This window comes from Bacillus sp. BS3(2021), assembly GCF_021043345.1.
Lineage (GTDB): Bacteria > Bacillota > Bacilli > Bacillales > Bacillaceae > Bacillus > Bacillus paralicheniformis.
The window spans coordinates 115,344-346,029 of sequence record NZ_JAJNDM010000001.1 but is presented as its reverse complement, the minus strand read 5'-3'; the positions used below and the strand labels follow the sequence as shown (position 1 = coordinate 346,029).

At 45.6% G+C, this 230,686-nt stretch carries 220 protein-coding genes and 4 riboswitches (2 of these 224 only partly in view); of the genes, 72 read left to right on the top strand and 148 right to left on the bottom strand.

Translation table 11 applies throughout. The features are described 5' to 3' along the window. From qoxB to galE (LQ247_RS01645), 3 genes are all read right to left on the bottom strand, one after another. A protein-coding gene (gene qoxB / locus LQ247_RS01655) for a cytochrome aa3 quinol oxidase subunit I (protein WP_025810604.1) crosses the window boundary here: on the bottom strand, positions 1 to 1,683 show its 5' portion. The gene continues 267 nt to the left of window position 1, outside the view; the window shows 1,683 of its 1,950 coding nt (coding positions 1–1,683); its start codon is at positions 1,681 to 1,683; the stop codon falls past the left edge of the window. A 17-nt stretch (positions 1,684 to 1,700) separates the two neighbouring features. Continuing rightward, on the bottom strand, positions 1,701 to 2,669 hold the full coding sequence (gene qoxA / locus LQ247_RS01650) for a cytochrome aa3 quinol oxidase subunit II (RefSeq protein WP_095291511.1): 969 nt from the start codon (positions 2,667 to 2,669) through the stop codon (positions 1,701 to 1,703). Positions 2,670 to 3,141: 472 nt separating this feature from the next. Beyond that, positions 3,142 to 4,131, bottom strand: a complete 990-nt coding sequence (gene galE / locus LQ247_RS01645; RefSeq protein ID WP_023856996.1) for a UDP-glucose 4-epimerase GalE — start codon at positions 4,129 to 4,131, stop codon at positions 3,142 to 3,144. A 798-nt stretch (positions 4,132 to 4,929) separates the two neighbouring features. On the opposite strand from galE (LQ247_RS01645), the gene LQ247_RS01640 reads away from it, so the two are divergent. The 4 genes from LQ247_RS01640 to LQ247_RS01625 all read left to right on the top strand — a co-directional run bounded on the left by LQ247_RS01640 (position 4,930) and on the right by LQ247_RS01625 (position 8,212). Next, positions 4,930 to 5,079 carry an anti-repressor SinI family protein gene (locus LQ247_RS01640; RefSeq protein ID WP_023856995.1) on the top strand — a complete coding sequence of 50 codons (150 nt, stop codon included), beginning with the start codon at positions 4,930 to 4,932 and terminating at the stop codon, positions 5,077 to 5,079. 538 nt (positions 5,080 to 5,617) lie between these two features. Beyond that, a complete protein-coding gene (locus LQ247_RS01635; RefSeq protein WP_025810603.1) occupies positions 5,618 to 6,181 on the top strand; it encodes a flavodoxin family protein in 564 nt (187 codons plus the stop codon). 181 nt (positions 6,182 to 6,362) lie between these two features. Further along, complete coding sequence (locus LQ247_RS01630) at positions 6,363 to 6,677, top strand: DUF485 domain-containing protein (RefSeq protein ID WP_026580280.1); 315 nt, start codon at positions 6,363 to 6,365, stop codon at positions 6,675 to 6,677. Further along, positions 6,674 to 8,212, top strand: coding sequence for a solute symporter family protein (locus LQ247_RS01625; RefSeq protein ID WP_023856990.1), 1,539 nt, complete (start codon positions 6,674 to 6,676; stop codon positions 8,210 to 8,212). Before LQ247_RS01630 ends, LQ247_RS01625 begins: the two co-directional genes overlap by 4 nt. A gap of 52 nt (positions 8,213 to 8,264) precedes the next feature. Here LQ247_RS01625 and xylB read toward each other — a convergent pair whose 3' ends face one another. Both xylB and xylA read right to left on the bottom strand, forming a co-directional pair. Beyond that, on the bottom strand, positions 8,265 to 9,764 hold the full coding sequence (gene xylB, locus LQ247_RS01620; RefSeq protein WP_231005500.1) for a xylulokinase: 1,500 nt from the start codon (positions 9,762 to 9,764) through the stop codon (positions 8,265 to 8,267). Then, positions 9,764 to 11,110, bottom strand: a complete 1,347-nt coding sequence (gene xylA / locus LQ247_RS01615) for a xylose isomerase (RefSeq protein ID WP_144497888.1) — start codon at positions 11,108 to 11,110, stop codon at positions 9,764 to 9,766. Before xylA ends, xylB begins: the two co-directional genes overlap by 1 nt. Before the next feature lie 196 nt (positions 11,111 to 11,306). Between xylA and LQ247_RS01610 the strand changes: the two genes are divergently transcribed. Continuing rightward, positions 11,307 to 12,470, top strand: a complete 1,164-nt coding sequence (locus LQ247_RS01610) for an ROK family transcriptional regulator (protein WP_231005498.1) — start codon at positions 11,307 to 11,309, stop codon at positions 12,468 to 12,470. A 28-nt stretch (positions 12,471 to 12,498) separates the two neighbouring features. On the opposite strand, the gene thiE is transcribed toward LQ247_RS01610, so the two are convergent. The 5 genes from thiE to LQ247_RS01585 form a co-directional block, all read right to left on the bottom strand. Further along, positions 12,499 to 13,173: a thiamine phosphate synthase gene (gene thiE, locus LQ247_RS01605; protein WP_231005497.1), complete on the bottom strand. Its 675-nt coding sequence runs from the start codon at positions 13,171 to 13,173 to the stop codon at positions 12,499 to 12,501. Between the two features lies 1 nt (position 13,174). Continuing rightward, positions 13,175 to 13,984: a hydroxyethylthiazole kinase gene (gene thiM / locus LQ247_RS01600; protein WP_231005496.1), complete on the bottom strand. Its 810-nt coding sequence runs from the start codon at positions 13,982 to 13,984 to the stop codon at positions 13,175 to 13,177. Then, on the bottom strand, positions 13,981 to 14,898 hold the full coding sequence (gene cidR, locus LQ247_RS01595) for a cidABC operon transcriptional activator CidR (protein ID WP_023856984.1): 918 nt from the start codon (positions 14,896 to 14,898) through the stop codon (positions 13,981 to 13,983). The genes thiM and cidR overlap by 4 nt, the downstream gene beginning before the upstream one ends. Positions 14,899 to 15,028: 130 nt before the next feature. Beyond that, on the bottom strand, positions 15,029 to 15,298 hold the full coding sequence (locus tag LQ247_RS01590; protein WP_020453374.1) for a YwqI/YxiC family protein: 270 nt from the start codon (positions 15,296 to 15,298) through the stop codon (positions 15,029 to 15,031). Beyond that, entirely contained in the window at positions 15,295 to 15,723 is a 429-nt protein-coding gene (locus LQ247_RS01585) for a YwqH-like family protein (protein ID WP_020453375.1), read from the bottom strand. Before LQ247_RS01585 ends, LQ247_RS01590 begins: the two co-directional genes overlap by 4 nt. A 483-nt stretch (positions 15,724 to 16,206) precedes the next feature. Between LQ247_RS01585 and LQ247_RS01580 the strand changes: the two genes are divergently transcribed. Both LQ247_RS01580 and LQ247_RS01575 read left to right on the top strand, forming a co-directional pair. Continuing rightward, positions 16,207 to 16,593 (top strand): CidA/LrgA family holin-like protein, encoded by a 387-nt coding sequence (locus LQ247_RS01580; protein ID WP_020453376.1) that lies wholly within the window; start codon positions 16,207 to 16,209, stop codon positions 16,591 to 16,593. Continuing rightward, complete coding sequence (locus LQ247_RS01575) at positions 16,575 to 17,261, top strand: CidB/LrgB family autolysis modulator (RefSeq protein WP_023856983.1); 687 nt, start codon at positions 16,575 to 16,577, stop codon at positions 17,259 to 17,261. The genes LQ247_RS01580 and LQ247_RS01575 overlap by 19 nt, the downstream gene beginning before the upstream one ends. A gap of 353 nt (positions 17,262 to 17,614) precedes the next feature. On the opposite strand, the gene putP is transcribed toward LQ247_RS01575, so the two are convergent. Next, positions 17,615 to 19,081 carry a sodium/proline symporter PutP gene (putP, locus tag LQ247_RS01570; protein ID WP_035337945.1) on the bottom strand — a complete coding sequence of 489 codons (1,467 nt, stop codon included), beginning with the start codon at positions 19,079 to 19,081 and terminating at the stop codon, positions 17,615 to 17,617. Positions 19,082 to 19,180: 99 nt separating this feature from the next. Next, the gene (locus tag LQ247_RS01565) at positions 19,181 to 20,371 is read right to left on the bottom strand and encodes a class I SAM-dependent rRNA methyltransferase (protein ID WP_231005495.1); all 1,191 of its coding nucleotides are present in this window, start codon (positions 20,369 to 20,371) and stop codon (positions 19,181 to 19,183) included. Between the two features lie 142 nt (positions 20,372 to 20,513). Between LQ247_RS01565 and LQ247_RS01560 the strand changes: the two genes are divergently transcribed. Then, on the top strand, positions 20,514 to 20,894 hold the full coding sequence (locus tag LQ247_RS01560; RefSeq protein ID WP_144497892.1) for a VOC family protein: 381 nt from the start codon (positions 20,514 to 20,516) through the stop codon (positions 20,892 to 20,894). A 30-nt stretch (positions 20,895 to 20,924) separates the two neighbouring features. Here the strand turns inward: LQ247_RS01560 and LQ247_RS01555 are convergent, their stop codons facing one another. The 4 genes from LQ247_RS01555 to LQ247_RS01540 form a co-directional block, all read right to left on the bottom strand. Next, positions 20,925 to 21,863 (bottom strand): phosphoglycerate dehydrogenase, encoded by a 939-nt coding sequence (locus LQ247_RS01555; RefSeq protein ID WP_231005653.1) that lies wholly within the window; start codon positions 21,861 to 21,863, stop codon positions 20,925 to 20,927. A gap of 149 nt (positions 21,864 to 22,012) precedes the next feature. After that, positions 22,013 to 22,876, bottom strand: coding sequence for a glycosyltransferase family 8 protein (locus LQ247_RS01550; RefSeq protein WP_101561336.1), 864 nt, complete (start codon positions 22,874 to 22,876; stop codon positions 22,013 to 22,015). 120 nt (positions 22,877 to 22,996) lie between these two features. Next, the gene (locus tag LQ247_RS01545; RefSeq protein WP_095291354.1) at positions 22,997 to 23,173 is read right to left on the bottom strand and encodes a hypothetical protein; all 177 of its coding nucleotides are present in this window, start codon (positions 23,171 to 23,173) and stop codon (positions 22,997 to 22,999) included. Continuing rightward, entirely contained in the window at positions 23,170 to 23,340 is a 171-nt protein-coding gene (locus LQ247_RS01540; RefSeq protein ID WP_023856975.1) for a hypothetical protein, read from the bottom strand. The genes LQ247_RS01545 and LQ247_RS01540 overlap by 4 nt, the downstream gene beginning before the upstream one ends. A gap of 310 nt (positions 23,341 to 23,650) precedes the next feature. Here LQ247_RS01540 and LQ247_RS01535 point away from each other — a divergent pair, with 310 nt between their 5' ends. The 3 genes from LQ247_RS01535 (at position 23,651) to LQ247_RS01525 (ending at position 27,737) form a co-directional block, all read left to right on the top strand. Further along, positions 23,651 to 24,814 carry a sensor histidine kinase gene (locus LQ247_RS01535; protein WP_195257931.1) on the top strand — a complete coding sequence of 388 codons (1,164 nt, stop codon included), beginning with the start codon at positions 23,651 to 23,653 and terminating at the stop codon, positions 24,812 to 24,814. Next, the gene (gene ydfI / locus LQ247_RS01530; RefSeq protein WP_035337953.1) at positions 24,807 to 25,448 is read left to right on the top strand and encodes a two-component system response regulator YdfI; all 642 of its coding nucleotides are present in this window, start codon (positions 24,807 to 24,809) and stop codon (positions 25,446 to 25,448) included. Before LQ247_RS01535 ends, ydfI begins: the two co-directional genes overlap by 8 nt. Before the next feature lie 114 nt (positions 25,449 to 25,562). After that, the gene (locus LQ247_RS01525; RefSeq protein ID WP_231005494.1) at positions 25,563 to 27,737 is read left to right on the top strand and encodes an MMPL family transporter; all 2,175 of its coding nucleotides are present in this window, start codon (positions 25,563 to 25,565) and stop codon (positions 27,735 to 27,737) included. A 163-nt stretch (positions 27,738 to 27,900) separates the two neighbouring features. On the opposite strand, the gene LQ247_RS01520 is transcribed toward LQ247_RS01525, so the two are convergent. The 6 genes from LQ247_RS01520 to LQ247_RS01495 all read right to left on the bottom strand — a co-directional run bounded on the left by LQ247_RS01520 (position 27,901) and on the right by LQ247_RS01495 (position 33,677). Then, positions 27,901 to 28,641 carry a YwaF family protein gene (locus LQ247_RS01520; protein ID WP_101561333.1) on the bottom strand — a complete coding sequence of 247 codons (741 nt, stop codon included), beginning with the start codon at positions 28,639 to 28,641 and terminating at the stop codon, positions 27,901 to 27,903. Positions 28,642 to 28,735: 94 nt separating this feature from the next. Continuing rightward, on the bottom strand, positions 28,736 to 30,067 hold the full coding sequence (locus LQ247_RS01515; protein ID WP_023856970.1) for an MFS transporter: 1,332 nt from the start codon (positions 30,065 to 30,067) through the stop codon (positions 28,736 to 28,738). Positions 30,068 to 30,128: 61 nt separating this feature from the next. Beyond that, on the bottom strand, positions 30,129 to 31,277 hold the full coding sequence (gene dgoD / locus LQ247_RS01510; protein ID WP_023856969.1) for a galactonate dehydratase: 1,149 nt from the start codon (positions 31,275 to 31,277) through the stop codon (positions 30,129 to 30,131). 15 nt (positions 31,278 to 31,292) lie between these two features. Further along, positions 31,293 to 31,919, bottom strand: coding sequence for a bifunctional 4-hydroxy-2-oxoglutarate aldolase/2-dehydro-3-deoxy-phosphogluconate aldolase (locus LQ247_RS01505; protein WP_023856968.1), 627 nt, complete (start codon positions 31,917 to 31,919; stop codon positions 31,293 to 31,295). A 27-nt stretch (positions 31,920 to 31,946) separates the two neighbouring features. Next, a complete protein-coding gene (locus tag LQ247_RS01500) occupies positions 31,947 to 32,900 on the bottom strand; it encodes a sugar kinase (RefSeq protein WP_101561332.1) in 954 nt (317 codons plus the stop codon). 18 nt (positions 32,901 to 32,918) lie between these two features. Next, positions 32,919 to 33,677, bottom strand: coding sequence for an IclR family transcriptional regulator (locus LQ247_RS01495; protein ID WP_231005493.1), 759 nt, complete (start codon positions 33,675 to 33,677; stop codon positions 32,919 to 32,921). 229 nt (positions 33,678 to 33,906) lie between these two features. Between LQ247_RS01495 and LQ247_RS01490 the strand changes: the two genes are divergently transcribed. Then, positions 33,907 to 35,256 carry a M28 family peptidase gene (locus tag LQ247_RS01490; protein ID WP_035337966.1) on the top strand — a complete coding sequence of 450 codons (1,350 nt, stop codon included), beginning with the start codon at positions 33,907 to 33,909 and terminating at the stop codon, positions 35,254 to 35,256. 54 nt (positions 35,257 to 35,310) lie between these two features. Here the strand turns inward: LQ247_RS01490 and LQ247_RS01485 are convergent, their stop codons facing one another. Further along, positions 35,311 to 36,672, bottom strand: a complete 1,362-nt coding sequence (locus tag LQ247_RS01485; protein ID WP_231005492.1) for an MFS transporter — start codon at positions 36,670 to 36,672, stop codon at positions 35,311 to 35,313. Further along, the gene (locus tag LQ247_RS01480) at positions 36,673 to 36,858 is read right to left on the bottom strand and encodes a hypothetical protein (RefSeq protein WP_023856963.1); all 186 of its coding nucleotides are present in this window, start codon (positions 36,856 to 36,858) and stop codon (positions 36,673 to 36,675) included. It abuts the gene before it with no gap. A 241-nt stretch (positions 36,859 to 37,099) separates the two neighbouring features. On the opposite strand from LQ247_RS01480, the gene LQ247_RS01475 reads away from it, so the two are divergent. Next, on the top strand, positions 37,100 to 37,306 hold the full coding sequence (locus tag LQ247_RS01475; RefSeq protein WP_231005490.1) for a Ger(x)C family spore germination C-terminal domain-containing protein: 207 nt from the start codon (positions 37,100 to 37,102) through the stop codon (positions 37,304 to 37,306). On the opposite strand, the gene LQ247_RS01470 is transcribed toward LQ247_RS01475, so the two are convergent. Next, complete coding sequence (locus tag LQ247_RS01470) at positions 37,300 to 37,938, bottom strand: GTP pyrophosphokinase (protein WP_031305127.1); 639 nt, start codon at positions 37,936 to 37,938, stop codon at positions 37,300 to 37,302. The genes LQ247_RS01475 and LQ247_RS01470 overlap by 7 nt on opposite strands. Positions 37,939 to 38,151: 213 nt before the next feature. Between LQ247_RS01470 and LQ247_RS01465 the strand changes: the two genes are divergently transcribed. The 8 genes from LQ247_RS01465 to LQ247_RS01430 all read left to right on the top strand — a co-directional run bounded on the left by LQ247_RS01465 (position 38,152) and on the right by LQ247_RS01430 (position 45,485). Continuing rightward, positions 38,152 to 38,235 carry a YjcZ family sporulation protein gene (locus LQ247_RS01465; RefSeq protein ID WP_016885663.1) on the top strand — a complete coding sequence of 28 codons (84 nt, stop codon included), beginning with the start codon at positions 38,152 to 38,154 and terminating at the stop codon, positions 38,233 to 38,235. A 243-nt stretch (positions 38,236 to 38,478) separates the two neighbouring features. Then, complete coding sequence (locus LQ247_RS01460) at positions 38,479 to 38,628, top strand: teichoic acid D-Ala incorporation-associated protein DltX (RefSeq protein WP_023856959.1); 150 nt, start codon at positions 38,479 to 38,481, stop codon at positions 38,626 to 38,628. Between the two features lie 14 nt (positions 38,629 to 38,642). After that, complete coding sequence (dltA, locus tag LQ247_RS01455) at positions 38,643 to 40,151, top strand: D-alanine--poly(phosphoribitol) ligase subunit DltA (RefSeq protein ID WP_023856958.1); 1,509 nt, start codon at positions 38,643 to 38,645, stop codon at positions 40,149 to 40,151. Further along, on the top strand, positions 40,148 to 41,305 hold the full coding sequence (gene dltB / locus LQ247_RS01450) for a D-alanyl-lipoteichoic acid biosynthesis protein DltB (protein WP_023856957.1): 1,158 nt from the start codon (positions 40,148 to 40,150) through the stop codon (positions 41,303 to 41,305). The genes dltA and dltB overlap by 4 nt, the downstream gene beginning before the upstream one ends. Before the next feature lie 15 nt (positions 41,306 to 41,320). Then, positions 41,321 to 41,557: a D-alanine--poly(phosphoribitol) ligase subunit 2 gene (gene dltC, locus LQ247_RS01445; RefSeq protein WP_003186284.1), complete on the top strand. Its 237-nt coding sequence runs from the start codon at positions 41,321 to 41,323 to the stop codon at positions 41,555 to 41,557. Beyond that, a complete protein-coding gene (gene dltD / locus LQ247_RS01440) occupies positions 41,557 to 42,726 on the top strand; it encodes a D-alanyl-lipoteichoic acid biosynthesis protein DltD (RefSeq protein WP_025810589.1) in 1,170 nt (389 codons plus the stop codon). Before dltC ends, dltD begins: the two co-directional genes overlap by 1 nt. A gap of 171 nt (positions 42,727 to 42,897) precedes the next feature. Beyond that, a complete protein-coding gene (locus tag LQ247_RS01435; protein WP_020453399.1) occupies positions 42,898 to 43,989 on the top strand; it encodes a branched-chain amino acid aminotransferase in 1,092 nt (363 codons plus the stop codon). A 233-nt stretch (positions 43,990 to 44,222) separates the two neighbouring features. Further along, positions 44,223 to 45,485, top strand: coding sequence for an MFS transporter (locus LQ247_RS01430; RefSeq protein ID WP_020453400.1), 1,263 nt, complete (start codon positions 44,223 to 44,225; stop codon positions 45,483 to 45,485). 102 nt (positions 45,486 to 45,587) lie between these two features. On the opposite strand, the gene licH is transcribed toward LQ247_RS01430, so the two are convergent. The 6 genes from licH to LQ247_RS01395 all read right to left on the bottom strand — a co-directional run bounded on the left by licH (position 45,588) and on the right by LQ247_RS01395 (position 51,923). Then, entirely contained in the window at positions 45,588 to 46,916 is a 1,329-nt protein-coding gene (gene licH / locus LQ247_RS01425; RefSeq protein WP_020453401.1) for a 6-phospho-beta-glucosidase LicH, read from the bottom strand. Beyond that, positions 46,916 to 47,245 carry a PTS lactose/cellobiose transporter subunit IIA gene (locus LQ247_RS01420; RefSeq protein ID WP_020453402.1) on the bottom strand — a complete coding sequence of 110 codons (330 nt, stop codon included), beginning with the start codon at positions 47,243 to 47,245 and terminating at the stop codon, positions 46,916 to 46,918. The genes licH and LQ247_RS01420 overlap by 1 nt, the downstream gene beginning before the upstream one ends. Positions 47,246 to 47,260: 15 nt before the next feature. After that, positions 47,261 to 48,613 carry a PTS cellobiose transporter subunit IIC gene (gene celB, locus LQ247_RS01415; RefSeq protein ID WP_020453403.1) on the bottom strand — a complete coding sequence of 451 codons (1,353 nt, stop codon included), beginning with the start codon at positions 48,611 to 48,613 and terminating at the stop codon, positions 47,261 to 47,263. A gap of 14 nt (positions 48,614 to 48,627) precedes the next feature. After that, on the bottom strand, positions 48,628 to 48,933 hold the full coding sequence (gene licB / locus LQ247_RS01410; RefSeq protein WP_003186297.1) for a PTS lichenan transporter subunit IIB: 306 nt from the start codon (positions 48,931 to 48,933) through the stop codon (positions 48,628 to 48,630). Between the two features lie 126 nt (positions 48,934 to 49,059). Then, positions 49,060 to 51,006: a BglG family transcription antiterminator gene (locus LQ247_RS01405; RefSeq protein WP_101561328.1), complete on the bottom strand. Its 1,947-nt coding sequence runs from the start codon at positions 51,004 to 51,006 to the stop codon at positions 49,060 to 49,062. A gap of 326 nt (positions 51,007 to 51,332) precedes the next feature. Then, entirely contained in the window at positions 51,333 to 51,923 is a 591-nt protein-coding gene (locus tag LQ247_RS01395) for a DNA-3-methyladenine glycosylase (protein WP_020453407.1), read from the bottom strand. 226 nt (positions 51,924 to 52,149) lie between these two features. Between LQ247_RS01395 and LQ247_RS01390 the strand changes: the two genes are divergently transcribed. The 4 genes from LQ247_RS01390 to prpB all read left to right on the top strand — a co-directional run bounded on the left by LQ247_RS01390 (position 52,150) and on the right by prpB (position 56,418). Beyond that, positions 52,150 to 52,821, top strand: coding sequence for a GntR family transcriptional regulator (locus tag LQ247_RS01390; RefSeq protein ID WP_003186304.1), 672 nt, complete (start codon positions 52,150 to 52,152; stop codon positions 52,819 to 52,821). Positions 52,822 to 52,896: 75 nt separating this feature from the next. Beyond that, a complete protein-coding gene (gene mmgD, locus LQ247_RS01385) occupies positions 52,897 to 54,012 on the top strand; it encodes a citrate synthase (protein WP_101561327.1) in 1,116 nt (371 codons plus the stop codon). Positions 54,013 to 54,048: 36 nt separating this feature from the next. Next, entirely contained in the window at positions 54,049 to 55,488 is a 1,440-nt protein-coding gene (locus tag LQ247_RS01380) for a bifunctional 2-methylcitrate dehydratase/aconitate hydratase (RefSeq protein ID WP_101561326.1), read from the top strand. A gap of 12 nt (positions 55,489 to 55,500) precedes the next feature. Further along, entirely contained in the window at positions 55,501 to 56,418 is a 918-nt protein-coding gene (gene prpB / locus LQ247_RS01375; RefSeq protein WP_231005488.1) for a methylisocitrate lyase, read from the top strand. Positions 56,419 to 56,460: 42 nt separating this feature from the next. Here prpB and LQ247_RS01370 read toward each other — a convergent pair whose 3' ends face one another. The 4 genes from LQ247_RS01370 to LQ247_RS01355 form a co-directional block, all read right to left on the bottom strand. Further along, positions 56,461 to 57,654: a chromate transporter gene (locus LQ247_RS01370; protein WP_101561325.1), complete on the bottom strand. Its 1,194-nt coding sequence runs from the start codon at positions 57,652 to 57,654 to the stop codon at positions 56,461 to 56,463. 11 nt (positions 57,655 to 57,665) lie between these two features. Continuing rightward, on the bottom strand, positions 57,666 to 57,974 hold the full coding sequence (locus LQ247_RS01365; protein WP_020453412.1) for a PadR family transcriptional regulator: 309 nt from the start codon (positions 57,972 to 57,974) through the stop codon (positions 57,666 to 57,668). A gap of 144 nt (positions 57,975 to 58,118) precedes the next feature. Next, positions 58,119 to 59,834, bottom strand: coding sequence for an ABC transporter ATP-binding protein (locus LQ247_RS01360; protein WP_101561324.1), 1,716 nt, complete (start codon positions 59,832 to 59,834; stop codon positions 58,119 to 58,121). A 100-nt stretch (positions 59,835 to 59,934) separates the two neighbouring features. Beyond that, positions 59,935 to 60,609: a rhamnogalacturonan acetylesterase gene (locus LQ247_RS01355; protein WP_269145950.1), complete on the bottom strand. Its 675-nt coding sequence runs from the start codon at positions 60,607 to 60,609 to the stop codon at positions 59,935 to 59,937. A 321-nt stretch (positions 60,610 to 60,930) separates the two neighbouring features. Between LQ247_RS01355 and bslB (LQ247_RS01350) the strand changes: the two genes are divergently transcribed. Continuing rightward, positions 60,931 to 61,497, top strand: coding sequence for a biofilm surface layer hydrophobin BslB (bslB, locus tag LQ247_RS01350; RefSeq protein WP_105979488.1), 567 nt, complete (start codon positions 60,931 to 60,933; stop codon positions 61,495 to 61,497). A gap of 226 nt (positions 61,498 to 61,723) precedes the next feature. After that, entirely contained in the window at positions 61,724 to 62,197 is a 474-nt protein-coding gene (gene bslB / locus LQ247_RS01345) for a biofilm surface layer hydrophobin BslB (protein ID WP_023856950.1), read from the top strand. Positions 62,198 to 62,237: 40 nt separating this feature from the next. Here the strand turns inward: bslB (LQ247_RS01345) and LQ247_RS01340 are convergent, their stop codons facing one another. The 7 genes from LQ247_RS01340 to sigY form a co-directional block, all read right to left on the bottom strand. After that, positions 62,238 to 63,467: a multidrug effflux MFS transporter gene (locus LQ247_RS01340; RefSeq protein ID WP_020453417.1), complete on the bottom strand. Its 1,230-nt coding sequence runs from the start codon at positions 63,465 to 63,467 to the stop codon at positions 62,238 to 62,240. A 109-nt stretch (positions 63,468 to 63,576) separates the two neighbouring features. Continuing rightward, positions 63,577 to 64,353 (bottom strand): ABC transporter permease, encoded by a 777-nt coding sequence (locus LQ247_RS01335; RefSeq protein WP_101561321.1) that lies wholly within the window; start codon positions 64,351 to 64,353, stop codon positions 63,577 to 63,579. Further along, on the bottom strand, positions 64,350 to 65,237 hold the full coding sequence (locus LQ247_RS01330; protein WP_101561320.1) for an ABC transporter ATP-binding protein: 888 nt from the start codon (positions 65,235 to 65,237) through the stop codon (positions 64,350 to 64,352). Before LQ247_RS01330 ends, LQ247_RS01335 begins: the two co-directional genes overlap by 4 nt. Then, positions 65,237 to 65,449 carry a PLD nuclease N-terminal domain-containing protein gene (locus tag LQ247_RS01325; protein WP_020453420.1) on the bottom strand — a complete coding sequence of 71 codons (213 nt, stop codon included), beginning with the start codon at positions 65,447 to 65,449 and terminating at the stop codon, positions 65,237 to 65,239. The genes LQ247_RS01330 and LQ247_RS01325 overlap by 1 nt, the downstream gene beginning before the upstream one ends. Then, a complete protein-coding gene (locus LQ247_RS01320) occupies positions 65,446 to 65,664 on the bottom strand; it encodes a transcriptional regulator (protein ID WP_101561319.1) in 219 nt (72 codons plus the stop codon). The genes LQ247_RS01325 and LQ247_RS01320 overlap by 4 nt, the downstream gene beginning before the upstream one ends. Continuing rightward, a complete protein-coding gene (locus LQ247_RS01315; RefSeq protein ID WP_105979487.1) occupies positions 65,665 to 65,988 on the bottom strand; it encodes a YxlC family protein in 324 nt (107 codons plus the stop codon). It abuts the gene before it with no gap. After that, on the bottom strand, positions 65,985 to 66,518 hold the full coding sequence (sigY, locus tag LQ247_RS01310) for an RNA polymerase sigma factor SigY (protein WP_023856948.1): 534 nt from the start codon (positions 66,516 to 66,518) through the stop codon (positions 65,985 to 65,987). Before sigY ends, LQ247_RS01315 begins: the two co-directional genes overlap by 4 nt. A 153-nt stretch (positions 66,519 to 66,671) precedes the next feature. Between sigY and LQ247_RS01305 the strand changes: the two genes are divergently transcribed. Further along, positions 66,672 to 67,883 carry an MFS transporter gene (locus LQ247_RS01305; protein ID WP_101561317.1) on the top strand — a complete coding sequence of 404 codons (1,212 nt, stop codon included), beginning with the start codon at positions 66,672 to 66,674 and terminating at the stop codon, positions 67,881 to 67,883. Positions 67,884 to 67,902: 19 nt separating this feature from the next. On the opposite strand, the gene LQ247_RS01300 is transcribed toward LQ247_RS01305, so the two are convergent. Both LQ247_RS01300 and LQ247_RS01295 read right to left on the bottom strand, forming a co-directional pair. After that, positions 67,903 to 68,334, bottom strand: coding sequence for a hypothetical protein (locus LQ247_RS01300; RefSeq protein ID WP_026580310.1), 432 nt, complete (start codon positions 68,332 to 68,334; stop codon positions 67,903 to 67,905). 306 nt (positions 68,335 to 68,640) lie between these two features. Continuing rightward, complete coding sequence (locus tag LQ247_RS01295; RefSeq protein WP_026580311.1) at positions 68,641 to 70,239, bottom strand: catalase; 1,599 nt, start codon at positions 70,237 to 70,239, stop codon at positions 68,641 to 68,643. 184 nt (positions 70,240 to 70,423) lie between these two features. Between LQ247_RS01295 and katA the strand changes: the two genes are divergently transcribed. From katA to LQ247_RS01275, 4 genes are all read left to right on the top strand, one after another. Then, on the top strand, positions 70,424 to 71,881 hold the full coding sequence (katA, locus tag LQ247_RS01290) for a catalase KatA (RefSeq protein ID WP_231005487.1): 1,458 nt from the start codon (positions 70,424 to 70,426) through the stop codon (positions 71,879 to 71,881). A gap of 117 nt (positions 71,882 to 71,998) precedes the next feature. Further along, positions 71,999 to 72,415 (top strand): Fur family transcriptional regulator, encoded by a 417-nt coding sequence (locus LQ247_RS01285; RefSeq protein WP_020453429.1) that lies wholly within the window; start codon positions 71,999 to 72,001, stop codon positions 72,413 to 72,415. A gap of 6 nt (positions 72,416 to 72,421) precedes the next feature. Then, entirely contained in the window at positions 72,422 to 73,375 is a 954-nt protein-coding gene (gene hemH / locus LQ247_RS01280; protein ID WP_101561316.1) for a ferrochelatase, read from the top strand. 334 nt (positions 73,376 to 73,709) lie between these two features. After that, on the top strand, positions 73,710 to 74,735 hold the full coding sequence (locus tag LQ247_RS01275) for a pectate lyase family protein (protein WP_231005485.1): 1,026 nt from the start codon (positions 73,710 to 73,712) through the stop codon (positions 74,733 to 74,735). Positions 74,736 to 74,772: 37 nt separating this feature from the next. Here the strand turns inward: LQ247_RS01275 and LQ247_RS01270 are convergent, their stop codons facing one another. The 6 genes from LQ247_RS01270 to LQ247_RS01245 all read right to left on the bottom strand — a co-directional run bounded on the left by LQ247_RS01270 (position 74,773) and on the right by LQ247_RS01245 (position 82,122). Further along, positions 74,773 to 75,624, bottom strand: a complete 852-nt coding sequence (locus tag LQ247_RS01270) for an NAD(P)H-hydrate dehydratase (protein WP_101561314.1) — start codon at positions 75,622 to 75,624, stop codon at positions 74,773 to 74,775. 163 nt (positions 75,625 to 75,787) lie between these two features. Continuing rightward, a complete protein-coding gene (gene cydC, locus LQ247_RS01265; protein ID WP_105979485.1) occupies positions 75,788 to 77,539 on the bottom strand; it encodes a thiol reductant ABC exporter subunit CydC in 1,752 nt (583 codons plus the stop codon). Beyond that, positions 77,536 to 79,260: a thiol reductant ABC exporter subunit CydD gene (gene cydD, locus LQ247_RS01260; protein ID WP_075212871.1), complete on the bottom strand. Its 1,725-nt coding sequence runs from the start codon at positions 79,258 to 79,260 to the stop codon at positions 77,536 to 77,538. The genes cydC and cydD overlap by 4 nt, the downstream gene beginning before the upstream one ends. Continuing rightward, positions 79,260 to 80,276 carry a cytochrome d ubiquinol oxidase subunit II gene (cydB, locus tag LQ247_RS01255; RefSeq protein ID WP_231005483.1) on the bottom strand — a complete coding sequence of 339 codons (1,017 nt, stop codon included), beginning with the start codon at positions 80,274 to 80,276 and terminating at the stop codon, positions 79,260 to 79,262. The genes cydD and cydB overlap by 1 nt, the downstream gene beginning before the upstream one ends. Continuing rightward, positions 80,263 to 81,669 carry a cytochrome ubiquinol oxidase subunit I gene (locus tag LQ247_RS01250; RefSeq protein ID WP_020453436.1) on the bottom strand — a complete coding sequence of 469 codons (1,407 nt, stop codon included), beginning with the start codon at positions 81,667 to 81,669 and terminating at the stop codon, positions 80,263 to 80,265. Before LQ247_RS01250 ends, cydB begins: the two co-directional genes overlap by 14 nt. Positions 81,670 to 81,909: 240 nt before the next feature. Further along, entirely contained in the window at positions 81,910 to 82,122 is a 213-nt protein-coding gene (locus LQ247_RS01245; RefSeq protein ID WP_158700734.1) for a hypothetical protein, read from the bottom strand. 337 nt (positions 82,123 to 82,459) lie between these two features. On the opposite strand from LQ247_RS01245, the gene LQ247_RS01240 reads away from it, so the two are divergent. Together LQ247_RS01240 and LQ247_RS01235 are read left to right on the top strand one after the other, a co-directional pair. Then, positions 82,460 to 83,248 carry a formate/nitrite transporter family protein gene (locus LQ247_RS01240; protein WP_020453437.1) on the top strand — a complete coding sequence of 263 codons (789 nt, stop codon included), beginning with the start codon at positions 82,460 to 82,462 and terminating at the stop codon, positions 83,246 to 83,248. Positions 83,249 to 83,332: 84 nt separating this feature from the next. Beyond that, a complete protein-coding gene (locus LQ247_RS01235; protein WP_020453438.1) occupies positions 83,333 to 83,722 on the top strand; it encodes a DUF1259 domain-containing protein in 390 nt (129 codons plus the stop codon). 17 nt (positions 83,723 to 83,739) lie between these two features. Here the strand turns inward: LQ247_RS01235 and LQ247_RS01230 are convergent, their stop codons facing one another. The 4 genes from LQ247_RS01230 to LQ247_RS01215 all read right to left on the bottom strand — a co-directional run bounded on the left by LQ247_RS01230 (position 83,740) and on the right by LQ247_RS01215 (position 89,185). Next, positions 83,740 to 85,071 (bottom strand): NAD-dependent malic enzyme, encoded by a 1,332-nt coding sequence (locus LQ247_RS01230; RefSeq protein ID WP_105979483.1) that lies wholly within the window; start codon positions 85,069 to 85,071, stop codon positions 83,740 to 83,742. 34 nt (positions 85,072 to 85,105) lie between these two features. Further along, positions 85,106 to 86,503, bottom strand: coding sequence for a Na+/H+ antiporter NhaC (nhaC, locus tag LQ247_RS01225; RefSeq protein WP_020453440.1), 1,398 nt, complete (start codon positions 86,501 to 86,503; stop codon positions 85,106 to 85,108). A gap of 242 nt (positions 86,504 to 86,745) precedes the next feature. After that, a complete protein-coding gene (aspA, locus tag LQ247_RS01220; RefSeq protein WP_026580319.1) occupies positions 86,746 to 88,173 on the bottom strand; it encodes an aspartate ammonia-lyase in 1,428 nt (475 codons plus the stop codon). A 22-nt stretch (positions 88,174 to 88,195) separates the two neighbouring features. Beyond that, positions 88,196 to 89,185, bottom strand: a complete 990-nt coding sequence (locus tag LQ247_RS01215; RefSeq protein WP_020453442.1) for an asparaginase — start codon at positions 89,183 to 89,185, stop codon at positions 88,196 to 88,198. A gap of 215 nt (positions 89,186 to 89,400) precedes the next feature. On the opposite strand from LQ247_RS01215, the gene LQ247_RS01210 reads away from it, so the two are divergent. Next, positions 89,401 to 89,748 carry a helix-turn-helix domain-containing protein gene (locus LQ247_RS01210; RefSeq protein WP_020453443.1) on the top strand — a complete coding sequence of 116 codons (348 nt, stop codon included), beginning with the start codon at positions 89,401 to 89,403 and terminating at the stop codon, positions 89,746 to 89,748. Positions 89,749 to 89,834: 86 nt separating this feature from the next. Here LQ247_RS01210 and LQ247_RS01205 read toward each other — a convergent pair whose 3' ends face one another. After that, on the bottom strand, positions 89,835 to 90,881 hold the full coding sequence (locus LQ247_RS01205) for a lactonase family protein (protein WP_020453444.1): 1,047 nt from the start codon (positions 90,879 to 90,881) through the stop codon (positions 89,835 to 89,837). 205 nt (positions 90,882 to 91,086) lie between these two features. Here LQ247_RS01205 and LQ247_RS01200 point away from each other — a divergent pair, with 205 nt between their 5' ends. The 7 genes from LQ247_RS01200 (at position 91,087) to LQ247_RS01170 (ending at position 97,028) form a co-directional block, all read left to right on the top strand. Next, positions 91,087 to 91,776 (top strand): response regulator transcription factor, encoded by a 690-nt coding sequence (locus tag LQ247_RS01200; protein WP_105980581.1) that lies wholly within the window; start codon positions 91,087 to 91,089, stop codon positions 91,774 to 91,776. Beyond that, on the top strand, positions 91,773 to 92,753 hold the full coding sequence (locus LQ247_RS01195; protein ID WP_095291338.1) for a sensor histidine kinase: 981 nt from the start codon (positions 91,773 to 91,775) through the stop codon (positions 92,751 to 92,753). Before LQ247_RS01200 ends, LQ247_RS01195 begins: the two co-directional genes overlap by 4 nt. A gap of 429 nt (positions 92,754 to 93,182) precedes the next feature. Beyond that, positions 93,183 to 93,956: an ABC transporter ATP-binding protein gene (locus LQ247_RS01190; RefSeq protein WP_231005480.1), complete on the top strand. Its 774-nt coding sequence runs from the start codon at positions 93,183 to 93,185 to the stop codon at positions 93,954 to 93,956. Continuing rightward, positions 93,931 to 95,793 carry an FtsX-like permease family protein gene (locus LQ247_RS01185; protein WP_231005478.1) on the top strand — a complete coding sequence of 621 codons (1,863 nt, stop codon included), beginning with the start codon at positions 93,931 to 93,933 and terminating at the stop codon, positions 95,791 to 95,793. Before LQ247_RS01190 ends, LQ247_RS01185 begins: the two co-directional genes overlap by 26 nt. Before the next feature lie 11 nt (positions 95,794 to 95,804). After that, positions 95,805 to 96,158 carry a YxeA family protein gene (locus LQ247_RS01180; RefSeq protein WP_231005476.1) on the top strand — a complete coding sequence of 118 codons (354 nt, stop codon included), beginning with the start codon at positions 95,805 to 95,807 and terminating at the stop codon, positions 96,156 to 96,158. Between the two features lie 112 nt (positions 96,159 to 96,270). Further along, positions 96,271 to 96,465 (top strand): hypothetical protein, encoded by a 195-nt coding sequence (locus LQ247_RS01175; RefSeq protein WP_020453450.1) that lies wholly within the window; start codon positions 96,271 to 96,273, stop codon positions 96,463 to 96,465. A 311-nt stretch (positions 96,466 to 96,776) separates the two neighbouring features. Next, on the top strand, positions 96,777 to 97,028 hold the full coding sequence (locus tag LQ247_RS01170; protein ID WP_020453451.1) for a hypothetical protein: 252 nt from the start codon (positions 96,777 to 96,779) through the stop codon (positions 97,026 to 97,028). Positions 97,029 to 97,060: 32 nt separating this feature from the next. Here LQ247_RS01170 and LQ247_RS01165 read toward each other — a convergent pair whose 3' ends face one another. Both LQ247_RS01165 and LQ247_RS01160 read right to left on the bottom strand, forming a co-directional pair. Further along, positions 97,061 to 97,867 carry a polysaccharide deacetylase family protein gene (locus LQ247_RS01165; protein WP_269145973.1) on the bottom strand — a complete coding sequence of 269 codons (807 nt, stop codon included), beginning with the start codon at positions 97,865 to 97,867 and terminating at the stop codon, positions 97,061 to 97,063. Positions 97,868 to 97,961: 94 nt separating this feature from the next. Beyond that, positions 97,962 to 98,402, bottom strand: a complete 441-nt coding sequence (locus LQ247_RS01160) for a hypothetical protein (protein ID WP_231005471.1) — start codon at positions 98,400 to 98,402, stop codon at positions 97,962 to 97,964. 573 nt (positions 98,403 to 98,975) lie between these two features. Here LQ247_RS01160 and LQ247_RS01155 point away from each other — a divergent pair. Then, the gene (locus tag LQ247_RS01155; RefSeq protein ID WP_020453456.1) at positions 98,976 to 100,328 is read left to right on the top strand and encodes a 2-hydroxycarboxylate transporter family protein; all 1,353 of its coding nucleotides are present in this window, start codon (positions 98,976 to 98,978) and stop codon (positions 100,326 to 100,328) included. A 47-nt stretch (positions 100,329 to 100,375) separates the two neighbouring features. On the opposite strand, the gene LQ247_RS01150 is transcribed toward LQ247_RS01155, so the two are convergent. The 6 genes from LQ247_RS01150 to LQ247_RS01125 all read right to left on the bottom strand — a co-directional run bounded on the left by LQ247_RS01150 (position 100,376) and on the right by LQ247_RS01125 (position 106,368). Next, positions 100,376 to 101,236 (bottom strand): glycerophosphodiester phosphodiesterase, encoded by an 861-nt coding sequence (locus tag LQ247_RS01150; RefSeq protein WP_231005469.1) that lies wholly within the window; start codon positions 101,234 to 101,236, stop codon positions 100,376 to 100,378. Between the two features lie 143 nt (positions 101,237 to 101,379). Further along, positions 101,380 to 101,649 carry an excalibur calcium-binding domain-containing protein gene (locus LQ247_RS01145; RefSeq protein WP_020453458.1) on the bottom strand — a complete coding sequence of 90 codons (270 nt, stop codon included), beginning with the start codon at positions 101,647 to 101,649 and terminating at the stop codon, positions 101,380 to 101,382. 144 nt (positions 101,650 to 101,793) lie between these two features. After that, the gene (locus tag LQ247_RS01140) at positions 101,794 to 102,441 is read right to left on the bottom strand and encodes a hypothetical protein (RefSeq protein WP_020453459.1); all 648 of its coding nucleotides are present in this window, start codon (positions 102,439 to 102,441) and stop codon (positions 101,794 to 101,796) included. A gap of 134 nt (positions 102,442 to 102,575) precedes the next feature. After that, positions 102,576 to 104,495 carry an LTA synthase family protein gene (locus LQ247_RS01135; RefSeq protein WP_023856932.1) on the bottom strand — a complete coding sequence of 640 codons (1,920 nt, stop codon included), beginning with the start codon at positions 104,493 to 104,495 and terminating at the stop codon, positions 102,576 to 102,578. 272 nt (positions 104,496 to 104,767) lie between these two features. Next, positions 104,768 to 105,325, bottom strand: a complete 558-nt coding sequence (locus tag LQ247_RS01130) for a YfjD family protein (RefSeq protein ID WP_231005467.1) — start codon at positions 105,323 to 105,325, stop codon at positions 104,768 to 104,770. A 206-nt stretch (positions 105,326 to 105,531) separates the two neighbouring features. Then, complete coding sequence (locus tag LQ247_RS01125) at positions 105,532 to 106,368, bottom strand: YitT family protein (RefSeq protein WP_020453462.1); 837 nt, start codon at positions 106,366 to 106,368, stop codon at positions 105,532 to 105,534. Between the two features lie 84 nt (positions 106,369 to 106,452). Beyond that, positions 106,453 to 106,559: riboswitch (guanidine-I (ykkC/yxkD leader) on the bottom strand. Positions 106,560 to 106,728: 169 nt separating this feature from the next. On the opposite strand from LQ247_RS01125, the gene argR reads away from it, so the two are divergent. The 6 genes from argR to LQ247_RS01095 all read left to right on the top strand — a co-directional run bounded on the left by argR (position 106,729) and on the right by LQ247_RS01095 (position 112,926). Continuing rightward, positions 106,729 to 107,169 carry an arginine repressor gene (argR, locus tag LQ247_RS01120; protein ID WP_020453463.1) on the top strand — a complete coding sequence of 147 codons (441 nt, stop codon included), beginning with the start codon at positions 106,729 to 106,731 and terminating at the stop codon, positions 107,167 to 107,169. A gap of 265 nt (positions 107,170 to 107,434) precedes the next feature. Next, positions 107,435 to 108,670 carry an arginine deiminase gene (gene arcA, locus LQ247_RS01115; protein WP_023856930.1) on the top strand — a complete coding sequence of 412 codons (1,236 nt, stop codon included), beginning with the start codon at positions 107,435 to 107,437 and terminating at the stop codon, positions 108,668 to 108,670. A 29-nt stretch (positions 108,671 to 108,699) separates the two neighbouring features. Continuing rightward, a complete protein-coding gene (gene argF, locus LQ247_RS01110) occupies positions 108,700 to 109,707 on the top strand; it encodes an ornithine carbamoyltransferase (RefSeq protein ID WP_020453465.1) in 1,008 nt (335 codons plus the stop codon). A 53-nt stretch (positions 109,708 to 109,760) separates the two neighbouring features. Further along, entirely contained in the window at positions 109,761 to 111,167 is a 1,407-nt protein-coding gene (arcD, locus tag LQ247_RS01105) for an arginine-ornithine antiporter (RefSeq protein WP_106070933.1), read from the top strand. 21 nt (positions 111,168 to 111,188) lie between these two features. Next, positions 111,189 to 112,139, top strand: coding sequence for a carbamate kinase (arcC, locus tag LQ247_RS01100; RefSeq protein WP_020453467.1), 951 nt, complete (start codon positions 111,189 to 111,191; stop codon positions 112,137 to 112,139). A gap of 109 nt (positions 112,140 to 112,248) precedes the next feature. Beyond that, positions 112,249 to 112,926 carry a Crp/Fnr family transcriptional regulator gene (locus LQ247_RS01095; RefSeq protein WP_020453468.1) on the top strand — a complete coding sequence of 226 codons (678 nt, stop codon included), beginning with the start codon at positions 112,249 to 112,251 and terminating at the stop codon, positions 112,924 to 112,926. A 54-nt stretch (positions 112,927 to 112,980) separates the two neighbouring features. Here the strand turns inward: LQ247_RS01095 and LQ247_RS01090 are convergent, their stop codons facing one another. The 5 genes from LQ247_RS01090 to LQ247_RS01070 form a co-directional block, all read right to left on the bottom strand. Further along, the gene (locus LQ247_RS01090; protein WP_231005465.1) at positions 112,981 to 114,417 is read right to left on the bottom strand and encodes a glycoside hydrolase family 1 protein; all 1,437 of its coding nucleotides are present in this window, start codon (positions 114,415 to 114,417) and stop codon (positions 112,981 to 112,983) included. 23 nt (positions 114,418 to 114,440) lie between these two features. Then, on the bottom strand, positions 114,441 to 115,760 hold the full coding sequence (locus LQ247_RS01085; RefSeq protein WP_023856928.1) for a PTS sugar transporter subunit IIC: 1,320 nt from the start codon (positions 115,758 to 115,760) through the stop codon (positions 114,441 to 114,443). A gap of 157 nt (positions 115,761 to 115,917) precedes the next feature. Then, positions 115,918 to 117,309, bottom strand: a complete 1,392-nt coding sequence (locus tag LQ247_RS01080; protein WP_231005463.1) for a DUF4179 domain-containing protein — start codon at positions 117,307 to 117,309, stop codon at positions 115,918 to 115,920. Next, positions 117,279 to 117,848 (bottom strand): sigma-70 family RNA polymerase sigma factor, encoded by a 570-nt coding sequence (locus LQ247_RS01075; protein WP_035400387.1) that lies wholly within the window; start codon positions 117,846 to 117,848, stop codon positions 117,279 to 117,281. Before LQ247_RS01075 ends, LQ247_RS01080 begins: the two co-directional genes overlap by 31 nt. A 95-nt stretch (positions 117,849 to 117,943) precedes the next feature. Beyond that, positions 117,944 to 118,357: a hypothetical protein gene (locus tag LQ247_RS01070; RefSeq protein WP_020453473.1), complete on the bottom strand. Its 414-nt coding sequence runs from the start codon at positions 118,355 to 118,357 to the stop codon at positions 117,944 to 117,946. A 139-nt stretch (positions 118,358 to 118,496) separates the two neighbouring features. Here LQ247_RS01070 and pepT point away from each other — a divergent pair, with 139 nt between their 5' ends. Continuing rightward, entirely contained in the window at positions 118,497 to 119,729 is a 1,233-nt protein-coding gene (pepT, locus tag LQ247_RS01065; protein WP_231005462.1) for a peptidase T, read from the top strand. Positions 119,730 to 119,867: 138 nt separating this feature from the next. On the opposite strand, the gene LQ247_RS01060 is transcribed toward pepT, so the two are convergent. The 5 genes from LQ247_RS01060 to LQ247_RS01040 are packed head-to-tail and all read right to left on the bottom strand — an operon-like array spanning position 119,868 to position 125,724. Beyond that, on the bottom strand, positions 119,868 to 121,346 hold the full coding sequence (locus LQ247_RS01060; protein ID WP_231005460.1) for a glycoside hydrolase family 32 protein: 1,479 nt from the start codon (positions 121,344 to 121,346) through the stop codon (positions 119,868 to 119,870). 14 nt (positions 121,347 to 121,360) lie between these two features. Next, positions 121,361 to 122,596, bottom strand: a complete 1,236-nt coding sequence (locus tag LQ247_RS01055) for an MFS transporter (protein ID WP_231005458.1) — start codon at positions 122,594 to 122,596, stop codon at positions 121,361 to 121,363. Between the two features lie 34 nt (positions 122,597 to 122,630). Then, complete coding sequence (locus LQ247_RS01050) at positions 122,631 to 123,479, bottom strand: carbohydrate ABC transporter permease (RefSeq protein WP_035338023.1); 849 nt, start codon at positions 123,477 to 123,479, stop codon at positions 122,631 to 122,633. Further along, positions 123,476 to 124,414, bottom strand: coding sequence for a carbohydrate ABC transporter permease (locus LQ247_RS01045; RefSeq protein WP_231005456.1), 939 nt, complete (start codon positions 124,412 to 124,414; stop codon positions 123,476 to 123,478). Before LQ247_RS01045 ends, LQ247_RS01050 begins: the two co-directional genes overlap by 4 nt. Before the next feature lie 11 nt (positions 124,415 to 124,425). Then, positions 124,426 to 125,724 carry an ABC transporter substrate-binding protein gene (locus LQ247_RS01040; protein WP_101561305.1) on the bottom strand — a complete coding sequence of 433 codons (1,299 nt, stop codon included), beginning with the start codon at positions 125,722 to 125,724 and terminating at the stop codon, positions 124,426 to 124,428. A 233-nt stretch (positions 125,725 to 125,957) separates the two neighbouring features. On the opposite strand from LQ247_RS01040, the gene LQ247_RS01035 reads away from it, so the two are divergent. Both LQ247_RS01035 and LQ247_RS01030 read left to right on the top strand, forming a co-directional pair. Continuing rightward, complete coding sequence (locus LQ247_RS01035; RefSeq protein ID WP_020453480.1) at positions 125,958 to 126,932, top strand: LacI family DNA-binding transcriptional regulator; 975 nt, start codon at positions 125,958 to 125,960, stop codon at positions 126,930 to 126,932. 196 nt (positions 126,933 to 127,128) lie between these two features. After that, positions 127,129 to 127,659 (top strand): chorismate--pyruvate lyase family protein, encoded by a 531-nt coding sequence (locus tag LQ247_RS01030; protein ID WP_023856919.1) that lies wholly within the window; start codon positions 127,129 to 127,131, stop codon positions 127,657 to 127,659. Between the two features lie 98 nt (positions 127,660 to 127,757). On the opposite strand, the gene LQ247_RS01025 is transcribed toward LQ247_RS01030, so the two are convergent. After that, the gene (locus tag LQ247_RS01025; protein WP_103749441.1) at positions 127,758 to 128,441 is read right to left on the bottom strand and encodes a DUF3298 and DUF4163 domain-containing protein; all 684 of its coding nucleotides are present in this window, start codon (positions 128,439 to 128,441) and stop codon (positions 127,758 to 127,760) included. Between the two features lie 314 nt (positions 128,442 to 128,755). Further along, a riboswitch (SAM riboswitch) is annotated at positions 128,756 to 128,865 on the top strand. 73 nt (positions 128,866 to 128,938) lie between these two features. Here LQ247_RS01025 and LQ247_RS01020 point away from each other — a divergent pair. From LQ247_RS01020 to galE (LQ247_RS01005), 4 genes are all read left to right on the top strand, one after another. Next, on the top strand, positions 128,939 to 130,069 hold the full coding sequence (locus LQ247_RS01020; protein WP_023856917.1) for a 5-methyltetrahydropteroyltriglutamate--homocysteine S-methyltransferase: 1,131 nt from the start codon (positions 128,939 to 128,941) through the stop codon (positions 130,067 to 130,069). Positions 130,070 to 130,207: 138 nt separating this feature from the next. Continuing rightward, a complete protein-coding gene (locus LQ247_RS01015) occupies positions 130,208 to 132,448 on the top strand; it encodes a glycosyltransferase family 39 protein (RefSeq protein ID WP_231005453.1) in 2,241 nt (746 codons plus the stop codon). Continuing rightward, positions 132,448 to 133,446: a glycosyltransferase family 2 protein gene (locus tag LQ247_RS01010; RefSeq protein WP_020453486.1), complete on the top strand. Its 999-nt coding sequence runs from the start codon at positions 132,448 to 132,450 to the stop codon at positions 133,444 to 133,446. Before LQ247_RS01015 ends, LQ247_RS01010 begins: the two co-directional genes overlap by 1 nt. 30 nt (positions 133,447 to 133,476) lie before the next feature. Beyond that, positions 133,477 to 134,472: a UDP-glucose 4-epimerase GalE gene (gene galE, locus LQ247_RS01005; RefSeq protein WP_231005450.1), complete on the top strand. Its 996-nt coding sequence runs from the start codon at positions 133,477 to 133,479 to the stop codon at positions 134,470 to 134,472. A gap of 82 nt (positions 134,473 to 134,554) precedes the next feature. On the opposite strand, the gene LQ247_RS01000 is transcribed toward galE (LQ247_RS01005), so the two are convergent. The 6 genes from LQ247_RS01000 to LQ247_RS00975 all read right to left on the bottom strand — a co-directional run bounded on the left by LQ247_RS01000 (position 134,555) and on the right by LQ247_RS00975 (position 139,291). Beyond that, entirely contained in the window at positions 134,555 to 135,136 is a 582-nt protein-coding gene (locus LQ247_RS01000; protein WP_231005448.1) for a hypothetical protein, read from the bottom strand. Then, the gene (locus LQ247_RS00995; RefSeq protein ID WP_231005446.1) at positions 135,130 to 135,645 is read right to left on the bottom strand and encodes a hypothetical protein; all 516 of its coding nucleotides are present in this window, start codon (positions 135,643 to 135,645) and stop codon (positions 135,130 to 135,132) included. Before LQ247_RS00995 ends, LQ247_RS01000 begins: the two co-directional genes overlap by 7 nt. A 124-nt stretch (positions 135,646 to 135,769) precedes the next feature. Further along, on the bottom strand, positions 135,770 to 136,897 hold the full coding sequence (locus LQ247_RS00990; protein ID WP_231005444.1) for a hypothetical protein: 1,128 nt from the start codon (positions 136,895 to 136,897) through the stop codon (positions 135,770 to 135,772). Between the two features lie 10 nt (positions 136,898 to 136,907). Then, a complete protein-coding gene (locus LQ247_RS00985; RefSeq protein WP_231005442.1) occupies positions 136,908 to 138,335 on the bottom strand; it encodes an alpha/beta fold hydrolase in 1,428 nt (475 codons plus the stop codon). Between the two features lie 18 nt (positions 138,336 to 138,353). Continuing rightward, entirely contained in the window at positions 138,354 to 138,992 is a 639-nt protein-coding gene (locus LQ247_RS00980; RefSeq protein ID WP_020453490.1) for a hypothetical protein, read from the bottom strand. A gap of 2 nt (positions 138,993 to 138,994) precedes the next feature. Then, entirely contained in the window at positions 138,995 to 139,291 is a 297-nt protein-coding gene (locus tag LQ247_RS00975; RefSeq protein WP_020453491.1) for a DUF4176 domain-containing protein, read from the bottom strand. Positions 139,292 to 139,817: 526 nt separating this feature from the next. Further along, positions 139,818 to 139,919: riboswitch (purine riboswitch) on the top strand. A 134-nt stretch (positions 139,920 to 140,053) separates the two neighbouring features. On the opposite strand from LQ247_RS00975, the gene LQ247_RS00970 reads away from it, so the two are divergent. Further along, positions 140,054 to 141,247 carry a nucleoside transporter C-terminal domain-containing protein gene (locus LQ247_RS00970; protein WP_020453492.1) on the top strand — a complete coding sequence of 398 codons (1,194 nt, stop codon included), beginning with the start codon at positions 140,054 to 140,056 and terminating at the stop codon, positions 141,245 to 141,247. 176 nt (positions 141,248 to 141,423) lie between these two features. Continuing rightward, entirely contained in the window at positions 141,424 to 141,798 is a 375-nt protein-coding gene (locus LQ247_RS00965) for a hypothetical protein (RefSeq protein WP_020453493.1), read from the top strand. Between the two features lie 61 nt (positions 141,799 to 141,859). On the opposite strand, the gene LQ247_RS00960 is transcribed toward LQ247_RS00965, so the two are convergent. From LQ247_RS00960 to tenA, 9 genes are all read right to left on the bottom strand, one after another. Beyond that, positions 141,860 to 143,944 carry a catalase gene (locus LQ247_RS00960; protein ID WP_231005440.1) on the bottom strand — a complete coding sequence of 695 codons (2,085 nt, stop codon included), beginning with the start codon at positions 143,942 to 143,944 and terminating at the stop codon, positions 141,860 to 141,862. A gap of 146 nt (positions 143,945 to 144,090) precedes the next feature. Then, positions 144,091 to 144,543: an AraC family transcriptional regulator gene (locus LQ247_RS00955; protein ID WP_101561545.1), complete on the bottom strand. Its 453-nt coding sequence runs from the start codon at positions 144,541 to 144,543 to the stop codon at positions 144,091 to 144,093. Between the two features lie 167 nt (positions 144,544 to 144,710). Further along, on the bottom strand, positions 144,711 to 146,129 hold the full coding sequence (locus tag LQ247_RS00950; protein ID WP_020453496.1) for a glycoside hydrolase family 1 protein: 1,419 nt from the start codon (positions 146,127 to 146,129) through the stop codon (positions 144,711 to 144,713). Beyond that, positions 146,119 to 147,978 carry a PTS beta-glucoside transporter subunit IIBCA gene (locus tag LQ247_RS00945; RefSeq protein ID WP_231005438.1) on the bottom strand — a complete coding sequence of 620 codons (1,860 nt, stop codon included), beginning with the start codon at positions 147,976 to 147,978 and terminating at the stop codon, positions 146,119 to 146,121. The genes LQ247_RS00950 and LQ247_RS00945 overlap by 11 nt, the downstream gene beginning before the upstream one ends. A gap of 311 nt (positions 147,979 to 148,289) precedes the next feature. Next, entirely contained in the window at positions 148,290 to 149,123 is an 834-nt protein-coding gene (gene licT / locus LQ247_RS00940; RefSeq protein WP_023856907.1) for a BglG family transcription antiterminator LicT, read from the bottom strand. A 182-nt stretch (positions 149,124 to 149,305) separates the two neighbouring features. Continuing rightward, positions 149,306 to 150,040 (bottom strand): energy-coupling factor transporter transmembrane component T family protein, encoded by a 735-nt coding sequence (locus LQ247_RS00935; RefSeq protein WP_023856906.1) that lies wholly within the window; start codon positions 150,038 to 150,040, stop codon positions 149,306 to 149,308. Further along, positions 150,037 to 151,629, bottom strand: a complete 1,593-nt coding sequence (locus tag LQ247_RS00930) for an ABC transporter ATP-binding protein (RefSeq protein ID WP_231005436.1) — start codon at positions 151,627 to 151,629, stop codon at positions 150,037 to 150,039. The genes LQ247_RS00935 and LQ247_RS00930 overlap by 4 nt, the downstream gene beginning before the upstream one ends. After that, positions 151,604 to 152,203, bottom strand: coding sequence for an ECF transporter S component (locus tag LQ247_RS00925; protein WP_020453501.1), 600 nt, complete (start codon positions 152,201 to 152,203; stop codon positions 151,604 to 151,606). Before LQ247_RS00925 ends, LQ247_RS00930 begins: the two co-directional genes overlap by 26 nt. Continuing rightward, positions 152,200 to 152,886, bottom strand: coding sequence for a thiaminase II (gene tenA, locus LQ247_RS00920; RefSeq protein ID WP_101561298.1), 687 nt, complete (start codon positions 152,884 to 152,886; stop codon positions 152,200 to 152,202). Before tenA ends, LQ247_RS00925 begins: the two co-directional genes overlap by 4 nt. Positions 152,887 to 152,999: 113 nt before the next feature. Next, a riboswitch (TPP riboswitch) is annotated at positions 153,000 to 153,104 on the bottom strand. A 204-nt stretch (positions 153,105 to 153,308) separates the two neighbouring features. On the opposite strand from tenA, the gene LQ247_RS00915 reads away from it, so the two are divergent. Continuing rightward, positions 153,309 to 153,467, top strand: coding sequence for a hypothetical protein (locus LQ247_RS00915; protein ID WP_020453503.1), 159 nt, complete (start codon positions 153,309 to 153,311; stop codon positions 153,465 to 153,467). A 50-nt stretch (positions 153,468 to 153,517) separates the two neighbouring features. Here LQ247_RS00915 and aceA read toward each other — a convergent pair whose 3' ends face one another. The 3 genes from aceA to yhfH are packed head-to-tail and all read right to left on the bottom strand — an operon-like array spanning position 153,518 to position 156,573. Then, positions 153,518 to 154,789, bottom strand: a complete 1,272-nt coding sequence (gene aceA / locus LQ247_RS00910) for an isocitrate lyase (protein ID WP_105981315.1) — start codon at positions 154,787 to 154,789, stop codon at positions 153,518 to 153,520. 14 nt (positions 154,790 to 154,803) lie between these two features. Next, on the bottom strand, positions 154,804 to 156,393 hold the full coding sequence (gene aceB, locus LQ247_RS00905) for a malate synthase A (protein WP_231005434.1): 1,590 nt from the start codon (positions 156,391 to 156,393) through the stop codon (positions 154,804 to 154,806). Between the two features lie 42 nt (positions 156,394 to 156,435). Then, positions 156,436 to 156,573, bottom strand: a complete 138-nt coding sequence (gene yhfH / locus LQ247_RS00900; protein WP_023856901.1) for a protein YhfH — start codon at positions 156,571 to 156,573, stop codon at positions 156,436 to 156,438. Between the two features lie 214 nt (positions 156,574 to 156,787). On the opposite strand from yhfH, the gene LQ247_RS00895 reads away from it, so the two are divergent. Next, entirely contained in the window at positions 156,788 to 158,968 is a 2,181-nt protein-coding gene (locus tag LQ247_RS00895; protein ID WP_231005651.1) for an ArnT family glycosyltransferase, read from the top strand. Between the two features lie 43 nt (positions 158,969 to 159,011). Here the strand turns inward: LQ247_RS00895 and LQ247_RS00890 are convergent, their stop codons facing one another. From LQ247_RS00890 to LQ247_RS00730, 33 genes are all read right to left on the bottom strand, one after another. Next, a complete protein-coding gene (locus LQ247_RS00890; protein WP_231005432.1) occupies positions 159,012 to 159,479 on the bottom strand; it encodes a DUF2716 domain-containing protein in 468 nt (155 codons plus the stop codon). Then, complete coding sequence (locus LQ247_RS00885) at positions 159,476 to 160,183, bottom strand: hypothetical protein (RefSeq protein ID WP_095291277.1); 708 nt, start codon at positions 160,181 to 160,183, stop codon at positions 159,476 to 159,478. The genes LQ247_RS00890 and LQ247_RS00885 overlap by 4 nt, the downstream gene beginning before the upstream one ends. A gap of 13 nt (positions 160,184 to 160,196) precedes the next feature. Then, a complete protein-coding gene (locus tag LQ247_RS00880; protein WP_095291275.1) occupies positions 160,197 to 160,763 on the bottom strand; it encodes a hypothetical protein in 567 nt (188 codons plus the stop codon). After that, a complete protein-coding gene (locus LQ247_RS00875; protein ID WP_231005429.1) occupies positions 160,764 to 161,501 on the bottom strand; it encodes a DUF2750 domain-containing protein in 738 nt (245 codons plus the stop codon). A 25-nt stretch (positions 161,502 to 161,526) separates the two neighbouring features. Continuing rightward, a complete protein-coding gene (locus LQ247_RS00870; protein ID WP_231005427.1) occupies positions 161,527 to 161,880 on the bottom strand; it encodes a YxiJ-like family protein in 354 nt (117 codons plus the stop codon). 393 nt (positions 161,881 to 162,273) lie between these two features. Beyond that, complete coding sequence (locus LQ247_RS00865; RefSeq protein ID WP_146873890.1) at positions 162,274 to 162,948, bottom strand: hypothetical protein; 675 nt, start codon at positions 162,946 to 162,948, stop codon at positions 162,274 to 162,276. Positions 162,949 to 163,168: 220 nt separating this feature from the next. Beyond that, positions 163,169 to 163,594, bottom strand: a complete 426-nt coding sequence (locus LQ247_RS00860) for a hypothetical protein (RefSeq protein WP_231005425.1) — start codon at positions 163,592 to 163,594, stop codon at positions 163,169 to 163,171. Between the two features lie 62 nt (positions 163,595 to 163,656). Then, positions 163,657 to 164,415 carry a hypothetical protein gene (locus LQ247_RS00855; RefSeq protein WP_145654620.1) on the bottom strand — a complete coding sequence of 253 codons (759 nt, stop codon included), beginning with the start codon at positions 164,413 to 164,415 and terminating at the stop codon, positions 163,657 to 163,659. Next, positions 164,391 to 164,777, bottom strand: coding sequence for a hypothetical protein (locus tag LQ247_RS00850; protein WP_306738993.1), 387 nt, complete (start codon positions 164,775 to 164,777; stop codon positions 164,391 to 164,393). Before LQ247_RS00850 ends, LQ247_RS00855 begins: the two co-directional genes overlap by 25 nt. Further along, positions 164,740 to 165,396: a DUF7003 family protein gene (locus tag LQ247_RS00845; protein ID WP_394798950.1), complete on the bottom strand. Its 657-nt coding sequence runs from the start codon at positions 165,394 to 165,396 to the stop codon at positions 164,740 to 164,742. The genes LQ247_RS00850 and LQ247_RS00845 overlap by 38 nt, the downstream gene beginning before the upstream one ends. A gap of 41 nt (positions 165,397 to 165,437) precedes the next feature. Further along, positions 165,438 to 166,130 carry a DUF7003 family protein gene (locus tag LQ247_RS00840; protein ID WP_145625418.1) on the bottom strand — a complete coding sequence of 231 codons (693 nt, stop codon included), beginning with the start codon at positions 166,128 to 166,130 and terminating at the stop codon, positions 165,438 to 165,440. A gap of 182 nt (positions 166,131 to 166,312) precedes the next feature. Continuing rightward, complete coding sequence (locus tag LQ247_RS00835; protein WP_035338050.1) at positions 166,313 to 167,074, bottom strand: hypothetical protein; 762 nt, start codon at positions 167,072 to 167,074, stop codon at positions 166,313 to 166,315. A gap of 438 nt (positions 167,075 to 167,512) precedes the next feature. Continuing rightward, a complete protein-coding gene (locus tag LQ247_RS00830) occupies positions 167,513 to 169,453 on the bottom strand; it encodes an ABC transporter permease (RefSeq protein ID WP_096748408.1) in 1,941 nt (646 codons plus the stop codon). Continuing rightward, on the bottom strand, positions 169,443 to 170,204 hold the full coding sequence (locus tag LQ247_RS00825; protein ID WP_020453508.1) for an ABC transporter ATP-binding protein: 762 nt from the start codon (positions 170,202 to 170,204) through the stop codon (positions 169,443 to 169,445). The genes LQ247_RS00830 and LQ247_RS00825 overlap by 11 nt, the downstream gene beginning before the upstream one ends. Positions 170,205 to 170,305: 101 nt before the next feature. Beyond that, on the bottom strand, positions 170,306 to 171,310 hold the full coding sequence (locus LQ247_RS00820) for a sensor histidine kinase (RefSeq protein ID WP_231005422.1): 1,005 nt from the start codon (positions 171,308 to 171,310) through the stop codon (positions 170,306 to 170,308). Positions 171,311 to 171,315: 5 nt separating this feature from the next. Continuing rightward, positions 171,316 to 172,002 carry a response regulator transcription factor gene (locus tag LQ247_RS00815; RefSeq protein WP_020453510.1) on the bottom strand — a complete coding sequence of 229 codons (687 nt, stop codon included), beginning with the start codon at positions 172,000 to 172,002 and terminating at the stop codon, positions 171,316 to 171,318. A gap of 107 nt (positions 172,003 to 172,109) precedes the next feature. Next, entirely contained in the window at positions 172,110 to 173,519 is a 1,410-nt protein-coding gene (locus LQ247_RS00810) for a glycoside hydrolase family 1 protein (RefSeq protein ID WP_023856895.1), read from the bottom strand. Between the two features lie 40 nt (positions 173,520 to 173,559). Continuing rightward, complete coding sequence (locus LQ247_RS00805) at positions 173,560 to 175,410, bottom strand: beta-glucoside-specific PTS transporter subunit IIABC (RefSeq protein ID WP_231005420.1); 1,851 nt, start codon at positions 175,408 to 175,410, stop codon at positions 173,560 to 173,562. A 329-nt stretch (positions 175,411 to 175,739) separates the two neighbouring features. Beyond that, the gene (locus LQ247_RS00800) at positions 175,740 to 176,219 is read right to left on the bottom strand and encodes a hypothetical protein (protein ID WP_231005418.1); all 480 of its coding nucleotides are present in this window, start codon (positions 176,217 to 176,219) and stop codon (positions 175,740 to 175,742) included. A gap of 81 nt (positions 176,220 to 176,300) precedes the next feature. Beyond that, positions 176,301 to 177,290: a choloylglycine hydrolase family protein gene (locus LQ247_RS00795; RefSeq protein WP_231005417.1), complete on the bottom strand. Its 990-nt coding sequence runs from the start codon at positions 177,288 to 177,290 to the stop codon at positions 176,301 to 176,303. Positions 177,291 to 177,426: 136 nt separating this feature from the next. Next, positions 177,427 to 178,836: a glycoside hydrolase family 43 protein gene (locus tag LQ247_RS00790; protein ID WP_425332682.1), complete on the bottom strand. Its 1,410-nt coding sequence runs from the start codon at positions 178,834 to 178,836 to the stop codon at positions 177,427 to 177,429. 110 nt (positions 178,837 to 178,946) lie between these two features. Next, positions 178,947 to 180,392, bottom strand: a complete 1,446-nt coding sequence (locus LQ247_RS00785; protein ID WP_025810549.1) for a DEAD/DEAH box helicase — start codon at positions 180,390 to 180,392, stop codon at positions 178,947 to 178,949. A gap of 816 nt (positions 180,393 to 181,208) precedes the next feature. Beyond that, complete coding sequence (locus tag LQ247_RS00780; RefSeq protein WP_020453518.1) at positions 181,209 to 181,814, bottom strand: hypothetical protein; 606 nt, start codon at positions 181,812 to 181,814, stop codon at positions 181,209 to 181,211. Between the two features lie 70 nt (positions 181,815 to 181,884). Continuing rightward, the gene (locus LQ247_RS00775) at positions 181,885 to 182,490 is read right to left on the bottom strand and encodes a hypothetical protein (RefSeq protein ID WP_020453519.1); all 606 of its coding nucleotides are present in this window, start codon (positions 182,488 to 182,490) and stop codon (positions 181,885 to 181,887) included. A gap of 18 nt (positions 182,491 to 182,508) precedes the next feature. Beyond that, positions 182,509 to 183,288 (bottom strand): hypothetical protein, encoded by a 780-nt coding sequence (locus tag LQ247_RS00770; RefSeq protein ID WP_020453520.1) that lies wholly within the window; start codon positions 183,286 to 183,288, stop codon positions 182,509 to 182,511. Positions 183,289 to 183,302: 14 nt separating this feature from the next. Continuing rightward, a complete protein-coding gene (locus tag LQ247_RS00765) occupies positions 183,303 to 184,895 on the bottom strand; it encodes a ribonuclease YeeF family protein (protein ID WP_020453521.1) in 1,593 nt (530 codons plus the stop codon). A 17-nt stretch (positions 184,896 to 184,912) separates the two neighbouring features. Continuing rightward, on the bottom strand, positions 184,913 to 185,182 hold the full coding sequence (locus LQ247_RS00760; protein ID WP_020453522.1) for a YwqI/YxiC family protein: 270 nt from the start codon (positions 185,180 to 185,182) through the stop codon (positions 184,913 to 184,915). Positions 185,183 to 185,191: 9 nt separating this feature from the next. Next, positions 185,192 to 185,584 (bottom strand): DUF5082 domain-containing protein, encoded by a 393-nt coding sequence (locus LQ247_RS00755; protein WP_144497515.1) that lies wholly within the window; start codon positions 185,582 to 185,584, stop codon positions 185,192 to 185,194. A 354-nt stretch (positions 185,585 to 185,938) separates the two neighbouring features. Further along, on the bottom strand, positions 185,939 to 186,205 hold the full coding sequence (locus LQ247_RS00750; RefSeq protein ID WP_026580364.1) for a hypothetical protein: 267 nt from the start codon (positions 186,203 to 186,205) through the stop codon (positions 185,939 to 185,941). Positions 186,206 to 186,366: 161 nt separating this feature from the next. Beyond that, positions 186,367 to 187,668: a pyrimidine-nucleoside phosphorylase gene (locus LQ247_RS00745; RefSeq protein WP_095291318.1), complete on the bottom strand. Its 1,302-nt coding sequence runs from the start codon at positions 187,666 to 187,668 to the stop codon at positions 186,367 to 186,369. 30 nt (positions 187,669 to 187,698) lie between these two features. Further along, a complete protein-coding gene (locus tag LQ247_RS00740) occupies positions 187,699 to 188,880 on the bottom strand; it encodes a NupC/NupG family nucleoside CNT transporter (protein ID WP_020453525.1) in 1,182 nt (393 codons plus the stop codon). Between the two features lie 81 nt (positions 188,881 to 188,961). Further along, entirely contained in the window at positions 188,962 to 189,633 is a 672-nt protein-coding gene (gene deoC / locus LQ247_RS00735; protein ID WP_020453526.1) for a deoxyribose-phosphate aldolase, read from the bottom strand. Between the two features lie 125 nt (positions 189,634 to 189,758). Beyond that, on the bottom strand, positions 189,759 to 190,697 hold the full coding sequence (locus tag LQ247_RS00730; RefSeq protein ID WP_145929936.1) for a sugar-binding transcriptional regulator: 939 nt from the start codon (positions 190,695 to 190,697) through the stop codon (positions 189,759 to 189,761). Positions 190,698 to 191,208: 511 nt separating this feature from the next. Here LQ247_RS00730 and LQ247_RS00725 point away from each other — a divergent pair. From LQ247_RS00725 to LQ247_RS00705, 5 genes are read left to right on the top strand one after another with little or no spacing between them, the layout of a single operon-like run. Then, entirely contained in the window at positions 191,209 to 192,270 is a 1,062-nt protein-coding gene (locus LQ247_RS00725) for a lipoprotein YdaJ (RefSeq protein WP_269145971.1), read from the top strand. Further along, on the top strand, positions 192,251 to 193,090 hold the full coding sequence (locus tag LQ247_RS00720; protein ID WP_020453529.1) for a diguanylate cyclase domain-containing protein: 840 nt from the start codon (positions 192,251 to 192,253) through the stop codon (positions 193,088 to 193,090). The genes LQ247_RS00725 and LQ247_RS00720 overlap by 20 nt, the downstream gene beginning before the upstream one ends. Next, on the top strand, positions 193,080 to 194,810 hold the full coding sequence (locus LQ247_RS00715) for a DUF2334 domain-containing protein (protein ID WP_144497510.1): 1,731 nt from the start codon (positions 193,080 to 193,082) through the stop codon (positions 194,808 to 194,810). Before LQ247_RS00720 ends, LQ247_RS00715 begins: the two co-directional genes overlap by 11 nt. Next, positions 194,803 to 196,065, top strand: a complete 1,263-nt coding sequence (locus LQ247_RS00710) for a glycosyltransferase family 2 protein (protein WP_020453531.1) — start codon at positions 194,803 to 194,805, stop codon at positions 196,063 to 196,065. Before LQ247_RS00715 ends, LQ247_RS00710 begins: the two co-directional genes overlap by 8 nt. A gap of 5 nt (positions 196,066 to 196,070) precedes the next feature. After that, the gene (locus LQ247_RS00705; RefSeq protein WP_231005648.1) at positions 196,071 to 198,197 is read left to right on the top strand and encodes a cellulose biosynthesis cyclic di-GMP-binding regulatory protein BcsB; all 2,127 of its coding nucleotides are present in this window, start codon (positions 196,071 to 196,073) and stop codon (positions 198,195 to 198,197) included. Positions 198,198 to 198,227: 30 nt separating this feature from the next. Here the strand turns inward: LQ247_RS00705 and LQ247_RS00700 are convergent, their stop codons facing one another. From LQ247_RS00700 to iolA, 15 genes are all read right to left on the bottom strand, one after another. After that, entirely contained in the window at positions 198,228 to 199,517 is a 1,290-nt protein-coding gene (locus LQ247_RS00700) for a valine--pyruvate transaminase (protein ID WP_231005416.1), read from the bottom strand. Continuing rightward, positions 199,514 to 200,752: a DUF6421 family protein gene (locus LQ247_RS00695; RefSeq protein WP_231005415.1), complete on the bottom strand. Its 1,239-nt coding sequence runs from the start codon at positions 200,750 to 200,752 to the stop codon at positions 199,514 to 199,516. Before LQ247_RS00695 ends, LQ247_RS00700 begins: the two co-directional genes overlap by 4 nt. Next, complete coding sequence (locus LQ247_RS00690; RefSeq protein ID WP_020453535.1) at positions 200,749 to 201,315, bottom strand: prephenate dehydratase domain-containing protein; 567 nt, start codon at positions 201,313 to 201,315, stop codon at positions 200,749 to 200,751. The genes LQ247_RS00695 and LQ247_RS00690 overlap by 4 nt, the downstream gene beginning before the upstream one ends. Before the next feature lies 1 nt (position 201,316). Next, the gene (locus LQ247_RS00685) at positions 201,317 to 202,594 is read right to left on the bottom strand and encodes an ATP-grasp domain-containing protein (RefSeq protein WP_145608529.1); all 1,278 of its coding nucleotides are present in this window, start codon (positions 202,592 to 202,594) and stop codon (positions 201,317 to 201,319) included. Then, positions 202,551 to 203,489 (bottom strand): DMT family transporter, encoded by a 939-nt coding sequence (locus tag LQ247_RS00680; protein ID WP_020453537.1) that lies wholly within the window; start codon positions 203,487 to 203,489, stop codon positions 202,551 to 202,553. The genes LQ247_RS00685 and LQ247_RS00680 overlap by 44 nt, the downstream gene beginning before the upstream one ends. Before the next feature lie 206 nt (positions 203,490 to 203,695). Further along, on the bottom strand, positions 203,696 to 204,574 hold the full coding sequence (gene fba / locus LQ247_RS00675) for a class II fructose-1,6-bisphosphate aldolase (RefSeq protein WP_023856876.1): 879 nt from the start codon (positions 204,572 to 204,574) through the stop codon (positions 203,696 to 203,698). A 21-nt stretch (positions 204,575 to 204,595) separates the two neighbouring features. After that, a complete protein-coding gene (gene iolI, locus LQ247_RS00670) occupies positions 204,596 to 205,432 on the bottom strand; it encodes a 2-keto-myo-inositol isomerase (protein WP_231005414.1) in 837 nt (278 codons plus the stop codon). 66 nt (positions 205,433 to 205,498) lie between these two features. Continuing rightward, positions 205,499 to 206,365 (bottom strand): sugar phosphate isomerase/epimerase family protein, encoded by an 867-nt coding sequence (locus LQ247_RS00665; RefSeq protein ID WP_231005413.1) that lies wholly within the window; start codon positions 206,363 to 206,365, stop codon positions 205,499 to 205,501. Positions 206,366 to 206,388: 23 nt separating this feature from the next. After that, entirely contained in the window at positions 206,389 to 207,423 is a 1,035-nt protein-coding gene (locus tag LQ247_RS00660) for a Gfo/Idh/MocA family protein (protein ID WP_020453541.1), read from the bottom strand. 23 nt (positions 207,424 to 207,446) lie between these two features. Next, a complete protein-coding gene (locus LQ247_RS00655) occupies positions 207,447 to 208,784 on the bottom strand; it encodes an MFS transporter (protein ID WP_231005412.1) in 1,338 nt (445 codons plus the stop codon). After that, complete coding sequence (gene iolE, locus LQ247_RS00650) at positions 208,765 to 209,667, bottom strand: myo-inosose-2 dehydratase (RefSeq protein ID WP_020453543.1); 903 nt, start codon at positions 209,665 to 209,667, stop codon at positions 208,765 to 208,767. Before iolE ends, LQ247_RS00655 begins: the two co-directional genes overlap by 20 nt. Before the next feature lie 13 nt (positions 209,668 to 209,680). Continuing rightward, positions 209,681 to 211,594, bottom strand: a complete 1,914-nt coding sequence (iolD, locus tag LQ247_RS00645) for a 3D-(3,5/4)-trihydroxycyclohexane-1,2-dione acylhydrolase (decyclizing) (RefSeq protein WP_144497505.1) — start codon at positions 211,592 to 211,594, stop codon at positions 209,681 to 209,683. Between the two features lie 31 nt (positions 211,595 to 211,625). Next, positions 211,626 to 212,603, bottom strand: a complete 978-nt coding sequence (iolC, locus tag LQ247_RS00640) for a 5-dehydro-2-deoxygluconokinase (RefSeq protein WP_095323585.1) — start codon at positions 212,601 to 212,603, stop codon at positions 211,626 to 211,628. Between the two features lie 27 nt (positions 212,604 to 212,630). Beyond that, the gene (iolB, locus tag LQ247_RS00635; protein WP_020453546.1) at positions 212,631 to 213,446 is read right to left on the bottom strand and encodes a 5-deoxy-glucuronate isomerase; all 816 of its coding nucleotides are present in this window, start codon (positions 213,444 to 213,446) and stop codon (positions 212,631 to 212,633) included. 74 nt (positions 213,447 to 213,520) lie between these two features. Further along, the gene (iolA, locus tag LQ247_RS00630; protein ID WP_144497504.1) at positions 213,521 to 214,984 is read right to left on the bottom strand and encodes a methylmalonate-semialdehyde dehydrogenase; all 1,464 of its coding nucleotides are present in this window, start codon (positions 214,982 to 214,984) and stop codon (positions 213,521 to 213,523) included. A 469-nt stretch (positions 214,985 to 215,453) separates the two neighbouring features. Between iolA and LQ247_RS00625 the strand changes: the two genes are divergently transcribed. From LQ247_RS00625 to glpT, 4 genes are all read left to right on the top strand, one after another. Further along, complete coding sequence (locus tag LQ247_RS00625) at positions 215,454 to 216,218, top strand: DeoR/GlpR family DNA-binding transcription regulator (RefSeq protein ID WP_025810534.1); 765 nt, start codon at positions 215,454 to 215,456, stop codon at positions 216,216 to 216,218. An 83-nt stretch (positions 216,219 to 216,301) separates the two neighbouring features. Then, complete coding sequence (locus LQ247_RS00620) at positions 216,302 to 217,237, top strand: aldo/keto reductase (protein WP_025810533.1); 936 nt, start codon at positions 216,302 to 216,304, stop codon at positions 217,235 to 217,237. A 244-nt stretch (positions 217,238 to 217,481) separates the two neighbouring features. Then, the gene (locus LQ247_RS00615) at positions 217,482 to 218,375 is read left to right on the top strand and encodes a glycerophosphodiester phosphodiesterase (RefSeq protein WP_020453550.1); all 894 of its coding nucleotides are present in this window, start codon (positions 217,482 to 217,484) and stop codon (positions 218,373 to 218,375) included. A gap of 22 nt (positions 218,376 to 218,397) precedes the next feature. Continuing rightward, complete coding sequence (gene glpT, locus LQ247_RS00610; protein ID WP_020453551.1) at positions 218,398 to 219,756, top strand: glycerol-3-phosphate transporter; 1,359 nt, start codon at positions 218,398 to 218,400, stop codon at positions 219,754 to 219,756. 51 nt (positions 219,757 to 219,807) lie between these two features. Here the strand turns inward: glpT and htpG are convergent, their stop codons facing one another. Beyond that, complete coding sequence (gene htpG / locus LQ247_RS00605; protein ID WP_023856871.1) at positions 219,808 to 221,688, bottom strand: molecular chaperone HtpG; 1,881 nt, start codon at positions 221,686 to 221,688, stop codon at positions 219,808 to 219,810. Between the two features lie 430 nt (positions 221,689 to 222,118). Between htpG and LQ247_RS00600 the strand changes: the two genes are divergently transcribed. Continuing rightward, positions 222,119 to 223,657, top strand: coding sequence for an ABC-F family ATP-binding cassette domain-containing protein (locus LQ247_RS00600; RefSeq protein ID WP_231005411.1), 1,539 nt, complete (start codon positions 222,119 to 222,121; stop codon positions 223,655 to 223,657). A 32-nt stretch (positions 223,658 to 223,689) separates the two neighbouring features. Here the strand turns inward: LQ247_RS00600 and yidA are convergent, their stop codons facing one another. The 4 genes from yidA to LQ247_RS00580 all read right to left on the bottom strand — a co-directional run bounded on the left by yidA (position 223,690) and on the right by LQ247_RS00580 (position 226,966). After that, a complete protein-coding gene (gene yidA / locus LQ247_RS00595) occupies positions 223,690 to 224,502 on the bottom strand; it encodes a sugar-phosphatase (protein WP_020453554.1) in 813 nt (270 codons plus the stop codon). 155 nt (positions 224,503 to 224,657) lie between these two features. Beyond that, on the bottom strand, positions 224,658 to 225,707 hold the full coding sequence (locus LQ247_RS00590; RefSeq protein WP_035338073.1) for an iron-containing alcohol dehydrogenase family protein: 1,050 nt from the start codon (positions 225,705 to 225,707) through the stop codon (positions 224,658 to 224,660). Beyond that, entirely contained in the window at positions 225,707 to 226,357 is a 651-nt protein-coding gene (locus tag LQ247_RS00585) for an MtnX-like HAD-IB family phosphatase (RefSeq protein WP_020453556.1), read from the bottom strand. Before LQ247_RS00585 ends, LQ247_RS00590 begins: the two co-directional genes overlap by 1 nt. A 147-nt stretch (positions 226,358 to 226,504) precedes the next feature. Then, positions 226,505 to 226,966 (bottom strand): DUF3052 domain-containing protein, encoded by a 462-nt coding sequence (locus tag LQ247_RS00580; RefSeq protein WP_145623889.1) that lies wholly within the window; start codon positions 226,964 to 226,966, stop codon positions 226,505 to 226,507. 173 nt (positions 226,967 to 227,139) lie between these two features. Between LQ247_RS00580 and LQ247_RS00575 the strand changes: the two genes are divergently transcribed. Then, complete coding sequence (locus LQ247_RS00575; protein ID WP_043054517.1) at positions 227,140 to 228,099, top strand: iron-hydroxamate ABC transporter substrate-binding protein; 960 nt, start codon at positions 227,140 to 227,142, stop codon at positions 228,097 to 228,099. Between the two features lie 24 nt (positions 228,100 to 228,123). Here the strand turns inward: LQ247_RS00575 and LQ247_RS00570 are convergent, their stop codons facing one another. Next, positions 228,124 to 228,525, bottom strand: coding sequence for a hypothetical protein (locus LQ247_RS00570; protein WP_020453559.1), 402 nt, complete (start codon positions 228,523 to 228,525; stop codon positions 228,124 to 228,126). Between the two features lie 192 nt (positions 228,526 to 228,717). On the opposite strand from LQ247_RS00570, the gene LQ247_RS00565 reads away from it, so the two are divergent. After that, a complete protein-coding gene (locus tag LQ247_RS00565; protein WP_023856866.1) occupies positions 228,718 to 229,086 on the top strand; it encodes a VOC family protein in 369 nt (122 codons plus the stop codon). A 24-nt stretch (positions 229,087 to 229,110) separates the two neighbouring features. Here LQ247_RS00565 and LQ247_RS00560 read toward each other — a convergent pair whose 3' ends face one another. Next, positions 229,111 to 229,263: a FeoB-associated Cys-rich membrane protein gene (locus LQ247_RS00560; protein ID WP_231005410.1), complete on the bottom strand. Its 153-nt coding sequence runs from the start codon at positions 229,261 to 229,263 to the stop codon at positions 229,111 to 229,113. 15 nt (positions 229,264 to 229,278) lie between these two features. Next, positions 229,279 to 230,686 carry the 3' portion of a ferrous iron transport protein B gene (feoB, locus tag LQ247_RS00555; protein ID WP_020453561.1) on the bottom strand. The gene runs 605 nt beyond the window's last position, so 1,408 of the gene's 2,013 nt are visible here — the last part of the coding sequence; its start codon lies beyond the right edge, outside the window — the gene reads right to left on this strand; it ends in the stop codon at positions 229,279 to 229,281.

Below are 230,686 nucleotides of genomic sequence, written 5' to 3'. Positions count from 1 at the left end.
AAATGCGTCAGGTGATGTAACCTCAGGCAGAACCGCAAAGTTATAGTGCGGCGGGATCGCAGAAGATGTAGCCCACTCAAGTGTACGACCCATTCCCCAAGCATCTCCTGATTCTTCGCGTTTTGAATGACGGAAGCTGTAGAAAATGTTGTAGCAGAGAACGATGAATCCTGCGGCCATCAGCAATGCGCCGAATGTCGCAATCATGTTCAATGCAGTCCAGCCGTCTTCTGCTCCGTATGTGTAAATACGGCGAGGCATTCCTTGCAATCCAAGGAAATACATCGGGAAGAAACAGATGTTAAAGCCCGTCATGAACAGCCAGAAGAACCATTTTCCGATGCGTTCGTTCAGTTTGTGACCGAACATTTTCGGATACCAGAAGATCAATCCGGCGAAACATGCAAACACAGTACCCGCGATCAGCACATAGTGGAAGTGCGATACGAGGAAGTATGTGTTGTGATACTGATAATCCGCAGCTGCCATCGCAAGCATAACGCCCGTAACACCGCCGATGACGAAGTTCGGAATAAATGCAAGCGACCACAGCATCGGCGTTGTGATTTTGATTCTGCCTCGATGCAGCGTCAACAGCCAGTTAAAGATTTTAACTCCGGTCGGCACCGATATCGCCATCGTCGTAATCGAGAAGAACGAGTTGACCGCCGCACTGTTGCCCATTGTGAAAAAGTGGTGCAGCCAAACGACGAAGCTGAGAACCGAAATGGCAACAATTGAATAAACCATTGCTTTGTAGCCGAACAGCTGCTTTCTTGCGAATGTCGCAATGATTTCTGAAAAAATACCGAAAGCAGGCAAAATAACGATGTAAACCTCAGGATGTCCCCAAATCCAGAACAAGTTCGCCCACAGCATCGGCATACCGCCGTTCGCCAAGGTGAAAAAGGCTGTTCCGAACAAGCGGTCAAATGTCATCAGCGCCAAAGCCACTGTCAAGACAGGGAAGGCGAAAATGATAATCACACAAGTGATCAGCGTTGTCCAAGTGAACATCGGCATCCGCCATAGGGTCATGCCTTTTGTACGCATTTTCAGGATGGTCACCATAAAGTTAATCCCGGTGAGAAGCGTACCGATACCCGCGATCTGAAGTCCGAGCAAGTAATAGTTCTGCCCAGGCCCAGGACTCAGCTCATTGCCTGCAAGCGGCATGTAAGCCGTCCATCCTGCATTCGGCGATCCGCCGATGACGAATGAAATATTAAACAGCATCGCTCCGACCATGAAGGTCCAGAAGCTCAAGTTGTTCAAATACGGGAATGCAACATCGCGCGCACCGATTTGGAGCGGTACGACGACGTTCATTAATCCAATAAGAAACGGCATCGCCATGAAAATGATCATGATCGTACCGTGTGTCGTAAACACTTCATTATAGTGGTTTGAATCTAAAAAGCTGTTATTAGGAAGCGTGAGCTGGGCACGCATCATTAACCCGTCGACGCCGCCGCGGAAGAACATAATGACTGCGGCAATGAGGTACATGATTCCTAAACGCTTATGATCGACGGTGGTAATCCATTCTCTCCAAAGCCATTTCCATTTTTTGAAGTATGTCAGCACAAATACGATTGCAATGGATGTAAGCAAAATGGAAATCTGTGCTCCAAGAATTAATGGGTCACCTGTAATTATGAATTCGTCCCATTTCAAATTCATGCAAGCTTCCTCCTTTCCTAGTGAGAATCTTGGTCTTCAGATTGTTTTTGATCTTTGTTTGTCTTCACGTTTTCAAACGGATCTGATTTTGAGTGCGGAGACAATGGTTTATAGCCCAATCTTTCGCGCGCTTTAATGGCGTATTCCGCATCATTTCCGTGGTTAACATACTTCAGGTGTGTCGATGAGAACGTCATTTCGTCCGCATGCTGAGGAAGCATCAGTTCATCGTACTGGTTTTTCGTCAGCTTAGGAGCTTCTTTCTGCGTTTTCTTCACCCAGTCGTTAAACTTGCTTTCAGATACCGCTTTGACATTAAACTGTTGTTCTGCAAAACCTTCACCTGTGAAGTTTGCATTTCGGCCTTTATAAGTACCCTCATGGTCTGCCTGCAAATATTGCTCCATTTCCATTCCGGACATGGCATATTTTTGCCCGCCAAGCTGCGGAATCCACAGTGACGCCATAGAATCGGCAGATGAGATTTTAAACAAGATCGGTCTGTCTGTCGGGATATTCAAATAGTTGACCGTTTCGATATCCTGTTCCGGGTAGCTGAATACCCATTTCCAATCGACAGATGTCGCATATACGACCAAAGGTTCCTTGTCCTTTGATGCTTTTGGAGCCTCTTCTAGAGAATAAATTGTTTGAACTGTCGGCACTGACAGCGCAATAACAATTAAAATCGGAACCACTGTCCAGACGATTTCTAAAAATGTATTGCCTTCTACTTCCGGGCTGTAAGGAGACTTTCTGTCTTTACGCTCACGGTATTTCACAATCATCACAGTAAAAAGGACAAATACGACCGCTACGATAAACAGCATAAATCCAATCGATAATAGAATAAGATCTCTTTGCTGCGAAGCAACCGGTCCTTTAGGATCCAATACCGCGATTTGACTGCAGCCGCCCAATAAAAAAATGGAGGAAAGTAGAGTCAGCATAATCAGTGGTTTAAATGCTCTGAACAAGAGGATCACCATCCTTCCTTAAATGATGTCTAAAATTTGGTCAGAATATCTAAGATAAAAGGATTCTGAAAAACTTTTTTCTTCTACCTTGCTATGCTATCAAAATCTTCACCAATTAGCCTTATTTTTTTCGATTGTTCACCTTTTTTTCACCCAAATGTCACAAAATCGTCAAAATTTGTTCATGATATTATGAATAATGAAGGAAATAGACTGGTAATTTTTTAGTTCTTTTTACACACATAGCAAGAGCTGACAAATCCCTCCGAAACAAAAAATCTGTCAAATTTAGGTTTACCACAATAAAAAACTTTGGTCAATCATTAATTTAACATTGTTAAATTTTTTCATAGTGAATCATTATCTTCCTCCATTCCTTTTCCCTGTTGACAGCACGCTTTAAACTTCAAAACATCAAAAAAGAGCTTCCTTCTGTAACTGAAAGCTCTTTTTCATCCTATTTAATAGGCGTCACCGCATTCTAGCTTTGATAGCCGTTCGGATGTGCTTTAAACCACTTCCACGCGCTGTCAATGATCGTTTCCAGCTCGGCGTATTTCGGCTGCCATCCCAGTTCTTTCACTGCTTTTTCAGAAGAGGCGATCAGCTGTGCCGGGTCTCCAGCACGCCGCTCTGCAACCTCCGCCGGTATCGGGCAGCCTGTCACTTTCCGGGCTGTTTCAACGACTTCTTTGACTGAAAAGCCCGTGCCGTTTCCGAGATTGTATACAGTGCTTTCTCCGCCCTTTCGAAGCCTTTCGACAGCGAGGATATGCGCGTCGACCAGATCCATTACATGGATGTAGTCTCTGATGCACGTACCATCTGCAGTCGGATAGTCGTCGCCGAAAATCATAATCTTGTCGCGTTTGCCAAGCGCGACTTGAAGAATGATCGGGATCAGGTGCGTCTCAGGCTGATGATCTTCGCCGACCAATCCGTCTACATGCGCACCGGCAACATTAAAGTAGCGAAGGACGACATGACGGATTCCATATGCTTTTTCAGACCACTTCAGCATTTTTTCAATCGCGAGCTTCGTTTCCCCGTACGGATTTGTCGGATCCGTCGGATCTGTTTCCATAATCGGCACACGATCCGGTTCTCCGTATGTTGCAGCCGTTGATGAGAAGACAATTTGCTTTACATCGAACTCTTTCATGACCTTTAACAGGCAAACGGCTCCGTAAACATTGTTGTCATAATATTTGAGAGGATCTGTTACGCTTTCTCCAACCAAAGAATCGGCCGCGAAATGCATGACAGCCTCAATCTCGTTTTCCTGAAACACTTTTCTTAGGAATGCTTCATCGCGCAGATCTCCATTATAGAAAGAAGCTCCCTTTAAAGCCGCCTCTTGATGTCCAGTTTGCAGGTTATCAATAATCACGACTTCTTCATTGCGGCTTAACAGTTCCGCTACAGCATGGCTTCCAATATAGCCCGCCCCTCCGCATACTAATATTGCCAATTCATTTCTCTCCTTTCAGCGGCGTTATTATTCCATTTTAAATCTATAAAACGCCTGTGAATCTCTTTTTTAATCCTAAGATGATATATTCCTTTTTCATTTTACCACCTTCAGCATTTCCCGGCTCGTATTTTCATCATTTCTTCAAATAAAAACTAGGGGCAAAACAAGTGGAAAGGTTTCTGTTCCATTAAATACCTTACAAGGAATAGTTCGGGTTTTTATCCATTACAATGGTTTCATCCTGGTGAATTAAAGCGATTTTGAGGCAAAAGCTATACTTTTTTCTCTGCATTTGAAACCAATGTTCTTTTTTTCCACTTAATACTGGTCGATAATAGTATTTTCGTATTACCCTTCTTTAACCCATACAGCAACTAAGACGAAAGGACCCTCCCTACCCACCATGTCTTTATTCTAAATCATTCCTTGAAACCATTGATTTTCCAATACTTTGCATAATAATCTGCCAAAAATCTCTTTCTTATTTTTAGAATATTCAAAGGATATTCGGCTGCAATTGAGAAATTCTTAATAGGGAAAAATGATCATTTTTAATTGAATACTATCCAGTCAGTAATTGATTGTTTATTATTATAAGTAAGAATCTAAGATTTTTTGGTTTTTTTAGTCAGTTATTTAGGGAATAGGTAGGTTTATCAAAGATGACTTTGTGAATTTTTTATGAAATTTGTCATTGTTTTCACATGGCTGTTGTTTTATAACTTTTATTGCATCTCAAGGAAAAACCGTTTTTTTCTTTGAGGTGAACAACGTCTTATCATATTGGAGGAAGCTATGAATACTCAAACGAAACACAAGTTGGACAAAGATTGGGTGATTTTGATGAAGGAGGCGAAAAAACTTGGGCTGCAAATTGAAGATGTGAAAGAATTTCTTCACAGTCAGCCCGTCCAAAGCGATGCTGAAAAACCGATAAAGCAGTAAGCGTTTAGAAGCATCAGTTATCCAAAAAAACAGGCGGTTCTGTTGAATCTTGATCTATCAAGATGATCCAACCGGCTGTTTTAACGAGTGTTTTAATTGATAATGACGTATTTGAGCAGCAGGCCTGCTGCCTGTGTATAGATTCTGTCTGCTCCATAGAAACGCGCGTTTTAAGGAGCAGCCTTACCTTTGCCCTGTACATAGGTCGTTTCATTTTTCCAGCTTCACTCTCTTAAGGGGTACCAGACCGGATTGAAAAAGGCGTTTTAGAGCCATTGCTAACCAACGCTGACGCCAGCAGTCCCATTCACTTTCTTCTGCATCGGTTTCGATTGCCTTTCTCCCGAAGGGGGGCGGAGCTTTTCGTCTTGATCCTTCTGATAATATCCTCATGCTTCCTTTCCATTCTCTCTTTTCTGTTAAGTTTGCCTATATAATCGATTTTTCCGATGGTAAATATCTAAAATATCAATTTTACTGATGATTGTTGTTATCTTAAACTGAATTCATGACCGATTCCAAAGGAGGATGAAACAATATGGGGATAGCAGCAATCTGCGGAAGCTCCCGTGAAAATGGAAATACGGAAGAACTGATGAATCGATTAGTAGACGGACTTGATGCCGATAAGATATTTCTGCGAAACTATCACATTCAGCCCGTATCGGACTACAGGCACAGCAATACAGCCCCTTTTTACCCTGATGATGACTACAGAGACTTGATCAGCCGGGTGCTGGAGAAGGATATCCTAGTTTTTGCCACTCCGATCTATTGGTACGGCATGTCGGGTCTGATGAAAAATTTTATTGACCGCTGGTCACAGACATTGATAGAGCATGGAAGATCTGCATTTAAACAGCAAATGGCGAAAAAAACGGTCTACGTGGCAGCTGTCGGAGACGATGATCCCCGCTTGAAAGGGCTGCCGCTCATTCAACAGTTTCACTACATATTTGATTTTATGAACATGACATTCGACGGCTATTTGCTCGGCAAAGGAAACAAGCCCGGCGGCGTGATAACAGACCGGGAAGCGATTGCGTCTGCAAATGAACTGAGAAGGAAGCTGACAGAGGCGGAAACGAGGCGGAAGGCATGACAAATGAGAAGAAAAAGGTGAACAAACGGTTTCTTTTATGGAAAAAACATTTATTCGAGATGATCAGGTCTTTCATCTTATATAAATAAAACGCTGTGTGAAAATTGAAGAATAAATCCGGAGCGCGTTACATACCTTTGTTGTATCTTTTCAGACAAACACAAGGAGGGGCAAAGAACAAATGAGAGAAGGCAAAATAGATTACAGCAAAGCTGCGGCATCTCCGGAGTTCCAGCGGTTGTTATCACGGAAACGGGCTTTTATTGTACCGATGACGATTTTCTTTCTGCTCTTTTATTTCCTGCTGCCGGTTATGACATCATACTTCACATTTTTGAATCAGCCGGCAGTCGGAGCCATCACATGGGCATGGGTTTTTGCGATAGCTCAGTTTGTTATGACATGGACGCTGTGCATTATGTATACAAAAAAAGCCGGTCAATTCGATCAAATTGCAAACGATTTCAAAAAGAAGATTGGAGGCGTTGATTCATGAGTGCCACAGCCTTTATTCTGTTTCTTGCCATTGTTGCTCTCACGCTTGTCATTACGTATTTCGCGGCCAAACAGACAAAAACGGCCAATGAGTTTTACACGGCGGGAGGAGGGCTTACCGGCATTCAAAACGGACTGGCTATTGCGGGAGATTACATGTCAGCGGCTTCTTTCCTCGGCATTGCCGGGATGATCGCTTTGAACGGGTTTGACGGTTTTTTCTACAGCATCGGCTTCCTCGTCGCTTATTTAGTCGTGCTTTACATTGTGGCAGAGCCGCTCCGAAACCTCGGCAAATTTACAATGGCGGACATGATTGCCTCTCGTTTTAAACAAAAGAAAATTCGCGGTGTCGCCGCATTAAACACGATCACGATCTCCACCTTTTATATGATTGCACAGTTAGTCGGCGCCGGTGCGCTGATCAAGCTTCTGCTCGGCATCGATTATACGCTGGCCGTGTGCATTGTCGGGGTTTTGATGACCATCTACGTCGTATTCGGAGGAATGATCGCAACCAGCTGGGTCCAGATCATCAAGGCCGTTCTCTTGATGGCAGGGACGCTCATTATTTCAATCATCGTTTTTTCAAAATTCGGCTTCAGCCTGACGAACATGTTTGAACAAATGAAAACAGCTACTCCGCTTGGGGCTGATTTTTTGAACCCCGGCAATAAGTATAATGTTCCTCTTGAAACACTCTCACTCAATTTGGCACTCGTCCTCGGGACAGCCGGCCTGCCTCACATTCTCATCCGGTTTTATACAGTAAAAGATGCCAAAACGGCAAGGAAATCGGTAATCTCGGCTACATGGATTATCGGTATATTTTATATTATGACGGTCTTTCTCGGTTTTGGTGCTGCCGCGTTTGTCGGTTTTGAAAACATTTTAGCTGCCGATAAAGCGGGGAACATGGCTGCACCGCTGCTTGCTCAGGCGCTCGGCGGAGATTTTCTGTTCGCCTTCGTCTCAGCCATCGCGTTCGCAACGATTTTGGCAGTGGTCACAGGTCTTGTGCTGTCGGCGGCATCCGCTTTTGCGCATGATATATACAGCCAGATTATCAGAAAAGGCGCGGCTACGGAAAAAGAGCAAATGATCGCTGCAAGATGGGCTTCCATCGGCGTATCCGTCCTTTCGATTCTGCTTGCTGTCTTCGCCCAATCGCTGAATGTCGCGTTTCTTGTCTCGCTTGCATTTGCCGTGGCGGCAAGCGCCAATCTGCCGCTCATTATCTTCACCGTCTTCTGGAAAAGATTTAATGCGGCCGGCGCTTTGGCCGGCAGTCTGACCGGTCTTTTAAGCGCGCTGATTCTCGTCTCCATCAGCCCGAGCGTCTGGGACCCGGCCGGAAACGCTATCTTTGTTGGAGAACCGCTGATCCCGCTTTCCAATCCGGGTATCATCTCCATTCCGCTCGGCTTTTTAGGCGCTTATCTCGGGACGATTCTGTCTTCAAAAACCCCTGATCAAGAAGCATTTGCAGAAATTCAGGTCAAAGCGCATACAGGCATTCACATGGATCAATCTTAAACTGGATGCACACCCGAAAAAAACTTATGAGCCGGCCGGCTCATAAGTTTTTTTATTCTCGAAAGCTCGCCAGCCGCTCGTTCAGCGCTTTCGTGTGCCGGTAGACATCTCTGTAAATTTGAAACAGAGCTTTGTATTGTCTACTGTATTCACGGCGGGGTGAAAAGGTTTCTTTGATGAGAACGAATCGGTCTGCACAAGCTTCAAGCGACGGAAACCAGCCGCACCCGACGGCCGCGATCATGGCTGCTCCATATGCCGGCCCCTGTTCGCTTGTGAGTCTGATGATGTCGGCGTTGAAGATATCCGCCTGGATTTGCAGCCATTGATCGCTTTTGGCGCCTCCGCCGATTGAAATCACGCGGCTGATATCCTTTCCAGCGGCACGGAATTGTTCAATGCTCTCGTGAAGGGAGAATGTGATGCCTTCAATGACGGCTCTGACGAAGTCCGCCCGTGTATGTGCGCTGTCCATCCCGATGAAGCTGGCGCGAATATCTGCGTCGGCATGAGGGGTTCTCTCCCCTGACAAGTAAGGGGTAAACAGCAGCCCCCGGGCACCGGGACGGGAATGGTCAATATCGCTGATTAATTCGTCAAATGACGTTTGCCCGGCAAATACATCTTTAAACCAGCTGAAGCTGCGTCCTGCGGAAAGCGTCACTCCCATTGAATAAAACGCATTGGGGGCGGCGTGGTTCAGAAAATGAATATTGCCATCAAACGCTTGATCTCGGTTTGATTCATATGTGAGAACAACCCCTGAGGTGCCTATGCTGCAAAGGGCCGTTCCTTCTCTTAAAATACCGGCGCCGACCGCGCCGCATGCATTATCAGCGCCGCCGGCAAACACCTTGACTTCAGGAGCCAGACCGGTTTCAGCCGCGAATTCCGGACTGACGCCGCCGACACAGGCGCCCGGCTCAATCAGATCCGGACATAAGGACTCCGGGATGCCGAGCTTGCTGCAGATTTCCCCGCTCCATGTCTGATGTTTCACATCGAGCAGAAGCGTTCCGGCTGCATCTGAATATTCGCTGTGCAGACGCCCCGTCATCGTGTACCTGACGTAGTCTTTCGGCAGCAAAAAAACGGCCGCCTTTTCAAACAGCTTTTTTTCATGTTCTTTCACCCATAAAAGCTTCGGAAGGGTAAAGCCTTCGAGCGCCGGGTTTTTCGCGATCTCGAGCAGGCGCTCCTTTCCGATTTTCTCGTTAATCAGACGGCATTGTTTGGTTGTCCGTGTATCGTTCCACAGGATCGCGTTTCGCAAAACCTCTCCGTTGCCGTTTAAAAGTACCAATCCATGCATCTGTCCGGAAAAGCTGATCCCTTTAATCTGAGATGCTTTTCCCGGGAAATGCATAACTAATTCCTTAATGGCTTCCTTCGTTTTTACCGCCCATTCTGCGGGATCCTGTTCAGAATAACCGGAATGGGGCTGAATGATGGAAAATGGTTTGGAGACCTCGCCGCACAGCTCTCCCCGCTGATTGACAAGGATGATTTTAACCGCGCTGGTGCCGAGATCGACCCCGATCACGTATTCCACTAGCGTGTCTCCTTTTCTGCCGGCGCTTCGCGCAAAGCGTTCAATAAGTAACGGTTAACGGTCGCTTTCAGTCGTTCCTGGCGGCCTGACTGATTTTCAATTTGGTCGTGTTCAAGAGCGTATGCGGCAAGCTTATTCAGATCGGTGCGGCCTTCTTTGATCTCAAGCCCGATCCCTTTCGTATAGCTTTCATAACGCTCTTCAATGATCTGGTCGAGGGCTTTGTCTTCAAGCAGACGGGAGGCGACTTTCAAGCCGACTGCATACGTATCCATTCCTGCGATATGAGCGTGAAATAAGTCTTCATCCGCAAAAGACGGGCGCCTTACTTTAGCATCGAAGTTAATGCCGCCGGTTTTAAACCCGCCTGCTTTCAAAATTTCATACATCGCAAGTACTGCAGAATACAGATCGGTCGGGAACTCATCAGTATCCCAGCCCAGGAGCAAATCGCCCTGATTGGCGTCAATGGAACCCAGCACGTCGTGCAAGGCAGCCACCCGTAGTTCATGCTCAAATGTATGCCCGGCCAAGGTCGCATGGTTCGCCTCAAGATTGAGTTTAAAATGGTCTTTTAAACCGTAAGTTTCTAAAAAAGCGATCGTTGTGGCCGCATCAAAATCGTATTGGTGCTTCGTCGGCTCCTTCGGCTTCGGCTCGATCAAAAATTGGCCGTCAAAACCGATTTCGCGCGCATACTCAACTGCCATTCTATAAAATGAAGCCAAGTTTTCGAGTTCAAGCTTCATATCTGTATTCAGCAATGTTTCATAACCTTCTCTTCCGCCCCAGAACACATAGTTTTCCGCTCCAAGCTCCTTGGCGATATCCAGTCCTTTTTTCACTTTTGCGGCCGCATAGGCATAGACATCCGCATTGCAGGAAGTTGCGGCCCCGTGGACATACCTCGGATGGGTAAACATATTGGCTGTATTCCAAAGCAGCTGAACACGGCTAGTCTCCATCATTTCTTTAAGAAAAGACGACATTTGATCCAAATACGTAAAGGTCTCACGCAACGTTGCTCCTTCATCAACGATATCAACGTCATGAAAGCAGAAATAGGGCACGCCGAGCTTTTCAAAAAATTCAAAAGCCGCTTCCGCCCGGGCTTTTGCTTTATCCAAAGGATGTGTCATCCGGTTCCACGGCCGGAACATCGTCCCGTCACCGAAAGGGTCTTTCCCGTCCGCATCAAAGGTATGCCAATACGCAACAGCGAAGCGAAGATGTTCCTTCATCGTTTTGCCGCCGACGTATTCATCAGGGTTGTAATATTTAAATGCGTAAGGATTTTCCGAATCGGCTCCTTCATAGTCAATCACTCCGACATTTCTAAAAAACATTCCGATCTCCTCCTTCACTTTTCCTTGCAAAGCAAACGTTAAAAAACAAGTTTGTTTAACCATTAAACTAACTTCCTTGTATTTATTTTACAGGATGAATCAACCGCTTTCAATGGAAATGAAGGAAAAAATTGAGTTTTCTAAATTTGTTATACTATAATAAATTCACAGCTTCAAAACAATGGAGTGATTGACATTGAATACAGCGGATCAAGCCCTTGTAAAAAAAATGAACAAAGCTCTGATTCTTGAGCAGATTATTGAGAACGCACCCATTTCAAGAGCAAAACTTTCGGAAATAACGGGATTAAATAAAGCGACCGTTTCCTCCCAAGTATCTTCCTTGCTTCAAAAGGACATCATTTATGAAACCGGCCCCGGCCAGTCAAGCGGCGGCAGGAGGCCCGTGATGCTGAAATTCAATCGAAAAGCCGGCTATGCGGTCGGTGTAGATATCGGAACCAATTATATGATTGTTGTGTTAACCGATCTTGAAGGGCATTTGATTGAACAATTCGAACGGACGCTGGATGAAGAAGACATTCAGGCGACAGAAGAGGCATTAATCGAATTGACAGGGCTAGCCGTTGACAAAATACCGCCTTCCCCATACGGATTGACCGGAATCGGCGTTTGCGTACCCGGCTTGGTAGACAACGAACGGCAGGTGGTGTTTACGCCAAATAAGCCAATCCATTTGATTCCGTTAAAGGAAAAACTGGAAGAAAGGTTCGGCGTTCCCATTTTAATTGAAAACGAAGCAAACGCCGGCGCCGTTGGCGAGAAGAAATACGGAGAAGCCGGACAGCTGGAGCATGCCGTGTTTGTCAGCATTAATACCGGGATTGGTTTAGGGATTTTAATGAATGGAAAACTGTTTAGAGGTGTGCAAGGTTTTTCCGGAGAAGCCGGGCACATGTCCATTCACTTTGACGGCCCATTGTGCCGGTGCGGGAATAGAGGCTGCTGGGAGCTTTACGCTTCGGAAAAAGCCGTCTTCTCTCACTATGGAGCGAATTCCGAAGCCTCGCTTTACGAAACCGTTAAAGAACTTGCAGACCGCAGTGATCCGGGGATGATGGAGACGTTTGAAAGATTCGGTTTTCATATCGGCATCGGACTTCTCAACATCTTGAAGACGTTGAATCCCGATACGATTATCTTGCGGAATACCATTGTAGAATCCTATCCGATCATCGTCGATGCGATTAAAAAAACGATTGCCTCAAGAAGTGCTGCAGAAGCCTTGTCTAATTATCATTTGAAAATCTCCTCGCTTGGCCGCACTGCCTCATCGCTCGGCATGTCCTCCCTGGTGATCGGGCATTTTCTGGAACGGTTTATGAACGAGAGATTTTAATTTTTATATCAAAAAGCGCATATTCCATTTAGGAATGCGCGCTTTGTTTAGCAGCTTGCACTTTCTTGCTGAACGCCTCGGCGGCCGCCTTTGGATCGGCAGCTTTGCTGATGGCGCTGATGACACTGATGCCGTCAGCGCCGGCCTCGATGACGGGGGCGCAGTTTTCGGCCGTGATCCCGCCGATTCCGACCACAGGTATGCCAATCCCCTGCCTGCGGAGCTCTTGAATGAGCGAGACACCCTGCACAGCTTTTGTATCCCGCTTTGTTTCAGTCGGGTAAACCGGCCCTGCACCGATATAATCCGCTCCATCCTTTTCCGCCTTTACGACTTCTTCAAGTGTATGCGCGGAAACGCCGAGGATTTTGTCCCCGATTCTCGCTCTGACGTCGGCGGCCTTATCATCATCCTGCCCGATATGCACCCCATCGGCGTCAAGCGCAAGCGCGAGTTCTACATCATCGTTGATGATAAACGGAACATTGAACTGTTTGCAAAAAGCCTGCACCTGTCGAGCAAACGCCTTTTGATCTCCTGCTTTTAACGCGCCCTCGCCTTTTTCGCGGAATTGAAAAAGTGTCGCACCGCCTTTTAAGGCTTGTTCAATGACAGTTAAAGGATCGCCTGCAGTATTGTTTGAACCCATAATAAAATAGACTGACAACAGATCTTTTATCGTTTCTTTTGAGACTCGCGTCATCTTATTCCACCTCTCTGATCCTGCCGCGTTCTTTTATATCCATCGCTTCAACAGCGGCAAGCTGATTCAAAAACTCGATTTGAAAGCTTCCGGGCCCCAGGTTTTCCGTTTTCTCCGCGGCCAACTCGGCCGCCGTTCCATAAAAAGCGGCTGCAGATACAGCGGCATGGCAAACGTCTTTTTCAACGGCGCAAAACGCACCGATGACAGAGGTAAACAGACAGCCTGTCCCCGTCACTTTCGTTAACAGTTGATGTCCGTTGCCTACGGTATACGTTTTTGTTCCATCCGTTAAGACATCTTCAGCTCCGGTTATGATGACGCCTGTATCCCATAATTTCGCGGCTTTTTTGGCGAGCTCTGTTCTGTCACCGCTCCCTTCGACTGCATCCACGCCTTTGATCAGCCAGTCCTCTCCAAGCGTGTTGGCAATTTCCGCGGCATTGCCTCTGACGGCGGAAACCTTCACTTCGCGCATAATCGCTTGAGCCGATTCTGTTCGAAACGGCGTCGCCCCAGCACCGACTGGGTCAAAAATAACCGGCACACCGTGTTCATTGGCGGACTTTCCTGCAATGATCATCGATTCAACAGATTCCCGGCTAAGCGTGCCGATGTTCAGCACAAGGGCTCCGGCGATCTTTGCCATGTCGGCGGCTTCTTCCCTCGCATACGCCATCACCGGCGATGCGCCGAGAGCCAGTAAACCGTTTGCCGTAAAATTGGTGACGACATTGTTTGTCATATTGTGTACGAGCGGTTTTTGCTTTCTGACTTTCTCAATTCCTCTTGCGGCATCTTCCAGATTCATTCGGCTGCATTCCCTTCTGTTTTTGAATTTTCGCTCCATATATACGATTTTGTATGATCAATCCACGCCCTCGCCGCGAACGACAGATAGCGGTCTTTTCTCCAAATGACGGCGACATGCCAAGGAATGGCCGGCCTCACCAGCGGAATGATTCTCACTCTTTCCGGGTCAAGATCGCGGCAGATTCTTTCGGGCAAAAGCCCGATTCCAAGGTTAGCGGAAACCATTTCGCTGATGAAATCCCATTGCGAGGTTTCATAAATGACATTCGGCTGAAATCCAGCCTTCAAGCAAGCCGTAATGATCCGTTCGTGAAGAACAAAGTCTTCCCTGAAAAAGATAAACGGTTCTTCGCTTAACTGCCGAAGCTCGATCTCGTCCGCATCAGCAAAACGATGAGACGGATGGACGATCAGCATCAAGTCTTCTTTTACGATTGTAAAGGAGTGAAAAATCTCCTCTTTTGCAGGCAGGACGACAACGCCGATATCAAGCGATCCGTCTTCCACTCCTTCCTGCACTTTCACAGAGCCGTGCTCAACAAGCTGAAAGGTGACGTTCGGATATTTGTCTCTGAAATCCCCTATCACTTTCGGAAAAAAGCCGGAGCCGATCATCGGCGGCAAACCGATCCGCACGTGCCCTTTTTTGACGTCCATCAAGTCATTCAGCTCTGAAGTTAAATTTTGAAACGACTTGGTGATTTCCTGGGCCTGCACATACATGCTTTGCCCCGCATCAGTCAGCTCGATCTGACGCCCCCGCCGGTAAAACAGCTCGATCCCGAGCTCTTCTTCAAGATTTTTAATCATTTTGGAAATTGTCGGCTGAGATATGTATAATGACTGAGCGGCTTTTGTGAAGCTTTTCAGACGGGCTACCTCCAAGAAATAGGTTAAGTGGCGTATGTCCATTTGTTTGACACCCTTTCAGAGTTCCTGCTTGTATTCATATTCTAAACCAATTTCATTGTTTTCTGCACCCCCGCGGAGCACCCTTCTACATCAACATAAAAAAACGCCGCCGGCATACAGCCGGCAGCGCCTATCTTCGGGCAATCGCTTCATCCTGTTCCTTCAGCGTGTCCACATTAGAGCGGGTGTCCTCAATGTTTTTACGAACAGCCTCTTTATACTGTTCGACCATATTGCAAATTTCGGCTTCGCGTTCAAGCCACTTTTTCGTAAAATCAAGGTTGTTCCGCCCGAGCGCTCCGGCTGACGGGCTTTTTAAAGACACGGCTTGAAGCGTGCTGCTTACTTGCTCCAGCTGCTTCATAACCGCTGCATGGTTAAGTTTAATCGTTTTGCTCATTTCAACCACCCTTTTAAACCGTTGATTGTGCTGTGCAGAGCGTCGACGGCCTCCTCTCCTTTTTCCATCAGAAAGTCCGCCCGGTCGGCCGACCAGCTTGCAGCTTGAACAGCCCCTTTTTCAGAATCTAAAGCAAATATCTTTAAATCAATTTTATGAATATACCGATCATATTCATCGGTGAAAATTCTGTACATTGCCGTGTGCGCTTCATCACGTGCTTCGTCAAAATCGGCTGCCCTGCTTCCGGTCCACGACTCATCAAGGTTCGGACGCAAAATCTGCCTGATTTCTTCGATTCCGAGGTTTTGTTCCCGCTCTACATCGCGCTTTGCCCGCTCCAGCCTTGCAATTTGTTCTTCCAGCTCTGCCGCCTTATGAGAGAGGACACCGTGTATTTTTTGCAGCGTGTCTGAGTAGTCCATTATTGTCACCTCTGAAATTGCAGTATGATTCGCATGGATTGTTTCCTTGTCAAATTATGATTCGGTTGGTTTTTCATAGATTCACATCTTTGACTGGACTTGCTCTCATTTCCAATATTTATAGTTTAAGTCGAAAATCACGGATGTTGAATAGGCTGTAAATACTGTTTTTAGGGATATATACACAGTTCATCATCTTCCTCACAGCGCATTTCAAGGACATATAACCCGTCTTTTTGAATCATCTGTACACCGCTTTCATCGCGGACAAGTCTAAAGGCACGGGAATACGGCAGTTTAATGGTCACAAAAAATCGCCAAATGATTCCGGACGACAATTTCTAATTTTAGTCAGGAAACTGTTTCTTTTGACCTGATTTGCGCTTTTAACTATAGACAAAATGAATAATATCTATTCTGTATATGTATTTTACCTATACTTAAAACTCATGTACACTCATGTGTAGAAAGGGGGATAATGACATGAAAACATTCATTAAAGGATTAGGTCAGGTCGCTCTTTTATTTTTATTCGCGCGTTTCATGAATCTGATTGCCGAGGTTCTTCATATAAACATTCCCGGCAGCATTCTCGGGATTATCGTCATTTTTGCGCTTCTTCATTTCAAAATCATTAAGCTGGAATGGATTGAAATCGGCGCCTTGTGGCTTCTCGCGGAGCTGCTTTTGTTCTTTGTCCCTTCAGCCGTCGGGATTATGAACTACGGAGATATTCTGGCTGAATTCGGCACTAGCATTATACTCGTTGTCCTCATCAGTACATTCGTCGTCATGGTGTCGACCGGAATGCTGACTCAATTGATTGCCAAAAGAAAGGAAAGGAAAAAAACATGCTCATCGGATGCTTAAGTCTGATCGCAACAGTGTTAATTTATCTGGGCGCAAAAGCGGTTTATTCACGCCATCCAAAGGTGTATGCGTCACCTTTATTGGTCACGCCGGTGATACTTGTCGGCCTGCTGCTTTTCATCAATGTGCCCTTTGAAGCGTACAATGCGGGCGGTCGCTTGTTGACAGACATGCTCCAGCCGGCAACCGTGGCTTTTGCAATTCCGCTGTACAAATACTTTCCAGTCTTGAAAAAATACGCGGTTGAGATCATTATCAACGTGACTGTAGGCTGCTGTATCGCGATCCTGTCAACAGCGTTTATCGCAAAACTTTTCAAGCTGAATGAAGACCTGATTGAGAGCCTCGTTCCCAGATCGGTCACAACGCCAATTGCAATGAGCGTTTCTGAAATGATCGGCGGAATGCCCGCGGTGACCGCTGTTTTTGTTATATTGACCGCCCTGTCCGGGTCAGTGATCGGACCGATGGTCATTCGCTACTTCCGGATTGATAATGAAATTGCAAGGGGCGTGCTGCTTGGCACAAGCGCCCACGGCGCAGGTACGTCAAAAGCATTTGAGCTCAGCTCCGTGTCCGGAACGATTTCAAGCGTATCGATGATCCTGGCTGCGATCATCACGCTTTGCGCAGCGCCGTTTCTCATTTCCCTTATTGCAGTGTCATAGCCGAAAAATAAAAAAACCAAATTGGGGAAGTTTTTTTCCGCCAATTTGGTTTTTTTCATTTAGACATCGAGCAGCCATATGAATATGGACATTATCAATAATATAAGGGCCAGAATAAAAGAAATACACCTGAGAGCCCAGTCATGCGGCAGTTTTGGAGAAATTGCTTTTAACAGCTTGGCGAACAGCAAACCAATCAAACCGAAAAGTGTGAAGATTCCCGATCCATCCGCCGCCATTTCCGAAAAAATTCATCGCTTTTTTCTTTGGAAAATGTCCACAGAAATCCCGTGAAAGCCCCTGTGAGAAAAGTGATTGTCCATAATACTTTGACAAAGACCATCACCCTATTCTCAACCTTTCAGCTGTTCAACCGCCGTCTCAAATTCCTTTTCAATCTCTACGGACGGCTTCTTTGTCATCAGGCTGACGACGATGATCACGACTGTACAAACAATAAATCCGGGAATGATTTCATAAACCGGGTCAAAAGCTTTTACTTGCTCCCACACAATAACAGTCAGCGCCCCGGACAGCATCCCTGAAAGCGCACCCCACTTCGTCATTCGTTTCCAATACAGACTCAGCAGAACGACAGGACCAAAGGCCGCTCCGAAACCTGCCCACGCATAGCCGACAAGATTCAGTATCGTTTCATTCGGATGAAGCGCCATCATGAGGGCGATCAGTGAAATCGCGAGGACAGACAGCCTTCCGACAAGAACAAGTTCTTTGTCAGAAGCTCCTTTCCGGACAAACGCTTTATAAAAATCCTCTGTCAGCGCGCTTGAGGTTACAAGAAGCTGTGAAGAAATCGTGCTCATGACAGCTGCTAAAATGGAAGCCAGCAAAAACCCCGTAATCATCGATGGGAACAAAAGGTCTGCCAACTTAATGAATATCGTCTCGGCATTCTTTAACGAAAGATGATTTGCGCTGAAATAGGCGATGCCGACGAGTCCTGTCAGCATCGCTCCGCAAATCGAAAAGATCATCCAGCCCATGCCGATTCTTCTGGCACTCTTCAACTCTTTCACGCTTGAAATCGCCATAAACCTGACAATAATATGAGGCTGTCCAAAGTAGCCGAGCCCCCACGCCAGTAAAGAAACAATACCGATTGCGGTTGTTCCTTGAAACGGACGGAGGAGGTCCGGGTTGACCGCGTTCACTTCCGAAAACGCCGGCGCAATTCCCCCCAATTGGACAAATACGACGATCGGCATTAAGATGAGCGCAATAAACATGATCGTCCCTTGAACAAAATCGGTCCAGCTGACAGCCAGAAAGCCCCCGAAGAGCGTATAAAGAATGACAACCCCGGCCGTCAGCCAGATGCCGATCCGATAATCAAGGTGGAATGCTGTTCTGAACAGCTCTCCGCCCGCCACCATTCCGGATGATGTATAAAAAGTGAAAAATACTAAAATAACGAAAGCCGACGTCACCCGTAACAGCCTTGAACCGTCTTTAAAACGGTTTTCGAAATAATCGGGTATGGTAATGCTGTTGCCGGCCGTTTCCGTATACGTTCTCAGCCTCGGCGCAACATACACCCAGTTCAAATACGCGCCGATTGTCAGACCGACAACGATCCAGCCGCTGCTCAATCCGTTCAGAAACATCGCACCAGGCAGCCCCATTAATAGCCAGCCGCTCATATCGGAAGCACCTGCGCTTAACGCGGTGACGGCGGGGCCCAGATTTCTTCCGCCAAGCATGTAGTCGGTCAAATTTGAAGTTCTTCGATATGCAAAATATCCGATAAAAAGCATTCCTGCCATATAAATACCTATCGATATTAAAATTCCGTAATCCATAACTTCCCCCTGCCTGAGTTTTTCGCGTAATATCAATATACATGAATAATTGATCGACAGGTATTGTTTTTATCGCAAAATTTTTCCCCGCCCTTAACATTAACGGCGGCGGATCCGCAAAAAGACAACTTTTAAATAATCGCCTTCAGGATAGCTTTTCACCGTTTTAAAATCTTCGGGCAGCGAATGCTCCTCAAGCACTGTAAAGCGCGTCCCCGTTTCTTTGCATGCCGCTTCGATAAAGCCTTTGAATTTTTTCATCCCAAAAGCGCTGCTGTTCGTCGAAGCGACGATCACACCTTGATCTTTAGTGATTCGAATCGCGTCTTTCAACAGATTTTTATAATCCTTTGCCGCGCTGAATGTATGCTTTTTTGTTCTCGCAAATGAAGGCGGATCAAGGATGACGAGGTCAAAGGCGAGTTCTTTTTTGGTCGCGTATTGAAAATATTTAAAAACGTCCATGACTTTAATATCATGAGCTTCATAATCCAGCCCGTTCACGCTGAATTGTTCGATCGTCCTGCTTAAACTGCGGTTTGCAACATCAACGCTCGTCGTTTTTTCAGCGCCTCCAAGCGCCGCCGCCACAGAAAATGCACCTGTATATGAGAAGGTGTTGAGCACGGTTTTTCCTTCCGCATACCGGTCCCTAACCGCCTTGCGGACATGGCGCTGATCGAGAAAAACGCCTGTCATCGCACCGTCATTGAGGTAAACGGCAAAATGTATGCCGTTCTCTTTCACAATGATCGGAAATTCCCCTCTCTCTCCTCTGACAAAGTCGTCATCTTCTACATACTGCCCGGCCGTATTAAACCGTTTTTTCTCATATACGGCTTTATAGTCTGTCAATTCATCGAGGGCTTCCATAATCGCTTCCTTAAACGTATAAATCCCTTTGCTGTACCATTGGAACAAATAGTAGCCGTCATAATAATCAATCGTAAAGCCGCCGATTCCGTCGCCTTCCCCGTTAAACAAACGAAAAGCGGTCGTATCCGGGTCTTGAAAAAGCGATTTTCTGGCCTGAAAGGCGTTCGCCAGCCTGCTTAAAAAGAATGATTGATCAATTGATTCCTCTTCGTTTCGGGTCAGAATCCAGCCGATCCCTTTGTTTTGCTCGCCATAGTAGCCCTTTCCCAAAAACGTGCCGTTTTCATCGGCAACCCTGATCAGCGAACCTTCTTTTATGCCGTTTTCTTGCGAAGAAACAGCTTCTTTTTCAATTAAGGGATAGCCCTTTTTCATTTTTGCAGCGAATGGATGTTTTATTTTTAATGTATGCATTTGATTTCAGTCCTTATTTTAAAGTCTTCTCTATCCTACCATAACGCCTGATCAATATTCTTATTCATCATGTAATCGAGATAATTGACAGATGATTCCGACCTTTCTAAAATGATGGAGAAACAAAAGGAGGAATGGCGTAATGGCGCGAATTGACCACGTAGGACTGATGGTGAAAAACATTGATGCTTCGATCGCGTTCTACCAAAATGTGATCGGAATGACGCTGAAAGGCAGAATGACCCATACAAACGGCATCATGAAGCTGGCTTTTTTAGGCTTTGAGAACAGAGACGAGACAGAGCTTGAATTGATCGAGGGATATAACGACAGTCTTCCTCAGGAAGGAAAAGTACATCATTTTGCCGTCTCAACCGATGATATCGAGGCTGAATTCGCCCGCGTAAAAAGCGCCGGCATCAAGCTGATGGAAGACGAGATCACCGTATTGCCAAACGGCTTCCGCTATTTTTTTCTTTTTGGGCCCGAAGGAGAAATAATTGAGTTTTTTCAAAGAACATAACCGGATGCGGCTTTTCGCCGTTTCCGGTCTTTATGAAACGCGGAAAGCCGGCGGCTGTTTTTCGATAAACCTTTTGATGTTTTGATATGTCACCTCTTTGATGCGCCTGATGCTCTCATACGTAGCGCCGCCGATATGCGCCGTGCACATGACATTGCCGAGACTAGTGATCCGGGCGGCCGGCGGTTCGGTTTCAAAGACGTCCAATGCTGCACCTCTGATCTGTTTTTGTTCAAGCGCTTGAATGAGCGCGCTTTCGTCTACCACTTCTCCGCGGGCAATGTTGACCAGGTACGCGGTTTTCTTCATTTTTGCCAGCTTTTCTTGATTGATCAAATGATAGGTGGCAGGTCTTAATGACGTGCTGATACATACAAAGTCAGATTTTGCCAGGATTTCGTCAAGCTCTGCAAACCGTACATTCATCCGTTTGGCTGCATTGTAGTCTTTGTATGTGCCGTACGCCAAAACGTTCATATGAAACCCGGAAGCCCGTCTTGCAACCTTTTTGCCAATTTCCCCAAAACCGATAAGCCCCAGCGTTTTTCCATCGAGCTCATAGCCCATCTCGGATTGCCACAAACCGGCTTTGACTGCGGCGTTTGACTGCGGGATCGAACGGGCGCCAGACAGCAGAAGGCCGAATGCCAAATCGGCGACTGCCGAGGCGTTTTGGCCGGGTGCATTCGTGACGAGGATTCCTTTTTCGCTTGCATATTCTACATCAATATTGTCGATTCCCGCACCGAATTTCATGATATATCTTAGTTCCGGGGCGGCGTCGATCAGCTCCCGGTCCACTTTTTCAACGCCGGCGATATAAATATGAACATCCTTGATATGAGTCAGTAAATCCTGTCTCGTCAACCGATTGGAATCCAAAAATGCAAATTCGGCGCCGAGCCGTTCGACCCTTTCCTTCAACAGCGGCGCTGCGCGGTAAAACAGTCCGTTAAGTGTCAACAGCACTTTAACCAAAAGCGCTCCTCCATTCGTCAAAAATTTTTGCAGCCAAGAAAAATGCTTGTTTCCGAAAGGAAACAAGCGAATATGGGGATACGTCAGGGTTTGTTGTCATTATATCGATTCATCCTGCGATTTAAAATGAGATTGGCATGTTAGCTGACATGGTTTTTAGACAATTTGGCCGGCTGGTTAAAGGCTGTGGACTGCAAATACTTAAAATATTGACGGGCGTACGGGTGTGAGGTGTTTGAATTCCAAGGCTTGTTTCCGCCGCAGAAATGAACGATTGCCGGGTTTGCCCTTGTTTCCATATAGCGCTTTTGATCGATGAGGGAAGCCGGCGTTTTTTCTTTTAAAATAATGTGTGTTTGGGCGTTCCACCTCGGATGAAGTTCGAGCCACTGATCATAAAGAATCGCATTCAACGCGTCTTGGTCATGAAACATAAACATGTCTTCATCGTTGTTATTGATGAAGTCGATGACTTTTTTCGAAATGTTGTTTTTTCTCCAGGCTTCCATATCGATGATCATAATACCTGAGTTAAAATATTTTGCTTCGTCGCTGATGTTCATCTTTTTCAGCCGTTCATGCTGGCCTGCATCTTCTACTGCCGCTGCGAAATAAGGTGAAATGTCCTTGTCCCACAACTTCGATATATCCTCTAACACTAAGGCGTCGCAATCGACATAGATCATTCGTTTGACGGATTCGTCATCAATCAGATCGGGGATGGAAATCCGATAGTATGCCGCTTTTGTAATATGGCTGCTTTCGACCGCACGGTCATACTGGCTTTTTTCTACATTCAGAAATGTAATAGGGGCTCCGAATTGAAGGGTCGTCTCTTCCAGACGCTTTTTATTTTCCGGTTCAATCCCTCCGTCGATGACATACAGTTTCACATCGCGCGTCTGATCCATATTCGTCAGCAATGATGCGAACATCACGCTTAAATGCTGTGCGTAGTTATTGTCTGTACATGAAATAATATGCATGGTTCGGTCGCTTTTCATATGTCTTCCATCTCCTTTTCTTTTTTTGTTCTATTCCCTTTTTTTAAAAGATAAACACCGTCGATAGGCTGAAAAAAAAAGGATCATGCAAGATCCTCTGATTGTATGGCGTCTATTTCACTATCTTTTGGCAAAAAGCTTCTTTGAATAAAAGTAAGGGTAGCCAATAATGATGATTGGAGCTGCTAATGTAAGGAGCATCCATGAGCCTGAGTGAATGTCTCTAATGACTCCAATGAATATACAAGTACCGATGAGAAAATATAATAAAGCACCTAAAAACCAATACATATTCATTCCCCTTTTTCTTTACACATGTTCTTGGATTGACTATTTTTGTTTCTATGTTTGTCTGTTTTTTCGTTCGTATTGCTTAATCGATCAGGGCACTGATTTTTTGACACTTTCTCAGTTCTGATTCCTTTTCTTTTTAATGATAAAATTGTGAGATCAATCGATTTCAATGTTGATCATTCCTTTAATAAATAGTGAGTTCCTCATGATTTTAAATGTAAATTTGAAAAGATAAAACGTACATAAAGGCAGAACGCTTATGTACGTTTGGGCAATGATCATATGTTTGGGAACATCTAATGGTTCACTGCACCTCGGTATTGTTGTGTTCTTTCTCTTCCTATAAAATGATTGGATAAATGTATGTTCACGTTCAATAAATTTCATGAATCTCTGTTCGGTTAAACTGTTAAAGGAAGTGGATGAGGTTTGAATCCTTTTAAAGAAAAGCATTACTCACATGATAGACGAGCATTAAATATGCTTGCGCTCAGAGTTCCGGGACTGGCTTTTATTCTCATGATCTATGTAGCCTCTATCGTGCTGCAATTTATTATTGGGAGCTGGTCCATTTTATTGCTTAACGTGTTTACAGTATTGACCGCCATTTTTGCTTTGCTGCATTGGCATTCATATCGCTGGGTTAAGAAAAGGGTCATTCTATATTTTGTGCTGCAAGGTTTGATCACTTTTACACTGGCTAATATCATGACTGGCTTCTTAGTGCTGGTCATCATCGGCCTTTATGCATTTTTGATTGGACAGATTGCAGGAATAGCAGACAGAAGAAGGACTTTCCTCATACTGTATTTACTGCTTCTGCTGTCAATCAATGCAACACATCAGATTCACAAAGGTGATTATTTGCATTTTCTTGTCATTGCCGTACCTATTATGATCGTGATTATTACTTATGCCGCTACATTATTTGCCCAAGTCGATGAAAAGATAAAAGCTCAGCTGACTCTTGAACGGCTGGAGCTGGCTCATCAGCAGGTCGAACAGCTGACGTTGCAAAACGAAAGGCAGCGTATGGCCCGGGACTTACACGATACGCTTGCTCAAGGGCTGGTCAGTTTAAATATGCAGCTCGATGCTATTCATGTTCATCTCGCCAAAGGCAACACAGAGAGAGCAATAGAAATCATTCAACAATCGATGAAAAGAGTGAGAGGTACATTGGCCGACGCGCGTTCAGCGATTGACGATCTGCGCAGCAAATCAGAGGAAATCGGTTTTCTAAAAGAAAGAATTACCTCACTAATGGATCATTTTCAAGAGTCGACAGGCATGGGTGGTTTTTTAGACTACCGATTACATCAGATATTAGACGTTCGTACAGCTGAAAACTGTTATTACATCATTGGAGAATGCATAACGAATGCAGCAAAGCACGCTGAAGCAGAAACGATATCGGTATCCATTTGGGATGATGATAAGGGGAGGCTCCATTTAACTGTCAAGGACAATGGCAAAGGATTTGATGTTGAAAAGAGCAAGAAAAAGAGAGGACATTACGGGCTTCTCGGCATAGAAGAACGCGTCAGAGCCATGAAAGGCCAATTTAATATAAAGAGTACAAAATCAAAAGGAACACAAATTGAGATCACAGTACCAATTCAGGGAGAGATGCAAGATGAATAAGGTTTTAATCGTTGATGACCATCTTGTCGTGAGGGAAGGTCTGAAGCTTTTAATTGAAACGAATGATCATTACACCATCATAGGAGAGGCCGAAAATGGCAAAGCGGCAGTCCGTCTTGCAGATGAATTAAAACCGGATATCATTCTCATGGATTTGTATATGCCGGAGATGAGCGGGTTAGAAGCCATTAAACAAATAAAAGAAAAACATGACATCCCTATCATTATTTTGACTACTTATAATGAAGATCACTTAATGATCGAAGGAATTGAATTAGGGGCGAAAGGATATCTATTGAAGGATACGAGTTCAGAAACCCTTTTTCATACAATGGATGCAGCAATAAGAGGAAACGTGCTGTTGCAGCCTGAAATCTTAAAACGTCTGCAAGAAATCCAATTGGAGCGGATGAAAAAACAGAGCAGTGATACGCAGCTGACAGAAAAGGAAGTCATTGTTCTAAAAGCAATTGCTAAAGGTCTTAAAAGCAAAGCGATCGCCTTTGATTTGGGCGTCTCTGAGAGAACAGTAAAGTCCAGGTTAACGTCCATTTACAATAAATTAGGCGCGAATTCAAGAACTGAAGCCGTAACGATTGCCATGCAAAGAGGCATTCTGACATTAGACAAATAACATCAAATTTGAAATTTGCCCAAACGTACATACCCGAATGTACGTTTTTTTTATTTCATTGTCCACTACAATGAGGAGGAATATGATCAAGCAATGTGTTGAAAGGAGATTATCATGTCAAAAATGTTATATAAATTAGGAGGATGGGTTGCTCGCCATCGCATAAAAGTTATATGCGCGTGGATCGTTGTGTTAGTTGCTTCGATAGGGCTTGCCATTACGTTAAAACCAAGTTTTTCTGAGGATATGTCCATACCTGACACACCTTCGGAAAAAGCGATGGATGTCATTCAAAAAGAATTTCCTCACGGCCCTGATAAAGGGAGCATACGGGTGATTTTCGGTGCTGAAGATGGAGAGAAACTTACTGCAGAGTCAGCCAAAAAAGCAATAGAAAATACGTTAAAGGAAATCGATAAAGATGGTTCTGTTGACTCGATTGCAAGTCCTTTTGTGACAGGAACAATCGCGAAAGACGGCACAGTTGCCTATGCTGATATCAAGTATAAATCATCAGCAGATGATATAAAGGATTACTCTATCAAACACTTAAAAGACAGTTTGAAAATGGCTGATTATGAGGGACTGCAAGCTGAGCTGAGCGGTGATGTACCGGGAGCCGAGATGGAGATAGGCGGTATCTCTGAAATTGTCGGCATTATCCTGGCCTTTGTAGTGTTAGCCATTACATTCGGCTCTTTATTAATAGCAGGCTTACCGATTTTAACTGCACTGATTGGATTAGGTGTTAGTATTGGACTTGTTTTGATTGGAACACAAGTTTTCGATATTGCTTCCGTCAGTCTTTCATTAGCCGGAATGATTGGCCTGGCTGTTGGGATTGATTATGCTTTATTTATTTTTACGAAGCACCGCCAGTTTCTAGGCGAAGGCATACAAAAGAATGAATCAATTGCCAGAGCTACCGGAACAGCTGGGAGTGCAGTCGTTTTTGCCGGACTTACTGTTATTGTCGCACTTTGCGGATTGACGGTTGTTAACATTCCTTTTATGTCTGCAATGGGGCTGACAGCAGGGCTTAGTGTATTGTTAGCTGTTCTCGCCTCAATCACGCTTGTTCCTGCCGTCTTATCGATAGCGGGGAAACGGATGGTTCCGAAATCAAACAAGAAAAAAGATAAACAAAGCGCTGAAACAAATGTCTGGGGACGCTTTGTCACAAAAAACCCTATCATGCTAAGTGTATGCAGCATTCTCATTTTGCTCGTCATTAGTATTCCATCTATGCATTTGGAACTGGGCTTGCCTGATGCAGGGATGAAAGCGAAGGATAATCCGGAACGCCGGGCATATGACTTGCTTGCCGACGGTTTTGGAGAAGGATTTAATGGTCAATTAACAATCGTAGCGGATGCTACAAGTGTGACAGAAAATAAGGCGGAAGCCTTCACAGATGCAGTGAAAGAAATAAAGGAACTAGACCATGTAGCGAGTGTCACTCCTGCAATGCCTAATAAAGAAGGGAACTTTGCTATCATTACGGTCGTTCCTGAAACAGGTCCAAATGATGTGGCAACGAAGGATTTGGTAAAGGAAGTACGCAGCTTATCAGATAAAAACGGGGTAGATTTGCTCGTTACTGGATCGACTGCCGTGAATATTGACATTTCAGATCGCCTGAATGATGCGATACCGGTGTTTGCTGTGCTCATTGTTGGTTTTGCGTTTGTATTGCTGACAATCGTATTCCGTTCGCTGCTTGTGCCTCTTGTTGCTGTTGCTGGTTTCGTATTGACAATGACTGCCACTCTTGGGATCTGTGTATTTGTTTTACAAGACGGGAATCTCGTCGACTTTTTCAAAATACCAGAAAAAGGGCCGATACTCGCGTTCTTGCCGATTTTATCTATTGGAATTCTGTTTGGATTAGCCATGGATTATCAAGTATTCCTTGTCAGCAGAATGCGTGAAGAATATGTGAAAACAAAGAATCCAGTACAAGCGATTCAAGCCGGATTAAAACACAGCGGTCCTGTTGTCACCGCAGCCGGCCTGATCATGATCTTCGTTTTTGCAGGATTTATCTTTGCTGGAGAAGCTTCTATTAAAGCCAACGGGTTGGCTCTTTCCTTTGGTGTGCTCTTTGATGCCTTTATTGTACGAATGACACTGATTCCAAGTGTCATGAAACTGATGGGGAATGCAGCCTGGTACTTGCCAAAATGGCTGGACAAGATTATTCCGAATGTGGACATAGAAGGGCATCAACTCACGAAGGAAATACAGCCAGAAATAGATTATGAACAAAAGAAACAAATCAGTATGTAATAGAAAGCAGATCTTTTACGAGATCTGCTTTTTTCTTCATATTCCTGATCACGGTGTGAATGATTAGTTAAAAAGGAGACACTCATGGCGCAATCACTCATTTTGATTTTTTAAAGTCTCTTGGCCAATGGAATACGGCCGAACCTATTCAGAAATACAGGAATCATGCAAGATCCTTTTTTTCTTTCACCTTCCTGGCGATCCAAAACGGCAGATAGAGAAGATAGAAGAAGACGATCGTGACCGCTTCCGCTGATAAAAGATACCATGGCCACGGCCCGAGCACGTCTAACAGCGAAGCTCCGCCGCCTGGCTTTTTCATCATGTACATATAGTTCGACTTCAGCAAACGGTTGATTAAAAAGATGAATGCCCCATAAATATTGACGAGAAGAAACGTGACCCAGAGAGAGCGCACGGTCGGCTTATACTTCTCGGCTGCAATCATCAGAAGGCAGGCCAGTACGACGATTCCGTGGGAAATGAAAAATTCAAAAAAGCGGAAATGAGGAAAGCCGTACCTTCCCAAGTCAGGCGTCAGAATCGCCTGCAAAGCGCTTCCCAAACCGGCAAAATAAAGAAATTTAAACAAGTTGAGGTTTTTCGTTAATAACAGAATGATGACGAGATAAACCGAAAGATCGCTGAGGTGAAGCGGCAAACAATAGCGCGGCGTCCAGGAATTTACATAGATAAACCAGGAGTGGTAGCTGATTTCAGAAATCAATAAAACCGCTACAAAGGCATAGCGAAGCATCCGGTTCCACCGCGGTTTTTGCAGCGTCTTGCGAAAGACGAACAAACAAACACCGAGCGCTGCAAGCACCAGCAAAGTCAGTATATGAGATGTTGAAAAAAATTGAAACGAGCCGAGCTGATAATCTTTTTGAAAATATGTTTTCATCTTAAGCACCTGTCATCAAAATATTTTAACGTTATTTTGTGACAAACCATGATCTATTATTCAAAAAGGCCGCCGAATGTCCGGCAGCCGGGTGTCACATAGAAATAGAATCGTTTTCTTTTACATTATCATTGACCTGAATCCGTTCAACCTTTCCGACAAGAAAGATGTAGGAAAGGGCTCCCAAAAGGGCAAGGGTGCCGATAAAGACGAGGGCGGGCGCAAAGCTTCCCCCGTTTGCGAGAAAGCCGATGACAATCGGAACGATAACGGAAGCGAGGCTGCCGACAAAATTAAATACTCCGCCGGTCAGTCCGATCAAATGCTTAGGCGCTAAAGACGATACCAGCACCCATGTAATGGAGGCCAGACCGTTTCCAAAAAAGGCAAGCGTCATAAATAAAATGATCAGTGATGTCTGATCGACATAATTGGCACCGATAATGGAAATAGACAGGATCAATCCGGTAATAATCGGTGTTTTGCGGGCAACCCCGGCCGATACGCCCCTTTTGATCAGAAAGTCGGACAGGAAGCCGGACAACAGAACACCGATGAACGCCGCAAGAAACGGAAGCGAGGCGAGAAAACCGGATTGGAGAAAATCAAGGCCTCTATATTTTACAAGGTATGTCGGAAACCATGTCAGAAAAAACCATAAAGTCGAATTAACGGCGAACTGTCCAATATATATACCCCACAGCTTGCGATGAGCGGTCACTTGTTTAAAATGCTTCCAATTAAATGCCGATTTTTCCTTTTCGGAAGTCCGGCCGCGGCGGACGATACCCCCGCCTTTTTCTATATGATCAAGTTCAGCCTTGTTTACCTTTGGATGACGGTCGGGATCTCGGTAAAAAGTATACCAGATAAGGCCCCAGATGATGCCGATCACCCCAGTTACGATGAACAGGCCGCGCCAGCCGACGACATGCTGGATGGCGCTGAGCGCCGGCGTCAAAAACGCAAGGCCGGCAAATTGCCCCGACGTATAAAATGCAATGGCTGAAGCCCTTTCCTGTTCAGGGAACCATGAAGTCACCACCCGATTATTGGTCGGAAAAGCCGGCGCTTCAAACGCCCCCGTCGCAAGACGCAACCCGAATAGAGAACCGAAGCCGCGGACAAACCCCTGAAGCAATGTTGCGAGCGACCAAGTAACCAAGGTAAAACCGTAGACAAGCCTCGGACCAAACCGATCGACAAGCCCGCCTCCCGGTATTTGCAGGGCGCAGTATGCCCAGCCGAAAGCGGAAAAAATCAAACCCAGTTGAACGGCAGACAAGTTTAAATCGTCTCCTATTGCAGAAGCTGCGACTGAGATATTGCTTCGATCCATATAATTGATCACGACACATACAAAAATAAACAGCAGTACCCGCACTCTAACCTTTGTCGGCTTCTCTTTTACAGCAGCTTGTTTCATGACAGGCCCTCTCCTTTTATTTGTTTGTAATGACGGACATCTTTTGAAAACGGTATCATTTTTACCATTCAGCTATGCTTCCGTCCTTGTGCCGCCATACCGGATTGCGCCAGTTATGCCCGATATCAGCCATTTTCCGGACATGATCTTCATTGATGTCCACCCCAAGGCCCGGGCCATCCGGAATCCGGACATAGCCGTCTTCATAGAAAAACACCTTTTGATCCACTATATAATCAAGCAAATCCGTGCCTTTGTTGTAATGGATTCCTAAGCTTTGTTCCTGTATAAATGCATTGTGGCACGTTGCATCAACCTGAAGGCAGGCCGCCAGAGCGATCGGGCCCAGCGGACAGTGAGGAGCGGCGGCGACATCAAATGCTTCCGCCATCGACAGGATCTTTTTGCATTCGGTAATTCCGCCGGCGTGTGACAAGTCAGGCTGAATAATATCGACATAGCCGTCAGTCAGCAGATCTTTAAACTGCCACTTTGAAAACATTCGTTCTCCGGTCGCAATCGGAATTGAGACGAGGCTGGCGATATCGCGGAGCGCCTCGTTGTTTTCCGGCAGAACAGGCTCTTCTATAAACATCGGGCGAAACGGTTCAAGCTCTTTTGCCAAAATCTTCGCCATCGGCTTGTGCACCCTGCCGTGAAAGTCGATGCCGATTCCAATGTACGGGCCGACAGCTTCTCTGACGGCTGATATTCTTTCAATCACCTGATCGATTTTTTCATGTGAATCAATGTATTGCAGCTCTTCCGTGCCGTTCATTTTGACGGCTGTAAAGCCTTGGTCAACCACCTCCTTGGCAGCGAGGCCGACGTCTTGAGGCCTGTCTCCGCCAATCCAGGAATAGACCTTGATCGATTCCCTGCTCTTCCCTCCGAGCAGCTGATGCACGGGCGCATTGTAAAACTTGCCCTTAATGTCCCAAAGCGCTTGATCGATTCCTGCAATCGCGCTCATCAGAATGGGTCCGCCCCGATAAAACCCGCCTCTGTACATGACATTCCAGTGGTCTTCAATGTTCATCGGGTCTTTGCCGATTAAATATTCCATTAACTCGCCGACAGCCGCCTTAACTGTCGCCGCCTTTCCCTCGATTACCGGCTCTCCCCACCCTGTAATGCCTTCATCCGTTTCGATTTTTAAGAAAAGCCAGCGCGGTGGAATTTGGAAACACTCGAATCCCGTTATTTTCATCTCTGATCTCCCCTTTTACTGTTTTGCTGCTTCAACAAATTGCTTTGCTTTTTTGGACAGCTCTTCTAAAAACGCGTCATTCACATCTTGATGAGCCCTCACAAGTGAACCGCCGATTCCAGCACCGACCGCACCGGCCTGTAAAAACTCGTGAAGGTTTTCCAACCCTACCCCTCCCGTCGGAAGCAGCGGAATATGCGGAAGCGGTCCGTGGATATCTTTGATATAGCCAGGCCCCATCGTTCCGGGAAATACTTTGATGATGTCTCCACCGCTTTCATACGCCGTCAATATTTCCGTCGGGGTAAAGGCGCCCGGAATGCTGATCGCTCCATATCGCTTTGTCAGCTTGATCGTCTCTTCATGAACAGTTGGCGACAGGATAAACCGCGCGCCGGCTAAAAGCGCCGCTCTCGCAGATTCGGGATCAAGAACGGTTCCCGCTCCGATAAGCATTTCGTCTCCAACATCTTCTGAAACCGCTTCAATCGCTTTGATCGCTTGAGGGGAATTAAGCGTAATTTCCACAAGCCTGATGCCGCCCGCTTTTAAGGCGCCGGCAATGCTCACTGCCTCCTCCGGATTGTATCCGCGGATGATCGCAATCACTTTTTGTTCTTTGATTTGTGACAATACATGCATTTCTGCCACCCTTTCTTTACGGTTTTTTTATCGGCTGACATCTTCTTCATCAGATTGTTCCATAAACGCAAACAGTGAATCGCTGTCAGGCAGCCCTTCAATATCACCGTTTACCGCAGCTACCATGGCGCCGACGGCACAGCCGCGTTTGACAGCTTCAGAAAGCGGAATATGATCAATCAAACCCGATAATACACCGGCTGCAAAGCCGTCTCCGGCACCCACGGGGTCCGCTGCAGTCTGAATCTGATAGCCTCCCGCATAGCCGTTTTCATTCCCGCTGGCATAGTAGGCGCCTTTTGCACCAAGCTTGACGATGGCGGTTTCAGCCCCGAGTCCGCGGATGGCTTCCGCTATTTTTTTCTCATCAGTGGTGCCGAACAAAAAACGCCCTTCGCTCAAGCCGGGAAGCACGATATCAGACTGTTTGATCAAATCAAACATCGTCTGCCGAGCCCGCGCTCCGTCCCAGAGCTTTTTTCGAAAATTCGGATCAAATACAACGCATTTATTGTGCTTTTTGGCGAGCTCCACTGCATAAAACACTGCATCTGAAGCGCTTTCACTTAAAGCCGGGGTAATTCCCGTAATGTATAAAAACCCCGCTTTCTCAATGTATGGCTCATCAATATCGCTTTTTTTCAAAAAACTCGCCGCTGAAAGCGTCCTGTAATAGAAGACATTGACTTTGGCCGCGCTTTTCCTTTCTTTAAAAAACAAACCGGTCGGCGCCGTGTCATCGAGCTTCACTTGGCTGACATCGACTCCTTCTCCTCTGACAGCAGAAAGAATCATCGCCCCGAACTCGTCTTTTCCAAGCCGGGTAATCCAGCCGGCTTTTTTCCCGAGCTTCGAAAGCCCGATCAGCGTGTTGGTTTCTGCGCCCGCTATTCTCACCTGATAGTTTCTTGCGTATCTGAGAGGGCCGTCTTCATTCGGAGTGAACAGCGCCATTGTCTCTCCTATGCTAATAACATCCATCAGAACTTTCCCCCTTTGCTAAAGCGGCTTTTTAAATCCGCCAATGCTTTCTGTAATTTTTCCGGCTGTGTGAAGCAGCTGCTCAACGATAAGCGCCTTTCTTGCGAGCATGCGCTCCTTTGGCCCGGCGGTGCTGATCGCCGCATTCATTACGCCATCCGGACCATAGACAGGAGCCGCCAGACAAAACAAACCTTCTTCATTTTCTTCATTGTCAACGGCATATCCCTGTTCCAAAAATGTCTGCAGCTGCTTTTCCAGCTCATCTCTGGCGGTGATGGTATGCCCGGTAAACCGGATAAATTCCATGCGGTCGAGCAGCCCTTCCCTTTTGTCCTCCGGCATGAATGCCAAAAATACCTTGCCAAGCCCGGTGCAATATAGCGGCTTGCGCGAACCGGGCTGTGCGGTTGTTCTGATTGACCTGTTGTTATCGATTTTTGCGATGTAGACGAGCTGATCATCGGATAGAACGGCCATAAACACCGTCTCCTGAACGCCGTCCATCAGCTGTTTTAAAAACGGAACACCTTGCGACGAAATGTCGATCGACTCCATGGCAGCGGTTCCAACTTGGATCAGTTTTGCCCCCAGCCTGTAACGCTTGATAGCATCCTGCTGAAGGTATCCTTCATCCAAAAGTGTAGCAGCCAAATTGAATGTACTGCTCTGCGGCAGCGACAATTCTTTGCTGATCTCCTTTACGGATAATCCATCCGGATGATTTGACAGCAATTCAAATATACGTACAACACGTACCGCGGATTTTACTGACATGACACCCTCCAACATTCACATATGTGATTCAAAATCAGGATCCTGATAATTCGGACGTATTCTAAACAGAAAGAATGCTCACGTCAACCATCCTATTAAACAAAAAAACTTTTTTATCAAACTTCAAATTACTGGTCTATCGAATCATTTATCAGATGCATGCAGGATTCACCCGCTCAGCTGCGAATATCTCTTCTCAGGAAAACAAGACCATCAAGGAGGTTTATGTATGAAGAGAAAAATGATGATGATCGGATTGGCGCTATCCGTAATAGCAGGCGGCGTGTTCGCCGATGGAACGGGAAATGCTGTTCAAGCGGCGCCTCAGGAAACAGCCATCGCAAAAGATGTCGAAAAATTCAGCAAAAAATTCAACGAAAATCGCGCCTATCAAACGATTTACCATTTAAGCGAAACAATCGGACCGCGTGTGACAGGCACGGCGGAAGAAAAAAAGAGCGCCGCTTTCATCGCCTCACAGATGAAAAAATCAAATCTGAAAGTGACCACACAAACCTTCAGCATACCTGATCGGCTGGAAGGAACGCTTACCGTTCAGGGAAATAACGTGCCTTCGCGGCCTGCCGCCGGTTCCGCCCCGACAGCAGCAGAAGGCCTGGCAGCTCCTCTCTATGATGCCGGCCTCGGCCTGCCCGGCGACTTCACAGAGGAAGCGAGAGGCAAAATCGCCGTCATTTTAAGAGGCGAGCTGACATTCTATGAAAAAGCAAAAAACGCTGCTGACGCAGGCGCAAGCGGAGTGATCATTTATAATAACGTCGACGGCCTCGTCCCTCTGACTCCGAATCTCAGCGGTAATAAAGTCGATGTTCCGGTAGTCGGCGTCAAAAAGGAAGACGGAGAAAAGCTGCTTTCTGAACAAGAAGCGATCTTGAAGCTGAAGGCTCATAAAAATCAAACATCGCAAAACGTGATCGGCGTCCGCAAAGCAAAAGGTGTCAAAAATCCGGACATCGTGTATGTGACTTCGCATTATGACAGCGTCCCTTATGCTCCCGGAGCCAATGACAATGCCTCCGGAACTTCAGTCGTCCTTGAACTGGCCCGGATCATGAAGACGGTTCCAGCCGACAAAGAAATTCGCTTTATTACATTCGGTGCCGAAGAAATCGGTCTCCTCGGATCGCGCCATTATGTCAGCACCTTGTCAGAGCGGGAAGTCAAACAGAGCGTTGCCAACTTTAACTTAGATATGGTGGCGACAAGCTGGGAAAATGCTTCACAGCTGTACATCAATACACCCGACGGTTCGGCAAACCTCGTCTGGGAGCTAAGTAAAGCCGCTTCTTTAAGCCTTGGGAAAGACGTATTATTTTTACATCAAGGCGGATCATCCGACCATGTCCCATTCCATGAAGCCGGCATCGACTCGGCCAACTTCATTTGGAGAGAGCCGGGAACAGGTGCTTTGGAGCCTTGGTACCACACCCCTTACGACACGATTGAACACATCAGCAAAGACAGGCTGAAAACAGCCGGTCAAATCGCGGGAACAGCCGTGTATAACCTGAGCAAAAAAGAAAACAGAAAACCGTCTTACAGCTCAGTCGCCCAATAATATTAAAAAGGAGCAGATCGAATTGATCTGCTCTTTTTTTTATACCGCTTCTTTTCAATCCTTCATCAGCTTAATAAACCGGAAGCTCATCAAAACGCTGCCGATGGCAACCACAATCATGACCACCCCCAGATCCTGAAAATGACCCGCGGTTATTTCTTCTCCAAACAACAGACCCAGAATGACGGACGAAAAGATCGAGCCAAGATAGCGGCATGTTTGGAAGAGCCCCGAAGTGGTCCCGACGATGTCCGGCGGACTTGCCGAAAACATGGCAGCCTGCAGGGCGACATTGCCGAGTCCGTAGCTGACCCCCAGCAAAGAGAGGATAATGCCTTTCCACAACATCGGTGCATCGACAAAAAACAATGTAAGCAGGATGGCGCCGGCCGCCATTATGCAAGAACCAATGAAAACAGGCTGCGTTTCACCTGAACGGTCAATCCATTTCCCGACGAAAGGTGAAATCAATACGCTCGTCCCGGACATGAACAGCATCAAAAGACCGCTCGCTTGAACGGAAAGGTGCATTTCATCCTGAAAATAACTCGGAAGTCCAAAAAACAAACAGTAGTTAAAGATGTTCAGCATAATAAATTGAGCATAGACCGAAGTTAGCGTCCTGCGCGCGATCAACAGTCTGATATCAATAAACGGGCTGCTCACTCTCAGCTCCCACCAAACAAACATCAAAAGCAAGACAAGCCCGAACATCCCCTCGGCAAAACGGGGCTCGCCCGTGCTCAATGAGAGCAGGAATGCCAGCAGGAGAACGATTCCGCCCGCAAACAGAAGAATCCCGGTCAGATCAAGCCGCTTGATGACGGCGCGGACATTTAAGCCGGCTTTTTTCTCATCTTTCGGAAACATGTACATCCCCAGCAAAAAGCTGAACAAAATAAATGGAAAGTTCACAAGGAAAATGGCGGGCCATCCCCCGAGAACGATTAAAAATCCCCCCACAGTCGGTCCAAAAGCGGTCATAGCCGAAGAAAAAATGGACAGCACACTTAGTGCAGACGCCCGCTTTTCATGAATGTGACTTCTGATCAGGCCCACTCCCGAAGGATAAATGGCGCCGCTCCCAATCGATTGAAACAAACGCATGATCAGCAAGACGGAAAAAGCCGGTGCGAGAGGAGCGCCGATTGCCGATACGGCAACGAGAACAAGCCCTGTCAAAAACATCTTTTTCCGACCGATTAAATCGCCGATTTTTCCCGTGACAGGCTGCGCGACCGCACTGGCTAAATAAAAAGATGAAATCAGCCACGATACGGTTGCAAATGAAAGATGAAACTCATGCTGGATGCTGTGCAGCGCCAAAGAAATCATTGAAGAATTGAGCGGATTCAGCATCGTCCCTGATGCAACGGCTGTTAAAAACAGGGCGCGGTTCTTTTTCAATCCGGCCATTTACTTAGGGTAAAGCAGCCTTTCGCCAGCTCCGTCCGCTTTACCTTCCGCACCCGCATCACGGTCGAAAGCATTGCCGACGGTCCCGTATAAAGCAGCATCAAGCCGTTGCGACTCCCGGTTCATCATCGCTGCCGCTCCGTTTTGCAAACCGCATTCCGCAAGTTTTTCAATATCCGATTTCATTTTTAGACCTCCTCGTGCTCTTATCATTTTCTTGTTTTCTTTTTTCGATTCATGACAGTCATAACCTTTGATACAAAGGAGCGTTCTTCCTCTTTTCTTTTAGTTGAAAAACATATTTGACGAAGCTGGCATAGTGAAAAGTTCACAAAAGAAGAACGCGAAGGCATCGCCGGGCCATGATTTCCAAAACAAAAAGCGGAAAGAAGTCGAGCGTCTTGCCGGAGATCAGGTGAAAGTGTGAATGAAGAGCGCGCTCGGCAAACTGCAGGGTGAATACCGGACGGACGTCTTGAAATTCTGGAATCGAAAAGCGGAAGGGAAATGGGATGAGATTTTCACCGAATCCGATATTACATATGAGGTTGATATTCAAGGATTGACAACTTCGGGTCAAGCGACAGAAAAAAATAGCAGCCGGGCTAAAAAATGCCCGGCTGCTTTTTATTGATCCGCTTTTGTTCGAATATGAAGCATCTTTTCATCCAGATAGTTCGCGATGTCAGCCGCTTCTTTCAGCTCATCCGTGAGCTGGTTCGGCACTTCATTGTTCAATTTGTAGTAGATTTTATGTTCGAGGCTCGCCCAGAAATCCATCGCGATCGTCCTGATTTGAATCTCCACCTTGGCGTGCTCGACGCGGTTGGTCAAGTAAACAGGCACTTCTACAATCAGATGGAGACTCCTGTATCCGTTCGGCTTCGGATTTTTAATGTAGTCTTTCATGTTTAAAATCTTGATGTCTTCGTGTTCCTTCAGCACTTCAACCATATTGTAAATATCGGATAAAAACGAGCAGACGATTCTGAGACCTGCGATATCATTGATGTGCTCCTTAGCGGCCTTTGTGGTAATATCGCAGCCCTTCCGCACAAGCTTGTTGATCAGGCTTTCAAAGCTTTTTACCCTTGATTTCGTATGCTCAATCGGGTTATGGCCATGGATTAAATTATATTCCTGGCTGATAATCGAAAATTTCGTATCCATTTGATCCAAGGCAAATTTATAGACAAGGAGTTCGTTCTTCCAGTCCTCCATCAGGTTTCTTAAATCTTCTATCTGGGCTTCAGGCAGTCCTATCATCTTATCTATCGCCATATCCATTATATTTTTCTCCTTATGACATCATATCGTTTTTTCAGTTAGTAGACGGGCACATCCACGGTAAAGTTTCGACTTAAATCGCAAGATCAAAAAGTGGTCTGGTTGATCATTTTCCACTTTTATAAATTTATTTCCCTTTCAAAAGTCATAAAACATTCATATTCTGTATTACCACTTTTCGGAGGTGAGAATATGTCATACTCTAATAGCTTCGCTTTGATCGTTGTATTATTTATTTTGCTGATCATTGTGGGTTCCGCTTTTGTAAAGTATTAATTCCTTCACGCACTTCCGACAAACTGCAGGTTCATATCGAAAAGCGCTCCGCTTTTCATATGAGCCTGTTTTTTTGTGATTTAAAAAGAAGTTATTTCCACAATAACAAAAAATGTTTATAATAGGATAGGCTCTGAGCTGACAACGCTCAGAAATAAAACTCTCCCACAAATGAAACTTTTATACAACATTTTCGTCTTATACTGTTGTTAAGGCAATTCAATAACGGAAAGGAAAAGATCAATGTTAAATAAGCTAAAAATGTTGTATGAAAAAACAACAATGAAGTGGCTGCTCAACACTTCCTATTACTTTCTTATTCTCGTACTGCTGTTTTTAATTTACGGATTCCACACAGCAAATACAGGTTCATATATTTATAATGACTTTTAATGGAGAAAAAAACAATGAAACTGATAGAAACTATTAAAAAATACGCGCAAACACAACCCGATACCCTTGCTTTTGTGAATGAAGAAGAAAAGCTGACATACGGAGAGCTTTGGTCACAATCTGAGCGCCTTGCCGCGCGGATTCAAAGCGAAGCATTAACAGAGGCTTCTCCGATCATTGTCTACGGACATATGAAACCGGTCATGGCGGTTTCTTTCCTGGCTTGCGTGAAAGCCGGCCATCCGTACATTCCAGTTGACGTATCGATTCCGGCAGACCGGATTCTGAAAATCATCAACAGCTCAAAAGCCGAGCTTATACTCAATAACTCAGGCACTTCGGTTGACACGGGAGATGCCCTCATTTCCGTTGTGGAACCGGGCGTTCTTGAAGGAGACGGGGTGCCGGAGACAGATCCCGGACGCTGGGTTCACGGTGAAGATACCTTTTACATTATCTACACATCCGGAAGCACGGGAAATCCAAAAGGCGTGCAAATCTCAGCCGCCAATCTTCAGAGCTTCACAGATTGGATCACGAATGACTTTCCGGTGGAAAGCGGCCAAGTGTTCTTAAATCAAGCCCCGTTTTCCTTTGATTTATCGGTGATGGACCTTTATCCGTGCCTGCAGTCCGGAGGCACATTATGGACGGTTACGAAAGATATGATTAACCGTCCGAAACTGTTGTTTGAAGCGCTGAAACAATCCAACGTCAACGTCTGGACATCAACGCCTTCATTCGCACAAATGTGCTTGATGGATCCGTCTTATTCTGAAGAGCTGCTTCCTGAACTGAGCTTGTTTATGTTCTGCGGAGAAACGCTTCCCGCGTCAGTCGCCAGACAACTTAAAGAGAGATTTCCGAAGGCTCGTGTTTTTAACACATACGGCCCGACCGAAGCGACTGTTGCCGTCACTTCCATCGAAGTAACAGACGACGTATTAAACAAGTATTCTTCTCTTCCCGTCGGTTCTGAAAAGCCGGAAACCGAGATCGTGATCATCGATGAAGACGGAAAAGCCGTCCAAGAAGGGGAAAAAGGCGAGATCATTATTACCGGAGCCAGCGTCAGCAAAGGCTATTTAGGCGAAAAAGCGCTGACGGAAAAAGCGTTTTTCTCTTACAACGGCGCCCCTGCTTATCGCACCGGTGACGCAGGGTACAAAGAAAACGGCCAGCTGTTCTTCCTCGGAAGACTCGATTTCCAAATCAAACTGCATGGCTACCGGATTGAGCTTGAAGAGATCGAATACCAAATCAATCAGTCCCGATACGTGCAGTCGGCGGTCGTTATTCCATACTACCGCGAGGAGAAAATCGAGTATCTGATCGCCATGATCGTGCCTGCCGAACACGATTTCGAAAAGGAATACCAGTTAACCAGCGCGATTAAGAAAGATTTGGGCAGCAAGCTGCCTGCATATATGATTCCGAGAAAATTCATGTATCAAAAAGAGATTCCGATGACAGCAAACGGTAAAATTGACCGCAAGAGATTAAAAGAAGAGGTAACCGTATGACACCCTATGGTTCATTTCTTTTCTTCATCATATTAGGAATTTTACTGGCGCCGACCATCATTCTCGGACTGAACGGAAAAAGCTTCCGCTTATATAACATGGCGGTTTCCGTTCTGGTTCTGGCGCTTATTTTTTCAAACAGCCTGCACGGGCTGATCATGCTGTGCCTGTTTACGCTTTGGCAGATGGTTCTGATCAAAGGCTATATCGCTTACCGTCTCAAAGCGAACAGCGGCATCGTATTTTGTCTCGCTGCAGCAGCTTCTATCCTGCCTCTGGCACTGTCAAAGCTGCTGCCGTTTTTCGCCGTTGACAACTGGGCAACATTTCTCGGTATCTCGTATTTAACTTTTAAAGGGGTTCAGCTCATCATTGAAACCCGCGACGGTCTCATTAAAAAGCAGCTCCCAATCAGCAGACTGCTTTACTTTATTCTCTTTTTCCCGACCATCTCGTCAGGTCCGATCGACAGGTACCGCCGTTTTGAAAAAGACGATCAGACGGTATGGACGAAGGAGCAATACGAAGAACTGCTTTACAAAGGAATCAATAAAATCTTTCTCGGCTTTTTATATAAATTCATTATCGGCTATTGTATTAATACGTATGTCATTATGAAACTGCCGTTTTTGACTTCCGGCAGCATCTCGCATGGATTGGCATACATGTATGCGTACAGCCTTTATCTGTTTTTTGATTTTGCCGGATACACTGCTTTTGCGGTCGGCGTCAGCTATATCATGGGAATCAAATCCCCTGAAAACTTTAATAAGCCGTTCATCAGCCGCAATATTAAAGATTTCTGGAACCGCTGGCATATGTCGCTTTCATTCTGGTTCAGAGACTACGTGTTCATGCGCTTTGTCCTTTGGATGACGAAGAAAAAATGGATCACAAACCGGATGGCTGTTTCCAATATCGGATATGTGCTGCTGTTCCTTCTGATGGGTGTCTGGCACGGCCTTGCCCCTCAGTACATCGTCTACGGGCTGTATCACGCGCTGCTCATGGTCGGCTTTAACTTCTTTGAAAAATGGAATAAGAAATACAAGTGGTGGCCGAACAATAAGTGGACGACAGCCGTCTCAGTCGTGGTGACCTTCCACTTCGTATGTTTTGGATTTTTAATTTTCTCAGGGAAACTAATACACTAAAAGGAGATTTTCATAATGGATTTTAATCAAGAAGTACTTTCAGTTTTAGCAGAGGTATGTCAGGACGATATCGTAAAGGAAAATCCGGATATTGATATTTTCGAAGAGGGAATCCTCGATTCCTTCGGCACGGTGGAATTGCTGCTTGCATTCGAAAGCCACTTTAACATCACAGTGCCGATTACAGAGTTTGACCGGGATGCATGGAACACGCCAAATCAAATCATAAAGCAGCTGAATGAGTTGAGATAATGAAAAAGCGTTTTTTATTCGGGCCAATCATCTTGGCATTTTTACTTTTTTTCACCGCGATCTTGATTCCAAATGCATGGCTGGCAAAACTGGTTCCTAAAGATCGTGTCGAAACTTCAGCTACAGAAATAAACCCGATGATGTTCCAGGGTATGTATCTTCAAGGCAAAGCGCTTGAAGATCCGAAATATCTGCCGATTTACGGATCATCGGAATTGTCCCGGTTAGATGCCTTTCATCCGTCTAACTATTTTAAAGTAAACAACCAAGGGTTCACGCCTTACCTGGTCGGGAAAGGCGGTTCACAGTCCTTGATTCATGCAATCAACTTTGCGGCGCAGTCTGGTCAATTAAAGGGCAAGAAAATCGTTTTCATTATTTCTCCGCAGTGGTTTCAAAAAGACGGCTCGGACGAATCCCACTTTGCGCCGAACTTCTCGGCTTTGCAGGCATACGATCTTGTGTTCAATCAAAATGTCGATCCCGAGCTGAAGAAAAAAATCATCAAACGCATGCTTAAATTTCATGCAGTTACAAACGACGCTCTGCTTTCAGCCCTTTTTAAAGCCGAGCTCGATCAGGACAAAGTGGCGCTGTCCCTTCTGACGCCGCCGGCAAAAGCTTACCGGAGCATTCTGGAGAAAAAGGACATCTACTATTCCATGGTTGAAGGAAACGGACCGAAGCGGACCATTTCCCAGGATGTAAAAAACAAATCGTGGGATGAATTAAAGCAGATGGCCGAAAAGGTCGGCGCCAAAGAATCCCGCAACAATGAGTTTAAAATTTCAAACGGCGTTTATAAGAAATTGAAGCCGAAGCTGAAAAAGCTTAAAGGCCACAATAAAAAGATGAACTATGCCGAGTCAGTCGAGTTCCACGATTTCCATCTCATGATGGATGTTCTGAAAGAATCCGGCGCAGAACCGCTGTTCATCTCGGTTCCGGTCCACGGCAAGTTTTACGACTATACCGGCTTCCCTAAAAAAGGCCGGACAGATTTCTATAAAAAGATTAAAAAAGAAATCGAACAAGAAGGCTTTCAAGTTGCTGATTTAACGAATCATGAATATGATCCATACTTCTTGAAAGATACGCTCCACCTTGGCTGGAAAGGCTGGGTTTACGTCGATCAGGAGATCGAATCCTTTTATAAAAAGTCATCATAAAAAAGGATTCCCCCATGGGGAGTCCTTTTTTTGTCCGATTTAAATTTTTAAAGTTTCCAAAAATTCTATTTTACAAATTTCTCTGAAATCTATTGCGATTATCAAGAGAAGGTTTAAAATAGAAGATAAATATTTTTTGGAAAAAGACTAGAAACGGCAGGGAGAATGAATATGACAAAACAAACGATCAGCGTACAGCTCAGTACAGCAAAAAAGCAAAAGCCAGAGGCTGACCGGCTCGAATTCGGCCGGACCTTTACCGACCACATGTTTATCATGGACTATACGGCTGAAAACGGCTGGCACGATCCAAGAATCGTTCCTTATCAGCCGATTGAAATGGACCCGGCTGCAATGGTTTACCACTACGGGCAGTCCGTTTTTGAAGGGTTAAAAGCTTACTTATCAAGCGAAGGCAGCGTTCTTCTGTTCAGACCTGAAAAAAACGTCGAGAGGCTCAATAAATCCAACGACCGCCTCTGCATTCCGCGGGTTGACCCTGACACCGTTCTGGAAGGGCTGAAGCAGCTGGTTCAGATCGACAAAGAGTGGATTCCTCAAGCTGAGGGGACATCCCTTTATATCCGTCCGTTCATTATTTCAACGGAACCGTACCTCGGCGTCGCCCCGTCCAATATGTATAAAATGCTGATCATTTTATCGCCGGTCGGATCTTATTACAAAGAAGGCATCCACCCTGTGAAAATTGCCGTTGAAAGCGAATTTGTCCGTGCTGTGGCAGGCGGTACAGGCAATGCGAAAACGGCCGGCAACTACGCGGCGAGCCTGAAGGCTCAGGAAGTGGCGGAAAGCAAAGGCTTCTCGCAAGTACTTTGGCTTGACGGAGTAGAAAAGAAATACATTGAAGAAGTAGGCAGCATGAACATCTTCTTCAAAATCAGCGGTGAAATTGTCACTCCGGCTCTAAACGGAAGTATTTTGGAAGGCATTACGAGAAATTCCGTCATTCATCTATTAAAACAATGGGGACTTTCCGTAACCGAAAGGAAAATTTCAGTTGATGAACTGGTTCAGGCTCACAAAGACGGTCTGCTTGAAGAAGCGTTCGGCACCGGAACCGCCGCTGTCATTTCCCCGGTCGGCGAGCTGATCTGGAAAAACGAAAGCCTTGTGATCAACAGCGGACAAACAGGCGAAATCGCCAAAAGGCTCTACCAAACGATCACCGGTATTCAAAAAGGCGCTTTGCCTGACACATTCGGCTGGACAGTTGAAGTTGATAAAGTCAGCCAATCCTGCTAAGCGGTTTAAGCTCTCTTTTGCAAAAAAGAGGGCTTGCACCCTTATCGCGAAATGTACCGGCGGCAGGCTCTGTTTCCACACCGCTCGCCCCTCTTTTTCATTCCGCCTAGTCAATCCCCCGCACAAAACGATTCCATTTTATATATTTTATGTTAAAATTATCAATAACCACACCAGAAAGGAGAGATTATCCGTTCTCATGTAACATGCAAATCAAGAAAGGACGCTGAACAATGGATCAAACAAAATTGAGCGTCTGGGAAAAGAATTACACGTTCCTTTTCATCTCCAGGCTAATCAAAATCTCGGCTGACTGTTTTGCCTTCAACTCTATTTTATGGTTCTTAATTTTTGACGGAAAAGGTGCAATCGGCACCTCCCTGCTTCTTGCCGTCACTTTCCTCCCCGAAGCCTTTTTGGCGCCGGTTACAGGGCCTTTAGTCAAAAGAAGCGCCCTGAAATTCTGGATGTATTTTTCGGATTTAACAAGAGCAGCCGTCGTCATTACAATACCGATTTGCTACTTAAACGGCTTTTCACCGATGTGGTTTGTTTTAGGGCTCATGATCATCCATTCGGCAACTGGTGCGACTTATAACCCGGCGTCGATTACGCTGATTCCGCAGATCGTGAACGAAAATCTCATCCAAAAAGCCAACGCGATTCTCCAGTCTTCTTCAGAAATCATCAGGCTGGGAGCCGTTACATTGTGCGGTGTGCTGCTGACTTTTATCGGTCCTGCAACGACTTTGGTCTTTTCATTTATCTTTTATATCATATCGGGCCTATTCGTGCTTTGCATCAAATACACCATCATCCGGAATCAATCACAATCTAAGTCTCTTGCTCAAAGAGGTACATATTTTGCGAGATTAAAAAGAGGATTTACATTGGTGAAAAACCACAAAATATTATATCCGCTGGCGATTTACTGCATCTTCATGAACCTGGCGGCTTCACCCTGGGAAGCCCTTTCTGCGGTATATGTTGCAGAGGATTTAAACGGAACGCCGTTCATCCACTCGCTGCTGAAGGCTACGACGGCAGGAGGAGCATTTTTACTTGGTTTTATCCTTGCAAAAGTAAAAATCAACAGGTACGGACTCCTTTTCATCACGGCAGGCATTCTTGAAGGTGCGGCTTATTTTATCGCTGGACTGAATACTTTCCTGCCGCTCGTATTTCTCGCAGCCTTTGCATTCGGAGCAGCCATCAGTTCGATCAATGTCCCCGAATTCACGATTATCCAGACATCTGTCGAAGGGGATGACCAGCCTCAAGTGTTCGCAGTCATCCATATGATCACAAATCTATCGCTTCCTTTAGGAGCAATTGCCTGCGGATATGCCGCAAAAACGCTTGGCGCGGGAAGCGTGATCGCAATCGGCGGCTTCATCGAAATCATTGCGGGCATCGGCATCCTCATATTCACTCAGCTTGCCAAAGCCCGGCAGTCAGATCTGGTCAAAGAAAAAGAAGCAAGCGCAAATATGTAGGCATGAATGGGACGGCCGCTGTTTCGCCGGGCCATTCGGACACGGCGGCGCCTATATCTATTAAAAGGTTCCGGCTGACACACCGGAACCTCAATTTTATTCCTATGCTTCTACAGATCTAAAAAACTGCGGAAGATGCTCTTTATGCGCTTCAAGCATTTCGTCCAGTATTTGTTTCGCAATCTTGTCGGACGGAACGAGCGGGTTGATTGTCATGGCGACAAGCGCGGTGTTGTAATCACCTGTAACAGCCGCTTCAGCCGCAACGCGTTCGAATGATTTGATTTGCTGGACAAGGCCCCTCACGGTGACAGGCAAATCTCCGACCGCGATCGGTTTCGGCCCGTTTTTCGTCATGACACAGTTGACTTCCACTGCGGAGTCATCCGGAATGCTTGCGATCGCTCCGTTATTCATCGTGTTGACAGGCTGAATATCGTGCTTGTCATTATAAATCGAGCTGATCAAATTGCAGGCGGCATCACTGTAATATGCGCCGCCGCGCTTTTCAAGCTGGGGCGGTTTGATCGCCAGCTCCGGATCTTTATACAGCTCAAACAATTCCTTTTCAACTTGCTGAACGACCTCTGCACGCGTCCCTTCCGTTTTTGAAGCCTCCAGTTCATGTTCAAGCATCTCCTGCGTTTTGTAGTAGTAGCGGTGGTAGCCGCACGGAATCAGGCCGAGCCCCCGGATAAAGTCAGGTTCCCACGATTCTCCGGAAATGTTTTTCATCGTCATCGCATTTTCGGGATCTGCCATCGCTTCGATCACTTTGTCTTTGACGCTGACGCCGTCCAGGAAAACGTCGAGTCCGAACACCATATGATTTAATCCGGCAAATTGAATGTTTATGCGGCTTTCATCAACATCAAGCGCTTTTGCAACCCCCATCTTCATGCCGATCGGCACATTGCAGAGCCCGACGACTTTTTTCAAATTAGAGTAGCGGAGCAGTGCTTCAGTCACCATGCCTGCCGGGTTGGTAAAGTTGACAAGCCACGCGTCAGGGCACAGTTCTTCGATGTCTTTTGCAATCTCAAGGATGACCGGAATGGTGCGGAGCCCCTTGAAAAGACCGCCCGGTCCATTTGTTTCCTGTCCGATCACCCCGTATTTTAATGGAATTCGTTCATCTTTTGCCCTCGCTTCGAGCAAACCGACACGGAATTGCGTCGTGACAAAATCAGCGTCTTTTAAAGCCTCCCTGCGGTCGAGCGTCAGATGGACTTCGATCGGGACGCCCGCTTTTTCGACCATTCGCTTCGCCAGCGTGCCGACGATATTGAGTTTTTCTTCCCCTTCCGGTATATCGACGAGCCAGAGCTCGCTGACCGGAAGTTGGTCATGCCGTTTGATTAATCCCTCGACAAGCTCGGGCGTATAACTAGAACCTCCGCCAATTGTTACGATTTTCAATCCTTTTTTCATCAATTGACACCTCCGTGGACATTCATTTTTTCATACAGCTCGACAATCTCCGCGGCCAAATCTTTCATGGTCATCGCATTCATTAAATGATCTTGGGCATGAATCATGAGAAGTGAGGGTTCGGTTTTCGCCCCCTTCGCTTCATTTTGAATCAAAGCTGTCTGAAAATGATGCGCCTTGATCAGTTCTTCGTCAGCCGCCCGGATCTTTTCTTTTGCAGCGGCGAAATCTCCCTTTTTGGCTTCGGCTATCGCTTCCATGCAAAAGCTCCTGCCGTTTCCTCCGTGAAGGATAATTTGAAATATCGTTCGTTCCAATTCCTCGGACATCTTGGCACCCCTTTTCTATACACTGGCCTGTTGACCGTCGCTTACGGCCGTTCCGGCCTCCAGTTCGCTCTCTTCTCTCAGCTTTTGTAGATCCCACATTCTAAAGAACGGATAGTATACGACAAACGAGATCAACAAATTAATCAACTGCATGACCGCTCCGGAAATTTTCCCTCCTGTTGCTAAATATCCGGAAAAGCCGGGCGGCATTGTCCACGGCACCGCAATCCCTGCCGGCTTTGCGACAAGACCTGTACTCATTCCAATATAGGTTGCCGTTAACATTAACAGCGGCGACACGATGAACGGAATCAGCAGCATCGGATTCATGACGATCGGCATGCCGAAAATAATCGGTTCGTTGATGTTAAAAATAGCGGGACCGATGGCTAATCTGCCGAGCTGTTTCATCTGTTTGCTTCGCGCTCTAACAAACATCGTAATGACCAAAGCCAAAGTGGCGCCGCTTCCGCCGATGTTAACCCAAATCTCAAAAAACTGTGTCGTAAATATGTTTGGGAGCGCTTCACCGGCTTGGAAAGCGAGACGGTTTTCGTCCATCGCACCGTACCAGATCGGCGACATCACTCCGCCGACAATGTTTGCTCCGTGAAGGCCGCAGGACCACAGCAGCATTTTCACAGTTTCGGCTATAAGGCTTCCGCCGAGACTGCCTCCAAGGATGGATAGAGGTGTGCCTAAAAGTACGTTGACGACATTATGGAGGCTTCCAAACGGCGTCATCTCAATTAAAAGGCGCGCCCCCCAAATCGAGCCGATAACGGCGAATCCCGGAATCAGAGCGATAAATGATTTGCTGACAGCCGGCGGTACGCCGTCCGGCATTTTGACGACAATATCCTTTTGAACGACCCAGCGGTAAACCTCAGTCGAGAACATTGCGATCAGCATGCCGACAAACAGACCTTTGCTTCCCATTAATGAAATCGGGATGCCGCCCGACACTAAAATTTCCTCTGTTGCGCCTTCCGGTGTGAACGGAATCTGGTAGGGGGTCGCAAGCAGAAAAGCTGCTACGGCAATGGCACCTGATGACAGAGCATCAATGTCGTATTTTTCGGCCAGCCGATAGGCGATGCCGAACGTTGCGATCAACGCCATAATGTCAAAGCTGACATTAACCGGGTAGCTTAATTTATCAGCCCATTGCTCGCCGAAAATCCCCGCCATGAATTCCGGATATCCCGGAATCGGCAAATTGGCTAAGATGAGAAACAGCGATCCGATAATGATTAATGGCATGGTCAGAATAATACCGTCTCTCAGTGCCTGCAAATGGCGCTGGGCGGCAATTCTGCCGGCAACCGGCATGACCTTCTCCTCTAAAAACGCATTAAACTTATTCACTTGTGCCGCCTCCTTTAAGAGCCGGCAAGCTGTTCGGCGGATTTTAACACTTCTGCCCCATTACAAGTTCCGTAATGGACCGTATTGATGACATCGACGGGTACACCTTTCGATTCTCCTAATTTTTTTAATTGCGGGAGCATGTAACGGACTTGCGGGCCAAGAAGCAATACGTCGGCTTTATCGATATGATTCTGAACCTCTCCTCCGGAAACGGCCCAGATTTTATAGTCTTTGCCTTGTTCCTCTGCACTTTTTTCCATTTTCGTCACAAGCAGACTCGTTGACATTCCTGCAGCGCAAGCTAGTAAGATATTCATGTTCATATGTCCCCCTTTTACGTATCGTGTATGATCTCTTTTACAGTTCCATCATACAATGAAACCGTTTTCATATACACTTAATGATTTTCCTCAGTGAAGAGGAAAAAAGACAAGGGGACATCTTCATTTTGCATATCGATGAGCCGGCCTGCTTTTTTTGAAGACGGACATAAACTCCCCGTACGTTTTGCATTTCAGAAGCTCCCGGACAATGACCCTGTCATCTAAAACACGGCCCAAAAATTTGTACATCTCTTGCAAATTTGCTGTATTGTCCTTTTCCACGCAAAGAAGGAAAACGAATTGAACCCTCTTATTCTCCCAGACTATCGGTTTTTGCAGCGTACAAACCGCCCAAAAAGTCGAATCGGTTTTTGGTGCCATCGGATGCGGAATTGCAACCAGATTGCCGAAGCAAGTGGGCGCAACGGCCTCCCGTTCAAAGACGGAGGCTTCAAGCCCTGCGTCTGCAAGCCCTGATTGCATCACTTTTCCGCACAGAAAGCGGAGGACCTCCTCTCGGGAAGACAGACTTTCCTGCAAAAAGACGAGCTGTTTTTTCGTATAGGTCGAAGCGATTCCGTCATCTTCAGCAAGCACCTGTTCTATTTTCGTTAAATCTCCCCCTCCCAATATGGCGTTAACTTGAATCACCGGAATAGGAAGATCAGCGGACAGCGGTATGGTGCTGATGACAAAATCGAGTGCATGGAGAGACATTTGATTCAGCTTGTAGTAATCAACTGTTCCAAGGATTTCAAGCTTTGAACCGAATGTAGCCCGCAGTCTGTCTTGAAGCAGCATGGCGCTTCCGGCTCCTGACGCGCAGACAATCATGCAGCGTTTTGAGGGCCTGTTCATGTTTCGTCTTTCCATGGCTGCGCCGATATGCAGAGCGAGATAGCCGACCTCGCTTTCCTGAATGTCAAATCCCGTCTCTTTTTTGATGACTTCACCAGCTTGAATCCCGGCTTCAAATGCGAGGGGATAATTGGCTTTAATTGCGTCCAGCATCGGATTTCTGATATTCATGCCGTATCTGCAGCGATTCAGAGCCGGTTTCAGGTGAAGACCGAGACCGATTTTTAATTCTTTGTCATTCCCAATGCCAAGGGTAAATTTTTGATCGATGGCTTTCATGATCAATTTCGTCAGCCGGTCTGTCTCTTCATCCATCATATTTTCGATTGCATCGCTGCGAATGGAGGCCATAACCGTCCTTTTCGCGCCAAGCAGATGGATAGCGATGTAGGCCGTTTCTTTATCCGGAAATGCCACTTGCAGCTTTTGTTCAAGAGTGCGGACAATCTCCTTCGCCACTTCATATTCTTTATGATTCATAATCTCCTTTACATCTTTGGAATAAAGAGAAACATGTTTGCCGCTTCGAATACGTTTGCATGCAATGGCGACGTGGATGAGAAGGTTGTTTAGTCCGATATCTGAAAGAGAAATGTGATCTTCGCTTATTTTTTCTAAAATCGTCTGACGGATCATAGCCAGCTCTTCTTTTGGGAGGATGGATATCTGGGTGTTCATAATATCAATATCCGTTTCCCGCTTTGGAAAAAGGTGCTCTGCGATGCAGGATCGCAGCTTCATCTCATCTCCCTTCAGCTTAAAGCCGTAATTCGGTTTGATCTCCAGTTCGATGTCGTAAGGTTTAAGCCTTTTCTTCACATCTCTCATATCGTTTTGGACCGTCGATTTGCTGATAAACATCTCACCGGCTAAATCTTCAAGTTTGACATACTCCTCAGTTAAGAGAAGCCTTTTTAATAAATAGAGAATACGCTCATTCGGAAAAACGGGAGTAGAAAGCTCTTCATGAAATGTGTGCTGCAGAAGCTGGCGAAAGAGGCGGTCATTCTTGATGGAGAGCCGATAGCCTGCACCTCTGATCGATTGAACGGCAGCGCCGTTTTTGGAGAGAAGCCGGTCTAATTCTTTCACATCTGACCTGATCGTCCGAGAGGTCACATTTAGCTCATTGGCCAAATATGTGCTGGTTAACGGTGATTCTGCTCCTATCAATTCGCCGAGGATAAGCTTAAGCCGAGCATTGAGCATAGAAAAAGACCCTCCCACTAAGATACTTGAACCGAGACCAAACCCATACACTCAGGTATATTCATTCTTTTTGTGAAATTTGTCTCATAGTTAAGTAAATTCTATTATGGCTGCGCTTTCAAGTCAATTTGGCCTTTCTCCAAAAAAAAAAGCCGGTTTACCCGGCTTTCAGATTCTTTTTCTCTCTTCGGCTTTTGATGATTTTCCATGCGATCGGATAGATGACAGGCGCCCATTTGACGGCGCTTTTAAACACTTTTTTCATAGCTTGACTCCCTCCTGTTTTTTTATTGTTTTCCCTGTTGAACGGGAGCCAAACCTTTTAACTATCTTGAGACATAGCGGTTTTCTTTTATCCAGAAACGCCAAGGGTATTCCCTCGCTTCTCCAGAGTTGTCAATTCCAATTCGCGGGCCGCACAAAATGTTCTGAGGTTCATATCCTTTTGCGATATAAAGCGGCGGCGATGTCAGCGGTCTGCCGTAATCGTTCATCGTGATGGAAAGCGCTTTTGTCAGCTTTCCCGGTCCGTTCGTCCAATCGCGCGGTTTCTTTCCGCTCCTTCGCTTCTCCATCAGCGCGAGGCCTTCATGGGGTTCAAGCGCTCTGATCAGCACAGCCTCAGGTTCATCGGCTCCTCCGCTTACAACATTGATGAGTGTGTGGGTGTGCATGGTGTACGTATAGACCAAGCCGGCTTCATGAAACATGATTTCCGTACGTTTCGTCCGGCGGTTGCCGTAGCTGTGCGCCGCTCTGTCCCCGGGCCCTCTATAAGCCTCTGTCTCCACAATATATCCTGAAGCAGTCCCTTCTTCTGTTTCCTTGACAAGAAGACAGCCTAACAGGGATTGAGCGAGTTCAATTGTTGGTTTGCTATAAAATTCGAGCGGGAGAGGTTCGTGAGCTGGATTCATTTTTGGATGGCCTCCTTTTTGCTCAAAGGCGAAATGCCTCTTTGTCGATTGTGATATATTTTACCATTTTCGACAGACGGGATGCCAGAAAATGAAGGTGCCTTGATTAAGATGAGGATCTCCCATTGATTTTATTTTTCAGTCTTTCATGGATGACATTGACATATCTGTATTATTGTATACAATAATAATTATATTCTGAAAAAAGGAGGCGAAAGCTTTTTTCATGCACTCTTCAAATCCAGTCAAAAGACAGTCTGCAAGTGATTACGCTTACAATGAATTAAGAACGAAGATCATCGAACTTGAATACCCTCCCTCTGAACAGCTTGCTGAAGACAGTCTTGCAAAGGGTTTAAACATCAGCAGAACTCCTCTTCGCCAGGCTCTTTACCGGCTGGAGCTTGAAGGATTGGTCAGTAAACAGCCGAACGGCCGGCTTCGCGTATGCCCGATTTCGCTTGCTGAAGCGAAAGAGGTTTTTAAAGTTCGGGAAGCGCTTGAAGGACTGCTCACTGCCGAAGCCGCACAGCTGGTGACACCGGAGAGCCTTCATCAGCTTGAAGACCGCATCGAACTGATGAAACTGGCTGCCGTAAAGGGCCGCAAAACAGATACGGTCAAATACGGATCAGAATTTCATTCCATCTTGCACGCCATCAGCACAAACGCAACCGCAAAACGTTTTCTGGATCAGCTTGAAAGCAGGATTGAACGGTATCGCAGAATCAGCGGATACAAAAATCCTGACTACAAACCGTCTGTATCTTTCAATGAACACTTGGACATTTTTAATGCCGTCAAAGAAAAAAACAGCGTTTTGGCAGAAGCCGCCATGCGTTCCCACATTAAACGAAGCTTGCGTTCCATTGAAGAAACGCTGGAACGTTCATACTAATCCGCCGAACAGCCAATGCCATTCTCACAGCACGTTTTTGACACAAAAGTTAAAAAACGAATAAGAGGTGGAAAAATGGGCAAACAAGGTGTATTTAAACCGGGATTAGAAGGCGTTATTGCTGGGGAAACGAACATTTCCTTCTTAGATACGGAAGCGGAACAAATCGTCATTAAAGGCTATGATTTAATCGAACTTGCAGAACAAAAAACATATCTGGACCTCGTCTATCTCCTCCTTCAAAATAAACTGCCTGATCCAATGGAATTGCAAGGAATTGAAAGCGCTATAAAAAATTCGTATGAACTGCCCGGCGGAATCTATACCATTCTGAAGGCGCTTCCGAATAACACCCATCCAATGGATGCGCTCCGAACCGGGATTTCCGCTTTGGCTGGATATGATCCTGAATTGAATGACAGGTCTCCATCAGCAAACAGAAGCAAAGCGCTGCGCTTGATCGCACAGGTTCCGAATATTACCGCCAACAGCTACCGCATCCTTCACCAGAAAAATGTCATCACGCCTGATAAACAGCTTTCATTCAGCCAGAACTTTTTATACATGCTGACGGAAAAAGAACCGACTCCGGAAGAAACAGCCGTCTTTGATCAGACATTAATGCTGTACAGCGAGCACGAAATGCCGAACTCCACATTTGCCGCAAGAGTGATCGCATCGACAAACACAGACATATACGGTGCTTTCACAGGCGCCGCTGCATCGCTTAAAGGACATTTGCACGGCGGCGCGAATGAAGCAGTGATGTACATGCTGCTCGAAGGAGAAACAAAATCGGGCTTCTGCAAGCTGATTGAGCATAAGTTAAGCAGAAAAGAAAAAATCATGGGCTTCGGCCACCGCGTCTATATGAAAAAAATGGACCCGCGCGCAGCCCTGCTGAAAAAGGCGCTCTATTCGCTATCTCATAAAACCGGCCGACAGGATTTATATGAGATGTGTGATGCCGGTGAAAAGCTGATGCGCGAAGAAAAAGGCCTGTATCCGAACCTCGACTACTATGCGGCTCCGGTCTATTACCTGCTCGGCATACCGATCGATCTCTATACTCCGATATTTTTCGCAGCACGTTCGGTCGGTCTAAGCGCGCATGTCATTGAACAGCACGAAGACAACAGGCTGTTCCGCCCGAGAGTTCACTATATCGGACCGCGTCATCTTCATCCATAGTTCGCCTTTGATTCAGAAAGAAGGGAGATAAATGTTATGAAAACAGAAAGTCAAACGCTCCAAAATTGCGATCAATTGCTGGAAGAGATCGCAGACTATACGGTAAATGCCAAGATTTCAAGCGAAGAAGCGATTGAAACCGCCCGCTACGTCTTAATGGATACACTGGGCTGCGGCATTTTGGCGCTCAAATACCCGGAATGCGCCAAACATCTCGGCCCGATTGCCCCGGGTACCGTCGTCCCGAACGGCACCCGCGTCCCGGGAACGCAATTTGAGCTCGATCCTGTTCACGGAGCCTTCAATATCGGCTGCATGGTTCGCTGGCTCGATTATAATGACACATGGCTGGCAGCCGAATGGGGCCACCCGTCAGATAACCTTGGAGCGATTTTAGCCTGCGCTGACTATGTCAGCAGGCAGCGGCTCGCGGCGGGCAAGGAACCGCTCACCATTCACGATGTATTAACGGCAATTGTGAAGGCTCATGAAATCCAAGGCGTCCTTGCTCTCGAGAACAGCTTAAACAGAAACGGGCTTGACCATGTGCTGTTTGTAAAAGTCGCCTCCACTGCTGTGGCATGCTCACTATTGGGGGGGACAAAACAGGATGTTGTCAATGCCGTCTCCCAAGCCTGGGTCGATAATTCAAGCCTGCGGACGTACCGTCACGCTCCGAATACCGGTTCGCGAAAGTCCTGGGCTGCCGGTGATGCGACAAGCCGCGGCGTGAGGCTCGCAATGATGACCTTGAAGGGCGAAATGGGATATAAAACCGCTTTGTCCGCTCCAATGTGGGGTTTTCAGGATGTCTTATTCGGCGGAAAAGAATTGACGCTCGCCAGACCGCTCGACTCTTATGTCATCGAAAATGTCCTTTTTAAAATTTCGTATCCGGCGGAATTCCACGCACAAACGGCTGCTGAAGCCGCGATCAAGCTTCACCCTGAAGTGAAGAACAGACTTGATAACATCGATCAAATCGTGATCACGACGCACGAATCGGCCATCCGGATTATCGACAAAACGGGAGAATTACACAATCCGGCTGACCGTGATCACTGCCTTCAGTATATAACAGCGATCGGGCTGATCTACGGCGATATTACCGCTGACCATTACGAAGACGAAACCGCGCAAAATCCGGAAATCGACAGACTGCGCGAAAAAATGACCACAGTCGAAAACAAACAGTATTCTACCGATTATCTCGACCCGGAAAAACGCTCGATCGCCAACGCTGTTCAAGTGTTTTACAAAGACGGCACACAATCGGAAAAAATCGCGGTCGAATACCCGATTGGTCATCGGCGCCGCCGCAACGAAGGCATCCCGCTGTTAAAAGAAAAATTCACCAATAACTTAAAAACGCGCTTTCCGGCGGGGCAAGCGGAGCGAATCAACGCCCTGCTGAATGCCCCTCGCCAATTAAGCGGTACACCTGTGCCGGACTTTATGGAATTGTTTGTGATTTAGGAGGTTTTGAATATGTGGATTGTCTCGAAACAATCAACTCAGGAAGAACTGGCCAATACATTCAGAAAGCTGATGAAAGCGCCTGATATTTTGAAAATACCAGGCGTTCATGACGGGATGGCAGCCATTACCGCAAAAAACATCGGCTTCAAAGCGCTCTACCTCTCCGGGGCAGCCTACACGGCAAGCCGCGGACTCCCTGACCTCGGAATGATTCATTCCCAGGAAATCGCTGAAAAAGCCAGCGAACTTGTGAGAGCCGCAAATCTTCCGCTTTTGGTCGATATCGACACCGGCTACGGCGGTGTCCTAAATGCGGCGCGCACGTCGGCCGAAATGGCTGAAAGCCGGGTCGCAGCCGTTCAAATCGAAGATCAGCAGCTGCCTAAAAAATGCGGACATTTAAATGGAAAGACGCTTGTCCCGGCAGAAGACATGATCGCAAAAATTAGAGCGATAAAAGAAACCGCCCCTTCACTCGTCATTGTGGCACGCACGGATGCAAAAGCAGCGGAAGGAATGGAAGCCGCCGTCAGACGCGCCAATTTATATGCCGACGCGGGAGCCGATGCCATCTTTCCGGAAGCATTAACGAGCGCAGCCGAGTTTAAGGAAATGGCCTCATCCATTAAAGCGCCGCTCCTCGCCAATATGACCGAATTCGGAAAAACGCCTTATTACACGGCTGACGAATTCCAAATGCTCGGCTGCAGCATGGTTATTTACCCGGTAACCTCCCTGCGCGCTGCCGCAAAAGCTTATGAACGGGTCTTCGCAGAAATTTTCGAAAAAGGCACGCAAAAGGGTGTGCTCGATGACATGCAGACGCGCGAAGAATTATATGATGCAATTCAATACTACGACTATGAAAAATTGGACGAAAATATCGCCAAAACGGTGCTTCCCGAAATCGGAAAAGAACATCGTTAATACGAGAAAAAAGGCTGCCGAATTGTCGGCAGCCTTCTCCATTTACAGCAGTTGCATCAACGTACCGCCGGCAGCACCGGCTGCAACGATGATCCATGGCGGAAGCTTCCAGTAGACAAGCAGGCTGAATAAAACCGCGGCGAATGCAAAATCAACCGGCGCCAATATCGAGCTGGTCCAGATCGGATGATAAAATGCGGAAATCAATATTCCCACAACGGCTGCATTCACTCCCATTAAAGCGCCTTTCACTTTAGGATTGCGGCGCAGCGTATCCCAGAAGGGCAGCGTCCCCAAAATCAGCAGGAACGCCGGCAGAAAAATCGCCGCTGTGGCGAGCATTCCGCCTTGCCAGCCGCTGATCACCGCACCAAGATATGCAGCGAATGTGAACAAAGGCCCCGGGACAGCTTGAGCGGCTCCATACCCGGCTAGAAAAGCCTCTTCGCTTAACCAGCCCGTCGGTACAAATTCCCGTTCTAATAACGGCAGGACCACATGCCCTCCGCCGAAGACTAAAGAACCCGACCTGTAAAAACTGTCAAACATGGCAATCCAGCTGGAAGATGTCAGTTCTCTGAGCATCGGCAGCAGTATGAGAAGCCCGAAAAACAAGCTGAGACAAACCGCCGCAAAACGGCGCGACACTGGAAACCGCATGACAGAATCATCTGTCTCAACTTGCTCTTTATAGATGAGATAACCGGCGAAAGCGGCGAGCAGGATGACTCCGACCTGTGTAAAAGCCGTCTGCCAGAGAAGGGTGGCGACTAGAGCAAACAGCGCGATCGCCTTGCGCCTTTTATCAGGTGTCAGCTTTTGCGCCATCCCCAAAACAGCATGGGCGACTACGGCTACGGCTACGATTTTCAACCCATGAATCCAGCCGGCTGTCCCGATATCGAAGCCTTGCAGAATCATAGCAAATAATACGAGTGCTATGACAGATGGAAGAGTAAACCCGATGAACGCTAGGATGCCTCCAATGATGCCGGCTCGCATGACGCCGATTCCGATCCCCACCTGGCTGCTGGCAGGGCCGGGCAGGAACTGGCATAAAGCGACCAGATCGGCATAGTTTTTTTCGTCCATCCATTTTCTTTTGCGGACATATTCAGCATGAAAATATCCCAAATGGGCGATCGGGCCTCCGAACGATGTCAATCCAAGCCTGGTTGAAACGAATAGAATTTCAAGGAGCGACCTCAAGCTTCGGTCCGCTTTATGCTTTGTCATCATTTCACTCCTTATTCTTTAATTTCTTTAAACAGTTCATATGCTTTCAACCTTGCTTCCTTCAGTACGCTTGCTCCTTTTTCCGTAGTTGAGTAGTATTTTCTGATTTTCCCGTCCACATTCTGTTCTTCTTTTCGAAGAAGTCCGTCAGATTCCATTGAATGAAGGATCGGATACAGCGTTCCCGCACTGATGTTATATCCGTGCTCTTTCAATTCCTCAAGCATCCACAAGCCGAAAATCGGATGTTCGCTGGCGTGGTGCAAAATATGAATTTGAATAAATCCCAGAAATAGCTTTCGCAATACTTTATCTTCCAATACCGCACCCCCTTTAACGAAACTCAATATCGAAATCCGATATCGACAGTTTATAACGAAAGTGTAGCATCGGTTCTCTCTCTTTTCAAGGTCTTTTGCCATTAAAAAAACAAGCCCAAACATGGGCTTGCCTGTTTCAAACATTTACGACTGATACTGTACACGATGAAGATTCGCAAAAATACCGCCGCGCTCAACCAGTTCATCATGTGTTCCTTCTTCTGCGATTCCGTTTTCTGTCACGACCACAATCCGGTCGGCATTGCGGATCGTAGCAAGTCTGTGAGCAATGACAAGCGTCGTCCTGTCTTTTGCGAGCTCTGTCAAAGCGTTTTGAATCACCTGCTCCGTCTCTGTGTCAAGTGCTGATGTGGCTTCGTCCAATATGAGAATCGGTGGATTTTTAAGAAACATCCTGGCGATTGCGATCCTTTGCTTTTGGCCCCCTGACAGCTTCAGCCCTCTTTCGCCGACTTGGGTCTCATAACCGTCCGGGAGCGACTCGATCAGCTGTTCTAAATGCGCCATTTTGGCGGCCCGCTGAATCTCTTCATCTGTCGCATCCAGTTTTCCGTAGGCGATGTTTTCGCGGAGCGTCCCCGTAAAAAGAAACACATCCTGCTGGACGATGCCGATTTGCGAACGGAGAGAACGTTTTGTCATGTCGCGAATATCGATGCCGTCAATTGTGATAGACCCGCCGTCTATATCATAAAAACGCGGAATCAGCGAGCTGATCGTCGTTTTGCCCGCTCCCGAAGGGCCGACAAAAGCGACCGTTTCTCCGGCTGTAATTGACAGATCGACGCCTTGCAGGACGGGTTTATGTTTTTCATAGCCGAACGTCACATTCTTGAAGACGATGTTTCCTTCCAACAGCGGAACATCAATCGCATCTTTGCGGTCGACAATCTGCGGCTTTGTATCGATCAACTCCGTAAACCGCTTAAATCCTGCCATTCCTTTCGGATAAAGCTCCAAAATGGCGCTGATTTTATCAATCGGCTTAAACAACACGTTGACATAAAGAACAAACCCGACGAATTCCCCGTAGGACATATTTCCGGAAAAACTGAGCCAAGCTCCGTACACAAGCACTGCCAGAATCATCAGCCGCGTCATCAAAAAGGTCCCGGCAGTCGTGAGAGCCATCGTTTTGTAGCCTTTCAGCTTCGCCTTGCGGAACTTTTGATTGTTCTTTAAAAACCGGGAAATCTCAAAGCGTTCATTCGTAAAAGATTGAACGACGCGAACGCCTGAAACACTGTCCTCAACCCTGGCGTTAACATCGGCGATTTCGCTGTACATCTGGCGCCAAGCGCGGTTCATCCTGATATTTGAATAAGTGATTAAAATAATCAATAACGGCACAAACAGAACAGCAACCAAGGCAAGCTTCACATTAATCGTCAGCATGATCCAAAATGCACCGAAAAAGGTCATCACGGCGATGAACAAATCCTCCGGTCCGTGATGGGCCAGCTCTCCGATATCAAACAGATCATTTGTGATGCGGCTGATGATATGTCCAGTTTTTGTATTGTCAAAGTATCGGAAAGATTGGCGCTGTACATGTTGGAAAAGCTCCTGGCGCATATCCGTTTCAATATTGATGCCGAGCTTATGCCCGAGATAATTGACAATGTATTGCAGGCCCGTGCTGAGCAAATAAATCAGTAAGAGGCCGATGCTTACCCAGACAATTTCAAGCCAGTCTCCCCCGGGAATCAGCGTATCGATGAACCACTGAACGACTAGGGGAAAAGCCAGCTCAAGCACTGCGACGATGATCGCGCTGCTGAAATCGATGAAGAACAGACGTTTATGAGGTTTATAGTATGAAAAAAAGCGGCGTATCATAAGATGATGTGCACTCCTTTTGAGAATCTTTACGAGATTGATCGTATCACAGTTTGGCATCGGAAGTGCAAAAATTTTGAAAAATAATTGAAAATTATTCTCAAGTAGACTGTTTTATAAAGGAATTCCCGTTTCTTTTTGCTCCCTGTGCAACAAGCTTAGCCATTTCATTTGCACCGAAATCGCAAAAATGGGTGTCGTCCCTGGCTCCGTCCGGATAGTTGGGGTGTTCCCCCGGTTCAAGCCATAAAAACAGCTTTTTGGAAGCTTCCGGGCCCAGCGATTCAAGCAATTGACGGCTTTTGGAGGCGAGATCGATGAGCGGCACCCGAAGCTCTTCAGCAAGCTGTATCATCGCATCAGGATAGTCGCCGTGGGTATTTTTGAACCGGCCGTCGCTTTCAAATGATCTTCTCTGGACCGGTGTAATGAGGACCGGATTGGCTTTTTTTAACCGGGCGTCATCTATATACCGGCGCAAATGCTGCTTGTAAGTTGTAAATGGCTCTGTATAGCGATCATCCGGCTTTTGGTCGTTATGACCAAACTGGACAAACAAATAATCGCCGCTTTGGATCTGTGTCATGATTCGCTCCAGCCTGCCTTCTTCAATAAAGCTTTTTGAACTTCTCCCTGATGCCGCTTCATTGCGGATCAAAACACCGTCGCTTAAAAACGCGCCAATTTTCTGTCCCCAGCCTGCACGCGGCGCCCTGTCGCTATCATAATCGCAAACCGTTGAATCCCCGGCCAAAAACCACTGAACGTCTCTCATTATCCATCCCCCTCATTCCTTTTTGTTTTATATTAAAACGCCCCTCAAAGAACCGCAACCCAACATACATATTTGCCCATTTTGTTCTTTATACGACTCCTTTTTATAAAAAAGGCTATAAATTGATAAAAAACTATCAATTTATACTAATTTTTTTTAGAAATTTATCTAAAAATATTTACTTGGATGGTAAATGGTGATAGATTAAGTAAACAAGAAAAGGAATATAGTTGATCGAGATCTCGTTTCTACCTTTTCTTGAAAATAATGGGACGTTCTCTACTTTTTAACTTTAACATTGCATTTAGGAGGAACTTATCGATGCTTAAACGAAAACTCATTCGCAAAATCAGTGTTGGTCTATTAGCTTCTGCAGCATTGTTTTCATTTATCATTCCTACCCAAGGGGCAAATGCCCAAGAGGTGAAAACAAATCATTTTAGAGGACCGATCTTTTGTCCGCCGCCATTCAAGCCGTGGCCTAAGCCGCAGCCGGATTATCCGCAGCCGGATAACCCGACTCAGAAGCCTGTGCTTGAGGCAAAAACCATTAACAGCAATAAAGAGTGGTCAACTTCTGACATCGAAATTACTTATAAACCAAACACTTTTGTCGGTTCAAGCTATGTTGAATTTCATTTTCCATACCGTTTTCATGCAAGCACAAGAGATACACTAAATGGAAAAACACTTGACTATACACAAATTTTAAATGATGGACAAACGGTCCGAGTTCCCGTCTATGCTTTAAGCTCTTCTGAGTTCAAATTAGTGATGGTTCGGAAAACGCTCCCAAATGCAGGGACTCACAGAATTACTGCTGAACTGCAACAAAATGGAAAAAACATCAACCATGCTGAAACAACTTTGGAGATTGTTCCTCGTTAAATCAATGTTCGGCCTGCCGGCATCAATTTGCCGGCAGCCGTTCTGCTGTATTTCCCTTTACATATCATGCATTTTTTAAAAGTTTTTAGAATTTTTCTCAAAAAATATTTACTTGAATGGTAAACGGTGATAGATTGATGGAGCAGGAAAAGGAATATAGTAGATGATGAACTTATTTTTTCCTTTTTCATCTTTTTTAACAACATTCATTAGGAGGGGGAAGTACATGTTAAAACGTAAATTTATCGGTAAAATGGGAGTCGGGCTATTAACTTCAGCAGCATTGTTTTCTTTCATTCTTCCGACGGAGGAAGCGAGCGCCACTTTTTTCAGAAACGCTCCGACGCTTCATGTCGAAACGGTTGACAGCAACAAAGAGTGGACAACCTCAGACATTGAAGTCACTTACAAACCGAACTCTTTTGTCGGTGCAAGCTATGTTGAATTTAACTTTCCATATCGCTTCCATGCGAACACAAGAGATTCGCTGAACGGCAGAACACTGAACTATACACAAATTTTAAATGACGGGCAAACCGTCAGAGTGCCGGTTTATGCTTTCAGCTCTTCTGCGTTCAAACTGGTCATGGTTCGGAAAACGCTTCCAAACGCAGGAACCCACAGAGTCACTGCGGAGCTGCAAAAGTTCGGACGAAACTACAACCACGCTGAAGCTACAGTTGATATCCTGCCACGCTAAAACATTTCAGCCTGCCGGCAAAAGAACCGGCAGGCTTTTTTCATTTAAGCGCTGCCCGCCGAACCAGCATGTTAAAACAAGCGAGCGCGCTTATATTGCAAAACAGAATGACGACTGCCATCGGTAAAGCTGTATGGCTTCCGCCAATACCGACGAGCGGCGCCGCGGCAGCTCCTAAAATAAACGGAAGCAGTCCTAAAAGCGCAGATGCGCTTCCGGCCGATTTTCCCTGGCTCTGCATCGCTAAGGATCCGCTGGTCGTCGTCACGATTCCGATGCAGGAAACCACGACAAACAGCGGAATTAAAATCAGAATCAGCGGTGCTTTGAAAAAGACAGAAACAAATAAAACAACGCTTGCGGTAAAAGACAGCAGCAAACCGCTCCGCAAAAGGGAAGCTTCGCCGAACCGGCCGGCAAGCCTGCCCGTAATCTGGGCCGCGATAATGATGCCCAAACCGTTTAATGCGAAACAAAAACTAAAGGCTTGCGCCGACAATTTGTAAATGTCCTGCAAAACAAACGGAGAGGCAGATATATAGCCGAACATCCCCGCTACGATCAGCCCTTGCGCCAAAGCGTATCCCATAAATGTGCGCTGGCCGAAAAGCCTTCCAAATGATACAAACGTCTCTTTGAACCCGCCTGCCGTGCGGTTTTCCGGAGACAGCGACTCTTTCACCCCGAATATCACGGACAAAATCATCAGCAAGCCAAAAAGGCCGATAATGAAAAATACGCCGTTCCAAGTCGTCCATTTCATCAGCTGGCCGCCCGCTACCGGGGATATGATAGGCGCAATCCCATTAACCAGCATCAAGAGCGAAAAGAACTTTGTCAATTCTGTACCAGAATATAGATCACGAGCAATCGCGCGTGATATGACAATGCCGCCTGCACCCGCTGCACCTTGAATAAAGCGCATCGCAATCAAGACCCATACAGAGGATGTCATAGCACATAAAAATGAGGCCGCGGCAAAAACGGACAGCGAAACGATCAGCGGGAGCCTTCTTCCAAGGACATCGCTGAAAGGACCGATGACAATTTGGCCGATTGCCAGCCCCAGTAAACACGATGTTAAACTGAGCTGAACGACGGAAGCATTCGTATGTAAATCAGATGCCATCTGTGGAAGGCCGGGCAAATATAAATCGATCACAACCGGACCGATTCCCGATAAAATACCCAATATGACAGCGATCCATACCCTGTTCGGCTTAGCTTTTGACTGAGCCGCAAGATCTGCCTGGCTGTTAAGCGTACCCATTGGATCACTCCTTTTTTATATTTTGAAATACGCCCTCGAAACCTTCCAATGTATTGTACACCTTAAGCTATGAAGATAACAATTAGAAAAACCGGGCAAGCCCGGCTGATTAGTAAGATTCATATCTTTTAAAAACAAAAACGGTGCACATGAACAAAAGAAGCACAATTCCCAAAGACGAAAACACCATCCAGCCGAAAGCATTATCCCATGAACCATGCATGATAAAATAGTCAGCCTGGCTTTTCGCCTTATCAGGCATCCATTCGGTAAAACGGGGAAATAAGGAACCCGCCAGTGAAACGAAGGCGATGAAACTGATGCTCATGCCGGCAATCCCCCCGATACGGCGAAACAGGGCACCGAAAAACATCGTGACCGACATGACAAATACAATCCATATACTGTACACGAATAAACTAAATAAGAACCGGTCAAATTCAACCTTTCCGAATAGAAGGTTTGTATAATAAAAAGCCAGACCGTAGCTCACAGCAAACGAAACCAATACGAGCAGCACCTGCTGAAGCCACTTGCTGCCGATATACTGCAGCGGGCTGACAGGTCTCGCCATCACCAATGAAAGGGATCCTTGGTTTCGTTCGTGGACAATGCTGCCCATCACACTGAAAACGAAAATTGCAGTACCAATCGTGCCGAACTGGGACAAGGTGCTCGCCATCACCTCTTCACTTCCCGGCTTTGGTATGTCGATCACAGCTCCCTCAGGCAAATTCCCGGCCATATCGATAATCTGAGGCATATAATACAGGCTGAGCGGCTGAATCAAGCCCAGAAGGATCAAAATGACTGGCAGCCAAAGCAGCTTTCCGTCCCTCCAGCTTTCCGTCCATTCTTTTTGAAATAACATAAAAAATGAATTCATAGCCCCATCACCTTCAAATACATATCTTCCAAGGACATCGTTTTTTGTTCAAAACGAACAATCGATACTTGTCTGCTCAAGCATTCAGCCAACAGCCGGCGGCTGTCAGACCGATCTGTTAAATAAAATTCAGCTTGTGAAGGCTTATGATACACGACTTTGCTGACATAAGGCAGGTGTTCCAGCCATCCTTCAAGGCTCTCTTCAGCTGTCAGGATATAAGATGGCTTTAAATGCCGATTCTTCAATCTGTGAAGCGGACCTGACCATTTGACAGCCCCTTCTTTCAGCATGATCACTTGATCGCACACCTCTTCGGCATCATGCAGCACATGAGTCGAAAATAGAATTGTCATCTTCTTTTTTAAATCTTTCATCATATCAAGGACTTCGCGCCGCCCCGCCGGATCGAGCGCAGAAACAGGTTCATCCAAAATCAACAGGCTCGGCTCATGAACCAAAGCCTGCGCAAGCCCGAGCCTTTGCTTCATTCCTCCTGAAAAACCGCTGATTTTCCGGTCTTCTTCCTTTTCCAGACCGACATAGCGCAAAGCGGTTCGACTCTTTTCCAGGGCTTCACGACGTTTCATTTTAGAAAGTCTTGCAGCAAACACCATATATTCCAAAGCTGTCATCCATGAAAAAAACGCAGGATGCTGAGGCAAATATCCGATTTCCAGCCTGTTTATCGATTCCCTCCCCAAAAAGCGGATGCCTCCTGATGTAGGCGCCAATAAACCGGAAAGCATTTGCAATGTCGTCGTTTTTCCCGCTCCGTTCGGCCCGAGAAGGGCAACGCATTGCTGATATTCAAGGTCGAAGCTGACATTTCGGACAGCTTGGTGCTGCTGATACATTTTTGTTAAACCATTGACGGACAGCATCACACCCGCCTCCTCTCATATGTTTTTTTACCGATGATAAAGTAAGAGACGGGACCGACAAAACTGATCCCGAAAATGATCAAAATCCACATCCACTTTGGGCCATTCGTTTTCTCCTGTTTGATGCAATTGACCAATGCGGACACTGCTAAAATGAAATACAGCACAATGAAAGGAGCGAGCAGCGCCCAAGGTATATCTGTTTCAGTCATGATGACGGCCTCCTTTTCTTATGAAACGGCCTTACAACAAATAAATAATAGAATAATAAAGGCATCGGTAATTGGATCAAGCCCCATATGCCCCAAAACCACGCATTGGCTCCTTTTTTCTTCGCATTAAGAAATAGAAAGATACTCTGCGCAAATAAAAGCGGTGAAATGTAAAGCAGCAGCATCAATTTTTCCTGAGTCATATCAAGATTCATTTATTCAGCCTCCCCGTCAGCCGCACGCCGCCTTTTTTCTAATAGGGCGAGCGCCGGCAGAAATATAAGCGCCGCACCCTGCACCATGATAAAAACAGCCGGCACTTGAACGGAAATCGTCAAGTAAGCCGATAAAATCACCAGCGCCATGATGATAAAACAAAGCAATTCCTTTTTGAGCGCCCGCTTGCGTTCTTGCTTAAACCGCGCTAAACGCTGATTCAGTTCAAATACTTGAGGAACCGGCGGCACAAAAGTATCATCCATTCTTTCGAGTTCGCGTTTCAACTGTGTAACCGTTTCTTTTTCATCTCGGTCATTCACTGTCCCCACTCCTTTCGAATCTTCTTTAATCCATGATGCACGCGCGATTTGACGGTACCTTCTTTTATTTTCAGCATGTTTGCCACTTCAGGGTAAGTAAACCCGTAATAGTGTCTTAACAAGATTGGCATTCTGAACTCAGGCTCAAGAGCAGCAAACAGCTCCAAGTATTCGCTCCATTCGTGGCCGTGAAGGGCAGACTTCCATTTCATTTTTCGCAAGGCTTCCTCTCCTGCTGCTTGCGTTTTGCGGTTTTCGCGTTTTTTCCGGCGCTGATGGTCGATAAACAGCCGGGAAGCAATTGAAATCAGCCATGTTGAAAATTTCGCGTTGCCTTGAAACTGATGAAGGCTGACATACGCTTTCAGCATCGTTTCCTGGACCAAGTCCTCTGTGAGATCTGGGTTCAGCGTTAATTTCAGAACATATTGATATACAAAAGGATAGTGAAGCTGAAACAGTATCGTAAAAGCCTCATCTTCCCCGTCTTTTGCCCGTATGATCAGTTCTTTTTCATCTGCTTGATCCACTAAAACGCCTACCCCCTTTCTTTTTGTCTCTGTATCTAGGACGACGGCTGCAAGCAAACCGTTCAATTGTATTTCAATAAGATAAAAAATCATCTTGTTTTCCGAGCGGGGTTTATGATGTACTGGAATTTAAAGGGGTGTGAGTAAAAAGGGATGGAACTGCAAAAACAAATCGTCTATGAAGAAAAACAAATTTTAAGGAAAGATCATATCATCTTTTGGGGTGCCGTCTTTTGTTTCTGGTTTGCTACATACATCTATGTCCCTGTTTTCGGATTATATTTAGACAACATCGGATTTTCATATTCAGCGATAGGAATAATACTCGGAAGCTACGGCGTCACCCAGATATTACTGCGGTTTCCGTTCGGCATCCTGTCAGATGTTCTTTCGCCGCTTAGAAAACAGCTGTTGATCAGCGGCTTTGCAATGTCTCTGTTGAGCTGCTGCATATTTCTGTTGTCCGATTCGTTCATCATGGTGATCACGGCCAGGCTGCTCGCCGGTATGACTGCGGCGATGTGGGTGATGGCAACCGTTTTATACTCGCAGTATTTCACAAAAGATCAATCGTCAAAAGCGATGGGCATCCTGCAGTTTTTAACGGTTCTCCCCCAATTTGTCAGCATGGCTGTCAGCGGATACCTCGTCCATTTGTTCGGCTGGATGTTTCCGTTTTGGATCGGTGTTGCCGTTTCGTGCATCGGGCTGATTCTGTCATTTTACATTAAAGATAACGGCCCCCGCCATACGGCCAAAGGGATGGCTTTGTCAGACTATATTAAACAGACGTTGCGTCTTCCTAATTTAAAAGCGATTACAACATTATCGTTTTTAGCCCATGCCGTGCTATTTATGACCGTGTTCGGGTTCACACCGATTTACGCGGAATCGGTCGGCATTGATGAGAAGCAGCTGATTTGGATTATGTGCGCTTTTTTTGTTCCGCAAACGCTGGCTTCCGTGTGGTGTATCTTTTACAAAGTAAAGGCCGCCGATGCACTGATATGGATATCTTATGTGATAACGGCTGTTTTCTTTTCCTTGCTGCCGTTCGCCGAGAACCTTTTCGCAGTGTGTGTGATCCACGCCGTGACAGGACTGACATTGGGGTTTATTTTTCCGCTTTTGGTCAGCAAAGTCGTCCAGCTTGGTACGCCTCAGCTCAAAATGTCTGTGATGGGTTTCTATCAATCTTTTTATGCGCTCGGTTTTTTTCTCGGACCGGTTGTGGCGGGAAAAACGGCTGAACTGTTCGGGCTGCGGGAGGTTTTTTGGTTTGCCGGGGCTTTGTCATTAGCAGGGGCAGGAGTGATGCTCGTTTCAAAGCAGTTTTCGATACGTACAAAAAGCAGGCGGGGATGATGCCTGCTTTTTGCCTTGCTCAATAAGATATTTTAGCAGAGCCGGCAGGATACCAATTGCCATTCTGCGCTTTTGCCCATCCGTAAACCATATCGCCTGAATTGACCTTTTCTCTGATCAGCTCAAGCCTTTCGCTTGAGTTTGCCTCATACCTGCTTCCCGTTTTTGCCGGTATTTTCACAGATAAAATGTTGTCCTTTAATGTATCAGGCTCCTCATCAGTGCTTGTCCATGCGACTCTTTCATAATAAGTCTGATTAAACGGACTCTCCAATCCTTTAATATAAAAGCGAACTGTTTTGCCAACCACCTTGACATCTGTATATGCCGTGCTGTAGGGATGAATCGATTCCTGAGAAATTGACTTTCCGTATGCCAAAACAGACGTTCCGCCAGCACCGCAAAGCATGATTCCCAACATGAAAACGACCGCTGCCAACTTTTTCAACATGAAAACTCCTCCTTTTTTTCAACTCTTTATACATGTTTAATTTTACCATATTTTCCGTTTGCTTCTTTGCTGTGGATTTGTACATTTGTTGAATATAGGGAAATATTGGTTAAAGGGAGTGAGCGGGGATAAACTTCTTTTGCTCGTTATTTTCTCGACAAATTGGAGCGAACACCTTAAGCCTCTTTCTGTATTCTTCTTTTTCCTCCACTGCTGAACCGATTGTCTCCATTATTCCAAAATAAAAAGGATACGCTGAAGCGCATCCATATCTTAATATCAGTTTGAATAGATAATGATGATCCTTTAATAAGGATCTTCACTATGGCCTTTTTCTTCCGCCTGTCTCGGCGCATCTTCGGCGCCTTCTGCCCCGATCGGCTCCCGGCTGGATGTATTTTGGCTGGAAGCGTTTTTTAATCCTTCTTCAACCCTGCTTCCATATTCCTTGTCGCATTGCTTGAGCATCTCGATCATTTTCGTTTGAATTCTTTGATCGCAGGGGGCAAGTGTATTGACCAGATTCGTAATCAGCTCGTCCTTTTCCCAGTCTTCGAAATGCCTGTACGTGTCCCCGGCCTGCTTGAAATTATTCTGTCTTTCGATACTTTCGCGCACCAGATTTCCTTCGACATGCGGGGTATATTCTTTGCCGTCCTGCTTCGCTTCTTTCAGCCCGTTGATAGTTGAAGGTTCATAGTTGATGTGCGGGCTTTGATTTTTGCCTAAGTCGACCTTGTACTGCATCTGGCCGCCCCGCTGATTGGTTGCCACCCTTTTTTTCGGTGCATTGATCGGCAGCTGCAGATAGTTGGCCCCTACCCTGTATCTCTGTGTATCAGAGTAGGAAAACGTACGTCCCTGAAGCATTTTGTCATCGGAAAAATCAAGTCCGTCGACAAGAACCCCTGTTCCAAATGCCGCTTGCTCGACTTCTGTAAAGTAGTCTTCGGGATTTTTGTTTAATACCATTTTGCCGACAGGAAGCCAAGGAAATTTCTCCTCAGGCCATAGCTTCGTATCGTCAAGCGGATCAAAATCAAGTTCAGGATGCTCATCATCGCTCATGATTTGAACGAACAACTCCCACTCGGGATAGTCTCCCCGCTCAATCGCTTCGTATAAATCTTGTGTGGCGTGATTGAAGTTCTTCGCCTGAATTTCTTCCGCCTCTTTTTGCGTCAAGTTTTTTATGCCCTGCTTCGGTTCCCAGTGATACTTCACAAGGACGGCTTCTCCTTCTTGATTTACCCATTTGTACGTGTTGACACCGGACCCCTGCATCTGCCGGTAGTTTGCCGGAATGCCCCAAGGAGAAAACAAAAATGTGATCATGTGCATGGCTTCAGGCGTGTTGGAAATGAAGTCAAAGATTCTTTCGCCATCCTGCAAATTCGTAACCGGGTCCGGCTTAAATGCATGGATTAAATCAGGAAACTTCACCGCATCGCGGATAAAGAAGATCTTCAAGTTGTTTCCGACTAGATCCCAGTTCCCGTCCTCCGTGTAAAACTTAACGGCAAATCCGCGGGGATCGCGAAGCGTTTCCGGTGAAGATATCCCGTGGGTCACCGTCGAAAAACGGACAAACACCGGGGTTCTCTTCCCTTTTTCCTGAAACAGTTTTGCTCTCGTATATTTTGAGACCGGCTCATCGCCTGCTGTTCCATAAGCTTCAAAATAGCCGTGCGCTCCGGCCCCCCTGGCATGGACGACCCGTTCGGGAACCCTCTCCCTGTCAAAGTGGCTGATCTTCTCCAAGAAATCATAGTTCTCCAATGTGGAAGGCCCCCGGTTGCCCACGGTCCTGATATGCTGATTGTTTGTGATCGGGTGGCCCTGCCGGTTCGTTAACGTCTCATCCGTCTCCATGTCAGATTTCTGCTCGTTTGAATGCTGATCCATCTCCGTACCTCCTTTATTTGGAATTAATAATAACTTATCCCAAATTAAGGGAGTTATTCAGTTTTAATATATTTAATCAACGATAATGAATTTTTCTTTATAATTATTATAAATAAATATTGTTTTTTTCTTGAGAAATGTTATCATTGTTTTGTAATTAAAATTTACGCGAGGTGATCCTTTGATGACGACAAATAAAAACAACCTAACAACCAGCTGGGGCGCTCCCGTTGGAGACAACCAAAACTCAATGACAGCTGGTTCACGCGGACCGACGCTGATTCAGGACGTCCACTTGCTCGAAAAGCTCGCCCACTTCAACAGAGAGCGTGTGCCTGAACGAGTTGTGCATGCAAAAGGCGCCGGTGCGCACGGTTACTTTGAAGTCACAAATGACGTTTCCAAATATACAAAAGCCAAATTTTTATCAGAAGTCGGAAAACGCACACCGTTATTCGTCCGTTTTTCCACTGTTGCAGGCGAAAACGGTTCAGCCGATTCCGTCCGCGACCCGCGCGGATTTGCTGTTAAATTTTATACAGAGGAAGGGAACTATGATCTCGTCGGAAACAACACACCTGTTTTCTTTATTCGCGATGCGATTAAATTCCCTGATTTCATTCATACACAAAAGCGCCATCCGGTCACACATTTGAAAAACCCGGATGCCGTATGGGATTTTTGGTCATTGTCTCCAGAGTCCCTTCACCAGGTGACCATCCTGATGTCTGACAGAGGCATCCCCGCCACTTACCGGCACATGCACGGTTTCGGTTCCCACACATTCAAATGGGTGAATGCCGAAGGAGAAGGCGTCTGGATCAAATACCACTTCAAAACAGAACAAGGCATTAAAAACCTGACCGAAGAAGTGGGGACAAAGATTGCAGGTGAAAACCCCGATTATCATACACAGGACTTGTATGAGGCGATTGAAAAAGGAGACTTCCCGGTATGGAAGCTGTACGTTCAAATCATGCCCCTGGAGGATGCGGATACGTACCGTTTTGATCCGTTCGATGTTACAAAAGTATGGTCGCAAAAAGATTATCCGCTGATTGAAGTCGGCCGCATGGTTCTAAACCGCAATCCGGAAAACTATTTCGCAGAGGTTGAACAAGCTACATTCTCCCCTGGAACATTGGTGCCCGGCATTGAACCGTCTCCCGACAAAATGCTCCAGGGACGCCTGTTCGCATATGCGGATGCGCACCGCTACCGCGTCGGCGCAAACCATAACAGCCTGCCGATCAACCGTCCGAAAGCGGACGTCCATAATTATCAAAGAGACGGACAAATGCGCTTTGATTCAAACGGCGGGGGCTCTGTCTACTATGAACCGAACAGCTTCGGAGGCCCTCAGGAATCTCCTGAAAACAAAACAACGGCTTATCCGGTGTCAGGTTCGGCGGACAGCACTTCTTACGACCATAACGACCACTACACACAGGCTGGCGATCTTTACCGCCTCTTGAGCGAAGAAGAGCGGACTCGTCTTGTCAGCAATATCGTAGGTTCGATGAAGCAGGTGACAAAAGACGAAATCAAGCTTCGGCAAATTCAGCATTTCTATAAAGCAGATCCGGAGTACGGCACACGAGTTGCCGAAGGATTGGGCTTGTCCGTTCCGCAGGAAGTTTAAGGCTAAATCATTTCAATCATTCTCAATGAATATTCTCATTTTCTCAGGTACAGGCACCCGTCTTCTTAAGCATGCGGGTGCCTGACCTTAATCAAAGAACGACAGGGGATGTTACGTGTGGAAGACGAACAGCTCGTCCCTTTCTTAAAGAAGCGGGGTTTACGAATAACGGCTCAGCGCGTCCTGATTTTAAAAACGATCGCTTCTCTGGGCGGCCACCCATCGGCGGAAGACATTCACCGGGAATTGCCGTACATGAGTCTCCCGACAATCTACAGCAACTTGAAATTATTTGTGAAGCTCGGCATTTTAAAAGAGCTGTCCCATGGAGACGCAAAAAGCAAATATGAATTATTTACATCAGAGCACTATCATGTTGTCTGTAAATCATGCGGAAAAATCGCTGATCTGGACTATCCTCACCTCAAAGAGGTTGAGCATGCAGCAGCACAATTGACGAACTTTAAAGTGAACTCGCATTATTTAGGGATTTACGGAATCTGTACAACATGCCAAGAACAGCAGCAGAGGTGAAGACATATGAACCGAAAAAAAGTCGGCCTGTTAGTCATGGCATACGGAACCCCTTATCAGGAAGAAGATATCATTCCGTATTACACGCATATCCGTCATGGAAAACGGCCGTCCGATGATATGATTGAAGACTTGAAAAAACGCTACAAGCATATCGGCGGAATCTCTCCGCTCGCGGAAATTACGCTCGCTCAGGCAAAAGAGCTGGAAAAAACGTTGAACGAGCGCCAAGATGAGGTCGAATACGTGATGTATCTCGGCTTAAAACACATCTCTCCGTTTATCGAGGATGCGGTTGAACAAATGAAAAAAGACCAAATTGAAGCGGCCGTTTCCGTCGTCTTAGCTCCCCACTATTCCACCTTCAGTACCGAAGTATACAATCGGCGCGCCAAACAGGCCGCAGCAGCAATCGGCGGCCCCCGGATCGCATCGATTGACGAATGGTATCAGGAAGAAGGCTTTATTCGCTATTGGTCTGAAGAAATCGGCAGCATTTTAAACGGCATGTCTGAAAAAGAACGAAAAAAAGCGGTTCTTGTATGCTCAGCACACAGCCTGCCGGAAAAAATCAAGGAGCATGGAGATCCATACCCGGATCAACTCGAGAAAACGGCCCAACTAATCGGAGAACAACTGTCGTTTGACCAGATCGCCGTAGGCTGGCAAAGTGAGGGCAACACACCCGATCCGTGGCTTGGTCCGGATGTCCAAGACTTAACAAAAGAACTGTATCAGGAAGGCTTCCGGTCATTTATTTACGCACCGGTCGGATTTGTCTCTGACCACTTGGAAGTGCTGTATGACAACGACTATGAGTGTAAAGCGGTTACGGACGAGCTTGGCGCAAGCTATCACCGTCCGCCTATGCCGAACACCGATCCGCGCTTCATCGATACGCTTGCCGCAGTCGTTGAGCGAACATACAACAGCACAGAACCGGAGAAAGCGGGACTGTAAATCGCTCCAAAAAATGAAAAACTGAAGAAAACATGATTTAGAAGCAGAATCTATGGCTATTCATTTCCATAGATTCTTTTTTTTTGCACCATTATGATGAAAGACCTTCAACTAAATGCGCTTATTCTCAGATTCGTGTCATTTGGCATAATCACCAGCTTATGCACAAATCCAACTCACATCATGATTATTCAGATTATTCAGAAACGTATGCTATGCTCTCTCTGATTCCAATAAAAGGGAGGGATCATCAGTGTCCATCACTTGGCATCCGCCGTAATTGTAAGCGCTTCCTATATAGCGGCGGCATGAAAAAAGAATAGGAGGAATGAATGTGAAGAAATTAATCAGCATCATCTTTATCTTTGTATTAGGGGTTATCGGGTCTTTAACAGCGGCGGTTTCGGCAGAAGCAGCTTCTTCGTTAAGCTCGGGCAAAGTAAATCCGCTTGCCGATTTCAGCTTAAAAGGCTTCGCGACACTAAACGGCGGAACAACAGGCGGAGAAGGCGGTCAGACGGTAACCGTAACAACGGGAGATCAGCTCATTGCGGCATTAAAAAATAAGAATGCAAATACGCCATTAAAAATTTATGTCAACGGCACCATTACAACCTCAAATACATCCGCATCAAAGATTGACGTCAAAGACGTGTCAAACGTATCGATTGTCGGGTCAGGGACCAAAGGCGAACTCAAAGGCATCGGCATTAAAGTATGGCGCGCCAACAACATCATCATCCGCAACTTAAAAATTCACGAAGTAGCTTCCGGCGATAAAGATGCGATCGGCATTGAAGGCCCTTCTAAAAACATTTGGGTTGATCATAACGAGCTTTACCACAGCCTGAACGTTGACAAAGATTACTATGACGGATTATTTGACGTCAAAAGAGACGCCGAATATATTACATTCTCTTGGAACTATGTGCACGATGGCTGGAAATCCATGCTGATGGGCTCATCGGACAGCGACAATTACAACCGGACGATTACATTCCACCATAACTGGTTCGAAAATCTGAATTCGCGTGTGCCGTCATTCCGTTTCGGAGAGGGCCACATTTACAACAACTATTTCAATAAGATCATCGACAGCGGAATTAATTCGAGAATGGGCGCACGTATCAAAATTGAGAACAACCTTTTTGAAAACGCCAAAGATCCGATTGTCTCTTGGTACAGCAGTTCACCAGGCTATTGGCATGTATCCAACAACAAATTTGTAAACTCCAGGGGCAGCATGCCGACTACCTCTACTACAACCTATAATCCGCCATACAGCTACTCACTCGACAATGTCGACAATGTAAAATCAATCGTCAAAAAAAATGCCGGAGTCGGCAAAGTCAATCCATAAACTTTGAGGTGAAACGTTCGGAGGCATTCCGAGCGTTTCACTCATTTCCATCCTCATACGCTTTCCAAACCGTAGGCAGCAGATCGGAAAGTTCATGTGCGAGAAGCGTATGGGCCGATCTGGTCTTTGTCCATGCGTCAGCACATGCGCCATGCAGGTGGACAGCATTCAACACCGCTTCTCTCGGATTCTCATGACAGCACAGCATTCCGAGAAGCATCCCGGTTAACGTATCTCCGGTTCCTCCCTTTGCCAGCGCCCCATTTCCCGTTACATTCCTCCAGCACTTGCCATCCGGGAAAGCAATGATCGTTTCATTGCCTTTCAATACAAGAGTAACACCGTGTTCCTCTGCATAATCTCGAGCATAACCGGCCCGGTTCGTCTCAATTTCTTGAATGGACAAGCCTGTCATTTTCGAAAATTCCCCCGGATGCGGCGTTAATATCACCGGTGCTTCCCTTTCTTGATACGTTCGTTTTGAAAGAGCACCCGCATCAAGGACAACCGGGCAGTCTTTCGTCAATACGTTCCGGACCGCTTGCTCAGTCATTTGCGAAAGCGGCAGCCCCGGCCCGATCGCAATCGCCCGGTAAGATTCGGCAATCTCGCTGGACGCCGCCTTTTCTAAGCCGTCCCGCCAATACGTCGCTTCAGGGAGAACGGGGACGATCAACGGAATGGCACTTCCGCACGTTCCGATGACAAGCTTTCCAAGACCGCTCCGCATCGCCCCAATTCCTGCAAGGAGAGCCGCTCCCGGCATATCATCGCTTCCCGCGAGCAAAAGGCCGGTTCCATAAGTTCCTTTATGACTTCCATTCCCCCTTTTCGGCAATGAGCCCTTCACACAGTCTTTCGTCCATATCGGCAATTGTTCTGCAGACATCCGGATCACACCTTTCAATACAAAGTTTAAACAAACGTTTAATTAAATACTAACTGAATATACCCTTCACCGCTCTTTAACATGCAAAATAAAAGCAGTTGATGAGCGGGCCATATAAAAAAAGACAGCTTCTCGGCTTGAAGCTGTCTTTTGCGGTTTTCTACTAAGAAAGCCGGCCGACAGGCGCATCCAGACGATAAAGTCTTGAATAGCGCGGATTGTTTTCCAAAAGCTGCTGATGGCTCCCTGCCATTGCAAGCTTCCCTTTGTCTAAAAACAGAATCCGGTCGGCCGCTTCGGCTCCTGCCAAATGGTGTGTAATCCATAGAACCGTCTTTCCATCAAGCACTTGAAACATCGTTGATAGAAGCTCTTTCTCTGTTTTAGGATCAAGACCTATAGTCGGTTCATCCAATACAACGATTGGCGCATTCTGCAGCAGAATCCGCGCCAATGCAATCCGCTGACGTTCTCCGCCTGAAAAACGAATGCCCGTTTCCTGAACAGATGTATGATATCCTTCGGGAAGAGACTGAATATAATCGTGAAGCTTCACCTGGCGCGCCGCCCAATACACGTCCTCATCGCTCGCGTCAGGGTTTCCGAGCCTGATATTATTCAAAACCGTCGTATCAAACAGATGCGGCTGCTGATTAAAAACGGAGACTGCGCGTGAGATTTCTCCCTGAAGAGACTGCGTAGAAATGCCGTTCAATGTAATGTTTCCTTTAGAAGGAGCGAGCGCCCCTTGTATTAACGACAAGATCGTCGATTTACCAGCGCCGCTCGGCCCGAGCAAAGCGGTCTTTTCCCCCTGCTTTAATATAAATGAAACACCGTCCAACACCGGATGGCCTTCTTCATAAGAAAAACAAACATCTTCAAAGCGAAGCGTGACATCGTCCAAACCTACAGCCTCCGCCCGTTCCTGCTGAACAGCGCCTCCAATTTCTTCCCTTTTCGGCGGCTCAAGCCCGTCCATTCTTTCTAAAGAATCCTGATACTCAGGGATTGACGCCGCTGCGTCTGAAAGCGGAAAGAAAGCTTCTGTCAAAGGAAACACAACAAGGACAAACGCTGCAATAAACACAGGAGCCAGGGCGCCTTCCGCGCTTTGTCCGCCCGCCCATATTAACATCAGAAGAACAAGTCCTGCCGCCAGGCATTGCATGGCAAAGTCCCTCCAACGACTGAAGCGCATCCGTTTCTTTTCGATCGCCAGCCATTCCTGCTCTGCCGCTTCATACGCATGGACGAAGTCGTTTTGCCGGCCGCTGAACACCCAGTCGCTCACGCCCATGACCGCGTCTGTCAGCTGACGGTACAAGAGGCTTCGTCCTCTTTTCAGCGCAACATTTTTCGCCCTTGTCACAAGCAGGGAAACAAGCGGAACAAGAAACACGAAAACCGCTGCATAGATCGCGATCAGCCCTGCAAAAGGCCATGAAAAAAAGCCGATAGCAGTGATGAATACGCCATATAAAAGAAGCGCCGACAGCCCGGGAAATACCGTTCTCAAATACATGTCCTGCAAATGCTCAACATCGTCGGCCAAAATGCCGAGCATATCCCCCGTCCGAAAGCGTTCACGCCATTTTAAAGCTTGAGGTTCCAGCATCCTGTAAAGCCTGACGCGCATATCGGATAAAATTTTCAAGATGATATGGTGTCCGGTCAACCGCTCAACATAGCGCGACACCGAGCGCAGAATCCCGAAGGTGCGGACCGCTACGATCGGGACATAAATCATCAAAACATTTTCCGGACGCGTAGCCGCTTTGGATATTAAATAACCGGAGGTAAACATGAGAGCTGCAGCCGAGCATGCCGTCAATCCGCCAAGCAACACGACAATGATCAAAAGCCTTATATTTTTCTTGATATAGGGCAGAATCCACCCGTCTTCATTGTTCATGATGCACCTCCAAACGACTGCGCCTGCACAAGCTCGTAATAAACGCCCCGCTTTTCAATCAATTCTTGATGTGTACCGGTTTCAGCCACCTGTCCATTCTTTAGCACGATAATTTCATCCATATCAAGCATCCAGTGAAGACGATGAGTTGCCATAAAAACCAGTTTGTCTTCAAACAATTTCAGCATCGTTTTTTTCAATTCGTATTCTGTTTCGATATCCAAGTGAGCGGTCGGCTCATCTAAAAGGAGAATCGGACGGTTGCCCAGGAAAGCCCGGGCAACGGCTGTGCGCTGCGCCTGTCCGCCGCTTAATGCCCTCCCGCCTTCACCGATCCGCTCCTCTAAGCCGGACGGAAGCTGATCAATCAGCTCCGTCAGCCCGGCGGCTCTTGCTGCCTGTTCAACTTCTTCGTCAGAAGCGCCGGGATGATAAAAACGGATATTGGCTCCGAGCGTATCCGGAAAGATATAGGGATGCTGCGGAATATACAGGAGCTGATTTTGCCAGCTGTCTGTCTGCAAATGCGTCCTCTCTTTTCCCCCGACTTTGATCACGCCGCTTTTCGTTTCCAAGAAACCGCCGAGCACATCGATAAGCGTAGATTTTCCGGCACCGCTTTCTCCGATGATTCCGATTTTTTTCTTTCCTTTAAACGATAGAGAAATGCCGGATAATGAGGAGTTTTCCTCCTCATCATGCCGCACCTCTACATCCTTGAACTCGATTTGATCGTCGTCTGACCATCGCTCAAGATCCAAAGGCGCCTCATCCTTGAAACCGGGCGACTCCAATATCGCCTTGATCGCTTTACCGGCTTCCCGTCCGTTCAACGTAGCATGATAGTCATTGCCGACTTCCCGGACAGGGAGAAAAAACTCAGGCGCAAGAATCAGAATGGCTAGCGCCGGCTCCAGTATGATAGTGCCGTCAACAAGACCGAGACCGAGAAAAACGGCTACGGTCGCCACGGACAGCATGGTAAAAAAATCCAGTGCAAACGAAGACAGAAAGGCAATTTTAAGCGTGCCCATCGTCGCTTTCCTGTACCGTTCGCTCACATGAAAAATATTCTTCGTATGTGAACGGCTCATGCCCAGCACTTTCAATGTTTCCAGGCCGCGCAAGGAATCAGTAAAATGATTTGAAAGCATCTCATACGTCTTCCACTGGCTGTCCGCTTTTCTCTTTGCCGCATAGCCGAGAAGGATCATAAATGCGATTAAAATCGGCAGCGTAATCATTAAGACTGCAGCGGAGGATGTGTCTTTAAAAAAGACATAACAGACAACCGCCGGCGGTATAACAGCCATGCTGATCATTTTTGGCAAAAACAGCTCCAAATAGCGGCGAAACTGCGCAATTCCTTCCATCGCGAGTGTGACGACGTGACCTGTTCCTTCTTTTCTCGCCAGTCCGGGGCCGGATTGGAAAAGCTTCTCCAAAAACTTTTTCCGCAGGTCGGCCCCTGTCTTGGCGGCATAATCAAAAATCAGCCTTTGCCTGACAAGGGTCACGGCATGGCGGAATAAAAAAGCGGCGGTAAATAAGATGATCAGCGGAACAAGCGAACCGACCCGCTCGCCGTTAAAAAGGCGGGTCACCGCTTCAGCAAGCCATTCGGCCTGCATGATAATAGCTGCGCCCTGCATGCATGTCAGTACGGTGAGTGCTGCAAGAATTCGCTTCATTCCTTTATATTGCAAAAGATCTTTTCCCATTAATAAATCATTGGCTCCTTACTGCTGACCCGTTTTCGAAAAACATAGTAGCTCCAGATCTGATAGCCCAGCACGAACGGAAGCAGTGACAGCGCGACGATCGTCATCACTTTTAAAGAATAGTCTCCTGATGAAGCATTATAAACCGTTAAATCATATGCGCTTTTGACCGAGCTGATCATGACGCGCGGGAACAGCGCAGTGAAAATCGTCGCCACTGTGAGGGCGATCCCAGCCCCTGTCATAGCAAATGTCCAGCCGTCGCGTTTTTGTTTCATAAATACGATCGACAGCACATAACAAACGACAATAAGAGCCGCAAGAGGTATCGTCACATGTCCCCTGCCCGTGAACAAGTCCGTTTCAAAAATGGATAAAGCAACAAAGGCAACAAGCGCCGCCAAAACGGCGAATACGACTTTTTTAGCCAGCTGTCTTGCCCGGTCGCGCAAATCGTCTTCCGTTCTCAACGTAATAAAGATCAGGCCGTGCAGCAGGCAGAGAAGCGTAACGGTGACTCCCCCTGTTACGGAATAGACGTTCACATAGTCAGTAAAACCGGCGTGCAGATTCATATCGGCATCAATCGGCATACCGCGCAAAATACTGGTAAATAAAACACCGAACAAAAACGGGGGCAGAATGCTGCCGAAAAATACGACCCAATCCCATGTTTTCTTCCATTTTGCGGTTTCGACTTTCCCTCTAAATTCAAACGCGACTCCGCGTCCGATCAATGCAAGAAGAACAAAGACAAACGGAATGTAATATCCGCTGAACATCGTGGCATACCAGTTTGGAAAAGCCGCGAAAATCGCGCCTCCCCCAGTCAGCAGCCAGACTTCATTGGCATCCCAGAAAGGGCCGATCGTATTGATCATCACCCTCCGTTCAAGCTCGTTGCGCCCGAGAAACCGGGTCGCCATTCCGACGCCGAAATCAAAACCTTCAAGAAAGAAAAAACCGATGAACAGCACAGCGACTAATATAAACCAAAGTTCATTAAGAGATACCATGGTAAACCTCCTGATCAAACGGGTCTGTCGATACGGAATCATCATGATGGTGGTCATGGTGTGCAGCCCCTTTTTTAATCTCCCGCACAAACAAGTAGACAAGAACGAGCGCCAGTACAAGATAAATCGCTGTAAACGCGATGACGGAAAACAGCAGCATTCCTGCTGATACGTTCGGCGACACGGACTGCGCCGTTGTCAAAATACCGAACACCGTCCACGGCTGGCGTCCGATTTCAGTCATGATCCACCCCGCCGTATTTGCAATGAATGGAAAGGCGATTAAAGCCACCATCGTCCGCAAAAACCATTTGCTTGTTTCAAGTCTTTTACGGAAGCTGAGATAGAGGCCAGTCAAAGCGGCAACGATCATTAAAAGTCCTGAACCGGCCATGATTCTGAAGCTCCAGAACGTCGTTTTCACCGGCGGAATATAATTTCCTTCTCCGTATTTTTCTTCATATTGCTTTTGCAGCGTCTTCATTCCGGGCACATCGCCGCTGAATTGTTTATAAGCCAAATAGCTGAGCGCATACGGGATGCTGAGCTCTGATTTGTTTTCCTGCTTGTCCGCGTCAATGTTCGCAAGCACCGTCCAAGCTGCAGGATCGCCGCTGTCATCCCAAAGCGCTTCGCTGGCAGCCATTTTCATCGGCTGGCTCTTCATCAGATGCTGGGCCTGCTCATGTCCGCTGAACGCTACGCCGATGCCGGAAACAAGCGCCACAATCATCGCGATTTGAAAGGATTTTTTAAAAAAGAGCAATTCCTGTTTTTTCAGCATTTTATACGCGCTGACACCGGCAATGAAAAACGCTCCGGTGGCAAGCGCACCGAAAATGACGTGCGGAAATTCAACCCATAGCTGCGGGTTTTTAATAATCGCAAAGAAATCGGTCATTTCCGCGCGGCCGTTTTTGATCGCGAATCCGACAGGCTCCTGCATAAACGAGTTGGCCGCTAAAATCCAAAACGCCGACATGATCGTTCCAAGCGAAACAAGCCAGATGGACAGCAAATGGATCTTCTTCGGAAGCCGGTCCCAGCCAAATATCCACAAACCGATAAACGTCGATTCCATAAAGAAAGCAAGCAGCGCCTCCACCGCGAGCGGAGCGCCGAATACATCACCGACAAAGCGGGAGTACTCCGACCAGTTCATTCCGAACTGAAATTCCTGTAGAATCCCGGTGACCACACCGACTGCAAAATTAATTAAAAATAAGTGCCCCCAAAATTTAGCCATCGTTCTGTAAATGTCTTTTTTCTTTACGACGTATAGAGTTTCCATTAAAGCAACCATAAAGACAAGCCCGATTGACATCGGCACAAAAATAAAGTGAAAGATCGTTGTTGAAGCAAATTGAAATCTTGCCAAAATGAGTTCGTCCACTGTTCCAGTCTCCTCCTCTTTGTTCTAGCCGGACCGTTGCCGAATGGGCATCACCCTTGCTCAAAGTTTCACATGAATCTTATGAATATGATCACAGACAAAAGGGTGACCTTGGCCCACATTGATGTTCCGATATTATCCGGATGGTTATTTATACCTGTACTTTACCGCGAATCCCTTCTTAAATAAAGTACATATTCCCTAATTTATGGATGTCATTGTGACAATTATCCGAAGAAATTATAGATATTTTGTGACACTGTGGTTAACAAGAACTAAATCAGCATGAGAAAAATGCCCCTCATTCCCGCGGAGCATTTTGTCATTCAACGGTTGCGATTCTCTGCGCAAAGCCTTGCGGATCAAAAGAATACCGTTATATGCAATCAAACAAATTCGGCGCTTTCCTTCAGCTTGAAAACGCCTGACGGAAAGTCCTGCTATTTTGTCCAATCTGTGAAATCTTCCCTCAGCCTTTTGCGCACGTCCTTCATCTATGCCTTCATGCAGCACCAGCTGATTGCACTGCGCATTTACCTGCTTGCTGCCGTATGCCTCCCTGTCGAGCTATTTTTGAAACATCGCTCCCTCAGGCTTTTACGAATGGATGGAATATTTATTACTTAAAAATAAACAATAACGATACCCTGTTTATTCTATGAAAATCGAACCATACATTTGTTCAAACAAAATACACAAAATTTGTGAAATGTTTCACAATATCCTGCTATACTTAGTTTGTATTTATGATAGATACTTCTTTAGCAAACACTTGATGGTGGTGGAAAACATGGAATCAAAATCACTTGTTCTAGTCGAAGAGCTTGCCTTAAAAAAGCAAAGCATTTTTATGCAAAGCCCGCTTCGTTATCTTTTACGAGCTATGCTGGCCAGTATGTTTATCGGGTTCGGAGTCATTGTAGCGTTTAAAACGGGGAATCTATTTTATGTTGAACATTCTCCGTTCACATATCCAATTGCAGCAATCACATTCGGGGGCGCCATTATTCTGATCGTCTATGGCGGAGGAGATTTATTTACGGGAAATACATTTTATTATACATTGGCTGCGCTTCGTAAAAAAATGCGTTGGCCCGCTGTTATCAAGCTGTGGATGTTCAGCTATGCAGGAAATTTAATGGGCGCCGTGTTTTTCGCAGGCCTCATCTTTGCGACCGGTTTATTTAAGGATCCTTCTTCCACCGGCTTTATACTTAGCGTGGCGGAGCATAAAATGAATACACCGGTGACCGAATTGTTTTTCAAAGCGATTTTGTGTAACTGGCTAGTCTGCCTTGCGTTCTTTGTTCCGATGGCGCAAAAAGGAGACGGAGCGAAAATGTTCTCTATGATGCTGTTTGTTTTTACTTTCTTTATTTCCGGTTATGAACACAGCATCGCGAACATGGCCACTTTTGCCGTCTCTCTGGTCACCGAGCATCCGGATACGATTTCGATTGCAGGCGCAATCCATAACTTGATTCCGGTAACCCTCGGGAACCTGATCGGAGGCGCGTTTATGATGGGCTTCATGTACCACTATGCAAACAAGCCGGGCGGTGAAGAAATCATCAAATAAAAAGATTGTCCATTTTTAAAGGATTCTAAATATGCGGGTTCCCTTCATAAAATCGTGGTAACTTTAAAAATGGAGGTTCAGCAGATGCAAAGTTTTCATTCGCTTTGCCAGCAGTTTGGACATATTTTAAATGGGGAGCCGCACATTGAACACGGTGTCTGTTCTGTCAGCATCAAACGGAATTTGCGCGTCACGATTCAAGGAAGGCCAAGCCGTGGAGTCGGCATGGAAGAAGTCATGTTCGAGTCGCTCGATCAAAACGGAATCGCCTTGAATATGGCCGAAGTTGCCATTTTGCCTGAAGAAATTCCGTTGTTTACAAAAAAGCTTGTCGATCAAGGCATCATCATCAGCGCTCTCCACAATCATTGGATTTTTACAAAACCGAATATTTTATATATTCATTTTCAATCTGTAGAACCGCCGTTAACATTCGCAAGAAAAACAGCTGCCGCTTTATCCGTATTGCGATAAAGCAGCAGCTGTTTTCTTTATCCGTTCATTTTTCCCATTTCTGAAAGTGCGACCCTTTCGACTGCTTTGGCCACAATCTCGTGAACATCAGGATTCAGCGGATCAGGCACAAGATCGCCTTGTTTTGTGCAGGATGCGATCGCTTCGGCGGCCGCGACCAGCATCGGGTGGCTGATCGATTCCGCTCCGGCATTTAACACGCCCCTGAAAATACCGGGGAACCCCAGCACATTGTTGACAGACCGTCCATCCGCAGCGTAGGCTGCCCCGGCCTCGAGCGCATCCTCAGGCTCAATCTCCGGCTTCGGATTGGACAGAGCCAAAATCACCTGGCCTTCCCGAACCCATTTCTTATTGATCAATCCCGGAACGCCGGTTGTCGCGACGATGATATCGCAGCTTTCCATCAATTCTTCGATGCTTTCAGCCGCATGGCCGCCATAGTTCTCTAAACGCGCCATCGCCTCAAGCGATTTATCCGTTCCGATGACACGTTTTACCCCATATGCCATAAACATTCTGCAGATCGCGACCCCTGCCGCACCCAGGCCGATTTGGCCGACATGGGCCTGCTTCAGATCGACCCCTGCACTCTTGGCGGCTGAAATGGCGGCCGCCAGTGTCACCACCGCAGTACCGTGCTGGTCGTCATGCATGACCGGAATATTCAGGTCGTTTTTCAGGCGCTCTTCGATTTCAAAACAATGCGGTGAACCGATGTCTTCAAGCAAAATACCGCTAAATCCGGGCGCAATGTTTTTAAGCGTCCGCACGATTTCGTCAGGATCATTCGTATCAAGCAGAATCGGAACTCCGCTGATGTCTGCAAGCTGGTCGAAAAGCGCGGCCTTCCCTTCCATAACAGGCATTCCCGCCACAGGCCCAATGTCTCCCAAGCCTAGGATGGCCGTACCGTCCGTTACAATTGCAACCGAATTGCCGATGCCTGTATAGATATTCGCTTTTTGCGGCTCTTCTTTAATAAGCTCGCACACATTCGCGACACCCGGCGTATACACCCGCCGCAGATCAGCGAGCGAGCGAATCGGCATCTTGCTTTTCACGCGGATTTTGCCGCCTTCATGGGCAGCCAGTACGTCGTCTGAAACGGTATGAAGATGGATGCCTTCTTTTAAGTTGCGGATCACTTCAAGGATCTCGGTAAGCTGTTCTTCATGCTCAACTTGAACCGTAATGTTCCGCATCGTATAATTCGGCCCCACCTTGATCGTTTCAACCTCTCCGATATCACCGCCGGCAAGGCCGATCGCCGTTGTCACCTTTCCAAGGTTTCCTGGTGCTGAAGGGATTTCCAGCATCAAATTCCGAATAATATTGTTGCCATTCATAACAGAATACCTCCATCAATTGTTTTAAAATCGGCTACTGAACCGGCGAGTCTTTTTTATCGGTGTACCAAATAAATTTACCTGTGTATCCGTACAAAATCGCAAGGCCGATTGAAACAAAGCTCAGCCACATGAACGGCAGATAAGAGAAGGTTGACACGCCGAGAATCCCCGCCATATATATCCCGTTGTCTGACCACGGCACCATGCCTGACGTCATCGTACCGCCGACTTCCGCGTTTCTGGAGAGCACCCTCCGGTCAATTCCGAGCTTGTCATAGCTTTTCTCCATAATTTTCGGTGTTAAAATGAGCGAGACGTACATCGCGCAGCCGAACACATTCGCCAGGAAAGCGACGATAATCGTCGAGAATGTGACGTTGCCGGCAGAAGTCAGCTTTTGCTGGAATTTGGACACGATCACTTTTAGAACGCCTAAGTGCTCCAAAAGGCCGCCAAAGCCCAGACCGAGAATGATAACGACGACCGAACCGAGCATGCCTTGAATTCCTCCGCGGTTTAAGAGCTCGTCCATAAATTTGATCCCGGTGTCGATGGAAAAGCCGTTGTATGCCGTGCCAAGTGCATCCGCAAAATTCATGCCTTGGAAGACCGCAGCCCAGATCGCCCCCAAAAGTGCGCCGATCGCGATCGTCGGCACAGACGGCTTTCTCATGGCCAAAAGAACGATAACGATAACAGCCGGAACAAGCATCCAAATATGAATATCAAACGTGTTTTGCAAAGAAGTTTTCAAAAATTCGACTTTCTGCAAATCGACATTTTTACTACCGTAAATAAATCCGGTAATGGTGAACAACACCGCCGTGATCAAATAGGCGGGAACCGACAAATACAACATCGCTCTGACATGGGTAATCACTTCGACCTTTGAAAGGGATGACGCAAGCACTGTACTATCGGAAAGCGGTGATAATTTATCTCCGAAATAGGCGCCGGACAGCACGGCTCCGGCTACAAGCGGAAGCGGTAGCCCCAGCCCTTCACCGATTGCCATCATGGCGATCCCGGCCGTTCCTACAGTACCCCAAGACGTACCTGTGGCCACAGAGGTGATCGAACAAATAATGAGCGTGGCAAGCAGGAATATGCTCGGATGGATAAACTCAAGCCCGTAATAAATCAAAGTCGGCACAACACCGCCGGCTATCCATGTACCGATCAGAGCGCCGACGGCAATCAGGATCAATATCGCTTCGAGTCCGTTTGAAATTCCGTTTGTAATCGATTTTTGCAAATCTTCATACCGGTGCCCCAGGCGCAGACCGAGCAAAATCACTAAAAACCATGAAATAAACAATGCCAGCTGAATCGGCAGATCAAATTTGACTGTAAATGAACAAACTATCGCTAAAAATGCACCTAATACACAAATGATTTCCAACATTGATGGCAACCGTGCTGTTTTCAACCTAAATCCCCCTTATTATTGAAACGCTTTCAAAATAAGCTACATAAAAATAGCAATCTGCTTCAATTTTTTCTTAAAAATTTAACTAACAACGAACAGTATACCACGAAAAAGGCTGACGCGGTACCACTTCACCGCTGTTGTCCTTTCTCTTCATAAAGTTATTGAAGGAAAGCGAAAACACTCTGTGTTTCTATCCCGGTAAAATGCTTCAGAGTGTTTTCGCGTACTGTTTTTTCAGCTTAATCCCGATTTAAAAGTTCAGCCCCGGCAATCCCCGGTTTTGTCATTTCATAAGGATTCAAAATCAGATCAAGCTCCTCTTCTGTCAACACATCGTTTTGAAGACAGAGATCGCGGACGGATTGCCCTGTTAAAATCGCTTCTCTTGCAATTCTTGCAGCTGCTTCGTAGCCAAGATGCGGGTTGACCGCAGTAATGACGCCTGCGCTTTTTTCTACATATGCCTTTAAGCGTTTTTCATTCGCTTCGATTCCTGCTACACAGTGATCGGTAAACGAACGGAATCCGTTGTTCATGATGCTGATGGACTGCAGGAGATTAAAGACGAGCACTGGCTCCATCACATTCAGTTCGAGCTGTCCGGCTTCAGAAGCGAGACAAATCGTATTGTCGTTTCCGATGACTTGGAATGCGATTTGGTTGATCAGCTCGGCCATAACCGGATTGACTTTCCCCGGCATGATGGATGAACCCGGCTGTCTTGCTGGAAGAGAAATCTCAGCAAGTCCTGCACGCGGACCTGATGCCATCAACCGAAGGTCGTTGGCGATTTTCGACATGTTCATCATGCATACTTTTAATGCAGCCGAAACTTCAGTGTACGCGTCCGTATTTTGCGTCGCATCCACCAGATGGTCAGCGCCGACTAGCGGAAGACCGCTGATCTCAGCCAAGTGCTTGACAACATTTTCAATATAGCGCGGATCCGCGTTCAATCCCGTTCCAACCGCGGTAGCGCCCATATTGACTTCATACAGATGCTGACGCGATTGTTTAATCCGTTTGATGTCGCGTTCAATCACGCGGCTGTAAGCTTCAAATTCCTGCCCAAGGCGGATCGGCACTGCGTCTTGAAGATGTGTGCGGCCCATTTTAATGACGTGGTCAAAGTCGCGCGCTTTTTTCTTAAACGCGTCAAGCATGTATTCCATTGTGTCCAGCAGCTTTTCCAGCTGCTTGAGCGTTGAAATGTGAATCGCCGTCGGGAATACGTCGTTTGTCGATTGAGACATGTTAACGTGCGTATTCGGACTCAGGTGAATATACTCGCCTTTGTTGTGGCCGAGCAGTTCAAGTGCACGGTTTCCGATGACTTCGTTCGCGTTCATATTCATTGAAGTTCCTGCGCCGCCTTGAATCGGATCAACGATGAATTGATCGTGCAGCTTTCCTTCAAGGATCTCATCAGCGGCTTGGACAATGGCATCTCCAAGGCCATTATAAAGACGTTTTGTCTCCATGTTGGCAAGCGCGGCCGCTTTTTTCACCACTGCCAGCGCTTTGATCATTTCTTCGTGGATTTTATATCCTGTAATTGGAAAGTTCTCCGCTGCCCGCAATGTCTGAATACCGTAGTAGACATCGGCCGGAATCTTTTTTTCTCCGAGAAAATCCTTTTCCGTCCGGTATGTCATTTCAGTTTTCATTTTTTAACCCTGCTTTCTTTTTTTAGATGATGATATCGTCTGCAATTGGCGTTTCCATAATCTTTTTGACTTCAGCTTGTTGTCCGGTTTTTCCTAGTGCCCACATCAGCTTCGGAACGATCGCTTCGGTGTTCATATTCCTCGAGCGGATGATGGCATCTTGGTTTACCTTGCGGCCGACCTCGTAAATGCTCATATCCTCTCCTTCTTCAAGGCATTGTGTCGTAATAGCTACGACTACTCCGGAATCGATCAGCTCGTTCACTTTTTCTAAAATGTTTCTTTTCTCAAAAGGAATGCCGCCGCTTCCGTAGCTCTCAATCACAATACCTTTATATGAACCTTTCAGACAATCAAAAAACTCAGGCTTTAATCCGGGATGAAGCTTCACCAGACAAACATCGGTATTTAAGGAGGTATCGAGTTTCAAAGCGCCTGGCTTCACTTCGGGAACCCGTTTGTTATACTCGATCTCCTTGTCATGAATGAAAGCAACGTAAGGATAATTGATGCTTTCAAATGCATCGTAGCTTTTTGTTCTTAATTTGATCGCTCTCGTGCCTAAAATGACGCGGCCGTCAAAGACGACGTAAACTCCGCCGATACCGTCGCACGCGAAGCGGACCGCATCTTTAATATTTTTTTTCGCATCCGTTTTCTTAAATGTAATCGGAACTTGGGAACCCGTAATCGCAACAGGCTTATCAATATTCTGCAGCATGTATGAAAGCGCCGCCGAGGTGTAGGCCATCGTATCGGTTCCGTGCGTGATCACAAATCCGTCGTAGCTGCTGTAATTCTCATATACAGCCTCAGCCATCATCACCCAATGTTCAGGCTGCATGTTGGTGCTGTCTATATCCATTAAAGATTGGCAATCTATCGTATAATTAGAATGGTCATCAGATAAATAGTTGAGAAGCTCTTCCGCTTTAACCCCCGGAGCCAGTCCGTTTTCGCCTTCTACTGAAGCGATGGTCCCGCCGGTGGTCAACAGCAGTAACTTTTTCATGTGCTACACCTCTTTAAGAAGTAGTTTTATACAGTATAAAGCATGTTTTGTTTTTACGAAGAAGGCTTGATACATCAGGAATGTATACGCTTTATGCGTACCTTCAATGCAATTATAGTCCTCAAATGTGAAATAATCAAGAAACTTTATTCATTTCGCGTACACTTTTGCTGATAATGTGCTATAATCACTGTGTATTAAAAGGAGCGTAAGATATGAATTTAGATCGATTAACAACACTGAGAAAAAATAAAAAATGGTCATTGCAATATACTGCCGACCGCCTCGGTATTGCGAAAAGCACTTACGCGGGCTATGAATCGGGCTACCGCCGCCCTTCTTTAGAGGCGCTTATCGAAATCGCTGATTTATTCAATACTTCCACTGATTTTTTGCTTGGCAGAGTTGACGATCCCCGGGATGAAAAGGCTAAAAACGAAGCCATTGAACTGACGGAATGGGATAAGCTCAAGCTGGCAGTCGACGGGACGCTTCTTTCCGAAGAAGAAATCAAGCAGATGGTTGCGTTTATCAAGGTCAAAAAAGAGCTGGATGCGGGGTAAAATGACAGCGGTTAACCGCATGCTGCAAGTGTTATAAAAAGAAAAAAACTTGACTGGCCTTTTTAGCCAGTCAAGTTTTTTTGCTTTTATTGATGTAAAAATTTCACACAAACCGCTTCAGGAGCAGGAACTCCGGACTGCAAATGCGTCAGCCGGCCCGTTGTCCGGTCTCTTTCAAACAATGTCAATGTCCCTGTTTCCTGGTTGGAAGCGATTAAAAATTGTTCTGAAGGATCAATCTCAAAGTCGCGCGGCCATTCCCCTTCAGTTGATACATGTTCAACCAGGGAAAGTTCGCCCGAATACTCGTTGATGCTGAAGACGGCGATGCTGTCGTGTCCCCGGTTTGAAGCGTATACAAATTTGCCGTCTTTAGTGACATGGATGGCGCCGCCTTGGCTTGCACCGTCAAACCCTTCCGGCAATGCCGAAATGACTTGAATCTCCCTGAATTCACCCAAATCAGGATTGTATTCCAACACGATGACTTCATTGCTCAGCTCCGTTAATACATACGCATACTTTTCCTGCGGATGGAACTCAATATGCCTCGGCCCTGACCCCGGTGCAGTTGCGTGTTTTTTCACCGCTTCAAGCCGGTCCTCTTTCAATTGATACGTAATGATATGATCCGTACCGAGATCGACGGCTACTGCATACTTCTCGTCAGGTGTGAATCCGGAATAATGAGTATGCGCTTTTTCCTGCCTCTCATGCGGTCCTGTTCCCTCATGCTGCACTTTTGCTGAAGGCTCAAGCAAGCCGCGGCTTTCATTTAAAGGGTATGCCATGATCGTCCCGTTGTGGTAATTGGCGGACAGAACATAGCGGTTATTCTGATCGACGCTGACGTGGCAAGGCGATGGTCCTTCCCCGGCCTGCTGGTTGACGAAAGTCAGCTCTCCTGTGGAGCCGTCAACACGATATGCGGCAACCCCGCCATTATCGCCGTCTTTGACCACTGCATAGAGCATTTCATTGTCTTTGGCGATATTCAAATATGTCGGACTGCCCAGCTTTGCTGCCGGCTTTGGCGTGCTTAACGCCTTTTTTTCCGTATCAAGCTCAAATGTATAAATCCCTTCGCTGTCTGCTTTTGTATATGTTCCGATATAGCCTCTGTATTTTGCCATTTGATCCTCTCCTTTTTTGACAGTCGTCCATTCCTATTTTAACTCACAGAAACTGAATTATCATGATCTGGTATGCAAAAACCTTAAGCGCTCACATGAAAAAAAATTTTTTATGATATTCTTAACATAAGAGACCTTCACTGCCGCTTTTATAATGGAATCGCTCATTTTCGGCAGCGGAGACTTGTTCATAGGAGTGTTCAAAATGACGAAAATCATGATTGTCGAGGACAGCGAAGACATTCGGAAGCTTTTATGCGATCATTTAGAAAAATACGGATACAAAACTGTTGCAGCGACTGATTTCACCTCTATCCTCGAAATGTTTCTCCAAGAGAAGCCCGATCTGGTATTGCTTGACATCAATCTGCCGGCATACGACGGGTACTACTGGTGCCGGCAAATCCGCCAGCATTCGACTTGTCCGATCATTTTCATTTCAGCGAGAAGCGGAGAAATGGATCAGGTCATGGCGATTGAAAACGGCGGCGATGATTATATAGAAAAGCCTTTTTCCTATGAAGTGGTGCTCGCTAAAATTAAAGGCCAAATTCGCAGGGCATTTGGAGAATACGCCGTTAAGCAAGGAGAAAAAGTGATTGAATTTGAAGGCGTTCAGCTGTTTGTCGAACGTTTTGAGCTGCGCTGCCGGGATGAGAAGCTCGAGCTTTCAAAAAAGGAAAGCAAACTCTTGGAAGTGCTGCTTGAAAGAGGAGAAAAAGTGACAAGCAGAGACCGGTTGATGGAGAAGACATGGGAAACCGATACATTTATAGATGAAAACACGTTAAATGTCTATATTACAAGGATTCGCAAAAAATTGCGAAGCATGGACGTGCCCTTCTCAGTTGAATCAGTGCGGGGCGAAGGGTATCAGCTGAGGGCGAAATCATGAAGCTGTTCCTAAAAAACCATGCCGTTCTCATTCTTCTGTTTCTTTTTCAGGGCGGATTCGTGTTTTTTTACTATTGGTTTGCCGGCATGCAGACTTTCACCCACCTTTTTTACATTCTCGGCGTTCAGCTTCTGGCGCTGGCGCTTTATCTTTCGTACAAATGGTATGAAGAACACAGAGTCTACCAGTGGCTCGGCTCAGAACAAAAAGATACAGAAATTCCTTTTTTGGGGACGGCTGAATTTTGCTCAGAGCTCTATGAAAAACATATGGAGCTGAGCCGGCTCCACCACCGCAAAATACATGAGATGGAGTCCAAGCTGGAAGACAGGGTAACCTACATGAATCAATGGGTGCATCAGGTGAAAACACCGCTTTCCGTCATCAATCTGATCATCCAGGAAGAGGACGAACCCGTTTTTAAACAAATCAAAAAAGAAGTCCAGCAGATTGAATACGGACTGGAAACACTCCTCTATTCATCAAGGCTTGACCTGTTTGAAAAGGATTTTAAAATTGAAGCCGTGTCACTTGGCGAGCTGCTTCACTCTCAGATTCAGCGCTATAAACGCTATTTTATACAGCATCGGGTCTATCCAAATAAACAGGTTCCCGCTGAAGACGCCGTTATTTACTCTGATCGCAAATGGCTCAAGTTTGCCGTTGGCCAGGTTATCACCAACGCTGTGAAGTATTCGTCAGGAAAAAGCGAACGCATCGATATGACGATATTCCGTAATGGCGAACGCATCATCCTGGAAATCAAAGATTACGGAGTCGGAATTCCTTCACAAGATTTGAAAAGGGTATTTGAGCCTTATTACACCGGGGAAAACGGACGACGCTTTCAGGAATCAACGGGCATCGGCCTCTACCTTGTAAAAGAGATTGCGGAAAAGCTCAATCATGATGTGAGCATCGCTTCAGAAGAAGGGAAAGGAACGACTGTGCAATTTTCGTTCCTTACAAAAATGTAAGTCTTCTTTAATAAAACCGCATAGCTCATCCACATCCTCCTTGATATGATTTGTTTACACAAACAAACGTGGCAAGGAGGATTTTTTATTTGCAATCCAAGTTTATGAAAAGAATCGACACAATTGATGATAGAGGATTCGCTTTATGCGGAATCATTTTTATGATCGACTTCAGGGCAGGCGGGCCCTCTGCCATCTGATCGCCCAAATAAACGTCACTTGTTCAGCGCTTCTACATGATCTTTTCCTTTTTGTTCGTCATTTATCGACGCGCTGAACAAAAAACGAGGCCCGCCATACTTTGCTTCTGCACACGGGCCATTCAAGCTTTTGGCTGAGAGCATTCCGAATGGGCACTGGAGTGGATGTGAAGAATCGCAACATATTGGAAGCGGGCACCCCTAAAAAGCACCGCAAAAGGAGGATATCATGACAGACATGCTGATCGTTAAAAACATCAATAAAACATATAAAGGACAAGTCTCTCATCAGGCTTTAAAAGATATTTCATTCAATGTCGAAGGCAGTGAGTTCACGGCGATCATGGGGCCGTCCGGCTCCGGAAAAACGACGCTTCTCAATATCATTTCGACGATTGACCGCCCTGATTCCGGCGACATTTTGATTCGCGGAGAAAATCCGCATCATCTGAAGAGGGCCAAGCTTGCCCACTTTCGCCGCAGACAGCTCGGATTCGTATTCCAGGATTTTAATTTGCTGGATACGCTGACGATCGGTGAAAATATCATGCTGCCCTTAACGCTTGAAAATAAACCGCTTTCCGTCATGGAAGATAAACTTCAGGCGATTGCTGAAAAACTCGGCATCGAACAACTTCTGAATAAACGGACGTTTGAAGTATCCGGCGGACAAAAGCAGCGGGCGGCCATCGCAAGAGCCGTCATTCATCAGCCCGCTCTCATCCTCGCCGACGAACCGACAGGAAACCTCGATTCGAAGGCGTCAAAAGACGTAATGGAAACGATGCAGCATCTTAATGAAAACGACAATGCCACGATATTGATGGTCACGCATGACCCTGTTGCCGCAAGTTATTGCCGGCGCGTCATTTTTATTAAAGACGGAACATTATTCAACGAAATCCACCGCGGCACCAACCGCCAAATATTTTATGAAGAGATACTGAATGTGCTGTCCATGCTGGGAGGAAACGCCAATGACCTTTCTTCAGTTCGCTTATAAAAACGTCGTCCGGAATAAAAGAGCCTATCTTGCCTTCTTTTTAAGCAGCGCGTTTTCAGTGATGGTTTTTTTCACATTTGCGATGCTTTTGTTCCACCCCGCTTTAGAGAAAGGCTACTTAAACACCATTGCAAAGCGGGGATTATCGGTGGCTGAATGGATGATTTTCGCCTTTTCCATTCTGTTTGTGCTTTATTCCGTCAACGCCTTTCTCAAGTCGAGAAGCAGAGAATTCGGGATCCTCACCATCCAGGGAATCGCTCCGGGTCAATTGAGGAAGCTGATCACCGCAGAAAACATCATCATCGGCGTGCTTTCGATCGTTACAGGGATCATCGGCGGTCTGGTTTTTGCAAAAACATTTTTTACGATCGGCGCTTATATTCTGGAAATGGACGCTTTGCCATTGTATCTGCCTTGGAAAGCGCTGGCTCTCACAGCCGCCTGCTTTCTCATGCTGTTTATTTTGCTGTCGCAATTTACGGTTTTGTTTATTAAATCAAAAACCGTTACCAAGCTGATCAAAGGCACAGGGAAAATAAAATCTGACCCAAAACCGTCTGTTATCTTTTCGGTCATCGGCATCGGCTGCCTCGGCTCAGGCTACTGGCTCGTATTGTTCGCCGACATCCATTTTCCCCAAGCCGTCACGATCTTAATTCTGACGATCATCGGGACTTATTTCTTCTTTAGCCAAAGCAGCATTTGGCTGCTGCGGCTCTTAAAAAAACGGAAGTCATTTTATTTGCGCGGAAAAAACGTGCTTTGGGTATCCGATCTTGTCTATCGGCTGAACGATAATGCCCGTCTGTTCTTTCTCGTTTGCATCATTTCAGCCGCCGCCTTTACCGCCACTGGCACATTGGTGATTTCCAAGACTTCTATCGGAAAATTGGATTCTCGATATGAGATAGAGTACTTATTATACAGCGGGAACCAAAAGGAACAGACACACGTTAAGCTGATCGAACAAAAGTTGAAGGACGGACATTTTTCATATGAAAAGGAAGTGACAAAAGGAATTTATATGAGCTATTGCCAGGGACCCTGGGTGCTCCTGACCTCTGAAGGCGAATTCCAAAAGCACTTTAAGTCAGATTCCGGCGAACTGAAAGACGGCGAGGCGATGTATTATCCGAACGCCATCGAGGCGAAAGAAAAGCCGGAAATTCCCGAGACCTTGAACATGTTAAACAAAGATTCGAAGCCGGCAAATGAACATCTAAAAGTGAAAGGTATTAAAAAACCGCTCATTTTGTTAAACAGCGTCGTTGTCGTAAACGGCAAAACCTTCGAAAAGCTGAAAAATCAAGGCGAATTCGTCACATTGTATGGCTATAACTACAACCGCTGGAAAGAGAGCCTTGATATGATCCAATCACTGGAAAAAGACCTTAGAGAAAAAGCTCCCAATATCCGATTTCAATTTGACGCAAAGGCCAGTACTTATTTTGAAACTGTTCAGCTTCCAAGCCTGAGTCTGTTTATCGGCCTTTTTATTGCGGTTCTCTTTTTTACGGCATCCGGAAGTTTTCTCTACTTCCGCCTGTTTACCGATCTTGAAGAAGATCAGCAGCGCTACCGGTCGCTTGCAAAAATCGGCCTGAGCGAAAAGGAAATGTCGCAGAGCGTGACGATTCAATTGGCCATCCTGTTCTTCTTTCCGTTCGCTCTTGCAGCAGTTCATACGTATTTTGCGATGAAGACGCTCGAGGCGCAGAGTCTTGGTCATTTTGCAGCTCCGGTGTTGATGACGATAGGCGGATTTCTGACCTTCCAACTATTATTCTTTATGATCATTCGAAAAAGCTATTTGAAAAAATTAAAAGATTTTTAAGGTGATAAAATATGAAAAAAACAATTTCTCTGATTACAGCCGGTTTGGCTGTTGTATGCATCGGTGCATTTCTATTAATTCATCATGAGGTGACAGACAGGTTCAATCCACTTGTGAAGAAAGAAAGCGTGTATGTCCAAATCAACAAAGACGGAAAGCACTTGAGTCCGGGCCGCTATGAGTACACGCTGGAAGGATATAATGACACTGGGAAGGAAAAAGAAATTACATTCTCCTCCAGCGCCTCCCTTCGAAAAAACGCCTTCCTAAAGGTACACGCGAAGGGAAAATACGTTGAGACATGGGAAGAAGTACAGCCCGGCGATATGCCGAGTGCAGTTCGGACCAAATTGATCAGGCAGTAAAAAAACGGCGTCTAGCCGTTTTTTGTGTTACTATAATTTTACAGATTTCCGAAACTTTTTGGCCCGTTGTTCGTAGTAAAACAGAAGTCATATTGGTTAGGGAGGTTTTCATATGATTGTTGGAATGATCGGTTTTATCCTGGTGGGATTCTTCCTCTACGCCGCCATGGCGCCGTCCGACGGAAACAACAGCGGCAGCAGCTCTTCAACTTTCTTTGTCGGGGGTCCTGATTCATCCGGCGACAGCGGAAGTGATTTCGGTGGCGGCGGAGATTGTGGCGGCGGCGGTGATGGCGGCGGCTGTTAAGACCCGCAGGCTGCCTTTCCCTATCTTCTGCTCGGACCCTTAGGCTGTATGCAGTTCTTGCTGCAGTCAGCCGGGTATGTTCCAGCCATCTCACTTCATCATTCATTCACCATCTAACTCCAAATACGCCATCATCAATCCAGTTGTTTAACCAGACTTCCGATTGGGAATGATGTAAAGACAGCAGATTCCCGCTCTTCAAACGATTTAAAAGTCACAATTAATCGATTCTGTTACAAAATATATAAAACTTTGCACCTACTTGTTCGATATTAAAAGAAGACATTCACAATAAGGAGGGTTTTTTCCAGATGATTTTTTTACTGGTTTTATTGGCTCTGTTTATTTTGTATTCATTCTTTTTTGACAAGAGCAACAAAAGATCTTATACAAAAGCGGCACCGAAAAGCAGAATATTGATCCGCCAGGCAGCTGCGCCGACCGGATTTTTGAGGGTCATCGAAACCGCACCCGGGCAGCCGGTAAACCGCCGAACCTCTGAAGGTATGCGTCCAAATCTGCGGCTTGTCATGAGCCCGACGGACCAAAATGAAAAAAAATAAAGAAAGCGGCATCATGATAAATGCCGTCTTTCCTATTGTATGCTGTGTTCCACCATTCTTCCAAAGGCGTCCGGCGACATTCCCGGCGAGATGCGGACCCTGTGCAGCGCATACATCCCCTGATCCCTAGCAGCCGCCCCCGGCTCTGTCGTCACCGCCATTTGATACCCCGCCTTCTCAGCCTGTTTGAGCGTTTCGGCATTATAGCGTCCAACTGGATAACTCAGCATGGTTGTGTTCTGCTGAAGCATGCCGTCAAACAATGTTTTGGAACGAGTCATTTCACTCAGCTGCTGCTCTGGAGCAAGTCCGTTCAATTCGACATGATTGATCGTATGGCTTTCGATAGCAATACCGTATTCGGCCATTTCTTTCATTTGGCTTTCGGTTAAATGATTTTTTCTGCCGACCGATTTACCGATCATGAAAATTGTCGCCTTCATCTCATAATCTTTCAAAATCGGGTACGCTTTTTCAAAGTTATCTGTATAACCATCATCAAACGTAATCAGCACGCATTTTTCACTCGGCATTTTGTCTTGTGTTAAGACAATATAGGCTTCTTCAGGTGTCAGTGTGTAATAGCCGTTATCCTTCAGCCATTTCATATGTCCGCGGAACTCCGCCTCCGGTACGCGCAGGCTGTTTCCTGTGGAAATGCTGTGATACATGAGAATCGGAATGCGGGCGGGGCCCTTCACTTTGATCCACTTGGAGGATGGATCATGCTCCGCCTGCTGTTTTGATTGTTTTGCCGCTTTTTGAGCCGTATTTGGTTCTGTTTTTTCCTCTCCTTTTGCTTCATGACTGGAACACCCGTACAGCATTCCCATCAACATAAGCAGCAAAATGAGCAGTTTCGTTTTTTTCACAAGTATTCCCGCTTTCTATCTATTGAATCCTTTTTAATATCGGTTTCGGAACGAGCATTTTTCACCGTTCCTGCTTTGATGATGAAAGCCAAGCTTTACGCAGTATGCTGATCCCTTCTTCAATTTCCGCTTCAGAAAGCCCCCCAAATCCCGCCATGACGATGGAAGAGCTGCTTTTATGTGGCTCAAGCCAGAAATCTGATACCGGATAAACTTTCACACCGAGTTTTTCCGCTTTATGTATGAGGTCTTGTGCATGTCGGTCTGTCTTCATCAAAATATGGAGCCCCGCTTTTTCGCCGATGATTTCCATGTCATTTCCGAAATGCGTTTTAATGGCCGATATTAATGTTTTGTGCTTTTCTTGATATACTTTTTTCATTTTACGGATGTGTCTTTCGAAAAAACCTTCTTTCATAAATATAAACATCGCTTTTTGAATGATGGGTGAAGCGGACTGGCTGTAGCGGCCAAGCGTTTCTTGAAATTCATCTGCCGGCAAACCGATGAGAATGAGGGCAATTATTGCGGCGCTTATGTGCTGATAAAAAACCTTTTACAGAGTTTCTCTAAAATATTCCTTTACTTCATTCTTTTGCACTCGAATATATTACCACCATTTGACTTCATTTTCTTTAAGAATGATAAAAAAATATATCTTTATTTCTGCTAAACGTAATAACCCTTCACATATATGCCACCTCAAGATTGAATCTTTTGTCGCAGACGTCCTCTGTCTCTTCGGAGACGGGAGCTGAATGTATCAACGGTTCACACAGGAAAAAAGGTCTCTGCTCCTAAATGTTTGATTTATTTTTGACGGATTGACAGCTTTTTTGTGTCGATTTTGATTCCAGTAAAAGGAGATTCGGGAATTACCGCATCAAAAAAAGCCTGCACAAGGCCTTTAAACAGTGTCCAGACACGTCTTTAACCAAATGGACCCGCTCTAGATCATCATGTGAAAACAGCTAGGTCTTCCTGCACGGTTGTCTGAATTTTGATTTTTTTAGTATACTTAATTTAGTTAAATAACTCAGAGCAAAGGGATAACAAAAAGGATGGGGGAAAGAAAATGGAAGCAAAACCAAAGGTACAACATATACCGATTCAAACAACGAAAGAACCGGATGAAAATTTTTTTGCAAGAGCAATGAATGTTAAAATCGGCATCATTCCGCTGCCCGTATACTTGCTGCTCTTCGCTTTGATTGTGACGTTTGTCTATATGCACGATCTGAAAAGCGACATTTTAACTGCTATTGCGGTTACGGGCTTTTTCGGATTCACCTTCGCCCAAATCGGAAAGTCGCTGCCGCTTCTTCGTTCTGTCGGCGGTGCCGCTATACTTGCGACATTTATTCCTTCAGCTATCGTCTATTACCATCTCATTCCCGATGACATTATCAAATCAACAACTGAATTTACAGAAAACTCAAACTTTCTTTATTTGTTTATCTCAGCCATTGTAGTGGGAAGCATTTTAGGGATGAAAAGAGAAACGCTGGTCAGGGCGTTCATTAAAATTTTCATTCCGCTGATCGCAGGGACAATTGCCGCAGCGGCAGTCGGTCTGACAGTTGGTACAATGCTCGGCCTCGGATTTCAGCATACGCTGCTGTACATTGTGATTCCGATCATGGCCGGAGGGGTTGGCGAGGGAGCCATTCCGCTGTCCATCGGCTATTCGGAAATCATGCACATGTCACAAGGGGAAGCTTTTGCACTTGTCATTCCTTCCATTATGTTCGGAAGCTTAAGCGCTGTCATTTTGTCCGGGGTTTTAAATGTAATGGGGAAGAAAAAGCCTGAATGGACAGGCAACGGAAAAGTCGACCGTTTCGAAAGTGGGGACGCACTGCCGCTTGAAAGCCGCGACAAAGACAAAGAAAGCGTTTTTAACCTTTCCCACTTTGCATCGGGAGGCATTCTTGCCGTCTCATTATATTTGGTCGGTATGCTTTCACATGACTTGTTCGGATTTCCAGCACCCGTCATGATGCTTCTCTTGGCTGTTGCCGTGAAACTGTTTCGTTTGGCTCCGGCGAATTTGGAAAACGGCGCCTACGGCGTGTCACGTTTCTTTTCAACTGCTGTGACATATCCGCTGCTTTTTGCCATTGGCGTCTCCATGACACCGTGGGACAAGCTGATCGCTGCTTTTAATATTGCCAATATTATTACGATCGTATCTGTCGTGATCACGATGATAGCCGTCGGCTTTTTTACAGGAAAGTGGCTGAACATGTACCCGATCGAAACCGCGATTATCAATGCCTGCCATTCAGGTCAGGGCGGAACGGGGGACATCGCCATTCTCAGCGCCGCCGAGCGCCTCGAGCTCATGCCGTTTGCTCAGGTATCCACAAGAATCGGCGGAGCGATAACCGTTACACTGACATTGCTGCTGTTAGCCCAGTTTTATTGATGAATGAAAAAGCCTGCAGAGCAAACTGCAGGCTTTCTGTTTAGTATCTAGCGTACTTTTTTCGGAACATAGTCGGGAAAGTCTGTCACAATCCCGTCCACGCCGGCCTTTAAAAGCGGAGGCACTTCATCGCGGGAGCGGACGGTCCATGGGGTAATTTTCATGCCGAACGCATGGATTCTCGGCACAAGTGTAGGATCAGCGGCCACATTTTTTAAGTTGGCGTTCACATATTTGGCATAGCCGGAAAATGCCTTGAGCTTTGCATCTGTTAAGTCCGCTGTTTTTGACGTTAAGACACCTGTCGGCATTGATGGGAGCAGCTGATGAATTTTGTATACAGAGTTGAAATCAAACGATTGTACAATGATTTTTCCGTTTTTAGGCTTATCCATTCTCCGCTCTTTCAATGCCGCTGATACTTTTTCTTCGATTCCCGGATAGCGTGCAGGTTCTTTCAATTCGATCAGCATTCCGATCTTTCCTTTATACCGGTCAAGCACTTCTTCAAATGTCGGAATGCGTTCCCCGGCGAACTGCGGCCCGAAGTAGCTGCCAGCATCAAGCTTGCGCAGCTCGGCAAGCGTCAAGTCCTTTACGGCGACCGGCAGCACTGAGCCGATGTCTGTCGTACGGTTTACAGTTGTATCATGAATGACGACAAGCTCCCCGTCCTTGGACATTTGAACATCCAGCTCGATATAATCCGCTTTCATCTGATGCGCCTTTTTAAAGGCAGCCATCGTGTTTTCCGGCGCATATCCCGAAGCACCTCTGTGCGCAATGACAGCCACTTTTTTAGGCTTCGCCGCCGGCTCTTGCGCTCCCGCGTCCGGTGCAAACAGTGCTGACCCGATAGAAACCCCGATCAATGAAGATAACATCAATTTCTTTAATAAAGCTGACACATCATCCACTCCCCTTTTGCTCTTCTCTTGCCAAAGTATAGGTTCGCACTGTTAAGATTATGTTTCAGCAGTCTTTAATTTTCATAAATTTCCTGATAAACAAAAAAAGACCCCCCTCAGCAAGAGATCTTTTTTTGGATATATCAGCGCTCACAGGCAATTTTGTCTTTATCGCGGTCCAGCTTTTTATTGGCGTCATAAAGCGCTTTTGAAACATACGGCTTGTACTTCGTTTTTCCGCCTTTGTTTTTGACCGACTTCGAACGTGCGACGCCGCCTTTATAGTCTTTGTTTAAAGCTTTGCAGTTTTTGTACGTTTTTACCTTCGTTTTTGCTTCTGCCACATCGCCGGCACCCCAGGAAAAACCGATGATAAGACCGGCAGACAAAAGACCCGCTGCTATTTTTTTCATCCCGTTTGACCCCTTTCGTCTAATTCCTATGTATCTTTTACCATGATAAAATATTTTTCTTATTCACTCAAGAAAAATATGACATTTTATTGAATAAAAAGTATGTATTGAACAAAGGACTTTCCACACAAAAAACCGGCCGCGTTATGCGCCGGCTTCATCAACATATTGATGTTCACAAGTCTTTTTCAAAACAGCGTGAATCTCATAGGCCAATTCCTTCGGATGGATGCACAGCATGTCTTCCAAAGGACTGTTCCAGTTCCCGTTCTTAATCAATTTCAGCGCATAATGGCCGGCCGGACTGCACTCGGGATACCACTCTATATCGAGGAGGAGGCATTCTTCCTCATGCCGCAGCTTCAAAAGATCCCGTTTGAAATCTGACCGCCAGGCCTTGCTGTCAGGCGCCAATTCATCGGGGTTTGTATCGGTTAATGAGTGATGCACAACCGTCCAGCCGGCCGGGATTCTAAGCCTCAGCAAATTGCGGGCGCCGCCAGAGGCGCGAATCCTATCTTCCAACCGTTCGACCAGCTGTTCATACGGCGTATCTGAATCTTCACTGACCAGCGTTTGATCAGCATTTAGCATCCTGATAACGTACTTCAGTTCTCCAGCATATTCAACTTGTACCATTTTACCGGAGGTTTCATTCTCCAAGGTGAAGAGCGTACGGCGGGGATCGCGAATCGGCTTTTGATACAAATGATTTTCTTTCACTGTCCAGCCGGCCGGCACCATTAAAGGATGCAATTTAAAAAAATACTGAGATTTGGTCAACGTTCTCACATCCTCTATCCTTGTTCTGTCCTCTTTCCTATCAATCTATGTGCCTGGCCGGCTTCTTAGAACAAACGGCGGACCAGCCTCACAAAAAAAAAACCGCCCGACGCTTCATAAAGCAGTCAGGCGGCTTTTCGTTTTTACTCGCCGGTTTTTTCTTTTCCGTAATGATACGTTGATGGATCAACAGGTTTGAAGTCTGAAATTTCGTGGAACCTTAACAGATCTTTATAGAGTACTTGGTCGGACAGATCCAGCTGTTCGGACACCTGTGATTTGAGGTTTTCCGTTTCCTGGTTGCCTTTGATCTCTTTTCCTGTCTTTGTATCGTATACGGTCGTATCAATCATCGTGTACTTCGGCGTTACATAGTTTCCATTTCTGAAAGCCACGGTTTCGTCGTGGTCTTTAGAAAAGAGGTCTGTACCAAAGTTGATGTATTTTTTGCTGTCAATACCTTGCAGGTGAAGAAGTGTCGGCATGACATCCATTTCGCCGCCATACGTATGATTGACTCCGCCTTTTTTGCCCGGAACGCGGATCATAAGCGGTACGCGCTGATTCATCGCGTTTTGATACGGTGTAATCTCTTTTCCTAATACTTCTTTCATCGCACGGTTGTGGTTCTCTGAGATTCCGTTGTGGTCGCCATAGATGACGATGACGGAATCATCATATAATCCCGATTTTTTCAGCTCTTTAAAGAAATCTTCAAGCGCTTCGTCAAGATAACGCGCCGTCTGGAAATACCCGTCTACCGTTTTGTCTCCCGTCGTTCCCTTTTCAAGGGTGGCATCCTTTTCATCCAAAATGAACGGATAGTGGTTTGTCAGCGAGATTAAATGCGCATAGAACGGCTGTTTCAGCGATTTCAGCTTCGGAATTGATTCTTCAAAGAACGGCTTGTCTTTCAAGCCAAGGTTGACGAGATTCTCCTCTGACATGTCATATGTGCTGGCATCGAAGAATTTGTCATAGCCAATTTGTTTATACACCTGGTCGCGGTTCCAGAATGACTTGTAATCCCCGTGGAGCACGGCGCTTGTGTAGCCTTCTTTTTGGTTCAGAATCGCCGGCAGGGACTGGTACGTATTTTGCCCTTTTGTTACAAACGCGCTGCCTTCAGGCAGTCCGTAAAGGCTGTTGTCCATCATCAATTCGGCATCCGCGGTTTTACCTTGACCGGTCTGATGGAAAAAGTTATCGAAATACATCATGTCATTCTGGCCGTGCGCCAGCTTGTTCAAGAACGGCGTGACTTCTTTTCCGTTCAGCTTATAATCGATCAAAAACGTCTGGAAGCTTTCCAAATGAATCTTGATGATGTTCTTGCCTTTTGCTGCGCCGAAATACTCGTCATTCGGTTTTGCATAATGCGAATTTGTATAGTTGATGACGCTCGTCAGGTCGTCGCTGCTCGCATATGCCTTTTGGCTCGCGTTTTGGGCAGCCTGAACACCATCATAGATCATGTAATTGTAAGGCCCCAAATACTTGACGATATAATTTCGGTCAAATGTTCTTGTCAAAAGCTCCGGACGGTCTGTCTCAGCAACTGCAAGGTTGATGAAAAACAGCGCCACTCCGCCGATAACGACAGTTGCAGCCCATCTTTTTTTCAGTTGTGCCGCCTTCAGTTCAGGCAGCTTCACACATAATGCAATCAGAATGATCAAATCGACGAAATAGATAACGTCATGAAATGCCATGATGTCAAAAACGCCATCCGACATGTTGCCGAGGTTTCCGGCTTGTTTTAAGTTTGCAAACGTCAAAAAGTCATCAAAGAAACGGTAAAACAGGATATTTGCATATAAAGCAAACGTCATCACAGCATCAATGATGATGATCCATATCGCCGACCGACGGCCTTTAGCAAACAAAGCCAAACCGAGTGCAGCAATCGTGAAGCTGAATGGGTTGATAAACAGCAACATGTGCTGCGTAGACCCTTTCACACCCAAATTAAACTCTAAAAAGTAGGAAGCATAGGTTTTAGCCCATACAAAAACAACAGCTAACACAAAAAAGCTTAGCTTATGAGAGAATATTTTTTTCATGATAACCTCTACCTTTTTAAACTTTTTTCAGACCGCTTTCTGTTTCAGTCAATGAAGCGTGAGGAAACGATAATATATCATTCTACTAAAAGTCTCGGCGGTTATTCAAGCACGTCCACGATGAAAATCCCCCAGCTTCCCTCACTCAAACAGTCCACGTCTGCGTAAAAAAATTCCGCATTTAAGACTACGGCCTCTAATTAAGACGAATGAATTTCCCCAAAGGTTTCAGTTATTTTCATTCATCTCGAAAATTGCTCTTTCCCGGACGATTAAATATCTTTATGAAATTCATTTAAATAAGCTTTTCTTTGCGCTTCTGTGAACCGGCCGATCCAGTCCGCACGCGCTTCCTCCGTCATATAGGGCAGAATGTATAGCTCGACCGCTTGATAAAATGCCGGTTCAGGAAGAATGTTGTACGTCGGAATCCGCACCATGCCGTTCCCGCGCGTCTCTATCAGTATATCCATAAAGAAAATGCCTTTCGGGCTGAAGCGGTGCTGCGCCATTTTAAGGCTTTTAATGTCCTTGAACAATACAGATTTCTTCCCTGAGAACAGCCGCCCGCCTTCTCCCTCGATCATGCTGAAGATGATGTTTCCTTTTTTCGTGAATGCCGGAAATATCATTAGAAAAGTAATCAAACCATAGATGATCCCGAAAAGTCCGACTCCCAGGTAAAGCAATGAATATTTCGATTCGAGTTTTATTGCTTCATAAAAGAGCCACAATCCGACCAATCCGAAACCTGCCGTCCCCGCAAAAGCCCATACTCTAAAGAACATTCGGCTTTTCACATCAATTGGCTGTTTTTCTTTCTGTTCCAAAAATAATAGACCTCCTTTACTTCAGCAAGCGGATTTCTATATTAATGATATTCATGCCACAATCTACCTTACCACAGAAACCGGTTTCTGCATAAAACTTGCAGTGTGAATGATCACGTATTCGTCCAATCAGCAGACGATCTGTCCCTAATCACACGACCCGATGAATACAAAAAGACTCCCGGCCATCTGCCGGCAGCCTTCCCCTATTTTGAAATATCAACAAATCCCTCGCCGAATACATCCCTGACATCGTGGATGATGACAAATGCTTTTTTATCTGTGCTTCTTATAATTTTCTTGAGCATGGACAGCTCTTGTTTATTAATGACAATGTATAGAATTTCTTTGGAATCGCCCGTATAGTGTCCGCGTCCCGTTAATATCGTGACGCCGCGGTCCATCAAGGTATTGACCTGCGCGGCGATCTCGTTTTTATGCTCAGAAATGATCGTGATCGCTTTTTTCGTGTTGAGCCCTTCGATAATGAAATCCATGACCTTTGTGGCGATGTACAGCATGACAATCGTAAACATCAGCTTTTCAGCACCAATGATAAAGTAGGAACTGAACACGACAACTAAATCGATCATCAGCAAGGCATAGCTGATGTTCCAGTCGAAATATTTATTGGCGATTCTCGCGAGAATCGCAGACCCGGCAGTGGTTCCGCCGACACGGATGATCATGCCGATGCCGACGCCGGCAAATACCCCGGCAAAGATCGTGCTGATGATCACTTCATCAGCCGGCACCGTCCAATCTTCAGTAACATGCAGAAAAAATGAATTGGCCGCCACCGCAATGATGGTATAAATCGTCGTTTTTTTATCCAAAAAGCGATAGCCGATAATCAGAAGAATGCCGTTCAGCACAAAGTTTGTGATGCCCGGAGACCATTCAAAAACGTAGTATAAAATCAGCGTGATCCCCGTGACGCCGCCTTCTCCCAAGTCATTCGGGATGGCGAACAGATTCACGGCTAACGCAAAGAAAAATGCGCCTATAACAATCAGGATCATATCCATTGCTTTCTTTTTCATAACTGCATCCCCTTCCTTATTCGTAGTCGATTTCCTGTAAAAAGTAAAAAAGCCCCGGAGAGAAGCTCTTTGATTAAGAGCAAAAACTCCTGGGCTTTTATCCCACCGTGTCATAACGATATCTTCGCTATGTGTTTTCTCTCGGACCAGACCAGCGCGGAACCCACTGCGGAACCCTAGAAAACCACCTTTTCTCTGTTATCAATTTGTCATCTTCAAGCATTATAAGTGAAATTTTGGGGTCTATCAACCCCTTTTACAGCCTGAAAGATTTGTTTTTTTGTAAAATAGCTTCCATCTGCCGACGATAAAACCGTCCTATAATAATAGATATACGTGTTTTGCCTGGGAGGCGCTCTTATGAACAAACAAAAACGGCAATGGCTCATCAAGCAAACCATTCTCGAACATCCGGTAGAAAATCAGGAACAGCTGGCATCCCTGCTGGAAAAACGGGGCATCGCCGTTTCGCAGTCTACCATTTCCCGCGATATTAAAGAAATGTATCTTGTGAAACAGCCCGGTGAAAACGGAAAGCTTGTCTACACGACAAATGCTTCCTTATCCATCAACCCTTCCAAAATATTAAAAGATAAAATCTCCGACGTTGTCCTGCATGTGCATCGGACGGACAACTTGATCATTATTAAAACAATGCCCGGCAACGCCCATGCCATCGGCGTCCTTCTTGATAAGCTGGGAAGCCCGGAAATGCTGGGCTGTATATGCGGGAACGATACATGCCTTGTGATTTCCCAATCGCCTGAGGCAGCCCAATCATTTTGTGATCACTTATGCTGATCCGGCCATCCGGATCAGCTTTTTTTCCCTCAAAAAAAATTTTTTCAAAAAATCCCCTTTAAAAATATACACGTTTTATACGTTCTATTCTCTGCTCCTGCAAGGACTCATTTTCGATTTATCATAATTATTCATTTTTGTTTTTGCTTCATCAAAAAACATGTGAAATATATCACGTTTTCGTTGTTATCGCTTTCACATCGCGCTTTTCCTTCCTGTTTTAAGCTGTACATGTAACAAAAAGAGCTTAGGAGGCGGGATGATCATGACAACACCGATACACGTTTACTCTGAAATCGGCCCTTTGAAAACCGTCATGCTGAAGCGGCCCGGTCGGGAACTGGAAAACCTCACACCCGAATATCTGGAAAGGCTTCTCTTTGACGATATTCCCTTTTTGCCAGCGGTGCAAAAAGAGCATGACCAATTTGCAGAAACGTTAAAGAAACAGGGAGTTGAAGTTCTTTATTTAGAAAAGCTGACGGCTGAAGCCCTGGATGACGCTTTCATCCGCGAGCGGTTTATCGATGAGCTGTTAACGGAAAGCAAAGCAGATATCAACGGCGCTTACGACAGACTGAAAGAGTTCTTGCTCACCTTTGACGCCGATTCGATGGTCGAACATGTGATGAGCGGCATTCGAAAAAATGAGCTGGAACGCGAAAAGAAATCGCATCTTCATGAGCTGATGGAAGACCATTATCCATTTTATCTCGATCCGATGCCAAACCTTTACTTCACAAGAGATCCGGCGGCCGCCATCGGCAGCGGACTGACCATCAACAAAATGAAAGAGCCTGCTCGCAGGAGAGAGTCGCTGTTTATGCGCTACATTATCAATCACCACCCGCGTTTTAAAGGACATGAGATTCCGGTTTGGCTTGACCGTGATTTCAAATTCAATATCGAAGGCGGAGATGAGCTTGTCTTAAATGAAGATACCGTAGCGATCGGGGTATCAGAACGGACAACGGCTCAGGCGATCGAGCGTCTTGTCCGGAACTTATTTCAGCGGCAGAGCCGGATTCGCCGCGTACTGGCCGTCGAAATACCGAAGAGCAGAGCCTTTATGCATTTAGATACCGTCTTCACGATGGTTGACCGAGATCAATTCACGATCCATCCCGCCATCCAGGGGCCTGAAGGAGACATGCGGATCTTCGTTCTTGAGAGAGGGGAAACGGCAGACGACATTCGTACGACTGAAGAACACAATCTGCCGGAAGTGCTAAAAAGAACGCTCGGCCTTTCAGATGTCAACTTGATCTTCTGCGGCGGCGGAGACGAAATCGCTTCAGCCAGGGAGCAGTGGAATGACGGTTCCAATACACTCGCGATCGCTCCTGGTGTCGTCGTCACCTATGACCGGAATTACATTTCTAACGAATGTTTGAGAGAACAGGGCATTAAAGTTATCGAAATCCCGAGCGGGGAGCTTTCAAGAGGACGCGGCGGCCCGCGCTGCATGAGCATGCCGCTCTATCGCGAAGATGTGAAATAGCCAAACCTAAAGAAAAAGGAGAGAGATCCATGAACCAAACGATTGATTTAAAAGGCAGAAGCTACTTAGCTGAAAAAGATTTTTCCGAAGAAGAAATCCTCTATTTGCTCGATCTCGCCCAAAAATTAAAAGAAAAAAAAGCGCAAGGCATCAAGCATCGCTATTTGGAAGGTAAAAACATCGCTTTGCTGTTTGAAAAGCCTTCTACAAGAACGCGCTGCGCTTTCACGACAGCCTGTATCGACCTCGGTGCGCATCCCGAATATTTGGGCAAAGACGACATTCAGCTCGGCAAAAAAGAATCGATCGAAGACACAGCCAAAGTTCTCGGCCGCATGTTCGACGGAATTGAATTCCGCGGATTTGAACATGAAAAAGTGATTTCCCTGGCAGAGCATTCCGGTGTGCCGGTATGGAACGGGCTGACCGATTTATGGCATCCGACGCAGATGCTTGCGGACTTTATGACAGTGAAAGAACATACGGGACGCGTAAAAGGGATCAAACTCACCTATATCGGCGACGGCCGTAACAACGTCGCAAACAGCCTGCTCATCGGCGGCGCCAAAGTCGGCATGGACGTGAGAATCTGCTCGCCTCAAGAGCTGTTCCCTGATCAAGACATCGTTAAAATGGCGGAAGCGTTCGCCGAAGAATCCGGCGGAAAAATCACCGTCACAAGCGATACAGATGAAGCTGTGTCCGGAGCCGACGTTCTGTATACGGACGTCTGGGTATCCATGGGAGAAGAAGACAAGTTCGCTGAAAGGATCAAACTGCTCAAGCCTTATCAAGTGAATATGGATCTCGTCAAGAAAACAGGTAACGATAACGTCATCTTCCTGCACTGTCTGCCTGCCTTCCACGACCTTCATACAACTTACGGACAAAACGTTTACGATCAGCACGGCCTTAAAGAAATGGAAGTGACGGACGAAGTGTTCCGCAGCAAACACTCTAAAGTGTTCGATGAAGCTGAAAACCGCATGCACACAATTAAAGCTGTCATGGCAGCGACACTCGGCGATCTTGACTGACAGGAAAAGGGGCTCATTCCCTTTTCCATTCTAAACCGAATGAGGTGACAAAAATGGCGGAAGAAAAGAAACTTGGGCTGTTTGCACTTATCGCGCTTGTCATCGGATCGATGATCGGCGGAGGCGCCTTCAACCTTGCAAGCGACATGGCTTCAGGAGCGGGGGCGGGAGCCATTTTAATCGGCTGGATCATCACCGGAGTCGGCATGATTGCCCTGGCCTTCTCTTTCCAAAACTTGACCACGAAAAGGCCTGATTTAGACGGCGGTATTTTCACTTATGCGCGGGAAGGATTCGGCCATTTTATGGGATTTAACAGCGGCTGGGGGTACTGGTTCGCAGCCCTTCTCGGCAATGTCGCATACGGAACGCTGCTGTTCAGCGCAGTCGGATATTTCATCCCTGCGTTTGGAGACGGACAAAACGTCGCATCGATTATCGGTGCAAGCGTAATCCTCTGGTGCGTGCACTTTTTGATCCTGCGCGGCGTACAGTCCGCTGCCATGATCAACTTAATTACGACCATTTCAAAACTGGTACCGATTTTTGCTTTCATTATCGCCATTATCTTTGTGTTTCATCTTGATTTATTTACGAACGATTTCTGGGGAAAAGGGCTGTCGCTCGGTTCCATCGGGACACAGGTCAAGAGCACGATGCTGGTGACCGTCTGGGTGTTTACCGGAATTGAAGGGGCCGTCTTATTCTCAAGCCGTGCCAAAAAATCAAGCGATGTCGGCAAAGCGACTGTCATCGGCTTGATCAGTGTACTTGTGATTTACGTCATGATTACGATGCTGTCGCTCGGCGTCATGAATCAGCAAAACTTGGCCGGGCTTCCGAATCCTTCAATGGCCGCGATCATGGAGCATATCGTCGGCAAATGGGGAGCTGTGCTCATCAACTTGGGATTAATCATTTCCGTATTGGGCGCCTGGCTGGCCTGGACATTATTCGCGGGCGAACTCCCGCTGATCGCGGCGCGCGAAGGGGTCTTCCCGAAATGGTTCGGCAAAGAAAATAAAAACGGCGCGCCGACAAATGCGCTGACTTTGACAAACGCCATTATCCAGCTGTTTTTGCTGACGTTTCTCATTTCGGATGCGGCCTATCAGTTTGCATTCTCCTTGGCTTCCTCGGCCATCTTGATCCCGTATCTGTTTTCCGGGCTTTATCAGCTTAAATACAGCTGGCTGCACAAAGAACCTAACCGGGGAAAGAACCTCATCATCGGGATCATCGCAAGCATTTACGGCGTCTGGCTCGTATATGCCGCAGGACTTGATTACCTGCTTTTGACCATGATTTTATACGCTCCCGGCATTCTCGTATTCCGGGCTGTCCGCAAAGGAAAAGAAGGCCCCGTCTTCAATAAGACCGAGCTTTTGATTGCCGCCGCGATTCTTGTATTGGCTGTCATCGCCGTGATCAGGCTGGCTGCGGGAAGCATTTCAATTTAACAAAACAGAGGTGATGATCAAATGAAAAAAAGAAAAATTGTCGTCGCACTTGGCGGTAATGCCATCCAAACCGGAGATGCCAGTGCAGAAGCGCAAAAGCGCGCGCTTGAAGAAACCGCCATGTATTTGGCGGATATGATCGACAGCGGCGCCGAATTAATCGTCACGCACGGAAACGGCCCGCAGGTCGGAAACCTGATGATTCAGCAAAAAGAGGCGGATTCCCCGAAAACACCGGCCATGCCGCTTGAAACTTGTGTTTCCATGACCCAGGGAATGATCGGCTATTGGCTGCAAAATGCTCTTGACCGGGCGCTGCATGCGAAAGGGAAAGGCGGACATGCGGCAACCGTCATCACCCGCGTCGCCGTCCGAGGCGATGATGAAGCATTCCGCAACCCGACAAAACCGATCGGTCCGTTTTACAGCGAAGAAGAAGCGAAAGAACTGATGAACAGCCGCAACGGCGGCCTCGTTTTTAAAGAAGACGCCGGAAGAGGCTGGCGCCGGGTCGTACCGTCTCCGGCTCCGGTATCGATCCTTGAACACGATGTTATCAATGATCTTGTCGAACACGGACATATCGTCATTGCGGCCGGCGGCGGAGGCGTTCCCGTCATTGAAAACGGCGATGCCGTCTCCGGTATTGACGCCGTCATCGACAAAGACTTTGCCGCCTGCAAACTGGCGGAACTTGTGCAGGCTGACGAACTGGTCATTCTAACAGGTGTCGACTATGTTGCCGTCGATTATTTAAAGCCGACAGAACGCGCGCTGAAACGCGTCACCACCGAAGAACTGAAAGGTTATATAAAAGAAAAGCAATTTGCAGAAGGAAGCATGCTGCCAAAAGTCAAAGCAGCCATCCAATTTGCCGAAGCCAAAAAAGGCAATAAAACGGTCATCACATCCCTGAAATTAGCCAAAGACGCTCTCCAAGGAAATGCCGGCACGATTGTCGAACAAGCCTAAAAGCAAAAGGAAGGGCTCGGGGAGGGTTCTTCCTTTTGCCAATCGTCAAAAACAAGTAAAATTTAAACTATATAGCCGCAACATAAGAAAATCGATAAGGGTGGTCCATATGAAGAACAAAGACATCGTACATCAACTGAAAAAGTTTCCTCTTCTCGCTTCCCTGAATAAAAGAGATCTGGAAGATATGAAACAGTTTATCTATTGGCGCACTTACCATAAAGGCCAGATATTATTTATGGAAGACGACCCCCGGGAACGAATGTACCTTCTTCTCGACGGCTTTATCAAACTCGAAAAATCAAACGAAGCTGGATCCATGTTTTATACCGACTATGTACGTCCTCATACCCTCTTTCCATTTGGAGGCTTGTTTCGGGATGAGCATTATCACTATGCCGCCGAAGCCTTAACAGATATTGAACTCTACTATATACCCATGAACATCTTCGAAGATCTCGTCCGGGACAACAAAAACCTGCTTTACGATATTCTCAATCATTTATCAGACATTCTTGCCCTCCACGAGGAAAGGCTGAAGCGCATTACACTCTCCCATGCACACGACAGGGTCACACAAGCCATTTACTATTTAACCGAAAGCCTCGGTCAAAAAGAAAGCAATTCAACCGTCATCAACTGTCCGATCACCGCTGCTGAAATTGCCAAAATCTCAGGGACATCCCGCGAAACCGTCAGCGCCGTCCTGAAAAAGCTCCGCTGCGAAGGCGTGATCAGTCAAATGAACAAGCAGATTATGATCAACCGGCCGGAGTATTTTATGTAGATCATATATGAGAAATCATCCCGACGACAAGCGGGATGATTCCCCCCGCCGCCTTTATTTATACCGGAATTCCTCTGTTTCAAACTGTCTGTTTTTGATGATATCCCGATAAAAGCAAGCCGATTTTTTCAGCGCCCTGCTGCGGTTGTCCTCCAATCGGATCTCAACAAGGCCGTAGCGGTTTTTAAAGGCGTTCATCGGAGAGACGTTGTCCGTGAACGCCCAAAGCATATAGCCTTTGCAGTTTGCGCCGTCTGCGATCCCTTTCATTGCCTCTCGCAAATGGGCCGAAATAAAATCGATTCTGTAGTCATCCTGAATGACACCTTCTTCATTTTTAAAACGCTCCTCATGTTCGACGCCCATCCCGTTTTCCGCAATCAGCCATTCGATATTTCCGTACTCATGTTTGAGTCTCATCGCCATATCATAGACAATTTGGGGATAGATTTCCCATCCTCTGAATGGGTTCATTTTTCTGCCGGGCAGCTCAAAGTATTCATAGTAATAAGCGGGATGAAATGGCGTTGAGTCATTCCACTGTCTTGACGGAGCTTTTACACGGCGGGGGTAATAAAGGTTAATGCCGGCAAAATCTACTGTATGCTGTTTGATGATGTCAAGCTCCGCCTCATCATGGTCAAACAGAATATCGTGTTTAACCAAGAGCTCTATCAATTCATCGGGATAGGCGCCTTTGATGCTCGGATCCAAAAAAACCCTGTTAAAAAACAAATCATAGATGCGGGCCGCTTTTTGGTCATGAGGCGCGCTTGATCTCGCATAAGTAACCTCCGGATTCAAAATAACGCCGATTTTGGCGCCTTCCAGGCAATCGGACTTGCGGGCGTGAAAAAGCCTGACACATTTCGCCGTCGCCAATGCCTTATTAAAATTCCATTGCATCCATTTTTTCGTGTTCTGCTCATATGGATATCGAATTGCATCAAGGAAAATCCGGGTTTGCGGGACAATCGGTTCATTAAAAGTAAACCAATATTTCACCCTGTCTCCATATCGTTCAAATACTTTTTCCGCATATGCCGCAAATAAATCTATGACATGTTTAGACCCCCACCCTCCGTATTTCTCCATTAAAACTGCGGGAATCTCATAATGCTCAAGGCAAATCATCGGTTCCACACCTGATGCAATCAGCTCATTGATGACATCGTCGATATAGCCTGCGTACACTTCGTCAACTTCTGCTGTTTCATAATCAATCAGAAAGCGGGACCAGTTAATCGATGTCCGGTAATGTGTCAAGCCGATCTCTTTCATATGATGAATATCCTCTTTATAGCGGTTATAAAAATCGGTTGCCACAGCCGATCCGTATCCGTTATGCCATACATGCGGGTCATTCTTGTACCACATATCCAAATAAGAATCCTGTGTCGGCCGCTTCCCGGCCCACCCCTCTGTCTGCCACGCCGACGCTGCTGCGCCGAGAATAAAATCGGCGGGAATCTTCCACGTTTGTCTCGCCATTTCGTTCGCTCCTTTCAACGCCTTTACATGGAAACATTGTTTTCAGAATTGACCGTAAGGCTTCGATTCATCAACATCACAAACGGAAGATAAATAAGGGCAGAGACGATGATGCATACGATTTGTGTGACGACGGCGCCGAGGCTTCCTCCTGTCGACAGCCAGGCGTTGATAATCGGCGGTGTCGTCCACGGCACCATGACAACGGCTTTTCCGGCAAAGCCCGCCGCTGTCGCGATGTAACCGATCGCCCCCGTCACAAGCGGCGTCACAATAAAAGGAATCGCCATTAACGGATTCAGCATGACGGGAACCCCGAAGATCACCGGTTCATTGATATTGAAGATGCCGGGACCAAACGAAATTTTTGTAATGCTGCGCAAATCCTCCCGTTTCCCCGCGATAAAAATCGCGATCAACAGGCCGATCGTGACGCCGGATCCGCCGATGCTCATGTACACATCCCAAAACGGCATCGTAATGATATTCGGAATCGATTCGCCGGCAGCGTATGCATTCATATTGACGGTAATCGAAGCGAGCAGCAAAGGCTCCCTGATCGGCTTCACCATCTGGTTTCCGTGTATGCCGATGACCCAGAAAAACTGTGCGACAAACACTAGCAGCAAAATGCCGGGAAGGCCTTGAATCGCACCCTCAAGCGGTTTTTGCACGACATTGTACACAGCTTCATGAAGGTATACGCCCGTCAGCCGATGAAAAGCAAATCCGAAGCTGGCGATGATCGTGACCGTAATAATCGAAGGAAATAAAGTGCCGAACGAGACAGAGACATTGGCCGGCACGCTGTCCGGCATTTTAATTTTGAGCCGGTCCATGCTCGAAAGCTTGCTGAAGATTTCAACAGACACAATCGAAATAAACATCCCCAAAAACAGTGACTTCGGATCCGTAAATTCCTTGGCCAGCACGTTAACCACTTCCTGCATCGAACCGTTCACTTCCAACAGCACCGTCGATGGAATGACAGAGATATAGGACATCAGCGCCATCAAGCCGGGAAAAAATGATTCATGCCCATTCAGCTTCCCGAGCTCAATCCCGATCAAAAACACTGCGCCGATCGTAATAAAGTTCAGCGTCGCATAATTGATCGAGGCCATAATCGGTTCAAGCGCAGACAAGAACCGAAAAGGCTTGAAAACCGCAAGTCCCGTCTCGGGGCTCATCACCATATTCTGCATCAGAACCGCAAACGCCCCGGCAATGATGACCGGCATCAGCGTAACAAACGCCGACTTAATGACCATGATATATTTGAAGCTTGTAATTTTAAAAGCGACCCGCTCAAACATCTCGGTCACCTTCGCCATTCTGCTCATTTACTCTCCCCCTTTTTTTGGTGGTTTGCTTTTACTTTACAATGAAAACGCTTTCTTTTCGGTGCATATTTTTTCCTTTGGGAGAGGAAATTTTTCAGGTTGGGAGGCCATCAAAGCAGACAACCCGCCGTTTCACTGAAACAGCGGGTCTTATATTTTACTGTGGCAATTGCACTTTGATCGGCTTGAACGGTGTGGAATAAAATGCACTTAAATAACCAAACTCGACATCAAGCGAATATTGGTCAAGACTGAAGTTTTTCGCTCCAAATTCACCATCTAACGTAAAGTCTGAACGGAATCGAAGTTTTTCAGGATCTAGCACTTTTGTAAAATTACCTTTTACGCTGTGTCCCTCCGGCGCCTCGTCAAAGCCTTTATAAGCCGAATCAACCAGCGACATCGTTTCTAAAAAATTTTGCATGCTGTCCATATCGATCTTAGATTGATCGACATGTTTCAAATGATAGTCGACAGACAGTTTGCTGCCGTTTTGTTTCACCTGATCAACGGCAATTTGGAAATCATGACGGTCAGCGCTCAGCACGGCGGGCGTTTTTGTGAGTGGCAGCGTTTTTTCGGAATCGCCCATACTGCTGCTCGCCTCAATCTTGAGGTATTTTGTTCCTTTATTCACTTTTTCAAGGATCAGCCTTTCTTCGTGACGAACCTTGTTTCCTTTCTTTGTACTGTCTGTCGTCCTCTGCCCGCCACTCAAATAAGGGATTTCGTTTCCTTTATCATCGGTCACTTTTATAATTGATGTACGATCGTTTGGATGTTCCTCTGAATTGGATACTTCATAGTCGATGACAGTCGATTCTTTTCCGAGAATTACCGTTTTTACGGCGAGCTTATGGCCATCAGCCGATTGTGTATTGTTTTTGGTTACGTGGAGCGTTTTATACGGCAGTTTATCAACCGGAATGTCGAACTTCCATTTCCCTCTGATTCCGTTAATATCTGTGATCGTAACCGGGAGTGTCAGTTTATCGGGAATATGTTTATCTGGATAGCCCATTTGAATGTAGCCGGTATAGCCATCCTCTGTTTTCTTTATGTCTCCTTGAGAAGCGATCGCCCATTTGCGCTCGCCATTAAATAATGTGAAATGAATCATTCTCGCTCCATCATCCAAATCTTTTCTTGTATCACTTTTCACCTTAAACGTCATACCGATGATTCCGCCGTCAAAATAAACGCTTGTCGCCGTCACGTCTATGTTGTTGCTGGACGCTTTCTCGTTCAGTTCAGTGACAAGCTGGCCCGCCACCAAGTTTTGACCGACATAGTCATGGAATTGTTGATACGCTTTCCCAAACAGCGGGACGTCAGCCAACACGCTTTGCATCGCTGGGGAAACGAAGCCGCTGCCGAGAAGGAGCACAGCGGCCGCGCCTGAAACAAAAATGGTTCGTTTCACGGCGTGCTTCGGCTGAAACCTTTTTTCCCGCTTGGCCCGATTGATGCCTTTATCGATTGATTCGCGGATTTCTTTTGTAGGAACATTGATCTTGTTTACTTCGTTTTTGAACCATTGTTTGTCCATGCGTCTTCTCCCCCAGTCAGTAGTTGTTTTAATTCAAACTTCGCTCTTTTCAAATAGGTCTTAACGGTTCCTTCAGGAGCATTCATCACCTCGGCGATATCATGTATCGGCAGGTCGTGATAATAAAATAGAATGATGGCGGTTTGATATTCTTTTCGCAACCGCTGAACGGCTTCAAGCATCCCCATTCTGTCGTCCGCATCCATCTCCTGCTCCTGGCCTTCATCCTGCAGCGGCCTGTCCATTAAAACCACTTTCTTTTTCTTGTCTAATAAGGCATATGCATGATGAATGAGGATTTTCGTCAGCCATGTCAAAAAGTATTCGGGATTCCTCAGCTGGGCAATCGATAAAAATGCCTTGTACGCCGTCTCCTGTACGATATCTAACGCGTCCTCCTTATTTCGCACATATATGTAAGCTGTTCTGTAAAGCTGATCGCTGTGCTTTTGAAACAGCATTTCAAAAGCTTTGGCATTGCCTGCGACAGCTTTCTTAACTAATCTGATTTGCTTCACTGTTGCGCCTCCTTCAAACATTAGAGAAGAGAATGGATGAGAAAAGTTTCAAAAGGACGGAATTTTTTCTCTGCATTAAAAAAATCCGCTATTTCATCAAAAATAGCGGATTCTATTTATTTCTTTGTCAGCGTCACTTTAGAAGTTCCGGTTTGGCCGTGCGGTTCCTGTTCATATTTAAGCTCTTCCCTCAGTTCATTCATACTTGATCGTTTGATTCGATAGACGGCTTCAAGCCGAACCAAATATTCGGCCCTTGTTTTGAAAGCATGAATGATTGAGATGATCCAAACGATAAGCAAGGCTTTCATAGCCAAATCGAAAAGGAACGTTCTGGCTGTAAAAGCAGCGAATAAAACAGCCGCTGCATATCCGATCCCGGCAAATAACCATTTTCTTTGTTTCGTTCGCGCTGCGATATAAATAAATGCAAACCAGCTTAAAAATCCAAAAGGAACCCATGTGAACACAAGCCAGAAAGAATGTGCAAACTCCCATTTTGTTCCTTCATTTGTATAACCTTTAGCCATTGTGATACTCCCTTACAATTGTGATGATCCTTTAGAACTATATTATACTAAATTTTCCTATACAGGAATAAAAGTTTTCGATCCGCCCGCCATGAATGATAAGATAAACATAAAACCAACAATTGGAGATGAAGGAAACATGAAGAACAAACTGATTGAACGTCTCATTTCTTATGCGAAAGTGGATACGCAGTCAAACGAAAACAGTCAGACGACGCCTTCCACTCCCGGGCAGCTGACGCTCGCCAATATGCTTGTTGAAGAGCTGAAAGAGATCGGCATGAAGGACGTCACAATCGATGAAAACGGCTATGTGATGGCGACGCTTCCTTCGAATACGGAAAAAGAGGTGCCGACGATCGGCTTCCTGGCTCATGTGGATACAGCAACAGATTTTACCGGAAAGAACGTCAATCCGCAGGTTATCGAACAATACGACGGAAAGGACATTGTGCTGAATGAATCTCTCAATGTCGTCTTATCGCCCAAGGAATTTCCCGAGCTTGCAGATTATGCGGGACATACATTGATCACTACCGACGGAACGACTTTGCTCGGCGCCGATAATAAAGCGGGAATCTCTGAAATCATGACGGCAATCGAATATTTAATTGCGCACCCCGAAATCAAACACGGGAAGATCAGAGTCGCTTTTACGCCTGATGAAGAGATCGGCAGAGGGCCCCACAAGTTTGACGTAGAGGCGTTCAACGCCACATTCGCGTATACGGTTGACGGCGGACCGCTCGGCGAACTGCAGTACGAAAGCTTCAATGCTGCAGCCGCGAAAATCACTTGTAAAGGAACGAACGTCCACCCCGGCACAGCAAAAGGAAAAATGGTCAATGCCGCCAAAATCGCGATGCAGTTTCACGCCGGACTTCCGGCAAACGAAGCCCCAGAATTTACTGAAGGTTATGAAGGCTTCTACCATCTGCTTTCGATCAAGGGCGATGTCTCTGAAACCACTCTCTCCTATATCATCAGGGATTTTGACAGAGACCGATTTAACGAGAGAAAAGAAACCGTCCAAAAAATTGCAAACGACCTTAAAGCCAAATACGGCGAAAACAGCATCACAATGGACATGAATGATCAATATTACAACATGAGGGAAAAAATCGAACCGGTCAAAGAGATTGTCGACATTGCCTATGAAGCGATGAAAAATCTGGACATCGAGCCGGTTGTGAAACCGATCCGCGGCGGTACAGACGGCTCCCAGCTCTCATACATGGGGCTTCCTTGTCCGAACATTTTTACAGGCGGGGAAAACTTTCACGGAAAATACGAGTATATTTCCGCCGACAATATGGTAAAAGCCGCGAATGTCATCGTGGAAATTGTGAAGCTGTTTGAAAAAAGAGCGTAATACGAAAAAAAGCGGAAAGCGGCTGCAAGACACGACAGCCGCTTTTTTGTCAGATCAATCTTTATCTGCGCTTTGTCGAAATAAGAACATGTTTCGGGTTAAAGCCGATTAACGTCTCACCGATGCAAAAAATTCTGCTCATTCGGCTTCATCGCCTTTCCAAATATCTTTCAACGTCCAGTAAGTGAACTCGTCAACCCGTACATTGCCTTTCTCAGAAAACAGCTCAATCCCGACTCTTCCTTCTTTGGGATATATGCGGCTGGTCATTGTCGCTTCACCATGGTTTGCAAATACTTCAATAGACGATCTGTCAAGAAACAGATGCAAAGTGAGCTTCTCCTCCGCTTCAAGCCGTACATTTCTCACACCGTCCCGCGCTTTGCCGGACTTTGAACAGTCGAGCGTCAGCTTTTGATCAACCAAGCTGTACTGGATGATTGTCTCTTCCTGATCAATCCCCCGAATCTTTAAGCCAACCGTTTCGGCACTGCAAATTGTCAAATCAAAAACGGCTACCACTTCAAGAAGCTTTTCGGCTGTCTTGATCAAATAGCTGCCGGAAATCGATTGATTGGCACATTCATGATGTTCTGATTCACGAAGTAATTGAGTCTCCTCGACGGGGTTCATTAAAATTTTGTGATCATCCTTCAACGACAATTCACGCGGCAAAGTTAATGCCCCGCACCATCCGTCTGCTTTCGTCGGCATCTCTGACTCCCACATATCCATCCAGCCAATCGCAATTCTGCGCCCTTTGTCATCCAACAAAGTTTGCACGGCATAAAAGTCATGGCCATGGTCCAATTCCTTAAAGGAGCCATGGACAAACTCATTCGTTTCTTCATCATAGTCTCCAACCAAATAGCCTGTTTGATACAGATTTTGATATGAATCACCATCCGCCTCTATACCCTGAGGGGAAATCAGCAAAATGTGTTTGCCGTCTAATTCAAAGAAATCCGGACATTCCCACATAAAGCCGAGACTTCCGTCGCTTTGGGCGAGGACGCCTGCATATTCCCAATCTACAAAGTTAGGCGAGCGGTATAAAATGACCCGGCCGACATTTTCTTTTGAGGCGTTTCCGATCACCATATACCAAGTCTCACGATGCCTCCATACTTTCGGATCGCGAAAGTGGCGGGAGCTGTCTTCCGGCGGCTCTGCGATGACAGGGTTTTCTTTCAGTTTTTCAAAGGCGATACCGTCTTTGCTGACTGCTATATTCTGATTTTGATAGAAATCGTCTTTCTCTTCATCGATCATATTATGCCCTGTATAGATTAAAGCGAGATCGCCGTTATATTCGACTGCACTTCCTGAGAAGCAGCCGCTCTCATCAAATGCATCGCCAGGGGCTAAAGCGATCGGCAAGTGTTCCCAGTGAATGAGATCCCTGCTCTTCAAATGGCCCCAATGCATCGGCCCCCAATTCTCATCATACGGATGATGTTGATAAAAGACATGATACTCCCCTTTATATTGAACAAGTCCATTTGGATCATTTATCCAGTTCGCCCGGGGCATCATGTGATAGCCCATTCGGTATCGGTGATTCACTTTTTTTCCGGCTTTCTTCAATGCTTCTTCTGCCTGCTGAATTCTATTCATCTGTGACATCCTTTCTATATATGCTTTCTTTGTAGACTTTGAACAAATTCAACGTCTTTCTTTGAGTCTAGCAAGGTGAAAATCGAAATAATGGTGAAACAAAGAACCATTGTTCCCATGATGAGATAAGTGTGGCGAAATCCGATGCTGTCGTATAAACCTCCCGCAAGCGGCGAAAAAATCGACGTGCCTACCTGGGATGCGAATTGAAAGCCGACAAGATAAAGTACGGACGAAAGACGATTATCAAAATTAGTCGCCAAATATTTAAACACCGCAATCAGCATAATCGGCAATTCTACAGCATGAATGAGTTTCATCGATGAAATTCCGACCGGTCCGCTGACAAGTCCGGAGCCGATAATGCGGAAAGCCATTAACAGCCCCGCTAAAATCAAACTTTTTTTAGGACCAAGCTTATTGACGATGAAAGGCGCAAGAAACATCATGCCCGCTTCAATGAATACTTGGAATGAGTTAAGGTATCCAAATATTTGGTTCCCCAGAGCCGGAGTCGGAAATAAGGAAGCGTAGTAAAGCGGGAACTGCTGGTCATAGACGCCGTATACGCAAGTTACGCCGATCACGTACAACATCAAAAACCAGAAATCTTTTAAGAGAAAAAGCCCTCCCACGTCTTTTAATCCGACCGAGTCTGCCCTTTCCTTTTCATCATCTGTCATCTCAATTTTTACGGAAACAATAATGGCTACCAATATGACTGCTGAAACGGAAGCAACCCAGAAGTTGATATTCGGGTCGATATTGAACAGCTGACCTGCAAAAAATGTCGCCGCAGCCCAGCCGAGGGATCCCCACATCCTTGTTCTTCCATATTCAAAGTGATATTTGCGGCTGACCTTTTCAATAAAGGTTTCAATCGCGCCGATTCCGGCGAGAAAAGCAGTTCCCAAATAAATTCCGCCGACGATAGCCCCGAGAAAGACATTGTATTGCAAAAGCGGTCCGTAGACGAAAATATAAAAGGGACCCGTAAATACGAGAAGCAAGCTGATCATAAATAATATGTTTTTCTTCAGACCGAGCTTATCAGAGATAAAACCGTACAAAGGCTGCATGCACAAAGTAAAGATAGCGTTTACAGAAAAGATAATGCCTGTCGCGGACCCGTTCAAATTGATTTCTTGCCCTAACCAAATCGCAAATAAAGAATAGCTGGAAGACCAAGTAAAAAAGAAAAAGAAAAAATAAGCGCTTAGTTTCCAATACAGACTGTTTGAGCTTTTCATTTTCATTTGCTCCTTTAACCCGATTTGGATATATCTATTTGATGCCTGTCCCTGAACCGCCGAGGCCATCTAAAATGTAGCGTTGGGCTACAATGTAGATCAGAATCAGCGGAATCGTGGAAATCGTCAAGACAGCCATTACCTGGTTCGTATAAACCGGCTCGGTGCTGTTGATGGCTGTAATCGCCACCTGGATCGGAAATTTCGACTTATCCGTCAAAACCATCAGCGGCCAAATATAGTCATTCCAGCTGCCGATAAAAGCCAATGTCCCCACAGTAGCAACAGCCGGTTTCGACATCGGCAGCATCACCCGCCAGAAAATCTGCCATGTGTTGGCTCCGTCAAGCTTGGCCGACTCAATCATCTCCCCCGGGATCGCCATGAAAAAGTTTCGGAACAAATAAATATTGAAAGCCCCGGCAAGCGCCGGCAAAATCACGGCAAGGCGCGTATCAACAAGTCCGAGCTTATGAACAATTGTAAACTGCGAGATTAAAATCGTTTCCATCGGCACGATTAAAAGCGCCAGCAATATGGTAAACAGCACTTTTTTACCTGTGAATTGCAGCTTGGCGAATGCGAAGCCCGCCATTCCGTTGATAATGACAGCTCCCGCTGCCACACACAAACCGTAAAACAGACTGTTACCGATATACATTAGTAAATCAAACCGTGACAGCACTTCCCTGTAGGATTGAAACCATTCCGACGGATGAAAAGACGGGAGAAACGCTTGAATGCTGCTGATATTGTTGTAAATATCGGCTTCCGGTTTCATCGATGAAGCGACCATCCAAATCAGCGGAAATATAAACAGAACCGCCAGCAAAACAAGGCATATATATTCCAGTATCGTTAAAGGCCCGAATTTCCTTCTCATCCGCCTTCATCCTCCTTCACCAGCTTGCGCTGCGCAAGCGTCACCAATCCAATTATCGTGCCAAACAAGAGCGCAATTGAACTTGCATAGCCGACCATCCGATCGGTAAATCCCGTTTGATAAATATAATAGACAACTGTCATCGTTGAATTGACCGGTCCCCCCTGGGTCATGACCATTGGCTGCACGAGGAGCTTAAACGCACTGATCAGCGTTGTAATAAAGATAAAAATCGACGTCGGTTTCAACAAAGGCAATGTAATATAAATAAACCGCTGCCATTTATTCATACCATCCAATTGCGCCGCCTCGTAGACATCTCCGGGAATGTTTTGCAGGCCCGCTAAAAAAATCAGCATCTGAAATCCGGCTCCCTGCCAGACTGAAACGAAAACAATTGTAAAGATCGCCTGTTCAGGACTTGTCAAAAACGGCTGTGGCGGTAAACCGACATGCGTCAGTACGTTATTGATCATTCCTTCATTCGGATTCAGCAAGTACAGCCACAAAACGGAGATGACAACAAGCGACATGACGACGGGGCTAAAGTATGCGACTTTGAAAAACGTATTGGCCTTGCGCTTTTTATTCAACAGAAGGGCCAGCCCGAGAGCGGCCCCGATCTGTAATGGAATCACAAGGACAACAAATTTCAATGTGTTGCTCAAACTTTTCAAGAAAATAGGGTCTTTGAACAATTTGATAAAGTTGTCAAAACCGACAAACTTGCGCATGTCAGGTGTTAACAAATAATAATCTGTAAATGCGTAGTAAACCGCCATAATCGAAGGAATCACGAGAAACACTGACAAAATCAGCAAGGCCGGACCTAAAAATGTATAGGCCAGCACATTGTCCCGCCACCCTATTTTATTGGCAGGGGTTTTTTTCAGCAGAAAGGCCGTCCTTGCTTCTTTCAACGGAATTTTATTCATGGCTCCACCTTCTAGTTTGCCTTATCAATGGCTGATTGCATTTCTTTTGCACGCGTATCCAGCACCGATTGAATATCCTGATGCTGATCAAAGAAGCTGATGTCATCGATCGCTTGCTGAAATGCGCGTGTCACCTGTGGATATGCCGGTGTCACCGGTCGTGCATGCCCCGTTTCTTTCAGCTGCTGCAAGAAGACATTCATTTCATCTGAGAATTCCTTTGCCATCACTTTCTCTGATGAATAGCGCACAGGCAGCGCGGCGATCGAACGGCTCAATTCCAGGTTGGATTCCTTGTTTGTCATCCAATCGACCAATTTTGCCGACCATTCCTTGTTTTCAGACGTCTGTGTCATGGCAAACTGCCAGCTTCCTGAAGGGGACACAAGCTTTTTTGTTTTTGGCGAAACAGGATACGGCATCACCCCATAATCGACATTAGGGAAATTTGTTTCCATGTCGGTTACCGTCCAGACACCGCTCATTTTCATCGGATATTTTTCCGTTTCAAACGCCTGCTTAACCGGAGTCCGGGTCGTGTAACCCTCCTTCAGCATTGTTTGAATAAATGTCATCGCTGCAACGGTCGGTTTGTCGTTAAAAACACCCTCCGACTTCTTGCCGTCTTTTGAAAGGACATCACCGCCAGCCGACCAAACAAATGGCAAAAGCGCATAAGTCAGCATTTCGTCTTTTGACTGCAACTGCATATCGATGGCCGGTTTGTCATATTTATTTTTCAGCTTTTTGCAAAGCTCAAGAAATTCGTCCCACGTCCATGGATTCTCAACCGTTGGCAGCGTTTTCAAGTCAACGCCGGCATCCTTCAGCATTTTTTTGTTATAGTAAATACCGACCGACGATTCGCTGACGCCGATCGCATACAGTTTCCCTTGGTAGGTTCCCTGTTGCTTAATGCTCGGCAATAAATCATCCTGGTCTTTGATATACTCATCCAATGGCGCAATTACGCCAGATTTCGCATAAGCCGCCGTATTCGGTCCGTCCAAAGTGATCACATCCGGCAAGGTGTTCGTTGTCAGCGCCGCGTTCACTTTGTCTTCATATCCGCCGCCGTTTCCGCTTCTGGGGATGAAATCAACTTTGGCCTTGACGTTTTCGGAGGCATACTTTTTATTAAAAGCGTCCACCCGCTTTTGATAGACCTTTCCTTCTTCACTATCATCAGATACGTGCACCCACATCGTAAGCGTTTTCCCATCTTGGCTATTTGCACTTTTGCTATTGCTGCAGCCCCACATCGCAAACATCAGTAACAACGAAAAAATTCCGAAGAGCCACCTTTTCATCTTTGTCACTTCCCCCCATTTTTCATAAATCAACAGATAAAAGCGCTTTCAAGTGAATTGTATGTCAACCGGTTTCACATGTCAACCGGTTGACATACTTTTTCCCCAATTATTCATCCCGGTACATTTCTCAGAATCATGGCATTTTCTTGCACATATCAGTCCGATTCTCTAAAATAAGTGCGTGACGAGAATTGTAAGCCATTTCAGTAAACTAGCAGGGGGAAAAGGGAATGAAGCCTAGCATTCACGACGTTGCAAAAAAAGCGGGAGTTTCACCAACAACCGTATCGCGGGTATTAAATAACCGCGGCTATATTAGTGAAAAAACAAAAGAAAAAGTCTATAAAGCGATGGAAGAAATCAATTACTTTCCAAACGATTTGGCCCGCTCTTTATTTCGTAAACGAACTCATTTAATAGGGCTCATCATCCCTAACTCCAGCAACCCGTTTTTCGGCGAACTGGCCTTTCATATTGAGAGCATCTGCGCTGCCATGGGCTACAAACTGCTGCTTTGCAACAGCTTGAACCGCAAAGACAAAGAAGAAAAATACTTGGAAATGCTGATGCGAAATCAAGTGGACGGCGTCATCGCCGTGACCTACAACAGGGGAATCTTAAACTATCATCGGCAAAACCTGCCGATTGTCGCCATCGATCATTACTTATCGGAAACGATTCCCGTCATCGGCTCCAATAACTATGACGGAGGAAGAAAAGCGACAGAACTGTTAATTGCAAAAGGCTGCCGGCACATCATCCATCTCAACGGACCAATTGAGCTGAAAACACCGGCAAATCTTAGACGAAAAGCATATGAAGATGTGATGCGACAACACGGAAGGCAGCCGATTACATATGAGGTTCCCTTTCATCAAAATTACCGGGAAATCATCTCAAAACTGTTTGATGAACAGCCTGCGGCTGACGGCATTTTTGCCAGCGATGACCTCATGGCCGCTACAGTCATCACCGAAGCAAAAAAACGTGGAAAAGACATTCCCGGGCAATTAAAGGTGATCGGCTACGACGGAACGGAAGCCGTTCAGTCCATCCTCCCGGAATTGACAACCATCCAGCAGCCGATTGAACTCATTTCCAAGACGGCCATCGAGATTTTGTCCAAAGCCATCGAAGGCGAATTCGATGATTTACCGCTGGAAACCTATTTGCCCGTACAGCTTTTAGAAGGAGAGACGACTTAAATGAATCGCACAAAAAAAGGAGACATTGACGTCTCCTTTTTCCATACATATCCTGATCTATCCAATTGTTAAAAATATAAAATTTACATTACTAACCTAAAATTTAACTTATTTTTCTAGACAAACGCATCTCCACATGATAAATTTAAAGACAAGTTTTCAAAAAATTCTAATTTTGGTACGGGGGTGCCTTTCATTGAGCGTAAGCCACTTTTTTCCTGAAACTCTAGTTGCTATTGTAAAAGACATGTTAACCAAAACCGATGGTTCAACAACCAAAGCGATTGAAACGCTGATCGGCGGCAAAGCCGAAATCGAAGTTTTTCAGCAAAATAATATTGATTATGACAAGCTGTCACCTGAAGAAGCGAGGCTGTTTCAACGCGATGATGACATCTTGTTTAGAACTTCCTCTTTGAAAACAGGCGATGATTATTTATCTTATAATTATGTCTATGTTAAAACAAACTTACTGCCGCCCGCCATCAAACAAGATTTGCAGGCAGAAAGGCTTCCCATCGGGAAAATCATTGCAGAACTGGAGTCAAGGCGTGAAATTTTCAGTACGGGCGACTGCCTGGGAAAACATTTCACACAACTTGTACCTGTTTCAGCAGACCGGACATATGCTTTTAAAAAATATCAGATTATCAGCGGCCGGCAGTGCATGTTCTATGTCTGCGAGCTATTCGATTTAGAAAAAATCTGCGAACGGACTGCGGGCTGAATCATGCCCGTCAGCTGCCACTTCATGAAAAGGCTTCCATAACCTCCCCATTCCTTCTTCCCTCAAAACAAAAACCCCTGCGAAACAGGGGCTGTTATTTATTGATACACCGTTTTCGGCACGGCAACGACCGGATTTCCGGCAGCATAAGGAGCGACATCGTATTGCTGGAAGACGATCGCAATGCCGTCTTTTGTGTAATAAAAAGCCGTGTTTTTACCAAGGACGATGTCTTTCTTCTTCACATCCGGGAAGAAAATGTCGCTGTGTTTTTGAATATAGTCGTAAATGTATGTTTTTGTCTTATCCATTTTCGATTTTGTATTTAAGATATCTGATAAATACACCCGCTTTTTAGAGGCAAGGTCATAGTTGAAAGAGCGGACTGCCGTATTTCCGTGCGCTCCGCCGGAGTAGACGTAATTACTTGTCAGAATGCTCAGCTTTTGGCCGGTCCGGTATTTCACTTCAAAGGACGTTTGATAATCTGTTTGGTATCCGTGCTGTTGGCCGTCTTTCTTGTTTTTTACATAATCTTTGTAGGACTGCTCAATATAACGTTTAAAATCTTTGTTGATCCTATTTTGGAGAGATTTGGTGCTTACATTTGCAACCTGCGGGTATTTCAAAGCCTTAATGTTTTTGTAAGTATGGCTCGTGACCGTCGGCTTTTTTTCATTTGCCGCGTGTGCAGAAGGAAGTGCGGCCGCACCGTACAGCGCAAAAAACAATACCCCTGTCATCAGCATACCTAACGCTTTAAACACTGTTTTTTTGTTCATAAGAACCCTCCTTAATCTGTCATTGTTTATCATACCCATTTTGAAATCAGGTACACATGATAGACCGGTGAACTCGCGAGAAAGTTTCTATTTTCGGAGATAAAAATTGAAAAATATTCTAATTCACCCTGTTCGTTCAGCACCTTGTTGACCATTTGAACGACTGTCTTGACAAAAAATTCACACGCTGATTCGATCCTCCGGTTTAACCGCAGAAGAAGAAAATGAAAAACCAAATAGTTTTTTTAAACCCATTGACATTTTTATAATAAGTATTAATATTAAAACTATTAAAAAATTGCATAAAAAGGTTTTCCTTATCAAGAGTGGTGGAGGGACTGGCCCTGTGAAACCCGGCAACCGCTGTCTATGACAGAATGGTGCTAAATCCTTAAGAGCATGTTCGTGCTCTTGAAGATAAGGAGGAGATTGAATATATCAAGCTCTTCCTTATCGGGAAGAGCTTTTTTATGTCTATAAAGAAAGAGGGATGAAGCATGACACAATCAACCGATGTACTGAAGCAAACGCCTGGGAAAAAAATCGGACCGTACAGAGCTGATCAGGTGGGGAGTCTTTTAAGGTCTGCGCCCGTAAAAAAAGCGCGTATTCAAAAAGCGAACGGTGAAATTAGCGCTGAACAACTGCGCGAAGTCGAAAACGAAGAGATCAAGCGCATTGTCGAAAAGCAAAAAGAAATTGGCCTTAAAGCCGTTACTGACGGGGAATTCCGCAGGTCATGGTGGCATTTCGATTTTCTTGAAGGGCTTGACGGCGTAGAAGGATATACAGCGGACAAGGGCATTCAATTTCATAATGTTGAAACGAAGCCGCGCGGAATCAAAGTAACAAGCAAAGTCGATTTTACAAACCATCCGATGCTGGAAGATTATAAATTTCTTCATGATATTGCGGGCACACATACGCCGAAAATGACGATTCCGAGCCCGAATATGCTGTTTTTCAGAGGAAAACTTGGAGAAAGCCCGTACGAGGATCTGGATGAGTTCCATCACGATGTCGCGCAGGCTTACAAAAAAGCGATCCGCGCATTTTACGATGCCGGCTGCCGCTATTTGCAACTGGATGACACGGCCTGGTCGGTATTTTTCTCAGACAAAGGACATGAGCAGATCAAAGCCTTCGGCCGCCAGCCTGATGAACTGCGCCAGTCCTTCGCCAACACGATTAATGAAGCAGTTGAAGGACGCCCGGACGATTTGACGGTCACCATGCACATCTGCCGCGGCAACTTCCAGTCAACATGGGTGGCGGAAGGCGGCTACGATGCGGCTGCAGAAACGATTTTCGACGGACTCAATTTAGACGGACTTTTCCTTGAATTTGATGACGAGCGCTCCGGCGGCTTCGAACCGCTTCGCTATGTCAAACGGAAAGACTTGCAGATCGTCCTCGGCCTGATCACATCAAAATTCGGAGAGCTTGAAAACCCGGATGATATTAAGCGGCGCATCGACGAAGCAGCTCGCTTCGTCGACCTGAACCAATTGTGCCTAAGCCCGCAGTGCGGCTTTGCCTCCACAGAAGAAGGCAACCTCCTGACGGAAGAGCAGCAATGGGAAAAACTGCGCCATGTCGTCGAGATCGCAGAAGACGTATGGAAATAACACCTCATATTTGAGACATGCCTCCTGACGGCATGTCTCTTTTTTTGCCCCTCTATACAATTTAAAATTCCTTCTTGATTTGTTCATAGTTTGATCATATTTGGCTTCTATAATGCTCTTTAGTGAGGTGATCGAACAATGATTAAGAAAAGGAAAATCGATATATTCCTGGTCTTCATTCTTGTATTATCTGCAGCTTTAAACTTGTACGGCATCTGGAATAGTGACACAGACAACGCCTACTATACGGCGGCCGTTGAAAGTATGACCCAAAGTTTTCATAACTTTTTTTACGCATCATTTGATCCGGCAGGCTTTGTAACAGTTGATAAACCGCCGGTTGCACTCTGGATTCAGACACTTTTTGCACTTGTGTTCGGCGTGCACGGCTGGAGCGTCGTTCTTCCTGAAGCGATTGCCGAAGTGATTTCCGTAGCACTGTTGTACTTTATTGTAAAACCTACTTTTGGCAAAACGGCGGCCAGAATTTCAGCTCTTATTATGGCGTGTACGCCGATTGCCGTTGCGGTCAGCCATACAAACAACGTCGACAGCATTCTCACCCTTTGTTTGATGATTGCAACCTGGATGTTGTTTAAAGCAGTCCGGAAAGGAAAAATCGGCTGGCTGCTCGGCGCATTCTGTATGGTCGGCGTCGGCTTTAACGTCAAAATGCTGCAAGCATACATGGTATTACCGGCATTCCTGCTGTTTTACATGATTGCAGCAAAAACGACGATTCGCAAAAAAATTGTGTCTCTTATCACAGCCTTGATCGTTCTGGCAGGCGTTTCCGTTTCCTGGGCGGTTGTCGTCGACAGTCAGCCAGAGAGTTCGCGCCCTTATATTGGAAGCAGCCAGACCAACTCTGTCCTTGAGCTGGCGTTTGGCTACAACGGCATCCAGCGTCTCACAGGCAAAAACGGTGCAGGCGAGGGCGGAACCCCCTCATCTGATCAAAATCAAAAGAACCAGCATCAGGAAATGCCGCAGCAGCAAAGCGGCGATACCGAAAACAACTCAGACTCGGCAAATGGACAAATGGCTCCGCCGAGCGGGGGCGAGATGCCTTCAGGCGGACCGGACGGCCAGCAGGGTGATGTTCAAAGCGGCGGCGGAGGTCCCGGCGGCGGCACGAGCGGCATGTTTGGCACAGGAAACCCCGGCCCTCTCAGACTATTCCAATCCGAGCTTTCCGGACAGGCAAGCTGGCTCATCCCGTTTGTACTCTTCGGCATCATCGGTTTGCTGATCACGGGCCTTCGCGGTCAACGCAAATTCAATGAAATAACGACTGAAACGATTTTCTGGATGATGTGGCTTCTGCCAGTCGCTGCATTCTTCAGCGTCGCAGGATTCTTCCACCATTACTATCTGATCATGCTGGCAGCACCGATTGCCGCTTTATCAGGTGCAGGCTGGACAGCGCTCGTTCGCCTCTATCAGGAGGAAAGCGGCTGGAAAAAACAGCTTCTGCCGATCGGAATTTTGCTGACAACCGCATTTGAATTGTATATTTTGAGTCCTTATCTCAGCGAAATCGGCATCGTCTGGAGCATATTGATCGGCGCTTTTGGCATTGTCACAAGCTGCCTTCTCATCTTTTTCAAAAAAGGAAAGTCATTCAGCTACTATGTATCACTTGCAGCGCTGCTCGGCATGCTGATCGGACCTTTCTATTGGACAACAGCAACGCTCGCTGACGGTGTAAACGGCATGATTCCGCAGGCCGGACCTAAATCCGCACAATCATTTGGCGGCGGTGGCGGAGGGAAGATGCAGAATAACAACGGCAGCGGACCTCCCAGATTCGGCAGCCAAGACGGTCAAACAGACAGTGATCAAAACAACAATAACGGACCTGGCTTCGGTCCTGGTTCAAACAGTAATGATTCTTCAACTGATACCGGTTCCGGCCAAAACAGCCAAAATCAGAATGGCGAAGGCGCAAGCGGCCGTCAACAAGGCGGACCAAGCGGCGGCAGCCCTGGAAGCGGCGAATCAGTCGATGAAGAACTGTTGAGCTACCTTGAAAAGAACAACACGGGTGAAAAATATTTATTTGCGGTCTCCAGCGCAACGTCTGCTCAATCTTACATCATCAAAACAGGTAAAGCTGTCATGGCGATGGGCGGATTCTCTGGAAGCGACCCGATTTTGACGGTTGAAAAACTTGAGAAGCTCGTCAAAAACGGCGAAGTCAAGTACTTCATGATCGGCGACGGTCGAGGCCAAGACAACTCAGAAATCACTAACTGGATTAAAGAAAACGGAAAAGAAATTTCAAAAAACGAATACAGCAGCTCTTCTTCAGATAACGATTCCCAGTCAGGCGGACCTGGCGGAAATCAGACGCTTTATAAAGTGGAGCTTGATTGATGAAAGGAAAGGTGATGAATATGCAGAGACAAGTCACATTTTCAATCGTAGTCCCTGTCTACAACGAAGCGGAAGTGCTTCAAAGCACCTATGACCGATTAAAAACCGTCATGGACTCGACAGGCGACCCTTATGAACTGATTTTTGTAAACGACGGTTCAAGCGATGACAGTATTCACATGCTGAAGTCGCTTGCTCAGTCAGACCCGGCAGTAAAATGCATCAATTTCTCAAGAAATTTCGGTCATCAGATCGCCATTACGGCCGGTACCGACTATGCTGCCGGCGAAGCGATCGTGGTGATCGATGCCGATTTGCAGGATCCTCCCGAATTGATTTTGGAAATGGCGGAAAAGTGGCGCCAAGGCTTTGACGTTGTATACGCCGTCCGCACAAAGCGGGAAGGAGAAACATTTTTCAAAAAGCAAACGGCCGCCATGTTCTACCGTATTTTAAGAAAACTCACAGACGTTGATATCCCGGTGGATACGGGAGACTTCCGGCTCATGGACCGGAAGGTGGTCAATGAAATGAACAAGCTGAAAGAAAAAAATCCGTTCGTCCGCGGCCTTGTCAGCTGGCTCGGGTTCAAGCAGACCGCCGTCTATTACGAGCGCCACGAACGGCTTGCAGGGGAAACGAAGTACCCGCTCAAAAAAATGCTGAAGCTCTCGCTCGACGGCATCACTTCATTTTCCTTTCAGCCGCTGAAACTGGCAAGCTACTCAGGAATCGCGCTGTCAGCGGTCGGTTTTATATATGCCTTCATCGTCGTCTGCATGAAGCTGTTTACGACAAGCACCATTACCGGGTGGTCTTCGATGATCATTCTGCAATGCTTGTTCAGCGGCTTTATCCTGATCATCCTCGGAGCGATCGGCGAATACATCGGCCGCATTTATGACGAAGTGAAAGACAGGCCGCTATATATCATTGACGGCAAATACGGATTTGAAGAACAGCGGCGGGCGGCAGCTCCGCAGCGCCATATCATGTAGAAGATAAGAGATCCAAAAGGAGGGATTCCGATGAGCATACTTGTTGTCGGGGGAGCCGGTTATATCGGTTCCCACGCCGTTTACACGTTAATTGAGAAAAAAGAAAAAGTCGTCGTTGTGGATTCCCTGGCAACGGGACACGCAGAAGCCGTTCACCCCGAAGCTGCGTTTTATGAAGGGAATATTCGCGACCGGCATTTTCTCAAGCAAGTATTTGAAAATGAGGACATTGAAGCCGTCATGCATTTCGCAGCATCACCTATTCCATTACAGTCGAATCGCGTTTTTTCTTCTTTCAACGAAAACATGACAGGCATGGAAACACTGCTTGACGTGATGAAAGAATACGATGTCGGCCGGATCGTTTTTGCATCAAGCGCTGCGGTCTACGGCTGTCCGCAGAACCTCCCTGTCACAGAAGAAACCGAACCAGAACCCGTTCACCCGCACGGGAAGGTCAAATGGATGATGGAGAAAATGCTGATGGAAGCGGAAAAAGCGTACGGTCTGAAATATGTGATCCTCCGCTCCTTCAATGCGTGCGGCGCCCACCCATCTGCCTTCATCGGCGAAGACCGGGGAAGTGAAACACATCTCATTTCCAATGTTCTGCGAACCGCTCTCGGACACCTTCCTTTTGTTCACATAGATCAACCTGAAGAAGCAACTGGCTTCCGCGATTATGTTCACGTGCAGGATTTGGCAGAAGCACACGTGCTCGCCATCAGCCATTTGCGGAAAGGCAAGGATAGCCGAATCTACAATCTCAGCTATGGCGAAAGCTACTCCGCTGAACAAATCATTCTTGCCGCCCAATATGTCACAGGCATTCCTCTCATCACCGCAAAGCTGACAGAAACGGGCATCGATTCACAAGCAACATTTGCCGCTTCTTCTTCCAAGGCCAGAAAAGAACTAGGCTGGACCCCGAAGCACAACAGCCTGATCGCAATCATCCGCGACGCCTGGAACTGGCACTCTGCGAATCCGAATGGATATGCGGCGGAGAAGGTGAAGCAAGGGTGAAAAATGAACTCCACCCCTATCGTTAGGCAGTGTCTAACGATGGAGGTGCGGTTTTTTCTTATGATAAATGTATACTGTAAGTCTAATCGATCAAGTAAGCAGTCGGGTGTTTTTTGTCCTGCAAATCAATCAGCATATCAATATATCCCGAGCCATACCAGATGAAATCATATGAAAATTGGATAGCCACATAATTTTTATTAAAATATTTAATTTCAGCTGAATTTACTTTTTTCACTTTCAAACCTGCTCCGTCAAAAGCCTTTTCAAAATCCAAATTAAATTGCACTTCATCCTTATGATTTCTTTTTAGATAATTTTCCACAGTTTGAATGCGCTGGACACCTTCAGACATGATATCTTTGTCTTCAGCCCCGTTGAGATATACATATTTTCCGTCTTCGCTTAAATAATCATCCTCACTGATTTTTCTGACTAGGTTTGTCTTTTTTTCGAAAATGTATTTGTCAAATAAGTGCAGATAGGCTCCATCCTCCGTCACCTTTGGAAAAACAGACAGGTAATCATTTAGTTTTCCTGACTCGATTGTTGCGGGCAAATCATCTTTATTGACAATCTGGTATTTTAAAAGATTTTGTTTTAAAAATATATAATATGTCTTCGTATCTCCATCGCCTGTATAATCCTTTACTCCGATCAGCATGTTTTTTTATCAATAGCATAAAGATAGAGATAAATATCTTCAGAATCAGCAGTTGCTTTTATAGGCAGCTTTATCTTTTTTTCGCCTAACTCAGTTTGCACTTGCAGCATATTTGTATGATCTAACCGCAACTTGGGCAGCTGACGTCCTATTATATAGCGAATGGGCCCTTTGGCATCCAAAAACCTGCTATTGTTTATGTGAGAGTAAAACATTTGATCAGATGAAAAAATTACCGCATATGAATCCTGAAGCTCTTTATCTGTATATTGATAATAACGAAGCCCATCCTTACCACCGCGCATCACCGTATACTTATGATCTTCATGCCTTAACGTCGCATCGCCCGCTAATCCACTTTCAATTCTTATATACTCTTTAAATGCCGGACTGTCTTCTTTTGGATACCCTTTTTGATATATGAATGCATCATCGTCTTTTCCGCAGTTGGTGATCACCGGCAAGTATATTATGAAAATGCCTAAGTATATAAACCATCTTTTGTTCATTGAGTATTTCTATCGTTTATGTTCCTTTTTATTTGAATTCCAAAAATGACAGAAGGCTTAACCCACTTTTGTGGCCTACCTTTGTCAAATAAGAAAAGGACTGAATAAAAACTCTTCAGTCCCTCTATGATTCGATTCCTAAATCAACTAAATAAGCCGTTGGCTGTTGTTTGTTTTTTTGTAAGTCGATTAGTACATTAACAGAACCTGCTTTTCCAATCGGTATTCCATTGTACGAAATACGTAAGACAGCATAATTTTCATTAAAATAATGAATATCAGCTATTCTCACACTGCCCGCTTTAAACTCCATCTCTTTGGCAATGTGTTTGAAGTCAAGCTTAAATTGAGCTTCATATTTTTCATTTCCTTTTAAATAATTATCCACTGTCTGTATCTGTTGAATGCCATCAGGCATTACATTTGTTTCTTTTTCTTTAGCTCCGTTAATATAAACATACTTACCGTCTTCGCTTAGAATATCAGTGTCTTTGATTTCCCTAACTTTGTTCGTCTTTTTTTCGAATATATATTTGTCGAATAACTTAAGATATGATCCATCCTCTGTCACTTTTGGAAATACTGACAGGTAATCATTTAGCTTTCCTGACTCAAGTGTTGTATGCAATTCGTCTTTTTTAACTATCTGATGTTTTGAAAAATCTTGTTTTAAAAATAGATAATATTTCTTTGGTTCGTTACTGACTGTATAATCATCGATTCCTATCAACATACTTTCTTTATTAACAGCGTAAAGATCGAGATATACTTCTTTTGAATCCGCAGGAACTGGTATCTTTATCTTTTTTTCACCGCTTTTTGTTTTTACATTTAGAACATTCTTTTTATCTAACGTCATTTCCGGCAGAGCATGTTCAATTTTATTTTTGACTATTTTTTCTTCAGTTAAAAATTTAGTTTTTTTTAAGTTATAAAATTTTGTCATTGGATTTTTTTCAGCCGAAAGAAAAGAGCTGTAAAAATCCTCAAGTTCTTTATCCGTATATTGATAATACCGAAGCCCTGTTTTATCACTGCGCATAATTGTATATGTATGATTTTTATAACTCAACGTTTCATTTCTTGTTAAATAAAGTTCATATCTCATAAACTCTCTAAATGCCGGACTGTCTTCTTTTGGCAAGCCTTTTTCATAGATGACTTCCTGAACATCATCTTTGCCGCAGCCGGTGGTGGCCAGCAGCAAGAATACCATTAAAAGAAGTATACTTATAAATCCTTTCTTTTTCATCGATCTTCTCCTATTCTGCTTCTTTTTTGTTAACCTCTCGAATTAAGTCTACAAATTCAGAGTCTTCAACTTCATAAATATGCCCAGGATTGGTGACACCGGAACCTTTCACTTCAATTTCTGGCTTTTTATCAATGAGATCGCCTAATATGTCCCCATGTTGACTTTCAACTGAAACGATATCATCACTGTTTATTTTATGTTTTCCGCTTGCAGTATAGTAAGGGGAAAAACTCACAGTATCCTCTGTTCTGTATCCCGCAGCAGCAGTAATGTCCATTTTCTGAAGCTTTTGGTAGACTTCAGGATTGGCAGATTTCAAATGATTAATATCTTCAGTCATCGCCTCACTGTCCATATCAGTGTAGGCATTACTGTAGTCTTTTCCATTATCATTGTTTTTGTTCCCTTCATTAAAATCTAAATAATCACTCGTGTCAGTAGTCTTCCTTCCTGCAGCATTGTCTGCGATCCAGCGTGCTCTGTTAGCCCCAATAGCTAAGAGATTTTTATCATACGGGGTTCCAATTGTTGTGATGCTACGCACATGATCAGGGTAATCTATCGCAAATTGCAGTGATCTTCTCCCTCCGTAACTGTGGCCGAACATATCGATCTTTGTCTTATCATTCATCAGCCCCATCTCATTCAGCTTTTCGGCTAAATCATCGCTTGTTGCTTGCCGATGTTCATTCATATGCTCTGTATCATATACAATATGGAGACGGCCACATGTGAAATTTTTAAGCTTTTTTAACTCTTCATACGATTCAACATCTTGTCTTTTTCCATTCTCATCAATATAACTATATAAATATTCATATTTACCGTCATTATTTATTTTGATACGAACGATCACATCACCTTTCTGCGCTGCCTGTTCTACACTAGTGTCAAATCCATCCCCATCATCCTCAATCCCATGCACATAAACCGAAACATTCTTATAATCCGAAAAATCACCTTTCACATGATTAACCGAATTATACAAGATTGAGATGTCTGTCAAAGCTTCGCGCATTGGGGCGCGGTGGGTGCGGGCGACATTGCTGAAATCTTGTTCCACCTGATCAAGGCCATTTTTTAGATTCTCGTATTGGCTAATTAAAAGAACGACGTCACTCGTAATATTGTTGCGTTTCTGTATGTCTTCCGGTGAGGGGTCTTCCATAGACTCAAACTTGCGTCTGGCATTCTCCTGACAATCTTTTAAATCCTTTATCCAATCGTTGATTTCCGATTTGATATCCGCCACATTAAAATTCATGACGTTTTTTGATACAAAGTTCGGAAGTTCTTTATTTTCTATCGATACCCATATTTTATTAAAAGCTTCAAGCAAACGGCTGGATTGAGCGTGCTGCAGCATTCGATTTGCTCTTCTTTCATGGCTTTTGATCATGTTTGTGATTTCTGGCTCTCTATTATAATATGCCATAACTCTAGTTCCCTTCCATCATTTCACTCTTTGCAGTTGTTGTGAGATTACGTTATCGACGCGCTTTAATTCCTTAATGATGTTTTTGGCATTTGCCGAAAGTTCTTTGACTCTTTTTTTAAGCTCCGTCATGATCGATTTGATGTGCGACTTTGCATCAGACCAGACGTCATCGAATTTTTCCCACGGAAACTCTGTTTCATACATCATTTCTCTGAGCATTGTGTCAAAATGGTGCAAAACTTCATCTAATGTAGATAGATTTGATTCAAACTTTCCGGTTGCCTGGTGTAACGATTCGCCGTTTACTTTTATTTCACTTTGGACTCTTTCAGCCGAAAATGTATGGTTTCTTTCCGATCTTGACTGCGGCTGAACATTGGCCGGTTTGTCGGATTCGTCCGTTAGTTCGACCGCTTTTGCAAAACACCGCACACTGTCTGCAAAATATAATAAACAGCTGCTCGCTTTACTGAAAAAGTTGATGTTGTCACTCATTTTTTTCTGCAGCGCTGCGGCGGCTTTTCCGCTGTGCCGGTCTAATTCTTCACGAAAAAACACCATGTTCTCAAATACATGGCTAAAGGCGTTTTCCAGCTGACTAATTGTTCCCGCTGCCTTATGTGAAAGTTCTTTGTTGAAGCGAAAATGTCCCATCGTCATTGCTCCTTATTTTCGTTTTTTCCTGCTTCAGCTTCTGTTAGCAACTCATCAAGCTGCAATTCTTTTTGATCTACATATCCGTAATGGTACACAACTTCTATATCTTGTTTATTAAATAAAACGAGCTGCTCTTTCGGATCGGTAAAACCGTTTGGATAGTCGACAGCTGCATAATCTCTGATGACATGGTTTGTCTCAGAAAACATTTGCCGCCCGATGATAAGCAGACGTCTTGAATCATTATGTAAGCCGACAACACTGCCGACAGGAAGATAGTTCTTTTTTAACAGCATAATTGATTATCCCTCTTTTTCTCTGAAATTGGACATATATACAAGTTGTAAAAACATAGGAAAATCATAGCAAAAAGGTATCATTTCATTCAACGAACTAAAGTACCGTGAAATTTTACCTATTCAAATCAAAGACTTTTGATTTAAGGTTCGCTCTTTATGTAAGGTTTGTCGGTGCCATTAGTATGTTACATGAGTCCTTAGCACTGAAACGATTCATCATACTTACGGGACCTTTCAGATAAAGTTTCACAAAAAAACCGCCATAGTAGGCGGCGGCATCATGAAATATAAAGCGCAATCGCTTACGCTTCTCCTCTAATAAAAAGAATCTTATCACCTTCCATTTTTCGTCTGTTGTTCTGTGCATGGTGACTTCCCGCTTGAAAAGCCGGCTTTCTCTCAGATGATTTGCTGTGCATCTCTCAATATGCAACCTTCTTTAAAAGTGACTTTATTTTAAAAATTATTGTGAAAATATATTTTTAGCTTGAATTTTACACAATCTCGAGATAAAATACAGTCAAAATAATAGAAGCTCACTTCTTGTATATAATCAGTAATAGGGTCTGATTGTTTCTACCTGGCAACCGTAAATCGCCAGACTACAAGGAAGTTTGAATAGATTTGATCATGTAAAAAGTGTATTGCGCAAACAATATATCTATTTTTTATTTGCTCTTATTTTTCATGCTTTCTTTATCGGAACCCATGAAAAGTAAGAGCTTTTTTATTTTCAAAAAACATTCGGGAGTTGGCATCATGTATTTTCTCATTAACATTTTAGGCATTTTCATTGTCATGTCCGTGATTTATTTTTGTTCCCCGCGAAAGAAAAGCGTAAAATGGAGGCCGATTCTCTCCCTTTTCATCGTTGAGCTTTTGGTGACTTGGTTTATGCTTGGGACAAAAATCGGCGGATGGGCCATCAACCTGATCGCCTCTTTCTTTTCGTGGCTGATCGCTTGTGCAAGCGACGGTATTGCGTTTGCCTTTCCGTCCGTGATGGGCAATGAAACCGTTGACTTTTTCTTCAGCGCCTTGCTGCCGATTATCTTTGTGGTGACATTTTTTGATATACTGGCTTATTTCGGAATTTTAACATGGATGATTGATAAGATCGGCTGGGTGATTTCGAAAGTCTCGCGCCTTCCTAAATTAGAAAGTTTCTTTTCGATTCAAATGATGTTTCTGGGGAATACTGAAGCGCTCGCCGTGATTCGCGGGCAATTGGCCGTATTAAAGGACAACCGCCTGCTGACGTTCGGCATTATGAGCATGAGCAGTATCAGCGGATCGATTCTCGGTTCTTATTTAACGATGGTTCCTGCAACATACGTATTTACAGCGATTCCATTGAATTGCTTAAATGCGTTGATCTTGGCCAGCATTTTAAACCCGGTAGAAGTCACTAAGGATGAAGACATCATTTACGTACCGCCAAAAGAAGAGAAAAAGGACTTTTTCTCAACGATTTCAAACAGCATGATGGTCGGAATGAACATGGTCATCGTCATTCTCGCCATGGTCATCGGATATGTCGCTTTAACCTCATGTTTGAACGGAATGTTGGGGTTGATCATGGACGGTTTGACGATTCAAAAAATCTTTTCTTACATCTTCAGTCCGTTCGCATTCCTGCTTGGACTGGCGCCGGGTGACGCGATGTATGTCGCACAGCTGATGGGGATGAAACTCGCCACAAACGAATTCGTCGCGATGATGGATTTAAAAACGCAGCTAGATACGATTTCGCCCCATACAGCCGCCGTGGCCACAACATTTTTGACGTCGTTTGCCAACTTCAGTACGATCGGAATGATCTATGGAACGTACAATTCCTTATTTAACGGAGAAAAATCAGCGATTATCGGAAGAAATGTGTGGAAGCTCCTTGTCAGCGGAATAGCGGTGTCGCTGTTGAGCGCGGGGATTGTCGGGCTGTTTGTGTGGTAACCTGATTATTAATCCATCATGTATTAGCTTGCCATTCACGTGGCAAGTTTTTTTGTTCTTTTTGTAAAGCTGACTTTACGTAAAGCTCACTTTACTATATAATTAGGTAAATGGTAAAATCACACACTGGTCATTTAAAAAGAAAGTTTCTAATACTTTAGTAAGGAGGAGATATCATGGCTTTGCGAAAAACCTATTACATCATTGGAGGATTGTTTGTCTTTATATTTCTTGCAAAACTGGCCTTCGGTATAGCTGCTGGTTCAATATCTTTAATCGAACTTTTAATGTTTGGCACATTAGCTTTTTTAAGTTTTGCCGGAGGATACCTTTATCCGCAATTCAAACAAAAGGATGAAAGATCTCAACACATCAGACAAAAAGGAATGCAGTTTTCCATGATCGCTTTATCTGTGTACCTTTTGGTGCTCATTATCGGAATGCAAATGGGCTTTATCACATTAGCGGGAATTGATGTGATTCGGATACTGGTTTCATTACAGATTATCACGGTATTTTCATCATGGATTATTTTATCCAGGAAGTTTTAAACTGTTTTTATTCATTATTTGAAAAAGCACCCTTGAAACAGGGTGCTTAGAAATCTCTTCACTATGAAACTTGTCTATCCCAATGGCGGTGCCCGCCGATCGCTTCGACCAGCTTTTTGCCGAAGTCGTCTTTGCTCTTATCATCGCGAGAGGTGATAATGCCCGGCTGTGCTGCCGCGTGGGACCCGGCGGCGGACAGCAGGAGATCGATCCCTTTGCCTGCGGCTCCGATCGCTTTATAATGTCCGAATGCTTCATTGATAAAATCCGATGCGGCTTTATGCAATTGCAGGCGTTCAATGCTTTCTTGGCCGCCCGGAATATAAACGGCATCGTACAGCACGGAATCGACCGTCTGCAAAGTGTTACCGACTTCTATTTCTGTACCGCCGGTCCCTTTGATCACGCCGAGTGCCGAGCTGACAATGTCCGGAATGATGTCGGCTTTTTTGAACTCTTTCAACACCCGGCTGAGGTCCTCATCATCAAAACCTTGCTCTGCTAAAATGGCGACGGTCCTCGTCTGCGGCAGTTTGACCGTGTTTTCCTGGCTGAGCGCAGGGGATTTGAACGTCACATTGGAGCCTTCGTCTTTTTCAGGGGGCTCTACGCCTACACCCGCAGCGATTTGCTTGGCAAGCTCCCTGTCAACCCGGTTAAACATATGAACGACTTGGCGGCGGACGTCCTTGCTTTTGACCTTTCCGACTTCAAAGCGGAACGCCGAAATGATATGTTCTTTTTCAACGGGAGACATGCTGTTCCAAAACAGCTTCGCTTGCGAATAGTGATCGTTAAAGCTTTCGCTGCGCTGGCGGATTTTTTTACCCTCGACTTTTTCCTCGTAATGCACATATCCGCCTTCTTCTTCTGAAGCAGGCGCCGGATCGTTGTTTTGCAGCGAATTTTTATGATAAGCGACAGGCCCTTTGTTAATCGTCATTCTGTGATAGCCGTCATACTGGTTGTTATGGAACGGACAGACCGGCCGGTTGATCGGAATTTCATGAAAGTTCGGACCTCCCAATCGGATCAGCTGTGTGTCCGTATAGGAAAAGAGCCGGCCCTGCAAAAGCGGATCGTTTGTAAAATCGATTCCCGGAACAACGTGGCCCGGATGGAAAGCGGCCTGTTCCGTTTCGGCAAAAACGTTATCCTGGTTTCGATTCAGCGTCATTTTACCGATGATCTTAACAGGAACCATTTCTTCCGGCCAAAGCTTTGTCGGATCAAGGATATCAAAGTCAAACTTGAACTCGTCTTCTTCGTCAATCATTTGCACGCCGAGCTCATACTCCACTTCATCGCCTCTTTCGATCGCTTCCCAAAGATCGCGGCGGTGATAGTCGGGATCTTTCCCGGCGATTGTCTGCGCTTCGTCCCAGACGAGCGAATGGACGCCAAGGACGGGCTTCCAGTGAAATTTAACAAAGCGCGCCTTGCCTTCTTCATTTACAAACCTGAACGTATGAACGCCGAAGCCTTCCATCATCCTGTAGCTTCGCGGAATCGCCCTGTCAGACATCGCCCACATGATCATGTGAGCCGTTTCTTCATTGTTGGCGACAAAGTCCCAAAACGTATCGTGCGCCGTAGAAGCCTGCGGCATTTCGTTATTCGGTTCCGGCTTAAAGGCGTGCACAAGGTCAGGAAACTTGATGGCATCCTGAATGAAGAAAACAGGGATGTTATTGCCAACGAGATCATAGTTCCCTTCTTCTGTATAAAACTTTGTCGCGAATCCTCTGACATCACGGACGGTATCACCCGAGCCCCTGGAACCGGCTACAGTCGAGAACCTGACAAACACCGGTGTTTTCACTGACGGATCTTGAAGAAACTTTGCTTTCGTATATTCCGTCATCGGCTCGTAAACCTGGAAATAGCCATGCGCGCCAAAACCCCTCGCATGGACGACCCGCTCCGGAATCCGTTCATGGTCGAAATGGGTCATTTTTTCACGAAAATGAAAGTCCTCCATCAGCGTCGGACCGCGCACGCCTGCTTTTAAGGAGTGCTCGTCTTCAGATACGCGTAAACCTTGGTTCGTCGTCATTTTTTTGCCCCGGTTGTCAGACCGGTACTGTTCAAGTTGTTGATCCTTGCTGTGCTCATTGACTTTGCGGCGGCCATCATTGTTATTCACTTGTCATCCCTCCCCATTCTTATTCCCTATGTAGTTGATCTGGATTGCTATTTTATGATTTACCCTGTCTATCAGCGAGTTAAACGCAACGCTCGTTAAAGGGAAATGTAATTTTAATAAATTCAAAGTTTGGACAAGAAAATGAATTAAACCGATTTTAAAGGTACACATATTTCACAATACGGGTTGCTCACCATATCACCCGTGTATTTTTCCATTATTGGTCTATTGTCCAGTTGAAATTCATTGTTTTGCAGAGATGAAAAAATATCAGAATATGCTTTTTGAATATCTTCTGCTGTATGTTTAACATCATAAATCAGGTATTTTCCGCCGGAAATTTCCCCTTCAAAAACTGAATCATCGACTTGATAATCATGCGGTATCACAATACAAGCATCAAATCTACACTGATCAGGAGATGTTGTTTCCGGGTTATCCTGTGGAATCGCAAACAGAATGGCAGACTCAAGAAGACCTGTTTCCTTAGCCCATTTTTTTAATGCCTCCATTACCTCAATATTGGCAGGACCGTACGGACCAACTCGTCGCATATAAGCAATACGATAGTTTGGAAGTGTTTCAACTTTGAATGTCATAGATTTTTTCTTCCTTTCCTGATTGTTGTTCGTTACGTTTCGAATGTAACATGCTTTAAAAATAATCACATTTTTATTTTAAAAATTTTCTGTAAATTTTTAAAATGATCATTTTCACAACAAAAAAGAGGATATTCAGAGATCATCTGAACATCCTCTTTCTTTGTTTAATCTAGTGTTTCGCCGTTTGAAGCAATCAAGTCTTTATACCAGTAAAAGCTTTTTTTGCGAATGCGGCGCAAGTCTTTCAAATCAAATTCGTCGCGGTTCACATAAATAAATCCGTAGCGTTTTGAACAGCCTTGATGGGTTGAAATCAAGTCGATGGCAGACCATGGGGAGTAGCCGAAAACATCGACTCCATCCGTGATCGCCAGCTGAATTTGCTTGATATGTTCCTTTAAATAATCGATGCGGTAGTCGTCATTTACGACATCTCCGTCTTCAAGCTGATCAAACGCGCCGAGGCCGTTCTCAGTGATGATCAGCGGCAGCTGATAGCGGTCATAGATCTCGCGCAGCGTCGAACGGAAACCGACAGGGTCGATCTCCCAGCCAAATGCGTTTTTCTTTAAGTGCGGATTGCTGCTTCCCCTGTATACGCCTTCTTCTCCCGTCTGCAAATGCTGGTCGCCGCCTCGGGCAGCCGTGTCGCTGCCGTCATCCCTGCTCGCTTCAGCCGTTTGCGACGTATAGTAGTTAAACGCGATAAAGTCCGGCTTGGCTGACCGCAGAATATCCATATCTCCTTCGGCGATGACCGGTGTGCAGTCTTTTTCTTTCATATATGCCCATGCCGTTGTATTGTACCGTCCGAATACGGCCATATCCAAGTAAAGCCAGTTGCGGATCGCATTATAGTTAAAAGCCGCCAGCACGTCCTCCGGTTTCGAAGAAGCAGGATAGATGAGCGCGATATTCGGCGCAGGGCCGATTTTCGCTTCCGGCAGCATCTCATGGCAAAGCTTGATCGCTTTTGCCTGTGCGACAAGCATGTGATGGTTTTGCTGATATAGCTCTTTTTTCGGGTTTTCCAAGTTTGGATCAAGTGTGCCGAGTGCAGATCCGTGGAGAATCATCATATTTTGCTCGTTGATGGTCAGCCAGTATTTGACGCGGTCTCCGTAGCTTTCAAAAAGGATTCTCGCATACTTTTCAAAGGCGTCAATCGTGGCCCTGTCCGACCAGCCGCCTTTTTTCTGCAAAGCATTCGGCAGATCAAAGTGGTACATCGTAACAATCGGTTCGATTCCATATTTCAGGAGTTCATCGATCAAACGGCTGTAAAATTCGATGCCCTTCGGATTAATATCGCCGTCCCCGTCCGGAATGATGCGCGTCCAGGCAATCGAAAAACGGTACGCTTTGAAGCCCATTTCCGCAAACAAAGCGATATCTTCTTTATAGCGGTGGTAATGGTCGCTTGCGACTTTAAAATCGGTTGTCCCTTCCGGGTAGCTTTCGCGCGCATCGATGACAGAAGGCCCTTTTCCATCTTCATCCCAAGCGCCCTCCACTTGATAAGCGGAAGTAGACGCACCCCACAAAAATTCTTCCGGAAATTGAGCTAATGTTTTATATTTCATGATTATTTTCCTCCCATGGTGATGAAATTAAAGTGATGATCGGTTCTTCAGTTTTCACCTGTTTTTGATCCGTTGGAATGATATCCGTGTATTGACCGGAATTTGTAACGATGATTGGTGTTTTCACGTCAAACCCTTCTTCTTTCAAAGCGTCCAGATCGAATTCTGCGAGTATATCACCCCGTTTCACTTTTTGCCCCTGCTCGACCTTGGAATTGAAGTGCCTTCCATCGAGTCTGACCGTGTCCATTCCGATATGAATCAAAATCTCGGCTCCGCTATCCGACGTTATGCCGTATGCGTGACCCGTCGGAAATGCCGTTGTCACGATGCCGTCCGCAGGGGCGGTGACAACGCCTTTTGACGGAAGCACCGCGATTCCTTCTCCAAGCGCTCCCGATGCGAACACCTTATCTGATACTTCTGTTAACGGCAGGACTTCTCCTTGCAAAGGGCTGCAAATTGGTTCACCGGCGCTTTTTTCAACGGGCTGCTCTTTCGTCTCCTCCACAGGGTCGTCAAAGCCGACAATGTAAGTGAGCAAAATTGATAAAACAAACGAAACTGTAATTCCGATGATAAAGCCGAGAAAGCCCGGTCCGTAAAAAATCGGAATCGTCAACAAGCCCGGAGCGCCGGAAGCGAGGGCGACACTGCCGGAGTATCCGATAATGGCTCCGCCTGCCGCCGCACTGATGACACCGCATACAAACGGCTTTTTCAGCCTGAGTGTCACCCCGTAGACGGCCGGCTCTGTAATCCCGAATATCCCGGTAACGGCAGCAGATCCTGCCAATGCTTTCAACTTCTTGTTTTTCGTCTTCAGCATGACACCAAACGCAGCTCCTGTTTGGGCAAAGACGGCGGCTGCCGTCGCCGGTTTGATGTAGTCCTTGCCGTGGACGGCAATGTTGTTCAAAATGACAGGGACGATCCCCCAGTGAATACCGAAGATGACAAGGATTTGCCATAAGGCCGCGATAATCGCTCCTGCCAGAATCGGGCTGACATCAAAAACGGACAGAATCGCCGCCGCAATCCCGTTTCCTGTGTAAACACCGAGCGGTCCGAATACGATCAAAGTTAACGGCACCATCACCGTCAGGCATAATAAAGGGGTGATAAAGTTCTTCACGCTTTCATGAATAAAGCGCATACATAATCTTTCAAGATAGCTCATTACAAATACGGCAAGGATAATCGGGATAACGGTCGACGTATAATTCATCAAGACGACCGGAATGCCGAAAAACTCCGTCTGGGCGCCGCTGTTTTTCAGTTCGAGTATCGTTGGATAGATCAGCGCCCCGGCAATCGTCAGCGCTATGAACGGGTTCGCTCCAAATTTTTTGGCGGCCGTAACGGCGAGCAGCAAAGGCAGGAAATAAAACAGGCTGTCGGCTGCCGCGTATAGAATCGTATATGTCGTCTCTTCCGGCGAGAGCCAGCCGGCGTTTGTGCAAATCAAAAGCAGGCCTTTTAAAATCCCCGCTCCTGCCATGACGCCGAGCAGCGGAGTGAAAATGCTAGATACGATATCTACCAATCTACCGGCGAGGCTTCCTTTCTCTTTTTGGCTGTGATCGGCCGCAGAACCTTCCAACAGTTGAGAGATCCGGCCGATTTCTTTATAGACTTCAGGAACGTTATTGCCGATAACGACTTGAAATTGTCCGCCGCTCTCCACTACGGTTACCACGCCATCCGTATTTTCAAGCGCTTCCCTGTCTGCTTTGGAACGGTCTTTCAGTTTGAAGCGAAGCCTTGTCGCGCAATGGACTAGCGATACAACGTTCTTCTCCCCGCCGACGCGCTCCAGAATTTCTTTTGCCATTGATTGAACATCCATCGTTGATCATCTCCTGTCTCTCCTAAAGCCCTATTAAGCTGTTAAAAAATAAAAAACCTAAACTAAAGCCAGTACAAAGAAGGCTTAGTTTAGGTTTTGCCTGCCGAACAGTAACAATCCCGTTTTAAGACATGATGAAAATAAAAAAACCTAAATCACTGTGAAAAACAAGGGCATAAGAATCCCGCTCACAGTCATTTAGGTTTTGCCTGCATGATCAGTAACAATCCTAACAACCTGTATAAGTTGATGTAAGTAAAAAGTAGCATACATTTATCCAATTGTCAACGCTTTCATTTTAGCATCATCCTCTATTTTTGATGAACGACCCGCTCGATATGAATCGTCAAATACAGAAGCTCTTCGTTTGTCAGCTGATGACCGTATTCTTTTTCGATGTACTGTCTGATTTTATTAGTGCAGACATACGCGTCGCGGTACTTATTTTTGACGGTTTCAAATAAAAAGTCGTCCCGGCTTTCCATATATGTTCCGCTGAACAGCCGCTGCGCGAAAAATTTCAAATGGGTAATGAAGCGGTAATAGTGAAGCGATTCTTCATCAAAATCGATATGAAAGTGATATTTGACGATGCTTAAAATCTCCTGCATGACTTTCGTAATATTGACGATGTTCGGCATTTCTTCATTCAGCTCGGCGTTTACGATATGGAGCGCGATAAAGGCGGCTTCATCCTCCGGAAGAGCTGTCCCCGTCTTCTTTTCAATGATGGCCAGCGCCTCTTTGCCGATGGCGAACTCATCTTTATACAGCCGTTTCGTCTCCCAAAGCAGGGCGTTTTTAATATCCAGACCCTTTTTATGCCGTTCGACGGCGAAATGAATATGGTCGGTCAGCGAGACATAAATGCTGTCATTCAGCTTCTTGCCGAGCTTTAATTTCGCATAGGAGATAATTTCTTCAGACATTTCCATAAATTCGATCGGAATTTCGTCCAACAGCGTCTTAAATCTTTCTGATACATCTTTATTATCAAGCCTGAAAATCTTCTCGATTCTCGATTCATCCACCGCTTCCCCAGGCTTTTTTTGAAAAGCGATTCCCCTGCCCATGACCACTAATTCCTGACCCTGTTCATTTAAAACACTGATCACATTGTTGTTGATCACTTTGGCAATTTTCACATCGCGCCACTCCCATCTTGTAAGGGGATTTTTTATATTTCTTTTTTCATATGGTACACATTGATTGTACAATCTTTTTGGCCTAGGTCAATATGTTTCAGTCAACGTCCGAAATATTTACATTTTGCAGAATGCCCGATTTATAAAAAAAAAGCCGCAGTGCGGCCCTGTAAAAAACCCTCTTAAAAAATGAGCAAAATTCCCGCTGTGACTGACGCCAGACCCGCAAAATAAACGAAGTCTTTTCCGGAAAGCCGCGCTGTTTGATAGTAGGTGCGGTCTTTTGCACCGGTAAACCCTCTCGCTTCCATGGCAACGGCGATTCTTTCCGACTTGCGGATGCCTTGCGAAAACAAAGGCAGCGCATAGCGAATAAACGCCTTCCAGCTGTTTTTTTGCTTATAGCCCCTGATTTTGTGCGCCGCCTTCATTTGCGAAAGCTCAGACTGAAAAAGCGGGACAAAACGGAAGCCGGCCAGCAAGCCATAAGCCCATTTAGGCGACAGCCTGCATTGATGAATCAGGCTCATAATAAACTGCGTCAAATCGGTTGTTGATGTAAACAAAAGACCGTATGTGACAAAGCCGAGCATCCGGAGCGCGATTGTCAGCCCATTGCCGACGCTTTCCTCGGTGACACGGAACCAGGCCCATTCCCAAATCGTTTCCTCGCCTTTTCCAAAAGCGGCCATCATCCAAAAGACGAGAATAAAAAAGACGAGATAAGGCAACAGCCGCTTACTTAAATAAGACAAAGTCCATCCCCCGAAAAAAATTCCGACGGCAACCGCAAACAGCCAAATGAATAGAGTCGGTTTCGGATTTGAAACAAACATGAGCAAGCACATGACCAGGAGGTGGGAAAAGAGCTTGGCGCTCGGGTTCAATGCCGAAAGAAGTGAACCATTGCTTTTCATACGGGAACCCTCTCCTTTCTTTCATGCATGAACCGGTAATGAAGCGGCGGTATCAATGAAAAGCGGCGGACGAGGCCTTGATCAGAAAATAATCGATACGGCGTTCCTTGAAATGCCGCTTTCCCTTGATGAAACACGACGACACGGCCGGAATGCTCATCTACGATGTCCATGTCGTGCGTCACCATCACAATCGTCGTTCCCCGTTCCTGCCGTTCCTTTAACCGCTTGATTAATTCTTGCGCCGTCCTTTCGTCCTGACCGAATGTCGGCTCGTCAAGCAGCAGCAGATCCTGGTCAAACAAAAGCATTGTCGCAACGCTTAAACGCCGTTTCTGCCCGAGGCTTAATGTAAAGGGGTGCACTTTTTGATGAGCGTCAAGTCCGAATTCCCGCAGCAATTCAGCCGTTTTCTTTTCGACCCGGTCCTCCGGCCATCCCCGCTGCCTCGCCCCGAACGCGATCTCGTCAAACACCGTGTCCCGAATAAATTGAAGCTCGGGATTTTGAAAAACAAAGCCGGCCTTCTCATAGAGCGTACGGTCGGACCATTTCTTCAGCTCCCGATCCTCAAGATAAAGGCGCCCTTTTTTGACGGCTTCAAGCCTGATCAGACTTTTTAAAAACGTACTCTTTCCGCTCCCGTTCTCGCCGATGACCGAAATCCATTCTCCCCTTGGAATCTCAAGGGTGATGCCGTCGGCAACGATCTTTTTCCGATAGCCGATCGCCGCGTCGTTTGCGCGGATCAATATGTCTCTGTCAGCTGCAGGCCTGTTTTTCGCCTCCTCCTCTTTCATTTTCAATGTAGAAGAGAGCTTGACGGCGAGCGGATGATCATCTTGTGTGATGACATCTTCCCATACCGCAGGGTACAGTTTCGGCTGCCAGATGCCCGCCGCTTTCATCTCCGGCTGAAAATGTTTCACGATTTCTTCCGGCTTTCCGTCAGCGATGATCTGTCCCTTTCCATTGAAAAGAATGACGCGGTCCATCCACTCGATACAGCCGTCCAGCACGTGTTCGATGAACACCATCGTCTGTCCGCTTTTTCGTGAAACGTTACGAAGCAAGGCAAAGATGTCTTTCCGGCTGGCCGGGTCCAGCTGCGCCGTCGGCTCGTCAAAAAACAGCACTTCAGGCTCCAGAGCGAGCAGGCACGCTAATGCCAGTCTCTGCTTCATACCGCCTGACAAGGTTTCGATCGGCGTTTTCTTATCTATCTTTAATCCGACTTGCTCCATCAGCTCCGAGATGATGCCGTCCATATCTTTTGGGGAGACGGACCGGTTTTCTAGGCTAAAAGCGATTTCCTCATCAACATGAAGCATGCAGAACTGCGAATCCGGATCCTGAAACATAACGCCGGCGCTCTTTCTGCGATTGACCTCTCCGCTGACCTCAGCTTCGACATGTTCAGGAATGATGCCGGAAAGCACGGACAACAGTGTCGATTTGCCGCTTCCGCTCGGACCGAGTATCAGCACTTTCTCTCCCTGCCCAATCGACAGCGAGACCCGGTCTAGGACTGTTTCAGGACGATGATAAAAACGGACGGAAAGGTTACTGCATCCGAGAAATGAACGCATCGGCATCATCCTTCTTCCGCTGTTCCTTCATGATCTCATACTGATTCAGGACTCCCGTTTTCGCAAGCGCTTCGACAACGGCTTTTGCCAGCCAGCCGCCGAGTACAATGCCGCTGATAATTTGGATGATAAGCGTCATGATCAGCGTTTGCGTCGTATAGTAGGCAAAACCGTTCGCCATCAGGCTGTATGTCATGCTTCCGACCGCGGCAAGCGCACCGGAAAGCATAAGGGTAAACAAGTTGTAACGCTTATAGCGAAAGATCGCAAAAGCGATTTCCGCACCGGCTCCCTGGAACACACCGATTAATAATGCTGACAGTCCAAAGTGGCTTCCGGTCAGCAGTTCGACCGCCGCAGCTGCCGTCTCGGCAATCAGCGCCGCACCCGGTTTACGGATGATATAAGCGACAATCGGGCTGGCGATCACCCAAATGCCGAACATAAAGTTCGCTCCGACAGGCCCGACAATTGCTGAAACAGGGATCCACAAGGTGGACCATCCTAAGTAAATGACGCCGCATGCAACGGACAAGATCACTGCCATCACGACTTCTTTCATGTTCCAATTCATCGTCTCACCGCCTCCATTTCCACAGGCCAATCTTCAACTGTATAAGCCATCTCCCAAAAGCCGTATTCAAGCTGACAGCTTTGCAAAAAAAGCTCCTTCATTTTTTCTTTTTCAGCCTTGCCCGCTGTTTCGGCCCATTCATCCAGGCGGGCGCAAAACTTCGTCGTGATTGAATCGGTTCTGTCTCCGTAAAAACAGATCCAGTCATAAAATGGATGCGACGGGTCAGGCTGAACGTCCATCATCAGTTTTTTTCCGATCTCCCAATATGTCCACGGACAAGGCAGCAAGACGGCTAATATCTCTCCCAGCGTGCCTTCGTGCGCCGCCGTCAGCATATGGTGGATATAATGATGGGCAGAAGGCGCAAGCGGATAGCCCTGCAGAGATTCATACTCCACCCCCGCGGCCCGGCACAGGTTGTTGTGCGGGTGCACTTCGCTGTTTAATACAAATGAAATCTGCTCATGAAACATCTCCATGTCTTTCCGGTTTTGACACTTGGAAATTGCAATTCCGTAGATTTGAATAAAAGCGTTCAAATACTCGTAATCTTGCTTCACATAATGAATAAGCTGCTCCTTTTTCAGCTTGCCGGACGCCAGTCCCAATACAAACGGATGCTCAAAAATGGCTTCAAAAATAGGGTTTGCCTCGCGGCGAAGTTCTGCAGAAAAACTCATGTAGATAGCCTCCTCAGCAATCGGTTTTATAAGGAAGGCACAGGGGGAGCGAGCCGCTTTTTACGCAAAAAAGCCGCCCCAAAATGGAGCGGCCTTTGTATGATGAAATCATAAAGACACCGGCTCCACTTCCCTACGCTAGTATGAACTAGATCAGGTTCAAAGGGTCCAAGATCGCTTCTTGTCTCAGCCGGCTTACGGCTCCCCTAGTGGACTTCCTATTACATTAACTTTTACTCTACACATCAATGATTATGATGTCAACCTGAGTTTTTCAGTTTTATTCTTGTATAGAACCGCCGGGTTTCATACAGAAGATGCAGCGGGTAAAAATATTTATGGAAAAATGTTAATTTTCTGAAACCTTTTGCAGGCTTGTTCGTCTAATATAGTGAAGACAAAAAAATTTGGAGGGGATATTTATGATGATGTTTATCTTGATTTTGACAATGGCTGTGTATTTGTTCTATTCTTTCAGCAAAGACAACCGGCCGGCCAAAAGAAACAACAAGAATCATCAGACACTGACTGTTATTAGGGAAAACCCTTTTACCGCCCCTTCCAATGATGTCAATTGCTAACTTGATAGACAACAAGCAAGCCGCCCCATGACGGGCGGCTTTTTACGTTTTTAGGATTGAAATTGTTCCGCTTCAGTCGATCCCTTCAGTGCAGTGGTTGATGAAGTCCCGCCTGTCACAACCTGGGCGACTTCATCAAAGTAGCTCGTTCCGACTTCGCGCTGATGCCTTGTCGCCGTATAGCCGTGGACTTCGCTGGCAAACTCGGCCTGCTGCAGATCAGAATACGCCGCCATTCCGCGGTGCTTATATTGGCGGGCCAATTCAAACATGCCGTGGTTTAAGGCGTGGAAGCCTGCCAGTGTGACAAATTGAAATTTATAGCCCATTTCACTGAGCTGTTTCTGGAAGTTCAAGATGGTGTTGTCATCCAGTTTGGCCTTCCAGTTGAACGAAGGGGAGCAGTTGTAGGCGAGCAGTTTGCCCGGGAATTTTTCATGGATCGCCTGTGCAAACCGGCGGGCTTCTTCAATATTCGGCTCAGACGTTTCACACCAGATCAAATCGGCATACGGCGCATACGCCAAACCTCTCGCAATCGCCTGATCAAGACCCGGCTTTGTTTTGAAGAACCCTTCCGCTGTTCGCTCTCCCGTCAAAAACGGCGCATCATATGAATCGACGTCGCTTGTGATCAGGTCGGCCGCATTCGCGTCCGTACGGGCAATAAGAATGGTCGGGACTCCCATCACGTCTGCGGCGAGGCGCGCGGCAATCAAATTACGCACCGCCGTTTGCGTCGGAAGCAGCACTTTCCCGCCCAAATGCCCGCACTTTTTCTCAGACGACAACTGGTCTTCAAAGTGAACTCCCGCGGCGCCGGCTTCAATCATACCTTTCATCAGCTCGAACACATTCAGCTGTCCGCCGAAGCCTGCTTCAGCGTCGGCCACAATCGGGGCAAACCAATCGATGTCTTCTTTCCCTTCCATATGATGGATTTGATCGGCGCGCTGCAGCGTGCGGTTAATTTTTTTGACAACTTCCGGCACGCTGTTTGCCGGATAAAGGCTTTGGTCAGGATACATGCTCCCTGACAAATTGGCATCAGCAGCCACCTGCCAACCGCTTAAATAAATCGCTTTCAATCCGGCTTTTACTTGCTGCATGGCTTGGTTTCCGGTCAAAGCGCCCAGCGCCGGGACGAAATCCTCTGTGTGGAGAAGCTTCCATAGCTTTTCGGCGCCGCGCCTTGCAATCGTGTATTCAATCTCAAGCGTGCCTCTCAGCCGAATAACGTCAGCCGCCTGATACGGCCTTGTGATCCCTTTCCAGCGTTCTTCATGCTCCCAGCTTTCTGCGAGTTGTTTTTCTTTCAGCATCGCACATTCCCCCATCATATTTTTTCATAAGCGGGTATCGTTAGAAATTCCGCGAATTCATCATCCAAAATCAGCTGTTCAAATAACTGTCCGGCCTCTTCGAACCGGCCGCTCCGAAAATGTTCTATGCCGGCTTCTTCGAAGATTTTCTGCATTTCTTCCTCTTTCATCATCTTGACCATTTCGGCGTTGACTTTCCGGCCATCGTCAAGAACCCCTTTCGGATGGCGAATCCATTGCCAAAGCTGGGCTCTGGAAATCTCCGCCGTTGCTGCGTCCTCCATTAAGTGGTCGATCGGAGCGGCGCCTCTGCCCGACAGCCATGAAGCTAAATAGCGGATGCCGGCGCTGATATTGGTACGGACGCCTGCTTCTGTAATCCGGCCTTTCGGTACTTCCAGCAAGTCTTTTTCCTCGACCTTTACGTCTTCCCGCTTTCTATGAATCTGGTTCGCCGACGGCATATGCTGATTGAATACATCGAGCGCCGTTTGAATCATGCCGGGATGCGCGATCCATGTTCCGTCATGGCCGTCTTTTACTTCACGTTCCTTATCTTCGCGGATTTTGGCAAATGCGGCTTCATTGATCTCAGGTTTGTCTTTAGCGGGAATTTGCGCCGCCATTCCCCCGATCGCATGGACGTTGCGTTTATGACACGTTTGAATCGCCAAGAGGGAGTACGCTCTCATGTTTGGAACCGTCATCGTCACGGCTGAGCGGTCTGGAAGAATGACGTCTTCCCTGTTCCTGAATTTCTTAATAAAGCTGAAAATATAATCCCACCTGCCGCAGTTAAGTCCGGCTGAATGCTCCTTCAATTCATAGAGGATTTCATCCATTTCAAAAGCCGCCAGGATCGTTTCAACGAGAACCGTCGCTTTAATCGTCCCCTGCGGAATGCGCAAGTCGTTTTGCGCATACACAAACACGTCGTTCCACAGCCTTGCTTCCAGATGGTTTTCGATTTTTGGAAGATAGAAATAAGGACCGCTTCCTTTTTTTATCAGCTCTTTTGCATTATGGAAAAAATAAAGGCCAAAATCGAACAGGCTTGCTGACACGGGCTTGCCGCCGATCAGCACATGCTTTTCTTCCAAGTGCCATCCCCTCGGCCTTACAATGATGACGGCGGGGTTTTCTTTCAGTTCATAGCGGTTGCCTTGTTCATTCGTAAAGGAAATCGTCCCGCGAACCGCGTCCCGTAAATTAACCTGGCCGTCAAGGCAGTTTTTCCACGTTGGCGAGTTCGCATCTTCAAAGTCGGCCATAAAGACTTTCGCTCCTGAATTTAAAGCATTGATGACCATTTTTCTGTCGACCGGGCCAGTGATTTCAACCCTGCGGTCCTCCAAATCCCGGGGGAGCGGCGCGACCGTCCACTCCGCCTCGCGGATGTGCTTCGTTTCCGCCAAAAAACCCGGATTCTTCCCTTGATCAATTTCAGCCTGCCTGATCGTTCGCAAATGCAGCAATTCCCGTCTTCTTCCCCCGAAATGTCGTTCAAGACGTCCGATAAACTCCAGCGCTTCTTTTGTCAAAATCTCTTCATACTGCGGATTCATCGATCCGGTTATCTGAGTTCTCTTCTCCTCTGTTTTCATGTCTCCCTACCCCTTTACATGCATTGTTATAAAACAGTTTGCTTACTCGCCTTTTTTGGAAAGACAGCGCTCACATTCCATAAAGTAAGATTCAGCCTGCTCCTCCATCTTTTCACCGCATTCAGGGCAAGTTTTTTTTGGAAGCGTTCTGAAAAATTCCATCGGACTTTTCAAGCTCATTTGTGTCACTCTCCTTTTTATAGAACAGTTTTATATTTTTTATTTCTGTTGTAGTACAGTATACAGCGCAAAAAGAAAAAAGTACACACCTTTTTCCAAAAAATATTTATTTTTTTCCATTCAAACAAAAATAGATTGTTCTCTTTTTATTCATAACTTGTTCATATTTTTCTTCTAGAATAGGGAACATAAAGAGGTGAAAGTGATGATGAAAATAAAAAACAAACAACTTGATGTCACTCTGATTCTGATTTTGTTGGCAGCTCTTATTCTGAATACATATAACATTTGGCAGGACAATGCCGCCAACCAGTATTACTTGGCGGCGGTCAAAAGCATGACGCAAAGCTTCCACAATTTCTTCTTTGCGTCATTCGACTCTTCCGGATTCGTATCAGTAGATAAGCCGCCCCTCGTTTTATGGATTCAGACCATATTTGCGAAAATTTTCGGCGTGCATACGTGGAGTGTGATTTTGCCGCAGGCGCTTGCAGGTGCGGGTTCCGTCTATCTGCTATACGCACTGATTAAACCGAAATTCGGAAAAGGAGCCGCCCGCATTTCAGCGCTGGTGATGGCGCTGACGCCGATCGCGGTTGCCGTAAGCCGGACGAATAATATCGACAGCATGCTCGTCTTCACGCTCCTTCTTGGTACATGGTGCCTGATGAAGGCGGTCAAACAAGGCAGGCTGCTCTGGCTGCTCGCTGCATTTGGCCTCATCGGCCTCGGGTTCAATATGAAGATGCTTCAGGCATTCATGGTGCTTCCCGCGTTCTTGCTGTTTTATCTCATCGCGGCCCATGCGAATTGGAAGAAAAAAATTGTGTCCGCTGTTTTATCGCTTATTGTTCTCACCGGCGTTTCGCTTTCTTGGGCGCTTGCTGTCGACTATACATCGGCCGACAGCCGCCCGTATGTCGGAAGCAGTCAAACCAACTCCGTGCTTGAACTGGCTTTCGGCTACAACGGCACAGAGCGGCTGCTCGGCCAGACGACGGGCAACGTCCGCGGCGATATGAACGGTTTTAGAGGAGACATGCAGCAGCCGAACGGCAATGCACACACTCAGAACGGGAACAATGCAGCCGACAGCTCCAATGGACAAAATGGCGCGATGCAGCCGCCGGGTGCAAGCAGCGCGACCAACGGCAATGCGCAAACTCAAGACGGAAGCCGTTCATCCGACGGCTCCGATGGACAAAACGGTGCAATGCAGCCGCCGGCTGCGGGCAACGCGACCGATGACGGTTCTCAAGGAGCAAACGGCGGCAGTCAGCCGCCAACCGGAGGCGGACCGGGTGGAGGCAACGGCGGGCCCGGTGGCAATGGCGGACCGGGTGCAGGTCAAGGCAGCGGACAAAGCATGAACATGTTCGGCACCGGTGACGCAGGACCCCTGCGGCTCTTCCAATCTGCTTTATCGGGCCAAATCAGCTGGATGCTTCCATTCGCATTATTCGGACTGCTCGGCATGATCATCAGCTGGCTCCGCAGCCGCCGTGGAAAAGCAGGCGAAATGAAAGAAACAATCTTTTGGGCTGCATGGCTCGTTCCTGTTGCCGGGTTCTTCAGCATCGCCGGATTCTTTCACCACTATTACTTGATTATGCTGGCACCGCCGATCGCCGCACTGTCAGGAATCGGATGGTACGCGATGTACGGCCTTTACAAAAGTCACAAAGACTGGGCAAGCTATCTGCTGCCGGCGGCCGTTCTGACAACGGCAGCATTCCAAGTGTATATTTTAAGCGCATATACAAGCCAAATCGGCAGCGCCTGGATGTATGTCATGGGCCTCTTGGGGCTGGGTGTCACCATCGCCTTACTGATGCTGAAGCGAAGTCATCCATTCGGAAAGCAGCTCACCATCATCAGCTTGTGCGTGTTTCTTTTGACACCGGTCTATTGGTCGGCAACACCGATCCTTTACGGAGGAAACAGCGTTCTTCCTGAATCGGGGCCTCAGCTGCAAAGCTCCAACGGAGGCGGAATGTTCAGCTCGGATGTGGACACAGGATTGCTCACATACCTCCGGAAAAATAATACCGGCGAAGAGTACCTGTTCGCGACATTGACAACGGTAACCGCAGCTCCGTATATCATTAATGCCGACGAAAATGTCATGGCGCTCGGAGGCTTCAACGGCACAGATCCGATCTTGTCGGTCAGTGAGCTGAAAAACCTCGTCAAAGAAGGAAAAATAAAATACTTTCTAATCAGTGACAACTCAGGCAACAGTGAGCTCGTCTCCTGGATTAAAGAAAACGGAACCGAAATTTCGTCTGATGAATACAACAGTACCACGAACAATACAGACCGCTCCGCACAACAGGGCGCAAGGGGCGGCCCGGGCGGCGGACAGCAGCAAACACTCTACAAGGTTGAGCTGTAGTAAATATGAGGAAGCCCATCGGACTCATCCGATGGGCTTTTGATTATGCTTTTCTAAAAATAACCGGCGGATGATGTTCAATATGGTCAAGAAGTTTTTCTCCATATAGGGTCATCGTTTGCCGCCAAGGGTCGCCAAGCACGCCCCATTCAAAATCCCGCTGGAAAAAGAAATAGTAATCCCCATTCGGAAAGAGCGGAATCGGCCAATCCCCATATTCATCTTTAGGAAGCGGTCCGTGCGGATAAAACATATATCCTTCATGCTGCCAATAGAGTGCGTACACCGTCTCCAGCGGATCTGTACACGCCTTGAAGGCGCCGATCATCTTCTCCTCCAAATCGGCAAGGAACCGGCCGTCTGCTTTAAACCCTGTGGACACATCATAGACAATATACGGCCGCGGCGGCTTCATCCTTGAACATTGAAGGCCGGGTTTCCATTTGACGACCCGATTCACCTTTGTCCACACTTTATCATTTTCCCGGCTGCTTAAAACGGTCCAGCTCATTGGGTATCGTTCTCCTTTTGCTGTTTGACAAATTTGCTGCTCCCGTTTACCCGCAGACTGAAATATGAATGCTTGTGGGCCATTGTATATATCACCGCTTCATCATCCGACAGCCATTCCAGCCTGTTCATATAGTATGCGATGTCCTCAATAAAAGTTTCTGTTGCAGCCGCCAGTCCTTTTGCAATCACATTTTTCTTTCTGTCTTCAATCACTAAATATAATCTGAACGAGTATATATCAAGCTCGACCAGAGGGTACGCCTTTAATTTAAAATTCGGACTCATCTTTGGCCGCCATGCTTTAAACTGGTGTTTGTAATCTTTCTTCCTCATATTTGCAAAAGCCTTAGCAACAGCCGCTTTATCCCAGTTGCGTTGTTCCGCTACAAACAGCATCGCTTCTTTCAGTACACCTGCCATCATCACTTTTTTCTCGTAACTCTGCAGCTTTTGGAAAGCTGGCATATCAAAAGGAATCTCCGCTTCATAACTGTGTTTTGGACAAAGCATATCAGGTTCTTCCTGAACTGTTTTTACCAGTTTCATCTCTTCAAAGTCACCGCATATAAAGAAAATCGCTTGACAGTCGTTCGTTTTAAACGTTTTACCCAGCTCCCACAAAAACATCTCTGTGATACATGTTGACTCGCCTTGCAAACCTTTCCCATATTCATCGACCATCTGTACCTCTTTTAAAAACATGTCAGTTGTCCTCTCACATCTTTTCTCCGTAATGCCTCTGGAAAATTTCCTGAAAATCCGGGGGAATGGTTTGGTTGTAAAATATGACAGAAATCCAACCCAGCACGATATCATTGAGCGGCTGCCAAGACTTCAGACTTTCCTTCAATGCATCATCATTAAAGCCAATGACACATATTTCGAATGTACGCGAGCCATAAATAACCCATTTTTGTGAAGGTGACATCCATACAACTCTAGAAGCCAGCGTTATCATGTCTTCATTCTGATCCGAACCCTTTGTCAAAACCGAAAGATACGCTTCAGACGACATATCAACGGGAAGCTTCACCCAAGTGTCTGACCACTCCTCAATTCCTCCCATCACAATATATTCATCGCCTGAAGCAGCTGCCAATTGGCTTAGCATATGCCAGCTATCATCTGACAACACCCAATGAAATTCTTCGAAACAGAAATATCGGAACTTCTGTCTGAACACAAGATTTGGAAACTCCTTTTCTGCATTTAATAATTTGTCTGCTGCCTGCCGGAAGAGATGCAGCTCACTGCTGTTTTTACCATCACCTTTCCGATACATTTAATAATTCTCCAATTCCGCCAAGATGTCTTCCAAGAGAGAATCGATCGGCAATATAATAGCGTCTCTCGAGTTGAAAAAGATGGACGGCTGAATTCCGTCTTCTTTCATGCCCGGCAGCCACTCATTCACAAAGTCTTCGAGATCGATCGGTCTGGCTGTGCATGCGCTCCATTCCTGTACTGCGCACAATTCGGCGTAGTCCTTTGCCGGCCAGAACGGAATCAATTTGCCGCCTTGATCATCCTCCGTCATCACCCATCCGTCGCCATATAATGACCAGACCTCTTCAAAGTCGGCGATTCTTTTAATAAAATACTCGTACCGCTTCTCTTTCGAAGCCTTTAATAAAGCCTCGACTTCTTTTTTGTTCAGCCTTGGCACGATTCGTTCAATGCGTGAAACATCATATGTATGGCAATAAAATTGGAATGTCCCGTCTTCATAATCTTCAACAACATAATTGATATTCTCCCAGCCGGCGTTTAATTGATCGATTTTGAAACCGCCATGCCGGCTTTCAAAATCGGTTAACCGAACAGAAGAAACCTCCTTAAATGTCAAATCAATATGATAGCTGTCATTCTCATCTTCATAGAGAACCGTCATGTCGATCGAGCTGATGTCTTTTCCTTCATGAAATTCTTTGTAGTATTGAAACCGGATAATTTCTTTAATATGAACCGGTGAAAACTCGGGTATTTCCAGATTAAGCTTTTCGTGTTTAGACAACTCCACTATAGTCACCTCTGTATGGGTATGGTCAAGTCTTCCTGCGGTTTACAATCGAACACAACAATCTCCTGACATTTTCATGCATGGCAACCACATGAAAAGTCTCAGGGTAATTTTCGATTTTGTTCTTTGGATAAACTTCAAAAAACGTTTTTTCTAGTGATTGGTGTTGCACCTTAGGCATTTTTTTATCCGCCAAAACGTAACCTAAACTGCCGGCGACGAGCGCAAAATACTCGTAAAAATCCCCTGACAAGCCGTGACCGTCTTGTTCAAACGCATCCAAATCTGCCGGAAGCGGTCCTGACAAGCGCTTGTCCATATCCTTCAGTTGATTTACAGTATCAGCATCAAGCCGATAATATCTGTATCTTTTCTTCATTGTCCTTCACCCGCAGATCGTAAAAATTCTGTTTTATCAAAAGAAAAGTGGATCTCAATTATTGCCTACATCGCGCGCTTTCCATTCAAGATATTTTTGTAATCCGCCCAAATACCGGCCTGATTCAATGTCATGATGCTTTCTGACTGAGTAGCCTGGAACGCCAAGGTTCGTCAGATAGACTTCTGAGCAGGTAGCTGTTAAGAAAATCCAATTTGAAATTCCTTCTTCTTACCCACCTCTCCGGGCAGGATCTTTAGATAAAATGGCAGGCTTGTTCAAGGTATGTCTCATATTCACGGTTCGTGAACCGTTCAAACACACCTTAGGATGAGTGCCATCAAACGCTAAATCAGACCAAATGTCCTTTGTCATCGTCCTTCACAATCACGTTTATATACTTTGAGCTTCGACCTTAAGAATATGACATGCCGGACAGAGCGAAAAATAAAGGATCGCCTCTCCAAAAAACAAATCTCCATATTTTTCGTCGAAGTCATTCTCACCTGTTATTAAAGCGACAAACGTCATGCCTTGTCCGCATTCACAGCAAGTCAAATCAAGCTCATCTTCTGCGAGCAAAGGCTTGCCAAATACGCGGCCAAAATATGCAGTCCCGAGTGCTGTAAAAATCTCATCGTACCTCTCTTCAGAAGTAGGATAATCTTCAGCTTCCATCTCGACAAGCGAAACCGGGACATGCCGCAACGGAGCCGTTATTTGATCTTCGTCATCAGCCTTTTCAAACTCTTCCTGTTCTTGTTTGATGACAGCTGCAGAGCGATTTTGAAAATCGAGCTTAAAAAATTGCTCCTCCCAGAGCATTGAACAATTTAAGCATGAAAACAAAACCAGTTCTTCACAGTGCTCCCCTCTCAACTCGCTCAGCCGGTCATCCTTTAAATCAAGACAAACAAGCTGATGCATTGGAGTCTCGCAGAGCCTGCAATTCGGCAGATTCCACTCATCCCCACCGACATGATGATGATCATCTCGCGGTGACTCTTCAAACATGATTTTATAGCCGATCGGTCGACTGAAGCTTTTTCCGTAAAAGATATGTTCCAAAAGGTTTCCTCCTAAGAAAATAAACTATCAATAAACAGGCTCGCACCCGTAATCATCCTCTTGATATAAATCTTCAATTCTTTTAATAAAGTTTAAAGTGTCCCTCAACCTTTTCAATATCTAATGCCCACCGGATTCTAAAAAGTAAGAACTCACCTCTTTTATTCAGTCCTTTATTATTATTCAGTCAGGGAAGAAAAACGCCTCCTTTGATGACGCTTTATTCCACAACATAGACATCAGTCGCATCAAATTCAAACCAGATGACCTTCTCCTTTGATTCAATATGTACATCAACCTTTTGAGTCACGCTATTAAAATATTTTTTATTGTTAACCGGGTCTGCTACTAAAACAACAAAATCATTGATTGAAGCAAGAAAAGAGAGGTATTCTGTCAGCTTGTGTCTTTCTAGCAGTTCTTCTTTAGTCAACATGCACTCAACGTGGATGAGCCTTTTCGATAGGGCATTTACAGCAAATTGTTTATCTTCAATGAATGGGTTCATTTCATCTATGAAATCGGGCGTTCCCATAATTTCGATAAGAATCTGGTTAAAATCGAGATGTTCAAAAAATGTAATGAGGTCATTGTTTGACAGAAGATCGGATGAGTACAGTGAATGGTAATGCAGAAGGTTGATCACATCCAGATTTCCTATACTCGTCAAAGACTCGGTATTTAATTTACACACGGACCGCATTCCTTCTAGTTAATCCAGGTCAGATATGATAGCTTTTGTCTGCTTTCCTTCATAAAGTCACTATTTGCAGCATTCCGTTCTAACTCAAACAATTCTTGAATGGATATATTCGGAAAGGTTTCGTCTAATAAACGGTTTCTTCGATTTGTATACAATACACGAGCGAGCGGCTCATGATTTGAGCTGATAACCTTAAAGGTATAATCGATAATATAGCTTTCTTGTAAACACATTGCCGCGAAGACATGTTCTTTTAATAAGTCTTTCCCTATTTCTGCTGAAGCCGCCTCGTCCATTCCCTTGTAAACCTTATTGAACAGAATGCAGACCGCACTGCCTTCATACTCATCTATCATCTGCATGATATGAAAGTAAGTGTTATGGCTGTCAGGCACAATGATTTTATCCCCAATTTTATAATTTTGTCCTTTAGGAATCTTATAGTTCGCAATCTCTTCTTTAAAACTGTCGCGCAGTTCTTGAGAAACCATAAAGGAAGGGTTATGCAGTTCATTTATAACCGCGGCCACTTCAAACACTTTTTGGCCATCCCGATAGGAAACTGAGGTTCCATCGGCTTCTGAATCAAAGGCTATCCTACCGAATCCTCTTTGCTTTAATTCTTTTCTAATGAGAGAGACAGCCTGCTCTGTCGTTTCTTGATTCAATAATGCTGCCACATCTGCATAAAACCAATATTTTTTGATGACAGAGTCGGGAAAGTAGATATCTATTTTTCCTAATCGAAACGTTCGTTGGTGCACTTTCTCACCTCATCAATGGGGCCGTTCCAGTATTCTTCTATCCAATCCTTTAGTTCCTCTTTATCATGCAAATATGTTTCAGGTGAATCCTTTAAATCGAATCCGCTTAGTAAAATCAACAAATTCCATACCCTCTCATCTTCTACTTCCGGATCGTCAGCGTATACATAACCCCCTGCCCAATCCGAAAGTTCCTCTCTCGCCAAATCTCCTTTTAACACCTGTTTCATTTTGCAGATACAGTCCGATAATTCAGGTTTTTCCACATCTAACACCTCTTTTGTTATCGAATGTGATTCTCCCCATAGGCTTTCTAAACATGCCTTAGTCGATATCGTAATCTTCCCACTGTTTCCAATCATTATTTGGGACCCCTGCACAAACCGGACCTTGTCCAGTTTCAAGATATTCTGCAAATGATTGAAATGAAACTAATTCACTTGGGCTAGTTAAATAATCGGGATACTCCCAATTCTCTGTTTCATACACTTCTTCATAATCGCATTGTAGTCCTAATTCATTCAGAAGATTTTCGGGTTTTATCCAAAGAGCCTCTCTGAAAGAAGGATCTTCAAACAAGTTTCTAAAGTATGTTTTCCACGCTCCTTCTTTTGTCTGTTTTTGGTATCTGTTTCTCTGGTTAGCTTTTATACAGTAAAGAGTCTCCACAATTTCAATTTTGGCTACTTCGCTTAATTGATCCAGATTACTTTCATGATATGTTACCAGCTCACCTGCTTTGGTCGTTAAAGAGAAGTCGTCCATAATGATTAAGCTGTAGTTGTCTGAAAAACTGTTGCTGTATGCATGAATAGACAGAAAAGGCCCTTTATCATCTATTTGAAAGCACTGTATTGAAAGTAACCAATCATCTTTATTTAATCGCATTAACGTACATTTACTGCCGATATAGTTACATTCGCGCCATTCAAAAATCGGTCTGTTTAATTCACTAAATTCACCGTCTAATAAACTAAGAATTTCTCTGCTTTTAATCGATGGATTTCTCCCTTAAATACTTTTTAAAAATAATCGACAGAATCTGTGGATGCCCACATTGGCCACTCTGTATTTCCATTGGCATAGTCTGATAGATATGTTGCTTTTTTGCGGCATATTGCTTCGGCAATTGATTGAAAGAAAGGAGAAAGACTTGGCAAATCCTTTTCTGTTTCTGGATGTATCCACGTTTCTGTTGAATACAATTGGTCATACATTAACGAGAGATCAGCAGTTTGGAGTTGTTCATGTTTTGTCAGCCAGAGAGTGTCGAGAAATAAACGGTTTTTACTCATCTGCCTCAAACAGGTAATCCATTCATTCTCCGCATTAATATTTGCTTGCACTTTTTGCTCAATGAAAAAATGAAATACTTTCTCTCTAAGGACAATGCTAAACGGATTTTTTGCAAAACCGGTTTCCACATCCTCCAACTCTAATTTGTTTCCTTTTTCGTCCAAAAACGCAAACGGCTCATCAACTAAAAAGCTTACTTCATGATTGGTTACTTGATTGCCCATCGCATGAAAATCAATAGCCGGCCCCAATTTTGACAATCCGAACAACTGAAACGTCAAGAGCCAGTTATCCTCTTCAACAAATACCGAAAGTTTGCCTTTTGCGAAGTCGAAATTTCCGTTATCAAGCAATGGAAACTCTCCCTTTTTGAATGAATCATCAAGCAATGCAAGAATCGCTTCTTTATTTTTGAGCACGATCATCACCCCCGTTTTTCCTTTTGCTAACACTTTTTGGTTTTTTGTGTAATTAAATTGCTATTCGTCTAAAACGCCTTACCACTAATCCAATTTCCGAAAGCTCATGGTGTTTTATGATCGTTTAACAGCTACCATGGCTACTCCTAGTTAATATATCAGGCCACACACTGGATATTTATTTATGTTTCATACTTAATGATATCTTCCATTGAAATGCCGTTAGAATACTTCATTAGAATCGTCTCTATACATAAATGGCCGAATATTCCTATGGGGTTATAAATGGCCCTACCTGTTTTCTGATCTACTTCTGTTAATACATCATCTCCACCTAAAGAGCCTTCTTTTCCTTCACTAATAAAATATTTTCCTTCCTCATAAGTAATAAATCTTAATTTGGATTCATCATATTGTTTCAACAAATCTTGAGTTGCTTTAGAAACAACCTTCCAATCATCCTGCAAAAAACCAGTGTAACTTGTATTTGCTACAAATAGCTTATTTTCTTCTTTTAGTAAATCACGTATCATAGCTTTACTCAGCTTTTGATCTACAAAAATGTCATAATACTGAATTAGCACATCATCATCTTTACGTTTTGCCAAGTTTCCTTCCAAAACCCATGCATAGCTGTATTTATTTATCTCCTCTAAGGGAATCTCAATAATAGCGCCGGGCACAATTTTTGACAGGGACTTAGCTTTTTTTGTTGAAGCTTTTATATCTGTAATTTGTCTTTCGTTTAGCTCCGGAAAAAATGAATCTCCATTTGTGTTCAATACATGAAGCAATGTTACGAAAAATTCGTCTAAAGCCGGTTCCCTATCCAAATGCTCCTTGGACATTTTATAGAATTTCTCTACCGCATCGTGAAGGATATCCAATCCGTCATCACCGATCATAATGTTCTTGTTTTTATGTTCTTCTTCCCAAATGCCCAATAGAAAGCTCCTTTCAACTCTTTCTTCTCTATTGCAACTGACAGCAAGTATTCATAGCGTTTCTTCCGTATGTATACAGCCGCCTGTCCAGTACTATTTTAAATGTTTCTGTACCTGGACAACCGCAAGCTGTGGAATTAACCAAGGTATCGTCAAACAATCGCTCTTTTGTATCAAAATGGTTGAATCACAAACTCATAATCAACGGTATCTCTTTTTCAGCATAGATCACTTTTTCCATCGTTTAGCTTCATTATTATCTATATTTTAACCGATGCATAGAACTGTTACAATATTCCTAAAATATTTAAGGGATTAAAACCCAATAAAAATTACATTTTTTTATATTCATTGAGCGAAGCAAAAAAGGCTGCCCCCACTCGGGAACAGCCCTTTCATTCGTCTCTGATGCTGCGGCCGAGATTCCACACGGCTCAGCTACAGCGCCGACTTGATCACTTTCTTACCGTAAAGAACGGACAGCAAACCGAAAATAGAATACAGAACGGTGTACAGCACCATCACGATGATCATCGGCGTCCGCACCTCTGCTCCGAATAAGAACCAGCCCGATTGGACAGCAAAGTAACTGTGAGACAGGCCGATAACCAATGGAATTCCGAAATTATACATTTGCTTGATTCGTATCCCCTTCAGAAGATCCCCGCGCGTGAAACCAAGTTTTCTCAAGATCGTGTAATTCGGTTTCTCATCTTCGCTTTCGTCCATTTGTTTAAAGTAAAGGATGCATCCTGATGTGATCAGAAACGTAAGTCCTAGAAATCCTACGATAAACATGGCAAGTCCGAAAAGCGATTTTTGAGCTGTGCTTGCATCGAGGAGCGATAAATGCTGATCGTTTTGATTCACTGTTGCAAACAATTCATTTGCCTGCTGAATCTGATCTTCATCTTTTAAATTGATCCCGTAAAAAAGACTCGACTTCTGCTGTAATTTTGGATCTTTGTCTTGGCTCAGACGTTTAAACAGCGCATCATCCACAACGGCTACAGGCAATCCGCCGCTGGTAAAGTTGAAGGATAAGAGGGACTCTTTTCTCAGCCCTAAATAGTTTAATGGAATCGTCTCATGCTCGCTCTTTACCTTAATGGCCCCCGTCTCTTTTAAAGCCATAAGTTTCTGGAGAAGGTCGTTATATCCTGAGAAAATGACGTCTCCTTTGTGCACGTCAATCCCGTCAATCTCTGCATCGCTGACTACGGCGAGGGGTAATTTCCCCGGGTCACCAGCCATATTTTCAGGATCCCCTTCGACAACTTGTTCCAGATTGAAAGTCGCCTGAATGACATGAATTTCTTTTTTGCTGTATGAAATGTTGTTTTCATCCAATAGTTGTTCGAACCGTTTTGCATCCTTTTGATTTGTCATAGCGAAATCAGCCGCTACATTTTGTTCGGCGGCTTTCTCTGCAGAGTAGTACGAAATATAGCACAAGGATAACAAACCGATCGCCAGTGCCGTAACAGTGGTGATGATCGTTAATAATAGAGCGTTTGATTTCAGCCGGAACATGATCGATGAAAGGGACAGCACTTCATAAATATTTAAGTAGCCTCCTTTGCTTTTGCGGATGATGTTGGAGACAAAGCTGACCGATCCTTTATAAAAGAGGTACGTTCCGATGATAACGGTACCGAGAATAAAGCTCATCGCATAAAACAGCTCATCTATGGTCTTGAATTTTCCGCTGAACAACTCAGTAGAAATGTAATATCCCGACAAAATAAACAAGATGCCCAATAAGCCAATGATCATTTGAAAAACGGATATTCTCTTTACCTTATCTTCCGTAGCTGATGTCGCTTTAAATAATGACAAAATGCTTTGCTTTTTGATAAACGTATAATTCATCACCATCACCAGCAGGTAGATTCCGCAGAATACAATGACAGTTTGCACAAGCGCTTCTCCGGAAAAATTCAATTCGGTTTCAGCTTGAACATCTACTATTTTAAATAAAGTCATAAGCACGAGCTTTGAGATCGAAAACCCGGCAAACACCCCAATGACCAAAGAGCCGAAATACAGCATGACATTTTCCAAACTTAAAATACGGAAGATTTTTTGCTTCCTCATGCCGATTAGCTGGAATAAACCGATTTCTTTACTGCGCCGCTTAATAAAAATCGTATTGGCATACAAAATAAAAACTGCTACTACTGCCACTAGAAGAATGGAAGCTGCTTTCAAAGCCGCTGCACCTTTTATCGATGCCTTCACTTCATCGATCGCCGGATCATACTGCAGCGTAACAAACGCAAAATAAAGCGCCACGCTGAAGATTAACGCAAACACATAAAGGTAATAGTTCCGTATATTCTTTTTCAGGTTGCGGAAGATCAGCTGATTAATACTCATGCTGAACCCCGCCTAACACGCCTTGCGTTTTCATGATGTCCTGAAAGAACATCTGCCTGTCTTGTCCGCCTTTATTCAGCTGCGTATAAATTTGTCCGTCTTTAATGAAAACCACTCTGCTGCAGAAGCTCGCGGCGACGGGATCATGGGTTACCATAATGATTGTGGCCCGGCGCTTTTGATTTAACTGGCTCAGCTTGTTTAACAAGTCTGATGCGGATTTCGAATCAAGCGCACCGGTCGGTTCGTCAGCGAAAATAATGCTCGGTTCATGAATAAACGCCCTGGCTGCTGATGTGCGCTGTTTTTGCCCGCCGGAAATTTCATTCGGATACTTATTCTTCAGCTCAAAGATGCCTAATTCTTTCGCGACTTCCTCAAATTTTTGACCGGCTTCTTTTTTTGATATTTTCGTAATCGACAGCGGCAGAAGGATATTTTCTTTCACTGTCAGCGTATCGAGCAAATTGTATTCTTGAAAGATAAATCCTAAATGCTGCTTCCTGAATTCAGCAAGCTGTTTTTCCTTCAGATTCGTCATCTCAGCTTGGTTGATGTTAATCGTTCCGCCGCTCACCTGGTCAATAGAGGACAGAACATTGAGCAATGTTGTTTTGCCTGAACCTGACGGGCCCATAATACTGACAAATTCACCCTTTTGGATCTGAATGTCAATTCCCTTTAACACTTCGTGTTTATTGTGCTTATTTCCATAGCTTTTTCGTATTTTTTTCGCTTCTAAAATCATCATTTTTAAAATCTCCTTTTGACTGGATATTTTTATTATAGAAAGGAGGACAGCCGTTTTCCTTCGATTCAGCGAACAAAAAAGAAAAGCGTGTGACACTTTTGTCACACGCCAAGCACACGGGAAAATTCGTTCTGCTTCGGAAAAATCAGCGTAAAGGTTGTCCCCGTTCCTGGTTTAGAATCAACCTCGATATGAATCAGGAGCGGCTTTGCCGCTTTTTTCGCCAAATACAGCCCCATTCCCGTGGCGGCCTGATCATGATGCTCCGTTGTTGATGTGAAACCTTTGTCAAACACACGCGGTATATCTTTTGGATCGATGCCCCGTCCAAAATCTTGAACTGCGAGATGCACCTGGCCATCTTGTTCATAGCTTTTAATCAAAATATCGGATGCTTCGCTGTATTTCACTGCGTTTGTCAGCAGCTGCCTCATGATAAAAGACAGCCATTTCGCATCGCTGAGCACTTCCCCGGCCTCAAGCTGTATATCAAACCCGATCCCTTTTGGAATGCACCATGATTGCAAATCTTTTAGTTCTTTAAAGATTAAAGGTTTGAGCTCTAGAGCTTCAAGAGACAAGTCATTTTCGATAAATGACATCCGCTTTTGATGAAGCTGGCGATCGAGCAGCAGGTGAACGCGCAGCCATTCATAGTCGAGTCTCGATTTTAATGATTGATCGTCAATCGTCTCCATGATCAAATGCATGGCGGTAAGCGGCGTTTTGACTTCATGTATCCAGGCCATGAGCTCATCTTTTTCATTCTCCAATGCCAGGCGATGCTGCGCCGCCTCTTGCTTTAACTGTTTCGTTTGTTCGGCTATGCTTTTTTCAATCATCGTTTCGAAAGGCGTTTCCGCCTCTCGAATGTTTGTCACATCGAGATTGTGATCCCATTCTTCCAGGCTTTTATAAAACTTCGTTTCCCTCCGAAAGCGGACGAGTACAAAAACGATAAAAATAAATGAAGACAAATAGGTCATATATAAAATCGATGCAAAAGGAATGGTTGAATCGACATAAGCGATAAACAGAAAGACGATCTGCTGCAAGACAAATATGGCGATCCAGCTTCGCCTCTCGGTCAAAAACGCTTTCAGCATTCTCATCATCCTTCTTCTTTCGCCATATAGCCCTGGCCGACCTTTGTCTCAATATATTGCCCCAAGTTCAAGGTATCCAGTTTTTTTCTCAAACGGTTTACGTTGACCGTCAGCGTGTTATCGCTGACAAAACGCTCATCGTTCCATAAGCTTCTCATCAATTCTTCCCTGCTGACAATTTTGTTTTTTTGGTCGATCAATTGTTTTAAAATGAACATTTCATTCCTCGTCAACTCGATCGACCCCGCCTTATTGCTGACGCGGTTTTGCTCGGGATCAACGGTTGCACCGCACCACGCTTTCTTCAGAATCTCAGGCTCCGTATTATAGTCGTAAACACGGCGGAAAATCGCCTGGATTTTGGCAATCAGCACGTCAAAATGAAACGGTTTCTGAATATAATCATCTGCTCCAAACTGCATGGACATGACCATATCAGCCGGATGGTCGCGCGAAGATAAAAAGAGAATCGGAACGTTGGAACGGGAACGGATCTGCCGGCACCAATGAAACCCGTCATATTTCGGCAGCTGAATATCGATAATGACGCAATCGGGCTTAATCGCCGCAAACTCCTGCATCACTTCGCTGAAATCGTCGATGCCGTACACCTCGTATGACCACCCGGTTAACCGTTCTTTTATTTCCTGAAACAGCGATTCATCGTCTTCGATCAACAGCAGTTTAAACATTTGCCTCACCGCACTTTTTGTCTTTTTTCTAAGTCAAGTGTATAGCAAATCGTTTTCATGCGCTACAGAGAAAAAAGCTGTCCTGTAAAGGACAGCCATTTTAAATATCACAAACTCTCGCCATTCGTTTCGATCACTTTTTTATACCAGTAAAAGCTTTTCTTTCTCGTTCTTGCAAACGTGCCGTTTCCTTCATTGTCACGGTCGACATAAATATAGCCGTAGCGTTTTTTCATTTCGGCGGTGGATGCGCTGACCAAGTCGATCGGGCCCCATGATGTGTAGCCGATTAAGTCGACGCCGTCTGCGATCGCTTCTCTTACTTCTTTTAAGTGATCGCGCAAATAGTTGATTCTGTAGTCATCTTGTATCGAACCGTCTTCTTCGACGACATCGACGGCGCCGAGCCCATTTTCAACAATGAAAAGCGGCTTTTGATAGCGGTCATACAATGTATTCAGCGTAATGCGGATTCCTTTAGGGTCGATCTGCCAGCCCCATTCGGACGATTCAAGGTACGGGTTTTTAACCCCTCCGAGCAAGTTGCCTCCCGTTTTTGCCAAATCTTCCGGATTCGTGCTCGCAACCATTGACATGTAGTAGCTGAAACCGATATAGTCGACTGTGTTTTCCTTCAGAATGTCTTCATCACCTTCAGCCATCTCAATCGCAATTCCATTTTCCTTAAAGAAGCGCTTCATATAGCCCGGATAAGCTCCGCGTGCCTGTACGTCCGAGAAAAACAGCGTTCTTCTCTCATTTTCCATCGCGGCGAGCACGTCTTCCGGTTTTGGCGTCATCGGGTATGTCGTCGTTGCGGCAATCATACAGCCGATTTTAGCGTCCGGAATAATATCCTTGCCTGCTTTTACCGCAAGGGCGCTTGCAACAAATAGATGATGCGCAGCTTGGTACATCGCATTTAACTGGTTTTCGCCTTCTTCAAATACAAGGCCACCGCCTGTAAACGGCGCATGCAGGACCATGTTGATTTCGTTGAACGTCATCCAATATTTCACTTTGTCTTTATAGCGGGTGAAAACCGTTTTCGCATAATGTTCATAGCACTCGATCACTTTCCGGTTTTTCCAGCCTCCGTATTTTTTAATTAAACCGAGCGGCATTTCGTAGTGGGATATCGTCACGACTGGCTCAATATTGTATTTTAATAGCTCATCAAAGAGGCGATCGTAAAATTCGAGTCCCTCTTCATTCGGTTCACTTTCATCACCGTTAGGAAAAATCCGCGTCCAGGCAATCGATGTCCGAAACGCTTTAAATCCCATTTCGGCGAAAAGAGCGATATCTTCTTTGTAGCGGTGGTAAAAATCGATGCCTTCGTGATACAGGTTCAATGACTCCATCGACTCATCGAATGGATACATAACCCCGTTCGGCGACACATCAGCTGTCGAGAGCCCCTTTCCGCCGACATTATAGGCGCCTTCTACTTGGTTTGCGGCAACCGCTCCGCCCCATAAAAAACCATCAGGGAATTTTTTCGTTTGTTCAGTCATATCCTTTCACCTCATCCAAATTTGTCGAGCTTTCCTCTCTCTACGCCAGCGCGATCAGCGCTTCCTCAATGTCAACGCTTTCATCTGTTTTCAAAGACTTGATCGACTGGTACCGGTCCGTATTTGTGATGATAACCGGCGTGATTAACTGATAGCCTGCATCCTTAATCGCATCCATATCAAATGAGACAAGCTGGTCTCCCGGCTTTACAGCGTCTCCTTTATTGACATGCACGGTAAAGTGCTCACCGTTCAATTTCACCGTATCGATTCCGATATGGATAATAATTTCTGCCCCATTGTCGCTAGTGATGCCGAGGGCGTGCTTCGTTTGAAAAACGGTCGTGATCGTGCCTGATACAGGCGACACCACTTTGCCTTCTTCTGGCTCAATGGCAACACCTTTTCCCATGACTTCTCCTGAAAATGTCGCATCATCCACTTCACTCAATGCTTTGACTTCGCCTTTCAGCGGGCTTTGAATAATTTCTTCGGCGGCCGCGTTGCCTTGAGGTTCGTCTTTAGCCTGAACTTCATCTTCCTGTGAAGGCACATCTTCAAACCCTAGCAGATAAGCGATAATCGTCGCTGCAAAAAACGCTATAACAAGGCCAATCATCGCCTGAACGAATGTAGGGCCGATAAATGTCGGAATGCCAGGCAATCCGGCGTTGCCTCCAACAATGTAGGATGCAACTCCTGTGACACCGTAAAAAGCACCGCCGACGGCTGCACCGAGAAGCGCTGAGACAAACGGCTTTTTCAGCCTCATGTTGACACCATACATCGCCGGCTCCGTGATTCCCATCAACGCCGTGATGCTTGTCGTCATCGACAACGATTTGAACGTCTTATTTCTTGAGCGTAAAAAGACTGCGAATGACGCGCCCGCCTGCCCCATATTGGCCAGAAACATGGCCGGCATCAAGTAGTCGTATCCGTTTTGAGTAATATTATTAAGCATAATTGGCACCAGCGCGTAGTGCATTCCCGTCATAATGATGAGAGAGAACGTTCCGGCCAACAGAACCATTGCAATGAGGCCAGCATGCTGGAATAAATAATTCACACCGACAGATAGATAGTTTCCGATAATCGCTCCGAGTGGACCGACCGTGATCAATGTAACGGGCACGACAATCAGCAGGGTGAAAGTCGGAACAAAGATGAGTTTCAAAGAAGTCGGGGTGATTCTATCAATCCATTTTTCTACATAAGATGAAATCCAGATGGCAAGCAAAATCGGAATCACCGTCGACGAATACGTGGCAGCGGTTACAGGCAATCCGATAAAGGAAATGCTTTCCCCTGAACCGAGGAGCGCTGTCAGATCGGGATGCAGAATCGCCGCTCCGATCGCCGCAGCAACATAAGGGTTGCTGCCGAATTTTTTCGCTGCACTGACCGCAAGCAATAAAGGCAGGAAGTAGAACGCACCGTCGCCGATAGCAGTCAGAATAGTGTGCGCCTGGCTATTCTCGCTCAGCCAGCCGAACGTCACGGCTAACGCTATAATCCCCTTGATCATACCCGCACCGGCGATCGCCGGCAGAATCGGTGTAAATACGCCGGAAATGACATCAAAGATGGCGCTCATCACATTTGTCTTTCCTTCTGCTTTCTGCATGCCAGCCTTTTCCTCGCTCAGTCCGCTGTTTTCGATAATCGCTTTGTAAACGTTAGGCACATCATTTCCAACGATAATCTGAAACTGGTCGCCGCTGATGTTGGTGCCCATTACAGCCGGAAGACTTTCCAGTTTCGCGCGGTCTGCCTTCGCATTGTCATAAAGGTTGAAACGCAGTCTTGTCATGCAGTGAATCACGCTCTGTACGTTCTCTTCACCGCCCACGAGTTGTAAAATGTCCTTCGATACTTTATTATAATCCATATGAGTACCTCCTCTTTTGGGGGAATCTGCCGGACTGAAGGTGGCCGCCTTCACCCGGCTTTTTTATTGGCTTGGAACCGCAATGAATCCTCGGAATCTCACATCACCTCCTCATTTTGGGTATAAAAAAAACCTAAATTACGCCGGCTTGAACGGGACGATGTCCCAGAAAGCTGTACGCAACTTAGGTTTTGCCTGCAAAAGCAGTAACAATCCTTAAGAAACTTGCTGATATTAGTCTGTAACTATACTGTAGCACCTGTTTTTGTTCATGTCAACGCTTTCATTACAATTGTCTCATAAAAAATAGAATACACGCAAACTAGAAACTAAGACTTTATACCTTTATTTCTATGTTTTCTAGCTTTCGCCGCCTTTTTCATAAGCAATGCAGGGTTTCGCCTTGCTTTCCTTCGCGCTGCCGGCTGTGCAACTGCGTCTTTCGGTTCCTGCTGCTTATGAAGAATGAATCCGGCGGCCATGAACGGAATCCCTGATAAGTTTGTGAAAATGTTTTTAATGCCCATCGCTAAAATAAAAGAGCCCCATGGAGAAAACGGATCTTTTTTGATTTTCACGTAAGCGGTGATTTCCAGGGCAATAAAAATGACCGACTGTACTAAAATTACAATCAACAAGCACAAAATGAACAAGAGAGCCAAATTAAACAACGTGCCTGAGTAGATCATCAACTTCAGCGCGGCCACGAAAGTCCCAGCCTCCATATATCCGTCCGTGACATTCGGATTCCAAACGGCATAAACGTCAAATTGATGTTTGAAATGAAAAAACAAAAATAATATAAACAACCAATATATGCTATGTAAGCTAATGCCTAATAAAATGAGTCTGTTTGCTGCTTTGTTTTGCAATATTGTTCCTTCTTTCGTTTATGATTGAAGAGAATGAAACGTCTCTTCCTGCTTTGGCGGAAACGCCTTTATTTCGTTGCTGTCCAGGTCTTCCTGTAATATGCAAACCTTTTGAATCTGCCTGTTTTGATAATGGTGAAAATAGTAGCTGCACGTCTCGCTGCACATCACCGCCGTATATTGGGTGTAATCGTCTTCGCCATTGTCAGTTATGACAATCCCTTTGGGAATATTCATATGGGAGAGAATATGAAACGCGGCAGAAACGCCTTCTGTTTCATCGGACACGGGCTTCATGTGCTCTTTCAAAACTGCTGCCCTGACAAAACGGGATGGCGGTGTAAAGTCTCCCGGCAATCCGGACAGCCCGGAACCTTGGCCAAAAGCCGACAGCGTCAGGTCTCCCATCTTTTTCGCGGCAAACTGTCCCGGCTGAAGACCGATATAATTGCGCAAATTGGTCAAATGCCAAGGAAAATCCGGACTGTTCGTCAGCACGCCGACCGGATTATCATGAATTTGAATGCCTCCGGCCGCCGGTTCAACAACGATGCTCGCACCGAAGCGGTCCGTTAATAGCCAATGAAGCGGCGTCACCGTACTGAGCAAGCTGACCTCTCTCTCAACAATGTTTACGGAAACAGCCGCTTTTTTCACTTCCTCCAAATCGCCGCATTCCGACAGCACCCATGTCACAAATTCGTGCGGCGCAAGATTGCGGCATTGCTCTTTCGTCTCGCTTTCATACACAGCATAATCCGGGAAATAAAGCGCCGCGCAAGACAATCCTTTTTCATTCACACCATCAGCAAACAGCGCATTATTGAGCCTTCTGCCCATCCCGATAAACGCATACCGGCCGGCATGCTCGCTGCCGTCTGCTTCACTTTTCCATTTGTAGCGACGCGGATGCAACAGCACTTCCCCGTTAAGCTCAAAATCAAAATCCATCGTCCTCGCCAATAAATGCTCCCGACCCGCAGTCATCAACGTGATACTTGTACACATTGCGTCTCATCCTTTTCGTTTGATATTACACTTCGTGAACAATTTATTTCCATGTTATCGAATTGGAAATGATTCGTCAAAATGAAAGGGATTAAGATAAAAATGACCTCCAGAACAGAGGTCATTTTTAATCACATCATTTACTCCCCCAAACCGCATCTCCCTCACGAGACAACGCACTAAACGTCATCACTTTCCGCTCAGAAGCTGCATCCCACTGGCGCAAAAATACACCGTCATATGTTTTTCCGTCGAGCTTGAGTTCGATTTTGTTGTCTCCCGTGTTCTTCCACGTCCCGGCCGCTGCGCCGGTTATTTTGCCGTTTTGATTTAAGCGGATTTCTTTCGATTCTTTAATATCTGCGGATATATCTTTACCATGACGCACCAATTCGTAGGCGCCAATCACATCTGACTTTTTCACCTTGTCGAGCTTCTCTCCGGCATAGCGGTGAGGGGCGGCAACCGGCCAGCCTTGTTTGTTCATCAACAGTTGGTGGACGCGGACTTCGTGCTCCTCGCCCCGTCCCGGGAAGCGGGTGTGGAAGATTAAATACGATTTGCCGCTTTTTTCATCGTAAAAGGCAGAGTTATGGCCCGGCGATACATAGCCGTTTTGATTGCTAAATGAGAAATTTCCCATCAGTTTGACACCGTACGGTTCGATTGAACGATCGTCAAACAACGTTCCTTCTTTGCCACGGACGTCAATCGTCGCATGGCCTTCTGCGTCGTAATAAGGGCCGTCAGGGTTTTTTGAGCGGGCGACGCGAATGTTGTACCCGCCGTCAGCGGCAAGCCCTCCGAAGGACATGTACAGGTAGTAATACTGTGTTTCAGGATTGTAGAGAATGTATGCGCCTTCAATCCGGCTGTGATTGCCGCCGATCAGCTTTTTGCCGTACCCCTGTCCCGGAAGCGGAAGTCCGGTTTTCTTATCCATTTCTAAAATAAAAATTCCCCCGGAATAGGAGCCGTACACCATCCACAGCTTTCCTTTTTGATCAAAGAATGTATGCGGATCGACGACATTTGGGTGCTTTGTCGCGTCATAAGGCGTGCCGTCATTGCTGATCCCGTCCATTCCCGACTTCAGGAAAATGCCTTTATTTTTGTATGGGCCTTCAATGTCGTCCGCGACAGCAAGTCCGAGCGCAGATCTCGGAGAATCCCCGCGGCAGGCGTTGTAATACATATAAAACTTGCCGTCCTCAAGCTGGGTGACATCAGGCGCCCACAACGTATCAGATTCAGCCCATTCAAAGGCCTCTTTTAATTCTTCATATACGTTCGGAATCAGAGGATTGCCGTCGTGGACACTCGAGGAAATTTGCGTCCATTTCATGAGGTCCGTCGATTTGGCCGAAGCTAAATGGGAGCCGAAGACATAGTACGTGCCATTCGCTTTAATAATGGATGGATCGTGAACCGCCACTTCTGAAAATACAGGTTTTTGAGTTTGTGCAGAAGCTTGGTTTGGCGCGAAACATGCAGCCATGATGAAAAGCAATGCAAGGACTTGGATGAAACACTTTCTCATATTCATTTGTTCTCCTTTCTTTTGAAGCGCTTTCATTTTTTGACAATTCATCATATGCTGCTTATCCAAGGTTTATTACGAACAAAAAAGCTCCCGACAAAGTCGGCAGCCTAAGTTTATTTCCTCGCTTTATGCACTTTCAGCAATTTCCCTTTCACGGTTGTGTTTTTCATCGCTTCTAAGACGAGCGGTCCTTTGCCGTTTAAAATTTCAACGAATGAACCTTGCTCTTGTATCGTGATAATCCCAATATCCTCAGCGGAGACGCCGTCAATTTTAGCAATCGTCCCAACGAAATCAACAGCTCTCAGCTTCTTCTTTTTTCCCCCGTTAAAGTAGAGCCTCATAATTTCTTTATTTAACGATTCGCTCTTGTCCTGTTTAAGCTCAGGCTTCCTATTGATTTTCTTTTGAAATGCCGCTTTTGCCCGTACAATTTCTTCTTTTGACGGCGCCTCAATAATAGGAATGGAAAAACCGATATAGTCTTCAATGTCAGCGATCATCCTTTTTTCACGCGGACTGGCAAGCGTAATCGCTTTTCCCCGGCTGCCGGCTCGGCCTGTTCTTCCGGTACGATGCACATAGCTTTCTTGATCTAATGGCAGCTCATAGTTGATGACATGTGTGATGTTCTCAATATCGATGCCCCTTGCCGCTACATCTGTCGCGATTAAATAGCGAAACGCTCCCCGTCTAAAGCGGTTCATCACGGCAAAACGTTCCTCCTGAGGCATGCCGCCGTGAATTTTCGCGCACGGATAACCCAAACCGGCTAAGCGCCGCTGCAACTCATTCACTTGCTCCTGTGTGCGGCAAAAGACGATGCAGCTGTCCGGATTCTCAACAATGAACAGATCCACTAAAAGCGAAAATGGATCATTTTCATTTACAATGATCAGTTGATGCTCGATATCTGCAGTTGTCGTACCGCCTGCTTGAATCTCGATTTTCAAAGGGTCTTTCATATATTGAAGGGATAGATGCTCTACATCCTCCGGAAAAGTTGCTGAAAACAGCATCGTCAGCCGTTCTTCAGGCAAATGGCGGATGATCGCTCCTACTTGATCGATAAATCCCATATTCAGCATTTCATCGGCCTCATCGATGACAAGGTATTTCAGTTTTTCTAATGGAAAGGTCCCTTTTTCAATGTGATCCAATACGCGTCCAGGTGTCCCGACAACGATATGGCATTTTTGCTTGAGCTCTGTTTTTTGCCGTTCAAAGGACGATTTCCCGTAAACAGCCGCTGCTTTTATTCTTTTATAGCGGCCGATGTTCGTCAAATCCTCCTTAACCTGAGCGGCAAGCTCGCGCGTCGGTGTCAAAACCAAAGCTTGTGGTTTGTTCTCTTCCCATTCTGTCAGCTCACAAAGCGGAATTCCGAACGCGGCCGTCTTCCCGCTCCCCGTTCGCGATTTCACCACAACATCCCGCTTTTTAAGCGCCGCGGGAATCACTTCGCTTTGCACCGCAGTCGGCTGCTTATACCCTAAATGATCGAGCGCTTTCGTAATATCGCCGCTTAATGCATAGTCTTTAAAACTGGCTTTGTTCATGCATGAACTCCTTTTGGTCATATGATTTCCAATGAATGATGGTGTTATGAATGTGATTATACGCGAATCATAACTGATTTCAAAAGGACATGAAAAACGGGCTGTAATAATCGCAGCCCTAAGAAACACCCTAATTAACTTATAAAGCTGTTAACACAAAAGAATGATAAAAGAAACGACTGTTTTTTAAACATTCAATTTCCCTTTTAAAACATTGAAGAAATCAAAAATATATTTATGAGCAAAACAAATATAAAAATAATACCCATTAACCGTTGCAACAGAAATGGGAGCCGGTATAAAACAACTTGAACCTCATAGTTAACCGACCATGCGAAAAACAAAAAAAACCGAAGCAAATCGCTTATCCACCCATTCGGCACTTCATATATATTGTATTCATATATTTTTATTACCCATGAGGGAGCGATTAAAGAGTATATAGCCATTATTAAGTTGACAGTTAATGAAATATAAAGTAATGAACTTGGAAAAGGTACCATATCATTTAATGCATAACTAAAAAAGATACTTATGAAAAGAAATACTAAAATACCTTGTATAACATTTGACTTCTTAAGTATTCTTTTTCGTGGGCTGGTAAATTGCTTTTTTGTTTTAGTACCATACATCAAAGAAAGTAAAATTAAAAAGCATTCAGAAAATAATTCAAACAAGAATAGCGAAATGCCATTCTCATATTTATTCCAACATGATAAATTGGTCAGTAGAAGAGCCGCTATCAACAAAAGAACTGCATTGCTTCTAATCCAAAAATAACAAGTTTTTTTAATAGAAAACATATTTATTTTTCCTTTAGTTTTCAAACACTGATAATGCTCCAGCTATAGAACAGATTAGCACTAGAATAAAAACTATTCCTAATATCCGCTGCAGTAAAAACGGAAGACGTGCCAAAACTTTTTGAACTTCATAATTTAAAGAAGATACCAAGATAGCCACATATCTAAAAAAATCAGGTATTAAACCCTTTGTTTCATCATAAACATTTGATTCATATAGCTTAATAACTATTGTAGGAAAGAGTAAAGAAGCGAAAGCAAAAATCATATTCACAATTAAATATACTATAAGAATTGAACTCGGATACGGAATACTACTTGATAATATAAAACCGAAAAACAAACTAAAAACAGAAAAAACAGATACTCCTACGATAATATTTGATTTTAATAATGTTGTTTTAAGGCTTTGACGTGCATTTCCTTTTTTTGTTTGAAAACCATAAACCAATGCAAGTATAATCAAAAAACATTCTGCAATAAAAACAAATAAGAAAAACGAAGTTCCACTTCCATTGTTATTCCAATACGGTTTATTAATTAGTAGAAGCGACGAAAAAAGTAAAAGCATCACATTGCTTCTCAACCAAAAAAAGAAACTCTTTTTAATTGAAAACATAAAGTGTATCCTTTCTGTACTTTGAAAAAGAGGCTGCAATAGACGCAGCCGCTAGAAACACCCTACAATATCAATTGTTTTCAAAAATTAATCCGATCATGGTAAGCTCCCACAGCAAAACAGCGACGAAAATGACGCCCAATAGACGCTGTAATACAAAAGGGAGGCGGGCTAAAACGATTTGGACTTCGTAATTTATTGTCCAAGCAAAAAATAAAAAATAACGTAATAAGTCGTTTATATGCCCATTTGATTCCTCATAAATACTAAACTCATATTGTTTAATTACCCATGAAGGAAAAATTAAAGAAATCACTGCCATAATTACATTAATAAGTATAGAGGCATAAAATAATGAGCTTGGAAATGGCATATGCTCTCCCAAGGCAAGGGCAAAAAAGATACTTAAAAAAATTAACACAATAATGCCATGCACAAAATTTGATTTATTAAAAGCCCTTTTTCTCTGGCTAAGAATTACTTTTTCAGTTTGAAAACCATATACCAGAGAAAGCAAAATGAGAAAAAATTCTGCAGTGAAAACAAACATAAAAAACATGACATTGGCGTCTTTTTCCCAATAAGGTTTATTCATCAACAATAAAGCAGTTAACAACAAAAGAATAAAATTGCTTCTTAGCCAAAAGAATCGGCTTTTTTTAAAAGAGAATATCATACATAGAAACCCTTTCCATTAAAAATCATAAAATTCATTCATTGTATCTACTATTTTTTTAAAGTATTCGTTGACTGCCACCGGTTGAAGATATAGTGAACCGTCTTTTTTAATATTCTCATAATCTAAATGCCAAATGAAATTATCACTTCTTAGTAAAAACGCAACTTGTTCTAATCTTGTTTGGTTTTGAATATAGTCACTTTCTACAAAAGAAATATTATCGAGCTCTTGGTTGTTTGCTAAAAAATCAAAGGAAAATTGACTTATAGTCGGATGCGTTTTCGGGTCTTCCGCCATTCTTTTAATAACGTCAGCTTCAACCTCGTGAAACTCGTCAAATGAATCTTCATCCATTTCAAAAATTTCATGTTCTGGTTTTTTATCCGTATATGAATGATAAAATGTTTTCAACATTTCTAAAAACGACTCTCTGCTTCTTAAAATCGAAAAACTATGATTTTGATTTTCGATCTCCTGCACAATGAGTTCATCTTTTTGAACATGGTGTACAATCAGCACCTTTGTTCGATGGATACAGCGAACTTTTCGCTTTGATTGAATGAGTAAGTGAATCAGGTTTTCTAACCCTTTTTGTAAATTAGATTCTGTGTCATCATCCCAATATCCTCTTTGTTTTAAAAGATTTTCGGCTTGAATTGAAAATGGTTCAATGTCTTTTTCATCTTGAATTATCTGCTGCTCATTAATTATATCCTCAGCAGCTTTTTCATATCTGCACAATAGCAATGCGGCAACGAGTTCATTTGTTGTTAATATAATTTTAGAGTTTAACATTACACTCCTCCTTATTACCTGAACCAACTAGTGACAAATTCCTTTGCACTTGAAATTCCGTCTGAAATTGTTTCTGCAGTCTCAGATGCCTTTTGACTAATCCATTCACCTGCTTCTTTTCCTTTATCCTCTAACCAACCTCCGGCTTCCTCTCCCCATTCTTTCACAGTATCACCAGAAAATACAGATCCAACTATACCCACACCAGCTCCGATTGCCCCCCCGATAAGAGTGCCTGGTCCTGGGCATACCAACGAACCTAACCCTGCACCTCCTACAGTTAAGCCTGCTACTCCAGCATCCATTCCCAACCCTGCTGCCACACGTCCAGATTTCTCATATAATGACTTACCCTGATTATCATCACTAAAAAATTCAGCCGAATTAGTTAGAAATGAAAATGCAGTTCCAAAACCAGGAACCCTTTTAACTAACTTTCCAGGAGCTACTTCATCCTTAAACTTCCCAAGAGTCCCTTTCACATCAAGCTTAGTCTTATAACTCTTCAGTTCCTCTGGCTTATGCTTTAGGAAACTTTGGCTTTCTAAAATCTTTTCATATGATATTCTTGTTGTGTTAGGCCCCAACCCAACAATCTTTCTCAAAAGGCCGCTTGGTTTATTTTGAAATTTGCCGAGCCATTTTTTGATTGGTTTGCTTGAGTTTGGATCGCCTTTTTTCAGGATATTGTAAACAAACTGAGCCACCTTGGAATCGTATTTTCCGTTAGCTCCCTGCGTCCATTTCGGAGAGGCTTTCACACGGAAGTTTCCTTTCCCGTCTTTTTCAAGCTCAAGCATTTTCGTCGCCAGTACATTCACGGCTATGACGCCTTTTGTTACAGCCAAAGCGCCGTTTCCTGTACCGATTAAATCGAGCCATTCAGCGATTCTGCCCATCATTGTCGGATCGTCTTGTTTTTCTGCTAAATCAACGGCTTCGTCAATCATTTGTTTAACGACATCTGTTTCAGAAAAGTAGTTTTCAACCTCTTTAATCGTTTTTTTAGATAGGATCGCGCCTCCCTTTGACCAAGTGTTCACTTTTTCAGTGAGCTTGGAAAGCTGAGCGATCGAATTTGACGATTGTTTTAATATAGAATTAGTATCACGATCAAGCTCTTTTAAATCAGACACTGTGTTGTTCACATGTTTTTTTGCTTCGGAAATATGCTCATTAAATGATGCCAAAGAGATAGATCCGCCCCCAATCAACTGGCTGATTTTATCAAATTCGTCATTAATCGAATCAACCGTATCATTCGTTTGACGTTTCAGTTCTGTTAAGCCCTTTTTGACATCATGCGTCAGAAACTCTTCTTTTACAAAACCCTCTGTTGATTCATAGGTTCTGATTTTTGCTTTAATATCTTTTAAATTCTGTATGTATTGATCAATAAAGTGCTGAAAATAAAGCAGCACGGGAAGATGAAGAACCGAAAAGTGTTCTTTGATCGCATTTCCGCCTTCTCCTTTTAATGCATCATCAAGCTCTGCAATTTTTTGTACACTTTCCCTTATGGCATTGATTTCTTTTTCCTCTTGCTTTTTTTCCTTAATCAATTGGTCTATCGCGTCAATGACTTCAGAGACATCTAAAACTTTCAAGAGAAAACCAGCCCTCCTTATTTCATTTTTTGAGAGATGTTTTTATCAGTATCAATCAGGACTTTAATGTTTGACCATGCGTCCTTTTCAACTGAAGATAGCGCCTCCTTGTATTTTTTTAATAGCTGCTCGTATTCCTTTTCGATTTTTTTTATTTTGTTCACTACATCCATTGAAGAATTAGTGATATCGGCTTTTGAACCTGCTATCGAAAGTGCGCTGATTTTTGTCTGAAGGCTTGAAAACGCCGTTTTGACTTCTTCTGCTTTTACCTTTATTTCTGCCATTCTTTCACCTCAATGATTGACTTGTTTTTTTATATCTGTAAGCTGTTGTTTTTGTATACTTAGAAACATCTCCATATTAGAGATTTGCATTTCAAGATTTTCAATCTCTTGCTCAATATGTGAAATCAGACCATCTGTTTCTCTCTGTATACTTTGATAGCTGTGTGCAATATTTGATCTTATATTGATAAATTGATTTGTATGTCTACCGTTCCATATATGCGAAGTAATATCTGGCTGATTGATGAGATTGGCATTGTTTGAAAGGGTGTGAAGTTCACCGGTAATAGCTGTTTTTGCTTTTTTCAGTTCAGCGATTTTGCTTTGTGTATCCTTTATATTGTGAGATAAAGAAGAAATATCTTTTTCCAAAGAAGCGATTTTAGCAGCATGGTTTGACATATCGGGTTCACCTCGTTTTTCAGAAAATAAACGTCTGCACGTTACTATTCGCTTATTCCACAGTATTTCGGTTAGGTATATTGTTGCTTTCCGATTGAATCCAACGTTCTTATAAATCAGACCTTTTTCATATTACAATATCATCCAAAATAGGTAAATAGGATAATGGACTTGGTTTTCTTGGATTTTCTTGAATTGATCCATTCAAGCTTCTCACAATGTTCTTTGAAATAGCATTAGGTGCTTAGTTCAAATGACCTTCTTCAAATCTTGCCATTAAACAAACAGCACACACCCAAGGTTTTCTCAAAATATTCGTTTTTAAAAACCGCCGGATTTTCCGGCGGTTCCCTTTTAACTGCTCCATTTCTTGAATTTTTTAAAATATATACAAAAGGAAATGATTCCGCCAATTATACCTGTCAAAATTGCCAATATGAATGAAATAAACAACAAACCCAAATACCCCCATCCCAGCGCTTCATCCTGGGAAGGTTCGCCCGTCACAAAAGATTGCATGTAAAAATGCGACAGTATGGCATATAGGATAAATGAGCATATACCTATAAGGATAAAGATTAAAACACTAATACCAGAAGATACTAGAATACGTTTGGCCACGTTTAAAAAAACCTCCTATTTATCTATACCTTTCCGTCCATGTAAAAAGATGACACCTAAGACGTATTCATGCTACAAGAAAGATTAAAATAGGTAAATGAGAAAAAAAGCCCATAAAAACAGCACACACCCAAGGGTATGTGCTGTTTCTGCATGTTCTTCTATTCCGTAATCACCGTATGCACGAGCTTCGGCGCTTCGGCTTTCTCAGCGATTTGAATGTTATCGTAGACTTTTTCGATGACGTCATCGACATTTTCGCGGTTTGCGTATAGGGTAACCAATGGTTCGCCTTTTTCGACTGCGTCGCCGACTTTTTTGCGAAGCATGATGCCGACGGCGAGGTCGATTTTATCTTCTTTTGTTGCGCGGCCGGCGCCCAGCAGCATGGCCGCGACGCCGATTTGATCGGCGACGATTTCAGACACGACGCCTGCTTCTTTGGCAGGAACGTCGATTTTGTAGGCAGCCTGAGGCAGCTTTTCAGGGTTATCCGCGACAGAGCTGTCGCCGCCTTGGTTCTGAAGGAAATCCTTGAATTTTTGCAGCGCTTTTCCGTTTTTCATTACATCGATCAGTTTCTCTCTTGCTTCGTCAAGGGTCTCTGCCTTTTTGGCGAGAACGACCATTTGGCTGCCCAATGTTAAGACAAGCTCAGTCAAGTCTTCCGGACCTTCCCCTTTTAATGTATCGATCGCCTCTTTCACCTCAAGGGCATTTCCGATGGCAAATCCCAGCGGCTGGGACATGTCGGAGATGACAGCCATCGTTTGGCGGCCGACATTGTTTCCGATGCGGACCATCGCTTTCGCAAGGTTGACGGCGTCTTCATCGGTTTTCATAAAGGCGCCGGCGCCTGTTTTGACGTCAAGGACAATCGCGTCCGCCCCTGCGGCGATTTTCTTACTCATAATCGAGCTGGCAATCAGCGGGATCGAATTGACCGTGCCTGTCACATCGCGAAGGGCGTACAGTTTTTTGTCAGCAGGCGTCAAGTTTCCGCTTTGGCCGATGACGGCAACCTTGTCGCGGTTGACAAGTTTGATGAATTCGTCTTTAGAAAGTTCCACGTGAAACCCTTTGATCGCTTCGAGCTTGTCAATTGTTCCCCCTGTGTGTCCAAGGCCGCGGCCCGACATTTTGGCGACCGGGACGTCGAGAGCCGCAACAAGCGGCGCAAGTACGAGCGTCGTCGTGTCGCCGACGCCTCCTGTTGAGTGTTTGTCGACTTTGATGCCTTCAATCGCGGAAAGATCGATCGTTTCGCCTGAGTTGACCATCGCCATCGTGAGATCGGCCCGTTCTCTGTCCGTCATGTCCTGAAAATAGATGGCCATCGCCAGAGCGCTCGCCTGATAGTCAGGAATGCTGCCGTCTGTGTAGCCTTTAATGAAAAATTGAATTTCTTCTGTTGTCAATTCTTCTCCATTTTGTTTTTTAGTGATGATATCAACCATTCTCATTGTGATCACCAGTCCTTTTTTCAATGTTTATCAATAGATCAATCCTACAACGGTCGCTGTCAAGAAACTGACGAGCGTTGCGCCATACAGCAATTTCAAGCCAAAGCGTGCGACGACGTTTCCTTGTTTCTCATTCAGTCCTTTAACAGCGCCGGCGATAATTCCGATCGATGAGAAATTGGCAAATGAGACGAGGAAGACAGAAACAATCGCTTCGGTGCGGCCGCTGAAATGGAAGCTGCCTTGTGCGAGAGACTGCATCGCGACAAATTCATTTGAGACCATCTTGGTTGCCATGATACTTCCAGCATTCACCGCTTCATGCCATGGAATACCCATCAGGAAGGCAAACGGCGCAAAAATAAATCCGAGCAGTTCCTGGAATGATATGCCTAGTGCGGCGCTGAAAATGCCGTTAATCATTGCGATGATCGCGACAAATCCGATCAGCATAGCGGCCACGACGACGGCGACTTTAAAGCCGTCCATAATATATTCGCCCAGCATTTCAAAGAAGGATTGTTTTTCCTCTTCCTGTACCTCTACCATATCATGTTCTCGATCGACTTCATAAGGATTGATAATCGAAGCAATAATAAATCCGCCGAATAAGTTCAATACGAGCGCGGTGACAACGTATTCTGGCTTCAGCATCGTCATATAGGCGCCGACGATAGACATCGAGACAGTTGACATCGCTGAAGCGCACAGCGTGTAAAGTCTGTGCTTAGGCAGCAGCCCCAGCTGCTTTTTTAACGAAATGAATACTTCAGATTGCCCCAGTATCGCCGAGGCCACGGCATTGTATGACTCAAGTTTGCCCATCCCGTTGATTTTGCTAAGCGCAAGACCAATATATTTTATAATGAACGGAAGGATTCTCCAATATTGCAAAATACCGATTAAAGCAGAGATAAAAACAATCGGGAGCAGCACGCTGATGAAGAATGTGGATTCATTCACATTCACCAGCCCGCCAAAGACAAAATTTACACCTTCTGCGGCATATTCAAGCAAATACCCGAAGCCTTTGGCAAACCCGCCGACGAGATAGTTTCCGACGCCCGTGTTCAGCAAAACATATCCCAATGCAAATTGCAGCACGATCATGACGATAACCGGACGGTACTTCACTCTTTTTTTTCCGCTGCTGACCAGCCATGCAAGCCCTAAGACGACAAATAAACCGATGAGCCCGATAAGATATTTCATGTTTTGATCCTCCTGAGGATGTATTCGCTTACATTTTTGTGTCTGTGCGCAGGAAGCTTTCGCTTCCCGCCGCACTGGATCTTAGTAGTTATCTTCATTTTTTCCTTCTGCTCCGCTGACGATGGAAACGCCTGCACTTGCACCGATCCGGGTCGCTCCGGCTGAGATCATGCTTTCAACGTCCTCTTTTGTTCGAATGCCTCCAGATGCTTTGACACCGATGTCGGGTCCGACTGTTTTCCGCATGAGGGCGATATCTTCCGCTGTCGCTCCGCCGGTTGAGAACCCGGTTGAAGTTTTGACAAAGTCGGCACCGGCAGCAACAGCCAAGCGGCAAGCCCGCTCTTTTTCCTCGTCTGTCAACAGACACGTTTCAATGATGACTTTAACAAGCGCTTTACCTTTTGCGGCTTCAACGACTCCGCGGATGTCCGCCTCGACAAAGTCATCGTCTCCGTCTTTTAAAGCGGCGATGTTGATGACCATGTCCACCTCTGTCGCGCCTTTTGCGATCGCGTCTTTTGTTTCAAACGCTTTTGTTTCTGTCGTGTTGGCGCCCAGCGGAAAACCGATGACTGTGCAAACATCGATTTCCGTTCCTTTCAGCTCTTTGGCGGCGAATTCAACCCATGTCGGGTTGACGCAAACTGAAGCGAATTGGTGTGTTTTCGCTTCTTCTATTAATTTTTCAATCTCGGATTTTTGTGTATGCGGTTTCAATGCTGTATGATCAATGAGATTTGCAATCGTCATATACTAGCACTTCCTTTATATAAGATAGTTTCAGCATAACCGATTTTTGAACAAATGTAAATTACCATATGAAATTTTGTTCAATAGAAAATAAAGTAAAATCCAGGCTGTTCTTCCTGGACACTTTAATCATCTAGCAGTTCTTTCGCCGTATGCTGATCAATAATCAGCACATTGGCATATTTGCCTTTTAGTGCACCATGAATAGCGGCTTTTTTCCGGCTGCCGCCCGCTACGAGAATCGACCGTTCTTTTTCCCTCAAGTCAGCCAATTCAATGCCGATCGTCCGCGAGTCGATAGCATGGCTGCAAATGTTTCCCTCCGCATCAAAAAAGCGCGAACAAATATCGCCGACTCCACGTTCTTTCAGAAGGGCTTTTTCCTCTTCATGAAAATACCCCAGCCTGAACAGCAGGGCTTCATCACGGACTGTGCCGACTGTAAATAACGCAATGTTCGCCTGTTTGCCCATTTCTATGATCCGCTTAATGTGCCTGTCCCGCTCTACCATCTGTTTAACTTCCGGGTTGTCAAACACGACCGGAAGCGGCAGATACCTCGGCATCGTTTGAAAGGCTTCGGCAAACAGCTGAATCGTTTCAGACGAATAGGTGTTGACACTTGAGTGGCTGATTCCGCCTTTCAGTTGTACGACCTCTGCGCCCTTCACCTGTTTGGGCTGCATATTTTGGGCGATTTGGTACATTGTCGTTCCCCAGCTGACGCCGACAATGTCGCCGTCCTTGACTGCGCCGTGCATGTATTCGGCTCCGAAGCGGCTGAGATAATGCGTGATGGTCGTATAATCCGCGGTCGGCGAAAAAACAACATGTGCTTCCATGAGCCCGTATTTTTCCTCAAGCATCGCACCGAGCGCATCCATATCTTCAAACGGATCCATGACGCGGATTTGGACATACCCCTTTTCCTTGGCGAACTGCAGCAGCCTTGATACCGTCGGTCTTGAAATCTGCAGCTGTTCGGCGATTTGCTGCTGGCTGTAGTCAGACTGATAATAGAGCCTCGCAACTTCAATGCTCAATTGCTGTTTTTCCTTGTCCATCACGTTCCTCCCCTTTAGTAACGCTTTAACCCATATTATATAGGTTCATGCTCCTTCTCATCCAGCTGAATTGCAAAAAGACGGCCAGTATGCCGGCCCATGCGCCACTACATGTGTTCATATCATATCTTATCCTTTATATATACATCTTTTTCTGCTGTCAGTTCTTCAGCTGCGCTTGTCCGCCGGTAAAACACGGTTTCATCTCATAGCTGAATCAATACCTCACCAAGATTTTTTCTGGTTGCTCTGGTCTCACACAGGCTATCCATTCACGTCCTCCGTTTATTTCTTTTGGTATTTTTTATGAAAATCAATACGAAAATCCTTCTATTGATGGAAAAACATTTTATTATTGGACTTACGTCCTCTTTTTGGATAGTCCAAAAAGATCAAAAAATCTAGCAATCTCCATTTTTTCATTTATAATAAGTAAGTCAAAATTATTCTCAAAAAAAAACATTCGGGGTGATCTATCGTGAAAGCACCCGTGAGGTATATATGGATTGGTATGATCCTGTGCTTTTTATCGGCCAGTCTGGCCGTCGGTTGTATCAAAGCTGAAGATCAGTCAGATGATGACAAAAATGATGAAGCGCTGCAGCCTGCCGAACACTTCGTTTACCATCATTTAATGAGCGATCAGGGGCTGATTAAAACCAGCTTTTCTGACCAGCCTGTTTACTTGTCGGAATCGCTTGGCTTGTGGATGGAATTTTTGATCAGTAAAAAAGACGGCGAGCATTTTCATGAGCAATATCAGCACCTGACCGAATCCTTCCTTATGAAAAACAACCTGGTCTCATGGCAAATCCAAAACGGCCAGACAAGCGGGGTAAACGCCTTGATCGATGATCTCAGAATCATGGTGAGCCTCGATCAAGCGGCAGCTCTATGGGGAAACAGCGAGTATAAACAAACCGCTCTGAACATCGGTTCCGCATTAAAAACGCACAACATGAACAACGGGATATTGACGGACTTTTACGACTCCGCCTCTCAATCCGCATCAAAGGATATCACGCTTTCCTATATCATGCCAGATGCGCTATCCGTCTTGAAAAAAAACGGAGTGATTGATAAGGATACCGAAAGGCGGAACGCCAACATTCTTTACCGCGCCCCTTTGAAAAACGGTTTTCTCCCGAAAGTGTACAGTACAGAAACGAAAGCATACACCTATGACCATGAAGTCAATCTCATTGATCAGCTTTACACAGCTTGGCATTTACCGCCGAAGGATCAAAAAGCCGCTGTATTAGCGGATTGGCTCAAACAGACGTTTCAAACCGGCGGCAAACTGTATGGCCGGTACTCGATCGATACAAAAAAGCCGGCGGTTCAATACGAATCTCCATCCGTCTACGCTTTGACGATATTATTTTTCATCAACCAAAACGAAGATCAAGACGTCATCAAAGCGCTGTATGATCGAATGAATGATTTTGAAATTCTTGATTCGTCTGAGACGTATTATGGGGGATATATGAGCGGAAATGATACGCATTCTTTTGATAACCTGCTGCCTCTATTAGCCGAAAGGAAGCTTTTAAATGAAAATATCATTCAATGATTCGCAAAAAATGTTCGCTTATATGACGGGAATAGCAGCAGCTCTTGCGTTGTTCATCCATTATGTCTCAGCCCCGCAGTCCGAATCCATTCTCATCATTTGCATCACACTTGCCATCATCGCAGCGGGAATATGGCTCGGATCGATTTACGCACTGGCTGGGACGATCATCGTCCTGTTTGTTCTCGGAACTTTGATGATGTTTCTTCACACAGACGCTTCGTCTGAAACGGAATTGCAAACCCTCGTCATCTGGGGAATAGCGCTTTTGCTGTTCTCCTTCATGTCAGGGAGAATCCATGACATCGCGATCGGACTTCACCGCTCTGTCAAACACCTTCAAGACGAGATCAATAGCTTCGTTGCAATTGACAGGGTGACAGGCTTTGATAATAAACAGAGGATGAAGCTGGAGCTCTCGGAAGAAATCAAGCGGGCAGAGCGGTATGGCAACTCATTTGTTTTTTTACTGCTGCAAATGCATTATTTCAAAGAGTTCAAATCCCTGTACGGAGAAAAAGAAACCGACCGTCTCTTTCAATTTGTCAGCAGTCAAATCAGATCATGTGTCCGGGAAACGGATAAAAAATTCCGGCCTGCCGAAGAGCGGTTTGGCATCCTGCTGACACACACGCCTGCTGAGCATATGCCTGCCGTCCTTGAAAAACTGAAGAAACAGCTGGACACATACCAGCTGAAAAACGGCAAGTATGTCACCTTGACCTTCCACGTGTGCCACTTATCATATCAAAACGATTTAAAGACTGCTGAGCAATTTTTAGAAGAACTAGAAAACGAGATGATGATGAATGAACTGTAAGCGGATATTACTTCTATGCGCGGCTGTCCTTATCCTGGCTGCGGTTTTTCATGTTCCGGACACCGCCGGGGCAAAGCAGCAGGAGCGCGGCATTCTCATCATCTATTCAACATTGGACGGCAAAAAATCAGCCGATGTGAAAATGCTCGACCTTATCGCCGGACATTTTACATCCCATGTGACCGTTGTAAATGATGCGGATGTCAAAGCTGCGGATCTGGCAGGAAAAGACCGCGTCATCTATTACGGACAAACGAAAAGAAAGCTGAACAAAAAGCTCGCGCAGCTGATCAGCTCCTTCCAAAAACCTGTGACAGCGATCGGCTTTAACGCCGGGCAGTTCAGCCAATTTGCAGATCTTTCGCTGAAAAGCGAAGACAATGTGTATCAGATTCGCAGCACAAATGAGGAACACGATACCTCTTTAGAAAGCGGAATTCGTGTCCTTGAGGTATCAGGCTTGAAGGGAAAAGCGTTGTACACATACAAAGCTGACGACGGAAAAGCTCACCCATTCGCATGGAAAACCGGCAAAAGTAACGTGTACATCGGTTTAACCGATTTGCTCAACAACAACCTCCTCGCCGCTAAGCAGCTCAGACAGGCATTTGGTGAAACCCCGGACAGCACGCTGTTATATTTGCGGCTTGAGGATATCAGCCCAATGTCGGATGAAAAACTGCTGCTCCAAGCCGGGGCTTATCTGCATAAACGAAATATTCCTTTTATCCTTTCTGTGATTCCGGTATATGTCAATCCTGAAACGGGCGACAAAGTCTATATGTCTGAAAAGCCGAAGCTTGTCAACGTGCTGAGAAAGCTGCAGGATATGGGCGGCAGTGTAATTGTTCACGGGTATACCCATACATACCGCTACAGCGAAACCGGTGAAGGATTCGAGTTTTGGGATGCTAAAGCCGATCAGCCGATCACATCGCAAAATGCGAAAGAGCCCGCGACCCTTTTGCAAAAGGAACAGAACTTTCCGAATGAAGAAGCATATCAAAACTATTTGAAGCCGTTCAGAAAAAATGAGGAAATGTACACGCGGCAGAAGCTGACGAACGCTATTGAAGATCTCACCGCAGAAGGACTGTATCCGCTCGCGTTTGAAGCGCCGCACTATACGATGTCAGAGCACGGCTATCAGATCGCCTCACAGTATTTTACAAGCTTGTTAGGCCAGGTTCAGCTTAGCGATACAACATGGAAAACGTCAGGCGCCGGGCCTTTTGTTACCAAACCAGCAATACTCCATGGGATGACGCTCTATCCTGAGACCATCGGCTATGTTGATCAATCGGATCAAAATCCGCTCGGCAAAGTCGAGGAACGCATCTCTCAAATGATCGATTTTGAAGGCGGAGTAGCCGGCGCATTTTATCATCCTTATCTTGGAATGAAATATCTCCCTGAGCTGGTTGATCAAATGGAACGCATTCCGAACAGCGAATGGCTCGATATTAAAAAGACAAAGCAAACCGTTAAAACAGATAAAGTGGAAATTCACACAAGCGGAGATGGAACGATTCAAGTTAAAAGCAAAGTCAGCGCCATTGAGACGTTTTTCGATCATCACCAGCAAAGCCCGCTGGAAAAGGCGCTTTGGATTCTCTCTCTTATTGTGCTCTTGTTTGTTGTCATGTTTGTGAGCTATACCCTTTACTTGAGAGCCACATTAAAAAAACGAATCTTTAAGGAGAGAAAAAACCGTGGGTAATGTTCTGTTCCTAGTCTCTTTAAGCTTAATATGGGTCATGCTTCTGTATCACATGTTTCTGATGCAGGGCGGATTCCGCCACTATATGACCTTCGAACGGAACATGCCGAAGTGGAAAGAGAACGTGAAGGATCTTCCGAAGGTCAGCGTTCTGATTCCTGCGCATAACGAAGAGGTCGTGATTCGGCAGACGCTGAAGGCGATGGTGAATCTCTATTATCCGAAGGACCGGCTGGAGATTATCGTCATCAACGACAATTCATCTGACCGGACGGGCGACATTGTAGGTGAGTTTTCCAGACAATACGACTTTATTAAAATGGTCGTGACCAAACCTCCGCATGCCGGAAAGGGAAAATCGACGGCGCTCAATTGCGGTTTTGCCGAATCAAGCGGAGATGTCATTTGTGTGTATGACGCCGACAACACGCCCGAAAAAATGGCTGTTTATTACCTTGTCCTCGGGCTCATGAATGATCAGAAAGCCGGAGCAGTGGTGGGAAAATTCCGCGTCATCAATGCGGCGAAAACATTGCTCACAAAATTTATCAATATCGAAACGATTTGTTTCCAATGGATGGCACAGGGCGGGAGATGGAAATGGTTCAAAATCGCCACGATCCCCGGCACCAATTTCGCCATCAGGAGAAGCATTATCGAACAGCTGGGCGGCTGGGACGATCAGGCGCTCGCGGAGGATACCGAGCTTACGATCCGGGTCTACAACCTCGGCTACCACATCCGCTTCTTCCCGGCGGCCGTCACTTGGGAGCAGGAGCCGGAAACGTGGAAAGTCTGGTGGCGTCAACGGACAAGATGGGCGCGCGGCAACCAGTATGTCGTCCTGAAATTTTTGGCTCAATTTTTCAAGCTGAAGAGGAAACGGATTATTTTTGATTTGTTTTATTTCTTTTTTACGTATTTTTTGTTTTTCTTTGGTGTCATCATGTCAAATGCGCTTTTTGTGATCAATTTATTTTATAATCTGCATCTTTCATTCGGTTTTTTGTCTATCATCTTATGGGTTTTGGCTTTCTTTCTATTTATGACGGAGGTCATGATTACACTGAGCATCGAAAAAACAGAAATGAACAGGCAGAACTTTTTCATCGTTTTTCTGATGTACTTTACATACTCGCAGGCTTGGATTGCGCTCGTGATTTATTCTTTATTCGTCGAAATCAAGCACCGCCTGTTCAAGCAAGAGGTTAAATGGTACAAAACAGAACGATACAATCAAAAGAAAAGCGGGTGACTTTTTTGAAATATATCATCATATGTCTGGCAAGCCTTATGCTGATCACGGCGACGGGACAAGCTGCAGCTGCCAAAGACGTTACAGTAGACGGCTCGATCCTCGGGAAAAACAGCCGGGAACAAGCCGAACAGCAAGTTCTTACAAACGATCTCTTAACCTTGTACGGGGCAAAAGACAGCGCCGAGCTGACGTATCAAATTCCGGCGGGCGCCTCCTCTGCCCATCAGCAGCTCACACTTGAATACGAGGCCTCAGACCTTTTAATTTCACCGTCTTCTTTAACAGCCGAGATTGATGGCGAACCGGTCAAAACGGTTAAGCTTGCAGGGAATGCCGGGAAGAAAACGCTGAAACTCGCACTAAACAAAAGCCAGTCGTCTCCAGGGTTTCACAGCCTATCACTGAAGTTCTACGGTGTGGTTCATGAAGGCGTCTGCGTCAGACAGGACTCTTCCGGGAACTGGATCAAAATTTACCCGGACAGCCGTCTGAATATCGGAGAAAAGAACGAATCTAAAGGAATGGCGCTCGAACATTATCCTTATCCGTTCGCTCAGTCCGGCAGCTCCGTGGAAAAAACGGCAATCGTCATTCCGGACCATACAAGTTCGGCTGAAATCGAAGCGGCAGTTAAAACAGAAGCCTACCTCAAAACGGTTGACAATAGCATCAGCACGAAGATCTTGGGTGAATCTGACCTGGCGAAAATCGACAGGCCGACGATTGTGATCGGCGTCCAGCATCACTGGAGCGGCAAAGTGAAAAAGCTGTTGAAACAAGCAAAGCTCGAAGCAAAAGAAGACAAGCTTTTGCTTGCGGAACGGATGCTCAAAGCAAAGGATAAGCAACAGCCTGTATTGTTTGCAGCTGCATCATCTGATGATGTTCTTTCTGAAAAGATCAGCGTCATTACCGACAAAACGTATGCCGCCCAGCTCAGCGGCGACACGCTGGCAATCGGCAAACTTCAGCAGCATAATAAACGGGACGGCGGCAAGCTGACACTCGAGGATTTCGGGACGGGGGATTTGACAATCGGGTCCGGACAGACATCTTCCGAGCATTTTTATTATCCCGCACCGGCGCCATTAGACAAGAATCAACCTGCAAAGCTTTCGCTTACGATGAAAAAATCGGAGACGATTCAAAAGCAGGCCGGTCAAAGCGAGTTAGCTGCGGAACAAGCGGAGCTGAAGGTCATGATCAATGGTCAGCCTCATTCCGTCGGACTTGACGATTTAGGAAAAGAAGACAAAAACGGCTTTTACCATGTTTCTTTAAAAGTCGATCCGAAACTTTTGCAAAAAAACCGTTACATCGATATTCAATTTGCCACTTCAGGGTTGAAAGAGAACAACCCCTGCTATGCGGGGAACGGTGACAAGTGGATTTTCATCGATAAACAGAGTGCATTGTCTTACCACGTCAGCGACACATCAGCTTCAGCCGATTTTCAAGAGTGGCCGCTTCCCTACGCGGGAGATCAGGACAACAAAACGCTGATGATCCTGCCCGACAAGGCGGATCAGTCAAAGCTTCATGAACTTTCACTTGTGGTCGGCTCCTTCGGCAGCGAAGCCAGGCAGGCATTCACAGTGAAAACATCCGCTGAAGTCAAACCGGATGACATGAAAGGAAGAAACATCATCTTCATCGGAAGTGTCGATCAATTCTCTCTGCTGAAGGAAAAAACCTCCGAATTGGCTGTTCCGACGGCGAAAAACGGGGCATTTGATGTGTCATCTTTTCAAATGCTGAATGAAACGACGAAACAAATCGCGTTTACTCAAACATCGCTTTGGGATTCAAATTACTCGATGGCTGTTTTCGCGCCGTTTAAAGGGCAAGGCACAGCTGTCACAAAAGAAATGATCAACTTTTTAAACAGCAATGACTTCGCAGCAACCGTCGTTAATGAAACGGACAGCCATCAGCTGTTTACAAACCATCAGCAGCTGACAGCAAAATCAGCTGAAACCAAGACGGATGATAAACAGGAAAGCAATCAGCAACATGTGATGTACATTGCCATCCTGATCGTGATCATAGCGGCAGCGGTTATTCTGATTTTGACAACCGCCAGGCGGAGAAAAAGAAAGGCCAATGGCGGCGGAAAGATTGACGAATAAAACAGGGGCTTGCTTCTAGCCCCTGTTTTTTTATAAGTATTCAACCTGCTTCTCATATACATCCTTCACAATTTTAGCTAAAATATCGATTCCCCTTATGATATCTTCATCCGCCGCGGTTAGGCTGATTCGTATACACTGGTGCGAATGCGCCATGGGGCGGGATTGGTGGTGAAAGAAAGATGAGCCGGGAACGATGATGACTCCGTCGGCTTTCATATACTCATACAGCGCCGCATCAGTCACCGGCAGGTCTTCAAACCACAGCCATCCGAAAAGCGCCCCTTCCCCTTGATGCAAATACCATTTGATGTCTTCAGGCATCTTGCCTAAAAGCGTATCCTTAAGCAGCTTGAATTTATTGCGGTAATACGGCCTGACTTCATTTAGCGAAATGTCGGCGAGGCGCCCGTCATTCAAAACAGATGCCGCCATATACTGCCCCAGCCTCGAAGAATGGATCGCCGCATTAGACTGGAATGCTTCCATTGCCTGAATGTACCGGGACGGCCCGATGGCGATTCCGATCCTTTCGCCAGGCAGGCCTGCTTTTGAAAGGCTCATACAGTGGATAATCTGATCGTTGAAAATCGGTTCCATGTCGATAAAATGAATCGCCGGAAAAGGCGGAGCATATGCGGAATCAATGAACAGCGGAACATTCGCTTCTCGGCAGGCGTCTGAAATGAATGCTACATGTTCGCCAGGCAGGATGTTTCCGCAAGGATTGTTCGGCCGTGAAAGCAAGACAGCGCCGATGCACGGATCGGTCCTCATCCTCTCTAAAAACGCCTCACGGTCGAGCTCATATCGAAACGTATGATCATCCAATACCGAAATGAGAGGAGGTATCCCCTCAATCATCTCCCGCTCCAACGCCGCTCCGCTGTATCCTGAATAGTCGGGAAGCATCGGAATCAAGGCTTTTTTCATCACAGACCCGCTTCCCATTCCGCAAAACGAATTAATCGCCAGAAAAAACAGCTGCTGGCTTCCGGCTGTAATCAGCACATTCTCTTTTCGAATGTCGGCGCGATACCGCTCTGAAAAGAAGCGGACAACACTTTCAATCAGTTCATCGGTTCCATAGCTCGATCCGTATTGGCCGATTACTGAAGAAAACCTGTCATCGTCGAGCAGATTGGCAAGAGCCGACTTCCACATGGCTGACACGCCGGGCAATATCATTGGATTGCCCGCACTTAAATTAATGTATGACCGATCTCCGCCGGCTAGGACTTCCTGAATATCGTTCATCACAGCCCTGACCCCTGTCTTCTCATTCATTTTCTCTCCGATTTTGCTTAATGCCGGCTTCACGCTTCCAGTCTCTCCCGCTCAAACCGAAGACGGGCGGTTTCGATTTTCTTATTGATCTCGTCAATGAAATATTGTTCCGGAACGCTGAACCGCTCGCCTTCACGCCCGGGAGGCAGGTATTGTCTGACATAGCGTTCCGCCGCCTCTTTGTATGCAGAGTCATCCTCGATCTCTTCCAGCTGTTCGATTTCAGTCACAAGCTTTTTTAAATCGTCCATGCATCGGGAAAGATCAAGCGACACGGGTTTCTCTTCTCCTCTTTGAATGGAATGGCCGTTTTCAATGATCCAGCTGAACAGAAAATAGCCTGTCCCGGAATCAAAATTCCGCGTTGCATTATGCTGGCTTGGATAGCGCAGCAGCCGTTCATACAAAACAAATTCGATTATTTCCTCCCAGCCGTCATATTGCCGCTCCCACAAAGTGAGGATCGCTTGGCAATCGACCTTGACTTCTTCTAAAATGCCTGCGAAAAAATTCATTTTCGCCTGAATATGCAGATGAAAAGGTTTTTTTCCGCAATGATGAAAATAGTCATGAAGGTAGCCCCACAGCACCCTTGCTTCATATGTGCGGTCGGGGGAAAGCTGAGCCGACTTGAAAGGCGCATGTTCAAAAATGGCCCTCGCTCTTTTCAGCGTATCCTCATGGTAAATGTGATAAAACTTATTAAAATAGAAAATCGCGAATGTCTGTGATGTAATGTTCTCTTTTGTTTTCACATTTTCCGGGAAGAATACGATACATTTTTCTTCCGTGAACCCCTTTGTTCCGGCGAGAAGCTTGAGGGATTGGCAGCCGTTTTCAGGATGGGGCAGCTCTTCTTCTATCGGCCTCATCATGGCAGGTTCTTCACGAACGGCCAAAAAGGCTTCAAAATAACAGCCTTTCGCATGTGGCCCATTCGGCGTCACGATCGGCGCCGCAAAAAAGGTCGTCTCCTGATCATTCGGAGCCCGGTAAGCCGTCAATAACCGGTCAAAATACGGCGTCTCCCCCAATCCGCGTCCGATCCAATCCAAGACGTCCTGTTTAAACGCCTCTTTTGCAGCCGTTAGGTGAACCGCTTCATAAATGGTTCCAGCGTCTTCTATCAATTGCAGCAGAAGCTGTTCCGCCCTTTCGCGACGCTCTGTAATCTGTCCTTTATCATTTTGGTACGTCTGTAATTCATGAATGTTCGGTACAATCTGCTCGTTGACCAAGTTTACAATGTCCCCTGTCAATGTCGTCATCGGCTTCCTCCTTCGATTGATTTAAGCCCGTGGATCGTAAAACACATCGGCACTTCTCCAAAATCTTGAATGACTTTCAAACGGTGTTCATCAGCTGCTTTAATCGTCGTGATACAGCCGTCAGCCGCGTTTGAAGCGCAGGCCAGGGCCGCTTGTGCATTGCTGGTGACAAATTGGACTTGACTGCTGAACAGCTTCGCCAGATGGGCGGGAGCAGGGTGTGAAGCGACGGTTTGAATGTCAGATGCCATCGTGTGCTGTTTTGCGGCAAAAACCATGTTGTATGTCGGCATCACAAAACTGTCTATGATCTTTAAGTCAGCGAGATTCTCGAATACAATTTGATGCAAAAACGGGTAAACGGCGCAGCCTAAAAGAACTGAATTTTCTGTCGATTTAACATGAGGGAGCGCTTCTTCCAACGTTTCATAAAGTCTGACTTCCCCGCGGACCCCTTTGTTTTTGAGCCAAAGCAGGCCGGCTTTTTCGCAGTTCGTGCCTTTGGGACCGAGCGTATGGACAATCATCACGGCTTGTTCTTCCTGCACTTTAGTCGAGATCATCTTAACCTCCTATTGTACCCGTCAAATTATTTTGATATATGATATGAAGCTCATCATCCAGTTCCCGGTAGAAAGCTGCGCATTCTTCATATGAATGATGGCTTGTGAATATAAATCCGGGATAACCGGAAAAATGCGGGTACGGCAGAATTTTCGCGCCTTTTCCAATAAATTGAAACACCCGCTTTACCTCCGGCCTCTGTTTGACTTCTTCCAGTCCGTCGATTTTTTCAAAAGTGCCGGAGCCCTGTACAGGAATGATATAATTGCCGGCTGTCCTTACAGGCCGGATCTCTTCTTTAAACTCGCTGCTCTCCAGCGGCTTTATTGCGTTTTGCAAGACAAGCTGCATAAAATTGATGCCCGTGCTCTCTTTGACGATGTAATGCGAAACTCCTGAACCGCCGATTCTGGCGCCCACCTCGATAACATAAGGTGTTCCGACCTTGTCCAGCCTCAGCTCCGTATGAGCCGGCCCCTGATGAATGCCCAGCGCTGAAACGGCTCCTGTCACTTCCTTAACAATCGCAAGGCGCGTCTCTTCTTTCAATTGAGCCGGAGCAATATAGACGCCTTCTTCAAAAAACGGACCTTTGCTGTTCCCTTTGTATCCAATCGAAAGAACATGTACGTTTCCTTGAATCGACAGCGTTTCAATCACAAATTCCGGCCCATCGATAAATTGCTCGGCTATGATGCCCGTTTTGCCGTGTACGAATCGATTAAGGTCCGTCTCGTTAACAGCCTCGACTTTCCTGACGGCCTCCTCAAGCTCCTTCCAATCATCAACACGGACGACGCCCTGGCTTGAAAAGCCGTTGACCGGCTTAACAACTAATGGATAAGTCAGTTTCCTGTCTTCGAGATCAGCGAGCGTATGGAACTCGTGGAAAACCGGCGTATTCAGGCCGTTTTGCTGAAGGATGCTGCGGGTTTTATTTTTATTGCGGCAGTTTTCCATTGTTGTGAAAGAAAGCCCCGGCAGATTCAAAGCTTCAGCGGCTTTTGCCGTGAAAGGCAATGCTGGCTCAAACAGTGTCACAACGCCGTCAAACGGAAATTCGACAAATGTCTGTTTGACGATTTCCAGCGCCTCTTCTTCATCTTCAAATAACGGCAGCGGCACACAGCGTTCCACAGCCGGAAGATTGCCCGGGAAATCTTCGGCTGAATTGTAAAAGAACGTGACCTTCAATCCTAAATGCTCAGCTTCTTCAAAAATAAATGGCAAGTGCTTATTTTGACAAATGATGGCCAAGTTTTTGTTTCGTATCGTCAATTTTCGCGATCCTCTCTTCTTTTTTTAAGTTGATGAACATCACACCGAATATGACAAACAGCGTTCCTAAATAAATATTCGCATTCAGTTTTTCATCCAGAAACAGAAATCCGATATAAAGCGCAATGACGGGGGAGATAAACAAGTGGGAAGTCGCTTTTGAGATGTGCCATTTTTTAAGCAGATAAATGTTGATCCAAAAACCCAATATCGAGCCGACAACCGCTAAATAAAGCAGCGCATAAAGGCTCACGCCGGAAAACGTTCTTGTCCCGCTTTCAAAGATGAGGCTGCTGATGAGCAATACCGCTCCGCCGCTCAGCATCGAAAGGGAGTTAAAGCTTAAGATCGGAAGCGAACGAATTCTCTGTTGTACTTTGATTTGAATAAAAGCCGAGCCAAACATCGCACACAAAATCACAATCATGGCGACGATTTCAATAACATCGACTTTGATCAACAGCTGATTGCCAAACACGATTGTAATGCCAAGCAACGCAAGGCAAATGCCCCATTTCTGCAATTTCGTCGCCGGTGTCCCTTTGACAAGGCGGTTGATCATCAGGGCAAAGACTGAAATGCTAGCCGCTAATATAGACACCAACCCGCTCGGCAAATAAAGAGAGGCCCAATAAACAGATCCAAATGGAACGGAAAAATACATGATGCCGTTCAAAAACGACAGCACCAGCAGTTCCTTTGACAGCACAAACTGCCTTCGTATCAAAAGAAACGCCGCGATCAAAATGCTTGCGATCATAAACCGCATGCCCGCGGACCAAAATGGAAGGCTGTCACTCAACCCGGCTTTTTGAAAAGCCCATGTCGTCCCGCCGATCAAACATAATACGATAAATAAAATATGAACCCGATACTTTAAAACGTTTGTCCGCATAGCATTCACCTGATTTTGTTATTGTCTTGCTGTCATTTATTTTCAGAAAATAAAATCTTTTCTGATCAAAATGGATTATGAGGGAAATTATAACTATTATATCAATTACAGTCAATCATTCTTTTGAACCTTTAGAATATCTTTACAAATACTGCGCACAAAAAAACACTCACTTCGATAAGTGAGTGAGGCGATACGGGTCTAGATTATATTTCTATCTTTTGGGTGCATACCGCTTTTCCGGATGACCCGAATTCTCTCATTTTATGTTTGACCGTTTCTTTGACTGCGCTGATCCCTGGCGTCATATAGGCGCGGGGTTCATATAAATCGGGATTGTCTTTAAACATGCTGCGCGTTTTCTCGGTCCAGGCCACCATGCATTCTGTATTAATGTTGATTTTCGCATGGCCCAGACGGATCGTTTTAGCGATTTGATCAGCCGGGATGCCCGAAGCTCCATGAAGAACAAGCGGAATGTCCGTCACCCGTGAGATTTCTTCCATTTCCTTAAATCCTAAATTAGGCTCGCCTTGATATTTTCCATGAACAGAGCCGAGCGCGGCTGCTAAAGCATCGATACCGGTTTCTTTGACAATGCGTTCGCATTCACCGATGTCGGCATACTGCACCCCGCCGATGAGCCCGTCTTCCATGCCCCCTACGGTGCCAACCTCTGCTTCAACCGAAACATTGCGAATTCCGGCGTATGACACGACCTCTTTTGTCATGGCGATGTTTTCATCGATTGGTGAATGCGAGCCGTCGATCATGACTGAGCTAAAACCGGCGTCAATCGCTTGCTTGCAGCGCTCCGGATTTTTGCCATGGTCAAGGTGAAGGACGACGGGAACGGAGATCGACATTTCCTCAATCAAAGCCGCAACCATTGCGGAAACCGTCTTAAATCCGCCTAAATAATCGATGAGCCGGTCTGAGGCGGCCGCGATGACAGGTGACCGTTCTTCTTCCGCCGCCTGTAGAATCGCTTTTGTCCATTGAAGGCCGTTAATATTAAATTGACCGATTGCATAATGATGTTCCTTTGCTTCTTGAAGAAGTTCTTTCATGGAAACGAAAGCCACGTTCACCCCTCCTATCCCGTATTAAATCTTGAAGTATTTTGAAACAACTTCAACTGTTGTTTCTTTGGCCGTTCGAATCGTTTCTTCCGCGCTCAGCTTATAGTATTCAGGTCTGAACAATTCAATTGACACGACATCCGAAAAACCGATGTCTTTCAAAGTTGATAAGTGGGCATCCAAGTCGATGGCCCCCTGTCCCGGCCAAACGCGGTCTTCATCTCTTAAAAAGCCGATTGGGAAGTCTTCCGTATCATCGATATGATAAATGAAAATCTTCTTGCCGTCCGCCTTTTTCAAATCCTCAATGTCCGAACCCATTGCATGGAAGTGGAAGCTGTCAAGAACAAGGCCGACATTATCGCGGTTCACGGTCATGACGATGTCATAGGCCTGGCTGAACGTATTGACTGTGCACTCCGGATGACCGACAAACTCGACAGCGATCTTTACACCGTACGGCTCCGCGATGTCTGACAGCTCTGTCAGCACTTCGACGGAGCTCGCTTTAATATCTTCTTTTAAGATTTTTTGTTCGGTGACAAGCGGTACCGCGACCACATATTTCACACCAAGCGTTTTGCATGTTTCCATCATGCCTTTAAATTCTTCGATGATTTCACGGTGCCCTTTTTCATCGCGGTTGTTGAAAAAGACAAGGGCATTCAAGGCCAGCGGCTTAATATGATGCGTCTGAAAATACTCGGCTAACTCTGAGAGAGAATGGTCTTTTAAATATTCGGGCAGCTTATCCATCGTCCGGATTTCGATATAATCGTATCCGTGCTTCTCACAGTATTCGAGGTCTTTTGCTAGGTTTGAATTTTCCAACGTCGTTGCTTCATTAAAGCATAGCTTCATATTAGATTCTCCTTATCTAAATATCCTTGTGAAGAGAGAGTTCGGCAGGGCGCCGAACTCAGGGGCTTATCCTAGTAATTCCTGTTTCAGCTTTTCAAGCATGAATCTGCTTGATTCATCCGCTCTTTCGTCAACCCAGGCAAACACGGCATTCGTCGCTATTCCGTCGAACTTCATCTTTCTCAGCTTTCTGAAAATCGTATCAAAATCAACCTCGCCTTGGCCAATGTCCAAATGCTGGTGAACCGTTACTTTCGCGTCAGGCGGATTGACGATGTAGCGAAGGCCATGAGCCGCTTTATGATTATAAGTATCTGCAAATAAAACATGCGTGAGGCGGTCGCCGGCTTCGTCAAACATTGTCTCGATGTCGCCTTTTCCATCGTCATAGAAGAATGTGTGCGCAGTCGAGTAGACAAGATTGATCCAGTCCTTGTCAAGCGCTCGGATCATATCCATCGCACCTTTGTGTGTTTCGATAAAATCGTATGGATGGGCTTGAAGATTGAGTTTAATGCCTTCTTTTTCAAAGACTGGCAGAAGCTCATCCATGGATTTGATAAATTTTTCTTCACTTGTTAAAGGATCGTATTTTGAACCGCTGAATTCGCTGTTCATCAAATCGACTTCAAGCTCAACCGCAATTTCGATCGCCCTTTTCCAATTGCGCACCGCTGCCTGACGGCGATCTTCATCAGGACCGGCCCAGTGGTAAAGCGGAAGGAGCGATGAAAGCTTAACACCGGTATCTTTTAAAAGCCGCTTTAATTGTTTGATTTTAGCTGAATCGACTTTCGGATATTTATAGAATGGACAAAAATCTTCGCGCGGCGATAGTTCGATATATTCGTAGCCAAGCTCCGCCGTTTTATAGACCGTTTCCTCCAAAGTTAAATCATCGCGATACATCGATGGATCCAATGCTAATTTCATACTTTTCACTCCTCGGAAAGTTTTTATTTTTGAACAGTTGTAAACGTTTGATAGAATTTCGGTTTCTCTTGAAGCGCCACAGGTTCTTTCTGTCCGGATTCCTGAGCTTTTACGCAGGCATCCGTCGTCACGGCGGCGATATAGCCGTCCCATGCAGTCGGCCCGCTGACCTCGCCTTTCTGTTGGATCGAGTCAATGAAATCTTGGATTTCTACATCATAAGCGTCTACAAAGCGGCGCTGCCAATCCATGAGAATATCCGTCGAGAATTTGCCGTCTTTTCTGAGAGAGATGCTTGATGGTTCAGGAAGCTTCACGATTCCGTCTTCTCCGACGATTTCACACTGGATATCGTAGCCGTATTTGCAGTTGACATAGATTTCCGCATTGATCACGACTCCGCCTTTCGTTTCGATGATGACGATTTGCGGATCACGCAAATGAGGGAGCGCGTTTTTCGATTTTTTCGGATAAATGACCTGAACGGATTCGTAATCGTCATTGATCAGCCAGTGCAGGGCGTCTATTTCATGGACAAGCGTATCGACAACAGCCATATCTGTCGTATAGTTGTCGCCTACAACCGGGTTGCGGTGCGCACAGTGGATCATGAGAGGCTCGCCGATGACCCGGTTGTCGATCGCTTCTTTCAGCTGTACGTAACCGCTGTCATAACGGCGCATAAAGCCGACTTGAACGAGACGTTTGCCCGCTTTGATTTCTTCATTGACGATCCGCATGCATCCTTCCGCAGTCGTCGCCAGAGGCTTTTCGCAAAATACGAATTTGTTCGCTTTAATCGCTTTCAAAACACTTGATTCATGTGCCGGTCCCCAGCTTGTGACTAAGACTGCGTCTACATTTTCGGCTGCGATGAGACTGTCGTCATCCGGATAGACCTTTGCATTCAGGCTGTAGTCTGTTACAACTTGCTGAGCTGCCTCCTGGTTTACATCGGTGACCGCGACAATTTCGCCGCCGGCTAATTTATTCGTGATGCGGTTGATGTGTTCTTTTCCGATTGCTCCTGTACCAATAACACCAATGCGTAATTTCATTGATAGCCACTCCTTCAAAATAATTACATAATTTTTCTTGTTTGCACTTGCCCAGCTTGAGCCGGAGGAGTCCCATACAGCTCTTCCTGAATTTGTTCAAGCGACTTACCGGATGTATTCGGTGCAAAAAAGAGCCCGATGAGCATGCTGGCCGTTACACATCCAAGGAGAATGGCCGCCATAAATGCAATTCCAAAATTCGAGATGATCATTGGAACGAAAAGGCTCCAAGCCCCGATTGAAATACGAACGAGGAAGAACATCAATCCTTGTGCAGATGCGCGATATTCCGTCGGGAAAATTTCACTCGCCCATAATTGATAATTGGCCTGTTGCCCGGCCCCATTGTTTAGGCCGATCATCACGATAAAGAGGATGAGGATCGGCATGCCCTCTGCCGGAAGCAGAAACAATGACCAGCCGATCACCGCTGCAAATGCGGAGATCCCAAACACTGTCTTCCTGTATTTGTCTGCAAACGGCATGAAAATAAAAGCGACGCCAAGCCCGGTGAAAATAAACAGCCCCATCTGCAAAATGTTTGCCATGGTCGCTGACACATCGCCGACCTGCTGATAAATGTAAGGCATAAAAAACCCCATGACACCTGCAGCCAGATTCCAAACCAAGTACACGCCTATTAAAAATAAAATGCTTTTCAAATACTTAGGCTGAAGCAAATCGAGATAAGACGTCTTCGGCTTCCTGACGGCTTGAGCCGATTCGGATTGACCCTGCCAGGCATCGGATTCCGGCAGCCTTTTCCGCAGAACATAGGTGATCAATGCGATAACGAGCAAATGCCCAAACACGATTTTATTGCCCAATAAGCCTATATCACCGAGGAGGACCGACAGCAGCAGGACCACAACAGCTCCCGCCGCCCATGCGACCTGTGCAACCCCGCAATGACGCGCCCTGTTTTTCTTAGGTGCGTTCTCCGCGATGATCGTCCAGGAAGCCGTAATATCAGCTCCTACCGATAAACCGATAATAATGTAACCGCTTAACAAAAAGGGAAAGCTGGTGCCGAACAATACTAAACAAATCCCCAGTGCATAAACCAGCATACTGTTCGTATAAACAGCCTTTCGGCCAATTTTGTCGGCCAAAAAGCCTCCGAGCAGCGCTCCGATTGCCGCTGAGACGGCGTTAGCGCTAAACGCGCCGAGCAGTCCGATCTGTGTATCAGAAAGCTTCAGGTAACTGACCCATAAAGATAATCCTGCCGATCCTGCGACAATGGAGCCTGCATCAATGTAATTTGCCAAAGCTGCTGCGACGGTTCGTTTATTGAATGGTGAGACTGCTGCACTTCCATTGCTCAATTTAGAGCCCCCCCTAATTGGTTGCTGGGACATTCAACAAGTGACGATCGATGTACTTTCTGGCGATCAATGCGTATTCAAGCGGGTTGGCAACATCGGGATCCTGCTCGGCTTCCACAACGATCCAGCCGGAATAGCCGTGCTTTAATAGCGTTTGATAGACTTCTCTAAAATCGATGCAGCCATCGCCTGGAACAGTGAACATCCCTTGCAAAAACGCCTGTTGGAACGATTTTCCTTCCTGCTTGCATTTCTCTATGATCTTGAGGCGCGCGTCTTTAAAATGAACGTGCCCAATACGGTCCATATGCTTCTCTAGTATGTTCATATAATTTCCATCTGAAATGTAGGCATGCCCAGTATCATACAGAAGGTGCACGAGGGCCGGGTCAGTTCCCGCCATGAGCCGGTCAACCTCTTCCTCTGTCTGCACGCCTGTGCCGAGGTGATGATGATAGACAAGCTTCAGGCCGTACCGGCCGGCGATTTCCCCGAGGTGATTTAACCCTTCAAATAGCCGCTGCCATTCTTCATCGGTGAAATAAGGTTTTTCTTTAAACACGTTTTTATTCAGGCCCTGCACGCTGTACGTCTGTTCTGATACGACCGCAACATCGGCATGGACGTCTTTCAAGTACTGGCAGTGAGCCGCAAATTCCTTGGCTGCTTCTTCAATGCCGTCCCGAATGATATAGCTGCTGAACCACTTGCCGGCAATCCTTAGATTTCGCAGCTCGAGCTCTTTATTGAGAATGGCCGGTTCCGGAAAAAAGCCGCCCACTTCTGTGCCTTGAAAGCCTGCAACAACAATGTCGCTCAACAAATGCTGAAGTGTGTTTCCCGCGCCGATTTCCGGAATATCATCGTTCCGCCACCCTATGGGGGCGATGCCCCATAGAATTTGTGTCTTGCCCATCCTGGTGCCTCCTTTAATACTGCTTTGCAGATTTCAGCATTTTTTCTTTTGCTTCATACGCCTTTTGCACGCTTTCCTGTTCGGAAACCTCTGCAACGCCTACGTGCCACCAGCTGTCATAGCCGTCCGTCATCGTCTTCGGCAACACCTTCATTTCGATCAATGTTGAGACATCTTGTTTTTTGGCATCTTCAAGCGCCGCTTTTAATTCTTCGATCGTGTTCGCTTTGTAGGTTTTTGCTCCATACCCTTCGGCCACTTTCGCGTAGTCGACATTGAGAATCTGATTGTCTGCTGTTCTGAATTCGCAGAAGTAGCTGCCGCTTCCATGGTCCATTTGCAGGTTGTTGATACAGCCGAATCCTGAGTTGTCAAAGAGCAGCACGTTGATTTTTTTATTATATTGAATTGCTGTAATGAGCTCTGAGTGGAGCATCAGGAAGCTTCCGTCTCCGACCAGTGAATAAACCTCTCTATCAGGATGAGCCAATTTCAAGCCGAGTGTTCCCGATACTTCATATCCCATGCAAGAATAGCCGTATTCCAAGTGGTACGTATTCGGTTCGTTTGAATGCCACAGCCGCTGCAGATCCCCCGGCAAAGAGCCTGCTGAACAAATGACGACGCTGTCCGGATCAACTGTTTCATTGATGGCGAGCAATGCCGTTGTTTGCGGCAGTTCGGTTTGCAGCACATCCGCGTATTCGTTGAGTATTTCTTGAGAAAAATGATCTTTAATTTCAGGTGTGAAGTTTTCACGCTTAAATGTTACCTTGCTCAAACGGTCACGCTCAGCAAGCCACTCGTCTTTCAGCTCCTTGATGATCGAACCGAATCCGCTCTTATAGCCTTCCAATAAACCGTGCAGCTTGCCGAGCGTTACTTTTGCATCGGCAACGACTTGGAAAGCATCCAGTTTATATGCCTGCATTCTGTTGACATTGATGTTTAAAAACTTTGAGTTGTCAAAGTCAAAAGCGGTTTTTGATGATGTCGCGAAATCGGTATAGCGCGTGCCGATTCCGATGATCAAGTCAGCCTCGCGAGCCGCTTTGTTTGCCGCCAGCGTACCTGTGATGCCCATTCCACCCAAGTTGTTGGCAAAATCAGCTTCCACTGTAGATTTTCCGGCCTGGGTTTCCACCAGCGGAATATTGTACGCTTCAGACATGGCGATCAGTTCGTCGCGCGCTCCGGAATATTTCGCTCCGCCGCCGACCAAGATGAGCGGTTTTTTGCTCGACTTGATCAGCTCTGCCGCTCCCTTCAGTTCACGCTCGCTCGGCTCTTTGCGATCAATATAGTGAACGCGTTTCTCAAAAAAGCTTTCATCGAAATCATAGGCTTCCCCTTCAACATCTTGAGAAATGCAAACCGTTGCAGGACCCGCTTTTGCAGGATCTGTCATCACTTCAAAAGCGCGAATCAGACTGCTCATCAACTGTTCAGGGCGCGTAATCCGGTCCCAATACCTCGAAACAGGCTTCAAAGCATCGTTCGTCGTAATCGCCGCACTGTATTCCTGTTCTACTTGCTGAAGAACAGGATCAGGCTGTCTCGTTGCAAATGTATCAGCCGGAATCAAGAGAACCGGAATATTGTTCGCAAGCGCCGTACCTGCGGCGGCCACAAGGTTAGCTGCTCCCGGTCCGACTGATGTTGATACAGCATAGATCTTCCTCCTCAGCATCTGCTTGCTGTAAGCCATTGCCGCATGTGCCATTCCCTGCTCATTCTTGCCTTGAAACACCTTTAAATGCCCGGCATCCTGTTCAAGCGCCTGGCCGATGCCAACGACGTTCCCATGGCCGAAAATCGTAAAGATCCCCTCGACAAACGGTGTTTCTTCACCATCTACATGGATGTACTGCTGATTTAAGAATTTAATTAACGCTTGCGCTGTGGTTAAACGTATTTTCTTGCCCACAAACGATCCCACCTTTATTCATATTCTTCATTTAAGACTGAGCCGCGATAAGCTCTTCAATCTCGGCGACTGTCGGCATTGCTTCAGATGAGCTGTGCTTGGAAACAACAATGGATGCGGAAGCGCTTCCGTATTTCAGCGCAGTTTCAATATCTTTGCCTGAAACGAGTCCGTAGAGGAAAGCGGAAGCGTATGAATCCCCCGCTCCAAACGTTTTTAAGACCTTCGTTTTGTATGCTTTCGCCCGGAAGATGTCTCCGGATTTGCTGTATGCATATGAACCTTCGACACCGTGCTTGATAACGACAAGATCTGCGGAATGTGCAAACAAATGCTGAACAGATTCTTCATTGCTGCCGCCGCTCTTATTTTCCATTACATCAAACTCATCACGCGTTCCGATGACAATGTCTGATTGTTCGGCAACGAGCGTATAGTAAACGGACGTTTCCTCCGCAGATGTCCACGTATATGGACGATAGTCAAGCTCAAAGACCACTTTCACTTGATGCTTTTTCGCCAGCTGCACGGCTTTCAGCACCGCTTCGCGGGAAGGGCTTTTAGCCAGCGCCGTACCTGACACAAGAAGCATCTTCGATTTTGCAATATAGTCTTCGTTCACTTCAGAAGGGGCAAGGTAAAGATCTGCAACATCATCCCTGTACATTAAAATGCTGCATTCTTCAGGGCTTAAAATTTCTGTGAAAGCAAGCCCCGCTTTATGTCCGTCTTTATCAACCGCCATTTGTGACGTATCGACACCCGTATTTCTCATATAGGTTTCGATGAATCTGCCGTGCTGGTCATCCGGAATCTTGCCGATAAAGCCGGTCTTCAATCCTAATTTGGAACTGCCGATTGCAATATTAGCCGGGGAGCCGCCGACATATTTTGAAAATGTCATCGTCTGCTCCATCGGTCTGTTGTATTCGACTGCGTTTAAATCGATGCATGCGCGGCCGATCGCTACAATGTCAAATTCTTTCTCTTCATTAAACGTATACTTCATCTTCAACAGCCTCTCCTTGCCTTATTGTTAGCGTTCCAAAATCCATTCATGGTCAGGGTCGTTATGAAACTTCCATTTCCGCGTCGGCCCTGCCATCACGTTTAAATAATAGGATGTGTATCCGTCAGGCACCCCGACAGGATGGTATCCGGCCGGCACGATGACAACGTTTCCATTTTCAACAGTCATCGTCTCGTCGATAGAACGGTCATCTGTGTAGACGCGCTGAAATACAAAGCCTTGCTGCGGGTCAAGTTCATGGTAGTATGTTTCTTCTAAAAAGGACTCTTCAGGCAGGTTGTCTTGATCATGCTTGTGCGGCGGATAGCTGGACCAGTTTCCGCTTTCAGTGTAGACTTCGACGACTAAAAGGCTGTTCGCTGAAGGATCTGAATCCGGAAGTATGTTATGAACGGTTCGTTTATTGCTGAATTTCCCGCGGTTTTCAATACCGTTGTCTTCAGCTTTGATCAGTTTCGTCGGCAGCTGATTTTCAGAAGGGGAATAGCACAGGGCAACTCTTGCCTCTGTAACCGCGGTAATGCCGAACTTGCGGTCATTTGACACATACACGCTGTCGGTCGGCTTTCTTTCGAAAACGCTTTCTCTCGTGCCGATATTTTCAAATGTCTGTTCATGATCGGTTACGGTAATCTTTCCGGTAAGCGCGACGATGCAGCATTCTTGTTTGCTCAGCGATTCTTCATAGCTGGATCCCGGTGCGAGATCAAGGACTTTAAACTCGACATAACTGAGATCCGAATTCGATTTTTTCACTTCGTGTACAAGCTTCACGCCTTGTGACAGCTCATTCGCCTGCGGCTTGCGCAACAAATGACTCATGGATAAAGCCTCCTTTTCAAACTTGAAACATGATCCGAACAGCGCGGGAACCGCGCCGCTCGGTTTTTTCACAATTATTTGAAGTCAGGCGCCGGATATCTTGCAGTGACGACCTTTTTGCGCGTATAGAAATCGACGCTGTCTTTTCCGTTCGCATGCAATGTGCCAAAGAACGAAGACTTCCATCCTGAGAACGGGAAGAATGCCATCGGAGCCGGTACGCCCAAGTTGATACCGAGCATTCCCGCATCAATGTTTTCACGGAAATAGCGGATCGCATTCGAATTCGATGTGAACAAACATGCGCCGTTTGCAAATTCGGATTGGTTGGCGATGTCAACCGCTTCTTTCAAGTTCTTCACACGGATGACTGACAATACAGGAGCAAAAATCTCGTCTTTCCAGATCGTCATATCAGTTGTGACATTGTCAAAGATTGTCGGGCCGACGAAATAGCCTTCATCTGTCACATTTTCACGTCCGTCGCAGACAAGTCTCGCACCCTCTTCAACTCCTTTTTGTATATAGCCGAGTGTGCGTTTCTTGTTGTCTTCGCGAATGACAGGTCCGAGGAATACACCGTCGTCAAGTCCGTTTCCGATTTTGACTTCAGATGCTTTCTGAACCAATTTCTCCATGAATTCATCTGCGATCCCTTCCTCAACCGTCACTACTGCACATGCCATACAGCGTTCGCCGGCAGATCCGAAAGCAGCGCCGATAATATTTGTTACCGTGTCTTCAAGATTGGCATCGTTCAGAACGATGGTGTGGTTTTTAGCGCCTGTCAGCGATTGAACGCGTTTCAGGTTTTCGCTTCCTTTTTTATAGACATATTCTCCGACCGGTTTTGAACCGACGAATGAAATCGCTTTAATTTCCGGGTGTTCGAGAATGCCGTTTACTACATCATGCGCACCGTATACGACATTGAAGACCCCTTTAGGAAGTCCGGCTTTTTCAAACAGTTCAACAAGCTTTTCCGTCAGGAGCGGCGTCCGCTCGGAAGGTTTCAGAATAAATGTGTTTCCTAACGCAATGGCCATCGGGAACATCCAGCACGGTACCATCATCGGGAAGTTAAATGGGGCAATTCCGCCGACGACTCCGATCGGGTAACGGTAGTTCGCCGCTTCAACATCGGTTGCAATTGAAGCAAGTGAATCTCCCATCATCAGGGATGGCGCTCCAGCTGCAAACTCGACATTCTCGATGCCGCGTCCAACTTCGCCCAACGCTTCTTTCGTGTTTTTTCCGTTTTCAATCGTGATGAGGTGGGCGAGCTCCTCTTTATGCTGAGTCAAAAGCTGCTGAAAGTTAAATAGAATTCTTGCCCGGCGCGGAACGGCTACTTTTGACCATGTCTTAAACGCTTCAGCCGCTGTTTGCGCTGCGTATTCGATATCCTCGCGCGTCGAAATCGGCACCTGGCAAAGCACTTCTTTCGTCGCAGGATTGACTACATCTTCGTATTTGTCGGTTTTGCTTTCAACCCATTCTCCATTAATATAGTTTCTTAACTTTCTGATTTCTGCCATTCTTATAACCTCCTTGAATATTAAACATCTCCTGGTACAGATGGGGCAGGTTCCAGCCATTATGTATGAATGCCGAACGGCTCTTCAGTGCATAACGGATTTTCGCAAAAAACAGGAATTAAACGCTTACAAAAGAAATTAATGAATAGAACAATGATTTTATCAAAAGAACCGCAACGCAATAAAACGTTTACACTCAGAAATTTCTCAACTTTATCACGTTTTGGTCACTTCTTGGTTATATTCTAATCCGGTCTTACCCATAAGTCAATCAAAATCATTAAATTTTTCTTTTGTAAGATTTATAGAAAACCTTAAAATGATTTAGAAAAACATTGTATAATAAAAAGAAACAGGACAAATCTTGCAAAAAATAGCCACTAATGTTATCATTTTTTAAGCAATTATTGGTTAACTTTTGGGTTTATTATATATATTTAGCCAAATATACTAGAAGGAGATACTTGGTATGAAGTTAATGCGGATCAAAGAAATGGAAGAATATATTTTGACCAATGGCACCGTTTCGCTTGATGAGCTTTGCCAGGTCTTTAATGTTTCCAAAAACACGGTCAGACGCGACATTAACAAGCTGACCGAGAAAGGAGTCATAAAAAAAGTCTACGGCGGCGTAACGGCGATCGAAAAAACGGCCTTAATCCCATTTGAAAACAGAACCATTCAAAACAAGGATGCCAAGATGAAAATCGCGCACTACGCTTCACGCTTTATTGAAGACCATGACCTGATCTTTATCGATTCCGGCACAACGACTCAATCCATATTGGAAACTCTTGATCCAAATAAAAATGTAACCGTTTTAACGAACAGCCTCGACATTATCAACGCTGCTGCAGCGATGCAAAATATAAACTTGATCATCATCGGCAGCAACTATAAACGGAAAACGCAGTCTTTCGTCGGCATGGATGATCCGGGAACATTGGATAAATATAATATTAATAAAGCTTTCATGTCGGCAACAGGAGCAACACTTACCCATGGACTGACGAACTCCGATCTGCTTGAATATGAAATTAAAAAGAAAATATCCGAAAAAGCAAAACAAGTATACTTGCTGGCCGACCATTCCAAATTCGGGAAGTCGACCTTGCTGACGTACGCGCCGTTTGACAGATTGCACGCGATCGTCACATCTCAGGCGCTGGATGAGGAATATCACGAGTACTGTAAAGAGCGCAACATTGAAATCCATTTGGCAAAACATGTATAGTTGAAGTGGACACCCTTGACCGGCTGTATCCAAGCGGCCGGCCAAGTTTATTGATCAACATATCATTTCAGGAGGGGAATCCAATGAAAAAAGTTAAAGTTGGCAAATCAGATTTGCACGTATTCCCGATTGGTTTGGGAACCAATGCCGTCGGAGGACATAACCTTTATCCGAATCTCAATGAAGAAACGGGAAAAGAATTGGTGCGGGAAGCGATCAGAAACGGCGTCACATTTTTAGATACCGCCTACATATACGGCATCGGCCGTTCCGAAGAATTAATCGGCGAAGTCCTCAAAGAATTCAACCGCGAGGATGTCGTGATTGCGACAAAAGCCGCCCATAAGAAAGAAGGCGACGATTTTGTCTTTGACAACTCCCCTGCATTTTTGAAAAAGTCCGTTGAAGAAAGTCTGAAGCGTCTGCAAACTGACTACATCGACCTTTTCTATATCCATTTCCCTGATGAGAACACGCCGAAAGACGAAGCGGTTCAAGCGCTCCATGAACTGAAGCAGGAAGGCAAAATCAGAGCGATCGGGGTATCCAACTTTTCGCTTGAGCAGCTGAAAGAAGCGAACAAAGACGGATTGGTGGATGTGCTCCAAGGCGAATACAACTTGCTGAACAGGGAAGCTGAGGCGACATTCTTCCCGTATACACAGGAGCATAACATCTCATTTGTTCCTTACTTCCCGCTTGTCTCCGGATTGCTCGCCGGAAAATACAGCGAAGATACAACGTTCCCGGAAGGCGACCTGAGAAGAGAAATGGAAAACTTCCAAGGCGAACGCTTCAAAGAAAACATTAGAAAAGTGAACCAGCTTGCGCCGATCGCGGAAAAACACAATGTTGACATCGCACATATCGTGTTGGCCTGGTACTTGGCAAGACCTGAAATCGATGTGTTGATCCCGGGCGCCAAACGCGCAGATCAGCTGATCGACAACCTCAAAACGGCAGAAGTCAATCTGTCTCAAGAGGACATTGATTTCATCGACCGGCTGTTCGCCCGCTAAATAATCAGGAAACCTATCTTAAAAGATAGGTTTCTTTATTTTTAAAATCATATTGACAGCGCTTCCATTTCTGGTATGATAGGAAAGAAGTTAATACAAGTGACGGAGAATGGGAGATTCACAATAAGACCCTCTTGTGCCAGGGGTTTTTTTGTGGATCTCTCTTTTTATTCGTCACATAAGGAGGCGAAAAAAAACCGGAAACCAACATTCTGCATACCGACTTGAAAGGGGAAATCATTTGATGAAAAAACTTGTCCGCAGCATCTTCCTTATAACAGCTGCAATCGTTGCCGCCGGTTTTGGACTCAGCGGGCATGCGGAGGCCGCAAGCCATTCCCAGCCGCAGCTCAATCCGAGTCAGCTATTAAATGTCGCACACCGCGGCGCATCGGGTCATGCTCCCGAACATACGCTTTTGGCTTATAAGCTTGGGCAAAAAATGAAAGGCGATTACATAGAAATCGATCTTCAAATGACAAAAGACGGACATTTGGTCGCCATGCACGATGAGACATTGGATCGCACGACCAATGGTACGGGTTTTGTCAAAGACTATACGCTGAAAGAAATCAAACAGCTTGATGCAGGCTCCTGGTTTAACGAAGCATATCCTGAGCGGGCAAAAACGGAGTACGTTGGGCTGAAAGTGCCTACCCTGGAAGAAATCATCCAAACATTCGGGAGAAGCGCGCGCTACTATATCGAAACAAAATCACCGGAAGACTATGATCATATGGAAGAAAAGCTCCTGGACATTCTGAAGCAATACAAACTGACCGGGGCAAACATTCATTCAAGCAAAGTCATCATTCAATCTTTTAGTCCTGAAAGCTTACAAATCATTCATAACGCTAATCCAAACATTCCGCTTGTGCAATTATTATGGTACGACAAACCGGCTGCCATTACTGACGCCGAATTAAAACAATATCAATCTTACAGCGTCGGACTCGGCATGAACTTTGACCGCATTGACCGGGCATACGTGCAAAAAATTCGAAGCACCGGCATGCTGGTCCATCCTTATACCGTGAATGAAAAAGAAGATATGAAGCGGCTGCTCGATTGGGGAGCGACCGGAATGTTCACCAACTTTCCGGACCGGCTGCGCGATGTTTTGCGTGAAAAGAAGTAAATGAATAAAGAAGGGGTATACCATGTTAAAACTGTTTAAACCAGCACCGCCAATTGAGCGGATGCCGGACGATCAAATTGATTCGGAATATAAGAAATTCAGACTGCAAGTTTTTCTCGGCATCTTCATCGGTTATGCGGCATACTATTTAATTCGCAAAAATTTCTCGCTTGCCATGCCTTATTTAATCGAAGAGGGATTTTCAAAGTCGGCGCTCGGCTTTGCCTTATCCGCTCTATCCATCTCTTACGGGCTGAGCAAGTTCGTGATGGCCACGATATCAGACCGGAGCAATCCGCGGATGTTCCTGCCCGCCGGTTTGATCCTTTCCGCTGTCATCAGCTTGTTGATGGGGTTTGTTCCTTTCTTCACCTCATCGATCGCCATTATGTTTATCATGCTGTTCTTAAACGGCTGGTTCCAAGGCATGGGATGGCCGCCGTCAGGACGCGTCCTTGTCCACTGGTTCAGCGTCAGCGAAAGAGGAAATAAAACAGCCATATGGAATGTCGCCCACAATGTCGGCGGGGGACTGATGGCGCCTATAGCCGTTGCCGGCGTCGCCATCTTCTCAGGCATTACGGGATCTGCTACAGGCTATGAAGGCGTATTTATTTTGCCCGCCTTGGTCGCCATCGCCGTTGCCGTCATTTCTTACTGGCTGATCCGGGATACGCCGCAGTCTGTCGGACTGCCTCCAATCGAGGAATACCGCAACGATTATTCAAGCAAGTCGAAGAAAACATTTGAAACGGAATTATCAACGAAAGAAATCCTCTTTAAATATGTATTAAATAATAAATGGGTGTGGGCGATCGCACTTGCCAACATTTTCGTGTACTTCGTCCGCTACGGCGTTCTGGATTGGGCGCCAACCTATTTAAGCGAAGAAAAAGGCTTTGATATGAGCAAATCAAGTGTCGCTTATTTTCTGTATGAATGGGCGGGGATTCCGGGGACATTGCTTTGCGGCTGGATCTCTGACAAATGGTTTAAAGGGCGCCGCGGACCGGCAGGCTTTGTCTTTATGGTAGGTGTTTTGATCGCGGTGCTTGTATACTGGTTCAATCCAGCCGGCAATCCGATGATCGACATGGCATCATTGATCGCGATCGGATTCCTCATTTACGGTCCAGTTATGCTGATCGGTCTTCAGGCACTTGACTTTGTTCCGAAAAAAGCGGCAGGTACGGCTGCAGGATTGACGGGTCTGTTCGGATACCTGGGCGGAACCTTGACGGCAAATGCGCTGATGGGTGTTATCGTCGATGCATCCGGCTGGAATGCGGGCTTTACGCTCTTAACCGCTTCATGTGCAATCGCAGCACTCATCTTTGCGATGACATGGAATGTGCGGGGACAGGAAGTTGTGAAACATTAACATCAAAAAAAGATACATCTCGCCTAAAGCTGAGATGTATCTTTTTTATTTTTATGCCATCACTTTGCATATATCATTCGTAAATTCAACGGGGTCTTCGATTGGCAAGCCTTCTATCAGCAGCGCCTGGTTGTACAGGATGCCGGTGTACAGCTTGAATTTATCTTTGTCGTTTTCAAAAGCATCCTGCAGTGTTTTGAAGACTTCGTGATTTGTATTGATTTCCAATGCTTTATCAGCCTTTACGTGCTGGTTGTCAGGCATTGCGTTTAAGATTTTCTCCATCTCGATGGTGACTTCTCCGTCAGCGGCAAGGCATACAGAGTGTGTCTTCAGCCGTTTTGACGCCCTTACGCTTTTCACTTTTCCATCCAGGGTCTTTTTCATCTCTTCAAAAAGGTCTTTGTATTGGCTGTCGTCCCCGTCTGATTGATTTTGCTCATCATCGTTTTCGATTCCGAGGTCGCCGCTGGATACCGACTTGAATTCTTTTTCTTGATAATTCGCCAGCATTTTGATGGCGAACTCATCGATGTCCTCGGTGAAATAAAGGATTTCATACCCTTTTTCCGAAACCAGCTCGGTTTGAGGAAGCTTTTCAATTCGGTCATACGAGTCGCCTGACGCATAGTAAATGTATTTTTGATCTTCAGGCATTCTGGATACATATTCATCAAGGGTGACCAGCTTTTTCTCTTTTGATGAATAGAAAAGCAGCAGGTCTTTCAGCATATCTTTATGAGCTCCAAAATCATTGTATACCCCAAATTTAAGCTGTCTGCCAAACGATTGATAAAAAGACTCGTATTTTTCTCTGTCATTTTTCAGCAAGCTTTTCAGCTCATTCTTGATTTTTTTGCTGATGTTTTTGGCAATCAGCTTCAGCTGCCTGTCATGCTGGAGCATCTCCCTCGAAATGTTGAGCGATAAGTCTTCTGAATCGACCATTCCTTTGACAAAGCTGAAGTGGTCAGGCAGCAGGTCCGGACACTTTTCCATGATCAGCACACCGTTCGAATACAGTTCAAGACCCTTCTCAAATTCCTTCGTGTAGTAGTTGAACGGAATATTTTCAGGGATGAATAAAATCGCATGATATCTCACTGCGCCGTCCACGCTTGTATGGACGTGAGCGAGCGGCTTGTCAAAACCGTAACGCTTTTCCGTATAAAACGCCTCGTAATCTTCATCTTTCAGTTCGCTTTTGTTTTTTCGCCAAATCGGCACCATGCTGTTGACTGTCTGTTCTTCCTGAACTTCTTCAAATTCATTTTCAGCGTCTTCTTTCGGCTTGTTAACGGTGACATCCATCTTGATCGGATAGCGGATGAAATCAGAATATGTTTTGATGATCGCTTTTAAGCGATGAACATCCAAGTATTCATCATAGTTTTCGTCGTCTGTATTTTCTTTCAGCTTCAAAATGACATCGGTTCCCGCTGATTCTTTCGCAGCCGGTTCGATCGTATAGCCGTCGGCCCCCGCTGATTCCCATTGATACGCTTCATCGCTGCCATGGGCTTTTGTCATGACGGTGACGGTGTCCGCAACCATAAAAGCGGCGTAGAAACCGACGCCGAACTGGCCGATAATATCGTGCCCGTCTTTTAATTCGTTTTCTTGTTTAAACGCAAGCGAGCCGCTCTTGGCAATGGTTCCAAGATGTTCTTCAAGCTCTTCTTTCGTCATGCCGATCCCGGTGTCCGCAATCGTCAGCGTTCTGTTTTCTTTGTCTGCGGAGATTTTTATGTAGTAATCATCTTTGTTAAACGTCAGTGAATCGTCTGTCAGCGCTTTGTAGTAGATTTTATCGATGGCATCGCTCGCATTGGATATCAGCTCCCTTAAAAAGACTTCCTTTTGGGAATAAATCGAGTTGATCATGATGTCCAGCAATCTCTTGGATTCTGCTTTAAATTCTTTTTTAGCCATCTGTCTCTCTCCTCTTTTGCTCATATGATATACATATATCGTTCGATTCTGTTCACAAATTAAATAACACACTGCCTGCACGATGTCAATTCATATGGCAGCGGTTTGACAACCGGCACTCCGCTTCATATAATGTGTTGTGAAGGTAAATTTGACCAAAACGAGGTGGAAAGGAATGAAAATCTTATCAACTGTTCTTAAAAGAGAATTGGCTTAAAGACGGGAGAAGTCTGCCCTTTTTTAGACAAGCCATCTCGGGAACAGTTTGATATGATTTGACATCCTTTCTTGCTGTATTTTAAATATGTAGCGGGTAAGGTGTAGTTTGCCTTACCCGTTTTTTTTGCCGGACAGGATAGCGAGGCTTCACGCTGTTCTCTTTTGATGGCTTGTTTTTTCAAAAAAAATAAGCCTGAAGGAGAGAATCACCATGAGTATTGTTCATGTCACGAATCTGACCCATATATATGGAGACCGTATTATCTTTCAAGACGCCGGGTTCCGCCTGCTGAAAGGCGAACACGCCGGCCTTGTCGGTGCAAACGGAGCCGGAAAATCGACATTGCTGCGGATTTTGACAGGCAGCCTTCTGCCCGATCACGGAAACATTGAATGGCAGCCAAACATTCGGGCCGGCTTTCTTGAACAGCATGCCAAGCTGACGAAAGGCACAACCATCCTTCAGTACATGGAGCAAGCGTACGACCGGCTGTTTGAAATCGAAAAGCAACTGAATCGGCTTGCCGAAAAAATGGCCGACGCCGAAGACAATCTGGAGGCCATTTTGAAAAGATACGGAGAGCTCCAATCCGAACTGGAGAGTTCAGGATTTTACCAAATCGGAACGAAAATTGAGGATGCCGCTCAAGGCCTCGGCTTTACGGAAATCGGGCTTGATCAGGATGTCGCGGCTTTAAGCGGCGGGCAGCGTACGAAGCTCCTGTTGGCCAAACTGCTGCTTGAAGAACCTGATGTGCTCCTGTTGGATGAGCCGACCAACTATTTGGATGCGGCCCATATTGAGTGGCTGACGGGGTATTTGAAAAACTATAAGCACGCCTTTCTCGTGATCTCACATGACGAACACTTCTTAAATGAGATCACGACGGTGACATTCCATCTGGAGCATCAAACGATCAAACGGTACTCCGGCAGCTATCAATATTTTCTGAAGGAATATGTGCAAAGCAGGGCACAGGCTGAAGCCGCATACGCCAAACAACACAGGGAAATTAAAAAGCTAGAGGGGTTTATCGACCGGAACAGGGTCCGAAAGGCGAAGCAGGCCAAAAGCAGGGAGAAAGCATTAAGCAAAATCAAGCGAATCGAAAAACCGACAGATTCTTATGTCCCCAGCTTTTCATTTAAAACGGGGCGAAATCCGGCGATGACCGTACTCAAAACGGAAAATCTTGAGGCGGGCTACACCGTTCCATTATTTAAGCCTCTTTCTCTGACCGTAAAACGGGGCGATAAAATCGCCATTACCGGAGAAAACGGCGCCGGAAAATCGACGCTCATTAAAACGCTGCTCGGTGATCTCAAGCCTCTTAGCGGCACCGTCACAGCAGGACAGCATTTACAGGCGGCCTATTTCAGACAGGAAAGTCCGGCTTCTCATCATACACCGCTTGAAAAATTGCGGGCGTTCTTTCCTGATCTATCGGAAAAAGACATCAGGCAGACGCTCGCGATATCCGGTTTGACGACAAAGCATATCAGCCAGCCCCTTGCTACGCTAAGCGGCGGTGAACAGGCAAAGGTCCGGCTGGCGGAACTGATGCTTTCAAACAGCAATCTGCTTGTTCTTGATGAACCGACAAACCATCTTGACACATCAGCAAAGCGTGCGTTAAAGCAAGCGCTCTGCGACTACAAGGGAACGATTTTGCTCGTTTCCCATGAACCGTCTTTTTATGAAGACTGGGTGACTCATATTTGGCGGATTGAAGCATGGCGCCGCAAATAGGTAAAAGCCGGCCTTTCGAAGGACCGGCTTTTTCATTTGGACAATACAAGCTCATGAATGGCGTGAGCAACGCCGTTTTCGTTATTCGTACGCGTTTCATAATCGGCCGAAGCTTTTACCTCAGGGATCGCATTCCCCATGGCGACTCCGCATCCAGCCCATTCGATCATCGACATGTCGTTTCCGTTGTCTCCAATACAGATCACTTCTTCTTGCGCGATGCCTAATATGTCGGCAAGCTGCTGAACGGCATTTCCTTTACTTGCCGCAGGGTGAAGAATTTCATAAAAGAACGGCGAGCTTTTCACCATTGTATAACGTTCCTTGACGTCTTCCGGTATTGCTGCGATCGTCCGATCCAGCTTTTCCGGTTCATCAATGTACATCGCCTTTGGCGCGAGAAGGTCTTTCGGGATTTCTTCGATCGTCCGGAACCGGAGCGGCACTTTGGTGACGTATGATTCGTGAACAGTATACGGGCTGATTTCCCGGTTTGGCGTATATAAATAAGCAGAATCAAAAAAATGCATCGGCGTATCAAGCTTTTGGCTAAGCTCATATAACGATTTCACATCATCATAGCCCAGTGTCAGCTCTGACACGACTTCTTGAGTGTGCGTATTTTGAACGAGCGCTCCGTTATAGGCGATGACATAATCGCCGTCTTCATTTAGATTCAGTTCTTCCAGATAGCGGCTTACACCGCCGAGAGGACGGCCCGTGCAGAGAACGATTTTGACGCCTTGCTTTTTTGCAGCATGCAGGGCATTCCGAACTTCCTCTGTTACTTCATGAAGATCATTCAACAATGTTCCATCCATATCTATCGCGATTAGTTTGTACATTTTACACTCTCCCTGATCAGAATCGAGCCCTAACGTCGTACTTATGACCCATACCTTCTTTATTGTATCACAGCTTTTCCCCGTCATTTTCGTCTGATGCCCACGGAAAAAACGCCTTACAGCAAATAAGGCGTTTTTCGAGCCGCTTGGCCTGCTTAAAATATTTCCTGCAGAATCGGATCTTCATCAAGGATGCGAAGCGCTTTTTCGCGATAGCCGGCTTCATGCAAGTACGTATAGCGGTTCGGCTTGACAGTGTGCGACAAATTGATCGCTTCGCGAAACTCATCTTTGTTCAGATTCAGTGTTTTCACATATTGAAAAAAGCCTGTTCTCGTAAACACCTTTTCAATCCGCTCAGCCCGGTGATCCTGTACATGAGCCATGATGTAGGTGGCTACCCCGACTTGAATGCCGTGCATCTGCGGTTTTTCCGCAATTTTGTCCAACGCATGGGAAATCAGGTGCTCAGAACCGCTGATCGGCGCGCTGTTTCCGCTGATTTCCGTGGCGATGCCTCCCATTGTCAAAGAGCTGACAAGCTCTTTTAAAAAGATCGGCTGTTTAATATCCTGCATCGGTGTACGGACAAAGCTGTTGACCGCTTTCTTGCTGAGCATCGACGCAAACGCATTTACATCGCTGACCCCTTGCCGCTCTTCAAACTCCCAATCATAAAGTGCCGTAATATTGGACATCAAATCGCCGATCCCCGCCAAAATAAAGTGCTCCGGCGCTTTTTGAATGATACTCAAATCAGCTATGATTCCATACGGAACCCTTGCCGGCACGGTTGTTTTTTTTCCTTCGACTTGAAGCGAGCAATTGCTGCTCGCAAACCCGTCATTGGATGCCGACGTCGGAATGCTGATGAACGGGGTCCGCTTGGAAAAAGCGATGTATTTTCCGCAATCGACAACATACCCGCCGCCCATGGCAATGATGACATCGTAATTCCCGATTGAAAATGCCTGCTTCAAAAGCTCCTGTATGTCCAGGTTGGACGGCAGCAAAACAGCTTCTACTTTGACATGTTGAAAGGCGGCTTTTAATGAGTGTTCATACTGCTGATAGGAAAAATCGTCAAAAAACATGATCGCCTTGTCAAACTGATGTTTTCTCAATATCTCATCCAATCGGCCAAGCACGCCTTCACTAATGTCCAAAACCGCGGGAATGGCTATGCTGGTAACCTGGCGCGGCATTAGACGATCCGCCCTTTTTCTTTAAGATACTGTTCAATGTCTTCAAATGTTTCAACGGCTACAAATGGCACCCCCTGCTGACGAAGCAAATCCTGGAGCGCATCCTTTGCAAATGTTACATCCGCAAATTTAGCCGGGTGGGAATCCGGTTCACTGTCACCTGCAAAATAAATCGTCTCGTACTCTTCTTTCAGCTTCTGAATGACCTTTGATTTATCAATCCCATAGCGCTCAGAGTAATGCCAATGATTCTCATCAATGTCCAAATGAACATTGTCTTCTTTAAAAAAGCCTTTATTTGAAAAGACCTCAACGTCTGTAATCCCGTATTTCTTTAAAATATAATGAATGTAATAATTCGTGCCGGCGCTTAAAATGTAGAAATCGCCGCCGTTTTTCTGGACATGCTGAATGAAGTCTGGCACATATTCATCAATTGGTATGGAATGAATGTCATCAATGATTTTTTGCTCGCTTTGATGAATTGAAGCAAAAACAGTTCCCAAAAACTCGATATCTTTTAATTCTCCGGCCTTCCACTTCTTGAACAATTCACGGCCTTCCGGAAAATATTTATCAATGACCATCCAGTAAAAATCCTGTTTGGAAATCGTCCCATCAAAGTCTGATACAAATGCCCATTTCTTCATACTGCATACCTCTTTTCTATGGTATTTTAAAAGATTAGATTCATTATACAAAAAGTTTGTGAAACATTGAACATAATATTATTTCTTTTTTGTGTACTTTCGTTCACAAGCTGAATCATCTGCCTCTCTGAAAAGAGACATATATGATCATTCTTGATCTGTACGCTGTTTACCTTTTTCCGTCACGGCAAATTTGCGCTTCATCGTTTTAATGTTTTCCGTCTTGCGAAACCTGAGCGCAGACCAATCTTCATCTATTGCAATTTGCCGAACCGGTTCATAGCCTTGGTCCGCAAGCAGTCCGGCTACTGTGTCGCGGCTGCAGTCCGATCCTTTGTAGACTTTCGAAGATTTTTTCGGGTAGCAAAGCCAAAACAGTCCGTCTTCCGCCAGATGACGCTCAGCCTCTTTAGCTAAAGCCTGCAACTTTGCGTTGGTCGCTGCGAATACCTGAACAAAATCGTACCGGTCAGCTTCGGCCTGATGATCGACATTGCCTTGAAATTCAGCCATGATGCCGCTGTATGCCTCTGGCGGATTCACGATCAGTACAGGCTGTCCATTATCCTTGAACTGCAGTTTTTTGATCACCGGGTTCGTTTCTGCCATACTTCATCAATCCTTTTTCTGTTTATAGTAACAAATTAACCAAAACAGCACTAATCATACTTAGCAAAAAAAGTGATAGACGAAAGAGGGATTCATTTGCTATATTTACATTGATAATGCGAATCATTATCACTTAGATAATTTCATATGCTTTATATCAACAGGAGGGTCAAGTGAAAAAGAACTTATTGATAATCGGTTTAGTTATGCTGTTGTGTATCGTGATCAGCGCCTGTGGAGGCGGCAATTCGTCAAACAGCAACAAAGAAAAAGCGTCTGAAGAAACGACAAGAACATATCAATCAACGCGTGGAAAAGTAGACATTCCAACACATCCAAAGCGCATCGTGACAGACTTTTATGCCGGTGAACTGTTCACGGTCGGCGCCAATGTCGTCGGCTCCGGCTCGTGGTCTTTCTCCAATCCGTTTTTAAAGGACCGTATGAAAGATGTGACAGATTTAGGCGACCCAATTAATGTGGAAAAAGTCATGAAACTGAAGCCTGATTTAATTGTTGTCATGAACGATGAAAATTACGACAAACTGTCCAAAATCGCACCGACCGTTGTGATTCCTTATAATACGGCGAAAAATGTTCAGGAAACCGTTAAGATGTTTGGCGACATTGCAGGAGCTAAAGAAGAAGCTGAACAATTCCTTGCCGATTTCGAACAGAAATCGAAATCAGCAAGGAAAAAAATCGCTCAAGTCGTCGATAAAAAGGCTACTTTCGGTATTTATGAAAACACAGAAAAAGGACAATTCTGGGTGTTCAATGACAACGGCGGCCGCGGAGGCCAAGCCGTGTACAACGCGCTCGGCTTAAAAGCGCCTGAAAAGATTCAAAAGGACATCTTCAAAAAAGGCGACATCAAAGAACTATCCTTGGAAGTCGTACCTGAATATGCTGCCGACTACATGTTTGTAACAGACTATAACCCGAACGGCGACAGCAAGACGCTGGACAAACTCAAGCAGTCTTCCATTTGGAAAAACCTTGACGCCGTCAAAAACAATCGTGTCTTTATCAACGACTTTGACACGTTCTACCCGTACGATCCGATCTCTGTCAGCAAACAGGTTGATTTGATTACGGAAATGCTGGTGAAGCGTGAGAAAGAGAATAAGTAAAAAAGCTGGAATTTCCAGCTTTTTTTATTGTTTTCTTTCTTGAATGTTTGAAATCTTAAAAGCAAATTGAAAGATAAAAAAGAAAGGAATGTAGAAAAGAAAAAACATCAATATTTGAAATGATAACCCTTCCAAAGTAAATGGATAAGAAATGTCATGAAACAGAAAAGATAATGCCATCCAAACGACAAAGGCAAACAACCCGGCTTTAAAGCCAAGTCCCCTCTTTTTTCTCAACAGACCTTTGCTCACAAGCCTAATAGAATAATAGCCGCTGCCAATGAAAAAAAGAATGATCAGTAACAGATTGCTCGGTATCTCGTATGAGGTCGTGATAAAGATGGAAATAAAGATGAGTGAAAGAAGAAGCACAAACCCTTCATATCCAACTTTTCTTTCCTGGTCAGCCTTTTGATTTTCACTCATTACGTTCGCCTCCTCTCTACTATTTCCATTTAAACCAACAGAAACCATGTTAACAATAAACATCCATGAAAACAATGATTTAACACGCATGCCCCCCGCTGTTTCACGTGAAACAAAAAACACAGCGAAAAATAGATATTTTGGAATCAATTGCGTAAAATGAAAATAATGACAAAAAAGGGAGGGATCATGATGGGAATCAAAAAGGTTGGACAAATTGGGGTACCGGTTCAAGACCTGGAACGGGCTGCGGCATTTTATCAGGATGTATTAGGCTTGTCCCTTTTATTTCAGACAGATCGTATGGCTTTCTTTGAGTGCGGCGGGCTGCGGCTTCTTCTCAGTCTCCCGGAAAAAGATGAATTTGCTCATGCAAGCTCCGTCATCTATTTTCAAGTTGAAGATTTGCCGGCAGTATATAATGAAATCGCTACAAAAGGCGTTTCTTTTCCAATAGAGCCGCATGTGGCGGCGAAAATCGAGCAAACGGAAACCTGGATGGCCTTCTTTAAAGATACCGAAGGAAATACCCTCGCTTTGATGAGTGAAATGCAAGTCTAAAAAACAAAAAAACAGCTGAGCACCTCAGCTGCTTTTCACATCATCACAAGCCGATTGACACGTACGATTTAATTCACAGGCGGCGCATTTTCCTTTCCGGCTTCGTCTGAAAAATTTAATAAGCGTCCATGCCGCATAACCGAAGATGAGCGCTCCGATCGTGATATTAAACAACATGCCGTCACATCCTTCCTATGATAACCCAAGCAATCGTCCGCCCTGATAAATCAAGAACGCGATCGCATACGCAATGGCCAGTCCGTAAACAATGGACAGGAACATCCACTTTTTCGAGTTTGTTTCTTTTTTAATCACCGCGACTGTCGCGAGGCATGGTACGTATAAAAGAACGAAAGCCATAAATCCGTAAGCGGCCAGCGGTGTAAATTGCTCAGCCATCATGCCTTGCAGCTGGGCTTCAGGTACGAAATAGATGATGCTCATCGAAGCAACGACAACTTCCTTCGCCAGAAAACCGGTTAATAGTGATGCCGCTGCCTGCCATGTACCGAACCCCAGCGGCATCAACAACGGTGCGAGCACTCCGCCAATCATTGCTAAAAAGCTGTCATCCATCTCAACGCCCGTTCCACCGGGCCCTGTATACGATAAAAGCCAAATGAGGACAGAACCGCCAAAAATGTAAGTCCCGGCTTTGCGGACGAAACCTTTGCCCTTTTCCCATGTTGCCCGCCACAATGTACGCGCTTGAGGCAAACGATAAGGCGGCAGTTCAATCACGAAAAACGACTTTTCTTCTTTGAGCTTGGATGAGGATAAAAACTTCGCCAGCACCAGCGCCGCAGCAATGCCCAGCACATACAAGGTCAGGACGACGAAAGCCTGATGAGCCGCAAAAAATGCCCCTGCAAACAAAGCATAAACCGGAAGTCTTGCCGAACAGGACATAAATGGCGTCAGCATAATCGTCAAAAGTCTTTCCTTAGGCTGCTCTACAGTTCGTGCAGCCATGACGCCCGGAACATTGCAGCCGAAGCCGATGATCAGCGGTATAAAGGCTTTACCGTTTAAACCGATCGCCTCCATCAGACGGTCCATCACCATGGCCACACGCGCCATGTACCCGGAATCTTCGAGCACCGAAATGAAGAAAAACAGAATAAAAATCTGCGGGACGAAAACGAGGACACCGCCGACACCGGCAATGATCCCATCGAGAATGAGCGCCTCGATAAACGGGCTGGCTCCCATTGCCGACAGTGCCGAAGCCGTCCATTCCGTCAGCGGTCCGCCGATGAAACCGTCCAGTGTATCAGACAATGGAACACCAAGCCAGTCAAACGTCAGCATGAACATGAGATACATGAACAACAAAAAAATCGGAATGCCAAGCACCGGATGCGTAACGATCTGATCCACGCGTTCAGTCAGCGTCTGTTTTCGGTCTGACTGATATTCAACAGAGGATGACATGATGCGGTCAATCCATCGTTCTCTCTCATTGTAAATATGCTGATGCAGCGATTTTGCGGATTGTTCCTGAAGAAGGCGTTTTTCTGTCTCCTCGTAAATTTCCTTTAACCGTTCGCTGTCGGCCGCGTCTTCCAGCTGCTCTTTCATTTTCGAGTTGCCTTCCAAA

Excerpts from the sequence above, each read along its gene's own strand:
- LQ247_RS00615 (WP_020453550.1), top strand. The coding sequence starts at position 217,482 with ATGAAAAAACTTGTCCGCAGCATCTTCCTTATAACAGCTGCAATCGTT.
- LQ247_RS01525 (WP_231005494.1), top strand. The coding sequence starts at position 25,563 with ATGTCAAAAATGTTATATAAATTAGGAGGATGGGTTGCTCGCCATCGC.
- LQ247_RS01480 (WP_023856963.1), bottom strand. The coding sequence starts at position 36,858 with ATGAAATCGGATATTGAAAAACTTGCGGAATGCGGTTTGCAAAACGGA.
- aspA (WP_026580319.1), bottom strand. The coding sequence starts at position 88,173 with ATGAAAACTGAAATGACATACCGGACGGAAAAGGATTTTCTCGGAGAA.
- LQ247_RS00695 (WP_231005415.1), bottom strand. The coding sequence starts at position 200,752 with ATGACGACATTGACAGGGGACATTGTAAACTTGGTCAACGAGCAGATT.
- argF (WP_020453465.1), top strand. The coding sequence starts at position 108,700 with ATGAACCAAACGATTGATTTAAAAGGCAGAAGCTACTTAGCTGAAAAA.
- LQ247_RS00995 (WP_231005446.1), bottom strand. The coding sequence starts at position 135,645 with ATGAACAAAAGATGGTTTATATACTTAGGCATTTTCATAATATACTTG.
- LQ247_RS01165 (WP_269145973.1), bottom strand. The coding sequence starts at position 97,867 with ATGTTGATGGGAATGCTGTACGGGTGTTCCAGTCATGAAGCAAAAGGA.
- LQ247_RS01000 (WP_231005448.1), bottom strand. The coding sequence starts at position 135,136 with ATGCTGATCGGAGTAAAGGATTATACAGGCGATGGAGATACGAAGACA.
- LQ247_RS01080 (WP_231005463.1), bottom strand. The coding sequence starts at position 117,309 with ATGGACAAACAATGGTTCAAAAACGAAGTAAACAAGATCAATGTTCCT.
- arcA (WP_023856930.1), top strand. The coding sequence starts at position 107,435 with ATGACAACACCGATACACGTTTACTCTGAAATCGGCCCTTTGAAAACC.
- putP (WP_035337945.1), bottom strand. The coding sequence starts at position 19,081 with ATGGATTACGGAATTTTAATATCGATAGGTATTTATATGGCAGGAATG.
- LQ247_RS01515 (WP_023856970.1), bottom strand. The coding sequence starts at position 30,067 with ATGAAACAAGCTGCTGTAAAAGAGAAGCCGACAAAGGTTAGAGTGCGG.
- yhfH (WP_023856901.1), bottom strand. The coding sequence starts at position 156,573 with ATGAGCTTGAAAAGTCCGATGGAATTTTTCAGAACGCTTCCAAAAAAA.
- LQ247_RS00980 (WP_020453490.1), bottom strand. The coding sequence starts at position 138,992 with ATGGGACATTTTCGCTTCAACAAAGAACTTTCACATAAGGCAGCGGGA.
- bslB (WP_023856950.1), top strand. The coding sequence starts at position 61,724 with ATGTTAAAACGTAAATTTATCGGTAAAATGGGAGTCGGGCTATTAACT.
- LQ247_RS00780 (WP_020453518.1), bottom strand. The coding sequence starts at position 181,814 with ATGTTTTCAATTAAAAAGAGTTTCTTTTTTTGGTTGAGAAGCAATGTG.
- LQ247_RS01495 (WP_231005493.1), bottom strand. The coding sequence starts at position 33,677 with ATGTCAGTAAAATCCGCGGTACGTGTTGTACGTATATTTGAATTGCTG.
- LQ247_RS01560 (WP_144497892.1), top strand. The coding sequence starts at position 20,514 with ATGGCGCGAATTGACCACGTAGGACTGATGGTGAAAAACATTGATGCT.
- LQ247_RS01575 (WP_023856983.1), top strand. The coding sequence starts at position 16,575 with ATGCTCATCGGATGCTTAAGTCTGATCGCAACAGTGTTAATTTATCTG.
- LQ247_RS00850 (WP_306738993.1), bottom strand. The coding sequence starts at position 164,777 with ATGATTGGAAACAGTGGGAAGATTACGATATCGACTAAGGCATGTTTA.
- licB (WP_003186297.1), bottom strand. The coding sequence starts at position 48,933 with ATGAATATCTTACTAGCTTGCGCTGCAGGAATGTCAACGAGTCTGCTT.
- LQ247_RS01550 (WP_101561336.1), bottom strand. The coding sequence starts at position 22,876 with ATGAAAAGCGACCGAACCATGCATATTATTTCATGTACAGACAATAAC.
- LQ247_RS01040 (WP_101561305.1), bottom strand. The coding sequence starts at position 125,724 with ATGAAAAGGTGGCTCTTCGGAATTTTTTCGTTGTTACTGATGTTTGCG.
- LQ247_RS01305 (WP_101561317.1), top strand. The coding sequence starts at position 66,672 with ATGGAACTGCAAAAACAAATCGTCTATGAAGAAAAACAAATTTTAAGG.
- LQ247_RS00690 (WP_020453535.1), bottom strand. The coding sequence starts at position 201,315 with ATGATCTCGACTAAAGTGCAGGAAGAACAAGCCGTGATGATTGTCCAT.
- LQ247_RS00975 (WP_020453491.1), bottom strand. The coding sequence starts at position 139,291 with ATGCTGTTAAAAAAGAACTATCTTCCTGTCGGCAGTGTTGTCGGCTTA.
- LQ247_RS01565 (WP_231005495.1), bottom strand. The coding sequence starts at position 20,371 with ATGCATACATTAAAAATAAAACATCCATTCGCTGCAAAAATGAAAAAG.
- LQ247_RS01545 (WP_095291354.1), bottom strand. The coding sequence starts at position 23,173 with ATGAATATGTATTGGTTTTTAGGTGCTTTATTATATTTTCTCATCGGT.
- LQ247_RS00755 (WP_144497515.1), bottom strand. The coding sequence starts at position 185,584 with ATGTCAAACCATGCTGCTAAAATCGCTTCTTTGGAAAAAGATATTTCT.
- LQ247_RS01590 (WP_020453374.1), bottom strand. The coding sequence starts at position 15,298 with ATGAGCAAAACGATTAAACTTAACCATGCAGCGGTTATGAAGCAGCTG.
- LQ247_RS00880 (WP_095291275.1), bottom strand. The coding sequence starts at position 160,763 with ATGTATCGGAAAGGTGATGGTAAAAACAGCAGTGAGCTGCATCTCTTC.
- galE (WP_231005450.1), top strand. The coding sequence starts at position 133,477 with ATGAGCATACTTGTTGTCGGGGGAGCCGGTTATATCGGTTCCCACGCC.
- LQ247_RS00885 (WP_095291277.1), bottom strand. The coding sequence starts at position 160,183 with ATGTTTTTAAAAGAGGTACAGATGGTCGATGAATATGGGAAAGGTTTG.
- LQ247_RS01625 (WP_023856990.1), top strand. The coding sequence starts at position 6,674 with ATGAGTGCCACAGCCTTTATTCTGTTTCTTGCCATTGTTGCTCTCACG.
- LQ247_RS00625 (WP_025810534.1), top strand. The coding sequence starts at position 215,454 with ATGAAGTTAATGCGGATCAAAGAAATGGAAGAATATATTTTGACCAAT.
- LQ247_RS01215 (WP_020453442.1), bottom strand. The coding sequence starts at position 89,185 with ATGAAAAAGTTACTGCTGTTGACCACCGGCGGGACCATCGCTTCAGTA.
- LQ247_RS01035 (WP_020453480.1), top strand. The coding sequence starts at position 125,958 with ATGAAGCCTAGCATTCACGACGTTGCAAAAAAAGCGGGAGTTTCACCA.
- LQ247_RS01070 (WP_020453473.1), bottom strand. The coding sequence starts at position 118,357 with ATGGCTAAAGGTTATACAAATGAAGGAACAAAATGGGAGTTTGCACAT.
- LQ247_RS00915 (WP_020453503.1), top strand. The coding sequence starts at position 153,309 with ATGATGATGTTTATCTTGATTTTGACAATGGCTGTGTATTTGTTCTAT.
- thiE (WP_231005497.1), bottom strand. The coding sequence starts at position 13,173 with ATGACGCGAGTCTCAAAAGAAACGATAAAAGATCTGTTGTCAGTCTAT.
- LQ247_RS00890 (WP_231005432.1), bottom strand. The coding sequence starts at position 159,479 with ATGAGCTGGACCGTTTTAAGCAGCCGGGAAAATGATAAAGTGTGGACA.
- ydfI (WP_035337953.1), top strand. The coding sequence starts at position 24,807 with ATGAATAAGGTTTTAATCGTTGATGACCATCTTGTCGTGAGGGAAGGT.
- LQ247_RS01335 (WP_101561321.1), bottom strand. The coding sequence starts at position 64,353 with ATGAATTCATTTTTTATGTTATTTCAAAAAGAATGGACGGAAAGCTGG.
- LQ247_RS00925 (WP_020453501.1), bottom strand. The coding sequence starts at position 152,203 with ATGAATTGGAACATGAAAGAAGTCGTGATGGCAGTGATCTTGTCCGTT.
- LQ247_RS00815 (WP_020453510.1), bottom strand. The coding sequence starts at position 172,002 with ATGTTTAAACTGCTGTTGATCGAAGACGATGAATCGCTGTTTCAGGAA.
- LQ247_RS01320 (WP_101561319.1), bottom strand. The coding sequence starts at position 65,664 with ATGAATCTTGATATGACTCAGGAAAAATTGATGCTGCTGCTTTACATT.
- iolE (WP_020453543.1), bottom strand. The coding sequence starts at position 209,667 with ATGGGCAAGACACAAATTCTATGGGGCATCGCCCCCATAGGGTGGCGG.
- LQ247_RS01075 (WP_035400387.1), bottom strand. The coding sequence starts at position 117,848 with ATGTTTGAAGGAGGCGCAACAGTGAAGCAAATCAGATTAGTTAAGAAA.
- LQ247_RS01240 (WP_020453437.1), top strand. The coding sequence starts at position 82,460 with ATGGAATCAAAATCACTTGTTCTAGTCGAAGAGCTTGCCTTAAAAAAG.
- LQ247_RS00585 (WP_020453556.1), bottom strand. The coding sequence starts at position 226,357 with ATGAAGAAATGGGCATTTGTATCAGACTTTGATGGGACGATTTCCAAA.
- LQ247_RS00715 (WP_144497510.1), top strand. The coding sequence starts at position 193,080 with ATGAACTGTAAGCGGATATTACTTCTATGCGCGGCTGTCCTTATCCTG.
- LQ247_RS01460 (WP_023856959.1), top strand. The coding sequence starts at position 38,479 with ATGTTAAATAAGCTAAAAATGTTGTATGAAAAAACAACAATGAAGTGG.
- LQ247_RS01470 (WP_031305127.1), bottom strand. The coding sequence starts at position 37,938 with ATGATAGGACTGCCTGAAGCCCAGATAGAAGATTTAAGAAACCTGATG.
- LQ247_RS01125 (WP_020453462.1), bottom strand. The coding sequence starts at position 106,368 with ATGAAAAAGAAAGCAATGGATATGATCCTGATTGTTATAGGCGCATTT.
- LQ247_RS01370 (WP_101561325.1), bottom strand. The coding sequence starts at position 57,654 with ATGACAAAGCATAAAGCGGACCGAAGCTTGAGGTCGCTCCTTGAAATT.
- LQ247_RS00565 (WP_023856866.1), top strand. The coding sequence starts at position 228,718 with ATGGGAATCAAAAAGGTTGGACAAATTGGGGTACCGGTTCAAGACCTG.
- LQ247_RS01195 (WP_095291338.1), top strand. The coding sequence starts at position 91,773 with ATGAAGCTGTTCCTAAAAAACCATGCCGTTCTCATTCTTCTGTTTCTT.
- LQ247_RS01085 (WP_023856928.1), bottom strand. The coding sequence starts at position 115,760 with ATGAGCAGAATGGCGAAGGTGACCGAGATGTTTGAGCGGGTCGCTTTT.
- aceA (WP_105981315.1), bottom strand. The coding sequence starts at position 154,789 with ATGCTGAAAGAAAAACAACTCGCAGAAAGCTGGGAGCATGAAGAACGC.
- LQ247_RS01340 (WP_020453417.1), bottom strand. The coding sequence starts at position 63,467 with ATGGGTACGCTTAACAGCCAGGCAGATCTTGCGGCTCAGTCAAAAGCT.
- yidA (WP_020453554.1), bottom strand. The coding sequence starts at position 224,502 with ATGTACAAACTAATCGCGATAGATATGGATGGAACATTGTTGAATGAT.
- LQ247_RS01190 (WP_231005480.1), top strand. The coding sequence starts at position 93,183 with ATGACAGACATGCTGATCGTTAAAAACATCAATAAAACATATAAAGGA.
- LQ247_RS00725 (WP_269145971.1), top strand. The coding sequence starts at position 191,209 with ATGATCCTGTGCTTTTTATCGGCCAGTCTGGCCGTCGGTTGTATCAAA.
- prpB (WP_231005488.1), top strand. The coding sequence starts at position 55,501 with ATGTGGATTGTCTCGAAACAATCAACTCAGGAAGAACTGGCCAATACA.
- LQ247_RS00830 (WP_096748408.1), bottom strand. The coding sequence starts at position 169,453 with ATGAGTATTAATCAGCTGATCTTCCGCAACCTGAAAAAGAATATACGG.
- pepT (WP_231005462.1), top strand. The coding sequence starts at position 118,497 with ATGAAGAACAAACTGATTGAACGTCTCATTTCTTATGCGAAAGTGGAT.
- LQ247_RS01185 (WP_231005478.1), top strand. The coding sequence starts at position 93,931 with ATGACCTTTCTTCAGTTCGCTTATAAAAACGTCGTCCGGAATAAAAGA.
- LQ247_RS01050 (WP_035338023.1), bottom strand. The coding sequence starts at position 123,479 with ATGAGAAGGAAATTCGGGCCTTTAACGATACTGGAATATATATGCCTT.
- htpG (WP_023856871.1), bottom strand. The coding sequence starts at position 221,688 with ATGGCTAAAAAAGAATTTAAAGCAGAATCCAAGAGATTGCTGGACATC.
- LQ247_RS01475 (WP_231005490.1), top strand. The coding sequence starts at position 37,100 with ATGAAGAGCGCGCTCGGCAAACTGCAGGGTGAATACCGGACGGACGTC.
- LQ247_RS01015 (WP_231005453.1), top strand. The coding sequence starts at position 130,208 with ATGATTAAGAAAAGGAAAATCGATATATTCCTGGTCTTCATTCTTGTA.
- LQ247_RS01360 (WP_101561324.1), bottom strand. The coding sequence starts at position 59,834 with ATGATACGCCGCTTTTTTTCATACTATAAACCTCATAAACGTCTGTTC.
- LQ247_RS01045 (WP_231005456.1), bottom strand. The coding sequence starts at position 124,414 with ATGAATAAAATTCCGTTGAAAGAAGCAAGGACGGCCTTTCTGCTGAAA.
- LQ247_RS00950 (WP_020453496.1), bottom strand. The coding sequence starts at position 146,129 with ATGAAATATAAAACATTAGCTCAATTTCCGGAAGAATTTTTGTGGGGT.
- LQ247_RS01175 (WP_020453450.1), top strand. The coding sequence starts at position 96,271 with ATGATTGTTGGAATGATCGGTTTTATCCTGGTGGGATTCTTCCTCTAC.
- LQ247_RS00810 (WP_023856895.1), bottom strand. The coding sequence starts at position 173,519 with ATGACTGAACAAACGAAAAAATTCCCTGATGGTTTTTTATGGGGCGGA.
- LQ247_RS01020 (WP_023856917.1), top strand. The coding sequence starts at position 128,939 with ATGACACAATCAACCGATGTACTGAAGCAAACGCCTGGGAAAAAAATC.
- LQ247_RS00740 (WP_020453525.1), bottom strand. The coding sequence starts at position 188,880 with ATGAAATATCTTATCGGGCTCATCGGTTTATTTGTCGTCTTAGGGCTT.
- arcC (WP_020453467.1), top strand. The coding sequence starts at position 111,189 with ATGAAAAAAAGAAAAATTGTCGTCGCACTTGGCGGTAATGCCATCCAA.
- LQ247_RS01270 (WP_101561314.1), bottom strand. The coding sequence starts at position 75,624 with ATGTCTGCAGAACAATTGCCGATATGGACGAAAGACTGTGTGAAGGGC.
- LQ247_RS01330 (WP_101561320.1), bottom strand. The coding sequence starts at position 65,237 with ATGCTGTCCGTCAATGGTTTAACAAAAATGTATCAGCAGCACCAAGCT.
- LQ247_RS00760 (WP_020453522.1), bottom strand. The coding sequence starts at position 185,182 with ATGGCAGAAATAAAGGTAAAAGCAGAAGAAGTCAAAACGGCGTTTTCA.
- LQ247_RS01640 (WP_023856995.1), top strand. The coding sequence starts at position 4,930 with ATGAATACTCAAACGAAACACAAGTTGGACAAAGATTGGGTGATTTTG.
- LQ247_RS01055 (WP_231005458.1), bottom strand. The coding sequence starts at position 122,596 with ATGAAAAGCTCAAACAGTCTGTATTGGAAACTAAGCGCTTATTTTTTC.
- LQ247_RS01135 (WP_023856932.1), bottom strand. The coding sequence starts at position 104,495 with ATGAAAAAAATATTCTCTCATAAGCTAAGCTTTTTTGTGTTAGCTGTT.
- LQ247_RS00560 (WP_231005410.1), bottom strand. The coding sequence starts at position 229,263 with ATGTTGTTTAATATCACGATCGGAGCGCTCATCTTCGGTTATGCGGCA.
- LQ247_RS00970 (WP_020453492.1), top strand. The coding sequence starts at position 140,054 with ATGTATTTTCTCATTAACATTTTAGGCATTTTCATTGTCATGTCCGTG.
- LQ247_RS01205 (WP_020453444.1), bottom strand. The coding sequence starts at position 90,881 with ATGGCAAAATACAGAGGCTATATCGGAACATATACAAAAGCAGACAGC.
- LQ247_RS01465 (WP_016885663.1), top strand. The coding sequence starts at position 38,152 with ATGTCATACTCTAATAGCTTCGCTTTGATCGTTGTATTATTTATTTTG.
- LQ247_RS00570 (WP_020453559.1), bottom strand. The coding sequence starts at position 228,525 with ATGAGTGAAAATCAAAAGGCTGACCAGGAAAGAAAAGTTGGATATGAA.
- LQ247_RS00600 (WP_231005411.1), top strand. The coding sequence starts at position 222,119 with ATGAGTATTGTTCATGTCACGAATCTGACCCATATATATGGAGACCGT.
- LQ247_RS01230 (WP_105979483.1), bottom strand. The coding sequence starts at position 85,071 with ATGAATGGCAACAATATTATTCGGAATTTGATGCTGGAAATCCCTTCA.
- LQ247_RS01520 (WP_101561333.1), bottom strand. The coding sequence starts at position 28,641 with ATGAAAACATATTTTCAAAAAGATTATCAGCTCGGCTCGTTTCAATTT.
- LQ247_RS01095 (WP_020453468.1), top strand. The coding sequence starts at position 112,249 with ATGAAGAACAAAGACATCGTACATCAACTGAAAAAGTTTCCTCTTCTC.
- LQ247_RS01420 (WP_020453402.1), bottom strand. The coding sequence starts at position 47,245 with ATGTCCGAGGAATTGGAACGAACGATATTTCAAATTATCCTTCACGGA.
- LQ247_RS01325 (WP_020453420.1), bottom strand. The coding sequence starts at position 65,449 with ATGACTGAAACAGATATACCTTGGGCGCTGCTCGCTCCTTTCATTGTG.
- cidR (WP_023856984.1), bottom strand. The coding sequence starts at position 14,898 with ATGGACATACGCCACTTAACCTATTTCTTGGAGGTAGCCCGTCTGAAA.
- LQ247_RS00790 (WP_425332682.1), bottom strand. The coding sequence starts at position 178,836 with ATGAATATGAGAAAGTGTTTCATCCAAGTCCTTGCATTGCTTTTCATC.
- LQ247_RS00660 (WP_020453541.1), bottom strand. The coding sequence starts at position 207,423 with ATGAAATTACGCATTGGTGTTATTGGTACAGGAGCAATCGGAAAAGAA.
- LQ247_RS01585 (WP_020453375.1), bottom strand. The coding sequence starts at position 15,723 with ATGGACTACTCAGACACGCTGCAAAAAATACACGGTGTCCTCTCTCAT.
- LQ247_RS01295 (WP_026580311.1), bottom strand. The coding sequence starts at position 70,239 with ATGGATCAGCATTCAAACGAGCAGAAATCTGACATGGAGACGGATGAG.
- deoC (WP_020453526.1), bottom strand. The coding sequence starts at position 189,633 with ATGACGATTGCAAATCTCATTGATCATACAGCATTGAAACCGCATACA.
- LQ247_RS00930 (WP_231005436.1), bottom strand. The coding sequence starts at position 151,629 with ATGCGTTCATTTCTCGGATGCAGTAACCTTTCCGTCCGTTTTTATCAT.
- LQ247_RS00680 (WP_020453537.1), bottom strand. The coding sequence starts at position 203,489 with ATGCGGACAAACGTTTTAAAGTATCGGGTTCATATTTTATTTATCGTA.
- glpT (WP_020453551.1), top strand. The coding sequence starts at position 218,398 with ATGTTAAAACTGTTTAAACCAGCACCGCCAATTGAGCGGATGCCGGAC.
- LQ247_RS01500 (WP_101561332.1), bottom strand. The coding sequence starts at position 32,900 with ATGGATGTTATTAGCATAGGAGAGACAATGGCGCTGTTCACTCCGAAT.
- LQ247_RS00770 (WP_020453520.1), bottom strand. The coding sequence starts at position 183,288 with ATGTTAAACTCTAAAATTATATTAACAACAAATGAACTCGTTGCCGCA.
- LQ247_RS00745 (WP_095291318.1), bottom strand. The coding sequence starts at position 187,668 with ATGAGAATGGTTGATATCATCACTAAAAAACAAAATGGAGAAGAATTG.
- iolB (WP_020453546.1), bottom strand. The coding sequence starts at position 213,446 with ATGAGTCATTTGTTGCGCAAGCCGCAGGCGAATGAGCTGTCACAAGGC.
- LQ247_RS01170 (WP_020453451.1), top strand. The coding sequence starts at position 96,777 with ATGATTTTTTTACTGGTTTTATTGGCTCTGTTTATTTTGTATTCATTC.
- LQ247_RS01395 (WP_020453407.1), bottom strand. The coding sequence starts at position 51,923 with ATGAATCCAGCTCACGAACCTCTCCCGCTCGAATTTTATAGCAAACCA.
- LQ247_RS00795 (WP_231005417.1), bottom strand. The coding sequence starts at position 177,290 with ATGTGTACAAGTATCACGTTGATGACTGCGGGTCGGGAGCATTTATTG.
- LQ247_RS01235 (WP_020453438.1), top strand. The coding sequence starts at position 83,333 with ATGCAAAGTTTTCATTCGCTTTGCCAGCAGTTTGGACATATTTTAAAT.
- LQ247_RS00825 (WP_020453508.1), bottom strand. The coding sequence starts at position 170,204 with ATGATGATTTTAGAAGCGAAAAAAATACGAAAAAGCTATGGAAATAAG.
- LQ247_RS00945 (WP_231005438.1), bottom strand. The coding sequence starts at position 147,978 with ATGGATGTTCAATCAATGGCAAAAGAAATTCTGGAGCGCGTCGGCGGG.
- LQ247_RS01505 (WP_023856968.1), bottom strand. The coding sequence starts at position 31,919 with ATGCATGTATTGTCACAAATCAAAGAACAAAAAGTGATTGCGATCATC.
- LQ247_RS00990 (WP_231005444.1), bottom strand. The coding sequence starts at position 136,897 with ATGAAAAAGAAAGGATTTATAAGTATACTTCTTTTAATGGTATTCTTG.
- dltD (WP_025810589.1), top strand. The coding sequence starts at position 41,557 with ATGAAAAAGCGTTTTTTATTCGGGCCAATCATCTTGGCATTTTTACTT.
- katA (WP_231005487.1), top strand. The coding sequence starts at position 70,424 with ATGACGACAAATAAAAACAACCTAACAACCAGCTGGGGCGCTCCCGTT.
- argR (WP_020453463.1), top strand. The coding sequence starts at position 106,729 with ATGAACAAACAAAAACGGCAATGGCTCATCAAGCAAACCATTCTCGAA.
- LQ247_RS01490 (WP_035337966.1), top strand. The coding sequence starts at position 33,907 with ATGAAGAGAAAAATGATGATGATCGGATTGGCGCTATCCGTAATAGCA.
- iolA (WP_144497504.1), bottom strand. The coding sequence starts at position 214,984 with ATGGCAGAAATCAGAAAGTTAAGAAACTATATTAATGGAGAATGGGTT.
- LQ247_RS01155 (WP_020453456.1), top strand. The coding sequence starts at position 98,976 with ATGGAAGCAAAACCAAAGGTACAACATATACCGATTCAAACAACGAAA.
- LQ247_RS01210 (WP_020453443.1), top strand. The coding sequence starts at position 89,401 with ATGAATTTAGATCGATTAACAACACTGAGAAAAAATAAAAAATGGTCA.
- dltB (WP_023856957.1), top strand. The coding sequence starts at position 40,148 with ATGACACCCTATGGTTCATTTCTTTTCTTCATCATATTAGGAATTTTA.
- LQ247_RS01390 (WP_003186304.1), top strand. The coding sequence starts at position 52,150 with ATGCACTCTTCAAATCCAGTCAAAAGACAGTCTGCAAGTGATTACGCT.
- licH (WP_020453401.1), bottom strand. The coding sequence starts at position 46,916 with ATGAAAAAAGGATTGAAAATCGTAACAATTGGCGGAGGTTCTAGTTAT.
- arcD (WP_106070933.1), top strand. The coding sequence starts at position 109,761 with ATGGCGGAAGAAAAGAAACTTGGGCTGTTTGCACTTATCGCGCTTGTC.
- cydD (WP_075212871.1), bottom strand. The coding sequence starts at position 79,260 with ATGGGAAAAGATCTTTTGCAATATAAAGGAATGAAGCGAATTCTTGCA.
- LQ247_RS01580 (WP_020453376.1), top strand. The coding sequence starts at position 16,207 with ATGAAAACATTCATTAAAGGATTAGGTCAGGTCGCTCTTTTATTTTTA.
- LQ247_RS00965 (WP_020453493.1), top strand. The coding sequence starts at position 141,424 with ATGGCTTTGCGAAAAACCTATTACATCATTGGAGGATTGTTTGTCTTT.
- LQ247_RS01430 (WP_020453400.1), top strand. The coding sequence starts at position 44,223 with ATGGATCAAACAAAATTGAGCGTCTGGGAAAAGAATTACACGTTCCTT.
- dltC (WP_003186284.1), top strand. The coding sequence starts at position 41,321 with ATGGATTTTAATCAAGAAGTACTTTCAGTTTTAGCAGAGGTATGTCAG.
- bslB (WP_105979488.1), top strand. The coding sequence starts at position 60,931 with ATGCTTAAACGAAAACTCATTCGCAAAATCAGTGTTGGTCTATTAGCT.
- LQ247_RS01180 (WP_231005476.1), top strand. The coding sequence starts at position 95,805 with ATGAAAAAAACAATTTCTCTGATTACAGCCGGTTTGGCTGTTGTATGC.
- LQ247_RS00720 (WP_020453529.1), top strand. The coding sequence starts at position 192,251 with ATGAAAATATCATTCAATGATTCGCAAAAAATGTTCGCTTATATGACG.
- LQ247_RS01090 (WP_231005465.1), bottom strand. The coding sequence starts at position 114,417 with ATGGCGAGACAAACGTGGAAGATTCCCGCCGATTTTATTCTCGGCGCA.
- hemH (WP_101561316.1), top strand. The coding sequence starts at position 72,422 with ATGAACCGAAAAAAAGTCGGCCTGTTAGTCATGGCATACGGAACCCCT.
- thiM (WP_231005496.1), bottom strand. The coding sequence starts at position 13,984 with ATGAATCTGGAAGATGCCGCAAGAGGAATTGAGAAAGTCAGAAAGCAA.
- aceB (WP_231005434.1), bottom strand. The coding sequence starts at position 156,393 with ATGAAAACAGAGGAGAAGAGAACTCAGATAACCGGATCGATGAATCCG.
- LQ247_RS00580 (WP_145623889.1), bottom strand. The coding sequence starts at position 226,966 with ATGGCAGAAACGAACCCGGTGATCAAAAAACTGCAGTTCAAGGATAAT.
- iolI (WP_231005414.1), bottom strand. The coding sequence starts at position 205,432 with ATGAAGCTATGCTTTAATGAAGCAACGACGTTGGAAAATTCAAACCTA.
- dltA (WP_023856958.1), top strand. The coding sequence starts at position 38,643 with ATGAAACTGATAGAAACTATTAAAAAATACGCGCAAACACAACCCGAT.
- LQ247_RS00730 (WP_145929936.1), bottom strand. The coding sequence starts at position 190,697 with ATGGACAAGGAAAAACAGCAATTGAGCATTGAAGTTGCGAGGCTCTAT.
- LQ247_RS00775 (WP_020453519.1), bottom strand. The coding sequence starts at position 182,490 with ATGATATTCTCTTTTAAAAAAAGCCGATTCTTTTGGCTAAGAAGCAAT.
- LQ247_RS01405 (WP_101561328.1), bottom strand. The coding sequence starts at position 51,006 with ATGCTCAATGCTCGGCTTAAGCTTATCCTCGGCGAATTGATAGGAGCA.
- LQ247_RS00935 (WP_023856906.1), bottom strand. The coding sequence starts at position 150,040 with ATGAAAAGCAATGGTTCACTTCTTTCGGCATTGAACCCGAGCGCCAAG.
- LQ247_RS01145 (WP_020453458.1), bottom strand. The coding sequence starts at position 101,649 with ATGAAAAAAATAGCAGCGGGTCTTTTGTCTGCCGGTCTTATCATCGGT.
- LQ247_RS01435 (WP_020453399.1), top strand. The coding sequence starts at position 42,898 with ATGACAAAACAAACGATCAGCGTACAGCTCAGTACAGCAAAAAAGCAA.
- cydC (WP_105979485.1), bottom strand. The coding sequence starts at position 77,539 with ATGAACAATGAAGACGGGTGGATTCTGCCCTATATCAAGAAAAATATA.
- LQ247_RS01635 (WP_025810603.1), top strand. The coding sequence starts at position 5,618 with ATGGGGATAGCAGCAATCTGCGGAAGCTCCCGTGAAAATGGAAATACG.
- dgoD (WP_023856969.1), bottom strand. The coding sequence starts at position 31,277 with ATGAAAATAACGGGATTCGAGTGTTTCCAAATTCCACCGCGCTGGCTT.
- LQ247_RS01535 (WP_195257931.1), top strand. The coding sequence starts at position 23,651 with ATGCTTGCGCTCAGAGTTCCGGGACTGGCTTTTATTCTCATGATCTAT.
- LQ247_RS00805 (WP_231005420.1), bottom strand. The coding sequence starts at position 175,410 with ATGGATTATAATAAAGTATCGAAGGACATTTTACAACTCGTGGGCGGT.
- LQ247_RS01380 (WP_101561326.1), top strand. The coding sequence starts at position 54,049 with ATGAAAACAGAAAGTCAAACGCTCCAAAATTGCGATCAATTGCTGGAA.
- LQ247_RS01630 (WP_026580280.1), top strand. The coding sequence starts at position 6,363 with ATGAGAGAAGGCAAAATAGATTACAGCAAAGCTGCGGCATCTCCGGAG.
- LQ247_RS00785 (WP_025810549.1), bottom strand. The coding sequence starts at position 180,392 with ATGAACAAAGCCAGTTTTAAAGACTATGCATTAAGCGGCGATATTACG.
- LQ247_RS00620 (WP_025810533.1), top strand. The coding sequence starts at position 216,302 with ATGAAAAAAGTTAAAGTTGGCAAATCAGATTTGCACGTATTCCCGATT.
- xylA (WP_144497888.1), bottom strand. The coding sequence starts at position 11,110 with ATGTTTTTTAGAAATGTCGGAGTGATTGACTATGAAGGAGCCGATTCG.
- LQ247_RS01300 (WP_026580310.1), bottom strand. The coding sequence starts at position 68,334 with ATGTTGAAAAAGTTGGCAGCGGTCGTTTTCATGTTGGGAATCATGCTT.
- LQ247_RS00655 (WP_231005412.1), bottom strand. The coding sequence starts at position 208,784 with ATGTCCCAGCAACCAATTAGGGGGGGCTCTAAATTGAGCAATGGAAGT.
- cydB (WP_231005483.1), bottom strand. The coding sequence starts at position 80,276 with ATGGTATCTCTTAATGAACTTTGGTTTATATTAGTCGCTGTGCTGTTC.
- LQ247_RS00820 (WP_231005422.1), bottom strand. The coding sequence starts at position 171,310 with ATGCTGAAAGCGTTTTTGACCGAGAGGCGAAGCTGGATCGCCATATTT.
- LQ247_RS00955 (WP_101561545.1), bottom strand. The coding sequence starts at position 144,543 with ATGACATTCAAAGTTGAAACACTTCCAAACTATCGTATTGCTTATATG.
- tenA (WP_101561298.1), bottom strand. The coding sequence starts at position 152,886 with ATGAGTTTTTCTGCAGAACTTCGCCGCGAGGCAAACCCTATTTTTGAA.
- LQ247_RS01010 (WP_020453486.1), top strand. The coding sequence starts at position 132,448 with ATGAAAGGAAAGGTGATGAATATGCAGAGACAAGTCACATTTTCAATC.
- LQ247_RS00985 (WP_231005442.1), bottom strand. The coding sequence starts at position 138,335 with ATGGCATATTATAATAGAGAGCCAGAAATCACAAACATGATCAAAAGC.
- iolC (WP_095323585.1), bottom strand. The coding sequence starts at position 212,603 with ATGAAGTATACGTTTAATGAAGAGAAAGAATTTGACATTGTAGCGATC.
- LQ247_RS00590 (WP_035338073.1), bottom strand. The coding sequence starts at position 225,707 with ATGCCGCGCCAGGTTACCAGCATAGCCATTCCCGCGGTTTTGGACATT.
- LQ247_RS00665 (WP_231005413.1), bottom strand. The coding sequence starts at position 206,365 with ATGAAATTAGCATTGGATCCATCGATGTATCGCGATGATTTAACTTTG.
- LQ247_RS01485 (WP_231005492.1), bottom strand. The coding sequence starts at position 36,672 with ATGGCCGGATTGAAAAAGAACCGCGCCCTGTTTTTAACAGCCGTTGCA.
- LQ247_RS01200 (WP_105980581.1), top strand. The coding sequence starts at position 91,087 with ATGACGAAAATCATGATTGTCGAGGACAGCGAAGACATTCGGAAGCTT.
- LQ247_RS00870 (WP_231005427.1), bottom strand. The coding sequence starts at position 161,880 with ATGAAGAAAAGATACAGATATTATCGGCTTGATGCTGATACTGTAAAT.
- LQ247_RS01060 (WP_231005460.1), bottom strand. The coding sequence starts at position 121,346 with ATGAATAGAATTCAGCAGGCAGAAGAAGCATTGAAGAAAGCCGGAAAA.
- mmgD (WP_101561327.1), top strand. The coding sequence starts at position 52,897 with ATGGGCAAACAAGGTGTATTTAAACCGGGATTAGAAGGCGTTATTGCT.
- LQ247_RS01025 (WP_103749441.1), bottom strand. The coding sequence starts at position 128,441 with ATGAACAAAAAAACAGTGTTTAAAGCGTTAGGTATGCTGATGACAGGG.
- LQ247_RS01355 (WP_269145950.1), bottom strand. The coding sequence starts at position 60,609 with ATGAGAGACGTTCAGTGGTTTTTGGCCGGGGATTCAACGGTTTGCGAT.